Source organism: Streptomyces sp. NPDC040589, assembly GCF_055594445.1.
This window is the reverse complement of sequence record NZ_JBVIWP010000004.1, coordinates 827,451-1,048,915: the sequence shown is the minus strand read 5'-3', so window position 1 is coordinate 1,048,915 and position 221,465 is coordinate 827,451. Positions and strand designations below refer to the sequence as shown.

190 protein-coding genes and 17 pseudogenes (1 of these 207 only partly in view) are annotated in these 221,465 nt (G+C 71.1%); 98 read left to right on the top strand and 109 right to left on the bottom strand.

Annotation, left to right across the window (positions count from 1 at the left end):
* Positions 1 to 88 precede the first annotated feature (88 nt).
* The 7 genes and pseudogenes from ACZ58V_RS22640 to ACZ58V_RS22610 all read right to left on the bottom strand — a co-directional run.
* Positions 89 to 415, bottom strand: a pseudogene (locus ACZ58V_RS22640) (LLM class flavin-dependent oxidoreductase); the annotation flags it as partial.
* A gap of 54 nt (positions 416 to 469) precedes the next feature.
* Complete coding sequence (locus ACZ58V_RS22635) at positions 470 to 1,453, bottom strand: ABC transporter substrate-binding protein (RefSeq protein WP_471291698.1); 984 nt, start codon at positions 1,451 to 1,453, stop codon at positions 470 to 472.
* 34 nt (positions 1,454 to 1,487) lie between these two features.
* The gene (locus ACZ58V_RS22630) at positions 1,488 to 2,252 is read right to left on the bottom strand and encodes an amino acid ABC transporter ATP-binding protein (protein WP_471291695.1); all 765 of its coding nucleotides are present in this window, start codon (positions 2,250 to 2,252) and stop codon (positions 1,488 to 1,490) included.
* Positions 2,249 to 3,181: an amino acid ABC transporter permease gene (locus ACZ58V_RS22625; protein WP_468198367.1), complete on the bottom strand. Its 933-nt coding sequence runs from the start codon at positions 3,179 to 3,181 to the stop codon at positions 2,249 to 2,251. Before ACZ58V_RS22625 ends, ACZ58V_RS22630 begins: the two co-directional genes overlap by 4 nt.
* Before the next feature lie 3 nt (positions 3,182 to 3,184).
* Entirely contained in the window at positions 3,185 to 4,141 is a 957-nt protein-coding gene (locus ACZ58V_RS22620) for an ABC transporter substrate-binding protein (protein WP_471291692.1), read from the bottom strand.
* Positions 4,138 to 4,635: a GNAT family N-acetyltransferase gene (locus ACZ58V_RS22615; RefSeq protein WP_189725233.1), complete on the bottom strand. Its 498-nt coding sequence runs from the start codon at positions 4,633 to 4,635 to the stop codon at positions 4,138 to 4,140. The genes ACZ58V_RS22620 and ACZ58V_RS22615 overlap by 4 nt, the downstream gene beginning before the upstream one ends.
* A complete protein-coding gene (locus ACZ58V_RS22610; RefSeq protein WP_468198362.1) occupies positions 4,632 to 5,783 on the bottom strand; it encodes an LLM class flavin-dependent oxidoreductase in 1,152 nt (383 codons plus the stop codon). The genes ACZ58V_RS22615 and ACZ58V_RS22610 overlap by 4 nt, the downstream gene beginning before the upstream one ends.
* 542 nt (positions 5,784 to 6,325) lie before the next feature.
* Between ACZ58V_RS22610 and ACZ58V_RS22605 the strand changes: the two genes are divergently transcribed.
* Complete coding sequence (locus ACZ58V_RS22605; protein ID WP_471291688.1) at positions 6,326 to 7,330, top strand: amino acid ABC transporter permease; 1,005 nt, start codon at positions 6,326 to 6,328, stop codon at positions 7,328 to 7,330.
* 82 nt (positions 7,331 to 7,412) lie between these two features.
* A complete protein-coding gene (locus tag ACZ58V_RS22600; protein ID WP_471291686.1) occupies positions 7,413 to 8,642 on the top strand; it encodes an acyl-CoA dehydrogenase family protein in 1,230 nt (409 codons plus the stop codon).
* A gap of 93 nt (positions 8,643 to 8,735) precedes the next feature.
* Here ACZ58V_RS22600 and ACZ58V_RS22595 read toward each other — a convergent pair whose 3' ends face one another.
* Positions 8,736 to 9,044, bottom strand: coding sequence for a hypothetical protein (locus ACZ58V_RS22595; protein ID WP_471291683.1), 309 nt, complete (start codon positions 9,042 to 9,044; stop codon positions 8,736 to 8,738).
* Positions 9,011 to 9,856, bottom strand: coding sequence for an SDR family oxidoreductase (locus tag ACZ58V_RS22590; protein ID WP_471291680.1), 846 nt, complete (start codon positions 9,854 to 9,856; stop codon positions 9,011 to 9,013). Before ACZ58V_RS22590 ends, ACZ58V_RS22595 begins: the two co-directional genes overlap by 34 nt.
* Before the next feature lie 122 nt (positions 9,857 to 9,978).
* Between ACZ58V_RS22590 and ACZ58V_RS22585 the strand changes: the two genes are divergently transcribed.
* A complete protein-coding gene (locus tag ACZ58V_RS22585) occupies positions 9,979 to 10,374 on the top strand; it encodes a winged helix-turn-helix transcriptional regulator (protein WP_471291677.1) in 396 nt (131 codons plus the stop codon).
* Positions 10,375 to 10,383: 9 nt separating this feature from the next.
* Here ACZ58V_RS22585 and ACZ58V_RS22580 read toward each other — a convergent pair whose 3' ends face one another.
* Positions 10,384 to 11,043: a TetR/AcrR family transcriptional regulator gene (locus ACZ58V_RS22580; protein ID WP_471291675.1), complete on the bottom strand. Its 660-nt coding sequence runs from the start codon at positions 11,041 to 11,043 to the stop codon at positions 10,384 to 10,386.
* Positions 11,044 to 11,168: 125 nt separating this feature from the next.
* Between ACZ58V_RS22580 and ACZ58V_RS22575 the strand changes: the two genes are divergently transcribed.
* A complete protein-coding gene (locus tag ACZ58V_RS22575; protein ID WP_471291673.1) occupies positions 11,169 to 12,380 on the top strand; it encodes a cytochrome P450 in 1,212 nt (403 codons plus the stop codon).
* Between the two features lie 20 nt (positions 12,381 to 12,400).
* On the opposite strand, the gene ACZ58V_RS22570 is transcribed toward ACZ58V_RS22575, so the two are convergent.
* Positions 12,401 to 14,116, bottom strand: coding sequence for an IlvD/Edd family dehydratase (locus tag ACZ58V_RS22570; protein ID WP_471291671.1), 1,716 nt, complete (start codon positions 14,114 to 14,116; stop codon positions 12,401 to 12,403).
* A gap of 182 nt (positions 14,117 to 14,298) precedes the next feature.
* Here ACZ58V_RS22570 and ACZ58V_RS22565 point away from each other — a divergent pair, with 182 nt between their 5' ends.
* The 3 genes and pseudogenes from ACZ58V_RS22565 to ACZ58V_RS22555 form a co-directional block, all read left to right on the top strand.
* The gene (locus tag ACZ58V_RS22565) at positions 14,299 to 14,817 is read left to right on the top strand and encodes a hypothetical protein (protein ID WP_471291669.1); all 519 of its coding nucleotides are present in this window, start codon (positions 14,299 to 14,301) and stop codon (positions 14,815 to 14,817) included.
* 188 nt (positions 14,818 to 15,005) lie between these two features.
* Entirely contained in the window at positions 15,006 to 15,326 is a 321-nt protein-coding gene (locus ACZ58V_RS22560; protein WP_471291790.1) for a hypothetical protein, read from the top strand.
* Positions 15,218 to 15,700 (top strand): annotated as a pseudogene (locus ACZ58V_RS22555) (lasso peptide biosynthesis B2 protein); the annotation flags it as partial. The gene ACZ58V_RS22560 and the pseudogene ACZ58V_RS22555, both read left to right, overlap by 109 nt.
* A gap of 13 nt (positions 15,701 to 15,713) precedes the next feature.
* Here ACZ58V_RS22555 and ACZ58V_RS22550 read toward each other — a convergent pair.
* Positions 15,714 to 16,703: a helix-turn-helix domain-containing protein gene (locus ACZ58V_RS22550; RefSeq protein WP_468198341.1), complete on the bottom strand. Its 990-nt coding sequence runs from the start codon at positions 16,701 to 16,703 to the stop codon at positions 15,714 to 15,716.
* Between the two features lie 300 nt (positions 16,704 to 17,003).
* Here ACZ58V_RS22550 and ACZ58V_RS22545 point away from each other — a divergent pair, with 300 nt between their 5' ends.
* From ACZ58V_RS22545 to ACZ58V_RS22530, 4 genes are all read left to right on the top strand, one after another.
* Positions 17,004 to 17,828: an alpha/beta fold hydrolase gene (locus tag ACZ58V_RS22545; protein WP_468198339.1), complete on the top strand. Its 825-nt coding sequence runs from the start codon at positions 17,004 to 17,006 to the stop codon at positions 17,826 to 17,828.
* 19 nt (positions 17,829 to 17,847) lie between these two features.
* Complete coding sequence (locus ACZ58V_RS22540; RefSeq protein ID WP_471291666.1) at positions 17,848 to 18,681, top strand: alpha/beta fold hydrolase; 834 nt, start codon at positions 17,848 to 17,850, stop codon at positions 18,679 to 18,681.
* Positions 18,682 to 18,705: 24 nt separating this feature from the next.
* Positions 18,706 to 19,503 carry an alpha/beta hydrolase gene (locus tag ACZ58V_RS22535; RefSeq protein WP_468198335.1) on the top strand — a complete coding sequence of 266 codons (798 nt, stop codon included), beginning with the start codon at positions 18,706 to 18,708 and terminating at the stop codon, positions 19,501 to 19,503.
* A gap of 124 nt (positions 19,504 to 19,627) precedes the next feature.
* Entirely contained in the window at positions 19,628 to 20,419 is a 792-nt protein-coding gene (locus ACZ58V_RS22530) for an MBL fold metallo-hydrolase (RefSeq protein WP_471291664.1), read from the top strand.
* 140 nt (positions 20,420 to 20,559) lie between these two features.
* Here the strand turns inward: ACZ58V_RS22530 and ACZ58V_RS22525 are convergent, their stop codons facing one another.
* Entirely contained in the window at positions 20,560 to 21,123 is a 564-nt protein-coding gene (locus ACZ58V_RS22525; RefSeq protein ID WP_471291662.1) for a snapalysin family zinc-dependent metalloprotease, read from the bottom strand.
* A gap of 589 nt (positions 21,124 to 21,712) precedes the next feature.
* Between ACZ58V_RS22525 and rph the strand changes: the two genes are divergently transcribed.
* Positions 21,713 to 24,331: a rifamycin-inactivating phosphotransferase gene (gene rph / locus ACZ58V_RS22520; RefSeq protein WP_471291660.1), complete on the top strand. Its 2,619-nt coding sequence runs from the start codon at positions 21,713 to 21,715 to the stop codon at positions 24,329 to 24,331.
* A 185-nt stretch (positions 24,332 to 24,516) separates the two neighbouring features.
* Positions 24,517 to 27,339 (top strand): alpha/beta hydrolase, encoded by a 2,823-nt coding sequence (locus ACZ58V_RS22515; protein ID WP_471291658.1) that lies wholly within the window; start codon positions 24,517 to 24,519, stop codon positions 27,337 to 27,339.
* A 94-nt stretch (positions 27,340 to 27,433) separates the two neighbouring features.
* Here the strand turns inward: ACZ58V_RS22515 and ACZ58V_RS22510 are convergent, their stop codons facing one another.
* Positions 27,434 to 30,646, bottom strand: a complete 3,213-nt coding sequence (locus ACZ58V_RS22510; protein WP_471291656.1) for a glycosyl hydrolase family 95 catalytic domain-containing protein — start codon at positions 30,644 to 30,646, stop codon at positions 27,434 to 27,436.
* Between the two features lie 441 nt (positions 30,647 to 31,087).
* Here ACZ58V_RS22510 and ACZ58V_RS22505 point away from each other — a divergent pair, with 441 nt between their 5' ends.
* The 4 genes from ACZ58V_RS22505 (at position 31,088) to ACZ58V_RS22490 (ending at position 36,510) form a co-directional block, all read left to right on the top strand.
* Complete coding sequence (locus tag ACZ58V_RS22505) at positions 31,088 to 31,744, top strand: dynamin family protein (protein WP_471291654.1); 657 nt, start codon at positions 31,088 to 31,090, stop codon at positions 31,742 to 31,744.
* Positions 31,745 to 32,001: 257 nt separating this feature from the next.
* A complete protein-coding gene (locus tag ACZ58V_RS22500; RefSeq protein ID WP_468198318.1) occupies positions 32,002 to 32,940 on the top strand; it encodes a TauD/TfdA dioxygenase family protein in 939 nt (312 codons plus the stop codon).
* Between the two features lie 340 nt (positions 32,941 to 33,280).
* Positions 33,281 to 34,798 (top strand): catalase, encoded by a 1,518-nt coding sequence (locus ACZ58V_RS22495; RefSeq protein ID WP_468198316.1) that lies wholly within the window; start codon positions 33,281 to 33,283, stop codon positions 34,796 to 34,798.
* A 689-nt stretch (positions 34,799 to 35,487) separates the two neighbouring features.
* On the top strand, positions 35,488 to 36,510 hold the full coding sequence (locus ACZ58V_RS22490) for a DNA-directed RNA polymerase subunit alpha (RefSeq protein WP_468198312.1): 1,023 nt from the start codon (positions 35,488 to 35,490) through the stop codon (positions 36,508 to 36,510).
* 207 nt (positions 36,511 to 36,717) lie between these two features.
* Here the strand turns inward: ACZ58V_RS22490 and ACZ58V_RS22485 are convergent, their stop codons facing one another.
* The 4 genes and pseudogenes from ACZ58V_RS22485 to ACZ58V_RS22470 all read right to left on the bottom strand — a co-directional run.
* On the bottom strand, positions 36,718 to 37,893 hold the full coding sequence (locus ACZ58V_RS22485; protein WP_471291782.1) for a phospholipase D-like domain-containing protein: 1,176 nt from the start codon (positions 37,891 to 37,893) through the stop codon (positions 36,718 to 36,720).
* A 74-nt stretch (positions 37,894 to 37,967) separates the two neighbouring features.
* Positions 37,968 to 38,156, bottom strand: a complete 189-nt coding sequence (locus tag ACZ58V_RS22480) for a hypothetical protein (RefSeq protein WP_471291652.1) — start codon at positions 38,154 to 38,156, stop codon at positions 37,968 to 37,970.
* A 61-nt stretch (positions 38,157 to 38,217) separates the two neighbouring features.
* A complete protein-coding gene (locus ACZ58V_RS22475; RefSeq protein ID WP_471291650.1) occupies positions 38,218 to 39,060 on the bottom strand; it encodes an RNA polymerase sigma factor SigF in 843 nt (280 codons plus the stop codon).
* Positions 39,061 to 39,507: 447 nt separating this feature from the next.
* Positions 39,508 to 39,792 (bottom strand): annotated as a pseudogene (locus tag ACZ58V_RS22470) (transposase); the annotation flags it as partial.
* A gap of 233 nt (positions 39,793 to 40,025) precedes the next feature.
* On the opposite strand from ACZ58V_RS22470, the gene ACZ58V_RS22465 reads away from it, so the two are divergent.
* Positions 40,026 to 41,255 (top strand): metallophosphoesterase, encoded by a 1,230-nt coding sequence (locus ACZ58V_RS22465; RefSeq protein WP_471291648.1) that lies wholly within the window; start codon positions 40,026 to 40,028, stop codon positions 41,253 to 41,255.
* A gap of 728 nt (positions 41,256 to 41,983) precedes the next feature.
* On the opposite strand, the gene lysA is transcribed toward ACZ58V_RS22465, so the two are convergent.
* Complete coding sequence (lysA, locus tag ACZ58V_RS22460; RefSeq protein WP_471291646.1) at positions 41,984 to 43,309, bottom strand: diaminopimelate decarboxylase; 1,326 nt, start codon at positions 43,307 to 43,309, stop codon at positions 41,984 to 41,986.
* A gap of 14 nt (positions 43,310 to 43,323) precedes the next feature.
* The gene (locus ACZ58V_RS22455) at positions 43,324 to 43,662 is read right to left on the bottom strand and encodes an SAV_915 family protein (RefSeq protein ID WP_468198299.1); all 339 of its coding nucleotides are present in this window, start codon (positions 43,660 to 43,662) and stop codon (positions 43,324 to 43,326) included.
* Between the two features lie 267 nt (positions 43,663 to 43,929).
* Between ACZ58V_RS22455 and ACZ58V_RS22450 the strand changes: the two genes are divergently transcribed.
* The gene (locus tag ACZ58V_RS22450; RefSeq protein ID WP_471291779.1) at positions 43,930 to 44,499 is read left to right on the top strand and encodes a universal stress protein; all 570 of its coding nucleotides are present in this window, start codon (positions 43,930 to 43,932) and stop codon (positions 44,497 to 44,499) included.
* A gap of 297 nt (positions 44,500 to 44,796) precedes the next feature.
* On the opposite strand, the gene ACZ58V_RS22445 is transcribed toward ACZ58V_RS22450, so the two are convergent.
* The 7 genes from ACZ58V_RS22445 to ACZ58V_RS22415 form a co-directional block, all read right to left on the bottom strand.
* Positions 44,797 to 47,340 carry a DUF4118 domain-containing protein gene (locus ACZ58V_RS22445; protein ID WP_471291644.1) on the bottom strand — a complete coding sequence of 848 codons (2,544 nt, stop codon included), beginning with the start codon at positions 47,338 to 47,340 and terminating at the stop codon, positions 44,797 to 44,799.
* Positions 47,341 to 47,342: 2 nt separating this feature from the next.
* A complete protein-coding gene (locus ACZ58V_RS22440; RefSeq protein WP_471291642.1) occupies positions 47,343 to 48,026 on the bottom strand; it encodes a response regulator in 684 nt (227 codons plus the stop codon).
* 112 nt (positions 48,027 to 48,138) lie between these two features.
* Positions 48,139 to 48,807 (bottom strand): potassium-transporting ATPase subunit C, encoded by a 669-nt coding sequence (locus ACZ58V_RS22435; RefSeq protein ID WP_471291640.1) that lies wholly within the window; start codon positions 48,805 to 48,807, stop codon positions 48,139 to 48,141.
* Positions 48,808 to 48,812: 5 nt separating this feature from the next.
* Positions 48,813 to 50,945 (bottom strand): potassium-transporting ATPase subunit KdpB, encoded by a 2,133-nt coding sequence (kdpB, locus tag ACZ58V_RS22430; protein ID WP_471291638.1) that lies wholly within the window; start codon positions 50,943 to 50,945, stop codon positions 48,813 to 48,815.
* The gene (gene kdpA / locus ACZ58V_RS22425; protein WP_468198288.1) at positions 50,942 to 52,606 is read right to left on the bottom strand and encodes a potassium-transporting ATPase subunit KdpA; all 1,665 of its coding nucleotides are present in this window, start codon (positions 52,604 to 52,606) and stop codon (positions 50,942 to 50,944) included. Before kdpA ends, kdpB begins: the two co-directional genes overlap by 4 nt.
* Positions 52,607 to 52,613: 7 nt before the next feature.
* Positions 52,614 to 52,703, bottom strand: a complete 90-nt coding sequence (gene kdpF, locus ACZ58V_RS22420; RefSeq protein ID WP_016434100.1) for a K(+)-transporting ATPase subunit F — start codon at positions 52,701 to 52,703, stop codon at positions 52,614 to 52,616.
* A 225-nt stretch (positions 52,704 to 52,928) separates the two neighbouring features.
* Positions 52,929 to 54,794 carry an APC family permease gene (locus ACZ58V_RS22415; protein WP_471291635.1) on the bottom strand — a complete coding sequence of 622 codons (1,866 nt, stop codon included), beginning with the start codon at positions 54,792 to 54,794 and terminating at the stop codon, positions 52,929 to 52,931.
* 233 nt (positions 54,795 to 55,027) lie between these two features.
* Between ACZ58V_RS22415 and ACZ58V_RS22410 the strand changes: the two genes are divergently transcribed.
* Positions 55,028 to 55,558 (top strand): hypothetical protein, encoded by a 531-nt coding sequence (locus ACZ58V_RS22410; protein WP_468198283.1) that lies wholly within the window; start codon positions 55,028 to 55,030, stop codon positions 55,556 to 55,558.
* A gap of 92 nt (positions 55,559 to 55,650) precedes the next feature.
* Here the strand turns inward: ACZ58V_RS22410 and ACZ58V_RS22405 are convergent, their stop codons facing one another.
* Positions 55,651 to 58,152 (bottom strand): sensor histidine kinase, encoded by a 2,502-nt coding sequence (locus tag ACZ58V_RS22405; RefSeq protein WP_471291632.1) that lies wholly within the window; start codon positions 58,150 to 58,152, stop codon positions 55,651 to 55,653.
* Positions 58,153 to 58,392: 240 nt separating this feature from the next.
* Here ACZ58V_RS22405 and ACZ58V_RS22400 point away from each other — a divergent pair, with 240 nt between their 5' ends.
* Positions 58,393 to 59,958 (top strand): Na+/H+ antiporter, encoded by a 1,566-nt coding sequence (locus ACZ58V_RS22400; protein WP_471291777.1) that lies wholly within the window; start codon positions 58,393 to 58,395, stop codon positions 59,956 to 59,958.
* A 7-nt stretch (positions 59,959 to 59,965) separates the two neighbouring features.
* Here ACZ58V_RS22400 and ACZ58V_RS22395 read toward each other — a convergent pair whose 3' ends face one another.
* Complete coding sequence (locus ACZ58V_RS22395) at positions 59,966 to 60,301, bottom strand: hypothetical protein (RefSeq protein WP_468198279.1); 336 nt, start codon at positions 60,299 to 60,301, stop codon at positions 59,966 to 59,968.
* An 83-nt stretch (positions 60,302 to 60,384) separates the two neighbouring features.
* Here ACZ58V_RS22395 and ACZ58V_RS22390 point away from each other — a divergent pair, with 83 nt between their 5' ends.
* On the top strand, positions 60,385 to 60,729 hold the full coding sequence (locus tag ACZ58V_RS22390) for a hypothetical protein (protein ID WP_468198277.1): 345 nt from the start codon (positions 60,385 to 60,387) through the stop codon (positions 60,727 to 60,729).
* A gap of 30 nt (positions 60,730 to 60,759) precedes the next feature.
* On the opposite strand, the pseudogene ACZ58V_RS22385 reads toward ACZ58V_RS22390, so the two are convergent.
* A pseudogene (locus ACZ58V_RS22385) lies at positions 60,760 to 61,426 on the bottom strand (tyrosine-type recombinase/integrase); the annotation flags it as partial.
* Between ACZ58V_RS22385 and ACZ58V_RS22380 the strand changes: the two are divergent.
* Positions 61,423 to 61,869, top strand: a pseudogene (locus tag ACZ58V_RS22380) (transposase); the annotation flags it as partial. The pseudogenes ACZ58V_RS22385 and ACZ58V_RS22380 sit on opposite strands and share 4 nt — an antisense overlap.
* A gap of 34 nt (positions 61,870 to 61,903) precedes the next feature.
* Positions 61,904 to 62,138: pseudogene (locus ACZ58V_RS22375) on the top strand (hypothetical protein); the annotation flags it as partial.
* A gap of 163 nt (positions 62,139 to 62,301) precedes the next feature.
* On the opposite strand, the gene ACZ58V_RS22370 reads toward ACZ58V_RS22375, so the two are convergent.
* A complete protein-coding gene (locus tag ACZ58V_RS22370) occupies positions 62,302 to 62,568 on the bottom strand; it encodes a hypothetical protein (protein ID WP_468198275.1) in 267 nt (88 codons plus the stop codon).
* A gap of 287 nt (positions 62,569 to 62,855) precedes the next feature.
* Here ACZ58V_RS22370 and ACZ58V_RS22365 point away from each other — a divergent pair, with 287 nt between their 5' ends.
* Positions 62,856 to 63,062 (top strand): DUF5133 domain-containing protein, encoded by a 207-nt coding sequence (locus ACZ58V_RS22365; protein WP_468198272.1) that lies wholly within the window; start codon positions 62,856 to 62,858, stop codon positions 63,060 to 63,062.
* Positions 63,063 to 63,379: 317 nt separating this feature from the next.
* Here the strand turns inward: ACZ58V_RS22365 and ACZ58V_RS22360 are convergent.
* From ACZ58V_RS22360 to ACZ58V_RS22350, 3 genes and pseudogenes are all read right to left on the bottom strand, one after another.
* Positions 63,380 to 63,640 (bottom strand): annotated as a pseudogene (locus ACZ58V_RS22360) (DUF2252 family protein); the annotation flags it as partial.
* Positions 63,641 to 63,788: 148 nt separating this feature from the next.
* The gene (locus ACZ58V_RS22355) at positions 63,789 to 64,199 is read right to left on the bottom strand and encodes an SHOCT domain-containing protein (protein ID WP_468199317.1); all 411 of its coding nucleotides are present in this window, start codon (positions 64,197 to 64,199) and stop codon (positions 63,789 to 63,791) included.
* A 105-nt stretch (positions 64,200 to 64,304) separates the two neighbouring features.
* Positions 64,305 to 64,649, bottom strand: coding sequence for a carboxymuconolactone decarboxylase family protein (locus tag ACZ58V_RS22350; protein ID WP_468199319.1), 345 nt, complete (start codon positions 64,647 to 64,649; stop codon positions 64,305 to 64,307).
* Between the two features lie 404 nt (positions 64,650 to 65,053).
* On the opposite strand from ACZ58V_RS22350, the gene ACZ58V_RS22345 reads away from it, so the two are divergent.
* From ACZ58V_RS22345 to ACZ58V_RS22335, 3 genes and pseudogenes are all read left to right on the top strand, one after another.
* A complete protein-coding gene (locus ACZ58V_RS22345) occupies positions 65,054 to 66,379 on the top strand; it encodes a diacylglycerol/lipid kinase family protein (RefSeq protein WP_471291629.1) in 1,326 nt (441 codons plus the stop codon).
* Positions 66,376 to 66,906, top strand: coding sequence for a potassium channel family protein (locus tag ACZ58V_RS22340; RefSeq protein WP_471291627.1), 531 nt, complete (start codon positions 66,376 to 66,378; stop codon positions 66,904 to 66,906). Before ACZ58V_RS22345 ends, ACZ58V_RS22340 begins: the two co-directional genes overlap by 4 nt.
* 4 nt (positions 66,907 to 66,910) lie before the next feature.
* Positions 66,911 to 67,479: pseudogene (locus ACZ58V_RS22335) on the top strand (class II glutamine amidotransferase); the annotation flags it as partial.
* Positions 67,480 to 67,742: 263 nt separating this feature from the next.
* Here the strand turns inward: ACZ58V_RS22335 and ACZ58V_RS22330 are convergent.
* Positions 67,743 to 69,359 carry an MFS transporter gene (locus ACZ58V_RS22330; RefSeq protein ID WP_468199324.1) on the bottom strand — a complete coding sequence of 539 codons (1,617 nt, stop codon included), beginning with the start codon at positions 69,357 to 69,359 and terminating at the stop codon, positions 67,743 to 67,745.
* A 170-nt stretch (positions 69,360 to 69,529) separates the two neighbouring features.
* Here ACZ58V_RS22330 and ACZ58V_RS22325 point away from each other — a divergent pair.
* The 4 genes and pseudogenes from ACZ58V_RS22325 to ACZ58V_RS22310 form a co-directional block, all read left to right on the top strand.
* A pseudogene (locus tag ACZ58V_RS22325) lies at positions 69,530 to 69,643 on the top strand (DUF7144 family membrane protein); the annotation flags it as partial.
* On the top strand, positions 69,643 to 69,771 hold the full coding sequence (locus tag ACZ58V_RS22320) for a hypothetical protein (protein WP_471291788.1): 129 nt from the start codon (positions 69,643 to 69,645) through the stop codon (positions 69,769 to 69,771). The pseudogene ACZ58V_RS22325 and the gene ACZ58V_RS22320, both read left to right, overlap by 1 nt.
* A gap of 83 nt (positions 69,772 to 69,854) precedes the next feature.
* A pseudogene (locus tag ACZ58V_RS22315) lies at positions 69,855 to 70,115 on the top strand (NAD(P)-binding domain-containing protein); the annotation flags it as partial.
* 235 nt (positions 70,116 to 70,350) lie between these two features.
* Positions 70,351 to 70,464, top strand: a pseudogene (locus ACZ58V_RS22310) (oxidoreductase); the annotation flags it as partial.
* A gap of 512 nt (positions 70,465 to 70,976) precedes the next feature.
* Here the strand turns inward: ACZ58V_RS22310 and ACZ58V_RS22305 are convergent.
* A complete protein-coding gene (locus ACZ58V_RS22305) occupies positions 70,977 to 71,567 on the bottom strand; it encodes a TetR/AcrR family transcriptional regulator (RefSeq protein WP_471291625.1) in 591 nt (196 codons plus the stop codon).
* 73 nt (positions 71,568 to 71,640) lie between these two features.
* Between ACZ58V_RS22305 and ACZ58V_RS22300 the strand changes: the two genes are divergently transcribed.
* The 5 genes and pseudogenes from ACZ58V_RS22300 (at position 71,641) to ACZ58V_RS22280 (ending at position 75,281) form a co-directional block, all read left to right on the top strand.
* Complete coding sequence (locus ACZ58V_RS22300) at positions 71,641 to 72,480, top strand: SDR family NAD(P)-dependent oxidoreductase (RefSeq protein ID WP_471291623.1); 840 nt, start codon at positions 71,641 to 71,643, stop codon at positions 72,478 to 72,480.
* Positions 72,477 to 72,719, top strand: a complete 243-nt coding sequence (locus ACZ58V_RS22295; RefSeq protein ID WP_471291621.1) for a hypothetical protein — start codon at positions 72,477 to 72,479, stop codon at positions 72,717 to 72,719. Before ACZ58V_RS22300 ends, ACZ58V_RS22295 begins: the two co-directional genes overlap by 4 nt.
* A 165-nt stretch (positions 72,720 to 72,884) precedes the next feature.
* Entirely contained in the window at positions 72,885 to 73,790 is a 906-nt protein-coding gene (locus ACZ58V_RS22290) for an NmrA family NAD(P)-binding protein (protein WP_471291619.1), read from the top strand.
* 179 nt (positions 73,791 to 73,969) lie between these two features.
* Positions 73,970 to 74,188 (top strand): annotated as a pseudogene (locus tag ACZ58V_RS22285) (SPDY domain-containing protein); the annotation flags it as partial.
* A gap of 640 nt (positions 74,189 to 74,828) precedes the next feature.
* Positions 74,829 to 75,281: a universal stress protein gene (locus tag ACZ58V_RS22280; protein ID WP_468199336.1), complete on the top strand. Its 453-nt coding sequence runs from the start codon at positions 74,829 to 74,831 to the stop codon at positions 75,279 to 75,281.
* Between the two features lie 57 nt (positions 75,282 to 75,338).
* Here ACZ58V_RS22280 and ACZ58V_RS22275 read toward each other — a convergent pair whose 3' ends face one another.
* Positions 75,339 to 75,665 (bottom strand): SDR family oxidoreductase, encoded by a 327-nt coding sequence (locus tag ACZ58V_RS22275; protein WP_471291774.1) that lies wholly within the window; start codon positions 75,663 to 75,665, stop codon positions 75,339 to 75,341.
* Here ACZ58V_RS22275 and ACZ58V_RS22270 point away from each other — a divergent pair.
* Positions 75,555 to 75,794 carry a hypothetical protein gene (locus ACZ58V_RS22270; RefSeq protein ID WP_471291785.1) on the top strand — a complete coding sequence of 80 codons (240 nt, stop codon included), beginning with the start codon at positions 75,555 to 75,557 and terminating at the stop codon, positions 75,792 to 75,794. The two genes, ACZ58V_RS22275 and ACZ58V_RS22270, sit on opposite strands and share 111 nt — an antisense overlap.
* Before the next feature lie 9 nt (positions 75,795 to 75,803).
* On the opposite strand, the gene ACZ58V_RS22265 is transcribed toward ACZ58V_RS22270, so the two are convergent.
* The 5 genes from ACZ58V_RS22265 to ACZ58V_RS22245 form a co-directional block, all read right to left on the bottom strand.
* Entirely contained in the window at positions 75,804 to 76,223 is a 420-nt protein-coding gene (locus ACZ58V_RS22265; RefSeq protein ID WP_468199339.1) for a CBS domain-containing protein, read from the bottom strand.
* A gap of 144 nt (positions 76,224 to 76,367) precedes the next feature.
* The gene (locus tag ACZ58V_RS22260; protein ID WP_471291617.1) at positions 76,368 to 78,947 is read right to left on the bottom strand and encodes a cation-translocating P-type ATPase; all 2,580 of its coding nucleotides are present in this window, start codon (positions 78,945 to 78,947) and stop codon (positions 76,368 to 76,370) included.
* Between the two features lie 182 nt (positions 78,948 to 79,129).
* A complete protein-coding gene (locus tag ACZ58V_RS22255; protein WP_468199343.1) occupies positions 79,130 to 80,008 on the bottom strand; it encodes a potassium channel family protein in 879 nt (292 codons plus the stop codon).
* 49 nt (positions 80,009 to 80,057) lie between these two features.
* Positions 80,058 to 82,517, bottom strand: a complete 2,460-nt coding sequence (locus ACZ58V_RS22250) for a glycoside hydrolase family 65 protein (RefSeq protein ID WP_471291615.1) — start codon at positions 82,515 to 82,517, stop codon at positions 80,058 to 80,060.
* Positions 82,518 to 82,597: 80 nt separating this feature from the next.
* Positions 82,598 to 83,473, bottom strand: coding sequence for a universal stress protein (locus tag ACZ58V_RS22245; RefSeq protein WP_471291613.1), 876 nt, complete (start codon positions 83,471 to 83,473; stop codon positions 82,598 to 82,600).
* 270 nt (positions 83,474 to 83,743) lie between these two features.
* On the opposite strand from ACZ58V_RS22245, the gene ACZ58V_RS22240 reads away from it, so the two are divergent.
* Both ACZ58V_RS22240 and ACZ58V_RS22235 read left to right on the top strand, forming a co-directional pair.
* Positions 83,744 to 84,196 carry a Crp/Fnr family transcriptional regulator gene (locus ACZ58V_RS22240; protein ID WP_468199419.1) on the top strand — a complete coding sequence of 151 codons (453 nt, stop codon included), beginning with the start codon at positions 83,744 to 83,746 and terminating at the stop codon, positions 84,194 to 84,196.
* Between the two features lie 21 nt (positions 84,197 to 84,217).
* Positions 84,218 to 84,896: pseudogene (locus tag ACZ58V_RS22235) on the top strand (CBS domain-containing protein).
* Between the two features lie 49 nt (positions 84,897 to 84,945).
* Here the strand turns inward: ACZ58V_RS22235 and ACZ58V_RS22230 are convergent.
* Positions 84,946 to 85,938: an Acg family FMN-binding oxidoreductase gene (locus ACZ58V_RS22230; protein ID WP_468199351.1), complete on the bottom strand. Its 993-nt coding sequence runs from the start codon at positions 85,936 to 85,938 to the stop codon at positions 84,946 to 84,948.
* A gap of 94 nt (positions 85,939 to 86,032) precedes the next feature.
* On the bottom strand, positions 86,033 to 86,956 hold the full coding sequence (locus ACZ58V_RS22225) for a pyridoxamine 5'-phosphate oxidase family protein (protein WP_471291611.1): 924 nt from the start codon (positions 86,954 to 86,956) through the stop codon (positions 86,033 to 86,035).
* Positions 86,957 to 87,090: 134 nt separating this feature from the next.
* On the opposite strand from ACZ58V_RS22225, the gene ACZ58V_RS22220 reads away from it, so the two are divergent.
* The gene (locus ACZ58V_RS22220) at positions 87,091 to 87,765 is read left to right on the top strand and encodes a CBS domain-containing protein (protein ID WP_468199357.1); all 675 of its coding nucleotides are present in this window, start codon (positions 87,091 to 87,093) and stop codon (positions 87,763 to 87,765) included.
* Positions 87,766 to 87,789: 24 nt separating this feature from the next.
* Here the strand turns inward: ACZ58V_RS22220 and ACZ58V_RS22215 are convergent, their stop codons facing one another.
* The 5 genes from ACZ58V_RS22215 to ACZ58V_RS22195 all read right to left on the bottom strand — a co-directional run bounded on the left by ACZ58V_RS22215 (position 87,790) and on the right by ACZ58V_RS22195 (position 91,583).
* On the bottom strand, positions 87,790 to 88,248 hold the full coding sequence (locus ACZ58V_RS22215; protein WP_471291609.1) for an Hsp20/alpha crystallin family protein: 459 nt from the start codon (positions 88,246 to 88,248) through the stop codon (positions 87,790 to 87,792).
* A 34-nt stretch (positions 88,249 to 88,282) separates the two neighbouring features.
* The gene (locus ACZ58V_RS22210) at positions 88,283 to 88,570 is read right to left on the bottom strand and encodes a DUF1876 domain-containing protein (RefSeq protein ID WP_468199361.1); all 288 of its coding nucleotides are present in this window, start codon (positions 88,568 to 88,570) and stop codon (positions 88,283 to 88,285) included.
* 35 nt (positions 88,571 to 88,605) lie between these two features.
* Complete coding sequence (locus ACZ58V_RS22205) at positions 88,606 to 89,958, bottom strand: nicotinate phosphoribosyltransferase (RefSeq protein WP_468199363.1); 1,353 nt, start codon at positions 89,956 to 89,958, stop codon at positions 88,606 to 88,608.
* Between the two features lie 39 nt (positions 89,959 to 89,997).
* On the bottom strand, positions 89,998 to 90,603 hold the full coding sequence (locus tag ACZ58V_RS22200; RefSeq protein ID WP_471291607.1) for an Rv1733c family protein: 606 nt from the start codon (positions 90,601 to 90,603) through the stop codon (positions 89,998 to 90,000).
* A 158-nt stretch (positions 90,604 to 90,761) separates the two neighbouring features.
* Positions 90,762 to 91,583: a universal stress protein gene (locus ACZ58V_RS22195; RefSeq protein ID WP_471291605.1), complete on the bottom strand. Its 822-nt coding sequence runs from the start codon at positions 91,581 to 91,583 to the stop codon at positions 90,762 to 90,764.
* A 196-nt stretch (positions 91,584 to 91,779) separates the two neighbouring features.
* Between ACZ58V_RS22195 and ACZ58V_RS22190 the strand changes: the two genes are divergently transcribed.
* From ACZ58V_RS22190 to ACZ58V_RS22105, 18 genes are all read left to right on the top strand, one after another.
* Positions 91,780 to 92,649 (top strand): universal stress protein, encoded by an 870-nt coding sequence (locus ACZ58V_RS22190; protein WP_471291603.1) that lies wholly within the window; start codon positions 91,780 to 91,782, stop codon positions 92,647 to 92,649.
* A gap of 103 nt (positions 92,650 to 92,752) precedes the next feature.
* On the top strand, positions 92,753 to 94,228 hold the full coding sequence (locus ACZ58V_RS22185) for a bifunctional aminoglycoside phosphotransferase/ATP-binding protein (protein WP_471291772.1): 1,476 nt from the start codon (positions 92,753 to 92,755) through the stop codon (positions 94,226 to 94,228).
* A gap of 171 nt (positions 94,229 to 94,399) precedes the next feature.
* Positions 94,400 to 94,522, top strand: a complete 123-nt coding sequence (locus tag ACZ58V_RS22180) for a hypothetical protein (RefSeq protein WP_471291601.1) — start codon at positions 94,400 to 94,402, stop codon at positions 94,520 to 94,522.
* A gap of 102 nt (positions 94,523 to 94,624) precedes the next feature.
* The gene (locus tag ACZ58V_RS22175) at positions 94,625 to 95,083 is read left to right on the top strand and encodes a hypothetical protein (RefSeq protein ID WP_471291599.1); all 459 of its coding nucleotides are present in this window, start codon (positions 94,625 to 94,627) and stop codon (positions 95,081 to 95,083) included.
* Between the two features lie 166 nt (positions 95,084 to 95,249).
* On the top strand, positions 95,250 to 95,909 hold the full coding sequence (locus ACZ58V_RS22170; protein WP_471291597.1) for a class I SAM-dependent methyltransferase: 660 nt from the start codon (positions 95,250 to 95,252) through the stop codon (positions 95,907 to 95,909).
* A 133-nt stretch (positions 95,910 to 96,042) separates the two neighbouring features.
* The gene (locus ACZ58V_RS22165; RefSeq protein WP_471291769.1) at positions 96,043 to 97,071 is read left to right on the top strand and encodes an alcohol dehydrogenase catalytic domain-containing protein; all 1,029 of its coding nucleotides are present in this window, start codon (positions 96,043 to 96,045) and stop codon (positions 97,069 to 97,071) included.
* Between the two features lie 309 nt (positions 97,072 to 97,380).
* Positions 97,381 to 98,220: an AMP-binding protein gene (locus ACZ58V_RS22160; RefSeq protein ID WP_471291595.1), complete on the top strand. Its 840-nt coding sequence runs from the start codon at positions 97,381 to 97,383 to the stop codon at positions 98,218 to 98,220.
* Positions 98,221 to 98,322: 102 nt separating this feature from the next.
* On the top strand, positions 98,323 to 98,622 hold the full coding sequence (locus ACZ58V_RS22155) for a hypothetical protein (protein ID WP_471291593.1): 300 nt from the start codon (positions 98,323 to 98,325) through the stop codon (positions 98,620 to 98,622).
* A gap of 90 nt (positions 98,623 to 98,712) precedes the next feature.
* Positions 98,713 to 99,216 (top strand): hypothetical protein, encoded by a 504-nt coding sequence (locus ACZ58V_RS22150; protein ID WP_468199375.1) that lies wholly within the window; start codon positions 98,713 to 98,715, stop codon positions 99,214 to 99,216.
* On the top strand, positions 99,216 to 100,178 hold the full coding sequence (locus ACZ58V_RS22145) for a V-type ATPase subunit (RefSeq protein WP_471291591.1): 963 nt from the start codon (positions 99,216 to 99,218) through the stop codon (positions 100,176 to 100,178). The genes ACZ58V_RS22150 and ACZ58V_RS22145 overlap by 1 nt, the downstream gene beginning before the upstream one ends.
* Positions 100,165 to 101,664 carry a V-type ATPase 116kDa subunit family protein gene (locus ACZ58V_RS22140; RefSeq protein WP_471291589.1) on the top strand — a complete coding sequence of 500 codons (1,500 nt, stop codon included), beginning with the start codon at positions 100,165 to 100,167 and terminating at the stop codon, positions 101,662 to 101,664. Before ACZ58V_RS22145 ends, ACZ58V_RS22140 begins: the two co-directional genes overlap by 14 nt.
* Positions 101,661 to 102,077 (top strand): ATP synthase subunit C, encoded by a 417-nt coding sequence (locus tag ACZ58V_RS22135; RefSeq protein WP_468199381.1) that lies wholly within the window; start codon positions 101,661 to 101,663, stop codon positions 102,075 to 102,077. The genes ACZ58V_RS22140 and ACZ58V_RS22135 overlap by 4 nt, the downstream gene beginning before the upstream one ends.
* Entirely contained in the window at positions 102,074 to 102,307 is a 234-nt protein-coding gene (locus ACZ58V_RS22130; protein ID WP_471291587.1) for a hypothetical protein, read from the top strand. Before ACZ58V_RS22135 ends, ACZ58V_RS22130 begins: the two co-directional genes overlap by 4 nt.
* Positions 102,304 to 102,834 (top strand): hypothetical protein, encoded by a 531-nt coding sequence (locus tag ACZ58V_RS22125; protein WP_471291585.1) that lies wholly within the window; start codon positions 102,304 to 102,306, stop codon positions 102,832 to 102,834. The genes ACZ58V_RS22130 and ACZ58V_RS22125 overlap by 4 nt, the downstream gene beginning before the upstream one ends.
* The gene (locus ACZ58V_RS22120) at positions 102,831 to 104,594 is read left to right on the top strand and encodes a V-type ATP synthase subunit A (RefSeq protein WP_471291583.1); all 1,764 of its coding nucleotides are present in this window, start codon (positions 102,831 to 102,833) and stop codon (positions 104,592 to 104,594) included. Before ACZ58V_RS22125 ends, ACZ58V_RS22120 begins: the two co-directional genes overlap by 4 nt.
* Entirely contained in the window at positions 104,591 to 105,994 is a 1,404-nt protein-coding gene (locus ACZ58V_RS22115; protein ID WP_468199391.1) for a V-type ATP synthase subunit B, read from the top strand. Before ACZ58V_RS22120 ends, ACZ58V_RS22115 begins: the two co-directional genes overlap by 4 nt.
* Entirely contained in the window at positions 105,991 to 106,602 is a 612-nt protein-coding gene (locus ACZ58V_RS22110) for a V-type ATP synthase subunit D (RefSeq protein WP_471291581.1), read from the top strand. Before ACZ58V_RS22115 ends, ACZ58V_RS22110 begins: the two co-directional genes overlap by 4 nt.
* 100 nt (positions 106,603 to 106,702) lie before the next feature.
* Positions 106,703 to 107,578: a universal stress protein gene (locus ACZ58V_RS22105; protein WP_471291767.1), complete on the top strand. Its 876-nt coding sequence runs from the start codon at positions 106,703 to 106,705 to the stop codon at positions 107,576 to 107,578.
* Between the two features lie 157 nt (positions 107,579 to 107,735).
* Here the strand turns inward: ACZ58V_RS22105 and ACZ58V_RS22100 are convergent, their stop codons facing one another.
* From ACZ58V_RS22100 to ACZ58V_RS22085, 4 genes are all read right to left on the bottom strand, one after another.
* Positions 107,736 to 108,395, bottom strand: a complete 660-nt coding sequence (locus ACZ58V_RS22100; protein ID WP_468199397.1) for a potassium channel family protein — start codon at positions 108,393 to 108,395, stop codon at positions 107,736 to 107,738.
* Positions 108,392 to 109,051 (bottom strand): potassium channel family protein, encoded by a 660-nt coding sequence (locus tag ACZ58V_RS22095; protein WP_471291579.1) that lies wholly within the window; start codon positions 109,049 to 109,051, stop codon positions 108,392 to 108,394. The genes ACZ58V_RS22100 and ACZ58V_RS22095 overlap by 4 nt, the downstream gene beginning before the upstream one ends.
* Positions 109,048 to 111,882 carry a cation-translocating P-type ATPase gene (locus tag ACZ58V_RS22090; protein WP_471291577.1) on the bottom strand — a complete coding sequence of 945 codons (2,835 nt, stop codon included), beginning with the start codon at positions 111,880 to 111,882 and terminating at the stop codon, positions 109,048 to 109,050. The genes ACZ58V_RS22095 and ACZ58V_RS22090 overlap by 4 nt, the downstream gene beginning before the upstream one ends.
* A gap of 82 nt (positions 111,883 to 111,964) precedes the next feature.
* Positions 111,965 to 112,837, bottom strand: coding sequence for a universal stress protein (locus tag ACZ58V_RS22085; RefSeq protein WP_471291575.1), 873 nt, complete (start codon positions 112,835 to 112,837; stop codon positions 111,965 to 111,967).
* A 262-nt stretch (positions 112,838 to 113,099) separates the two neighbouring features.
* Between ACZ58V_RS22085 and ACZ58V_RS22080 the strand changes: the two genes are divergently transcribed.
* Together ACZ58V_RS22080 and ACZ58V_RS22075 are read left to right on the top strand one after the other, a co-directional pair.
* Positions 113,100 to 113,225, top strand: a complete 126-nt coding sequence (locus ACZ58V_RS22080; protein ID WP_471291573.1) for a hypothetical protein — start codon at positions 113,100 to 113,102, stop codon at positions 113,223 to 113,225.
* Positions 113,226 to 113,310: 85 nt separating this feature from the next.
* Entirely contained in the window at positions 113,311 to 114,198 is an 888-nt protein-coding gene (locus ACZ58V_RS22075) for a universal stress protein (RefSeq protein ID WP_471291571.1), read from the top strand.
* A 75-nt stretch (positions 114,199 to 114,273) separates the two neighbouring features.
* Here the strand turns inward: ACZ58V_RS22075 and ACZ58V_RS22070 are convergent, their stop codons facing one another.
* The gene (locus ACZ58V_RS22070) at positions 114,274 to 115,299 is read right to left on the bottom strand and encodes a 6-phosphofructokinase (RefSeq protein WP_471291569.1); all 1,026 of its coding nucleotides are present in this window, start codon (positions 115,297 to 115,299) and stop codon (positions 114,274 to 114,276) included.
* Positions 115,300 to 115,630: 331 nt separating this feature from the next.
* On the opposite strand from ACZ58V_RS22070, the pseudogene ACZ58V_RS22065 reads away from it, so the two are divergent.
* Positions 115,631 to 116,530, top strand: a pseudogene (locus ACZ58V_RS22065) (PEP-utilizing enzyme); the annotation flags it as partial.
* A gap of 107 nt (positions 116,531 to 116,637) precedes the next feature.
* Here the strand turns inward: ACZ58V_RS22065 and ACZ58V_RS22060 are convergent.
* The 4 genes from ACZ58V_RS22060 to ACZ58V_RS22045 all read right to left on the bottom strand — a co-directional run bounded on the left by ACZ58V_RS22060 (position 116,638) and on the right by ACZ58V_RS22045 (position 121,804).
* Positions 116,638 to 117,132: a flavodoxin domain-containing protein gene (locus ACZ58V_RS22060; RefSeq protein WP_468199411.1), complete on the bottom strand. Its 495-nt coding sequence runs from the start codon at positions 117,130 to 117,132 to the stop codon at positions 116,638 to 116,640.
* A 14-nt stretch (positions 117,133 to 117,146) separates the two neighbouring features.
* A complete protein-coding gene (locus ACZ58V_RS22055; RefSeq protein WP_471291764.1) occupies positions 117,147 to 117,884 on the bottom strand; it encodes a CBS domain-containing protein in 738 nt (245 codons plus the stop codon).
* Between the two features lie 39 nt (positions 117,885 to 117,923).
* Positions 117,924 to 120,617 (bottom strand): bifunctional acetate--CoA ligase family protein/GNAT family N-acetyltransferase, encoded by a 2,694-nt coding sequence (locus ACZ58V_RS22050; RefSeq protein WP_471291567.1) that lies wholly within the window; start codon positions 120,615 to 120,617, stop codon positions 117,924 to 117,926.
* A 95-nt stretch (positions 120,618 to 120,712) separates the two neighbouring features.
* Positions 120,713 to 121,804: a universal stress protein gene (locus tag ACZ58V_RS22045; protein WP_471291565.1), complete on the bottom strand. Its 1,092-nt coding sequence runs from the start codon at positions 121,802 to 121,804 to the stop codon at positions 120,713 to 120,715.
* 354 nt (positions 121,805 to 122,158) lie between these two features.
* On the opposite strand from ACZ58V_RS22045, the gene ACZ58V_RS22040 reads away from it, so the two are divergent.
* From ACZ58V_RS22040 to ACZ58V_RS22030, 3 genes are all read left to right on the top strand, one after another.
* Positions 122,159 to 123,349 (top strand): lipase family protein, encoded by a 1,191-nt coding sequence (locus ACZ58V_RS22040; RefSeq protein WP_471291563.1) that lies wholly within the window; start codon positions 122,159 to 122,161, stop codon positions 123,347 to 123,349.
* A 136-nt stretch (positions 123,350 to 123,485) separates the two neighbouring features.
* Positions 123,486 to 124,523 carry a caspase family protein gene (locus tag ACZ58V_RS22035; protein WP_471291561.1) on the top strand — a complete coding sequence of 346 codons (1,038 nt, stop codon included), beginning with the start codon at positions 123,486 to 123,488 and terminating at the stop codon, positions 124,521 to 124,523.
* 1,976 nt (positions 124,524 to 126,499) lie between these two features.
* Positions 126,500 to 128,449 (top strand): glycosyltransferase family 2 protein, encoded by a 1,950-nt coding sequence (locus ACZ58V_RS22030; protein WP_468196628.1) that lies wholly within the window; start codon positions 126,500 to 126,502, stop codon positions 128,447 to 128,449.
* Positions 128,450 to 128,473: 24 nt separating this feature from the next.
* On the opposite strand, the gene ACZ58V_RS22025 is transcribed toward ACZ58V_RS22030, so the two are convergent.
* Positions 128,474 to 128,746 (bottom strand): hypothetical protein, encoded by a 273-nt coding sequence (locus tag ACZ58V_RS22025; protein WP_471291559.1) that lies wholly within the window; start codon positions 128,744 to 128,746, stop codon positions 128,474 to 128,476.
* A gap of 873 nt (positions 128,747 to 129,619) precedes the next feature.
* Between ACZ58V_RS22025 and dhaK the strand changes: the two genes are divergently transcribed.
* The 3 genes from dhaK to ACZ58V_RS22010 are packed head-to-tail and all read left to right on the top strand — an operon-like array spanning position 129,620 to position 131,662.
* Positions 129,620 to 130,612 (top strand): dihydroxyacetone kinase subunit DhaK, encoded by a 993-nt coding sequence (dhaK, locus tag ACZ58V_RS22020; protein ID WP_468196580.1) that lies wholly within the window; start codon positions 129,620 to 129,622, stop codon positions 130,610 to 130,612.
* Positions 130,613 to 130,659: 47 nt separating this feature from the next.
* The gene (gene dhaL, locus ACZ58V_RS22015; RefSeq protein WP_468196577.1) at positions 130,660 to 131,259 is read left to right on the top strand and encodes a dihydroxyacetone kinase subunit DhaL; all 600 of its coding nucleotides are present in this window, start codon (positions 130,660 to 130,662) and stop codon (positions 131,257 to 131,259) included.
* Positions 131,252 to 131,662: a PTS-dependent dihydroxyacetone kinase phosphotransferase subunit DhaM gene (locus ACZ58V_RS22010; protein ID WP_468196575.1), complete on the top strand. Its 411-nt coding sequence runs from the start codon at positions 131,252 to 131,254 to the stop codon at positions 131,660 to 131,662. Before dhaL ends, ACZ58V_RS22010 begins: the two co-directional genes overlap by 8 nt.
* Positions 131,663 to 131,734: 72 nt before the next feature.
* On the opposite strand, the gene ACZ58V_RS22005 is transcribed toward ACZ58V_RS22010, so the two are convergent.
* On the bottom strand, positions 131,735 to 132,460 hold the full coding sequence (locus ACZ58V_RS22005; RefSeq protein WP_471291556.1) for a glycoside hydrolase family 75 protein: 726 nt from the start codon (positions 132,458 to 132,460) through the stop codon (positions 131,735 to 131,737).
* A gap of 412 nt (positions 132,461 to 132,872) precedes the next feature.
* Here ACZ58V_RS22005 and ACZ58V_RS22000 point away from each other — a divergent pair, with 412 nt between their 5' ends.
* Together ACZ58V_RS22000 and ACZ58V_RS21995 are read left to right on the top strand one after the other, a co-directional pair.
* Positions 132,873 to 133,871 (top strand): fibronectin type III domain-containing protein, encoded by a 999-nt coding sequence (locus ACZ58V_RS22000; RefSeq protein WP_471291554.1) that lies wholly within the window; start codon positions 132,873 to 132,875, stop codon positions 133,869 to 133,871.
* A gap of 227 nt (positions 133,872 to 134,098) precedes the next feature.
* Positions 134,099 to 134,644: a hypothetical protein gene (locus tag ACZ58V_RS21995; RefSeq protein WP_468196568.1), complete on the top strand. Its 546-nt coding sequence runs from the start codon at positions 134,099 to 134,101 to the stop codon at positions 134,642 to 134,644.
* Positions 134,645 to 134,710: 66 nt separating this feature from the next.
* On the opposite strand, the gene ACZ58V_RS21990 is transcribed toward ACZ58V_RS21995, so the two are convergent.
* The 3 genes from ACZ58V_RS21990 to ACZ58V_RS21980 form a co-directional block, all read right to left on the bottom strand.
* Positions 134,711 to 135,271 carry a PadR family transcriptional regulator gene (locus ACZ58V_RS21990; RefSeq protein ID WP_471291552.1) on the bottom strand — a complete coding sequence of 187 codons (561 nt, stop codon included), beginning with the start codon at positions 135,269 to 135,271 and terminating at the stop codon, positions 134,711 to 134,713.
* Positions 135,272 to 135,303: 32 nt separating this feature from the next.
* Positions 135,304 to 137,319 (bottom strand): FAD-dependent oxidoreductase, encoded by a 2,016-nt coding sequence (locus ACZ58V_RS21985; protein ID WP_468196563.1) that lies wholly within the window; start codon positions 137,317 to 137,319, stop codon positions 135,304 to 135,306.
* 111 nt (positions 137,320 to 137,430) lie between these two features.
* Entirely contained in the window at positions 137,431 to 137,799 is a 369-nt protein-coding gene (locus tag ACZ58V_RS21980) for a hypothetical protein (protein WP_446581290.1), read from the bottom strand.
* A gap of 243 nt (positions 137,800 to 138,042) precedes the next feature.
* Between ACZ58V_RS21980 and ACZ58V_RS21975 the strand changes: the two genes are divergently transcribed.
* Positions 138,043 to 140,121: a SpoIIE family protein phosphatase gene (locus ACZ58V_RS21975; protein ID WP_471291550.1), complete on the top strand. Its 2,079-nt coding sequence runs from the start codon at positions 138,043 to 138,045 to the stop codon at positions 140,119 to 140,121.
* Here the strand turns inward: ACZ58V_RS21975 and ACZ58V_RS21970 are convergent.
* Positions 140,093 to 140,932 carry a putative protein N(5)-glutamine methyltransferase gene (locus ACZ58V_RS21970; RefSeq protein ID WP_471291548.1) on the bottom strand — a complete coding sequence of 280 codons (840 nt, stop codon included), beginning with the start codon at positions 140,930 to 140,932 and terminating at the stop codon, positions 140,093 to 140,095. The genes ACZ58V_RS21975 and ACZ58V_RS21970 overlap by 29 nt on opposite strands.
* 276 nt (positions 140,933 to 141,208) lie before the next feature.
* Here ACZ58V_RS21970 and ACZ58V_RS21965 point away from each other — a divergent pair, with 276 nt between their 5' ends.
* From ACZ58V_RS21965 to ACZ58V_RS21935, 7 genes are all read left to right on the top strand, one after another.
* Positions 141,209 to 141,646 carry a MarR family winged helix-turn-helix transcriptional regulator gene (locus ACZ58V_RS21965; RefSeq protein ID WP_471291546.1) on the top strand — a complete coding sequence of 146 codons (438 nt, stop codon included), beginning with the start codon at positions 141,209 to 141,211 and terminating at the stop codon, positions 141,644 to 141,646.
* A gap of 88 nt (positions 141,647 to 141,734) precedes the next feature.
* Complete coding sequence (locus ACZ58V_RS21960; RefSeq protein WP_468196555.1) at positions 141,735 to 142,340, top strand: sulfite oxidase-like oxidoreductase; 606 nt, start codon at positions 141,735 to 141,737, stop codon at positions 142,338 to 142,340.
* On the top strand, positions 142,333 to 143,088 hold the full coding sequence (locus ACZ58V_RS21955) for a ferredoxin reductase (RefSeq protein ID WP_468196554.1): 756 nt from the start codon (positions 142,333 to 142,335) through the stop codon (positions 143,086 to 143,088). Before ACZ58V_RS21960 ends, ACZ58V_RS21955 begins: the two co-directional genes overlap by 8 nt.
* Before the next feature lie 286 nt (positions 143,089 to 143,374).
* Positions 143,375 to 143,959 carry an Rv1733c family protein gene (locus tag ACZ58V_RS21950; protein WP_471291544.1) on the top strand — a complete coding sequence of 195 codons (585 nt, stop codon included), beginning with the start codon at positions 143,375 to 143,377 and terminating at the stop codon, positions 143,957 to 143,959.
* A 93-nt stretch (positions 143,960 to 144,052) separates the two neighbouring features.
* Positions 144,053 to 145,021 carry an acetylxylan esterase gene (locus ACZ58V_RS21945; RefSeq protein ID WP_471291542.1) on the top strand — a complete coding sequence of 323 codons (969 nt, stop codon included), beginning with the start codon at positions 144,053 to 144,055 and terminating at the stop codon, positions 145,019 to 145,021.
* 112 nt (positions 145,022 to 145,133) lie between these two features.
* Positions 145,134 to 146,300, top strand: a complete 1,167-nt coding sequence (locus tag ACZ58V_RS21940) for a serine hydrolase domain-containing protein (protein ID WP_471291540.1) — start codon at positions 145,134 to 145,136, stop codon at positions 146,298 to 146,300.
* Positions 146,301 to 146,430: 130 nt separating this feature from the next.
* Complete coding sequence (locus ACZ58V_RS21935) at positions 146,431 to 147,177, top strand: GntR family transcriptional regulator (RefSeq protein ID WP_471291538.1); 747 nt, start codon at positions 146,431 to 146,433, stop codon at positions 147,175 to 147,177.
* Here ACZ58V_RS21935 and ACZ58V_RS21930 read toward each other — a convergent pair.
* A complete protein-coding gene (locus ACZ58V_RS21930) occupies positions 147,174 to 147,899 on the bottom strand; it encodes a class I SAM-dependent methyltransferase (protein WP_471291537.1) in 726 nt (241 codons plus the stop codon). The two genes, ACZ58V_RS21935 and ACZ58V_RS21930, sit on opposite strands and share 4 nt — an antisense overlap.
* Before the next feature lie 4 nt (positions 147,900 to 147,903).
* The gene (locus ACZ58V_RS21925; protein WP_471291535.1) at positions 147,904 to 148,467 is read right to left on the bottom strand and encodes a PadR family transcriptional regulator; all 564 of its coding nucleotides are present in this window, start codon (positions 148,465 to 148,467) and stop codon (positions 147,904 to 147,906) included.
* 69 nt (positions 148,468 to 148,536) lie between these two features.
* Between ACZ58V_RS21925 and ACZ58V_RS21920 the strand changes: the two genes are divergently transcribed.
* The 4 genes and pseudogenes from ACZ58V_RS21920 to ACZ58V_RS21905 form a co-directional block, all read left to right on the top strand.
* Complete coding sequence (locus ACZ58V_RS21920) at positions 148,537 to 148,935, top strand: nuclear transport factor 2 family protein (RefSeq protein WP_468196538.1); 399 nt, start codon at positions 148,537 to 148,539, stop codon at positions 148,933 to 148,935.
* Between the two features lie 25 nt (positions 148,936 to 148,960).
* The gene (locus ACZ58V_RS21915; protein ID WP_471291533.1) at positions 148,961 to 149,788 is read left to right on the top strand and encodes a class I SAM-dependent methyltransferase; all 828 of its coding nucleotides are present in this window, start codon (positions 148,961 to 148,963) and stop codon (positions 149,786 to 149,788) included.
* A 268-nt stretch (positions 149,789 to 150,056) separates the two neighbouring features.
* Positions 150,057 to 151,226: a transcription termination factor Rho gene (gene rho, locus ACZ58V_RS21910; RefSeq protein WP_471291531.1), complete on the top strand. Its 1,170-nt coding sequence runs from the start codon at positions 150,057 to 150,059 to the stop codon at positions 151,224 to 151,226.
* Positions 151,227 to 151,343: 117 nt separating this feature from the next.
* Positions 151,344 to 152,228 (top strand): annotated as a pseudogene (locus tag ACZ58V_RS21905) (D-alanyl-D-alanine carboxypeptidase family protein); the annotation flags it as partial.
* Between the two features lie 35 nt (positions 152,229 to 152,263).
* Here the strand turns inward: ACZ58V_RS21905 and ACZ58V_RS21900 are convergent.
* From ACZ58V_RS21900 to ACZ58V_RS21830, 15 genes are all read right to left on the bottom strand, one after another.
* Entirely contained in the window at positions 152,264 to 153,628 is a 1,365-nt protein-coding gene (locus tag ACZ58V_RS21900) for a glycosyltransferase 87 family protein (protein ID WP_471291529.1), read from the bottom strand.
* Positions 153,625 to 155,019, bottom strand: coding sequence for a polyprenol phosphomannose-dependent alpha 1,6 mannosyltransferase MptB (gene mptB / locus ACZ58V_RS21895; RefSeq protein WP_468196530.1), 1,395 nt, complete (start codon positions 155,017 to 155,019; stop codon positions 153,625 to 153,627). The genes ACZ58V_RS21900 and mptB overlap by 4 nt, the downstream gene beginning before the upstream one ends.
* 159 nt (positions 155,020 to 155,178) lie before the next feature.
* Positions 155,179 to 156,111, bottom strand: a complete 933-nt coding sequence (locus ACZ58V_RS21890; protein WP_468196528.1) for a glutaminase — start codon at positions 156,109 to 156,111, stop codon at positions 155,179 to 155,181.
* A gap of 42 nt (positions 156,112 to 156,153) precedes the next feature.
* Positions 156,154 to 157,566, bottom strand: coding sequence for an aspartate ammonia-lyase (aspA, locus tag ACZ58V_RS21885; RefSeq protein WP_468196526.1), 1,413 nt, complete (start codon positions 157,564 to 157,566; stop codon positions 156,154 to 156,156).
* A 124-nt stretch (positions 157,567 to 157,690) separates the two neighbouring features.
* Positions 157,691 to 158,707 (bottom strand): asparaginase, encoded by a 1,017-nt coding sequence (locus tag ACZ58V_RS21880; protein ID WP_468196625.1) that lies wholly within the window; start codon positions 158,705 to 158,707, stop codon positions 157,691 to 157,693.
* Positions 158,708 to 158,739: 32 nt separating this feature from the next.
* Positions 158,740 to 160,182, bottom strand: a complete 1,443-nt coding sequence (locus ACZ58V_RS21875; protein ID WP_471291527.1) for an amino acid permease — start codon at positions 160,180 to 160,182, stop codon at positions 158,740 to 158,742.
* Positions 160,179 to 160,856, bottom strand: a complete 678-nt coding sequence (locus ACZ58V_RS21870; protein ID WP_189725459.1) for a FadR/GntR family transcriptional regulator — start codon at positions 160,854 to 160,856, stop codon at positions 160,179 to 160,181. Before ACZ58V_RS21870 ends, ACZ58V_RS21875 begins: the two co-directional genes overlap by 4 nt.
* A gap of 185 nt (positions 160,857 to 161,041) precedes the next feature.
* The gene (locus ACZ58V_RS21865) at positions 161,042 to 161,878 is read right to left on the bottom strand and encodes an undecaprenyl-diphosphate phosphatase (RefSeq protein WP_189725181.1); all 837 of its coding nucleotides are present in this window, start codon (positions 161,876 to 161,878) and stop codon (positions 161,042 to 161,044) included.
* A 102-nt stretch (positions 161,879 to 161,980) separates the two neighbouring features.
* Entirely contained in the window at positions 161,981 to 162,346 is a 366-nt protein-coding gene (gene crcB / locus ACZ58V_RS21860) for a fluoride efflux transporter CrcB (RefSeq protein WP_468196522.1), read from the bottom strand.
* Positions 162,343 to 162,759 carry a DUF190 domain-containing protein gene (locus ACZ58V_RS21855; protein ID WP_468196519.1) on the bottom strand — a complete coding sequence of 139 codons (417 nt, stop codon included), beginning with the start codon at positions 162,757 to 162,759 and terminating at the stop codon, positions 162,343 to 162,345. The genes crcB (ACZ58V_RS21860) and ACZ58V_RS21855 overlap by 4 nt, the downstream gene beginning before the upstream one ends.
* Positions 162,756 to 163,217: a fluoride efflux transporter CrcB gene (gene crcB / locus ACZ58V_RS21850; RefSeq protein WP_471291524.1), complete on the bottom strand. Its 462-nt coding sequence runs from the start codon at positions 163,215 to 163,217 to the stop codon at positions 162,756 to 162,758. Before crcB (ACZ58V_RS21850) ends, ACZ58V_RS21855 begins: the two co-directional genes overlap by 4 nt.
* Positions 163,218 to 163,386: 169 nt before the next feature.
* The gene (locus ACZ58V_RS21845; RefSeq protein WP_468196515.1) at positions 163,387 to 164,316 is read right to left on the bottom strand and encodes an SMP-30/gluconolactonase/LRE family protein; all 930 of its coding nucleotides are present in this window, start codon (positions 164,314 to 164,316) and stop codon (positions 163,387 to 163,389) included.
* Positions 164,300 to 164,557 carry an ArsR/SmtB family transcription factor gene (locus ACZ58V_RS21840; RefSeq protein ID WP_468196513.1) on the bottom strand — a complete coding sequence of 86 codons (258 nt, stop codon included), beginning with the start codon at positions 164,555 to 164,557 and terminating at the stop codon, positions 164,300 to 164,302. The genes ACZ58V_RS21845 and ACZ58V_RS21840 overlap by 17 nt, the downstream gene beginning before the upstream one ends.
* A gap of 161 nt (positions 164,558 to 164,718) precedes the next feature.
* On the bottom strand, positions 164,719 to 166,278 hold the full coding sequence (locus tag ACZ58V_RS21835) for a glycoside hydrolase family 53 protein (RefSeq protein WP_471291522.1): 1,560 nt from the start codon (positions 166,276 to 166,278) through the stop codon (positions 164,719 to 164,721).
* Between the two features lie 107 nt (positions 166,279 to 166,385).
* Positions 166,386 to 168,407, bottom strand: a complete 2,022-nt coding sequence (locus ACZ58V_RS21830; protein ID WP_471291520.1) for a beta-galactosidase — start codon at positions 168,405 to 168,407, stop codon at positions 166,386 to 166,388.
* Positions 168,408 to 168,591: 184 nt separating this feature from the next.
* Here ACZ58V_RS21830 and ACZ58V_RS21825 point away from each other — a divergent pair, with 184 nt between their 5' ends.
* The 5 genes from ACZ58V_RS21825 to ACZ58V_RS21805 all read left to right on the top strand — a co-directional run bounded on the left by ACZ58V_RS21825 (position 168,592) and on the right by ACZ58V_RS21805 (position 173,248).
* Positions 168,592 to 169,911, top strand: a complete 1,320-nt coding sequence (locus ACZ58V_RS21825; RefSeq protein WP_468196505.1) for an ABC transporter substrate-binding protein — start codon at positions 168,592 to 168,594, stop codon at positions 169,909 to 169,911.
* Complete coding sequence (locus tag ACZ58V_RS21820) at positions 169,908 to 170,834, top strand: carbohydrate ABC transporter permease (protein ID WP_468196503.1); 927 nt, start codon at positions 169,908 to 169,910, stop codon at positions 170,832 to 170,834. Before ACZ58V_RS21825 ends, ACZ58V_RS21820 begins: the two co-directional genes overlap by 4 nt.
* Positions 170,831 to 171,739, top strand: a complete 909-nt coding sequence (locus ACZ58V_RS21815) for a carbohydrate ABC transporter permease (protein ID WP_471291518.1) — start codon at positions 170,831 to 170,833, stop codon at positions 171,737 to 171,739. The genes ACZ58V_RS21820 and ACZ58V_RS21815 overlap by 4 nt, the downstream gene beginning before the upstream one ends.
* Positions 171,736 to 172,767, top strand: coding sequence for a LacI family DNA-binding transcriptional regulator (locus ACZ58V_RS21810; protein ID WP_468196498.1), 1,032 nt, complete (start codon positions 171,736 to 171,738; stop codon positions 172,765 to 172,767). The genes ACZ58V_RS21815 and ACZ58V_RS21810 overlap by 4 nt, the downstream gene beginning before the upstream one ends.
* Before the next feature lie 91 nt (positions 172,768 to 172,858).
* Entirely contained in the window at positions 172,859 to 173,248 is a 390-nt protein-coding gene (locus ACZ58V_RS21805; RefSeq protein WP_468196496.1) for a MarR family winged helix-turn-helix transcriptional regulator, read from the top strand.
* Between the two features lie 30 nt (positions 173,249 to 173,278).
* On the opposite strand, the gene ACZ58V_RS21800 is transcribed toward ACZ58V_RS21805, so the two are convergent.
* From ACZ58V_RS21800 to ACZ58V_RS21790, 3 genes and pseudogenes are all read right to left on the bottom strand, one after another.
* Positions 173,279 to 173,680, bottom strand: coding sequence for an SseB family protein (locus tag ACZ58V_RS21800; RefSeq protein WP_468196494.1), 402 nt, complete (start codon positions 173,678 to 173,680; stop codon positions 173,279 to 173,281).
* A gap of 116 nt (positions 173,681 to 173,796) precedes the next feature.
* Positions 173,797 to 174,534 (bottom strand): Type 1 glutamine amidotransferase-like domain-containing protein, encoded by a 738-nt coding sequence (locus tag ACZ58V_RS21795; RefSeq protein ID WP_471291516.1) that lies wholly within the window; start codon positions 174,532 to 174,534, stop codon positions 173,797 to 173,799.
* A gap of 46 nt (positions 174,535 to 174,580) precedes the next feature.
* Positions 174,581 to 175,042 (bottom strand): annotated as a pseudogene (locus ACZ58V_RS21790) (maltokinase N-terminal cap-like domain-containing protein); the annotation flags it as partial.
* A 489-nt stretch (positions 175,043 to 175,531) separates the two neighbouring features.
* Here ACZ58V_RS21790 and ACZ58V_RS21785 point away from each other — a divergent pair.
* From ACZ58V_RS21785 to ACZ58V_RS21770, 4 genes are all read left to right on the top strand, one after another.
* Positions 175,532 to 176,728: an MFS transporter gene (locus ACZ58V_RS21785; RefSeq protein ID WP_471291514.1), complete on the top strand. Its 1,197-nt coding sequence runs from the start codon at positions 175,532 to 175,534 to the stop codon at positions 176,726 to 176,728.
* A gap of 38 nt (positions 176,729 to 176,766) precedes the next feature.
* Positions 176,767 to 178,533, top strand: a complete 1,767-nt coding sequence (locus ACZ58V_RS21780; protein ID WP_471291512.1) for a glycoside hydrolase family 35 protein — start codon at positions 176,767 to 176,769, stop codon at positions 178,531 to 178,533.
* The gene (locus ACZ58V_RS21775) at positions 178,527 to 180,917 is read left to right on the top strand and encodes a beta-galactosidase (protein ID WP_471291759.1); all 2,391 of its coding nucleotides are present in this window, start codon (positions 178,527 to 178,529) and stop codon (positions 180,915 to 180,917) included. Before ACZ58V_RS21780 ends, ACZ58V_RS21775 begins: the two co-directional genes overlap by 7 nt.
* Positions 180,918 to 181,004: 87 nt before the next feature.
* On the top strand, positions 181,005 to 182,072 hold the full coding sequence (locus ACZ58V_RS21770; RefSeq protein ID WP_471291510.1) for a LacI family DNA-binding transcriptional regulator: 1,068 nt from the start codon (positions 181,005 to 181,007) through the stop codon (positions 182,070 to 182,072).
* Between the two features lie 5 nt (positions 182,073 to 182,077).
* Here the strand turns inward: ACZ58V_RS21770 and ACZ58V_RS21765 are convergent, their stop codons facing one another.
* From ACZ58V_RS21765 to solA, 13 genes are all read right to left on the bottom strand, one after another.
* Complete coding sequence (locus ACZ58V_RS21765; protein WP_471291508.1) at positions 182,078 to 184,045, bottom strand: heavy metal translocating P-type ATPase; 1,968 nt, start codon at positions 184,043 to 184,045, stop codon at positions 182,078 to 182,080.
* Between the two features lie 101 nt (positions 184,046 to 184,146).
* On the bottom strand, positions 184,147 to 185,430 hold the full coding sequence (locus ACZ58V_RS21760; RefSeq protein ID WP_471291506.1) for an NAD(P)/FAD-dependent oxidoreductase: 1,284 nt from the start codon (positions 185,428 to 185,430) through the stop codon (positions 184,147 to 184,149).
* A gap of 29 nt (positions 185,431 to 185,459) precedes the next feature.
* Positions 185,460 to 186,125 carry a haloacid dehalogenase type II gene (locus tag ACZ58V_RS21755; RefSeq protein ID WP_471291504.1) on the bottom strand — a complete coding sequence of 222 codons (666 nt, stop codon included), beginning with the start codon at positions 186,123 to 186,125 and terminating at the stop codon, positions 185,460 to 185,462.
* A gap of 44 nt (positions 186,126 to 186,169) precedes the next feature.
* Positions 186,170 to 187,108 (bottom strand): aldo/keto reductase, encoded by a 939-nt coding sequence (locus tag ACZ58V_RS21750; protein ID WP_471291502.1) that lies wholly within the window; start codon positions 187,106 to 187,108, stop codon positions 186,170 to 186,172.
* A complete protein-coding gene (locus ACZ58V_RS21745; RefSeq protein WP_471291500.1) occupies positions 187,105 to 188,559 on the bottom strand; it encodes an aldehyde dehydrogenase family protein in 1,455 nt (484 codons plus the stop codon). Before ACZ58V_RS21745 ends, ACZ58V_RS21750 begins: the two co-directional genes overlap by 4 nt.
* Positions 188,556 to 189,509, bottom strand: a complete 954-nt coding sequence (locus ACZ58V_RS21740) for a succinylglutamate desuccinylase/aspartoacylase family protein (protein ID WP_468196472.1) — start codon at positions 189,507 to 189,509, stop codon at positions 188,556 to 188,558. Before ACZ58V_RS21740 ends, ACZ58V_RS21745 begins: the two co-directional genes overlap by 4 nt.
* Before the next feature lie 41 nt (positions 189,510 to 189,550).
* On the bottom strand, positions 189,551 to 190,951 hold the full coding sequence (locus ACZ58V_RS21735) for an aminotransferase class III-fold pyridoxal phosphate-dependent enzyme (RefSeq protein ID WP_468196470.1): 1,401 nt from the start codon (positions 190,949 to 190,951) through the stop codon (positions 189,551 to 189,553).
* Entirely contained in the window at positions 190,948 to 191,814 is an 867-nt protein-coding gene (locus ACZ58V_RS21730; RefSeq protein ID WP_468196469.1) for an ABC transporter permease, read from the bottom strand. Before ACZ58V_RS21730 ends, ACZ58V_RS21735 begins: the two co-directional genes overlap by 4 nt.
* Entirely contained in the window at positions 191,811 to 192,731 is a 921-nt protein-coding gene (locus ACZ58V_RS21725) for an ABC transporter permease (RefSeq protein WP_468196466.1), read from the bottom strand. Before ACZ58V_RS21725 ends, ACZ58V_RS21730 begins: the two co-directional genes overlap by 4 nt.
* Positions 192,732 to 192,736: 5 nt before the next feature.
* Complete coding sequence (locus ACZ58V_RS21720; RefSeq protein WP_468196463.1) at positions 192,737 to 193,876, bottom strand: ABC transporter ATP-binding protein; 1,140 nt, start codon at positions 193,874 to 193,876, stop codon at positions 192,737 to 192,739.
* Positions 193,869 to 194,972: an ABC transporter substrate-binding protein gene (locus ACZ58V_RS21715; protein WP_468196461.1), complete on the bottom strand. Its 1,104-nt coding sequence runs from the start codon at positions 194,970 to 194,972 to the stop codon at positions 193,869 to 193,871. The genes ACZ58V_RS21720 and ACZ58V_RS21715 overlap by 8 nt, the downstream gene beginning before the upstream one ends.
* A 110-nt stretch (positions 194,973 to 195,082) precedes the next feature.
* Positions 195,083 to 196,081 (bottom strand): succinylglutamate desuccinylase/aspartoacylase family protein, encoded by a 999-nt coding sequence (locus ACZ58V_RS21710; RefSeq protein WP_471291496.1) that lies wholly within the window; start codon positions 196,079 to 196,081, stop codon positions 195,083 to 195,085.
* A 5-nt stretch (positions 196,082 to 196,086) separates the two neighbouring features.
* Entirely contained in the window at positions 196,087 to 197,220 is a 1,134-nt protein-coding gene (gene solA, locus ACZ58V_RS21705) for an N-methyl-L-tryptophan oxidase (protein WP_471291494.1), read from the bottom strand.
* A 273-nt stretch (positions 197,221 to 197,493) separates the two neighbouring features.
* Between solA and ACZ58V_RS21700 the strand changes: the two genes are divergently transcribed.
* The gene (locus tag ACZ58V_RS21700) at positions 197,494 to 198,240 is read left to right on the top strand and encodes an IclR family transcriptional regulator (RefSeq protein WP_189725453.1); all 747 of its coding nucleotides are present in this window, start codon (positions 197,494 to 197,496) and stop codon (positions 198,238 to 198,240) included.
* Positions 198,241 to 198,339: 99 nt separating this feature from the next.
* Here the strand turns inward: ACZ58V_RS21700 and ACZ58V_RS21695 are convergent, their stop codons facing one another.
* The 3 genes from ACZ58V_RS21695 to ACZ58V_RS21685 are packed head-to-tail and all read right to left on the bottom strand — an operon-like array spanning position 198,340 to position 203,908.
* On the bottom strand, positions 198,340 to 199,779 hold the full coding sequence (locus tag ACZ58V_RS21695; protein WP_468196455.1) for an NAD-dependent succinate-semialdehyde dehydrogenase: 1,440 nt from the start codon (positions 199,777 to 199,779) through the stop codon (positions 198,340 to 198,342).
* Complete coding sequence (locus ACZ58V_RS21690; protein ID WP_471291492.1) at positions 199,776 to 202,643, bottom strand: FAD-binding and (Fe-S)-binding domain-containing protein; 2,868 nt, start codon at positions 202,641 to 202,643, stop codon at positions 199,776 to 199,778. Before ACZ58V_RS21690 ends, ACZ58V_RS21695 begins: the two co-directional genes overlap by 4 nt.
* Positions 202,640 to 203,908 (bottom strand): aspartate aminotransferase family protein, encoded by a 1,269-nt coding sequence (locus ACZ58V_RS21685; protein WP_471291490.1) that lies wholly within the window; start codon positions 203,906 to 203,908, stop codon positions 202,640 to 202,642. Before ACZ58V_RS21685 ends, ACZ58V_RS21690 begins: the two co-directional genes overlap by 4 nt.
* 223 nt (positions 203,909 to 204,131) lie before the next feature.
* On the opposite strand from ACZ58V_RS21685, the gene ACZ58V_RS21680 reads away from it, so the two are divergent.
* Positions 204,132 to 205,745, top strand: coding sequence for a PucR family transcriptional regulator (locus ACZ58V_RS21680; RefSeq protein ID WP_468196450.1), 1,614 nt, complete (start codon positions 204,132 to 204,134; stop codon positions 205,743 to 205,745).
* A 259-nt stretch (positions 205,746 to 206,004) separates the two neighbouring features.
* On the opposite strand, the pseudogene ACZ58V_RS21675 reads toward ACZ58V_RS21680, so the two are convergent.
* A pseudogene (locus tag ACZ58V_RS21675) lies at positions 206,005 to 206,192 on the bottom strand (IS481 family transposase); the annotation flags it as partial.
* 473 nt (positions 206,193 to 206,665) lie between these two features.
* Here ACZ58V_RS21675 and ACZ58V_RS21670 point away from each other — a divergent pair.
* Positions 206,666 to 207,163, top strand: coding sequence for a peptidylprolyl isomerase (locus tag ACZ58V_RS21670; protein ID WP_189725146.1), 498 nt, complete (start codon positions 206,666 to 206,668; stop codon positions 207,161 to 207,163).
* 160 nt (positions 207,164 to 207,323) lie between these two features.
* Here the strand turns inward: ACZ58V_RS21670 and paaE are convergent, their stop codons facing one another.
* Genes paaE through paaA form a run of 5 tightly spaced genes read right to left on the bottom strand, consistent with a single transcriptional unit; the run spans position 207,324 to position 211,065 of the window.
* The gene (gene paaE / locus ACZ58V_RS21665) at positions 207,324 to 208,439 is read right to left on the bottom strand and encodes a 1,2-phenylacetyl-CoA epoxidase subunit PaaE (RefSeq protein ID WP_468196447.1); all 1,116 of its coding nucleotides are present in this window, start codon (positions 208,437 to 208,439) and stop codon (positions 207,324 to 207,326) included.
* Positions 208,439 to 208,954 (bottom strand): 1,2-phenylacetyl-CoA epoxidase subunit PaaD, encoded by a 516-nt coding sequence (paaD, locus tag ACZ58V_RS21660; protein ID WP_468196444.1) that lies wholly within the window; start codon positions 208,952 to 208,954, stop codon positions 208,439 to 208,441. Before paaD ends, paaE begins: the two co-directional genes overlap by 1 nt.
* Complete coding sequence (paaC, locus tag ACZ58V_RS21655; RefSeq protein ID WP_471291488.1) at positions 208,948 to 209,775, bottom strand: 1,2-phenylacetyl-CoA epoxidase subunit PaaC; 828 nt, start codon at positions 209,773 to 209,775, stop codon at positions 208,948 to 208,950. Before paaC ends, paaD begins: the two co-directional genes overlap by 7 nt.
* A gap of 10 nt (positions 209,776 to 209,785) precedes the next feature.
* Entirely contained in the window at positions 209,786 to 210,082 is a 297-nt protein-coding gene (paaB, locus tag ACZ58V_RS21650; protein ID WP_471291486.1) for a 1,2-phenylacetyl-CoA epoxidase subunit PaaB, read from the bottom strand.
* Complete coding sequence (paaA, locus tag ACZ58V_RS21645) at positions 210,079 to 211,065, bottom strand: 1,2-phenylacetyl-CoA epoxidase subunit PaaA (RefSeq protein ID WP_468196437.1); 987 nt, start codon at positions 211,063 to 211,065, stop codon at positions 210,079 to 210,081. Before paaA ends, paaB begins: the two co-directional genes overlap by 4 nt.
* Positions 211,066 to 211,263: 198 nt before the next feature.
* Here paaA and paaI point away from each other — a divergent pair, with 198 nt between their 5' ends.
* Both paaI and paaK read left to right on the top strand, forming a co-directional pair.
* Positions 211,264 to 211,659 (top strand): hydroxyphenylacetyl-CoA thioesterase PaaI, encoded by a 396-nt coding sequence (gene paaI, locus ACZ58V_RS21640; RefSeq protein WP_471291757.1) that lies wholly within the window; start codon positions 211,264 to 211,266, stop codon positions 211,657 to 211,659.
* Positions 211,656 to 212,969 (top strand): phenylacetate--CoA ligase PaaK, encoded by a 1,314-nt coding sequence (gene paaK, locus ACZ58V_RS21635; RefSeq protein WP_471291484.1) that lies wholly within the window; start codon positions 211,656 to 211,658, stop codon positions 212,967 to 212,969. The genes paaI and paaK overlap by 4 nt, the downstream gene beginning before the upstream one ends.
* 4 nt (positions 212,970 to 212,973) lie before the next feature.
* Here paaK and ACZ58V_RS21630 read toward each other — a convergent pair whose 3' ends face one another.
* Positions 212,974 to 216,714 (bottom strand): nSTAND1 domain-containing NTPase, encoded by a 3,741-nt coding sequence (locus ACZ58V_RS21630; RefSeq protein WP_471291482.1) that lies wholly within the window; start codon positions 216,712 to 216,714, stop codon positions 212,974 to 212,976.
* Positions 216,715 to 216,771: 57 nt separating this feature from the next.
* Here ACZ58V_RS21630 and ACZ58V_RS21625 point away from each other — a divergent pair, with 57 nt between their 5' ends.
* Positions 216,772 to 218,034 (top strand): acyltransferase family protein, encoded by a 1,263-nt coding sequence (locus tag ACZ58V_RS21625; protein ID WP_471291480.1) that lies wholly within the window; start codon positions 216,772 to 216,774, stop codon positions 218,032 to 218,034.
* Here ACZ58V_RS21625 and ACZ58V_RS21620 read toward each other — a convergent pair.
* On the bottom strand, positions 218,001 to 219,218 hold the full coding sequence (locus ACZ58V_RS21620) for a PP2C family protein-serine/threonine phosphatase (protein WP_471291478.1): 1,218 nt from the start codon (positions 219,216 to 219,218) through the stop codon (positions 218,001 to 218,003). The genes ACZ58V_RS21625 and ACZ58V_RS21620 overlap by 34 nt on opposite strands.
* A 116-nt stretch (positions 219,219 to 219,334) precedes the next feature.
* Positions 219,335 to 220,093 carry an IclR family transcriptional regulator gene (locus tag ACZ58V_RS21615; protein WP_468196425.1) on the bottom strand — a complete coding sequence of 253 codons (759 nt, stop codon included), beginning with the start codon at positions 220,091 to 220,093 and terminating at the stop codon, positions 219,335 to 219,337.
* Between the two features lie 200 nt (positions 220,094 to 220,293).
* On the opposite strand from ACZ58V_RS21615, the gene ACZ58V_RS21610 reads away from it, so the two are divergent.
* Positions 220,294 to 221,465, top strand: the 5' portion of a protein-coding gene (locus ACZ58V_RS21610; protein WP_471291476.1) for an ABC transporter substrate-binding protein. Its footprint extends 412 nt past the window's final position; 1,172 of the gene's 1,584 nt are visible here — the first part of the coding sequence; the start codon lies at positions 220,294 to 220,296; its stop codon lies off the right edge, out of view.

The window sequence follows — 221,465 nt, the reverse complement described above, 5'->3', positions numbered from 1 at the left end:
CGAACCGACAAGCTCGCCCTTGCTTACCAAGCCGCGCTACACCTCGCCTGCATCCTCATCTGGACCCGACACTGACCAAAGAGACAGAACCTAGGCCCAGGTCGAGCCGCCCCGGGTGCAGGGCGTCGATCAGGCCGAACTCCTCGACGGTGGACAGGGCGGTGCGGTGACCGAGTTGCACGGCACCGGAGCCGATCCTGATGGTGGAGGTCGCGGAGGCGGTCAGGGCCAGTACGACGGCGGGTGAGGTCCCGGCCACGCCCGGGTTGAGGTGATGCTCGGCGAACCAGTAGCGGCTGTAGCCGAACCGCTCGGTCTGCCGGGCGAGGTCGATGGTGTGGTGCAGCGCCTCGGCGGCGGTGGAGCCGGACGGGATCGGGACGAGGTCGAGGACCCCGAGAGGGATGCCGGACATGGTCGGATGCTCCTCAGCGGTCTGGTGGTCGCGGACGGTCTCGGGACGTAACGGCTAGCCGCCGTTCTTCGGCAGGCCGGGCGGGTTGATCTCCGACCTGGTCACGGCCTCGTCGGACAGTCCCCAGCGCTTCAGCGCCTTCGCGTAGGTGCCGTTGTCGATGATGTGGTTGATCGCGTCGGCGAGCGGCTCGGCCAGTCCGCTGTTCTTCTTGGTGGTGGCCGCGATGAGACCCTGGAGGCCCGCGCCGGCCCCGGAGTAGGTGCCGACGACCTCCGTCTTCCCGCTGGTGGCCGCGTGGTAGGCGGCGGTCGGGTTGGGGCCGAGGTAGAGGTCGATCCGGCCGGACTGGAGAGCGAGGTAGGTGTCGCTCTCGTTCTGGTAGTACTTGATGTCCACCGGCTTGCGGCCGGCCTTCTTGTTCTGTGCCGACCACTCGACGAGCAGCTTCTCCTGGTTGGTGCCGCTGCTCACGGCGACGGTCTTCCCGGCCACGTCCTTCGGCCCGGTGATCTTCAGGCCGCTGCCCTTCTTCGCCGCGAACCCCAGGTTGTCCTCGCGGTAGGGGGCGAAGTCGTACTTCTCCTTGCGTTCCTCGGTGACGGTGATGTTGCTGAGGCCCGCGTCGTACTTGGCGCTGTCGAGGCCGACGAAGATGTTCTCCCAGGACACGGTGTTGATGTGGGGCTTGAGGCCGAGCACGTCGGCGACGAGGTGGGCGAGGTCGGGCTCGACGCCGATGACGGTCTTGTTGTCGGTGGCGTAGAAGGTCAGCGGTGCGGCGGAGCCGGACGAGGAGACGAGTTCCAGGGTGCCTCTCCTGCGGATCTTCTCCGGGACTTCCTCGGCTATGGAGTCGACCTTTCCGGTCGTGACGCGCTTCTGGTCGGGACTGATGTTGATCTTCGTCTTGCTGCCGGATGTGGCCGCGACCTCGGTCGTGCCGCCGTCGGTGGGGTTGGCGCAGCCGGCGAGGACGAGGGCGGTGGCGAGTCCGAGCGTTGCCGCGGTGGTGCGGCGGGCGGCGAGGGTGGCCACGGTGGTGCTCCTTGTGTGCGTAACAGGCGGGTGGTCAGAGGACCTTGGAGAGGAAGGCGCGGGTGCGCTCGTGCTGCGGGGCGTCGAGGACGGCCGAGGGCGGGCCCTGCTCCACGACGACTCCGCCGTCCATGAAGACCACCGTGTCGGCGACCTCGCGGGCGAAGCCGATCTCGTGGGTCACAACGATCATGGTGGTGCCGGTGCGGCCGAGGTCCTTGATGACGTCGAGGACCTCGCCGACCAGTTCGGGGTCGAGCGCCGAGGTGGGTTCGTCGAAGAGCAGCACCTTGGGTTCGAGGGCGAGTGCGCGGGCGATGGCGACGCGCTGCTGCTGTCCGCCGGACAACTGCCGTGGATACGCATCGGTCTTGTCGGCGAGGCCGACCCGCTCCAGCAGCCGGCGGGCGGTCTCCTCCGCCTCCTTGCGCGGGCGGCGGAGCGCGGAGACGGGGGCCTCGACGAGGTTCTCCAGCACGGTCAGGTGCGGGAAGAGGTTGAAGTTCTGGAAGACGAACCCGATGTTGGTCCGCTGCTTCAGAACGTCCTTCTCCTTCAGCTCGTGCAGTTTGTTGCCCGAGCGGCGGTAGCCGATGAGCTCGCCGTCGATGCCGATCCAGCCGCGGTCGACCTTCTCCAGGTGGTTGATGGTGCGCAGCAGCGTGGACTTGCCGGAGCCGGACGGGCCGAGGATGACGGTGACCTGGCCGGCGCGGACCTCCAGGTCGACGCCGCGCAGCACCTCCAGGGGGCCGAAGCTCTTGTGGACGCCGTGGACGTCGACCATGACGGCATTCATGAGCTCTCCTTCGTCACGAAGCGCCGGGCGCGCTGGAACGGGGTGGGCGGCGGGGTGCGGTCGGCGCCCCGAGCGTAGCGGCGCTCGACGTAGTACTGGGCGACCGACAGCAGGGAGGTCAGGACGACGTACCAGGCGGTGGCTACCAGCAGCAGCGGGATCACCCGGCCGTTGCGGCCGTAGATCACCTGCACCTGGTAGAAGAGCTCGCCGATGGACATCACGTAGACCACCGAGGTGCCTTTGAGCAGGCCGATGATCTCGTTGCCGGCGGTGGGCAGGATGGCGCGCATGGCCTGCGGCAGGACGATCCGGCGGATCTGCCGCTGCCGGGGGATGCCCAGCGCGGCGGCTGCTTCGAGCTGTCCCTGGTCGACGGCGAGGACACCGCCGCGGACGATCTCGGCCGCGTAGGCCGCCTGATGCAGGGTCAGCCCGATGACGGCGGCGCCGATGGTGCCGATGAGGGTGTTGCTGTCGACGGACCAGAACACCGGGCCGAAGGGGATACCGAGGCCCAGCTCCTTGTACAGGGCGCTGAGGTTGAACCAGAACACCAGCTGGACGATCATCGGGATCGACCGGAAGATCCAGATGTAGGTCCAGGCGACGGTCGAGAGCAGCGGGCTGCGCGACAGCCGCATGAAGGCGATCACGGTGCCGAGGAGGAAGCCGAGGACGGTGGCGTAGGCGGTGAGCTGGAGGGTCACCCACACCGCCTGGACGATCGTCTCCGAGAAGACGTAGTCGCGGAAGACGTTCCACTCCCAGACGGGGTTCGTGGCCAGGCCGTGGACGAACTGGGCGATCAGCACGATCACGGCGGCGCCGGCGGCCCAGCGGGCGTAGTGGCGGGTGGGGACGACCTTCAGTTCGGCCGGGTCTTCGACCAGCCTGGGGGCCGGTTCTGTGATGGTGTCGCTGCTCATGGGTCACCTGTGCTCGGGCGGGTTGATCTGCGACGCGTCGATCGCGGAGGCGGAGGTGCCCCACTTCTCGAGGATCCGGGCGTAGGTTCCGTCCTTGATCAGCACGTCGACGGCGGCCTGGAAGGCCTTGGTGAGCGGGGAGTTCTTCCGGAAGGCGAAGCCGACGTCGAGGCGGTGGTACTCGCCGAGGAAAGTGGTCTGGGAGGCGGGCTGGGAGGCCTGGTAGCGCAGGCCGTTGATCGTCGACATGATCACGTCGATGCGGCCCTGCTGGAGCGCGGTGAGCGTCGCGGCGTTCTCCGAGTAGACCTTCACCTCGTACGGCTTCTTGCCGGCCTTCGCGCAGATGTCCTTCTGCGCGGTGAGGGTCGTCTCGAAGGTGGTGCCGGCGCCGGTGCCGATGGTCAGCCCGCACAGCTGCTTCAGGTCGGTGACCTTCTTCTTGAGTGTGGTGTTGCCCTTCTTCACGGCGAAGCCCTGGCCGTCGTTGATGTAGGTGACGAAGTCGACGGTCTTCAGGCGCTGCGTGGTGACACCGAAGTTGCCGGTGCCGACGTCGAACTTGCCGCTGCCGAGGGCGGGCAGGATCGTCTCGAAGGAGGCGTCCTGCCGCGCCGGTTTCACGCCGAGGACCTTGGCCACCGCGTCGGCGATGTCGATGTCCTGGCCCGCGGGCGCCTTGCCGGGCCCGTTCGGGTAGTAGGCCCCGGGCGGGAATCCGACGGAGCTGCCGATGCGCAGGGTGCCCGCCTTGCGGACGTCGGCGGGCAGCAGGGCGGCGGCGGAGTCCACCTTGCGTACGGCGGCGACCGGGTCGTCGGTGGGCGCGGGGGACGCCTGGGCGCCCGCGGGAGTGGTGCCGGGGGTGCCGCCGGAGCCGCAGGCGGTCAGCGCCAGGACGGGCAGCAGGGCGAGGGCGGCGGCGCCGCGCAGCTGGGTTCTGATCGTGGGGGTGTTCACGGCTTCAGGGCCTCTCCGAGGTGCTTCTCGAACGGCAGCGGGCCGATGGTCTCCGGGTCGGCCTCGGTGTCGAACAGCGGTGTGTAGCCGGTGGCCAGGTACAGGCCGCGGGCTTCGGGCTGGCGCGGGCCCGTGGTGAGGTAGATCCGGCGGTAGCCGCGGACGGCCGCCTCGTGCTCAAGCTCGGCGACGACGCGCCGGGCCAGACCGCGCCGCCGGTGGGCGGAGTGGCTCCAGATCCGCTTCAGCTCGGCCGTGGTGGCGTCGTACCGGCGGAAGGCGCCGCCCGCGACGGGTTCGCCGCGCTCCAGGAGCAGCAGGAGCAGGCCGCCGTGCGGTTCGGTGAACTCCTCGTCGGGGTAGCGGGCTATCTCGGTGTGCGCGTCCCTGCCGTAGCGTCTGGAGTACTCGTGGCCGAGTTCGCGCAGGAGTGGCTCGACGCGGGGATCGGAGACGGGGACGTGAATGAACGTCAGTTCCGGTGCGGAGGTCATCCGTTCACCGCCGCGAGGGTCTGCGTACCGCGGGCAGCGCGCTCGGCGTCGCGCTTGGCGACCTCCTCGCGGACGATGGGGATCACGTGCCGTCCGAAGTCGATGGCGTCGCCCAGCAGGTCGTAGCCGCGGGCGGAGAGGATGTCGACGCCGAGGTCGTAGTAGTCCAGGAGGGCCTGGGCGACCGTCTCCGGGGTGCCGACCAGGGCGTTGGAGTTGCCCGCGCCGCCGGTCGCGGCGGCCGTCGGGGTCCACAGGGCGCGGTCGTAGCGCTCCCCCGCCTCGGCGATGGCGATCAGGCGCTGCGAGCCGACGTTTTGAGGTGTTGCAGCCTGGTGCTGGGCGAGTCCGTTGTGGCGCTTGGTGATCGCCTCGCCCCGCTCCTTGCGGGCCTTGATCGCGCCGACCGTGCGGTGTGCCTTCTCCCAGGCCAGTTCCTCGGTCGGGGCGATGATCGGGCGGAAGGCCACCTGGATGCGCGGCACGTCGGTGCGGCCCGCCGCCTTCGCCGCCGCCTTCACCGTCTCGATCTGCTCTGCGGTCTTGGCCAGGGGCTCGCCCCAGAGGCAGTAGACGTCGGCCTCGGCACCGCCGGCGGCGTACGCCGCGGGTGACGAGCCGCCGAAGGACACGTTCGGGCGCGGCTGCTGGACCGGGAAGACGTCGCTGACGAAGTCGTGGAAGCGGTAGTGCTCGCCCTCGTGGTCGAAGGGCTCGCGCGTGGTCCAGATCTTCTTGACGATCCGGATGTACTCGCGGGTGCGGGCGTAGCGCTCGTCCTTGGTGAGGGTGTCGCCCTCGCGGCCCTGTTCGTGGTCGTTGCCGCCCGTGATGAAGTGCACGGTCAGGCGGCCCTCGCTGATCTGGTCGAGGGTGGCGAAGGTCTTCGCGGCGAAGGTCGGGTACGAGACGTTGGGCCGGTGCGCGAGGAGGATCTGGAGCCGGTCCAGCCTGCTCGCGATGTAGGCGGCTGCCGGCGCCGGGTCGGGCGATCCGGAGCCGTAGGCGAACAGCACCCGGTCCCAGTCGTGGTCCTCGTGCGCGCGGGCGAGCCGGAGGGTGTACTCCTTGTCGAAGGCGGCGCCGGAGCGCGGCGTGGTTTCGGAACCGTCGTGGGTGGCGGCGATGCCGAGGAACTCCACGGGCATGGGTATGGCCTTTCCTCAAGTCCTCTGATGACACGCCGAGTTCGGACGGAGACACGGCGGGGCACGCCCTCGGGGCGGCCGGGTGTGACGGCGCCTCAGGGCGTGGGGAACCAGGTGGTGAACAGGGGTGATGACGCCGGGGTACAGGGCCCGGGCGGGGTGGTGCGACGGCAGCGCGTGTCAGAAGAGAGACTCGGCCCGCGACGGGGACACCGAGGGAGGGAAGGGCCGGTCAGACGGCCCGCTGCCGTGTCAGGCGCAACACGCCGCGGACCACACTCGACCGAAGTCGATGTGGACCCGGCTGACCAGGCGCTGTCCGGCATTCATGCGACTACTTGAGCAGGACATCTCGCTTTTCGTCAACCACGGCCCGGATGCCGGACGGGAGTTGCGCGGTTCCGGTGCGTGGTTGACACCTGTGTGTGTCGGACCCTTACGATCGGGCGCACCGCGTTGAGGGACGCGGCGAGCGTGATGACGCCCGAGCCGGACTCCGGTCCCGTACCCATGCCGCGCCTCCCTCCCTGGAGATCCTTCCGATGGTCTCGCCGCCTGATCTCACCGACTCCGCACCTGCCCCCTCCGCAGGGCCTCCGACAGCGCCCTCCGGCCGGGTTCCGGGCCGAGGGCCCGACGACGATCTCCCACGGATCGTGCCGCGCCGGCGCGTCGGCCGCCTGCTGTCCGCGGCCGTCGCGCTGCTGGCCTTCGCGATGGTGGTCAACTCCGTCGTCCGCAACCGCGCCTTCCAGTGGGAGGTGGTCGGCCAGTACTTCACGAGTACCGCCGTGCTCGACGGGCTGCTCCTCACCCTGTGGCTGACCGGCGTGGTGATGGTGCTCGGCTTCCTGCTCGGCATTCCGCTGGCCGTGATGCGGTTGTCCGACAACCCCGTGCTGGCCACGCTGAGTTGGGGCTTCGTGTGGATCTTCCGGTCCACTCCGCTGCTGGTGCAGCTGCTGTTCTGGTTCAACATCGGCGCCCTCTATCCGACGCTCGGACTCGGCATCCCGTTCGGCCCGCAGTTCGTCACCGTCAAGACGGTGAACCTGCTCGGACCGGCCCTCACCGCCGTCATCGGCCTGACGCTGCACGAGGCCGCCTATGCCGCGGAGGTGGTGCGCGGCGGCATCCTCTCGGTGGACTCCGGGCAGAAGGAGGCGGCCCAGGCCCTCGGCATCGGCAGCGCGCGCACCCTGCGCCGGATCGTGGTGCCGCAGGCGATGCGCTCCATCGTGCCGACCGCCGGCAACATGCTGATCGGCACCTTGAAGGGCACGAGCATCGTCAGCGTGCTGGCCGTGCACGACCTGCTGTACTCGGCGCAGTTGGTCTACAACCAGACCTACCAGGTCATCCCGCTGCTGATGGTCGCCACGCTCTGGTACATCGCCATCACCACCGCGCTCAGCGTGGGGCAGTTCTATGTCGAGCGCCACTACGCGCGGGGCGCGGCGCGGGCTCTGCCGCCCACGCCCGTGCAGAGGCTGAGGACTCGGCTGGCCGCATACCGCCGTTCCCCGCGTTCCCTACATTCCCTATAGAATTACTAGGAAAGTATTGACGGCGCCTCGGGCCGCTGCGCAGGATGATGCATGCCCCACACAAGTTGAGGAGACCTCTGCCATGGGCCCAGCCCCTGCGCCGACCGGCCCCGGCACGGAGTCCGAGCCGACCGGGCCCGGACGTACACACTGGCTGCACGTGGCCCGTGAGACGGCGGACGATCTGGCCACGGACGCGGTGGCCAGGGAGCAGGCGGGCAAGCCCCCGTTCGACGAGGTGTCCCGGCTGCGCGAGTCGGGCCTGCTGACGCTCCTGATACCGGCCGCGCTCGGGGGCGGCGGCGAGGACTGGCCCACGGCGTACACCGTGGTCCGGGAGATCGCGGCGGCCGACGGCGCGATCGGCCAACTGCTCGGCTGTCACTACTTCATGTCGTGGAGCGCCCGGTTCTTCACCGAGCCCGCTCTCGCCGCCCGGCTGGAGCGGCGCTCCGCAGCGGAGCAGTGGTGTTGGGGCGGTGGCCTGGCGCGTCAGGAACCGGTTCTGTCACTCGTCAGGAACGCGCGGGGGTATGCGCTGAACGGCCGGCAGGGCTACGCCGCCGGTGTCCTGGTCGCCGACCGGCTCGCCGTGCGGGCCGTACAGGCCGACACCGGCGAGCCGCTCGCCGTCGTGGTCGATCCCGCCCTCCCGGGCGTGGTGATCGACGGCGACGCCGACCCCTTCGGGCAGCGGCTCGCGGCGGGCGGGAGCGTCGAGTTCGACGCCGTACCGGTCTCCGCCGACGATGTGCTGGGCTCCCTGGCCGCGGACGAGGACGTCCTGTCGCCCCTGACCGCCCTGGTGTCACCGGTCGGGCGTCTCCTTTCGGTGCAGCTCCGTCTCGGCATGGCCGAGGGAGTGCTCGCCGAAGCCCGTGAGTACAGCAGGACCGGCCACTCCCACTGGCACCCGGACTGGCCGGTCGGCTCGCCGCAGGACCCGCAGGTGCTGACCGCGTACGGGGAGCTCACCGTGCTCACCCGCTCCGCGTCCGCGCTCGCCGACCAGGCGCGGGATGCCGTGCACGACGGGCTGGCACGCGGCGAGGACCTCGGCTACGAGGAGTACGCGGAGATCTCCGTCCTCGTGGCCATGTCCGAAGCCGCCGCGTCCAAGGCCGTGCAGGAGTCCACCGCCCGCGCCCTCGACATCATCGGTGTCCGCTCCGCGTCCGCACGGCTGGGCTTCGACCGCTTCTGGCGCAATGCCCGCACGCACACGCTGTACGAGCCCGTCGCGCACCGGCTCCGGGATGTCGGAGACTACTTCCTCAACGGGGCGCACCCTCCTTTCGTCCTCCCTGTCTGACCATGGCTGGGCCGGTTCGACGGCGATGGTGAACAGCGCGCTTCGCTCTTATGTACACACCACGGTGGCCTGAGTCCCGGGCCGCGGCTGCGGCTATGCCCGTTCGGCCACCAGGCGCTCGGCGATGTCCTGGCGGGTCCGCTCGTCGGCGTCGGCGGGCGATGCCTCGAACTCCTTGCTCACGGGGCCGCCGGTTTGGTTCCCCCTCATGTCCGCCCAGGCCTGGCGAGCGGTGGCCGGGTCGAGGACCCGCGTCATCACCATGAACAGAGACCGGTCGGACTCGGACATCCCTGCCCGGGCGGACGGGGCGAACTCGGGCGGCAGGTCGGGGAGGCGGAACGGCGAGGGGTCGTGCTTGCCGTGCTTTACCGAAAGGCGGCGACGTGCTGTCGAGCCCACGCCGCGAAGGTGCGAGGTGTGCGGCCGAGGACCCGTTCGACGTCAGGGCTGATCCGCTGCTCGGCGGGCGTGGGCTCGCCGAGGATGGCCAGCGTCGTCTCGATCACGGCCTCGGGCATGAACCGGAGCATCTGAGCCCGGGCCTCGTCAGGGGTCTGCTCGATGAAGCGGACCGGTTCGCCGAGCGCGTCCGCGATCGATTCGGCTCGTTGCCTCGGCGTGCTGAGCGCGGGCCCGGTCAGCTCGTGGATCTGGCCGGCGTGTCCGCTCTCGCGCAGCGTCACGGCGGCCGACTCGGCGATGTCGCCCGGGTCGACCGTGGGCAGGCCGACATCGGCGAACGGCGCGGCGACGGTCCTTCGGGTGCGTACCGACTCGGCCCAGGCGAACATGTTGGAGTGGAAACCGCCGGGACGCAGGACGGTCCAGTCCAGGCCGGACTGCCGCACGGCGTCCTCGATGGCGCGTGCCGTGCCACCGTGCGAGGCCGACTCCGGCCGCGTGGCGACTCCTTGCGAGGACAGCAGCACGACGCGCTCGACTCCGCCGGCCTTGGCGACGTCCATGATGTGCCGGGGGTTCAGCAGGTGGGCGCTGGGCCCGCCGTTCTGCAGGAACAGCGCGTCGGCGCCGTCGAGAAGCGGGCGAAGGCTCTCGGCGTCGGTCAGGTCCGCCCTGTGATGCCGGACGCCCTCGGGAACGTCAGCGTCGGTGATGCTCCGGGACGTCGCGGTCACCCGCTCACCGGCCGCCGCGAGCGTCCGTACGAGCGCACTGCCGACGTTACCGGTCGCCCCCGTCACTACGATCATGAGTAACTCCCCCTGATTTCCAAGTGGTTGGCGTCGCCCGATGGCCGGGCGGGACAGGGGGACGCTAACACCGGAAGTAAAGTAGGTACCTACAGGAAAGCGACTGTCCGAGAGGGAAGCGCATGGCCGCCGACGCCGCACCCATCGCAGCCGACAGCACGACCGAACCGGTGCTCGCCTGCCCGATCTCGCCGGTCGTCGACATCGTCTTCAGCCGGTGGACCACACCTGTCCTGTGGACCCTGCACGCCCACGGCCGGCAGCGCTTCGTGGAACTGCAACGGCGCATCGCCCGCATCACTCCGAAGGTGCTGACCCAGCGACTGCGCCAACTGGAACGCGACGGGCTGGTCGTGCGCACGTACCACCCGGAGGTCCCCCCTCGCGTCGAGTACGAGATCAGCGAACTCGGCCGCAGCCTCGCCCCGCTCTTCGCCCATCTCTCCGAGTGGGCGGCCGGCAACCTGGACAAGGTCGACCGTGCCCGCCGTGAGTACGACGGCGACCCGGCTCGCTAGTACGTGTCGCTACCGCCCCGAGAGCCCCCGGGTGGCCAACCCGAGTGCGTCGGCGAGGCGGTCGCGATGTCCCTCCAGCGCTTCGAGGGTGATGCCTCGGCCGGCTGTCTCACGGGCGAGATCGTCGGCCGCGGCCTTGAGCACGGCGCTCATCACGGCGGCCTGTACCCGGACGTCGAACGTGTCGGGCCGCATGCCCATGCGTTCGGCGAGCACCTCGGTGAACGTCTCTTCCGCACGCTCCCGGAGCACCAGATAGGCGGCGCGCAGCGCGGGTTCGTCGTGGGTCATCCTGACCACCGCGAGCACCGCCTCGACATCCGCGCCGGACGACGAGTCGATGACGGGCTGGTAGGCCGCGCGCAGGTGGTCGATCAGGCCGAGTTCGGGCGGCCAGGCGTGCAGCACCGTCCGGAAGGCGTCGATCATCTGGGTGAGCAGCGGCTCGACGCAGCTCTCCTTGGTGGGGAAGCAGCGCCACAACGTGCGTTCGGAGACCCCGGCGGCTTTCGCGATCTGCTCGCCGGATGTGGCGGCCACGCCCTGCTCGGCGAACAGCCGGACGGCGTGGCGGGAGATGTCCAGGCGCTGCCGCCCGCGTTGCTCGTCGCTCACCGGCGGCCGTCCCCGGCGGGGCACCCGCTCACTGTCCGCCACGAAGTCCTCCATCAGGCGATCTAAACATGCCCGCGACGTGGGATGACTGTCCGAAACTTTAATGACAGTTACTGCCAACAAACTGCTACGGTCGGGGCGGCTCGAAGATCGAATTCTGAGATCACAGAAGGAGCGCCATGAGCGTTGCCGCCGAGCGTCAGCAACTGCCCTTCCCGAGGCCGAACGTGCTCGACCTCGCGCCCCTGTACGACGTGCTGCGCCGGGAGGCGCCCGTCACGCCGGTCACCACACCGGCCGGGGACCCCGCCTGGCTGGTCACCCGTTTCGAGGAGGTCCGCGACCTGCTCAGCGACAAACGACTGGGCCGCTCCCATCCCGAACCGGAACGTGCCTCACGACTGACGTCCGCCGCCGTACTGGACGGACCCACCGGCAACTACGACACCGAGGAGGCCGACCACACGCGGATGCGCCGGCTGCTGACCCCGGCGTTCTCGGCCAAGCGGATGCGCATGCTCACCGACCATGTCCAGCACCTGGTCGACGACTGCGTCGACCAGCTGATCACCGAGCATGCCGCCACCCCCGACGGGGTCGTCGACCTGCAGGCCGGGCTGGCCTTCCCGCTGCCGGTCGCGGTCATCTGCCGGCTGCTCGGCGTGCCCGAGAGCGACCGCGAGCGCTTCGCCTCACTGTCGGAGCGCATGTCCAACTACGCCATCGGCGACGCGGCCCACCAGGCGCGTGACGAGTTCAACGAGTACATGACGGGACTCGCCGAGACGAAACGCGCACAGCCGGGCGAGGACGTGATCTCCGACCTCGTACACGCGCAGAGCACCGACGCGGACTACGACTACGCCGACATGATCCAGCTCTGCGTCGGGCTGCTGTTCGCCGGGCACGAGACCACGGTCAACCGCATCGGCCTGGGCACGCTCTTCCTGCTCACCCGTCCCGACCAGTGGCAGACGCTGACCGCCGACCCCGACGGCCGGGTCAACGCCACCGTCGAGGAGATCATGCGCCTGGGCGCTCCCGGCGACCTCGGCCTGCTGCGCTACGCCCACACCGATGTCGACGTCGCCGGCGTCACCATCCGGCGCGGCGACGCCGTGGTCCTGTCGATCAACGCCGCCAACCGTGACTCCTCGGTCTACTCGGACGCCGAGACCTTCGATCCTGACCGCTCCGAACGCAACCACCTCGGTTTCGGACACGGCGTGCACTTCTGCATCGGCGCGAGCCTGGCCCGTGTCGAACTGCGCATCGTGTTCGCCACCCTGGCACGCCGGCTGCCCGGTCTGCGGCTCGCCAAGGAGCTGGACGAGCTGGAGGTCCGTACCACCCTCACCGGCGGTGTCACCGAGTTGCCCGTGACCTGGTGATTCCCTGAGGTGACCCGGTGTCAGTGCGACTCGCGGGTCACCTCGGAGCCGCTGGAGCCCACGAGGAAGTCGAGGTCGGCGCCGGTGTCGGCCTGGAGGACGTGGTCGACGTAGAGGCGTTCCCAGCCGCGCCGGGGGTTGGCGAAGCCGGTGACGGTGGCCTTGCCGGGGCTTCTGCGGGCGAGTTCGCCGGCGGGGACGTCGACGTCGATCCGGCGGGCCTCGACGTCGAGGGTGATGAAGTCCCCGGTCCGCACGAGGGCGAGCGGGCCGCCGGCCGCGGCCTCGGGAGCCACGTGCAGGACGACCGTGCCGTACGCCGTGCCGCTCATCCGGCCGTCGCAGACGCGGACCATGTCACGCACTCCCTGTTCCAGCAGCTTCTTCGGCAGGGGCATGTTCGACACCTCGGGCATGCCCGGGTAGCCCTTGGGACCGCAGCCGCGCAGAACGAGGACGGAGTCGGCGTCGACGTCGAGCTCGGGGTCGTCGACACGGGCGTGGAAGTCCTCGATGGAGTCGAAGACGACGGCCCGGCCGCGGTGCCGGAGCAGGTGCGAGGAGGCCGCGGCCGGTTTGACGAGCGCCCCGTCGGGGGCGAGGTTGCCGCGCAGGACGGCGATGCCGCCCTCGGCGACCAGCGGTTCGGCACGGGTACGGATGACCTCTCCGTCCCAGATCTCGGCGTCGTCGAGGAAGTCGGCCAACGGTCTGCCGGTGACGGTCAGCGCGTCGGGATCCAGCAGGTCGCGCACCTCGCGCAGGACGGCGAGCAGCCCGCCGGCACGGTGGAAGTCCTCCATGAGGAAACGCCCGGCCGGCTGGAGGTCCACCAGCACCGGTACACGGGAGCCGATGCGGTCGAAGTCGTCGAGCGACAGGTCGATGCCCAACCGGCCCGCGATGGCCAGGAGATGGACGACGGCGTTGGTCGAGCCGCCGATCGCGGCCAGTGCCACGATCGCGTTCCGGAAGGACGCCTCGGTCAGGAACATCCCCGGTCGCCGGTCGGCGCCCACCATGTCCACCGCCAGTCGACCGGTGTGATGCGCGGCCTCCAGCAGACGGCTGTCGGGGGCCGGGATGCCCGCGGTACCCGGCACGACCGTGCCCAGTGCCTCCGCCACCAGCGCCATCGTCGAGGCCGTGCCCATGGTGTTGCAGTGGCCGCGGCTACGGATCATCGCCGACTCGGAGCGGGAGAACTGTTCCTGGGAGAGCGTGCCCGCCCGGACCTCCTCCGACAGCTTCCACACACCGGTGCCACAGCCCAGCAGGCCGCCGCGGAAGGTGCCGTTGAGCATGGGCCCGCCGGGAACCACCACCGCGGGCAGGTCCACCGAGGCCGCGGCCATGAGCAGCGACGGGATCGTCTTGTCACAGCCGCCGAGCAGGACCACGCCGTCGATGGGGTTGGCCCTGAGCATCTCCTCCGTGGCCATCGCTGCCATGTTCCGCCACAGCATGGCGGTGGGCCGCACCTGCGTCTCCCCCAGCGACACCACGGGCAGGTCGAGCGGGATGCCACCCGCCTCGTACACGCCGTTGCGGACCGAGGCCGCGACCTCGTTCAGGTGCGCGTTGCAGGGAGTCAGGTCAGAGGCGGTGTTGGCGATCGCGATCTGGGGCCGGCCGGTGAAGGCGTCACCCGGCACTCCGCGGCGCATCCAGGCCCGGTGTATGTAGGCGTTTCGGTCCTGTCCCTCGTACCACTGCGCGCTGCGGAGCCTCTCCATGGAGCCCTTCCGATAGACGTACGGAGGTCTGAGTTCCGGAACGTCATGAAGCATAAGCATCCAGTCGACGGATCGACAGACCCCGCCGAGCGCGTCGGAAACCCGTCAATATTCGCCCGCGCGGCGCCAGAACCCCGTCAGCAGTGGTCACAGCGCCCGTACGGCCGCCTACTTTCGGAGACATGGAACGGAGCTCACCGACGGCCCCGGTCGGCGACCGCCACTGGCGTGACGGTGCGCGGCTCGCGGTGGGCTGGGCTCTGGTGTTCTACGCCATGTTCCTTCTGGTCGACTGGGACGGCGGAAGTCTGACGCCTCTGCGCGCCCTGCTCTGGGGCCTCTTGTCGGCCACGGTGTTCAGCGTCCTGCTGCCGCCACAGGTCAGCGCGGGCCCCGGCTGGCTGGCGGTACGCACCCCCTGGCGCCGCCTCATCATCCGCACGGACGCACTGACGTCCGTACGCCAGTACGACGGCATCTCGTCCCACCTGGTCCTGCGGGACGTCCACAGCCACCGCCTGGAACTCGACCCCCGCATCCTCACGGCCAACCCCCTGCTCTGGCACGAACTCGACACGGGCGTCCGCCGCTCCCTGGAGCGCGGCACGCTGCGCCACGGCGCGGATGTCCTGGAACGACTCGGCCACCGCATCGACGACGAGACCGTGCACGCGGTGTTCCGGGCATCGGGACTCTCCTGACGCCTTCGGCGGCGCGTTCGGGAGTTCGGCGAGCGCGCCGGTGCACCTCCCTGGCGCGCGGCAGGTGTCGGCCTCTCACCCCTCACACGATGGGTTTGTCCAGATTCCAGTGGCCTCGTCCGGTTCTGGGGTGCGTAACTGCTTGACCGGGGGCGGGAATTCCGCCTCCGCGACCGGAGGTGACCGCTGTGAACGAAGCGCTCATGACCATGGAGACCCTGGACTTCTACGAGCCGCCTCTGAGAGAAGGACGTTGCACCGACTTCGCCCTGATGTCACCGCCTGCGCCACAGGCGACGGCATGGTGCTGCTCGACGAGCGCACCGGCCGGTACTGGCAGCTCAACAGCACCGGCGCTCTCGTCGTCACAGCGCTCCTCGACGGGGCCGCACCGGACCGGGTGGCCGACCCGCCTCGCCGCACGCCCGGTGACCCGCGAGCGCGCGGCCGCGGACGTCACCGCCCTCCTCGACCACCTTCTCAAGGAAGCGCTGGTGTCCGCCTCGTGAGCCAGGTCCTGGACACCGGGGGCGTCCGGCCGCCGGTGAGCCGCCGCATCGCCGCCCACACCGCCGTCGCCGCCGCCCGGCTCATCGCCCTTCTGCCGCCCCGCCGCATCCGCACGGCCCTGCACCTGGCCCGCAGCGGTGCCCGACCCGCCCGCCACGACGAAGCCCTCCGGGCCCGGCAGGACGTGACCGCCGTCAGCACCCTGTGCGCGGGCCGCTACTGTCTCCAACGCTCCCTGGCCACCGCCCTGTTGTGCCGTATGCACGGCCACTGGCCCACCTGGTGCTCCGGGGTACGCACCTCACCCTTCGCCGCCCACGCCTGGGTGGAGGCGGACGATCGCCCCGTCGGTGAACCCCCGGACACCACCGCCTACCGGACGCTGATCAAGGTGGAGGCGCCGCACGGCGGGAGCGGCCGTCCCGGGAGTGACGTCGCCATTCGCTGGGGCTGGTGCCGTAGGTCTCGCGGAAGCGGCGGGAGAAGTGGGCGGGATGGGCGAAGCCCCAGGAGCGGGCGATGGCTTCCACGGTGCGATGAGCCTGTTCCGCTGCGGCCAAGTCCTCGCGAGCGCCTTCGAGCCGGCGGCGGATGACCCATTTCTCGAGACTCAGTCCGCCTTCCTCGCACAGCCGGTAGAGGGTGCGCACCGAGATGCCGTGCGCCCGGGCGACGCGCTGCGGCGTGAGATCCGGCTCGGTGAGATGTGCGCGGAGGTAGGCCAGGACCCGTGTGAACAGGGTCTCCTGCGCCACCTTCCGGCGTGTGGGGTCGTCTCCGGCGGCCGAGACGATCAGAGCACGGGTGAGTTGCACGGTCGCGGCGGCGAGGGCTTCCGCCTCGGGGCCGCCGCTGAACCGGTCCGCGTGCCGGCGCAGTCCGCGGATGTGCTGCACCAGCAGCGATTCGACGGGGCTGTGCTGCAGCAGAGGGATGGCGGCCCGCACCGTGTCGACGGGCAGGGCGAGATGGGCGATGTCGACCGAGAAGGCCACCGAGCGGCCGGAGCCCGACCATCCGTACTCGTGCGACGCGACCATGTGGGGGGTCAGGCCGACGCCGTCCGGTCCCAGTCGCCGCTGGTATCCGTCGCAGCCGAAGGCGCCCGTGCCGAACCCTTCGGCCTGCGTCATGATCGAGACGGTGTCCACCAGTTCACGGCGGGTCTTGCGGTAGGAGCGCACGAAGCGCGCGCCCGTGCCCCGGGTGTCGAACAGGGTGAGAGGCCCGATGTGCCAGATCTCGAGCCTCTTCCACATCGTCGCCGCCGGCTCGTCCTCCTCGACCACGTCGACTCCGCCCTCCCGCGCGACCACGTTGCGGAGAGCCTCGTAGCGGTCGGCGACGGGTAAGCCGTCGGTGTCGAGAACCAGCACGGCGCCTCCCAGGCTGCGGTAGCGGCCTGTCGCCGCTGCTTCCCCGAGGAGCAGTCTGCGGCGTAAGGGCCACTCGCGACAAAGCCGCGTTCATCGGGCACCTGACTCGACGGCTCCGGTACGCGATCCACCGTCGGGTGCGATGGACGAGAGCGTCGTGGCACAGAGGGGCAAGGCTCCGGCGCGCAGAGCACAGCCGGTGGGCGACGCCCGTGCCATGCTCCCCTTCACCAATGCTTCACGTTCCGCAGAGCCACTGATCAATGAGCCGGAAGATCCCCTGTCACCGGGAGTGTTCCCATGCCATTCGTCACCGCAGCCGACGGAGCGCGGATCCACTACAAGGACTGGGGCGAGGGCCGCCCGGTCGTGCTCAGCCACGGCTGGCCGCTCAACGCCGACAGCTGGGAAGCCACGCAACTGCTCCTGGCCACCCACGGATTCCGCGCGATCGCGCACGACCGACGCGGACACGGACGTTCCGAGCAGACCTGGAACGGCAACGAGATGAACACCTACGCCGAGGATCTGGCCGCCCTCATCGACACGCTCGACCTGCGCGATGTCACCCTGGTCGGATTCTCGACGGGCGGCGGCGAGGTCGCCCGCTACGTCGGCCGGCACGGCACCGCGCGCGTCGCCCAGGTCGTCCTGGTCTCCGCCGTACCGCCGCTGATGCTCAGGACCGACGACAACCCGGGCGGCGTGCCGGTCGAGGTGTTCGACGCGATCCGGGCCGGCTCGCTGGCCGACCGGTCACAGCTGTACCGCGATCTGGCCGACGGGCCGTTCTTCGGCAACAACCGCCCCGGCGCCGACGTCTCCCAGGGCATCCGCGACGCGTTCTGGCGCCAGGGCCTGCAGTCCGGGCACCGGAACGCATTCGAGTGTGTCGCCGCCTTCTCCGCCACCGACTTCCGCCGGGATCTGGACGCCATCGACGTCCCCACCCTCGTCATCCACGGCGACGACGACCAGGTGGTGCCGTTCGAGGTGGGCGGCGAGGCGTCGGCGGCGCGCATCAAGAACGCGACGCTCAAGGTCTACCCGGGCGCTCCGCACGGCATCACGGACACGCACAAGGAGCAACTCGGCGCCGACCTGCTCGACTTCCTCAACCACTGACTCCGGAAGGAACCACTCGATGATTCCCGAAGGCCGATCCCGCCGCAGCATGCTCGGCGGACTGATCGCGGCGGGCGGCGCCCTGACGCTCGGGGCCTCAGCAACCCCCGCCGCAGCAGGTACCCATGCCCATGCCGACCGGCCTGGCTCCAAGGCGACCTTCGTCCTCGTCCACGGCGTCTTCGCCGACGCCTCCGGCTGGAACGCCGTCACCACCCGGCTGCTCAAGGCCGGTCACCAGGTCCTCGCCCCGGCCAACCCTCTGCGCGACCCGGCCGGTGACGCCGCATATCTCTCCGGCATCATCGCCGCGCTCTCCGGTCCGGTGATCCTCGTCGGCCACTCCTACGGCGGCGAGGTCATCACCAACGCCGCCCGGGGCCACGCCCACGTCAAGGCGCTCGTCTACGTCGCCGCCTTCGCGCCCGACGAGGGCGAGAGCGCGTTGCAGCTGGCCGGCATGTTCCCCGGCAGCATGCTGGAGGACGCGCTGGTGCTCCGTCCGCTGCCGGACGGCACCGACGCCGAAGGCTCCATCGATCCGGCGAAGTTCCACGACGTCTTCGCCCAGGACCTGCCACGCGCCACCACCAGGGTGATGGCGGTCTCCCAGCGCCCCGGCAGCGTGGGCGGGCTGTCCGGTGCCAGCGGCGCACCGGCGTGGAAGAGCCTGCCGTCCTGGTACGTCGTAGCCGGAGCCGATCGTGTCATTCCGCCCGCCCTTCAGCGGTTCATGGCCGGTCGGGCCGACAGCGGGACCGTAGAAGTGAAGGGTGCCTCGCACGTCGTGATGATGTCCCGGCCGGACGCCGTCGTGCGGCAGATCGAGGCCGCGTACCACGCCACCCGCTGAGCCCCTCCGGAAGGAACGGCAGCCATGAGCACCCCGGACACCATCGTCCTCATCCACGGCTTCTGGGTGACCCCGCGCAGCTGGGAGCACTGGATCGACCATTACAAGAAGCGCGGCTACCGCGTCCTCGCGCCCGCCTACCCCGGTTTCGAGGCGGAGGTCGAGTCCCTCAACACCGACACCACGCCCATCGAGAAGGTCACTGTCGAGGAGATCATCGGGAGCCTGGAGCAGGAGGTCCGGGCCTTGGACAAGCCGCCCGTCCTGATCGGCCACTCCGCCGGCGGCGTGTTCGTCCAGCTTCTGCTCGACCGCGGCTTTGGTGCGGCCGGGGTGGCCATGTGCTCCGCGCCCACGGAGGGCGTGGCCGTCGTGCCGCTGACGCAGATCAAGGCGGCCTTCCCGGTGCTGAAGAACCCGGCCAACCGGCATCGCGCTGTCGGTCTGACCGCCGAGCAGTGGCACTACGCCTTCACCAACACCTTCTCCGAGGAGGAGTCGAAGGCGCTGTACGAGCGGTACGCGATCCCCGCCTCCGGCGCCATCTTCTGGGACAGCGCCCTGGCCACCCTGCGCCCCGGTCACCAGAGCACGTACGTCGACTACCACAACGACGCCCGTGCGCCGCTGCTGTTCATCTCGGGCGAGAAGGACCACCTGATGCCGCCCAAGGTGCAGCAGTCCAACGCCCGGCACTACAAGTCGGACACGGTCACCGAGGTGAAGGAGTACCCGGGGATGCCGCACCTGCTGCCCGCGGCGCCCGGCTGGGAGGAGGTCGCCGACCAGGCCCTCGACTGGGCGCTTGCGCACGCCGGGTAGGCCGAAGGTCCGGTAGACCGCAGCTCCGGTGGACCGTAGGTCCGGTAGACGACACGTCCGGGGCGGCGACCGGCCGCCCCGGACTCCTGGCCCCGGCCTCCGGAAGTAGGGATGGACTCCGCCCATGAGTGAGGCCCGCATCACCCACATCGGCGGCCCGACCACGCTGATCGGGGCGGCGGGATGGCGCCTGCTGACGGACCCGACCTTCGACCCTCCCGGCCACCGCTACTCCTTCGGCTGGAGCACCTCCTCGCGCAAGATGTCGGGCCCGGCGGTCGAGCCGTCCGAACTCCCGCCACTGGACGCGGTACTGCTGACCCACGACCACCACGCCGACAACCTGGACGCCGCCGGGCGCGCCCTGCTGCCGGGGGCTCGCGTCGTACTGACCACGCCGTCCGGCGCACGCCGCCTGGGCGGCAACGCCCACGGCCTCGCCCCCTGGCAGACATGGCGCCTGGAACGCCCCGGCCTCCCCACCATCGAGGTCACCGCCACCCCCGCCCGCCACGGCCCGCCCCTGTCCCGTCCGCTCGTCGGAGACGTGACCGGATTCGCCCTGCGCTGGGAGGGCCAGCGACATGGTGCACTGTGGATCTCCGGGGACACCGTCCTCCACGCCGGCGTACGCGAGCTGGCGCACCGCCTGTCCGTCGGTACCGCGCTGCTCCACTCGGGCGGCGTGCGCTTCCCTTTGACCGGCCCCGTCCGCTACACGATGACGGCGTCGCAGGCGATGGAAGTGTGCCGCCTGCTGCGCCCGCACACCGCACTGCCCGTCCACTACGAGGGATGGACACACTTCCACGAAGGCCGACGCGCCATCGAGGCGGAACTCGCACGGGCCCCCGCCGACATCCGCGCACGGTTCCGCTGGCTGCCCATCGGCAGCGCGCTGGAACTGACGGTGTGACGGGGCACGGCTGCGTACGGCAGGACGTCGGGGTCGCGGAGCAGCCCAGCTGAAGGCTGAGGATGCTGGACGCGCGAACGCCCGCCCCAGGTACGCAGGCGGGCGTTCGGCTGTGAGTCCGACGGGTGGTGCGGCAGGCTTCAGTCCACGATCACCTCGGCACGTGCCGCCGGGGCCGGCCCGGCGAGCGCGCCGCCGAAGTTCCCCTCGACCTCTGCCTTCTCCGCCGCGTTCGGATACGGGTTCGTGCACGCGGTGCCCGCGGTGGAGCCGGACATCAGACTCGAGCACGGTCCGGGCTTGCGATCGGGCAGGCCCAGGATGTGCCCGAGTTCGTGGGCGGAGATGCGAATCGTGTTGTAGCCCTGGTCCACGGCCTGCCGCCCGATGTAGACGGTTCCGTTGCCCAGGGTGGTGGGCAGGGCACGCGGCCAGCCGTTGTCCGCGAGGACCCGTATGTTCGCGCGTTGCCCGGCGGTGGCCGGCCGCAGCTCGACGGCGTCGAGACTCTCGTTCCAGATCGCCGCGCCCCGGTCGACCGCGCTCCTGAACTCCGCGGAGCCACTGGCGTCGTAGATGAGAACACGGGCGGCGAGTGAAGCACTCTCCGCATCGGGGGAAGCGGCCACAGCCTGGCCACCGGCCAGAGAGAAGGACACCACCAAGGCAGCGGCCAGGCCACCGGTCAGCGTACGGACGTGCATGATCGACCTCCTTGTGGGGAAAGGCAGTCGTGCTCATGACATTCTCTGGCCCACTGCCCAGTGGGAATGGAGATGAATCCGTCAATCAGCGTCGGCGCTCTGCGCGGACAACGTCGCAACGCAGTAGCGCGGGACCGCCATGATGCTCCTTCACCCAGGCGCGATCCGCCTCCGTGATCTCGTCGTAGACCCGGGCGAACGCCCGGCCTCGCGCCCACGCGACGACCCGGCTTGTTGGGCAGCCCCACTCAGTCAGTCGGCGCCGCTCGGCTGCCTCCCAACGAGGCGTCAGCAGCCGGTGCGTCGAGCCGTCCACATCCGACAACCCGGCGTACACACGCCCCAGAGCGTCGGTTCCAGCGGGCGGAAAAAGGCAAAGGCAAGGAGAACTCTCTCCTTGCCACTCTCAACGTATAGCGCACCGGGGGGCTTGCGGCAAGACCCGGGGGGTGGCACAGAATCGTCCGCCGAGGCCACAACCTGCGGATATGGGGAGCACGGTGTGCGCGTGTTGTCGATGTATGGGGGACGCGGTGATTCGATCGGCGAGTGCAGTGGAACGGGACACGACCGCCTCGGAGGTATCGCGATGATCGAGCAGTACGTGCGGGACCTTCAGGAGGTCGACGAGGCACAGGTCGCGGTCGTAGGCGGCAAGGGCGCGCACTTGGGCAGGCTGTCGCGGATCGAAGGCATCCGCGTGCCGGGCGGCTTCTGCGTGACGACGGACGCCTTCCGGCGGATCATGGCGGAAGCGCCGTCGATCGACGATCGGCTCGATCAGTTGTCGCGCGTGAACCCCGACGACCGGGAGGCGATCCGCGCACTCAGCGCGGAGATCCGTCGGACCATCGAAGGGATCGCCATCCCGGTCGAGCTCACGGCGGCGATCACCGGCACACTCGCCCGGCTCGGCGAGCAGTCCGCCTGCGCCGTCCGATCCAGCGCGACGGCGGAGGACCTGCCGACGGCCTCCTTCGCCGGCCAGCAGGACACGTACCTGAACGTCGTGGGGCCGACGGCGATCCTCCAGCACATCAGCCGGTGCTGGGCCTCGCTGTTCACCGAGCGAGCCGTGACCTACCGCCAGCGGAACGGCATCGACCACCGTACGGTCCACATGGCCGTGGTCGTGCAGCGCATGGCCTTCCCGCATGCGTCCGGCATCCTGTTCACGGCCGACCCCGTCACGGGCAACCGGAAGGTCGCCACCGTGGACGCCGGCTTCGGCCTCGGTGAGGCCCTGGTCTCCGGCCTGGTGAACCCGGACGTCTTCAAGGTGCGGGACGGCGAAGTCGTCGCCAGGACGATCGCCGCCAAGGAGCGTGCCATTCAGGCCCTGTCGGCCGGCGGCACGCGGGAAGTGGCGATCGACGCGCAGCGGCAGGAGCAGCCGGCGCTGACGGATGCGCAGGTCGTGCGGCTCGTGCAGCTCGGGCGGTCGATCGAAGCACACTTCGGGCGCCCGCAGGACATCGAATGGTGCCTGGTCGACGATGACTTCCAGATCGTGCAGAGCCGGCCGATCACGACGCTGTTCCCCGTCCCCGTCCCCGTCCCCGAGACCGGCGACCAGGAGAACCACGTCTACGTCTCCGTCGGTCATCAGCAGATGATGACCGACCCCATGAAGCCCCTGGGGCTCTCCATGTGGCAGCTGATGGCGATGGTGCCGATGCAGGAGGCCGCCGGGAGGCTGTTCGTCGACGTCACCCGGCGCCTGGCCTCGCCCGCGAGCCGCGCCGGCCTCCTGGACGTCATCGGGAAAGGCGATCCGCTGACCAGGGACGCTCTGGAGACCGTCCTCGACCGCGACGGCTTCGTCCCGTCGCTCCCGGACGCGGGTCCCGGCGGGCCGCCGGCCGGCGGCGCGTCCGCCCCGATCGAGACCGATCCCGCCGTCGTCACCGAGCTGATCGAGCGCAGCCAGGCGTCCGTCGCCGCCCTGGAGCGGGACATCCGGACGAAGAGCGGACCGGCGCTGTTCGACTTCCTGCTGGAGGCGTTCGAGGAGCACAAGCGAGTCCTCAGTGATCCGCTGAGCATGCAGGCGATCATGGCGGGGATGGAGGCCACGTGGTGGCTCAACGACAAGCTGCAGGAGTGGCTGGGCGAGAAGAACGCGGCTGACACGCTCACGCTGTCCGCCCCCGACAACGTCACGTCGGAGATGGGACTGGCGCTGCTCGACGTCGCGGACGTGATCCGCCCGTATCCGGATCTGGTGGCGTTTCTGCAGGGCGTCGAGCACGTCGAGGACGCGGCCTTCCTGGACGAGTTGCCGAAGCTCGCGGGCGGGACCGAAGCGCGCGACGCCATCGAGGCCTACCTCGACCGGTACGGCATGCGCTGCGTCGGCGAGATCGACATCACGAGGCCGCGTTGGCGCGAGCGTCCCGCCACGATCGTGCCCGTGATCCTCGACAACGTCAGGAACTTCGAGCCCGGTGCCGCCGAGCGGCGTTTCGAGGAAGGCCGGCAGAAGGCGCGGAAGAAGGAACAGGACGTGCTGTCGCGCTTGCGGGCCCTGCCGGACGGGGAGCGGAAAGCCGGCGAGGCCAAGCGGATGATCGACCGGGTCAGAACCTTCATCGGGTACCGGGAGTACCCGAAGTACGGCATCGTCAGCCGCTCCTTCGTCTACAAGCGGGCCCTGCTGGCGGAGGCCGAGCGCCTCGTGCGGGCCAACGTGCTTCCCGCGCAGGAGGACGTCTTCTACCTCACGTTCCAGGAGTTCCACGACGCCGTGCGCTCGAACCAGGTGGACGGCCGGCTCATCGAGCAGCGCAAGGAAGCGTTCCGGTCGTACCACGCGCTCACACCGCCCCGGGTGCTCACATCGGACGGTGAGGCCCTCAGCGGGGCGTACCGGCGTGACGACGTGCCGGACGGCGCCCTGATCGGCCTGCCGGTCTCCGCCGGGACCATCGAAGGAAGGGCCCGGGTCATCCTTGACATGGCGGATGCCGATCTCGAGGCGGGCGACATCCTGGTCACGGCCTTCACGGACCCCAGCTGGTCGCCGCTGTTCGTCGGAATCGCGGGGCTGGTGACGGAGGTGGGCGGCTTGATGACCCATGGCGCGGTGATCGCCCGGGAGTACGGTTTGCCGGCCGTCGTGGGCGTGGAGCAGGCCACCCGGCTGATCCGGGACGGACAGCGGATCCGTGTGCACGGAACCGACGGGTACATCGAGATCCTGTCCTGACCCGCCCGGCCCGCACGCCGGGCAACTCCCCTGCGAATGGATCGATTTGATGCCGCAGGGGGTCAATTTCGAGCAACCCTACGACCCTTCTTTCTCATCTTCTCCTAAGGAACGAAAGAGGCGCCCGGGACACCTGGGACACCTGTGGTGTCCGGGCGCAGGAGCCGATCCGGAGGAGAAGCACGTTGATCCATGCTCGGCGCACATTGGTCGCCACTGCGGCCTTGTTCGCGGTGGTGGTGGGGTCGCCAGGACTGGCGCACGCCCAGCCGGCCGCCGACCCCACCCCGTCCGCCCCATCCGCCGGCCCGGGCCCCGGCCCCGACCGTGGCCTGCCGGCCGGCTGGCGGATCACCGGCAAGAGATCCGGCCAGCAGCTGACCTGGCGCTCGAACAGACCCGTACCCATGGGCGACGCCGCTGTCGAGTTCTACTCCGGAGACCGGCTCCTGGGCCGGCCCACGGCCGGCAAGGACGGGCACACCTTCCGCCTCGGCCTCGAAGGCGTGACGCTCGGGGCGGCGACGGACCTGCAGGTGCGGGCCGCGGGGCGCCGCCTCGACGAGGCCGGCGTCAAGGCCGACTCGAAGCGCCGGTCCGCCGAGAAGCGGGTGCGGCCCGCAGATCCGTCGGAGCCGTCGGCCCTGCCGCCGGCCAACCCCGTGGACCCCGGTGTCCCCGGCCCGTACCGCACGGTCAGCGGCGAGTACACGCTGAAGTCGGTGCAACTGCCCGACTTCCCGGCCCCGGTGGAGATGCGCGCGACCGTCACCGCACCCGCCGGCGCCCAGGGCAAACGGCCGCTGGCCCTCTTCCTGCACGGCCGCCACTCCACCTGCTTCACCGGAGGGGCGGACGGTGAGGCACTCGGCGAGTGGCCCTGTCCCACCGGCTCGAAGCCGATACCCAGCTACCGCGGCTATCTGCACGACCAGAAACTCCTGGCGTCTCAGGGGTATGTGACGGTGTCCATATCCGCCAACGGCATCAACGGGCAGGACCACGCGGCACAGGACGCCGGAACCCAGGCCCGCTCCTCCCTGGTACGTCAGCACCTCGCCCGCTGGGCCGACTGGTCGGGCGCCGAACGGGCCAAGGCACCCGCGGTCGTACGGAAGGCCGCGCGGGCCGACCTGTCGCGCGTGCTCCTGGTCGGTCACTCGCGCGGCGGCGAGGGCGTGAACCGGGCCGCGATGGACAGCCTCACCAAGCCGCCCGCGGACAAGGACGGCTACCGCGGTCCGGTGCGCTGGAAGATCCGTGGGAACGTCCTCATCGGCCCCACCGTCTTCGGGCAGAACCCGGCTCCCGATGTGCCGTCCATGACGATCCTGCCGGGCTGCGACGGTGACGTGTCCGACCTGCAGGGTGAGATCTACGTGGACGGGACACGCGGCGTGAGCCGTGGTGCCGCCCTGCACAGCGCGGTCTACATGGTCGGGGCCAACCACAACTACTTCAACACCGAGTGGACGCCGGGGCAGGCCGAGGCGCCGGCCGAGGACGACTTCTGGAACGACGAGGAGGAGGCGCCGGACCCGGTGTGCACGCCGGGGACCGCGACGCGGCTGACGGCTGAGCGGCAGCAGGCCGCCGGTTCGACGTACATCGCCGCCGCGGCCCGGCTGTTCGTCGCGGGCGACGACCGGGTCCGGCCGCTGCTGGACGGCTCGGGCGTCCGCGCGGCGTCCGCGGGTCCCGCGCGCGTCCTCGCCCACGCCGTCGGTGCCCGTCGCACCGCCGCGTTCCTGCCGGACGCCCCGGTCACCGTGGACGGCGGCCGGTTGTGCGCGCAGGTGGACCCCGACCCCGCGACCGCCTGTCTGAACCCCGGGACCCCCGGCAGGTCACCGCACTTCGCCGAGTGGGAGACGGAGCGGGAACCGGGCCGCGACGCCGTGGCGCTCGACTGGTCGGCGCCGGGTTCCGCGGTCCGGGTGCGGCCCGGACGGCCGGTCTCCCTGAGCGGAGCCAAGTCGCTGGCCCTGCGGGTCATCGTGCCGCCGAACACCACCGGCACCCGCATGGACGTGTCCCTCACGGACACCGCGGGCCGGCACGCGACGCTCGGCGCCGTCCGCCTCGACGGACTGCCCGGCTCCGACCGGACGGCCTCGTACTGGGGTCAGGAGGTACGCGTACCGCTGACCTCGGCGACGGCGGCCGGGCTGGATCTGAAGCGGGTGAAGTCCCTGGCACTGACCCCGCGCAGCGGATCGGGACAGGCGTGGCTGATGGACGCCTGGGGCTGGCGCCCTGGCATGGCGACGGTACGCCCGGTCGCGCTGCCCCGCGTCGACATCGGCCAGATGACGGCTGACGAGGGCGACTCCGGAGTCCGGACCTACAAGGTGCCGGTGCGGCTCTCCGGGCAGGGCAGTGGCCAGATCAGGCTCTTCGTCGCGGACCCCGAGACCCGTGAGGTCACGTCCCGGTCGGTGGCGGTGCGGCCCGGCGGCAGCGTCGACGTGCCTGTCGAGGTGCGCGGCAACACCCGCTTCAGTTACGGCACGGCCCACCAGGTGTTCGCGAAGACCGTCCGGGGCGCCGTGGTCGGCAACCATTTCGGCGGCCTGACCGTGAAGGACGACGATCCGATGCCCACCTTCAAGGCGACGCCGGTCGCGGGCCGGGTCGTCGAGGGCCGGAGCCTGAAGTGGCGGATCGAGCAGTCCGCGGTCGCCGACACGGATCTCTGGCTCGAGGCCGCGTTCGCGCCGGTCGAGGGCGGCGCGGAACTGTCGAGCACCGACGTCGACCCGCAATGGTTCGAGGAGAACACCGGCGAGTCACCGCGCCCAGCCCGGCCGCTGTCCGAGGTGGAGGTGTTCTACCCGGACATCACCGTACCCGCGGGGCAGCTGAGCACGGAGGTGACCGTACCCGCCGTCGTGGACGGGGTGAACGAGCCAGAGGAGTCACTGCGGATGCGGATCTCCAGCTGGGAGGACGACCGCGGCGAAGTGGAGGGCCCGGTGCTCGACGGCACGGTGGTGGACGCACCGTAGGCGAAACGGCTCGGACTCCCTGACCGACTGCCGAGCAGAAGTGGACGCGGGTGCCGGAGTTCACGGCACCCGCGTCCCTCGTCTCCTGGTGTCGTCAGGGCCTGCTCGGCTTCACCTTCTCCTCGATGCCGTTCACGCGCACGGTGACCTTCCGCTGGTTCCGCGCCCGGTCGGCGGTGATCGCGTACGACGTGACCTTCCCGTCGCGCCACTCGCAGCCGACCTCGTAGCCGCCGCGGGCACGGAGTCCGCTGAAGGAGCCCTTGGCCTTCCAGTCGTCCGGCAGGGCGGGCAGCAGGTGGATGACGCCGTCGTGGCTCTGCAGAAGCATCTCGGCGACGGCGCCCGAGATACCGAGGTTGCCGTCCATCTGGAAGGGCGGGTGGTTGCAGAACAGGTTGGGCAGCGTGTTGTAGGTCAGCAGTCCGCGCAGCATGATCCGGGCGCGATGCCCATCTCCCAGTCGGGCGAAGAGGGCCGCCCGCCAAGGCCAGGTCCACGAGCGGCGGCTGTCGCCCGACACCGTCGCGGCCGTGAACGGGACGCCTTCCTTCTCGCCGCATCGCGCCTTGAGGGAGACGAGGGCGGCGGCCGCGAACTCGGGTGTTTTCGGGGTGATTTGGCGGCCCGGGTAGACCGCGAAGAGGTGTGATGTGTGGCGGTGGATGTCGGTGGGGCTGTCGATGTCCTCCTGCCACTCCTGCAACTGGCCCCACTTGCCTATCTTGTTCGGCGCCAGGCGCGCCTGCAGGTCCGCGACCTTGGCACGGTAGGCGGGGTCCGCCTTGAGCACCTCCTCGCAGTCGAGGTAGTTCTGGAACAGGTCCCAGATGATCTGCTGGTCGTACATGACTCCGTCCTCGCGCGGCCCGTGCTCGGGGGACCAGCCGTTCGGTGCGACGAGGAGTCCGTCCTCGCGCTCCTTGAGATGGTCCTCCCAGAACTCGCAGATCTCCTTGATCATCGGGTACGCGAGGGTGCGGAGGTAACCCAGGTCCTGGGTGAACGCCCAGTGCTCGTACAGGTGTTGCGCGTACCAGGCGCTCGCGACGGTGTTCCACTCCCACGCGTTGCCGCCGAAGACGCTCTGGCTGGTGCGGGCGGTCCAGCCGCGCGTGTCCTTGCCGAAGGCGTTGCGGGTCGCCACACGGCTGGGTACCGCCACCTGCTCGATGAACCGGACGAGTGCCTCGTGGCACTCCGGCAGGTTCGTCGTCTCGGCTCCCCAGTAGTTCATCTGGACGTTGATGTTGGTGTGGTAGTCGGAGGCCCACGCCGGCTGGTTGCTGTCGTTCCACAGGCCCTGGAGGTTGGCGGGCAGGCCGTTCGGGCGTGAGGAACTGACCAGCAGGTAGCGGCCGTAGTCGAACATCGTCTGCTCGAGTGTCGGGTCCGCCCCGCCCGCCGCGTAGCGCGCCAGCCGGGCGTCGGTCGGCAGAGCGACGACGGCCGTGTCGGAGGTGCCCCAGTCGACCGAGACGCGGTTCATGAGGGCGCGCGTCTCGGCGATGTGCTGCTCGCGCAGCTTGCCGTAGGACCGGGAGGCCGCCTTGCCGAGCGCCCTGGCGATGCCCGGTTCCGGATCGGGTCCGCGCCACCCGGCGGCGGCGTCGAGCCTGTAGTCGGTGCGGGCGTCCAGGAGCAGGGTCAGGGTGGTGCAGCCGCTGAAGCGGAGCATCGATCCGTCGGCGCGGAGGTCGCCGTCGGTGTGTACGGCCTGGACGGTGCACGCGTGCTTGAGGCCGTTGCCCATGACACCGCTGAAGGCGATCCGGCGGGCGCCGGCGTCGACGGTCGTCGGCGTGTCGTCCTGTCCGGACGTCAGCGATATCGCTCCGGAGAGTCCACGGGCGCGGTCCGACGTGTAGCGGAAGACCATGACGTCCGCGGAACGGCTCGCGAAGGCCTCCCGCAGGACGCGCCGTCCCGGCGCCCCGAAGCGGGTGACGTGCAGTCCCTTGACGAAGTCGAGGGTGCGCCGGTAATCGACGACCGTCCGCTGTGCGCGCGTGTCGAAGCCCCTGCCTTCCAGCGCGATCCCCGCGATCTGGAAGCCGGTGGACGACGCGCCGGGGGTCAGGGTGAGCCGGTAGACGCGGTGGGCCGTGCTGTTGGTGATCCGGAACGTCCGGGTCTCGCCGCGGCCGGCGAAGGGCGCTCCGGGGTTCTGCGTGTCGAGGGTCGTCCAGGCGGTCCCGTCCTGCGACGCCTCGAGCCGCCATCGCCGGGGGTCGTCCTTCGGACGGTCCGGGGCCGCCGTCAGCGTGTACGAGGTGATGACGACCGCGCGGGGCAGCTCGGCCTGCCATACGACCGCTGGTGCGGGGGCGTCGACCCGCCAGACCGTGGCCGGATCGCCGTCCACTGAGCATGAGAGGTCCGTAGCCCGGGACCGGGTCCCGGCGCCGGAGCCCTTGGAGTGTCCGCTCGGCGACGACAGGTACAGCACACCGCCCGCGCCGAGGTCGACGCCGGACAGACCGATCTCGCTCACCTGAAAGTGGCTGACGCCTGCCTCGGGGACGAAGTCGAACCGGTAGAAGCGGTAGGCCGCGGGGTCGGCAGCACAGGTGAACTCCTTCGTCTGGAAGCGACTCTCGAAGGGCGCTTCCAGCGTGCGTCTGTCGAGCGTGGTCCAGGTGGCGCCGTCGGCGGAACCGGAGAACGTCCACTCCTGCGGGTCGCGCTGCGGCACGTCGTTGGCACTCGTCAGACGGTAGGACGCGACCGCGACGGGTTCGGGAAGCTCGACCTGCCACCGCACCTTCGAACCGGGGCCCTCGATGCACCACTTGGTGCCCGAGTCACCGTCGTACGTCTTGTCGACACCCTCCGAGGAAGAGCTGCTGTACGGTCCCCCCGGAGCCGTGACCTTCGGACTCGCACGGGGAGCGAAGGTGACGACGACGTCGCCGAAGTTCCGGTACGAGCCGAACCCCGTCATGCCGGTGTCGAAATCACTGTCCGGTTTGCCCGCGAGGGCGTTGTCGTAGTCGTTGACGCCGCCCCACAGGCTCTGTTCGTTGAACTGGATGCGCTCCTCGTAGGGATCGGCGAAGAGCATGGCGCCGAGCCGGCCGTTGCCGATCGGCAGGGCCTGCGACTGCCAGTCCGTGGCGGGTACGGAGTAGGTCAATGCCTCGCGAGACAGGGTCGGCCACTGGACGGCCGCCGGCGCGTCGGCCCCTGCGGCAACGGCCTGCCCCAGGGGAGTTCCGCCGGTCAACTGGGCGAGCAGAGGCGCGAAGGCGAGGCCACCGCCGGCCTTGAGAATGCTGCGTCGCTGCGGTTGGGATTCATTGATCACGGTGAGATCTCCCGGCCCATTCATCGGCTCTTTCGCGGAGGAAGTGACAGCCACATCGACACCTGTCGAGGGCGCGAACATCGTCGCCGGGGAATAGATCGGATGTCTAGGGGCGTGCACCACTGACCCACCTGGCGCGCTGTGCGCCTGGCCGGTCCGCGCCAGGGAACAAAGCCGCCGTATGCCGAATCCAAGAGATGTCAGTGGTCGTCGCGAACGACCGCGGGTGTCGCGAGGCGGAGGACGGCATGGAACGACTCGATACGGGCGCACTGGCGGCCCGGACTGCGCGCATGTTGGAGCACCTCGCCGCGGCGGCGGGCAAGCGGGCGCTGGCGGAGACCGAGTCTCGTCTGCGCGAGGCGGCACCCAGGCTCGCCGATGGCCGGATCGTCGTCGTGGTCCGCGGCGAGTTCAACCGCGGCAAGTCCGGTCTCGTGAATGCCCCTGGTGGAGCGGAAGGGCCTCCTCCCCGTCGATGTGCTGCAGACCACCAGCGTGGTCACCACGGTCGGCTGGGATCCGCAGGCGCAGGCCACGGCCCGGTTGCGCGACGCGGGCGGCGAGACCGAGGCACGGGCGATCCCTCTCGACGAGATAGCGCACTACGTGACGGAGAGCTCGAACCCGGGCAACCGGCACCGGGCCGAGCTCATCGAAGTGCTGCTGCCCCACCCGAAGCTGGCCGACGGCGTCACTCTGGTCGACACACCGGGCGTGGGGGGCGTGTTCCCCGAGCACACCGCGATGACCACGGGGTTCCTCGCCTCGGCCGACACGGTGGTGTTCGTCGCCGACATGACCTCACCGCTGACGGCGAGCGAACTGCGGTTCCTGGGGCATGCGCCGGTTCTGTCATGTCGTCACGCCTCTCATGGCTGGTGGGATCGCCGGCGGTTCACCGATGTCAGTGCGGCAATTCCTTGGACTCCGGGAGGCAGGCCGATGGTCCCGGGAACCACAAGCCGGGGCCCGGCAGCATTGACAGCGGGGAGGAGAAGATCACAGACTCCTCCCATGACCACCTCCTGGTTCGACTCGACACCGGCGCACCTCTGTTGCCCGGATCGAACCGGGTGTGAGCGCTCCGGTCGATGACCGGCTGCCGCTGAGCCCTCTGCTCGCCGCACACCCCGAGCGCGTCGGCGCCCTTCGCCGCAGACGGCACGGAGCGTCTTTCGACCCCGAGTTGCAGGACACGAACCGCCGTCTGCCGACAGCCGTCCCGGGCCATCCCGGGCCGAGGAGCCTGCGCTCACAGGCAGTCGCCCCGCCTTGTTCATATCCACGCATCCCCTGATCAGGTCCGTGTCCACGCCTTTCCTGATCGGGACAGGCCCCAAGGAGACATCTCCATGACCGCCACGGCCGCCGGACCGGCAGCCATTCTTCGCGAAGCACGCATCCCGGGCGACGGGATCTACGAGGGCACGCGCATCCTGCGCCGGCTGCCCGACGGGTGGGAGGAGCGGCCCTACGAACTGTTCGACGTGGTCCCGCAGGCCAGCACGATCGGCGCCGAGATCAGGGGCGTCGACCTCTCGCGCCCGCTCACACCCCACTTGCGCGATGAGCTGAACCGCGCCCTGCTGGAGTGGAAGGTCCTCTTCTTCCGCTCCCAGCACCTCACCAGCGACCAGCAGCGGTCCTTCGCCCGCAACTGGGGCGAGCTGGAGACCAATCCGCTGCTGGCCGCCGGTGCGAGCGAGGACGTGGTCCGGTTCGACAGGAGCGGCGCCACCACCCCGACCTTCGAGAACGTCTGGCACACCGACGTCACCTTCCGTGAGCGCCCCGCACTCGGTGCCGTGCTGCAACTGCGCGAGGTGCCGCCGTTCGGCGGCGACACGATGTGGGCGGACATGGCCGCCGCCTACGACAACCTCCCCCAGGAGGTGAAGGACCGCGTCGACGACGCCCGTGCCGTGCACGACTTCATCCCCGGCTTCGCCCGCTTCTACGCCCCCGACCGGCTCGCCCCCTTCCAGGACCTGTTCCCGCCCGTGGAGCACCCCGTCGTGCGCACGCATCCCGAGTCCGGCCGGCGCATGCTGTTCGTCAACACCTCGTTCACCACCCGCATCACGGGTCTGGACCGCGACGAGAGCGACCGGCTGCTGCGGCTGCTGTTCCAGCAGGCGCACGTCCCGGAGTACCAGGTGCGTTTCCGCTGGCAGCCCGGCGACATCGCGTTCTGGGACAACCGCGCCACCCAGCACTACGCAGTCAACGACTACGGCTCCCGGCGCCGCGTCGCGGAACGCGTCGCCATCGCCGGCGACCGTCCCCGCTGATCCGACCGCCGGGCGGGGCCCCAACCTGAAGTCGCCGGGCACGGAGGCCGGCGCCATGGCCCGTCGTACCACTCGAATTCCGCGCCGGACGGCCGGGATCCGCCTCCATCAGGCGAAGAGGTGCCCGCGAGAGAGGGCGTCTTCGGCCTCGTCAGGCAAGCCGATCGGTACCCGCACCGCATGATGGCGCCGACGTGGCTCTGGAAGATCCGCGCGTTGGTCGCGAAAGCGATGTTTGTGGCGGCCCATGAAGGTCACCTGGCCTGAACGGGACCGGCGGGCTCCGGGCGCGGGCAGCGTGCCCGGTACGCCGCTGCTCCGTACGACGAAAGGCAGACTGATGACGGAGACCCCACCTGTCACCACGACCGATTCCGGTGCCCCGGTCGAGAGCGACGAGCACTCGCTCACCGTGGGACCTGCCGGTCCGATCCTGCTGCAGGACGCCTATCTGATCGAGCAGATGGCGCAGTTCAACCGGGAGCGGATCCCCGAGCGCCAGCCGCACGCCAAGGGAAGCGGCGCTTTCGGCCACTTCGAGGTGACCCACGACGTGAGCGCCTACACGAAGGCAGCCGTGTTCCAGCCGGGGACACGCACCGACCTCGTCACCCGCTTCTCGACCGTCGCGGGTGAGCGCGGCAGCCCGGACACCTGGCGCGACCCGCGCGGCTTCGCGGTGAAGTTCTACACCAGCGAAGGCAACTACGACATGGTCGGCAACAACACGCCGGTGTTCTTCGTGAAGGACCCGATGAAGTTCCAGCACTTCATCCGCTCCCAGAAACGCCGCGCCGACAACAACCTGCGCGACCACGACATGCAGTGGGACTTCTGGACGCTCTCCCCCGAGTCCGCCCACCAGGTCACCTGGCTGATGGGCGACCGCGGCATCCCGCGGACCTGGCGCCACATGAACGGCTACACCTCCCACACCTACATGTGGATCAACGCCGCCGGCGAGCGCTTCTGGGTGAAGTACCACTTCAAGACCGACCAGGGCATCGAGTTCTTCACCCAGCACGAGGCCGACCAGATGGCGGCGGCCGACACGGACTACCACACACGCGACCTCTTCGAGCACATCCGCGACGGCGACTTCCCCAGCTGGACCCTGCACGTGCAGGTGATGCCGTACGAGGAGGCCGCGAGCTACCGCTTCAACCCCTTCGACCTCACCAAGGTGTGGCCGCACGGCGACTACCCGCTGATCCCGGTCGGCCGTATGACGCTCGACCGCAACCCGACCGACAACCACGCGGAGATCGAGCAGGCGGCCTTCCAGCCCAACAATCTTGTCCCCGGCATCGGCCCCAGCCCGGACCGCATGCTGCTGGCCCGGCTGTTCTCCTACGCGGACGCGCACCGCCACCGGATCGGCGGCAACTACCAGCAGCTCCCGGTGAACGCCCCCGTCGCGGACGTCCACACCTACTCCAAAGACGGCGCGATGGCGTACCGGAAGACCACCGACCCGGTGTACGCCCCCAACTCCAAGGGCGGTCCCGCGGCCGACACCGCACGCCACTCCCCGCCCAGTTGGGAAGCCGACGGCGCCATCACCCGTGCGGCCTACGTCAACCACCCCGAGGACGACGACTGGGGCCAGCCCCGCACCATGGTGCGCGAGGTCCTGGACGACGCCGCGCGCGACCGTCTGGTCGACAACGTCGTCGGCCATCTCCTCAACGGCGTCTCGGAACCCGTCCTCAAACGGGCCTTCGAGTACTGGTCGAACATCGACAAGACGATCGGCGACCGCATCGCCCAGGGCGTGCGCGCCAAGGCGGACGAGAAGGACCCGAAGGCCACCGAGCAGGGCAATCCCGCACGGCGTGACATGCAGGACAAGGCCTGACACATCGGGTGCCCATGGTGGGCTTCCGGCGCCGCCGACGCGGAAGCCCGCCAGCCGTGCTCGGTTCCTGCGGCGGGGCGGTGGGTGTGGCCTGGGCTTCGTCGTGCAGCACCAGGGTGGGCTTGGTGATCGCGCTGATCACGGGGCCATGCCACTGGGCGCCGATTTGGCGGCTTTGCGCCTGCGCGTCCTGGATGCCGGTGTCGGCGATCCGCTCGGCGGTCGCCCGTGCGGCCCGCTCCGAGCAGTCGAAGATGGAGGCCATCGGCCTGCTGAACGCACTCGTGACCCAGTTCGCCCGAGCCGAACTGCAAGTGCGAACCTCGCCCACGGACCGGCAAGAGGCCCAGGCCGCCCACCGGATCAAGGCCACCGCAACGGGACACCACCCGCTCGCAGCGCAGGCATTGGCCGGCCAACAGGCCTCCGACTCCGCCTCCCGGCCCCAGTCCCAGTTCACGCAGCTGCTCCACCGAGTGCTCGTCGTTCACGCAGCTGCTCCACCGAGTGCTCGTCGGCCCGACCAGCTGAACCAACGCACAGCCCGGACGCCCCCAGCACCGGCCCCCTGCGCGTCCCACCAGAGGGCGACGGGCGGTTCGGCGTTCGCGGAGACCGCTTCGCCCCGTACTCTTCGTGGTGACTACGGCGCCACATAGCGGGCGCGAAACCACTGGAGGCAACACCCCGTGCTGATTGCTCAGCGTCCATCCCTGGCCGAAGAGGTCGTCGACGAGTTCCGCTCCCGGTTCGTGATCGAGCCGCTGGAGCCGGGCTTCGGTTACACCCTCGGCAACTCTCTGCGCCGGACCCTGCTGTCCTCGATCCCGGGTGCGGCGGTCACGTCCATCCGGATCGACGGTGTCCTGCACGAGTTCACCACCGTGCCGGGCGTCAAGGAGGACGTCACCGACCTGATCCTCAACATCAAGCAGCTGGTCGTCTCCTCGGAGCACGACGAGCCGGTCGTGATGTACCTGCGCAAGCAGGGCCCTGGTCTGGTCACCGCCGCCGACATCGCGCCCCCGGCCGGTGTCGAGGTGCACAACCCCGACCTGGTCCTCGCCACGCTCAACGGCAAGGGCAAGCTGGAGATGGAGCTGACGGTCGAGCGTGGCCGTGGCTATGTCTCCGCCGTGCAGAACAAGCAGGTCGGCCAGGAGATCGGCCGGATCCCGGTCGACTCGATCTACTCGCCGGTGCTCAAGGTCACGTACAAGGTCGAGGCCACGCGTGTCGAGCAGCGCACCGACTTCGACAAGCTGATCGTCGACGTCGAGACCAAGCAGGCCATGCGTCCGCGTGACGCGATGGCGTCGGCCGGCAAGACCTTGGTCGAGCTGTTCGGTCTGGCCCGTGAGCTCAACATCGACGCCGAGGGCATCGACATGGGTCCGTCCCCGACGGACGCCGCGCTCGCCGCCGATCTGGCGCTGCCGATCGAGGAGCTGGAGCTCACCGTTCGGTCGTACAACTGCCTCAAGCGTGAGGGTGTCCACTCCGTGGGTGAGCTCATGGCTCGCTCCGAGGCGGACCTGCTCGACATCCGCAACTTCGGTGCGAAGTCGATCGACGAGGTCAAGGCGAAGCTGGCCGGCATGGGCCTGGGCCTCAAGGACAGCCCGCCCGGATTCGACCCGACCGCCGCCGCCGACGCCTTCGGCTCGAGCAACGACGCGGACGCGGGTTTCGTGGAGACCGAGCAGTACTGAACGCTGCGCTGCGGCCAGCACACTGGGCGTGGCGCGCTCGATGTCATGGCCGCACGGGCCGTGGCCCAGCACCACGACCAGCGAGCGGTCCAGCAGGCTGACCCCGTACGCCTGATTCGGGTGCAGTGAAGGCTCGGACGCTGTCAGAGTCGGGGCGTTGTCATGGCAGCAGGCCCCGACTCTGATACGACCGGCCGCCGGCCAGCGTCAAAGGTAGCGCCGAATGGGCCGCACGGCGGCTTCGCGGGCCCGTTGGAGCGCGGAGCGCTTCTTCCACTGCCCGGCCCGCATCCGTTCACTGGCAGCGAGGTCCGCCTCGAAATGAGCATCGATCGTGGCGGTGAAATCATCGTCCAGGACGGCGAGCATCACCTCCTCGTCGTGGTCGAGGGAGCGCCGGTTGAAGTTGGTCGACCCGACGAGGGATGCCGTGCGGTCCACTGTGATGACCTTGGCGTGCATCATGGTCGGCTGGTACTGGTAGATCTTGACCCCGCAGGCGAGCAGATCCTCGTAGAAGTGCTGTCCGGCCAGTTGGCAGACCCGCTTGTCGGTGTGTGGTCCGGGCAGCAGGATCTCCACCTCCACCCCGCGGCGGGCGGCGGCGCACAGCAGCTCGATGAAGTAGTCGTCCGGTGAGAAGTAGGCGGTGGCCAGCCGGAGTCGCTCCTCGGCCGACTCGACGACTACTCGGATCAGAGTCTGCATGTCCTGCCAGCCGAAGCTGGCCGAACCGCGCACCACCTGCACCACCGCGTTGCCCTGCGGGCGGTGGATGGTGAACCGGTCGTGGTCGTCGAAGAGTTCGTCGTGACATTCGGCCCAGTTCTGCGCGAACGCCGCCGCGATGCCGTCCACGGCCGGCCCGCGTACCTCGACGTGGGTGTCCCGCCACTCCTGTGGATTGCGGGCGTCGCCGCACCACTCCTCAGCGATGCCCACACCGCCGGTGAACGCCACCTGCTCGTCCACGACCAGCACCTTGCGGTGGCAGCGGTGATTCTGCTTGAGCGGCGACAGGTACAGCGGTTTGCGGAACCAGGCCACCTGCACGCCCGCCCGGCCCATCTCCGCCAGCAGATCCTTGTCGATCAGCCGGCTTCCGAAGCCGTCCAGCAGCAGCCGCACCCGGATCCCGGCTCGGGCCCGAGCCGCCAGTGCGTGCGCGAACTCGCGAGCGATGGCGCCCTTCCAGTACACGAACGTCATCATGTCCACCGTGTGCTCGGCGGAGTGGATGGCGTCGAGCATCGCCGGGAAGATCTCGTCGCCGTTGCGAAGGGCCACCAGTGCGTTGCCGTCGGTGGCCGCGATGCCGATGAGGCGCTCCAGCCGGCGCCGTATCCGCACCGCCCGCTCATCAGCGGCCCTGCCGCGGCCCATGCGATCCGCGGGCTCCACTATGTCCTGAGTGCTGGTCATCCTTGCCCCTCAGCCGTCGCCGGCCAGTTGTCCGCTCACTCGGCGTGGGTGTTGGTCACCAGTTCCGACATGGCCGGCAGGACGTCGCCCACCGTGTGTGAGGAGCTGTCGGACCAGCCGAGGGTTTCCAGATGCTCGCGCGCCCAGTCACGTGCCGCCTTGGGACCGGTACTGATCGGGATCGAGCGTGCCCAGCCCACCGCCCGTACCACCTCTTGCTCCACTGCCTGTCCTCCTCGGCCAGGATCCCGCCCCTGCCGCGCATGCGACTGATCACGCTGACGCTCAAGCGCTGGTGAGCATGCCTTCGCGCAGGCGGGCCAGAAGGCGTGAGACGAGGCGCGAGACATGCATCTGCGAGCAGCCGAGGCGTTCGCCGATCTCCTTCTGTGTGAGTTCCTCGACGAAACGCCAGTGAAGGATCCGCCGGTCGCGTTCGTCGAGCTCGGCGATCATCGGTGCCAGGGCGTGGAAGTCCTCGACCAGTTCGAGGGCGGTGTCGTCGGCGCCGATGAAGTCGGCCAGGACCGCTTCGCCGTCCTGGCCGGTGTTGATGGCCGCGTCCAGGGAGGAGGAGTTGTAGCCGTTGGAGGCCAGACGGGCCTCGCGGATCTCCTCTTCCGGCAGGCACATCAGTTCGGACAGTTCCTTGGTCGTCGGCGTGCGGCCCAGCCTGCCGCGCAGCTCCTCGGTGGCGCGGGTCAGCTGGGCACGCGCCTCCTGCAGACGCCGGGGCACGTGCACGGCCCAGGAGGTATCGCGGAAGAACCGCTTCATCTCACCGACGATGTACGGCACCGCGAAAGAGGTGAACTCGACCTCACGGGTCAGCTCGAACCGGTCGATGGCCTTGATCAGACCGATCATGCCGACCTGGACGATGTCCTCCATCTCCCCCGGACCACGGCTGCGGAACCGGCCGGCCGCGTAGCGCACGAGGGACATGTTCATCTCGATCAGCGTGTTGCGCGCGTACTGGTACTCGGGCGTCCCTTCCTCCAGCACCGCTAGCTGGTCGAAGAACAGCTTCGACAACTCCCGCGCATCCTGGGGCGCTACCTTCGACGGGTCCGCTATCTCCGGCAACCCCATGATGTGCCCAGCGACAGCGTGCACGGTCGTCGTCATGATCTGCTCTCCCAGCCGGCCGACCTCTACGAATCGTCGGCCCGGGCCGACGAAGCGCCGTCTACCCCGTTCTCCGCCGCGCACGCTCCGGGACCTTGAGAGTTCGCTTCGCGGGGTGCATTGGGCTCCTAACGCTCACGATGAGGCCGGCGTTGATCTCGTCTTGGTCGTGTCGGTGGGCATCGGTCCGATCCGTGCCGGATCGTGACCGTAGGCGCCGCATGCCCGATTCCTGGCTCTGATCGAGGTTCCTAGCCAGCCATGGAGATGGCGCATGCCGAGGCTCGGGTCTGCCCCACGCCCAGGCGCTCACGTTGTGAGCCGGCGGTAGCCGGTGAGGTCCGCGGCTATGCCGACAAAGGCGAGGAAGTGCTCGGCCCTGCGTTCGTGGCGGCGGTGGCGTCGGCGTCCAGCGAGCCGGGACACTGTCACTCAACAACCGTGGCCCCCTTGTGCTGACCGCACGCTGACCGAGTCGATGGCGCACCGCGACCAGTCCAGCTCACCGCGGCTCCGAGTTCGTCGAGGACGACCCGGTGCAGCCTGGCCCAGACCCTGGCCCGGCTCCACCGGGCGAAGCGCCGGTCGACCGTGGGCCAGGCCGGGCCGAACACCGGCGGCAGCTGTCGCCAAGCGCAGCCCGAGGTGGCCACGAAGATGATCGCTGCCAGGGTCTCGCGAGCCGGCCCGTCGTCGGCCCCCGCCCTGCGGGCGTTTCACCTCCGTTGGCGGCGTCTCAGGCCATCGTCCCGCCGGCGCACGCTCCCCTGGCGCCAGCACCAAGCCGGGCAGTAGCGCCCTGATCGCGGCTCATGCCAAGAGACCGTGTCTGCGGCGGAGACTCGCCGTCCCGCAGAGAACCCCTCGCTCCCAGGGGCCGCGCCAGCGCCCATGACGCGGTCCGGCCGTCCCGGGGGCGACCGGATACAGTGCGCGAGACGGCAGCCTGGTCAGAGAGGGGTAGCGTGCCCGACACCAGCGACACCAGCGACACCCGACCCGCGGACAGCGCAGCGCAAGCTCCGAGGCAGAGCCGACTGCAGCGCCTGATGCGCTACCTCCCCCTGATCGCCCCCGTACTTCTGTGGGCCGTGCCCTGCTGGGTGCTCCTGTACACCGGCCAGCACTGGCCGCTGCCCGTCACGCTGGTCGGCACCGCCCTGTTCGTCCTCGGCCTCGTCGGGATGCCGCTCGCGATGGTGCACGGCCACGGCCGGCGCCAGCAGGACCGGGCGGCGATCGTCGGTGACACCCTGCTGGGAACGAGCTGGGTCCTGTTCACCTGGTCCGTTCTGCTCGGCGCCTTCTTGCGGCTCGCCCTGACCATGGCCGGCGTCGGCGGGAGTCAGGACCGGGCACGAATCGTCACTTGGGCCGTCCTCGGCGTGACCGCCGTGCTGCTCGCCTGGGGGTACGCCGAGGCCCGCCGCGTGCCACGCGTGCGCCGACTCGACGTGCAACTCCCGCGACTGGGCGCCGGGTTGGACGGCACCCGCGTCGTCCTCATCACCGACACCCACTACGGCCCACTCGATCGCGCCCGCTGGTCGGCACGGGTGTGCGAGACGGTGAACACCCTGGAGGCCGACCTGGTCTGCCACACCGGCGACATCGCGGACGGCACAGCCGAACGCCGCCGCGCCCAGGCCGTCCCACTCGGAACCGTGCGGGCCACCCGGGCCCGTGTCTACGTCACCGGCAACCACGAGTACTACAGCGAGGCCCAGGGCTGGGTCGACCTGATGGACGAGCTGGGCTGGGAGCCGCTACGCAACCGCCATCTGCTGCTCGAACGCGGAGGCGACACCCTCGTGGTCGCCGGCGTCGATGACGTCACCGCCGAGTCCTCCGGCCTGGCAGGCCACCGCGCCCACCTCGCCGGAGCCCTGCACGGCGCCGACCCCGACCACCCCGTCCTGCTCCTGGCACACCAGCCCAAGTTCATCGACCGGGCAGCAGCCGCCGGCATCGACCTCCAACTCTCCGGCCACACCCACGGCGGCCAGATCTGGCCCTTCCACCACCTCGCCCGTATCGACCAGCCCGCTCTCGCCGGCCTCAGCCACCACGGCCCCCGCACCCTCCTCTACACCAGCCGCGGCACCGGCTTCTGGGGTCCGCCGTTCCGCGTCTTCGCCCCCAGCGAGATCACCCTGCTCGTGCTCCGCTCCCCGCACGTACCCACCTCGCCGTAACACTGGGCCCCAACGAGCGGTACATGGCCACGTTCCACGCAGGTCAGCGACGCGTGACGCCTGTACCACCAGTCGACGGCGACCCTTTGATCCGGCAGGCAGCAGCGTGACCTGCGCGTCCGCAAGGTCGATACCGCCGACCGGAGTCAGCATCAGTACCGCCACAGCCCGCTACGGACGGCTACGCACCGCCAAGATCGACAACTGGTCAAACGCGATCTGGCCTGCGAAGCCGGCGTTGGCAACCCAGCTCGCCCGCGGCCACGTGTCGCCGTCCGCCTGGAGGATGCCGAACAGCGCGTCGCCGAGCTGAGGTCGTTCCTCTCCTCTCTGCGCGGGGCGCGGGAACACCTCGACGCGCTCCCGGACCGTGCCGGCCGCTGCGATCCCGAGTGCGGCTTCCTGAACCCGGCGGCGCCCGGACCGGTGGACGTCGCACTCGGCCCCGGCCGTCCGGCACCCGAACAGGAGGACACGCGACGCCGATCCGCACCCGTGGCCTGCTCGCTCACCGGAGACGGCCAGGGCGAACGGTTCCGCGGAATGGCGTACGGCGCTCGAGGGAGCCGAACGCACCATGATCCCCGACGGCGCTCTACGGCTGACACTGCCCGCGGACCGGGCCGGACCCGTGGCAGCCCTCGCCGCGGCCGAGCAGACGTGCTGCCCTTCTTCGGGAAGCCGCCGGTCGTCGCGAAGGTCTCTGACGCCTGCCGTCCGTCGGACCGCTACAGGCCCACGTCCCGGCTGCGGATGTCCTCCAGGGACTCGCGGCGGACCAGGAGGCGGGCGAGTCCGTCGCGTACGGCGGTCACCGGCGGGCGGCCGACGAGGTTGTAGCCGGAGGCCATGGACAGGTGGTAGGCGCCGGCCACGGGTACGGCGAGCAGGTCGCCGGGGCGCACGTCGGCGGGGAGTTCGGCGTCGGCGGCCAGGATGTCGCCGGCCTCGCAGTGGCGGCCCACGACGGTCACCGGGGCCGGGGCCGCGGCGCTGTGGCGGCCGATCAGGCGCGGGGCGTAGCGGACGCCGTACAGGGCGGGGCGGGGGTTGTCGCTCATGCCGCCGTCCACCGCGACGAACGTCTTTTCACCCGTGTGCTTGACGGCGAGTACGCGGTACAGGGCGATGCCCGCCGGACCCACGATCGCCCGTCCCGGTTCGATGATCAGGCGGGGGACGGGGAGACCGGCCGTGGTGCAGGCTTCGGCGAGTTCCGTGCGGACTCTGCGGGCCAGGGCGGTGAGGTCGAGGGCCGGTTCGCCGGGTCGGTAGGCGATGCCGTGGCCGCCGCCGACGTCGAGTTCGGGCAGGACCAGGCCGTGCCGATCGTGCAGCCGTGCCATCAGGCCCACGATCCGCCGCACGGCCGCCAGATACGGCTTGACGCTGGTGATCTGCGATCCCAGGTGGCAGTGCAGGCCGGTGAGTTCGAGCTGCGGCTGGTCGAGTATGCGGGCGATGGCGTGCTGGGCGTAGCCGTCGGCGATGGACAGACCGAACTTCTGGTCGTCCGTGCCCGTACGGATCTTCTCGTGGCCCCCGGCGCTGATGCCGGGGACGACCCGGACCATCACCTTCTGGTGACCGCCCGGGCCCACGGCCGCGGCCAGGCGCGCGATCTCCGAGGGGCTGTCGATGACGATCCGGCCGACGCCCAGCCGCAGGGCGGTGTCCAGGTCGCGGGGTGTCTTGGCGTTGCCGTGCAACGTGATCCGCTCCGGCGGGAAGCCGGTGGTGACGGCGAGTTCCAGTTCGCCGGCCGAGCAGACGTCCAGGCCGAGGCCCTCCTCCTCGACCCAGTGCGCCATGGCCCGGCACAGGAACGCCTTGGCCGCGTACAGGACTTCGGTGTCGGGGAAGGCGTCCCGGTAGGTACGGCAGCGGTCGCGGACCTCGGCCTCGTCGAGGACGTAGACGGGGGTGCCGAAGCGGTCGGCGATCTCGGCGAGCGGTACGCCGCCGACGGTCAGGCCGCCGGGTACGGGTTCGGTGGTCGAGGCCGGCCACACCGTCAACTCGGCGGTCGTGGTGGGTTCGTGAACCGTGGTCATCGTCTTCTCCCCCTTCAGACGGTTCGCAGTACGGGCGGCTCGGACGGCACCTGGACGACCGGCACCGGGGCCGGGGCGGTGAACCGCGGGTCCACCGTGAGAGTCGTGACGCCGAGCGGGGCGGTCAGTGCGCGCAGGGCGGGCTCGGCGAGGCGGATCCACGGCTGGTCGGGGCCGAGGGCGCCGGTCAGTCGACGCTCGGAGGTGAAGCCGACGGCCGTACGGTCGCCGAGCGGGGTGCGGAAGAGCCGGGCCGCACAGCCGGAGGGGCCCGGCCGGACCGGGACGTACAGGGGTCCGGCCGGGGACGGATCGGAGGGCTCGGGGTCGTCGTCGTAGAGGAGTTCCGCCATGAAGTGCCTCCTGGAAGGCGCTGGTCGGGTGGTCTGGAGCACCCCGGACGCGGGGAGGCGGACCGGGGCTTGCGATCGACGTTATGCCCGGGGTACCCGGGGGTCGGATGGGTCCTGACGGGACGCTGACGATCAGCCGGACGACTTTGACGGGACGCTGACGCACCGGGGTGAGGGCCCGGAACGGGTCGTCAGAGGTGTGTCAGGGAATGGCGCGGGGGCTGTGCGAAAGCCTCGGCGCGGAGGTGTGATGGGGCCGTGGAAGCGATGTCCGAGTCCGGTCCGTCCTCAGCCGCCGCCCGTGTGGTCGTGGGGGTGAGTGGCTCTCCCGGGAGCCTCGTCGCGCTGCGCCTCGCGGCCGTCGAAGCCCGGCGCCGCAGTGCCGTGCTCTGGCCGGTGCCGGCCTGGGAACCGCCCGGTGGGGAGCTCTCCGCCCGTCGGTCCGCGGCAGCGGCCGTCCTGGTCGAGGACTGGGAGCGGATGGCGCGGGAGCGGCTGCTCGACGCCCTGCGGTACGTGTTCGGCGAGGACGGCGCCGGGCTCCCCCTGCCCGCCGTGATCGCACGCGGTACGCCGAGCCGGGCGCTGGTCGCCACAGCCGACCAGGAGGACGACCTCCTCGTGCTCGGTGCCGGACGGCGCGGCCTGGCGCACCGCGCGCTGTGGCCGTCGGTCGGCCGCTACTGCCTCAGCCACGCCGGCTGTCCTGTCCTCGTGCTGCCGCCGTCTCCGCTACAGCCCGCGCTGGCCGCCGCACACCGGCGCAACGCGTGGCGGCTGCGGCTGGACACGGGGCGGATGGAAAGGGAGTTCGCACGGGTGCCACCCGACGCCTGACGGCATACGACGCCGCGCCGCCGTTCAGCACGAGGGCCCGCACCGGACACACCGGCCACCCCAAGCCTGCCGACGTGACCACACTCGGGCCGCCACGACGGCACACCCAGGACCCGCCGCCCAGCCGAAGGCGGCTTCAGCCAGGACTCAGCCACTGCCAGGACGCCACCAGACGCACAGCACGGCCGTGACCGGCGGTCTCCGGTGCCGCGAGCGTGCCGCCCGGCGCCTGGGCCAAGGCAGGGTGTGCCCGCGGGCGGGACATGGGCACACCCGAGAACTCGGTCTCCCCCACCCTCAGGACGTGGCCGCCGCCGACACATCCGGCTGCTCGGGTCGGCGCTGTGGTGCCGTGCGTACGGACAGGACCATGGTGAGGCCGCCGCCCGGGGTGTCCTCGGCGTGGATCGTGCCGGCCATCGCCTCGGTGAAGCCCCGGGCGACCGCGAGGCCGAGGCCGACGCCGGCGCCGCGCGGGGAGTCGCCGTAGCGCTGGAAGGGTTCGAAGATGCGGTCCTTGGCCTCGTCGGGGACGCCCGGACCGCGGTCGACCACGCGCACCTCGACGCGGTCGGCGAGGGCGCTCGCGGACACCAGGACCGTCTCGCCCGGCGGGCTGTACTTGACGGCGTTCTCGACGACGTTGGCGACGGCCCGTTCCAGCAGCCCCCGGTCGACGGCGACCATGGGCAGGGTCTCGGGGATGTCGAGGTCGACGCTGTCCTCGGGGACGCCGCCGAGCGCCATCGGGATGACCTCGTCGAGGTCGGTCTCGCGGATGATCGGGGTGACGGTGCCGGTCTGGAGGCGGGACATGTCGAGGAGGTTGCCGACGAGGTTGTCGAGGCGGTCGGCGCCCTCCTCGATGGACTCCAGCAGTTCCGCCTGGTCCTCCTGCGACCACTCGACGTCGTCCGAACGCAGGGACGTGACCGCGGCCTTGATGCCGGCCAGCGGGGTGCGCAGGTCATGCGACACGGCGGCCAGGAGCGCCGTCCGGATGCGGTTGCCCTCGGCGAGTGCGCGGGCCTGGTCGGCCTCCTCCTGGAGGCGCCGCCGGTCCAGGACCACGACGGCCTGTGCGGCGAAGGCCGCGAGGACCCGGCGGTCCTCGGCCGGCAGCACCCGTCCCGTCAGCGCGAGCGCCATGTGGTCGCCGACCGGTACGTCGACGTCCGCGTCGTCGGGAACCGCGCAGGGACGCGAGCCCACGCTCCCGGCACAGGTCCAGGGCAGCACCTCGCTCTCGCGTTCCAGCAGCGCCACGGATTCCATGCCGAAGGTCTCGCGGACCCGTTCGAGCAGTTCCTCCAGGCTGGTCTCGCCGCGCAGCACGTTCCCGGCCAGGAAGGAGAGGATCTCCGACTCGGCGCGCAGCCGCGCCGCCTGGTGGGTGCGGCGGGCCGCGAGGTCCACCACCGAGGCCACCGACACGGCGACCCCGACGAAGATCGCGATGGCGACGATGTTCTTCGGATCGGCGATGGTGAAGGTGTGGATCGGCGGGGTGAAGTACCAGTTCAGCAGCAGGGAACCGGCCACCGCCGAGGCCAGGGCGGGGAAGAGCCCGCCGAGGAGGGCGGCCGCGACCGTCAGCGTCAGGTACAGCAGCATGTCGTTGGCGAGCCCGACGTCAAGGGCCACGCTGCTCAGCAGCCAGGTCAGCAGCACGGGGCCGCCGAGGCCGACCAGCCAGCCCCAGATCACGCGGGAACGGCCCAAACGCGCGCCCCGGTTGGCCGGGAGTCCGCGCCCCTTGCCGGCCTCGTCGTGGGTGATGAGGTGCACGTCGAGGTCGGGCCCGGACTCCCGGGCGACCGTCGCGCCGACGCCGGGGCCGAAGACGTACTGCCAGCCCTTGCGGCGGGAGACGCCGAGCACGATCTGGGTGGCGTTGACCCCGCGCGAGAAGTCGAGCAGCGCGACCGGGATGTCCTCGCCGACGACGTGGTGGAAGGTGCCGCCGAGGTCCTCGACCAGCGTGCGCTGGACGGCCAGTTCCTTCGGGGAGGCGGCGGTGAGGCCGTCGCTGCGGGAGATGTAGACGGCCAGCACCTCGCCGCCGGCGCCCTTCTCCGCGAGTCGGGCGGCCCGACGTATCAGCGTCCGTCCTTCCGGACCGCCGGTCAGGCCGACGACGATCCGCTCGCGCGAGCCCCAGATGGTGGAGACCTGGTGTTCGCTGCGGTACTCGGTCAGATAGGCGTCCACCCGGTCGGCCACCCACAGCAGGGCCAGTTCGCGCAGGGCGGTGAGGTTTCCGGGCCGGAAGTAGTTGGAGAGGGCCGCGTCGACCTTGTCCGGCTTGTAGATGTTGCCGTGCGCCATCCGCCGCCGCAGCGCCGGCGGGGACATGTCGACGAGCTCGATCTGGTCGGCGCGGCGTACGACCTCGTCGGGGACCGTCTCGCGCTGCCGTACCCCGGTGATCGACTCGACCACGTCACCCAGGGACTCCAGGTGCTGGATGTTGACCGTGGAGATGACGTCGATGCCGGCGGCCAGCAGTTCCTCCACGTCCTGCCAGCGCTTGGTGTTGCGGGAGCCGGGGACGTTGGTGTGGGCGAGTTCGTCGACGAGCGCCACGCCGGGGCGGCGTGCGAGGACCGCGTCCACGTCCATCTCCGTGAACACCGAACCGCGGTACTCGATCTCCTGGCGCGCGATCTCCTCCAGGCCGTGGAGCATCACCTCGGTCCGCGGCCGGCGGTGGTGCTCCACGAAGGCGACCACGCAGTCGGTGCCGCGTTCCACCCGGCGGTGTGCCTCGGACAGCATCGCGTAGGTCTTGCCGACGCCGGGTGCCGCGCCGAGGTAGATCCGGAGCTTGCCGCGTGCCATGGTCATCCTTCGTAGCGGTAGCCCATGCCGGGCTCGGTGATGAGGTACCGGGGGTGGGCGGGGTCCGCTTCCAGTTTGCGCCGCAGCTGGGCCATGTAGACCCGCAGGTAGTTGGTCTTGTTGCCCTGGGTGACGCCCCAGACCTCCTGGAGCAGGTGCTTCTGCGTGATCAGCCGTCCCGGGTTGGTGATCAGGATCTCCAGCAGGTGCCACTCGGTGGGCGTGAGGCGTACGTCTCGGCTGTCCTTGCGTACCTTCCTGGCCAGCAGGTCGATGCTGAAGTCCGCCGTCTCGACCAGCGTCGTCCCGGTGGCGAGCGGCACGTCCTCGGTGCGTCGTACGGCGGCCCGCAGCCGGGCGAGGAGCTCGTCCATGCTGAACGGCTTGGTCACGTAGTCGTCGGCGCCCGCGTCGAGCGCGGCGACCTTCTCCTCGGACGCCTGCCGGGCGGACAGCACCAGGATCGGCACCCGGGTCCAGCCGCGCAGGCCCTTGATGACCTCGACGCCGTCCATGTCGGGCAGGCCCAGGTCGAGCATCACGACATCGGGTTGCCGGGCGGCCGCGAGCCGCAGCGCGGTGGCACCGTCGGGGGCCGCGTCGACCCCGTACCGGCGTGCCTGGAGATTGATGATGAGGGCCCGTACGAGCTGCGGGTCGTCCTCCACCACCAGCACCCGTGTCATCGGCGTGCGCCTTCCTGTCGTACGTCGTGGGGACGTACCCGTTTCATGACTGCGGGAGTCGGCGCACCCGGTCGTCCGGGCCGCCGACTCCCCTGTGGGTCGTGTAACGCCATCAGCTCTTGGCCACGAGTGCCTTGAGCGCGATGTTGAGCTCCAGGACGTTCACCCGAGGCTCCCCGATGAAGCCGAGGGTGCGGCCCGTGGTGTGCTCGTCGACCAGCTTCCGCACCTGGGCCGCGGTAAGGCCGTTCTTCTCGGCGATCCGGTGGACTTGGAGGTCGGCGTAGGCCGGGGAGATGTCCGGGTCCAGGCCGGAGCCGGAGGACGTCACCGCGTCGGCGGGGACCTCGGACGCCTTGACCTTGTAGTCGGCGGTCGAGTTGTCCTTGACGACGGCGGCCTTGGCGGCTTTCACCCACGCGATCAGGTCGGCGTTGTCACCGGAACGGTTGGTGGCACCGGACAGGATCAGCGAGTACTGCGTGTTGACGCTGTTGGTGCCGAGGCCGTTCTGCGGGCGGCCCTGGAACCACTTCAGGTCGGGCGACGCGGTCTCCTCGCCCTTCCTCAGCGGCAGGTTGTACGACTGCCCGATGAGCGAGGAGCCGACAACCTTGCCGTCCGACTTGATCTCGGAGCCGTTCGCCTTGTCGTTGAACAGGGCCTGCGCGATGCCGGTGACGACCAGTGGGTAGATAACGCCGGTCACCAGGGTCAGCACGAGCAGCGCCCGCAGACCCGCGCCCATCAACCGGGCAGTGTTCGCAACGGAGTTGTTCATGGCCTTCAGCCGATCCCGGGGATGAGGGAGATGAGCATGTCGATGAGCTTGATGCCGATGAAGGGCGCGATCAGGCCGCCGATGCCGTAGATCGTGAGGTTGCGCCGGAGCATCTTGTCCGCGCTCACCGGCCGGTACTGCACGCCCTTCAGCGACAGCGGCACCAGCGCGATGATGATCAGCGCGTTGAAGATGACCGCGGACAGGATCGCGGAGTCCGGCGAGGACAGACCCATGATGTTGAGCTTGTCCAGGCCCGGGTAGACCGCCGCGAACAGCGCCGGGATGATCGCGAAGTACTTCGCGACGTCGTTGGCGATGGAGAACGTCGTCAGCGCACCCCGGGTGATCAGCAGCTGCTTGCCGATCTCGACGATCTCGATGAGCTTGGTGGGGTTGGAGTCCAGGTCCACCATGTTCCCGGCCTCCTTGGCGGCCGAGGTACCGGTGTTCATGGCCACACCCACGTCCGCCTGGGCCAGCGCGGGCGCGTCGTTGGTGCCGTCACCGGTCATCGCGACAAGCTTGCCGCCGGCCTGCTCCCGCTTGATGAGGGCCATCTTGTCCTCGGGGGTGGCCTCCGCGAGGAAGTCGTCGACGCCCGCCTCTTCGGCGATCGCCTTGGCGGTCAGCGGGTTGTCACCCGTGATCATGACGGTCTTGATGCCCATGCGGCGCAGCTCGTCGAACCGCTCCCGCATGCCCTCCTTGACGACGTCCTTGAGGTGGATGACGCCCAGCACCCGGGCGCCTTCCGTGTCTTCAACGGCCACCAGCAGCGGGGTACCGCCCGCCTCGGAGATGCGGTTGGAGAGAGTGTCGGCGTCGTCGGAGACCGTGCCGCCCTGCTCCTTGACCCAGGTGATGACCGAACCGGCCGCGCCCTTGCGGATCTTGCGTCCGTCCACGTCCACGCCCGACATCCGGGTCTGGGCGGTGAAGGCGATCCACTCGGCACCGGCCAACTCGCCCTGCTGCCGCTCGCGCAGGCCGTACTTCTCCTTCGCCAGTACGACGATGGAGCGGCCCTCGGGCGTCTCGTCGGCCAGGGAGGAGAGCTGGGCGGCGTCGGCGACCTTCGCCTCCGTCACCCCGCTCACCGGCACGAACTCGGCGGCCTGGCGGTTGCCGAGGGTGATGGTGCCGGTCTTGTCGAGCAGCAGCGTGGAGACGTCGCCGGCGGCCTCGACTGCCCTTCCGGACATGGCCAGTACGTTGCGCTGAACCAGGCGGTCCATACCCGCGATGCCGATCGCGGAGAGCAGGGCGCCGATGGTGGTCGGGATGAGGCAGACGAGCAGCGCCACCAGGACGACCATCGTCAGGTGGGTGCCCGCGTAGTCCGCGAACGGGGGCAGGGTCGCCACCGCGAGCAGGAAGACGATCGTCAGCGAGGCGAGCAGGATGTTCAGCGCGATCTCGTTCGGCGTCTTCTGCCGGGCCGCGCCCTCGACAAGGTTGATCATCCGGTCGATGAAGGTCTCGCCGGGCTTCGTCGTGATCTTGATGACGATGCGGTCGGACAGCACCTTCGTACCGCCGGTGACGGCTGAGCGGTCACCGCCGGACTCCCGGATGACCGGGGCCGACTCACCCGTGATCGCCGACTCGTCGACCGACGCGACGCCCTCGACGACGTCACCGTCGCCCGGGATGATGTCGCCGGCCTCGCACACGACCAGGTCACCGATGGTCAGCGCGGTGCCGGGCACCTGCTCCTCCCGCTCCCCGACGAGCCGCCGCGCCACCGTGTCCGTCTTGGCCTTGCGCAGGGTGTCCGCCTGCGCCTTGCCGCGGCCCTCGGCGACCGCCTCCGCCAGGTTCGCGAAGACCACGGTCAGCCACAGCCAGGCGCTGATCGTCCAGCCGAACCAGTCGCCCGGCTCCTTGAAGGAGAAGACGGTGGTCAGCAGCGAGCCGATCCACACCACGAACATCACGGGCGACTTGACCATCACCCGCGGATCGAGCTTGCGGAAGGCGTCCGGCAGCGACTTCAGCAGCTGCTTGGGGTCGAAGAGGCCCGCGCCGACACGGCCCTCGGGGGACTTGTGCCCGGTGGGTGCGTCGCTGTGCGGCGCCCGGGTCGGGGTGGCTGTGGACATGGAGTCCTCTGACTTCTCTATACGGGTGGTCATGACGCCAGCCCCTCGGCCAGCGGACCCAGCGCCAGGGCCGGGAAGTACGTCAGACCGGTGATGATCAGGACCGCGCCCACCAACAGGCCGGTGAACAGCGGTTTCTCGGTGCGCAGGGTGCCCGCGGTCGCCGGCACCGGCTTCTGCTCGGCGAGCGAACCGGCCAGCGCCAGGACGAACACCATCGGCAGGAACCGGCCCAGCGCCATGGCCAGACCCAACGTGGTGTTGAACCACTGCGTGTCGGCGTTCAGACCGGCGAAGGCCGAACCGTTGTTGTTCGCGGCCGAGGAGTAGGCGTAGAGGATCTCGGAGAAGCCGTGGGCCCCCGAGTTCGTCATCGAGTTGCCCGGGGTGGGCAGCGCCATCGCCGCCGCGGTGAAGATGAGCACCAGCGCCGGGGTGATGAGGATGTAGCAGGCCGCGAACTTGATCTCGCGGGTGCCGATCTTCTTGCCCAGGTACTCGGGCGTACGGCCGACCATGAGCCCGGCGATGAACACCGCGATGATCGCCATGATCAGCATGCCGTAGAGGCCGGATCCGGTACCGCCGGGCGCGATCTCGCCGAGCTGCATGCCCAGCATGGTGATGCCGCCGCCGAGACCGGTGAAGGACGAGTGGAAGGAGTCCACCGCGCCGGTCGAGGTCAGGGTGGTCGACACCGCGAAGATCGACGAGGCGCCGACCCCGATACGGGTCTCCTTGCCCTCCATCGCCCCGCCCGCGATCTGGAACGCCGGGCCGTGGTGGGCGAACTCGGTCCACATCATGAGCGCGATGAAGCCGACCCAGATGGTGCCCATGGCCGCGAGGATCGCGTAACCCTGCTTGATCGAGCCGACCATGATGCCGAAGGTGCGGGTCAGCGCGAACGGGATCACCAGGAGCAGGAAGATCTCGAAGAGGTTCGTGAACGGCGTCGGGTTCTCGAACGGGTGGGCGCTGTTGGCGTTGAAGTAGCCGCCGCCGTTGGTGCCGATCTCCTTGATGGCCTCCTGCGAGGCGACCGCGCCGCCGTTCCACTGCTGCTGCCCGCCCATGAACTGGCCGACCTCGTGGATGCCGGAGAAGTTCTGGATGGCACCGCACGCCACCAGGACGATCGCGGCGACCACGGACAGCGGCACCAGGATGCGGACCACGCCACGTACCAAGTCGGACCAGAAGTTGCCGAGCTCACCGGTCCGCGAGCGGGCGAAGCCGCGCACCAGCGCCACCGCGACGGCGATGCCGACGGCCGCGGAGACGAAGTTCTGGACGGCCAGACCGGCGGTCTGCACGACGTGTCCCATGGCCTGCTCGCCGTAGTACGACTGCCAGTTGGTGTTCGTCACGAACGACACGGCCGTGTTGAACGCCTGGTCCGGGTCGATCGCGGAGAAGCCCAGCGAGCCGGGCAGCACCCCCTGCAGGCGCTGGAGCAGATAGAGGAACAGGACGCCCACGGCCGAGAAGGCGAGCACTCCGCGCAGGTACGCGGGCCAGCGCATCTCGGTGTCCGGGTTGGCACCGATGCCCTTGTAGATCCACTTCTCGACACGCCAGTGCTTGTCGGAGGAGTAGACCTTGGCCATGTAGTTGCCGAGGGGGATGTAGGCGAGCGCCAGTGCGCCTATGAGGGCGAGCAGCTGGAGGACGCCGGCGAGTACGGGACCCATCTGTGTCTCAGAACCTCTCCGGGAAGATCAGGGCGAGGACGAGATAGCCCAGCAGGGCGACGGCCACGACGAGGCCGACGATGTTCTCGGCGGTCACAGCTTCGTCACCCCCTTGGCGACGAGAGCCACCAGCGCGAAGAGCGCGATCGTGGTGACGACGAAGGCCAGATCGGCCATCGCGAACTCCTAGAAGAGGTTCGGAAGAGATACGGACAGATAGAGGAAACCCCGCCCCTGGCCGGAATCGACCGGCCGTTGACGAGTCCCTTACGGCGGCCCTCACACCTTTGACGGGACTCTTACGGCCCCGCCCCCAGGGCCCTCACAGCAGGCGGAAGCGCAGCCGGCAGATGACGGCGTCCGTCTCCCGCCGCACGGCGTGCGCGACGACCGCGCCCCGCTGGTTCTGGAGCAGCCGCTGCCACAGCCGCTCCGGCTCGGCCTCCGGGATCAGCACCGTCACCCGGGTGGCCGGTTCCGAGGCCATGACCTCATGAACGTAGGCGGCGATGGGGCGGCCCAGGGAGCGCCGCTCGCAGGACAGCCGGACCAGCGGCACATCCGGGTCCCACTCGGCCCAGGAGCGCTCCAGGGCGTACAGGGCGGCCCGGTCCTCGGCATCGGGGTAGCACACGGTGACCGCGCGCACCTCGTCGCCGAGGGAGGCGGCGGCGGTCAGGGCCTCCGACGTCAGCCGGGACAGGGACGAGACGGGCACGATCACCAGCGAGCGCTCACGGTGCGGGGTCTCGGGGATACGGCCCAGACCGAGCCCCTCGCCGATCCGGCCGTACGCGCGGTGGACGGCGCCGAAGGCCGCCACCAGCAGCGGCAGCGCGATCACGATCAGCCAGGCGCCCTCCTGGAACTTCTCCAGCGTGACGACGACCGTAGCCACACCGGTGAGCGCGGCCCCGAAGCCGTTCAGCAGCGCCTTGCCCCGCCATCCCGGGCTCCCCTTCTCCCGCCCGCCCTCCCGGCGTTCGAGCCGCCAGTGCCGGACCATGCCGACCTGGGCGATGGTGAACCCGACGAAGACGCCGATGGCGAACAGCGGGACGAGGGTGTTGGTGTCGCCGCCGGAGAAGACCAGCAACGCGGCCGAGACGAGGGCGAGGGCGAGGACGCCGTGGCGGTGGACCTGGCGGTCGGCCTTCAGGGCGAACACGTGCGGCAGGTAGTTGTCCCGAGCGAGCAGCTTCAGCAGCACCGGCAGCCCGCCGAAGGAGGTGTTGGCCGAGAGCGCGAGCAGGATCATCGTCGCGAACTGGATGACGTAGAACGCCCAATTGTGGCCGAGCGAGGCGTCCGCGAGCTGGGCGAGGACGGTGACGCCCTCGACCGGCTGGAGGTGGAAGCGGCCGATCAGGACCGACAGGCCGATCAGCATCACACCGAGGACGGCGCCGAGGGCGACCTCCGCCCGCTGGGCGCGCTTGACGCGTGGGACGCGGAAGGAGGGGACGGCGTTGGCGATGGCCTCGACGCCGGTGAGGGCGGCACACCCGGAGGCGAAAGCTTTCAGCAGGAGCAGGGCACCCACGGTGGTGGCGTTGTCGGCGAGCACGGAGGCGTGGCCGTCCGCGGTGACCGTGCTGACCGGCCCGGACCGGAACAGGCCGACCGCGATGAGCACGAGGACCGAGCCGACGAACACCACGGTCGGCACGATGAAAACCCTGGCGGATTCGACGATGCCCCGCAGGTTCACCGCGGTGATCAGCACGAGCACGCCGAGGCAGAGCCACAGCCGGTCGTCGTAGAGGGCCGGGAAGGCGGAGGTCAGGGCGGCCACTCCGGCCGTGACGGCGACGGCTACGTTCAGGACGTAGTCCAGGACCAGGGAGGCCGCGGCCACCAGGCTGGTGCGCGCGCCGAGGTGCGTCTTGGCGACGGCGTACGACCCGCCGCCGTCCGGGAAGGCCGCGATCACCTGCCGGTACGAGGCGACCAGCACGACGAGCAGGCCCGCGATGGCCAGCGTCACCGGCAGGGTGAAACCAAGTCCGTGTGCCCCGGCGGCGGCGAGGACGAGGACGATCGCCTCGGGCCCGTACGCCACCGACGCCATCGCGTCCAGGGACAGGGCGGCGAGGCCCGTGACGGCGGTGAGCCGGTGGCGTTCGCCGGTATCGGGCGGCTCTTCGTCGGCGGGGGTCGCGCCCGGCTCGATGGTCAGGACGGACATCGGTGCGTACTCCTTCTGCATTCGGGGCCGCGCACGAGGGCTGAGGCGTGCGCGGTGCACTCAGGGTCTGTCCGTTTCCAGCCGCGGCCGACCGCTCTTGGCGGCTTCTTCGCGCCGGAGCGGGCGACTTTGACGGGACCTTGACGGGGGTGCGGGCGACCTGGGTGACAGCGGCATCAGAGTCCCGTCAAAAGGGATGCGTGCCGGACCCACGCATCCCTAGCGTCAGCGGCATGGGACCCCGCGACGCAGCGTGTGAGACCGCCGGTACGGCACATGACCTCCGCTGGGCTCGGGACGTACGGGACTCGGTGCGCTGGGCGGGTGTGCTCCTCGCTCTGCTCCTCCTGCTCGACTGGGGCACAGGCAGGCTCACGCTCGGGCGCGGCGCCCTGTGGGTCGCCCTGGCGCTGCTGCTCTTCCTCGCGCTGTATCCGGCCCGTGTCCGCGCCGGTACGGACTGGCTGTCGTCCCGGTGGCTGCTGCGCGAACGCCGGGTCCGCACCGACCTGTTGGTGTCCGTGCGCTGTCTGGACGGCCTCTCCCAGCGGCTCGTGCTGCGGGACGCGTTCGGCGGCCGGGTGGAGATCGACCCCGAAGTGCTGGTGAGGAACCCGCAGTTGTGGTTCCGGGTGCAGGCGGCGGCCCGGAAGGCGGTGGCCGAGGGCACGCTGTTGTGCGGGGCGACCGCGTTGCGCCGCCTCTCCCGGCGCGTCGAGCACGAGACCTCCCAGGCGGTGTTCAGGGCCTCGGGGCTGGAGTGACGCCTTCGCGGTCATGCCGTCCCGCGCCGCCCGGGCGGTCCTGTCATGAGGCATCCCGCCGGGTACTGGTTCCGGTGCTCGCCGGACACTTCCTACGCCCGGCGCACCACAGGGTGCGGGGTCCCCTCGGGCCGAGTGGTCCCGGTCTGTTCCGCGCAGGGCAGTGACACGACCATCGTCAGGCCGCCGCCCGGGGTGTCCTCGGGGGTGAGGGTGCCGTTCATCGCCTCGGTCAGACCGCGTGCCAGGGCGAGACCGAGGCCGGTGGTGTTGTCCGTGTCGCCGAGCCGCTGGAAGGGTTCGAAGAGGCGCTCCCGGCCGTCGGCGGGAAGGCCGGGTCCCCGGTCGACGACCCGCAGTTCCACCCGGCCCGCGAGGGCGCTGGCGGTGACCAGCACCTTCTGTCCGGGCGGGGTGTGCCGGGCGGCGTTGCCGACCAGGTTGGCGACGACCCGTTCCAGCAGGGGCGGATCCGCCAGTACGGCGGGGATCTCCTCCATGTCCCGGGCCTCGGCTTCCGGCGCTTCCGCGAGCGCCATCGGGAGGACCTCCTCCAGGGCCGTGGCCCGCAGGTTCAGGGTGAGGACGCCGGCCTCCAGGCGGCTGAGGTCGAGGAGGTTCTCCACCAGGCGGCTGAGCTTGGCCATGGACTCGTCAGCGGTGGCGAGGAGTTCGTCCCGGTCCTCCGGGCTGAACTCCACGTCCCGGCTGCGCAGCGACGTCACGGCGGCCCAGCCGGCGGCGAGCGGGGTGCGCAGGTCGTGGCCGACCGCCCGCAGCAGCGCCGTACGCATCCGGTCGGCGGCCTTCACGGGCTCCACCTCGGCCGCCGCCTCGGCGAGCCGGGCCCGCTCGACGGCGGAGCCCACGTGTGCGGCGAACGCGGCGAGCACCCGTCGCTCGGAGGAGGAGAGCGTGCGTCCGCGCAGCACCAGGTACGCGCCCGGGCCGGCGGGCACGGCGGTGGCTCCCTCACCGTCGGGCGGTTCGTCGACGAGTTCCGCCGAGTCCATGCCGAAGGTCTCGCGGGTGCGTTCGAGCAGGGCGGGGATGGTCGCGCCGCCGCGCACGATGCTGCCCGCCAGCGACGACATGGTCTCGGCCTCGGCGGTGGCGCGGGCCGAGCGGCGGGACAGCCGCAGGGAGCGGTCGACGACGGCGGCCACCGTCGCGGCCACCACCGCGAACACCCCGAGCGCGATCAGGGCGTTGGGGTCGTCGAGGGTGAAGGCGCCGATGGGTGGGATGAACCAGTAGTTGAGCAGCAGGGACGCCGTCACCGACGCGATCAGCGCGGAGGCGACCCCGCCGATGCAGGCCACGCCCACCACCATGAGCAGGAACAGCAGCGCCTCGCTGGTGAGATCGAGAGAGCCACGCAGCCGGTCCAGGACGAGGGTGAGCAGCACCGGCAGCACCAGCCCGGCCACGGGGCCCGCGACCAGCCGCCCGGTCGACAGGGTCCGGCGGCGGGACGGCAGCAGGGTGCCGCGTCCGGCGCGCTCGTGGGTGACCCGGTGGACGTCGATGTCGCCGGACAGCTCGGTGACGGTCTCCCCGGTGCCCGGCCCGGTCAGGAACCGTTCCAGACGGCCCCGGCGGCTGGTGCCCAGCACCAGCTGGGTGGCGTTCTCGGCGCGGGCGAAGTCCACCAGGGCGGTGGCGATGTCGTCGCCGACGACGGAGTGGTAGCTGCCGCCGAGATCCTCCACCAGCCGCCGCTGCCGGGCCAGCGAGGCGTGCGAGACCCCGGCGGCGAGCCCGTCGCTGCGGGCCACGTGCACGGCGAGGAGGTCGCCCCCGGCCGACCGGGCGGCGATCCGGGCGGCCCGCCGTATCAGCGTGTCCCCCTCGGGACCGCCGGTCAACGCGACCACGACCCGCTCCCGGGTCTCCCACACCCCGCCGATGGAGTGCTCGGCGCGGTAGCTGGTGAGCGCCTCGTCGACCCGGTCGGCCGTCCACAGCAGGGCCAGCTGCCGCAGGGCGGTCAGGTTGCCTGGCCGGAAGTAGTTGGCGAGGGCCGCGTCGACCTTCTCGGGTGCGTAGATGTTGCCGTGCGCCATCCGCCGCCGCAGCCCCTCGGGCGGCATGTCGACGAGTTCGATCTGCGTGGCCCGCCGTACGACGTCGTCGGGCACCGTCTCGTGCTGCGGCACCCGTGTGATCTTCTCGACCACGTCGTTGAGGGAGGCCAGGTGCTGGATGTTCAGCGCGGTGATCACGTCGATGCCCGCGGCGAGCAGCGCCTCGATGTCCTGCCAGCGCTTGGCGTTGCGGCCGCCGCCGGGGACGTTGCTGTGGGCGAACTCGTCGACGATCGCCACCTGTGGGCGGCGGGCCAGCACCGCTTCGAGGTCCATCTCCTCGAACCGCCCGCCGCGGTAGTCGCAGCGGGCCCGGGGGACGGTCTCCAGACCGTCCAGCATGGCCTCGGTGCGCGGCCGGCCGTGGCACTCGGCGAAGCCGACCACGACATCGGCGCCACGGGCGGCCCGGCGCCGCCCCTCGTCGAGCATCCGGTAGGTCTTGCCCACTCCCGGGGCAGCCCCGAGGTAGACCTTCAGTCGTCCGGGCCGTACGTCACCACTCATCGCCGCCGACGCGCTCCGCTCACTGGCTCAACTCCTTGAGGAGGCGGGTTGCTTCTCCTACCGAAGCGCGTCCGGCGGGCGGCCGGGGCGCTTGTTAGCGCTTTCTTGGCGCCTGTTCCGGGGACCTTGACACTGACTTGACGTCCCCTGGCCGGATAGGGTGAAGGCGGTGTGCCGGGAAGTCTGGTCGGCCGGGGAGCCACGGTGGCTCTCTTCGAGGCCCCCTGGGGGACGGTCGGCATGCGCGGCGTAGGCACGGTTCTGGCACTGGTGGTTCTGGCCACCCTGGTGGCGACCTTCGCCCGCCGCCGGCGCATCCCCGCACCCTCCCTCCTCGTTGTCGCCGGTCTCGCCGTCGCGCTGCTGCCGGGCACCCCGCAGATCGAGATCAGCCCGGAGATCATCGGCCTGGTCGTGCTGCCGCCCCTCCTCTACGCCAGTGCCGAGGACATGTCGTGGCGTGAGCTGAAGGCCGTGTGGAAGCCGGTCGGTGTCCTGTCCATCGGCCTGGTGCTGGCCTCGGCGGCGGCCGTCGGCTGGGTCGCGTCCCGGATCACGCCGCTGTCGTGGCAGATGGCGTTCGTGCTGGGCGCGGTGCTGGCCAGCACCGACCCGGTGGCCGTGACCGCGCTCGGCAGACGCCTGTCCCTGCCACCGAAGGTGCAGGTCCTCGTCCAGGCGGAGAGCCTGTTCAACGACGCGACCTCGCTGGTGCTGTTCCGGGTCGCGGTGAGCGTGGCGGTGGCGTCGGCGGCGGCCGGCTGGGGTGCGGCGGGCGCCGAGTTCGCCGTGCTGGCGGGCGGCGGCACGGTCATCGGTGCCGCGGTCGCCGGGGTGGTCGCGCTGATCCGGCGGCGCACCGAGGACCCGGTCCTGGAGACGGTGATCTCCCTGGTCACCCCGTACGCGGCCTACGTCCTCGCGGAGGCCGCCCACACCTCCGGCGTCACCTCGGTCGTGGTCGCGGGTGTCGTCCTCGGCGGCCGGGGCGACCGGCTCACCAACGCCCGTATCCGCCTCCAACTGCACGCCGTGTACGGCACGGTGGTGTTCCTGCTGGAGAGCGTCGTGTTCTCCCTCATCGGGCTGGCCCTGCCCGCGCAGGTCCGGGCCCTGGACGACGGCGACCGGGCCTGGCCGCTCTACGCCCTCGCGGTCGCCGCCACGCTAATCGCCGTTCGGCTGCTGTGGCTGGCGCCGCTGTCGGCGGTCGTGCAGCGCAAGGGCGGCATCCAGCGGATGAACTGGCGGGTGCCGCTGGTGCTGACCTGGGCCGGCACCCGGGGTGTCGTACCGCTGGCGGCGGCCCTCTCGATCCCGGAGACCACGAAGGCGGGCGCCGCCCTGGCCGACCGTCCACTGGTCCTCGTCCTCACCACCTCCGTCGTGGTCGTCACCCTCGTCGTCCAGGGCTTCACCCTCGCCCCCGTCGTACGCCGCTCCGGCATCGCCCTGGAGCCCGATCACACGGAGCGTGAGGAAGCCGCCGCCCGCTGCCGCCTGGCCGACGCGGGCATCCGGCGCCTGGACGAACTCGCCGAACTGGAGGCCGTACCGGACGTCGTCCTCGACCGCCTCCGCCGCGGCCTCACCGCCCGCCTCGACAACGCCCGCGACCGCCTGAACGAGGACACCGGCCCGTCCGGCTCCGCCGACCTCGTCTACCGCCAGCTGCGCCGCGACCTGATCGTCGTGGAGGCAACGGAACTGCAACGCCTCTACGACGACCACACCATCAGCGACACGACCCGCAGAAGGCTCCAGCGGTCCCTGGACCTGGAGGAGGCACGGCTGGCCGACGCCTGAACGGCGCTCAGCGGAACTCGGCCAGCCGCGGTCGCAGCCCGAGCGCGGTGAGGACCGCCGCCGCGAGCAGCAGTCCCGTCGCCCACGGCAGCAGCCCGCTCACCGCCGACCGGCCCGCCCGCACGGACGCGGTGAAGTGGGCCCGGTTGATGTCCGTGACCTTGTCCAGGGCGGTCATCCAGGCCCCGAAGTGCGCGTTGGAGGTGCCGGGTTCCCAGTCCATGCAGAACTCGGTGGCCTCCCGTTCCTTCCCGGCAGCGACCAGTGCACGGATCCTGCGGTCGTCGCGCTGGTAGACGGCGTACGCCTCGACCGTCCGCTCCGCCGCGTCCCGCTCCCCCACGAAGGTGATGTTGTACTTGCCCAGCCCCGGCGAACAGCCGGGTCGGCCGGCCCATGACCACCGCCGTGGAAAGGTTGCCCACCATGTCCGAACCCGACTTGTCCGAACTGCGGGAACACGCCGAGAACGGTGACACCGACGCCACCGACGAACTCGTCCAGCTCGCCGCGGAACACGGTGACGTGGACGAACTGCGCCGCCTGGCGGAGACGGGCAACTCCGATGCCGCCGACGAACTCGTCCAGCTCGCCTCGGAGCAGGGCGACCTCGAAGAACTCCGGCGGCTCTCCGACGGCGGCAACGCCACGGCCACCGACGAGCTGATCCAACTGGCCACCGAGCAGGACAACTTGGAGGAGCTACGGCGGCTGGCCGCCCGGGGCAACACCACGGCCGCCGAACAGCTCGCGGAACTCGTCGGCGACTGACCTCGCCGGAACCACCCACGGACCGCACGGTCACGCCCCACGAACCGACGTCCCGCCGTTCACTTCCTTCAGCTGCCGGCATACCTCGGTGTCTGTGCCGTGGGCCAGCCTGCGCTGGTGCTTCGCGGTCGAGTGCTGGTAGATCAGCTGGGCGCGCTCCGATGACTGGCCGGCGCGGACCATGAGGTCCTTCAGCTTGGCGCCGGTGTCGGCGGCGAGGGTGTTGCCGGTGTGGCGGAGGTCGTAGAAGCGGAAGTTGACCGGCATGCCGACCTTGGTCCTCGCCTTGCGCCACTTGCGGCCGAACGTCGAGCGGCGGAAGGGCGCGCCCCTTCTCGCCGACGAAGAGGAGGCCGCCCGACTCCTTCTCCGCGAACCATTGCAGGTGGCGGCGTAGCTCGGGCTTCAGCAAGTCCGGCAGGTAGACCGTGCGTTTGCCCGCCCGGGTCTTGGGGTCGCCGGTGACACGCTTACCGCTGGTGAGCTCCGGGGACGCGTGGGTGATGCGCAGGGAGCATTCGTCAACGTCGACACTGTGACGGCGCGGTTCGGCCAGCTCCTCAGGGCGGAGGGAGGCGAAGGCGCCGAGCAGGACCATCAGGCGCCAGCGCGGGCCCATGGCGTCGGCCAGGTCGAAGACCTGCTCGATGGTCGCTGTGGGGTGTTCGTCAGCCTCCTCCTTGCCGGCTCCCTCAACGCCGGGCCCTGGAAGCCCAGATCAAGGCCCTGCTGGAGGACCACCCCCTTTCCAAGGTCCTGACCTCGATGCCGGGGGTCGCGGTCAGCACCGCCGCAGTGCTGCTGGTCACCGTCGGCGACGGCACCAGCTTCCCCACCGCTGCCCACCTCGCCTCCTACGCCGGGCTGGCCCCGACCACCAGGTCGTCGGGGACCTCGATCCACGGCAAACACGCTCCCAGAGGCGGCAACCGGCAGCTCAAACGGGCGATGTTCCTCTCCGCGTTCGCCGCCCTGCACGACCCCGCCTCCCGCACCTACTATGACCGCTGCCGGGCTCGGGGGAAGACCCACACGCAGGCCCTTCTCCGCCTTGCCCGACAGCGGATCAGCGTGCTGTTCGCAATGCTCCGCGACGGCACCTTCTACGAACCCAGCCTTCCCGAAGCAGCCGTCGCATGACCAGCTCAGGCTTGACGAAGGACATAGAGGCACCCCCCAGGTCGTCACCGACACCGCGCCAAGCTCTCCAAGTCCCTGATCCGCGAAGGCCAGGCCACCTTGCCGACGGGCGCGGCGGACTGGATGCTCGCCACCCGGCAATGGCCCGGCACCATCACCGAGTACGCCGGCCAACTGCCGGCCCTTACCTCGACTCTGCTGTCCGACCCCCGCCACTCTTCCGCTCGTACTCGGCCACCGAGATCGGCCGCATGATGGTGACGGCGTCAACGACGGTCCGGCGTTGCGTAAGGCCGACATCGGTGTCGCCATGGGGCGGCGCGGCACCGAGGTGCGCACACGGAGATGGGAGGCGGTGGCGGCGAACGCACCCGACGCACGGGCGGTACCGCGGGTGCTGGGGCGGCTGCGTCGGAGCTGGCGGGCGGGTGATCAGTTCTGGGCGTCGGACGTGGAGTGCCACGCGTCCATGCCCGCTCGGGATGCCTCCTTGGCCTGCCGCCACTTCATGGCCGCCTGCTGGGCCGGGGGCACGTCCATCTCGCGGATCAGGCGCCGGCCTGCCGCGACCACGGCGGAGGCCGCGATGGCAATGCCGGCCCACGCCACCACGGCACCGGCTGCGGTGAGCACGACACCGGTGGTCACAAGCCGGGTGTTGATCTCGATCGTCCGTGTGGAGTGGTGGTGATGGTTCATGACTCCACTCTCCAACGGGGGGAACCACATCGCATCCGGGCCGACGGTTCAAAATCCGGAGCGGGACCCCGCACGCGCCGGGTGGTGGCGTGTACGGCCGGGCAGCTCCCGCCAGGAGATGATCGTCTGCTCCGGATGCGAACGGCCTGCTCTCGCGTCGACTGTCGGGCGCTGACCAGCTGCTGAGAGCCCCCGAGCCCGTGGTCCCAAAGTGCAGCGGGCGCCGACGGCTGCGACCGTTGGAGTGACGCGCTGGACGATCCCACGGTTCGGCACTGGAGGTGGCCATGACGGTGACGGCACACCCTTCGCTTCTGCGGGAGCTGATCGAGCGGTGCGAGACGCTCAGGCGGCACGCGGTGTCCGACGGCGGCCCGGAGGTCGCGCGCCGGTTGGAGGATGCAACGTACACGCTGTGCGTGGTCACCGGCACCCGCCAGTTGGATGCGGCACTGTCCGTGGCGCGTCGGCAGTTGGCCGACGTCACGCCATGACACGACAGCAGCCCCTTCGACACTGAATCCGGACGGATACGTGCGGGCGGGGCCTCGGGCCCGCGTGTCAGGTCCGCGGGCCCGAGAGAGTGCCGCCTGCCTTGTACTCCTGCATGACGGGTCCCGAGGCATCACTCCCCAGAGGTTGCTTCACCGCCTGGGACGCTCCTGGTCGAACAGCCCGCCAACCGATGACACTGCGCATCAGGAAGCATCGGCAGAAGCATCTGCCGGGACCCGCCCCGCTCGGATGGCGTCGACCAGGGCCTGGTGGTCCTTCTCGTTCTGGTCGGCGTAGAGCTCGGCGAAGGTCACGGCGCGGCCATGATGGCGGCGGCCCCGCGGTAGAAACGGAACGGCGCTTCGCTCATCCTGCCGTAGCGGATCGGTACGAGTTCCGGCACCCGTGTCGCGGACTGCTTCTCGATGATCTCCACCGGGTCCGTGCGCTTTTGCGGGGGCATGAACTCGGCGTGGCTGGACCGGGGTGCGTCGGCGCGTGCGGCCTTGCCGCGGGCGCCCCGCTCCTTCGAGGCCCCGGGTCGCGACGCCGGAAAGGCGGTTGTCGATCCTTGCAGATCCTTTACTGCGGGACGGTCGGCGTTGTGCGGGGCTCCACGAGGCCGCCGAGCGCCGCACCGCAGGTACCGCGCGGTACCCGGTCGTCTGCCGACCGATCCGAGGCGGCGCCCACGGTGTTCCGCGCCCGTGACGGGCACGCACGGGTCAGTGGAGGACCTTCTCCTTGGCCCGGCGGTACTCGTCGTCGGTGATGTCGCCTCTGGCGCGGATCTCGGAGAGCTTGGCGAGTTCGTCCGCCTCGCTGGTGTCCGCGCTGCCCGCGGTCTCGCGGATGTACCGCTCCGTCTGCTCCTGCTGGGCTCTGACGTGGCGCTGCTCGCGCCGGCCCATGTTCTTGCCCCGGGCGATGACGTAGACGAAGACGCCCAGGAAGGGGAGGACGATCGTGAAGACGAGCCAACCGGTCTTGGCCCATCCGCTCAGGTCGTCGTCACGGAAGATGTCCACGACGACGCGGAAGAGCAGGACGAGCCACATGATCCACAGGAAGAACCACATGATCGCCCAGAAAGCCCCGAGAACTGGAAAGTCGTAGGCCAGGTTCACGCTGCTCATCGCTTCTCCTCCGGGTGTCGTCCGCAGGGGCTCCGGTGGCCCCCCGTGCGCCCCGTCCCACGGGCATGCGGACGGGGCGCACGGGCGGTCCCGGGCGTCCCGCTGTTATTGGTCCTCGGTGCTGATGTCGAGCCCGAAGGCTTCACCGATGCTGCGGGCCGCGGACACGACCCGGGCGCTTCCCACCACCGGGGCGATCGCCACGAGCGTTCCCTGGATCTTCTCCAGTGGCACGCCGGCTTCAGCGGCGGTGCCGATGTTGAGGAGATAGGAGGGTGCGGAGGCATCCATGGCCACCAGGGCGGCGATGCGTGCCAGCAGGTACGTCTCCTCGTCCAACCCGGAACGTTCGAACGTGTCGAGGGTCATCTGGACGAGCGTCTCGAACACCGGGGCGTCCGCCTCGGCGAGGGCGGCGACACCTTCGGCGCCGGTCTCTTTCTGGGCCATGGTCCACGTTTCCTTCCTGGGCGTTGTGCGATGCACCTTCCATAAGAGCGCGGGCCGACCGTGCACCGCCTCACCCGGAGAGGGTGATCGCCGGTCGCCCGGTCGGCGGCGGCCGGGCGCTGCTCGGCTGCCTTGCCGACAGTGGAGATCCGTAGAACTCGCGCCGGGGGCCCGTAGCGCGACCCGCCGCCTGCCCGCCGCCCGGCGTCCGTTCGCGAACCGCCTGTTCGCCGCGGGAGAGCCGCCACCGGGCCGATGCGCCTGCCCACCGGCCGACGCGAGGGCCGCTCCGCCGGCGAGGGGCGAAGGGCGGTCCGTCCGGATAGCCCCTTAAGCGAGTAATTTCGGTCCGGGCTGAGGCACGGTGTCATGAACAGAGCGCATCCCGCCCGTGGGAGGTCGACATGTCCGGTAGCCGTTTCGCGCTTGCCCCACGTTGGGCCGCACGAGGGTCCGTGGCTGCGGGCATCGGCGCGATCATCGTGCTGCTGCTGTTCGCCGGGCTCGACAGTCTGCTGCTCGTCCTCGTGGGGGCCTACGGGTCGGCGGTGACGGCGGCAGGCGTGTGGTGGGCACTTGTCCACACCGGCCTGGTCAGGGTGCTGGCCGTGCTACTGGCCTTGGCCGCCTCAGCCGCTGTCGTCGTCCTTTACGTGGCGTCCGGACTGCTGTGGGTGGTACTCGTCTCGTTCGCGCTGTGGGTACTTGCCGTCTTCTGCGGCCGGGTCGCGCTGGCAGGCGCTGGGAGTGCCCCGGCGCGGACCCCGCACGGCACACCGGTGCCGCCGCGGCGCCCCTACCTGATCATGAATCCGCGCTCAGGTGGCGGCAAAGTCGGCCGGTTCCGGCTGCGGGAGAAGGCCGAGGCACTCGGCGCCGAGGTCTGCGTCCTGGACGTGACGCGCCGGCAGGACGTGGCCGCGCTCGCCCGCCAGGCGGCCGACGCGGGCGCCGACCTGCTCGGCGTCGCGGGAGGCGACGGCACCCAGGCCCTCGTCGCCGCCGTGACCGCGGAGCGCGACCTGCCGTTTTTGGTGATCTCCGCCGGCACCCGCAACCACTTCGCCCTGGACCTCGGACTGGACGGGGACGACCCGTCGACATGTCTCGACGCGCTCACCGAGGGCGTCGAACTCCGTATCGACCTGGGTGTCGTCAACGAGCGGGTGTTCGTCAACAACGCCTCGTTCGGGGCCTATGCGGCCGTCGTGCAGAGCCCCGCCTACCGCGACGACAAGACCCGCACCACCCTGCAGATGCTGCCCGATCTGCTCACACACCACCGCGGACCACGCCTCGCCGTGCACGCCGAAAGCCGGATCATCGAGCAGCCGCAGGCCGTGCTGGTCGGCAACAACCCGTACCGGACGGACGACCCGGCGGGGCTGGCCCACCGGGAACGGCTGGACTCCGGGGTCCTCGGGATACTCGGCGTCAAGGTCGACAGCGCGGCGCAGGCGGTGGGGATGCTCCGCGGCCGCAGGGCGTCCGGGCTCGCGCGAGTGGCAGCCCGCGAGGTCGTCATCGATGCCGACGCCGACACGATCCCGGTCGGCGTGGACGGTGAGGCCCTCACCCTGCAGACCCCCGTCCGGTGCCGGATCCGTCCAGGCGCCCTGCGCGTGCGGGTTCCGCGCGACCGCCCCGGTGTGCCGCACAGCAGACCCCCGATGGACTGGCGCCGGGTGCGGCGACTGGCCCTGACGAGGATCCGGTGGGCGGCGACATGACGGATGACCTCGCACGGCCCGGCCGCCGCGCCACCCTGTCGGCGGTGGCGCGCTCGCTCGTCCTGTCGTCAGGGCTGGTCCTCGCGTACTACCTGCTGCCCATGGACGCACCCCTCAACGGCGGCACGGTGACCGGTCTCGTCCTCGGTCTGCTCGCGGTGACGGCGCTGTTCCTCTGGCAGGTGCGTACGATCGCCCGATCCCCGAACCCCGAACTGCGGGCGGTGGAGTCGCTCGCCGCCGTCCTCCCCTTGTTCGTGCTGCTCTTCGCCACCTCGTATTTCCTGCTGGAGCGGAGCACCCCTGGCAGCTTCACGGAGCCCCTCACCCGTACCGACGCCCTGTACTTCACGCTCACCGTGGTCAGCACCGTCGGCTTCGGCGACATCACCCCGCGCACCGAGACGGCACGCGTCATGACGATCATCCAGATCGTCGGCGGGCTTGTGCTCGTCGGGATCGCGGCCCGGGTGGTGGTCAGGGCCGTCGAGACCGGCCGGCGCCGACGGGACTCGGAGAGCAGGTGAGAGTGCTTCGACCGGTACCCCGGCGCAGCAGTCCCCCTGCCACCCGTTCCGCCACGGCCGCTGGATGTGGATGCACAACGGCGGGATCACCGACTTCCACCAGGTACGGCGTGATCTCGCCCTGGCGGTCGACCGGAGCTCTTCCTCGACATCGAGGGATCGACGGACTCCGAGATGATGTTCTACCTGGCCCTCACCTTCGGCCTGGAGCAGGATCCGCCGGGTGCCGTGGCCCGCATGGTCGGCATGGTGGAACGGACCGGTCATGAGCACGGGGTGGAGTTCCCCCTGCAGATGACGGTCGCGGTGACCGACGGGCGCCAGGTGTGGGCCTTCCGCTACTCCAGTCTGGGAGCCTCCCGCTCGCTGTACTACAGCACCCAGGTGGCGGCGCTACGAGCACTCCACCCCGACGTGGAATTCCTGCGGGAGGTGTCCGACGAGACCCGCCTCATCGTGTCCGAGCCACTGGGTGATCTGCCCGGTGTCTGGAACGAGGTCCCCGAAGGCAGCTACGGCGTCGTGCGGCCCGGAGGCGACAACCTGCTCTCCTTCGCCCCGCAACCCATGTAGGGGTTCGGCACCCTTCCCGTCGAACGGCCTCGTGACGCCGCAACCTGCCGCCGGTTCAGCAGGGCCGGCCGCGCACGACGTCCCCGACGCACTGCCGTCGGCCCACCTGGGGCTCCGCCACCGGCCTGGAAGGCTCGGACCGCCAGGTCCCTGGCAGCGCGGGGACTGCCCGGCCCGCGGCGTCCGCCCTTCTGGGCGCTCCGCGCCGCCCCCGTTCCGCCGGAGCGGTGAAACGACGACGCCTTGGGTCCAGGCGCCTGCGGCTACGGCTTCGTCGAACCGGGCTGGGTCTTCGGGATCCGCGAGGTGAAGAACATCGCGAGGAGGGCGGCGAAGGCGAGGATGGCGACTGCGGCGCGCAGACCGTCGATCCTGGCGTCTTCGTTGGCGTCGAGTGCCGCCTGAGCCACCTCTTCGCTCGTGCCCGCTTCGTCAAGAGCGGATTCGAGCTCGGCGTCCGACAAGAACGGCACGCCGCTTTCGAGTTCGACGGTCGCCTGGCTCTTGACCTCGGCCGGGATCGCCGGATTCTGTTCGACGTTGGAGAGGAAGGACGTCGTCATCGCGGCGATCAGGATCGACCCGGCGAGTGCCGTACCGATCGAGGCGCCCAGGTTGGTGACGGAGTTCTGGACGCCGCCGACTTCCGCACTCTCTGCTTCCGGCACCGCGGACACGGTGACCGACCCGAGCTGGGACGCCAGCGCGCCCATGCCCAGCCCGATCAACAGCATGGGGATGGTGACGATCTCCGCACCGGCGTCCACGTCGAGCGCGGCCATCAGGACCACCGCGCCCGCGAACAACGCCAAGACCCCGAGCCGCACCACCCGCCGGGGCGAGACGTCCGGGAGGTAGCGGGGGATCAGAACGGCGGCCGCCAGCAGCGTCAAGGAGAGCGGCAGGAGACGGGCCCCGGTCTTGAGCGCGGACAGGCCCAGAGCGACCGAAAGATAGAGCGGTACGACGAAGAAGACACCCATCTGGACGAGGTACTGGAAGAAGAACATCGTCAGTCCGCCGGTGAGCTGCTTGTTCTGCAGCAGGGCCGGGTCGACGAGCGGCTCCTTGTGCCGCCCCACCATGCGGGCCTCCCAGCGGAAGAAGAGCCAGACCAGCACAAGACCGGCCAGCATCAGCCACACGACCAGCGAGACCCCGAGCCATGAGGGCGCGTCGGGCTTCGGCTTGAACCAGCCCCATTCGTCGGAGCGGAGCACGCCGTAGACGAAGAGTCCGAGCCCGAGCGCGGACAGCACGGCACCGACGTAATCGATGCGAGCGCCTTCGCCGAGCGGCGCGTCGGCGATGCGGCGACCGAGCACCAGGATGCCGAGCACCACCAGGACCTCTCCGGCGAAGACCCACCGCCAGGAGAAGTACGTCGTCGCGACACCCCCGATGAGCGGCCCGACCGCGATCGCCACGGCCCCCGCGGCCGCGACCAGACCGTAGGCGGCGGGACGGCGTTCCGTGACGAAGTTGCCGGCCACGAGCGCCACGATCGCGGGCAGGATGAGTGCCGCTCCGATCCCCTCCAGGAACGACCAGCCGATCAGCAGCACCGTCAGGTTCGGTGAGAGCGCCGTGGTCAGGGAGCCGCAGCCGTAGATGACACAGCCGATCATGAACGCGCGTTTGCGGCCGATCAGCTCCCCCACCTTGCCGCCGGGAATCATGAACATCGCCATCACGAGGGTGTAGGCCGTGATGGCACCCTGGACACCCGTCACCGTCGTGCCCACGTCTTCGGCCACCGTCGCGATCGAGACGTTCATGACCGAGCTGTCCAGCGCCATCAGGAACTGACCGGCCGCGAGTGTCAGCAGGACGATGCGCGCCTTTGGTGGACTCTCGGCAGTTTTTGTCCTAGGAGCCATGCGGGCATCGTCCCAGCGGTTCCGGGGAGCGGGACCCGACCCGCCCCGGAGATCGACCGGTTGGCGGAGCCACTATGGGCGTGGGATCCGCACGGCCTCAGTGGGATGAGAGGGGCTGTCTCGTACGCCCGGGGACGTGCTTGCCGTCGTTCGTCCGCCCGCGGGCCCACGCCATCGCCGAGGACGACATATTCGTCACCACCCGCAACTACGCGTACTCGTTCGATCTCACCTCGTGGGGCTGGATCCACCTGATCGTGGGCGTGGTCATCACACTCGCCGGTTGGCCAGGCCGGCCACTCCCACGCCGACGCCCCTGGCCCTGGTGGCGCCCTGGAACAGGGCGGCACCCGTCACCGCGGACATGCTGCGCCCCCTGGTCGCCGCGGCCCAGTGGTACCGCGACATGTGACACGGCCCAGGCCGCGTGGCCGATGCCCTGCAGCCCCCTGGCGCCCATTCCCCTCTCAGCACGTCCAGAACGGAACCGCCACCATGCGCCAGACCATCGCCTTCATCGGAAGCGGCAACCTCGGTACAGCCATCGCCCGCCTCGCCGTCGACGCCGGCTACGACGTCGTCCTGAGTAACTCGCGCGGCCCCGAGTCCCTGACCGACGCCGTCACCGGGCTCGGCGACCGCGCCCGCGCCGCCGCCCCGGCCGAGGCCGCGCAGGCCGCCGCTCTCGTGGTGGTCTCCATGCCCTTCCACGCCTTCGACAAGCTCCCGGCCGAGGCCCTGGCCGGCAAGACCGTCGTCGACGCGATGCACTACTTCCCCGACCGGGATGGCCGCATCGAGGAGCTGGAGGAGCGGCGGACCACCAGCAGCGAGCTGCTCCAGCGCCACCTGCCGGGCTCACGCGTCGTCAAGACGCTCGTCAACATGGACTTCCTGCGGATGCACACCTCGGCCCGCCCCTCCGGCCATCCCGAGCGCAGCGCCCTGCCCCTCACCGGCGACGCCGCCGCGGCCAAGGCCGAGGTCACGCGGTTCCTACGCCGAAGCCGCCGCCGCGGCCGAGCGCATCGGCTTCGACGGCGTGGAGATCCACGGCGCCGGCGGTTTCCTCATCGACCAGTTCCTGTGGGAGCGCACCAACCGCCTCGTCCGCGCTGTCAACCAACTCACTGCGCACAACCGACAGTTGCTCCACGCCCTGTCCCAGCCCACCTCCCCGGTCCGAGCGCTGCCGATGCAACCGCACCCGGACTCGAGCCACTGAGTTCCTGCGCGCGTGGTGAGCCTCCTGCCGCTCGGCTTCGACACCCTGCGAGCGCGCTGACCCGGTTCTCTCCTACTCGCGGCGGGCCCCGCCACCCCTAGTCGAGCGCGGCCCGCTCGGCGGGCTACAGGTCGGCGACGCGGAAACTCCACCGGCACGAGCCGGCCCCCGGAGGCCCAGCTCGTTTTACGGCACCCACACGGTGGACTTTGACGACGAGCCGGCCACGCTCGATGCCGACGGCTACCGGCCGCTGCGGCTACCCGCCCAAGGCTGACCTCTGGCCGCGCGGCCTACGGTGGCCGGATCGTTCGGTCCTGCTGGCGCGGGTTAAACGGTTCGGGCCCTGGTTCCCACGCCGACGAGCGTGGTGGAGCTGGTTGCGACCGGTTTCAGGTGGGGCGGCGGATGGCCTGTACGGCGGTGTCGTAGAGGTCGAACATGTCGACCTGCCCGCCCAGGCGAACCCATTCCTCGTTGGCTGCCTGCAGGCAGACGATCGCTGCGGCTGCGATCGCGCGGGCTTGCAGGGTGCGGCTGTCGGAGTCGGGCAGTCGCGGCTCGATCAGCGGTGCGAACAGGCCTTGCCAGCGGGCTTGCTTCTCGGCGTGTCCGGCGCGCAGGGAATCGTTGCCGAACAGCAGCGTGATGAACTCCAGGCGCCCTTCGGCGCTCATGTCGATCTCCTCGAGCACCTGGAACGCCGCGCGCAGCGCCGCCCAGGCATCCTCGTCGGCCGGGCGCTCGGCGAGCCGTGCGGCGATCAGTTCGCCCTGTTCGTCCAGGCCGCTGAGTGCGAGGTCTTCCTTGGCGCGGAAGTAGTTGAACAGGGTCCGCCGGGAGACGCCCGCGGCGGCGGCGACCTCATCGAGGGTCGTGTTGTCGTAGCCCTTGGCGGCGAACAGCTCGATAGCGGTCCGGGCCAGCAGTGATCGGACCACGGAGCGGGTCTGTTCCCGAATGGGTGTCGGTTTCTGAGCCATGCACCGATGGTACGACGTCTCACTCGATGCAGTCACTTGCACTCAGTGCAAAAGCGTGCGTAGAGTGAATGCCATGAGCAAACTCGACTACCACCGCCAGACCGTCATCGTCACCGGCGCCAGCTCCGGCCTCGGCGCCGAATTCGCCAGCCAGCTGGCCCGCCGCGGCGCGAACCTCGTGCTGGTGGCCCGCCGGGCGGACCGGCTCGAGAGCCTGGCCGCCGAACTCACCCGCGCCCACGGCGTCACGGTGACCACCGTCGCCCGCGACCTCGGCCTGCCCGACGCCGGCCGCACGCTGCGCGCCGAACTCGAGTCCCGCGGCATCAACGCCACCGGACTGGTCAACAACGCCGGCTTCGGCACCCACGACGCGTTCACCGACGAGGATCCCGACCGCCTGCAGAGCATGATCGCGCTGAACGTCAGCGCGCTGGTCGACCTCAGCCGCGCCTACATCGACCCGCTGTCCTCCGCCGACACCGGCGTCCTGATCAACGTCGCGAGCCTGCTGGGCTTCCAGCCGACTCCCTACCTGAGCGTCTACGGCGCCACCAAGGCATTCGTCCTCAGCTTCACCGAATCGCTGTGGGAGGAGACCCGCGGCACCGGCCTGCGCGTCCTGGCCGTGTGCCCCGGCGCCACCCGGACCGAGTTCTACGACGTCGCCGGCAGCCAGTCCGCCGACTACGGCACGAAGCGGGCCACCCCCGAGCAGGTCGTGAAGATCGCTCTCGACACGCTCGACCGCCGATCCGCACCCCCGTCGGTGATCACCAACGGCCGGCCACTCGCCCTCGCCAGCAAACTCCTGCCGCGCCGCTCGATGGTCCGGCTCATGGGCTGGATGGCCCGCCGCCAGCACCCGCAGCACCCCGTCGCCCGCACCAACAACTATGGAACGCCATCATGACCAGCACCGACGTCACCAGACAGCACACCGACGCGGAGCGCTTCAACCACATACTCCAGGCTCAGCGCGCCGCCTACCTCCGCGACGGAGCGCCGTCCCTGGCGGCGCGGCGCAGCGATCTGACCAGGTTCGCTGGAACGCCACCCGCCTGCTGTACGCCCCCTTCGGCAAGCGCACCGAAGCTCTCCTCAACTTCTTCCTCCGATGAAGAAGGCATCACCGGCGCCCGCAGGCCCTGAGCACCACACCCACACACAAGTGCGGCCTGCCGTTCGTCGAGACCGATCGGCGGACGGCGGAAATGGCGTTCACCCCGAGCGACGACCTCGAGCACCAAAACGCACTACCACCCGTGCAGCGGCCAGGGCCTGGCCGAGGCGAACACCTCCGGAAGGAAGCCACCGATGGCTGATCACAACCTCGTTCTCGTCACCGGCGCCGGCGGCATGGGCCGCCTCGTCACCGAGCGGCTGCGCGCGCAGAACGTGCCGGTCCGCGTCCTGATCCGCCGCGAGGACGACCGCGCGGCCGAGGTGCGGGCATTGGGCGCCGAGGTCGTCACCGGGGACCTGACCCGGCCCGAAACGGTGGCGGCCGCGCTCGACGGCGTCCGCCGGACGTACTTCGGGCTCAGTGTGTCCCCGGACCACCTGCTGGCGGCGACCGTCATGGCCACGGTCGCGAAGGCGCACGGCGAACTCGACCTGCTGGTGGACATGTCGCAGATGACGGTGTCGCAGATGACCGCCACCAGCACCGCGGAATCCCACCAGCAGCGGCTGCACTGGCTGGCGGAGCAGGTGCTGGACTGGTCGGACCTGCCCGTGGTGCACGTGCGCCCGACGACGTTCCTCGACAATCCGTTGTTCACCGCCCTCGCGGCGCGGTCGATCCGCGAGAACGGCACGCTGGCGCTGCCGTTCGGGACCGGACGCACCTCGCCAGTCGCTGCCGACGACGTCGCCCAGGTGGTCGCGACCATCCTGCGCGAGCCCGAGGAGCACGCCGGGAAGGTGTACGAGCTGACCGGACCGCGGGCGCTCGACATGACCGAAGTAGCCCAGGAGTTCTCCAAGGCGCTCGGTCGCACGGTGACCTATCTGGACGTCCCCCTGCAATGGTGGCGCACAGAGGTACTCGCGAACGCGGGCCTGCCACAGCACACCGAGCAGCACATCGCGACCATGGCGCAGCTGCACCGCGCGAACCGTTACGACAGGGCGACCATCGACGTCGAGCGCATCACCGGGAGGCGGCCCCTGACCGTCGAGGAGTTCGTCGCCGTCCGCAAGGACTTCTACCTCGGCTGACTGCCGCAGGAATCCCAGGTGAAGGGGGCATCACCGGAATCGCGGTCGGGCACGTCGACGGTGGGCCCGAAAGGCAAACGGCATACCGATATCCAGGAGCGCCGTGCTGGGCGACGGCCAGCACCAGATCGATGGACAGTGACGCCCCACGAACTCAACATGCTGGACTTGACAGGGAACGCACCTTCTCCGACGACACCACCCACGCGATCCACGAATCACAGACCCTGCGCATCGAGCGCGTCCACGAAGCCCACCCCAGCGAGATCTCCTGGACCGTGGCCGCGTACGAGACGCCCGTCTCCGACCGGCTGTGGCACCTCACGGCGACCGGCACCACTCCCGCCCCGGTGCTCCCGACCCTGCTCCATCACCTCGCCGAAGGCGACGGGTGGGACCACCGCCAACTGGCGACGCCTCTCAGATGCGACCGCGCTGCTCGGCCACCTCCCCGTCTGGAAGTCCACCTCCGTCTCCTCCGGCGCGCCGGTCTCCGGGGTGATCGGCGCGGTGAACAGTGGCGGCCGCATACGGGATGTCCGGCGCGTGCTGGAGCATGAGCGGCATCACGTCGGGCAACACACCGAACCGCCCGGGACGGTGGACGGACGGAGAACAAGGCCACGAGGAGGCCGCAGACATAGACCGCCAGCACCACCACAGGCAGGTACCCGCCCGGGGCGAATCGACCGCTGGCGAGCCTGGCGAGCGCCACCCCGGCAGCACCGAGGCCGCACAGCGAGAGCGCCGGTGACCACCATCCGGCCGCTCCCGCCCCGAAGGCGCTGCCCAGCGGCCCTGGGCGTGGCGCAGGGCGAGATGGGCCGGAGGCTGGTGTGGCCTGTGACGGGGCCAGGACGGCGAGTGCCGGCAGAACGCGGCCGGTCGGCGGCTGCATGGCAGGTCAAGCCGTTGTTCCGGCGACAGGCGGTGGGAGAGGGCCTGCGATGGTGCGCCACGCCCCGTCGGCCGGGGTGGCGGACTGCTGCTGGTCAAGGGAGGGTGGGAAGCAGAACCACGGATTAGGCAGGTGGGCGAATGAGTGACAACGCAACGTCCGCTCCGCGGATCGTGGTGGGCGTCGACGGCTCCGAGCCGTCGAAGGCAGCATTGCGGTTGGCGGCCGAGCAGGCTGAGCTGACAGGTGGTGTGGTCGACGCGGTATACGCCTGGGAGCTCCCGCCAAGCTGGCCGCCCAGGGAAGCGAAGTCGGGCGGCTATCAGGAAGAGCAGGCCCGCGAGCACCTCGGCCAGGTGATCGAGGAGGTCCTCGGGCCGGAACGCTCGGTCGAGGTCCGCCCCCGCTCGACCCAAGGGCACCCAGCCGCCGTCTTGCTGGAGGCCGCCGCCGGGGCACGGCTGCTGGTCGTGGGCAACCGGGGCCACGGCGGATTCGCCGGGGCACTGCTCGGCTCGGTCGGCCAGCACTGCGTCCAACACGCCCCGTGTCCCGTAGTCGTCGTGCGCGGCACCGGCCACCACGAGACATGAACCCGTCCCAGGGACCGACGTCGGCGCCATGTCCCGTCCTCCACCAGACGTTTCGCTTCACCGACAGCGCGAGGCCGTGCGTCCGGCCGGGTGTTTGGTGACCCGGCGCGGAGCGCGGACCGATACGCGGCCATCGGAGCCTTCCGCACACCGGTGACCTGTGCGTCGAGGCATGGACGCCGACGGAGTTGCTGGAAAGCACACCGCTGGCGGGCCATCCCGCTCCGTCTGAGCCACCACTGTCTGCCAACCCTCCTCGGTGCTGACGTCCAGGTGCGCGTAGCGGGCCGGGCCACCGAGCTCCGCCGCCAGTTTCTCCCCCTCGGCGTCCAGGACGTCAGCGACCACCACGGCTGCGCCCTCGGCCGCGAACGCGCGTGCCACAGCGGCACCGATCCCCCTGGCTCCGCCGGTGACGACGGCCACTCTCTCGTCGAGACGTCCCATGATGACCTGAACCAAGCTGCTCCGACGAAGATCCCCGAAAACGGCACCGGCCGCTTCCGCGAGTGAGCCCGCTGGTCACCGGGCAGCGCAGATGACCTCTACGAAGTGGCCCACCTGGTCCTCGGGCAGGTGACGTGCGAGGTCGGCCTCGCTGATCATGCCGACGAGGCGATGGTCGTCGATGACGGGCAGCCGACGGATCTTGTGCGCCTCCATGACCTGGAGGACCTGGCCGGCATCGGCCTCGGCGTCGGTCGTGATCGGCTTGCCTTGTTCGAGCTGGCCCGCTTTCACGGTCCTGGGGTCCTTGCCCATGGCGAGGCACTTCACCACGATGTCACGGTCCGTGATGATTCCGTGGAGCCGGTCGTCGGGCCCGCAGATCGGGAGGGCTCCGACGTCGAGTTCCTTCATCCTGCGCGCCGCGTCTTCCAGCGTCTCGTTCTCCTGAATGCACGTGGCACCGGTATGCATGATCTCCCGGGCAGTGGTCACGGTCGTCTCCTTCGAGCGTCGCTGTCCGCGCGGGGAGAGCCCATGGAGCCCGGCCGCCCCGGCCTGTACTCCTCAAGACCAGTGTGGGTTCCACACCTCCCGTGCGCATGCCGATCAACAGGCGCCCACGTCACGGGCGATGGCTCAACGTCCCCGCACCGCGGTTGGCCCCGCGCGCGGCGGGCGTTCCGGTCTCAGCCCCGCCTGGAGCCGCATGACGACATGGCCGAGGCCGGACAGGGCACAAGCGATCGCCAGGTCGGTGAGCGTGAGCGGCTCCGTACCCAACAGGTCCCGCAGAGGCGGCAGATAGACGCCGGCGGCCTGGAGGCTGAGTGCCACTCCCACGGCGATCAGCAGGAAGGGATTGGCCAGGGTGCCCGGGCGAGCCCGGGAGCCGAGCGCGACGCCGAGTTGGGTCGCGCCGAGCACCAGGAAGACCATGGACTGCCAGGGGCGGCCGGTCTCCCGGGCCCAGACGCCGACCGCGAGGGTCACCGTGGCGACGAATCCTCCCATGAACAGGATCCGCGGCCACAGGCCAGCCCCCAGCACGCTCTCCGCGGGAGGCCGGGGCGGGTGGCGCATGGTGTCCGGGTCGACGGGTTCCGCGCCGAGCGCGACACCGGGCAGGCCGTGCGTGAGCAGGTTGATCCACAGGATCTGTGCGGGCAGCAATGGCAGCGGCATCCCCAGGAAAGGGCCGAGGAGCATCACGAGGATCTCCGCGGTTCCTCCGGCGAGCCCGTAGAGCAGGAACCGGCGTACGTTCGCGTAGACCCGGCGCCCCTCCTCGACGGCGGACACGATGGTGGCCGGGTTGTCGTCGGCGAGCACCAGATCGGCCGCCTGACGCGCGACCTCGGTGCCGCGCTTCCCCATGGCGACGCCGATGTCGGCACGGCGCAGGGCCGGGCCGTCGTTGACGCCGTCCCCCGTCATCGCGACCACGTGTCCGGCCCCGCGCCACGCCTGGACGATGTCCAGCTTCTGCTCGGGGGTGGTCCGGGCGTAGACCCGTACGCCGGTCAGGTCGCCGGCTGTGTCTGCCCGGATCCGGTCCCCTGTGGTGACCTCGTCGTCCCGGGTGGCGATGCCGAGACGGTCGGCCACGGCCCGAGCGGTCAGCGGGTGATCGCCGGTGATGAGTACGGGAATGACCCCGGCGCGCCGACAGGCGGCGATCGTCGGCTCGGACGTACCGCGAGGCGGGTCCAGGATGCCGACGAGGCCGAGGAGCGACAGGCCCGACTCCCAGGTCGGGGGCCGCTGCGTCGTGTCCTGGCGCTCGGCCCTCGCGACGGCGAGCACACGGTAGCCACGGCGTGCCAGCGCCTCCGCCTGCGCGGCCGCTCGGGCGAGTACGTCAGGGCCGTCGGCCAGGACGCGTGGCCGGAGCACTGATTCCGGGGCCCCCTTGCACGCAACCAGCACGCCGCCCGCCGGCCTGCGGTGCACGGTCGTCATGCGCTTGCGGTCGCTGTCGAACGGGATCTCCTCCAGGCGCGGCAGTTCGCGGTCCAGCGCCGCCCGGTCCAGCCCGAGGCGGGACCCGGCCACCAGCAGCGCGGCTTCCGTGGGGTCGCCCAGGGCGCCCCATTCCCTGGTGCGGTCCGGCGGGGGCTCCAGGGCGGCGTCGTTGCACAGCATCGCGACGCGGAGCAATCCCGCCAGGTCGGGCGCGTCTTCCGGGGTCACCGTCTCGCCGTCGCGGACGACCCGGCCCTCGGGTTCGTAGCCCGTACCCACGACCGTGGCTTCTCCGCGTGGCGTCCACAGCTGTTCGGCCGCCATCCGGCCTTCGGTCAGGGTGCCGGTCTTGTCGGTGGCGATCACGGTCACCGAGCCCAGGGTCTCCACCGCGGGCAGTCGGCGGACGATGGCGTGCCGGTCCGCCATACGCCGTGCACCCAGAGCGAGTGAGAGCGTCACCACGGCCGGCAGGGACTCAGGAACGGCGGCGACGGCCAGACTGATCGCGGCAACGATCATCAGCTCCACCGGCTGTCCGCGCACCAGCCCCAGAGCGAGAACCACCGCGCACAGCGCCACGATGGCCGCCGCCAGAGTCCGGCCGAACCTCGCCAGCCGGTGCTGCAGCGGAGTCAGACCGGGCGCGGCACCCATCAGGGAAGCGATCCGGCCGAGCGCGCTGTCGGCCCCGGTGGCGGTGACCACGACACGGCCGTGGCCGCGGACGATGACGGTGCCGGCCGACACCGCACCGCGTGAGGTGTCCGTGCCGGGCGTCTTCTCCACGGAAACGGACTCGCCGGTCAGCGAGGACTCGTCCGCCAGCAGCAACGCCGCCTCCAGCACATCGGCGTCCGCTGGGACGATGTCCCCCTCGGTCACCAGGACCAGGTCGCCCGGCACCACGTCGGCTGACGGGACGGAACGTTCCTCGCCGTCACGCATGACCCTGGCGGCCGGGGCACTCATGGCGGACAGGGCCATGACCGCCTGCTCCGCCCGTACTTCCTGGACGACGCCGACCACGGTGTTCACAGTGATCACGAACAGGATCACGGCGGCGTCGGAGAGATCGCCGGTGGCGATCGTCAGAGCGGCGGCCACGAGCAGGACCAGGATCAGCGGGTCGCGCAGTTGCTGCAGCACCCGCCGCCACACCGGGGTCCGCGGCTCCGAGGGGATCTGGTTGGGTCCGTACAGCGCCAGCCGCCGCGCGGCCTCGTCCGACGACAGCCCCGTGCCGCAAGTCACCCCCGCGAAGGGGATCGGGTCGGCCCTCACAGCGGACCTTCGACTGTCTTGGCGCCGGATCATGTCCGTGGCGGAGCCGGCGCCGGACGGTGCTGTGCGTGGGATGCCATCAGATGCTCCCGTCGTGTGCCCGGCCACCGCCCGAGGGACGGACTCCCGCTCCCCCCAGAGTGCACCCCTGCTCAGGGCTGCGCGCGGTCTCGGCCGTGGTCGGCGGCGTATGCGGCGAAGACCTCCTTCGGCGTTCCGCCCGTACGGAGGAAACGCTGGTCAAGGGTGGCGGCCAGGTCTTTCAGCGCACCGGCGAGCAGATCACCGGCCAGCCGCACATCTGGCCGCTGCGCCCCCTGTCCGCGCCGGGCGAGGGCATCGGCGTAACCGACCATGGCCGCCAGCGACGAGTGGTCCTCCCCGTCGTGGAAGTAGTACGCCTCGGCGTACTGGGTGAAGTCGATCCGGACGCGTACGACGTCGGTGGCCAGGCTGTCCAGCAGCAGCGCCCCCGCCGTGCAGTCGATCTGCTGCGGCGTCGGCTCCGAGTCGCGCAGCAGCGCCAGCCGGACGGCCAGGACCCTCCTGCGGGTCAGCGCCGGGTAGATCTCCAGTACCCAGGAGACGGTTGCCGTCAGAAGGGCGAAGCCGACGAGGGCTTCCAGCGGTGAGACCAGGCGAAGCCAGCCCTCGCCGGGTGCGATGTCCCCCAGGCCCAGGGTGGCGACCGTGACGAGCGACAGGTACACGGAGTCGAGCCAAGCCGGCTCCTGCGCCGCCTCGGATCCGGGCGAGAAGGTGAACGCCCCCGGCATGTGGGGCCAGTAGACGATCGCCCAGCCGAGGATGACGGTGAAGGCCCACATACTTACCACGGTCACCATGGCGAGCGGCCCGACGAGCCCGACCACCCGCCCGCGCGCGCGAAAGCGCCGGGCGAGTCGCCACATCGCCGTCATGACGAGGCGGCTCAGGCCGCCGTGGCGGGTGGGGTGCCAAAGGGTGTGGAAGAGGTCTCGCAGGGTGACCATGACGAGCCCGGCACCGACCAGCGTTACGAGCCACTTCATCCACGTCTCCCACGGCTGTCGCCTGAAGCGGAACCCGCTGTCTCGGAGCCTATGGCCTGTCCGGTGGATCGTGCGGCAGCCGCGTCCCGGCACGCCCATCTGCGCTGACCAACTCGGTCGGCAGCTCGAGCGTGCACATCTCCCCGGGCGCGACGGTCACAGCCCGGTCGGCCAGCACCACGCGGATCGGTGATTCCTCCGAGTCGGGCACACCGATCTCCAGCTGCCCTCTCCGGCGCCGTACGCCGACGCCCCAGTGACCGCGGTAGCGCAGCGAGAATCCGTACTCGGACAGTGCCGGGAGGGGAACCGGGTCCAGCCACAGGGCGTCCTCGCGCGTCTCCAGTCCGGTCAGACCACGCTGGACCAGGTCAAGGGTCCCGGCCATGGCTCCGAGATGGATGCCCTCGCCGGTCGTGCCGCCCTGGATGTCGGCGATGTCCGCCTCCAGTGCCTCCCGGACGTACTGCCATGCCTCGGCTCGTCTTGCTCGGGCGAGGACCAGGCCATGGACGAGCCCGCTGAGCGTGGAGCCGTGGCTGGTGCGCTGAAGGTAGTAGTCGGCGGTCCGCCGCCAGACCTCGTCGTCCAGGTCGTACCCGAGTCGCCGGAACAGGTCCCGCAGCTCGGCGGGCGAGAACAGGTAGCCGAGCATGAGGACATCGGCCTGCTTGGACGCCTTGTAGCGGTTGACCGTGTCGCCCTCGGCCTCCAGGATCCGGTCCAGCCGCCGGATGCTGTCGTAGCGGGCTCGGTAGGCGTCCCAGTCCAGCTCGGCGAGGTTGTCGTAGCCCTCGAACTGGCTGATGACGCCCCGGTGGAACGGCACCAGCAACCGCCGGGACACCTCCTCCCACTTCGACAGTCCATCGCCGTCCAGCCGGATCCGTTCGAACAGTTCCTCGCGGCGCCATGCGGGAAGGCGCCGCAGGAGGCCCAGAGCCCGGGTGAGGACCCAGGCGGCGGTGACGTTGGTGTACGCGTTGTCGTCCAGGCCCGGCGAGGTGCTGTCCGGGTAGCGGTCGTGGTACTCGTCGGGGCCGACGACCCCCCTAACGCGATAGCGGTCCGTGTCGGGGTCGAAGACGGCCAGGTCCGCCCAGAAGCGTGCGATCTGCAGCAGCATCTCGGCGCCCTTTGTGTGCAGGTACTCCGTGTCGCCGGCGGCCTCGCAGTACTGCCACACGTTGTAGGCGATCGCCGAGCCCACGTGGTGCTGGAGCCGGGAGTGGTCAGGCAGCCAGCGCTCCGAGCGGGGGTTGAGGTGCCACTCCTGGGTCTCTTCCCGGCCGTCGCTGCCGCTCTGCCACGGGTACATCGCCCCGGCCCGGCCGATGGCGGCGGCCGCCCGGCAGGCTCGCGGAAGGCGCCGGTAGCGGTAGTTCAGCAGTGCCCGGGAGACCTCCGGGAAGTGCAGGTTGAGGTACGGCAGGACGAACAGCTCGTCCCAGAACACATGGCCCCGGTATGCCTCACCGTGCAGGCCCCGGGCCGGCACTCCCACATCCAGGTCCGCGGTGTGCGGCGACAACGTCTGCAGGACGTGGAAGAGATGGAGGCGCAGGACTCGACCGGCCCGGCCGGGCACTTGGATGTCCGCGCGCCGCCACAACCGCTCCCACGCTGCGACGTGGGAGTCCAGCAGCACCGAGAAGCCCGGCGCCGTGGACACCCGGTCGAGTGCCGCCTCGAGCGGATCACTGATCGCCGTGTCGCGTGAGGTGTGCAGCGCCACGGTCTTCTCCACCTCGACGGGTCGGCCGGGAGCGATGGGGACCACCAGGCGATGGACGGCACGGCGGCGGGCCGGACGAAGCTCCGACGAGACCGCGGACCGGTCGGCGACGACCGTCCGGGCGGCCATGGAGACACCGATGTCCGAGGTGCTGGTGCGACAGCTCAGACAGACGGTGTCGGGCTCCTGTGCCCCCGTCCGCACTCGGGTCAGATGGCTCCCGCCGAGGGCGCGGTAACGATGCACATTGCCGTTGATCACGTCACCGTCGAGACAGGACTCGATCTCGATCTCCCCCGACCAGTCCTCGGCCGTGAAGACCGTCCGCAGGGCCGCCAGGTGAGGATCATCCATGTGCACCAGGCGGGTCTGCCCGACGCCCAGCACGCCCACGTCGTCGTCCCGGAAACGAAGCGTGCGGGCGAGCGTGGCCCGGCGCAGGTCCAAAATGTGCCGGTAGTCCAGCAGTCCGCTCGTGTCCGGGGAGAACCACGGGCACCACGCTCCCCCGGCGCGGCGCAGACGGAACCGCAGGAACAGCCAGTTCGGCAGGTTCACCAGGTCCTCGTTCACCACGCGCCGTCCCGCTACAGCCGACTCCAGGCGGTTGTAGCAACCGGCCGCGTAGGTTCCCGGGTAGTGCACGAGACCCGCCCGGCACTCGGGCGCCGAGCCACGCGTGGCGAAGTAGCCGTTGCCGAGTGTGCAGAGTGATTCACGCAACCGCTCGGCCGAGGGGTCGCAGCCCTCGTACTCCCAGGTCCAGTCCGACATCCGCGCTCTCCCAGGTCCAGTCCGACATCCGCGCTCCTCTCCTCTCACGAGATGTGCAGGAGCGTGAGACGCGCGCCGGATCAGGCCCGCTGCGGGATGACGGCCACCGGACACTCGGCATGGTGCAGTAGGGCGTGGGCGACCCTGCCTAGCTGCAGACCGAAGCGACCGTGCCGCCTCAACGCGCCCACGACCATCAGGTCGGCCTCGGCCGAGGCGTCCAGGAGGACCTTGTGTGCCGGGCCTTCGACCGCTTGGCGGTGCACATCGACCTGCGGGTGCTCCCGTACGGCGTCACGCAGTGCGTCGGTGAGGAGAGCGGAGGCCCGTTCCTCGTGGGCACCGGCGGCATCGTCCGCGACCAGGGGATGGTCCACGTGCTCATGGGCGGGGCGGCGCCAGGCCCGTACCGCGTGCAGGGTGCTGCCGCGCGCCTCGGCCTCGCGGAACGCGAACCGCACAGCGGCTGAACCCTCCGTTGAATCACCGACGCCGACCACGACCCGGCCGAAGGAGCTCTGCCGGTTGCGCTGCCCGCCCCGGACCACGATGACAGGGCACACGGCACGGGCGGCCACCGTGAGGCTGACCGATCCCAGCAGGACCCCGCTGATCTCGCCGCGGCCGCGGGAGCCCGTGACCAGGGCGAAGGACTCATGGGCCGCATGCAGAAGCACGGACACGGCGTCGTCGGGCAGCACGTCGCTGGACACCTTCACCTGTGGGTCGCGCAGTTGGGCGCGTTCCGCGCAGGACGCGGCGATGTGCTCGGCCAGAACCTCTTCGGCCGGGCGGTCGGTATCGAAGGAGGGCCGACTCCCCTCGTACCGCTCCCACAAGGAGGCGTGGACGAGCCTCAGAGACAGCCCGAGACGCGCCGCCTCGTCCACCGCCCAGTCCACGGCCTCCAGGCTGGAATCCGATCCGTCGACACCTACGACCAGCGGGAGTTCCATGGTCACCATCACCTTCCTGCCCCGGGCAGTGCTGGAAGCCCCTGTCAATACCGTCGCACCGCATGGGGCCCGTCGCGACACGTGGGACCGGCTCTCGGCAGGGGGCTCGGCCCAGGTTGCACTGCGGCGATTTGCGACGATTGTGGAGTCAGGTGGCCATGAGAACGTACCGGGGTTGCCGCTCCCCGCGTCTCCGCCACGGCCGTCTCGTCGGCCGGGTACGAGCCCGCTCCGCTTCGAGGTCATGGTGAGGGGAAGGCGATCGTGGTTGTGAGGACCGGCGCTTTCGGCGCCCTGGCCAAGAAGCATCAGGAGCAGCTCATCTCGCTCGCTCGTGATGTGTCGTTCGCAATCGACGAGCGCATCTTCAACGAGGGCGGCAAAGCCGACCGCTTCTGGATCATCCACACGGGCACCGTCGCTCTCGACGTCCACGTGCCCGGCCGCCGCGCGGCGGTCATCGAGACCCTCGGTGCCGGGGAACTGCTGGGCTGGTCCTGGCTGGTCCCTCCCCATCACTGGCACCTGGGGGCCCAGGCCACCAGCCCGGTGCGTGCCTACGAGTTCGACGCGGCCGCGGTCAGTGAGCTGTGCGGGAGGGACCCGGAACTGAAGCAGGAACTGCTGGCCTATGTCGCCGCAGTGATCGCGGGGCGGCTCAGGTCCACACGGGTACGCCTGCTCGACCTGTACGCGCCCCACGGCGCGGGCGAGGTGCCCTGAGGCGAGACGAGGAGGTTCGCGGTGTCCGAGACCCCGCACATCGTGAGCGATGTGATGACCCAGACAGTCGTGGCCGTGGGACGCGGACGCGCTCTTCAAGCAGATCGTCCGGACCATGGAGCAGTGGAAGGTCAGTGCCATGCCGGTCCTGGAGGGTGAAGGTCGCGTTATCGGCGTCGTCTCCGAGGCCGACCTGCTGCCCAAGGAGGAGTTCCGCGACAGCGACCCGAATCTCTTCGAGCCGCGCCGGCGCCTGTCCGACCTCGCCAAGGCCGGGGCAGCGACAGCGGAGGAACTCATGAGCACCCCCGCCGTCACGGTCCACCCCGACGCCACCTTGGCCCAGGCGGCCAGGATCATGGCCGTCCGGCATGTCAAGCGTCTGCCCGTGGTCGACGACATCGGCATGCTCCAGGGCATCGTCAGCCGTGCCGATCTGCTGAAGGTCTTCCTGCGGTCGGACGAGGACATCGAGGAGGAGGTCCGCCGCACCGTGGTGTCCTACCTCTTTCCGGCCTTCAGCCACGCCATCCACGTGAACGTGCGGGAGGGAGTCGTCACCCTCCGCGGACACATCCGCGACACCTCGCTCATCTCGGTCGCGGTGCGTCTCGTGCGCGCCGTGGAAGGCGTCGTGGACGTAGAGCCCCTCCTCACCGGCCAGTCAGACGGTCCGGACCGGTCCGAGGACAGTGGGTGACCCGGGTGCCAGCCGCGCGATGCCGACGGTCCGGGGTCCCTCCCGCAGGTCAGGGCTGGATGTCGAGTACCTCCGGCACAGGGCGGCGCGGTGTGCGGGGGCCTTTGGGGCCGTAGCCCAAGCGCAGCAACATCTGCGTGTACCCCGCCCCGGTCACCGGGTCGCGCAGCGGCCAGCGCAGGTCGGTCCATTCGAGAGGCTGGGTGGCGAAGGAGCTGGACAGTCCCTCGATGGTGGCCAGCAGCAGAACTCTTTCCGTGGCCTGCCCGGCGCGCAGCCAGTCCTCCGGGCGGTCGTGGATCGTGCTGACGAGGGCCAACTGAGGGGTCCGTTCGAAGTTCGCGGCGTCCCGTCCCGCCACCTGCCGCGGCCCGGCGAAGTCGCGCATGGGGGCCTTGCCACCGTGCTTGCGCGGCCCGAAGGCGTAGTCCGGGACTCCGTCGTCGGCCATGTTCACCGACGGAGCGTCGATACGGGTCCAGTCGGCCAGGTCCTGGTCGCTGCCGCGGTCGGTGAGGTTGCGTGCCTCGGCTTCCTGCACGGCCTCCAGCACCTCCTGCAGATGCCACGGGGTGGGAAACGTCAGCGCTGCCCCCTCAAGGCTCGCAGCCTCGGCGAGCACCCTCCGCACGGCATCGGGGATCTCCGTCTCCTCGAACGGGAAGCGGCTGCTGTGCCGCTCCTGGACCGCGGGATACAGTGCGTCGAGGTCACTGTCCCCGCTTCCGGGTGCGGTCAGCCGCAGGCTCGCGAGAAGCGCCGGGTCGGCCGGGTCGTGCAGCAGCCGGGTCTCCGGACGCCAGCCCTCGTGGGCCACGGCGACCCTGAGGTTCAGCAGTGCGGCGCCGCAGCCGATGTGAAGGCCGCGGGTTCGGGGGTCGGAGCGCGGCATGGCGCGCTCGAAGTCGGCGCGCATCTCGAACGTGCGGCTGCGCCGGACGTAGCGGAAGCGCCAGGGCTGCGCGTTGTGCATCGACGGGGCGGCGGCAGCGTCGTGGACCAGGTCCCTCACGCACTCGTCGGACGGTGCTTGTCGGCTCACCGGAGCCTCCTCTCGCGAGCCGGCGGTGCGCCGGCGCGGGACCACTCCTCGGTCGGCGACGAGACCCGCGCAGGGGGGCGGGTCCCGTCGCCCTTCACTGATCGGCGGGAGTGATGCGCCGGCCCGTGATGCTCGCGGGCCGGATCGAGACCCACATCTCGCGTGCACCGCCCGCCCAGGGCTCGGTGTGGGCACGTCGGGTGAGCCCGCGTACGGCGTCGTGCTCCGTGACGACGCGCGCCGGGCCGACCGCCAGCACGCTCCAGCCCTGACTCAGGGCCTCGTCCATGTGATCCACCTCGAAGGCGACCTCGTTCCCCACGGCCGACGCGGGCGCCGAGCCCGGTGCGGTCCGGAAGACGATCGCGTCATCGACGACCTCGTAGTTGACCGGGACGACAGCCGGGCGACCGTCGGGCCCCGACACCGCGATGCGTCCCACGCCGTGCGTGGAGAGCAGGGTGCGGCACTCCCTCGGGCTGAGATGCCGCAGTCGAGGGTGCAGCAGCGCGTGGCCCTGGCCGGGAGGCAGATCGATGCCGCCCCCGCGCAGAGCCGCGACAGTGGTGCCCAGGGCGTCGGCCAGCCTGATGAGGGTCGCCGTGGTCGGATCGGCCGGCCGGTCTTCCAGGTACGCCAGGTACTCGGGCGACATGCTGGCGCGGCGGGCTGTTTCCTCGCGGCTGAGCCTGCGTCTGTCGCGTTCGGCGGCCACGCGTCGGCCGATGTCTCCAGGGTTGGGGGACCCCTTCGGAGGGGCTGCCGCCGGTACCGCCCCAGTATCTCCTGTGTCCGGCCGGGCGGATCCGGGAGTGGTCCCGGGTTGTCCGTGCTCGATGTGATGGAGGTGTGCGTCGGGCCCGGGGAACACGAGCGTCACCTCGTCCGTGTCCGACCAGCGCACGTCGTAGGGAGGTGTTCCGTCATCGTGATGGAGTCCGACGATCTCCCCGTCGCGCCTGGTGGCGCCGGTCGCCCGGCTTTCGATGACGAGTTGGTCGCCGAGGTGAGCTCGCATGATCGCCGCCCTCTCCGCAGAATGGTGCTGTAACCAACGTGCCACGCGCGACAGGCCACCGCATGGGCCAACGGGCCCATATCCGCGGGGTGGGCCGAAGACGACCGACTGTCACGTACCGGATGGGAGCCGACATGCGCCATCGAACGGTCGCGGAGCTCATGACCCGAGACGTCGTCCGGGCGCGGCGTGACACGCCGTTCAAGGAGATCGCCAGGCTGCTGGCGGAGAACGACGTCACCGCCGTACCCGTCGTGGACGAGATGGACCGCCCCGCGGGTGTGGTGTCGGAAGCCGATCTGCTGCGCAAGAGCGCCGACCAGGCCGACCCGTCCGGTCGAGCCCCGGTTCCGCACCTGGAGGCATGGGAGCGGGCCAAGGTCGAAGGGTCCCGCGCCGAGGACCTGATGTCGGCTCCCGCGGTGTGCGCACGCCCGGAGTGGAGCGTGGTCGAGGCGGCCCGCCTGATGGAGGCCCAGCACGTCAAGCGGCTGCCGGTGGTGGACGAGACGGACCGCCTCCTGGGCATCGTCAGCCGTGGCGACCTGCTGCGGATCTTCCTGCGCCGGGACGACGCCATCCGCGACGAGATCACCGATGACGTGCTGTGGCGCACGATGGGGCTCGCTCCCGCTGAGGTGACGGTAGAGGTGCGCGAAGGGCGGGTCGACCTCGGTGGCTCCGTCGAGTTCAGGAGTCTGATCCCGGTCGTGGAGCGGCTGTGCCGGAGCGTCGACGGCGTGGTCTCGGTCGCCGGGCACATCGCCTACCGGACCGACGACGTCCCACGCTCCCCCACCGATGACTGAACCCGCGGGACCGTTGCCTCCGGCTCAGCCGGTGATCTCGACGCGACGCGCTTTTCCCTGCCCGGTCTTCGGGACCCGTACCGTGAGGATCCCGTTGGTCAGATCCGCGCTGATGTGCTCGGTGTCGGAGTTCGGCGGCAGCGTCGTACGGTAGTCGAACTGCCCGATGCGGCGGGTGTGCCGGCGGACCACCCCGGTGTGTTCCTTCTCCTTGATATCCCCGTGGATGTCGAGTTCGCCCTCGTCGACCTCCACTGTGATCTGCTCCTTCTCCACTCCGGGGAGCTCCAGTTCCACCAGGTAGGCGTCCTCGGTGTCCTCGATGTCGGCCAGCGGCGCCCAGGGCTCGGCCGCGCCGAACTCGGAGGTGCCGCCACCAGGAAAGGCGGCGTGCATGAGCTGATCGACGCGGGTACGGAGGTCCTCCAGCTCGCGCAAGGCTGCCGGAAGCCCACCCCTGCCGTGTCGTGCGGGGTGTGTCATGAGTGATCCCCTTGACTTGCCGTGCCTCCGTCGGTCACACGGGCCAGCCGGCGGCCTGACGGGTGCTCGGCCGGGACGCCCCCACGCCCTCGATGTCGCGCTCGGCGGTGTTCAGCAGTTGCTGGGCGAGTTCTTGCAGGGCTCGGCCCGCCGCCAGTTCGTCGCCGATCTCCGGCACGTTCCTGTCCGCCGGATGGCAGTGCGCGGTTCCGCGGCCGGTGAGCGCCGTGGTGCCGGTGTCCAGCACCACGTGTGCCTTCGTCGCTCCCTCGTCGTCCTCGAAGAGGTGGAGACGTACCTTCCATTCCACCGTATGCGGCATCACTTTCCTCCTCACTGCGATCCGGATGCGGCCCGTCATGGCCTCGCGGGCCGTGCGTAGGGAGCCGACGTCTGCTCGTCGATGCGGCCCCGGACGCGGCGGGCGAGTGCGCTCAGGTGCTCGGAGGCCGTCGCGCGGGGCGCGACCGGGTCCCGTATCCGGCGGGCGGCCGGTGGCAGGCCGGCCAGGTCCGCGGCGAATCTCTCCCGGCACGCGTCGAGCGTGGGCCTGCCGCCGGTGCGCCGCCCGTCGCGCATCACCGTCTCCAGCAGTGGCCTGCCGTCGCCGTGCGGCTGCTCGTCGGCGAGACGGATCACGTCGGCGTATGCCATGCGGCGGAACACCTGCTTGGGGCCGGGCGCCGTCACTTTCGCCGACGACAGCTTCATCACCGGCCGCCCGTCGTACTCCACCATCTTGTACGCGGAGTCCAGGTACGGGGCGTCGGCCGAGACCCCGACGCGGGTACCGATGGCGTAGGTGTCGATCGGCGCTCCGGAGCGGACCAGGTCGTCCACGGCGTACTCGTCGAGACCGCCGCTGGCGATGATCCGTACGTCGGGCAGGCCGACGGTGTCGAGGATGGAGCGTGCCCGGGCCGCCAGGGCGCCGAGGTCGCCGCTGTCCAGCCGCACGGCCGAGCCGGGGCCGCGGTCCAGATCCCGCAGGACGCGCGCCGCGACGCGGACGCCCTCCTCGGTGTCGTAGGTGTCTACCAGCAACGTCACGGGGCCGGGGTGGCAGTGTGCGAACGCGCGGAACGCTTCTTCCTCCGTGGTGAAGGCCTCCACGTAGGAATGGGCCATCGTGCCGACGGCGGGGATACCGAGAGCCGTGGCAGCGGCCACGTTGCTGGTGCCGGCGAAGCCGACCATCGCACCGAGACGGGCGGCCTGGAACCCGGCCTGCGGGCCGTGGGTGCGCCGCAGGGAGAAGTCCACGACCGGATGCCCGGCCGCCGCGAGCACACAACGCGCGGCCTTCGAGGCGATCGCCGTCTGGTGGCTGAGCTGGTTGAGCACGTACGTCTCGGCCAACTGTGCCTGTGGGAGAGGCGCGGTCACCTCCAGCAACGGCTCCCCCGCGAGCACGATCCGGCCCTCCGGCACGGCCCGCACGTCCCCCGTGAACTCCAGGCCGAGCAGGGGCTGAAGATCCCGTGCGGGCCGGTTCAGCGCGGAGGCGAAGGCCTCGACATCCTCGCGGCCGACTCGGAAGCCGGACAGGTAGTCCAGGGCCGACTCCGACCCCGCGGCGACGAGGAAGCCCCGCTCAGGAGGCAGGTATCGGACAAAGAGGCTGAACGTAGCCGGTCCGGTCATCCCCTCCCGCAGGTAGGACATGGCCATCGTCACTTCGTACAGATCGGTGGTCGTCGCATCGGACATCGGTGTCGCCTCCTCGGAGCACGTCCGGCCTCCTGCCCTTCAGGGGCGGAAGCGTGTGGACCACAGGGGCTCCACCAGGTCCCACTCGGCGGCCCACTGCGCGTACCTTCTCCGGTCAAGCACCCGGCGCATGCCTGCCCGTGCCGCGAAGAACCCGCAGGTCACGCCTATCGTCGCCATGCCGCCTACGAACCAGCCGTTGGTCCTCGCGGTGAGCGTGTTCATCGGCGGGCCGGTGATGGTTCCGTCCCGGTCCACCCACACGCGCACAGTGGCTCCCTCGGGCGTTCCCGCCGTCCTCAGAGTCGTCGCCGTCCGCACCGTGCCGTTGTCGTCGGTCCAGCGGACCTGCGCGCGTTGCTTCCCGTCCGCGGTGACGCCCTTGGCGTTCGACACCAACCGGGCGCTGACCTCCTGCCGTTCCGCCGACTGGGTTTGCACGGTGCGCATCGACGAGTCGTACGCCGTCAGCCCCGCGCTGAGCGCGGCCACCGGCAGTCCGAGAACCAGGACGAGCATCAGGAAGCGGCGAATCCAGGTCTCGAACCTGTCGGACGGCCGGATCAGGGGGTTCGTCCCCTTGGGCGAGGGCTCCCTGCGCGAGGGGGGCGGACCGGACGCGTAAGGCGAACCTTGTGCACTCATGAGTCGGCCTCCAGCCAGTCGCTGGTCCGTTCCCCCCACCGCTTGGTCCCACCATCGGACAGCAACGGAGGACTTCGGTCACAGGGCCGAAAGTCCCTGCCGGGCCGACTTCCGGCCCCGTTGGGGCCAACCCGCCGACGTGTCCGTCCCGGCCGTGGTCATATCCGGGGAACGACCGCGACCGGACACGGCGCGTGATGCAGCACCGCGTGATTGATCAGGCCCAGTTGCAGGCCCAGGTGCCCCTGTCGTCTACGGGCGCCGACCACCAGCAGGTCCGCCTCCGAGGCGGCTTCCAACAGGGCCTGGCGTGCCGGTCCCTCGATCACCCGTCGGCTCACCTGGGCGTCGGGGTACGGCTCCGCCGGGGCGCGCAGAGCGTCGTCGAGCACCTGCGCCGGCGAGCGGCGGTGGGCCTCCAGGGCGTACCATGAGGGGGACTGAGGTGTGGTGAGGGCGCCGAACTGTGCGCTCCAGGCATGTATCGCGACCAGTCGGCAGCCCCGCACCTGAGCCTCGCGGAAGGCAAACGGCACGGCCGTGCCGCTGCCCTCGCCCTCCTCGACACCGACGACCACGTTTCCGAACCGGGCTTCCCGGTGCTCCGCCGCGCCGCGGACCACGACGACCGGACAGTCCGCGCGTGCCGCCACGGCGAGGCTGACCGACCCCAGGAGCATCCCGGCGAGGTCTCCGAGCCCCCTGGAGCCGAGCACCAGCGCGAAGGCGTTACGTCCCTTGTCGAGCAGGGCGGAGGCCGCGTCGTCGCGCAACACCTCGCTCGACAGCCGCACCGTGGGCGCCCCCTTGACGGCACGTTCCGAGGCGTGGCCGATCACGTCGGACCCCTCATGGTCCCGCGGCGCCGCGTGCAGAAGGTGGAGTGGCACCCCGTGCCGGAGGGCCTCGCCGGCGGCCCAGTCCACCGCCTCCAGGCTCGCCACGGACCCGTCGACGCCGACCACCAGGGGAATCGTCATCGCCCCTGTCTCCCATCCTGCCGGACCCACGCCTCCGGCATCCTCCCTCACGGTGGACATGCGCCGCGGAGGGTATTGGGGTACTCCTCGAATGTGGGAACGCGCCAGGCTCGGCATGTCGGCAACATCCGAACAGTCCGGCAATCAGACTCATCAGCCGTCATTCCCAGCTTCCTCTGAGATGGAGGCCGCCGCCATGCAACCAGTAGTCACCGTGGGCCTCGACGGCTCACCAGAAAGCCTTGCCGCCGCCCGCTGGGCGGCCGAGGAGGCCGAAAAGCGCAGGCTCACCCTGCGCCTGCTGCACGCGTGGCCGATGCTGGCGCCCGAACCGGCGCGCGTCCCCTCCGAAGTCGATCAGAACTACTGGGCGAAGCGTCTCGTCCACACCGCTCAGACGGAGCTGCAGGCACGCCACCCGGGTCTGTCCGTCATCGGGAGCCTGGTCGCCGAAGACGCCCAGAACGCCCTGCTCCAAGCGGCCTCGGAGTCCGAGGTGCTCGTGCTCGGTTCACGAGGGCTGGAGCCCGTCGAGAGCTACTTCCTGGGCGACGTCAGCATGCCGGTCGTGGCACGGGCCGATCGGCCGGTGGTGCTGGTCCGCGCCGAAACAGGGAAGGAGGCGCCGGTCCCGTCACCCGCGAGCCGCGTGGTCGTGGCACTGAAACTGCGCGATTCCTCCGAGAGCCTGCTCGACTTCGCCTTTCACACGGCCGCGGCCAGGGATGTCCCCGTCCTGGCCGTCCACGGCCGCAGCGTGCCATTCCACGCCCGCTTGCCCTGGGGCGTGGACCACGACGTCACCGAAGAGATGAGGCGGGAGGCGCAGAAGCAGCTGAGCAACGCGCTGCGCCCCTGGCGTGAGAAGTACCCGCAGGTGGAGGTGGCCGACAGCATCCGTCTCGCAAGCCCCGCCAAGGCCGTCGTACAGGCCGCCGAGGGTGCTGCGCTGCTGGTCGTGGGCCGACGAGAACACCGCCCCGGCGTGAGGCCCCACCTGGGTCCCGTCGCCCAGGCCGCCATCCACCACGGGCGCTGCCCCGTCGCCGTCGTCCCTCATGACTGAGCCCGGCCTCAGCGGGACGTCGGTGCGGTCGGTGCCGTGGGACTGCGCGTCCGTGCCTCGGTCCGATGCCCGGCACGAGGGCGAGCCGCTGCCGCGCGCGGAGGTGTGCGAGACGCACACCTCGGTCGTGTTCTTCGCCGGCGACCGTGCCTACAAGCTGAAGAAGCCGGTGGATCTGGGATTTCTGGACTACACCACGTTGGCGGCTCGCCGGATCGCGTGCGAGCGCGAGGTCGCTCTCAATCGCCGCTTCGCCCCCGACGTCTACCTGGGTCTGGGCGAGATCCGCAGCCCCGGCGCGGAAGCGTCAGAACCTCTCGTGGTGATGCGCCGCATGCCCGCGGATCGCCGTCTCTCCCGGCTGGTGCGGCAAGGGGCCGCCGTCGACGACGTCCTGCGCGCCCTCGCCCGGCAGGTCGCCGTGTGGCACGCGGAGGCGCCCCGCGGCCGGGACGTGGACGAGCAGGGCACGCGGGACGCGCTGTCGTCACGCTGGGAGGCCAGTTTCAGGCAGGTCCGCGCGCTGGCCGCGGACAGCTTCGTGCCCGACGGGGTACCGGAGGTGGAACGGCTGGTGCGCCGCTATCTCGCCGGCCGCGAGCGCTTGTTCGACTCGCGTATCGCGCAGGGGCGGGTCGTCGACGGTCACGGCGACCTGCTCGCCGAGGACGTCTTCAGCCTCGACGACGGTCCTCGCGTCCTGGACTGCCTGGAGTTCGACGACCACCTGCGCTACGTCGACGGCCTCGACGACGCCGCCTTCCTCGCCATGGACCTCGAACAGCTCGGCGCCCCGGAGGCCGCCGCGTACTTCCTCGCCCAGTACAGCGAGTACTCCGGCGACCCCGCGCCCCCTTCCCTGTGGCACCACTACGTGGCCTACCGCGCGTTCGTCCGCGCCAAGGTCTCCCTGATCCAGGCACGCCAGGGGACGCCGGACGCGGAGTCGGCGTCACGACGGCTGGTCTCGACGACGCTGCGCCATCTGCGCACCTCCGCCGTGGGTCTGACGCTGGTCGGCGGGCTGCCGGGCAGCGGGAAGTCCACCCTCGCCGGAGCTCTGGCCGACCGGCTGGGGGTCACGCTGCTCAGTAGCGACCGCCTCCGCAAGGAGCTGGCGGGCATCCCCGCCGAGCAGCCCGCGGCGGCCGACTACGGCGAGAGCCTGTACACCCCCGAGTGGACGGCCAGGACCTACGCCACCCTGCTCGACCGCGCATCCGCTCTGCTGTCCTGCGGCGAGTCCGTCGTGCTGGACGCCACCTGGTCCCACGAGGAACAGCGCGAATCGGCACTGCAGCTGGCCGAACGCACCAGCGCCGACCTGGTGGCCCTGCACTGCCACGTGCCGGGCGATGTGTCGGCGGCCCGCCTGACCGCGCGGGCCTCCGGAATCTCCGACGCCGGCCTCGACATCGCCGTCGCGATGGCCGCCGACGAACCGCCGTGGCCCGAGGCGGTTGCGGTCGACACCAGCGGCGTGCTGGAGTCCTCGGTCGCCCGGGCGCTGGCAGCCGTACGCCCCTGGGGTTCCGGCCAGGCGCCGGTCTTCCGCCGCCCCTACATGGAGCCGGACTGAATCAAGGTGTGGCGCGCACATCCGGGACCGCCGCTGGTCGCCGGACCGCGCCACCAGGTTTCGCGGGATGTCGCGCCTTCCCTCAGGGTGGGTGGCAGGGGGACGTCCGGCAGGCGAGGCAGAGCCGGGCAGCGCACGCCCGTCACGGCTCTTCGGCAGAAGGAGGCCACCATGGGTGAACAGAGGCCGCTCGCCCCTGGCGAGGCATGGCGGGCGGTGACCGCATGCACGGCGAGCCGCGCCAGGGCAGAGCACTCGCACAGGCTCGGTGCCGAGGTGCTGCTCGACTCGTAGGACGACGAGCGCAGACCGGCTGCCCACCGACGGATGGTCCTCACACACACGGCGTTCTGGGCGGAGGCATCGACCGGTCGGATCCCTTCATGGCTGCGTGCGATGGCCGCTCCACGCGCCGCCCCGGCCGTACCCGCCCTCCTGGACCGGCGACGGCTGGTCGCCGAGGTCATCCGTGTCGTCTCCCAACCGCGGGTGAACTACCGGCGCAGCCCCCTGTCGGTGGAGGGAACACCGCGCATGCGGGGGGGGGGCTCCCCGCCCGGGGACCGCCTGCCGGACGCCACCGTCAGCGTCGCGGGGTCTCCCCAACGGCTGCACTCGCCGCTGGCCCGTCCCGGCGTGCACCTGTTGCTGCAGCACGACGCCGACCCGCTGCCGGACGCGGTGCCCGGCCCCCAGGTCACCGCCCTCCGGCTGCCGAACAGCCCCGGCCGCGGTTTGCCGGCCGTCCGCCCGGACGGGCAGGTCGGCTTCCGGAGCGGGACCGTCGACCCCGCCGGACTGACGGGCTGGCTCTCACTGATCGGCGCGGCGGCAGCCCCGTCCATGCGGTCCTGAACACCGGCCAGGACGGCGGATCCCGTCGGCCTGGCCGCAGAGAGGGCACACACCGGCCTGCGCAGGCGAGCGGCACGGCAGGAGGTCGCAGTGGGGGCATGCTGTCCGTCTAGGGTGGCCTCACGGGGGCCGGTCGTTCGAGCCGACCTGGTGAGAGGGTGTGAGCGTGTCGGAGTCCGAGCTGGCCAAGGTCCAGCGTGCGCACTGGCAACAGACCTACGGCGAGCATCCCCGCATGTACGGCGAGAAGCCGTCCGCGCCGGCGGTCCATGCCGCTGCACTCTTCCGGACCGCCGGTGCCCGCGACGTGCTCGAGCTGGGCGCCGGACATGGCCGTGATGCGCTCTACTTCGCCCGCGAGGGCTACGCCGTGCGAGCCACCGACTTCAGCCCGGTGGGTCTGGAACAGCTGCGTGACGCGGCTGGAACTCCAGACGTGGCCGGACGGGTCACCACGATGGTCCACGACGTCCGCGAGCCGCTGCCGCTTGCGGACGCCTCGGTGGACGCCGTGTTCGCACACATGCTGCTCTGCATGGCGCTGTCCACCGAGGAGATCCACGCCCTGGTCGCCGATGTAGGACGGGTACTGCGGCCGGGCGGCTCCTTCGTCTACACCGTCCGCCACACCGGGGACGCCCACTACCAGGCCGGTACCGGGCATGGAGACGACATCTGGGAGCAGGGCGGCTTCGCCGTCCACTTCTTCCCCCGCGGCCTGGTCGACGCGCTCGCCGAGGGGTGGACTCTGGAGGAGATCCACGCGTTCGAGGAAGGTGACCTCCCGCGGCGCCTGTGGCGCGTCACGCAGACCGTCCCCCGGTGAGGACAGCCGGAAGACTTGCAGCTGTCGCGTCCGGCGCCCATTCCAGGTCCACCACGACCCAGGCTCAGAGCCCCGGTTGCCCGGGAGCCCCGCGGGAGTGACCGTGGAGTGGGGGAGCAAGGAAGTGAGTATCGTGCGAGCGCTCGTCTACCACGGCCCGGGGCGGAGTTCCTGGGACACCGTCCCGGACCCCGCGATCGAGGAGGCGACCGACGCGGTCGTACGCGTCGACGCCACCACCGTCTGCGGCAGTGACCTGCGCATCCTGCGAGGCGACCTCCCGGAGGTGAAGCCGGGGACGGTCCTCGGGCACGAGGCCGTCGGCGAGATCCTGGAGGTCGGACGCGACGTCCACCACGTGCGTCCCGGTGACCAGGTGATCGTGTCCGCCGTCTCGGCCTGCGGCCGCTGCCGGGAGTGCCGCAACACCACACTCGGGCAGTGCCGCGGGGGCGGTGGGCTGGTCCTGGGCCATCTGCTCAACGGGACCCAGGCCGAAGTGGTGCGAGTGCCCTTCGCCGACCACTCCACCCACCGGCGGCCGTGGAACGTGCCGCTCGACGACGCGGTCCTGCTCGCGGAGCTCCTCCCCACGGCCTACGAGGTCGGGGTACGGAACGGCCACGTGAGCCCGGGAGACACCGTCGTCGTGGTCGGCGCGGGGCCTGTCGGCCTCGCCTCGGTGATCATCGCGCGGCTGTACTCGCCCAGCCGGCTCATGGTGACGGACCTGTCGGCCGCACGGCTCGAAGCCGCCACCCGTGTGGGAGCCGACGCAGCCGAACTGCCCGGCAAGATGATCGCCGACCTGTCCGAGGGACCGGGTGCCGACGTGGTCATCGAGGCATCGGGCGAACCGGACGGCTTCGTTCTGGGCACCCGCGCCGTCCGTATCGGAGGGCACATCGCCAACGTCGGGGTGCACGGCAAACCGGTCACGCTGCACCTCGAGTCCCTATGGCACAAGAACGTGACCATCAGCACCGGCCAGGTGGACACGTCCTCCACACGGTGGCTGCTGGAGCTGTTGAGATACGGAGACCTGCCCGTCTCCGGGCTGATCACCCACACCTTCCCCCTGGACCGGATGGAGGACGCATACGAGGCGTTCGCCGGCGGCACCACCACGGGCGCCCTCAAGGTCGTACTGCACCGCGAGTGACAGGCCGGCAGGGGTCTGAACGGGGCCGACCGGTCCATCGGTCAGGGCCGTCCGGCCCTACAGCACGCCGGTGATGGGTGGTGTCATGGAATTGAGCCGAGGGCCACAAGGAGACACGGAGAAGCGGAGTGGAGCCGCGCACCGTGTGATTCGGGCCCGCAAGAAGCGGGCGGCCCCCGGCTTCACGATGTCGGCCCCGTGTCGGCGCCCGTGCCGTGGGACAGGGTCCTCAGGGTCCTCCGGCCCAAATGCAGCGCGGGCCGGCCTTGGCGACTCTTGAGATCGGGGGCAGTGCCGGGAGGAGCGCCGATGCACTGGGAAACCATCCACAAGGACGCCCCACCGGTCGTCCCGCCCCGTCTCACCGACTACGACCGGGCCAGCTCGGTCTTCAGCTGGTCGCGGGCGCGTAGCGATCTGGCCGGGCTCCCCGGGGGCGGGCTCAACATGGCCCACGAGGCGGTCGACCGGCACGCGGCGTCCGCTCACGGGGACAAGGTCGCGCTCCGCTGCGTCGCCCGGGACGACTCCGTCTCCACCGTCACGTACGCGGAACTGGCCCGTTGTACGGCCCGCTTCGCGAACGTCCTGCGGTCACTCGGCGTCGGCCACGGGGACCGGGTGTTCACGCTGCTGGGCCGCTGTCCCGAGCTGTACACCTCGGTGCTGGGCACGTTGAAGAACACCAGCGTCCTCTGTCCGCTCTTCTCCGCCTTCGGCCCGGACCCGGTGGAGCAGCGGCTGCGTCTCGGCGATGCGCAGGTTCTGGTCACCACCGCGGCCCTGTACCGGCGCAAGGTCGCCGAGCGCCGGACTTCGGTTCCCGGACTGAAGCACGTCCTGATCGTAGGCCCCGGCGCGGAGGCACTGCCCGGCACGGCCTCCTTCGACGACCTGATGTCCGCCGCCCGGGACACCTTCACCATCCCGCCGACCGCGCCCGAAGACATGGCTCTGCTGCACTTCACCAGCGGCACCACCGGCACCCCCAAGGGCGCGGTCCATGTCCACGAGGCCGTCGTCGCGCACCACGCCACGGCCGCGTACGCGCTCGACCTGCACCCCGAGGACGTGTACTGGTGTACCGCCGACCCCGGCTGGGTCACGGCATGTCGTACGGGATCATCGCCCCGCTCGTCCACGGCGTGACGGTCGTCGTCGACGAGGGCGACTACGACGCCCGGCGGTGGTACCGGATCCTCGGCGAACAGCGGGTCACCGTCTGGGTACACCGCCCCCACGGCCCTGCGCATGCTCATGCGCGCCACCCCGCGACAGGGCCCGTACGGCCTGCCGCGCTCCTACGACCTGTCGGCCCTGCGCTTCATCGCCTCCGTCGGCGAGCCCCTCAACCCGGAGGCCGTCGTGTGGGGTCGGGACGTGCTGGGACTGCAGGTGCTGAGCTGCTCGGCGATCACCTCCAGCTCGGCACCCAGACGCAGACGACGGGGGAGGTCCAGCGGCTCGGGCTGGTGGGGGTTTCCTTGGCATCACAACGCGGTCAGTCTCGCACCGATCCGCAGGTGCGGCCTCTGGGCCGGACGGCTCTAGCTGTGGGACAGGGGTCCCGCGCGGCGCGACATGCCATCCCCCACCAACGAGACTGGAATGAGCTGGTTTGCTCCCATTGGAGGAGAGTTCGTGACGGGTTTCCGGGACTTCTTGGCACGGTTCCGGCCGACGGTGTCGCCGGGCCGGGCCGCACCAGGTGGTGTCCCCGCGGACCGTTCCGCCGAACTCCGCGCGGAACTCACGCCGCCTCTGGCCCTGCTCGAACAGGCGGAGGCCGAAGCCCGGACGGTACGCGAGCGGGCCGCTGCGGCCGCCGCGTCGGACCTGCGGGAAGCCGAACGGCAGGCCGAGGTGATCGTGGCCGAGGCGCGTGAGGAGGCCGGCGGAGTACGGGCGCGCACCGCCGAGCAGGTGCTGCGTGCCGCCCAGAGCGAGGCGGCGGCGCTGCTCGCCGAGGCAGCACGCGAGGCCGTCGCCGTACGCGACCGCGCCAGAAGCCGGACGCCCGCGCTCGCCGACCGAGTGGTCGCGCTGGTGCTGGAGGACATCGCGGCGGAGCAGGCATCTCCCCCACCGGCGCAGGGCCACATGCCTCTCGGCCAGGGGCGGCGGCCGCAGGAGGGGGGTCCGTGATGAGCGCCGGATGGGTAGCGGGCGTGACCCGGGCACGCGCCCTGAGGACCAGGTGCCTGGGAGCCGAGGGCGTCAGGGACGTGGCCGCCTCCCCCACCCTCGATGACGCACTGCGCTACCTGGCGGCCACCCCCTACCGGCATGACGTCACCCCCGGCGCCACACCGGCCGAGGCCCAGCGGGCGGTCTCGGCCACGCTGCTGTGGCATCTGCGGGTCCTCGCCGGCTGGCAACCGGCCACCGGAGCGGACGCCATACGGGCACTCGCCTCGGGGTTCGAGATCTCCAACACCGAACACCACCTGAGGGCTTTCGCGTCCGGCCCTCGACCGCCGAACACCCACCTCCCCCACCCTCCCCCGCCCTATCGGCCGGGCGCCCTGGCGATCGCCTGGACACGACTGGCCCGCAGCCGTACGCCGTTGGAGCTGCGCACCGCGCTGGCGGCCTCCGCCTGGGGCGACCCCGGGGACGACTCCCCGGCCGCGGTCGCCACCGGTATGCGGATCTCCGCCGCCCTACGGCTCGCCGACGCCGTTCCCGACGCGGCGCGCTGGGCGGCGGCCCGACTCGCCCTGCTGTTCGGCCGTGAGGTGTTCCTCGTCGGTCGTCGGCTGCCGGACGTCTCAGCCCGCAGGGCGGCCCGCCTGCTCGGGGCTCGGGCCGTGAGCGCCGGCTCGTACGTCGACTTCCGGCAGGCGCTTCCGGCCATCGCGAGGTGGCTGCTGGACGACGTCGACGAGGCGTCGGACCTGTGGCGAGCGGAGGCACGGTGGTGGGAAGCGGTCGACCGGGACGGCCACGACCTGCTGCACCGGTCCCACTTCGGGCCGCAGCCGGTCGTGGGGGCCGTGGCACTGCTGTCCGCCGACGCGTGGCGGACCCGCGGCGCGCTGGAACTGGCCGCCCGGGGCGGCGGCCCCGGGGACTGGCCCGTGGAGGTGCTCGATGATCCGGGCTGAGGCAGCGGTACCGGTCCGGATGCGCAGGGTGGCCGTCGTGGCCTCCGAACAGGCGCTGCGGGAGAGCCTGGTACGGATCGCCGAGGCGGGCTGCGTCGAGATCGACCTGGCAGGCGACGGCGGGCCGGACGTCCGTGGGCCGGCGGCGACGCGCCTCCAGCGGCTGCGGGCAGAGCCGGCACACCCCGCGCTCAGTGCGGCTCTCCCCGACCTGGACGCCCTGGAGCACGAGGGCCGCACGGACCTGCTGGCGGGCGAGGCACAGTTGGAGGAACGGCTCGGCAGCGCGGTCCGGCACGGCGCGGTCGCGGCACTGGCTGGCTGGTGCCCCGAAACGAAGGTGGGCGCCACGGCGGCGCGCGTCGCCGGTGCCGGAGGCGCGTTGGTACCGCTGCGGACCCCGCGCGGTGTCGACCCGCCGACCTTGCTGACCGGAGCGGGCCCAGGGCCCCCGGGATCTGCGGCGACGCCCGTGCGCCGATCCTTCACGCCCCTGGTCACCACGTACGGGACCGTGCCCTACGCCGACCTCGACCCCACCATGGCCGCCGGCACCGTCTACGTGGTGATGTTCGGCCTGATGTTCGGCGATGCCGGGCACGGGCTGCTGCTGGTCGCCATCGCGTTCCTGCTGCGAGCGGGACGGCCCCGCCGTCTGGCGGCGCTGCGTCCGCTGTGGCCCTTCGTCGCCGGGGCCGGGCTGGCCGCCACGCTGGCCGGGGTGGCGTACGGCGAGTTCTTCGGCCCGACCGGGGTGCTGCCCGTGCTGTGGCTGGAGCCGTTGGAGGAACCCATGCGGCTGCTGGCCGCCGCCGTCGGGCTCGGCGCTGTGCTGCTGGCCTTGGCCTACGCGGCGGGGATCGCGAACCGGTGGCGGGAGGGCGGACCGGCTGCGGCTCTGTACACGACGACCGGGATCGCCGGGGCGGCGCTCTACCTGGGTCTCGCCGTCGTCGCCGTGTATGTCTGGCTCGGCCCGTTGGTCTACGGAGTCGTGGGGGCCGTGATCGCCGTCGCCGGCCTGGCTCTGGCCGGGGTGGGACTGTACGCGAGCACGGCGGGCGGTCCGGGCGGCGCCGTGCAGACCGGCATCCAACTGTTCGACGCGGTGGTCCGGATCGGCTCGAACGTCGTGTCCTTCGCGCGGCTCGCCGCCTTCGGCCTGACGCATGCGGCGCTCGGCGCGATCGTCTGGGACGGTACGACGGCGCTGGCGGGCCGGGGCCCGGCAGGCATCGTCGCGGCGGTGCTCGTCTTCCTGCTCGGCAACGCCCTGGCCTTCTCCCTGGAGGCGCTGGTGGCGGGCGTTCAGGCACTCCGGCTGGAGTTCTACGAGCTGTTCTCCCGGCTCTTCGAGGGCGAGGGCCGCCCCTTCAGGCCCTGGCACCTGCCCGTGGAGCACACCCCGGGTTCAGCCACTGCCGCGGGGCCGCCCACAGCGGCGGGGGCCGTCCGGCACATCCCGGCGAGGGAGGAGTACTCGTGATCACCTGGTTCTTGGCCCTGCCCGTCATCGTGGCGGGATTCGTCGCCGTACGCCTCGTGCTACGGCGCTCGGGCCGGAAGGCCCTGTGGTGGATGGTCGGCGCCGACGCCGTGCTGCTGGTGGCCGCCACCGTGGTGCTGACCCTGGCCCTCGGCGGCGGATCGGCGCAGGCCGCGACCACGGCGGCACAGGACTCCGGCTCCGGATCCGCCGCCCTGATCGGCGCCGCGATCGCGGTGGCCGGGGCGACGATCGGGGCGGGCATCGCCGTCGCCTACACGGGTGCGGCGGCCCTCGCCGCGCTCAGCGAACGGCCGGAACTCTTCGGCCGGGCGATGGTCATCGTCGGCCTGGCCGAGGGCATCGCCATCTACGGGCTGGTCGTCGCGGTCATCCTCATCGGGAAGGCATGACCATGGGACGTGTCGCCGCTCTCGGAGAGCGGGCCCGGGTGGCCGGTCTGGCCCTGGCCGGAGCAATCGTCCTCGTGGCCGACGACGCCGAGGCCGTACACCGGGTCTGGCGCGGCCTGCCGGACGGCATCGACCTGGTGATCCTCACCCCTGCCGCGGCCGAGGCACTGAGACCGGACCCCGCGACGCCCGGGAGTCGCCGCCCGCTGACCGCCGTGATGCCGCCATGACGACCCCGGCCCCCGGCCAGACGACGGACGACGCGCTCCACCCGGTCCGGGCGGGGCTATTGCGGGCCGCTCACGCCGACGCGGAAGCGCTCCTGACCCGCACCGAGCGTGAGACCGCCACGTTGCTCGATCAGGCGCGTGCCCAGGCCCAAACCATCCTCGACGAGGCCCGCCGCCAGGGCGAGGCCGACGGCGCGGACGCCTGTCGTGACCTCCTCGTCAGGTCCCGGCGCGAGGCCAGGTCCCGCACGCTCGCCGCTCGCCGGGAGGCATATGAGGAACTGCGCCGGGAGGCCACCCAACGGGCCGGGGAACTGCGCGGGACCGACGGCTACGTGTCCCTGCGGAAGCGGCTGGAACTCCGGGCTCGCGTCCTCCTCGGCCCCGCCGCCGAGGTGAGCGAACACACCGAGGGAGGCATCGTGGCCCGGGCACCGGGGAGGCGGGTCGACCTATCGCTGACCGCGCTGGCCCACCGCGCGCTGGACCTCATGGGAGCGGAGGTGCGGAGCCTGTGGGAGCCGTGACGGAAGCCGCTGAGACGCGTCGACGGCCGACCGGCCGGCAGTCGGCCTCACGGATCCTGCGTGTCACAGGCCCGCTGGTCGAGATGGAATACACGGGCGGTATCGCGATGTACGACCAGGTCTCGATCGGGCCCGCCGGGCTCCCCGGCGAGGTCGTTGCCATCAGCGGTGACGTGGTCACCGTTCAGGCGTACGAGTACACCGGCGGCATCGCTCCGGGGCAGACGGCACTGCCCCAGGGTCGTCCGCTGTCGGTGCGGCTCGGTCCAGAACTGCTCGGCGGGATCTTCGACGGTCTGCTGCGACCTCTGGCCGATGCCGGTGACTGGCTGCTGCCCGGCGCGCGAGGAGCAGCGGCCGAGGAACGTACCTGGTCATTCTCGCCCTTGGTGGCGCAAGGCGACCGGGTGGCCGAGGGGCAGGCGCTCGGGGAGATCCGCGGCGCGGAGCCGGTGCCGGTGAAGGTCCTCGCGCCGCCCGGCTGCCGGGGCACGGCCGAGGAGATCGCCGTCGCGGGGCAGTATGCGCGCGACGCGGCGGTGGCCGTGGTGGGCGGCACCGAGGTGACGGTCGGCGCTGTGTGGCCGGTGCGCCGACCGCGCCCGGTGCGGGAGCGTGTCGACAGCCACGATGCTCTGAACACCGGCCAGCGGGTGATCGACCTGCTCTTCCCCGTGGCCCGGGGCAGCACGGTGGCGGTGCCCGGTGGCTTCGGCACCGGCAAGACGGTGCTGCTGCAGCAGATCGCCAAATGGTGCGACGCGGACGTCATCGTCTACGTCGGCTGTGGGGAGCGCGGCAACGAGATGGCCGACGTCATCACGGAACTGTCGGAGCTCCAGGACCCGCGCACGGGCGGACGCCTCGCGGACCGCACCGTGACGATCGCCAACACCTCCAACATGCCGATGATGGCCCGGGAGGCGAGCGTCCACACGGGGGTGACGGTCGCCGAGTACTTCCGGGACATGGGCCTCGACGTGGTGGTCATCGCCGACTCGACCTCCCGGTGGGCCGAGGCGCTGCGCGAGTTCGCCTCACGTACCGGCGCGCTGCCCGCCGAGGAGGGCTACCCGGCCGGACTCGCGTCCGCCATCGCGGCCTTCTACGAGCGGGCCGCCGCCGTGACCACCCTCGGTGGGGACCGCGGCTCGGTGACCGTGATCGGCGCGGTGTCCCCGCCGGGCGGCGACATGACGGAACCGGTGACCGCGCACACCGAACGCTCCGTCCGCTGCCTGTGGACCCTCGACCGCGACCTCGCCTACGCCCGCCATTACCCGGCGGTGTCCTGGGCGGGATCCTTCTCTCGCGACGTGCCAGTGCTGGCCGCCGGACACCGGTTGGCCGGCGATCCGGCGTGGGCCCGGCGCCGCGAACGGGTGGGGGTGGTGCTGGCGGAGGCCGACCGGCTGGCCGATCTGGTGGACCTGATCGGCATTGCCGCCCTGCCCGCACGGGAACGCATCAGCGTGCTGGCAGGGAGGCTGGTCCGCGAGGGTGTGCTGCAGCAGAGCGCCCTGTCGGAGCGGGACGCGTACTGCGGGCCGGGGAAGACGGCCGCGCTGGCCGACGCCGTCCTAGCGGTCGCCGGCCGCTGCCACGAGCTGGTGGACTCCGGCGTCCCGGCGGCCTCGGTCGAGGAGCTCGACTTCGGTCCGCTGCTGCGCGCCAGGGAGGACACCGGCCCGCACGACAGCGCCGGTGCGATGGCGTGCCGGGACGCCATGCTCGCCAGGCTGGATGAGGTGCCGCCATGAGTCTGTCCGGCGGGATCGAGTACACGACGGTGCGCGAGCTCAGGGGGCCGATCGTGATCGTCGAGGGCGTCTCGGGGGTCGGCTGGGACGAGTACGTACGCGTCACCCTCGCCTCCGGCGAACGGCGCCACGGCGTCGTCCTGGACGCCGACCGCGACCTGGCGGTCCTCCAGGTGCTGGAGGGCACCGCGGGCATGGATCCGGAGGGTGTCCGGGCAGCCTTCTCGGGCAGTCCCCTGCGCGTCCCGGTCGGCACGGACTGGCTGGGCCGCGTCTGCAACGGCCGGGGCGCGCCCCTGGACGGCGGCCCGCCCGTTCTCGGCTCCCACGACGCCGACGTGGGCGGCGCCCCCATCAACCCGGTGCGGCGCGAGCCGCCGTCCGAGGCGGTGCTCACCGGAGTCGGGGCCGTCGACGCGCTGACCACGCTGGTACGCGGGCAGAAGCTGCCGGTGTTCTCCGTGGCCGGGCTGCCGCATCTGGAACTGGCCGCCCAGATCGCCGCACAGGCCACCGTCGGCGGTGAAGCGTTCAGCGTCGTCTTCGCGGGAATGGGTCTCACCCACGCCGACACCTCCTTCGTACGCGCCGCCCTGGAGGAACGGTCCGCCGCCGGAGAACTGGTCCTGCTGCTGAACACCGCCGACGACCCGGTGATCGAGCGGATCCTGACTCCGCGGATCGCGCTCACCGTCGCCGAGCACCTCGCTTTCACCGAGGGACGGCACGTCCTCGTCGTGATGACCGACATGACGACGTACGCCGAGGCCCTGCGTGAGGTCTCCGCCGCCCGCGGGGAGATCCCCGCCCGCCGCGCCTACCCCGGCTACCTCTACAGCGACCTGGCCTCTCTGTACGAACGCTGCGGACGGGTCAGGGGCCGCCCCGGCTCGGTCACCGTGCTGCCAGTGCTCACCATGCCCGCGGGCGACATCACCCACCCCGTGCCGGACCTGACCGGCTACATCACCGAGGGCCAGATCGTGCTCTCGCCCGGGACGCAGGCGCGCGGCGTGTACCCGCCGCTGGACGCCCTGTCCTCCCTCTCCCGGCTGATGCGCAAGGGCGCGGGCCCGGGCCGCACCCGAGACGACCACCTCGACGTCGCGGCCCAGTTGCTGGCCGCCCTGGCCCGGGCCCGGCAGGTTCGCGACCTCGCGGACCTGGTCGGTCAGGCGGCCCTGAGCTCCACCGACCGCAGTTACCTGGCCTTCGAGGAAGCTTTCCTGCGGGACTTCACCGACCAGCGCAGCGACGAACCGCGTGACCTCGCCACTTCGCTGGAACGCGGCTGGCGGGCGCTGCTCACCCTGCCCCGCAGCCAGCTCTCCATGCTCCCCGCCCGCCTCCTCGATGCCCATGGCGCGAAGGACGCCTCGGACACGGAGGCGTCTCCATGACCGGCACCCGCCGTACGCCGCCCGGTCGTGCGGGACGACTGCGGCTGCGGCACAGCCTCGACGTCGCCGAGCGCGGAGCCGATCTGCTGGAGCAGAAGCTCCGCATCCTCCGCTCCGAGCACCAGCGGCTGCTACGCGCGGAGGAGGCAGCCACTCACGCCTGGCAGGACCTGCTGGCCGAGGCCGAGAGCTGGCTGCTGCGCGGACTGCTCCTGGGCGGGGAACAGTCCCTGGACTCGGCCGCCGCGGGCATCGGCCCCGCCGAGATCACGGTCCAGTGGACCGTCTCCATGGGGGTACGCCATCCGGCGTCGGTCACCGTGTCCGTACCTGCCCGTTCGCCAACCGCCGCCGCTCCCACCAACACGGCCCTGGTGCACTCCGAGGCGGCCTACGGCCGTGCCGCGCGTGCCGCCGCCGAGTACGCGGCCGCACACGCCGCCGCCGAGCTCGTGGGCGCGGAGGTCGTCAGCACCCGGCACCGGGCCCGTGCCCTGCGACGCCACTGGATCCCCCGCCTGCGGGAGGCGCTAGACCGGGCCGATCTGGCCCTGGAACAGACCGAACACGAGGACAGCGTCCGGCGGCGATGGGCTGCCGGACAGTGACAGCGCCACGCCTCACTGCTCCGCTCGGTCCCGAGGCGGTGGGGCGCGGCCCGGGTGAACCTGAAGGTGAGAGGTAACGGTTTTGTCTGAGGGAGGCATGGTGAGTGGTCTCGTGGTCGTGGGCGTGGATGGTTCGGCGTCGAGTCTCGCCGCGGTGGAGGTGGCGGCGCGGGAGGCACGGTTGCGGGGGGCCGGGCTGCGGGTGGTGCACGCGTTCGTCTGGCCCGCGACGCACGTGCCCTTGGAGCCGCCGCCTCTGGGGCCGCCGGAGGGCGGGCTGCGGAACATGGTCGATCGCGTGGTGACGGAGGCGGTCGAGCGGGCGCGGACGGTGGCGCCGGACGTAGATACCAGTCACGTCGTGGTCACCGCCGAGCCGTTGACGGTTCTGGAGGCACAGTCGCGTGCCGCCGAGCTGGTGGTGGTCGGGTCCCGGGGCATGGGCGGGTTCGTCGGACTGCTGGTGGGCTCGACGGCGGTACATCTGGCGGCGCACGGCCCGTGTCCGGTCCTGGTGGTACGCGAGCAGCCGCACGCCCACGGTCCGATTGTGCTGGGTGTCGACGGCTCGGCCGCGGGACAGAAGGCCGTTGATTTCGCCTTCGCCGAGGCCGCCCTGCGCAGTGCGCCGCTGGTGGCGCAGCACGCCTGGACCACGTGGAACGCGCCGATGCCCGCGCCGCAGGACCCGGCGATGCCGTACGCGAACCCGCCGGGAGCGCTGGCCGAAGAGGAGGAACGGCTGCTGTCCGAGGCGCTCGCCGGCCGTCAGGAGCGCTATCCGGGTGTGCCGGTGGAACACAAAGTGGTGCACGGCGGGACGCGGGAGTCGTTGATCGAGGCGAGTCGGTCCGCTCAGCTGGTGGTGGTCGGTGCCCGGGGGCGCGGTGGTTTCGCCGGGCTGCTCCTGGGGTCGGTCAGCCAGGCCCTGCTTCACCACGCGCACTGCCCGGTGGCTGTGGTGCGGGGTCACTGAGGGCGCCGGTCACGGGGCTGAGGCGCAGCGGTGAGTGCCGACGCGGTCGGCCGCGGTGCCGGCCGACGCAAGCCCGTCGGCAGTCGGTGCCTGGGCAGCCGGCGCTGGGTGGATCGAAACACCGAGGTGTGACCGTGCCGGATACTCCGGGCCCGGCTCACTGGAAGGCCGCGTGGATCTCCTGCTCGGTCGCGGAGTGCGAGACGAGGAGGAGTTCGTCCCCCGCCTGGAGCGAGATCGCGGGATCCGGCACGGTGGGCTGTCCGTCGCGGACGATCGTGGCGACAACGGTTCCCTCGGGCAGCCGGACCTCGCCCAGAGTGCGGCCCACCGCCCTGGACTGCGGGGTGATGGCCGTTTCGATGACGTCGACGCCGGCCTTGCTGAGCCGCAGCAGGGCGACCGTGTCGGTGGCCCCGGTGGCCTCCTCGATGAGAGAGATCAGCGGGGTGGCGGCGGGGACGGCGACGTCGACACCCCATCGCGCGTCGAACAGCCAGGCGTTGTCGGCGTCGTTGATCCGGGCAGCCACGCGGGCCACCGAGAAGTTGCGTTTGGCGAGCAGGCTGATGACGAGGTTGTCCTCGTCGTCACCGGTGGTGGCGACGACCAAGTCGGCGGTGAGCGCACCGGCGTATTCCATGAGGGCCGGTTCGCACGCGTCCCCGGCGACCAGCCGCACGCCAGGGAGGCGGCCCTGAAGTTCGGCCACGCGGTCGTCGTCGCTGTCGATCAGCGTGACCTCGTTGCGGGCCGCAGCCAGCACCTGGGCGATCTGGGTGCCGAGGCGTCCCGCACCGGCGATGAGCACGTTCACGTCCCCAGCTCCTTGTCGAGAAAGCCGCTCAGCCTGCCGAGCGCGGTGGCGGCGACGGCGAAGGTGACCAGGTCGCCGGCCTGCGCGAGCGTGCTGTGCGCGGGGATGAGGGAGCGGCCCGCGCGGGTGACCTCGACCACGCGGATCTCGCCGTCGACGTCGAACTCCGTCAGCCGCCGGCCGACGAGGTAGTCGGGCAGATCGGAGCGGATGAGCAGGGTCTCTCCGTTGCCGAAGCTGAGTTCGGGGCTCAGGTGGCGGTGCAGCAGCATCTGGTGGATCTGATGCACGGTCCAGCGGACGCTGGCGATGGCGGGGATGCCGAGTTCGCGGTAGATGTCGGCACGCCGGGGGTCGTAGACGCGGGCGAGGACTATCGGCACCCGGTAGGTCCCCTTCGCCGTCCGTGCGCAGACGATGTTGCTGTTGTCCCCGGAGGTGACGGCCACGAAGGCGTCCGCGTGCTCGATCCCGGCGGTCCGGAGCACCGCGCGGCTGTAGCCGTTGCCCTCGTGGAAGCGGATACGCGGGCTGTCGGGCAGCCGCCGGGCCGCTTTGGGACGCCGGTCGACAACCTGCACATCGTGCCCTTCCGCGGCGAGCAGACCGGCGAGAGCAGCGCCCACCCGTCCGCAGCCGACGACGATCACCTTCACCGTGGGGCTCCTTTCCGGCGGTCGGCGCGGCGTCGCAGCCACGCCTTGCGGGCTTCGTCCGCGAGCAGGGGCAGGGTGCCGAGCCCGGCCAGGACCGCCCAGTCGGCCGGGTCGAGCGGGGCGGTGTTGAAGACGGCCTGCAGCGGCGGCAGGTAGCTGATCGCGGCCATGAGAGCGACACCGAAGCCGCCCGCCGCCAGCAGGGCCGGATTGGACAGCAGCCCCACCTTGAGAATGCTCTGGCGGTCGGTCCGCACGGCGAGCGCGTTGAAGAACTGGCTGAGCACGATCCCCGCCTGGACCATGGTGATCGCCTCCTGGTAGACGAGGGTGTCCTCGGTGAAGTCGTCGAACGGGATGCCCGAGGATCCGACGTGCCAGAAGAACACGCCGGTCACGCAGACCGCCTGGATGCCGCCCAGCAACAGGATCCGTCCCACCACGGCGGCCGAGAACAGCCGTTCCCGGCGGGAGCGCGGCAGGCGGTCCATCACGTCGGGCTCCGGGGGTTCCGCCCCCAGGGCCAGGGCGGGCAGCACATCGGATCCCAGATCGATCGCCAGGATCTGCACCGCGCTGATGGGCACCAGCGGGAACCCGGCGAACGTTGCCGCCAGGATCGGGACCAGCTCCCCGATGTTGTGACTGAAGAGGTAGACGAGGAACTTACGAATGTTCTGGTAGACCGCCCGGCCCAGCCGCACCGCCGCTGCGATGGACGCGAACGAGTCGTCCAGCAGCACCATCGAAGCCGCCTCCCGGGCCACGTCGGTGCCCGACGCCCCCATCGCCACGCCGATGTCCGCGTGCTTGAGCGCCGGGGCGTCGTTCGCGCCGTCCCCGGTGACCGCCACCACCTCCCCCCGCCGCTGGAGGGCGGTGACCACGCGCATCTTGTGCTCGGGGCTGACCCGGCACAGCAGCAGCTCGGACGGCTCGGCGAGCAGCGCGTCGAGCGCCTCGTCGTCCATGGCGTCAAGCCGCGCGCCCGTCACCACGACCGGGTCCGGCCGCCGCACGATACCGACCCGGCGGGCCACCGCCTCCCCGGTCAGCGGGTGGTCGCCGGTGACCATGACGATCCGGATGCCGGCCCTGCGGCAGGCGGCGACCGCGTCGGTGACCTCCGGGCGCGGCGGGTCCAGCATGCCGACCAGTCCCAGCAGCGTGAACGCGGACTCCGCCTCGTCCTGCGCAGGGCGAGGCCCGTCCAGCTCCCGCCGCGCGACGGCCAGCACCCGCAGGCCCTGGGACGCCAGCGCGTCACTCGCCGCGACGACCGCCGCCCGGTCCTGCACGGTCAGCGGCCCGCGCCGTCCCTCCTTCTGCACGTGGGTGCACCGCGTCAGCAGTTCCCCCGGCGCTCCCTTGACGCACGCCTGGTAGCCCTCGCCCGTCTTGTGCACCGTGGTCATCAGCTTGCGGGCGGAGTCGAAAGGGAACTCCGTCACCCGTGGCGCCGCCCCCTCCTCCGCGCCCAGGTCCAGCCCGGCTTTGGCCGCGACGACGCGCAGCGCGCCCTCGGTGGTGTCGCCGAGCACCCGCCAGTGCTCCCTTGGGCCCGTGGGCGGAACCAGCCGGGCGTTGCAGCACAGGCCCGCGACGAGCAGCACTTCACGCACCGACGCCGGGTCGGCGACCTCACCGCTCGGGGCGTACCCCACGCCGCTCACCGGGTGCGCCGCACCCCCCGCCCACACCTGGGTGACGGTCATCTCCGCCTGGGTGAGGGTCCCGGTCTTGTCCGTGCACACGACCGTGGTCGACCCGAGCGCCTCCACCGCCAGCAGCTGTTTGATCAGGGCGTGGCGGCGCGCCATCCGCCGTACGCCGATCGCCAGCGACACCGACAGCGTCGCGGGCAGCCCCTCCGGTACCAGCGCCACCATCACACCGAGCGCGAACACGAACAGGGTCACCACGGACTCGCCGGTGGGAAGCCGTACGGCGAACATCAGCGCGCCGATCGCCAGGGCCGTCCCCGCCACCCGTCGCGCCATGGAGGCGACCTGCAGCTGCAGCGGGGTCTTCTGCCGCGGGGCTGCCGCGGCCAGCCGGTAGATCCGCCCGAACTCGGTCGCCGCGCCGGTGGCGAAGGCCACGGCCCGCCCGGACCCGGCGACGACGTCGGTCCCCATGAACACGCAGTTGCGGGCCTCCAACGGCGGTCCGGCCGCCACCGGGTCCGCCGCACGGCCCACGGCGTTGCTCTCCCCGGTCAGCGGCGCGTTGTTCACGGCCACCTCGTGCGCCTCGACCATCCGGCAGTCCGCCGGCACCGCGTCGCCGGCCTCCAGCACCACGACGTCGCCCGGCACCACGTCCCGGGCCGGCAGCTCCATCCGCTCACCGCCGCGCAGCACCCGGCAGGTGTGGGGCACCATCGCCTCCAGCGCCTGAGCCGTCCGCTCGGCCGAGTACTCCTGGGCGAAGCCGATCGCGGCGTTCAGCGCCACGACGCCCAGGATCGCCACCGCGAGCTGCAGGGTAGCCACGTCGCGCGGCTCCTCCAGGGTGTACGCCAGGAAGGTGATCCCCGAGGCGACGATCAGCACCACTGCGAAGAGGTCCGTGAACTGCGCTCCCAGTTGCCGCCACACGGCGCGGCGCCCCGCACGCGGCAGTTCGTTGGCCCCGTACTCGTCCAGGCGAGCCCAGGCCTGAGCCGTCGGCAGGCCGCGCCGTGAGGTGCCGAGCGCGGCGAAGACCTCACCGGCGGGGAGTTCGGGGAGCGGAGGACGCGGACCGGCACCGGACGCGGCGCCGGACGCGGCGCCGACCGCGTCGTCCTTCCCTCCGCCCGGTACCAGCGGGTCCGCACCGGTGCACATCACCCGGTCCCGTCCGGGGACGGCGTCTTCGTCGCCGGTGTCACTGACCGGGTCGCGTGGAGGCCCCAGGCGGTCCGCCGCCTCACGCCGGGACCGTGATGACGGGGCAGCGGGCGTGGTGCAGTACTCCCTGACTCACCGAGCCGAGGACCATGCCCGTGAAGCCTCCGTGCCCCCGGGTTCCCACGATCAGGCCCAGGGCGTGTTCCGAGGCGTCCGTCAGAACCTGCACGGGGTGTCCGCGGACGACCTCGTGGTGCAGTTCCACCTCCGGGTGCGTCGCGGTGCGGCCCGCCACCGTCTCGGACAGCACACGGCGGCACTCCCGCACCGCGGCGTCCTCGTCCAGGACACCGAGGAGCGGCGGATGCCACACGTACAGGGCCCGCAGGTGTGCTCCGCGCAGAGCCGCCTCCTGGAACGCCAGGTCCACCGCCGCGGCCGCGTGCGGACTGCCGTCGACGCCGACAACGAAGTACGCGGGCTGCTGGGTCACGTGCTCCGGCTCCGGTACGACAGCGACCGGGCACGGAGCATGGGCGGTGAGCGGGAGCACCACGGAGGCGGAGGAGAACATCGCCTGGCGCCTGCTCAGGTGCCGGGAGCCCACCACGACCAGGGCGGCGCCGCGCGCCTCGTCGCGCAGCACCCACGCCGGCTCTCCTTCCGCCAGCAGCGTCGACACCTCCACCACCGGCCGCCGGGACTCGACGAAGGCGACCGCCTCCTTGAGTACCTGATCACCCAGGCCGTGCAGTGCCTGGTTCCACTCCTCCCAGGACGGCCGCGCCTCCCCCGACCGGTATCCCCCGGTAGGCACGCCCTGGGCGTGGACGAGCCGCAGCGGCAAAGCCCGTCGGTCCGCCTCGTCGGCGGCCCAGGCCAGGGCCAGCCGCTTCGAAGGGTCGGGGTCCACGCCCACCACGATCGGCCGACGCCCGCCCGCACCGGTCATGGCACCTCCAGGAGATCTCCGCGCTGTCCGTCCGTTCCTGCCCTTCCAGCCTCACCCTTGCCGTCGACTGACGCCACGCCACGGCTTCGCGGGCGTGTGGCCGGTGGCTCGGCTCTCCACGGCGCCAGGCCCAGTGGCCGCACAGGGGGCCCCGAGTCGGCCGCACGATGCGGGGCTGCACTGGCGGGTGAAGGCTGGAAGGAGGGAGGCGGCGCGCCTGACGCCGGCCGACCCGAGCGACATGCCGGATGGCCGACGGTGGGTGAGAGAGGGTGTCGTGGCGAACCCGGTGGTGGTGGGAGTGGACGGCTCACCATCGAGCCTGGACGCGGTGGAGGTCGCGACGCGCGAGGCCGGCCTGCGCGGCGCATCCGGTCCGGGCGCCTGAGCGGTCCTGCCGTGGAACAGTGGAAGACAGGAGGCACGGGCCGTGTGACGCGGGCGGAGGTGCAGGCCGGGCGAAGGAGGACGCTATGAGTCAGCCTGTGCTGGCGGGTATCGACGGGTCGGAGAACAGTTCGGCGGCGGCGGCCTGGGCGGCACGGGAGGCCGCGCTGCGGGACGTTCCGCTGCGTCTGTTCCACGCCTCACCACCGCTTCCGGGGACGACCGTGCCCGGCCCCGCCCTGGACAGGCTGCGTCACATGGGTACGCGGATGCTCCAGCAGGTGGTCGCCGACCTCGGGGACCGCTACCCGGACCTCGATGTGCGGGGCGAGCAGTCCGATGGTGCCCCGGCCGAGGCACTGCTCGCCGCAGCCGGCGAGGCCGGGCTCCTTGTCGTCGGTACACGGGGGACGGGCGGGTTCGAGGGCCTCGCGGTCGGCTCGGTGGCCCTGCGGATGGCCGCGGCAGCGCCGTGCCCTGTCGTGTTGGTCCCCCAACGGCCCGGCGCCTTCGGAGAAGTGACGCAAGCGGCACGCGAAGCTGCACATGTAGTGGTGGGGTACGACGCGCATCGCCCGGTCGGTGAGGCGGCGGACTACGCGTTCTCGGCCGCTGAGGCACGCGCATCACTCCTTCGGGTGGTGCAGGCTTGGGCGTTTCCCGCCGAGGCCGTCTCCCCGCGGACTCTGGTGGTGACCGAGGAGGACCGCGCTACCTGGGAGGATCAGGAGGTCCTGCAGCTCTCCGACGCGCTGCGCGCATGGCGGGACAAGTACCCCCGTGTGACGGTCCGCGCCGATGTCCTGCTGCTCCATCCCGCGGAAGCGCTCTTGAACACGTCCCGGGGCGCCACTCTGCTCGTCGTGGGCCGACGCGCCGATCCCCAGGCGGCCGAAGGCCGACTCGGCCCCGTCACGCACGCCGTGCTGCACCACTCCCGCTGCCCGGTGGCCGTCGTACCGTACGCCGGATGACGGCCGGCCCGAGGTCTGGTGTCCGAACGCCAGATCCTGTGGCTGTTAGGTGACCCGGGGGGCCGCCGGGGCCGGTCAGCCGAAGAACGCCTCGAACTCGTCGTACAGCGATGGATCGACCAGCTTGGTCTTCTCTGTGGCATCGGCGAGGGGGAGGCGGACGATCCGGGTGCCCTGCAGGGCGACCATGACGCCGAAGTCACCGTCCTTGACCGCATCGATGGCGTGCAGCCCGAAGCGCGTGGCCAGCCAACGGTCGAACGCGCTCGGGGTGCCGCCGCGCTGGATGTGGCCCAGTACCGTGGTACGGGCATCCTTGCCCGTACGCTCCGAGATCTCCTGGGCCAGCCACTCTCCGATGCCGGACAATCGCACATGGCCGAACTCGTCCAGCGTCCGGTCCTTGAGGATCATCTGTCCCGCTTTGGGGACCGCACCCTCGGCGACCACGACGATCGGCGCATAGTTGATCTTGAATCGGCTCTTCACCTGCTCACAGACCTGATCGATGTCGAACGGCCGCTCCGGGATGAGGATCACGTTGGCGCCACCCGCGACGCCGGCGTGCAGCGCGATCCACCCGGAGTGCCGCCCCATCACCTCCACCACCAGGGTGCGCATGTGTGACTCGGCGGTGGTGTGGAGGCGGTCGATGGCCTCGGTGGCGATGCCGACGGCGGTGTTGAAGCCGAAGGTGTAGTCGGTGCCGGAGACGTCGTTGTCGATGGTCTTCGGTACGCCGACCAGGTGGATCCCCTGCCGGCTCAGCTCGGTGGCCACGCCGAGCGTGTCCTCGCCGCCGATCACGACGAGCGCGTCCACGTCGTGCGTGGCAAGGGTGTCCTGCACGCGTCGCAGCCCGTCCTCGTGCTTGAACGGGTTGGTGCGGGAGGAGCCGAGGATGGTCCCGCCGCGGGGAAGGATCCCCCGCACGTTGGAGATGCCCAGCGGGATGACATCACCCTGGAGCAAACCGAGCCATCCGTCCCGCACCCCGACGAAGTCCAAGGAGTACTCCTGGACGCCTTTACGGACGACGCTGCGGATCACGGCGTTGAGGCCGGGACAGTCACCGCCGCCGGTCAGGACTCCGACCCTCATGGGCTTTCTCCCATCCGCTGATCCCCCACCTGGTCGCGGCCTTCTCGGTGATCGATAACCGCTGTCGGGGGCACATGGACCGCCTCCTTCCAGCCTCCCCCCGTTCGATCCGCAGTGGCCACTCGACGGGCGCCGGGTCCTGACGGCTCGCTCGTGGGCTGTTGTCAGGTCGGCACCCGTCGTCACCCCGGCCGCGTCCGCGAAAGCAGGTGGTAGGCCGCTCGTGACGATGCCGAGGCTTGCGGCCACCCGGCCACGTCGATGGGCCGACCGGCCCCACCGGCAGGGTCGGGCGGCACCTGCCTGCACCAGGACGACCGTCCGACGCTGTGGACGCCCCGGCCTGTACGGCGACTACCTGCCCAACGCGCAGGGCGAGGACGTTGTCTCCGGCATCCGCAACACCGTGTACCTCGCCGAGCTGGAGCGCCTCGACCCCCACTCGTACCGGCAACTGCGCGCGCACAAGCGCACGCTGGAGCGGCACTACCGGGACCTGTGCGACATCGAGTTCACCATCGAACGCGGCACGTTGTGGATGCTGCAGACCCGGGTGGGCAAGCGCACCGCCGAGGCCGCGTTCACGATCGCCGCCGAGCTGGCCGGTGAAGGGCTCATCACCCCGCAGGAGGGGCTGGCGCGAGTGAGCGGTGACGGCCTCGCACGGCTGATGTTCCCGCGCTTCGACACCTCCGCGACCGGCGACCCGCTCGCCCACGGCGTCCCGGCCTCGCCCGGCGCGACAGTCATCGACTCCGCCGAGGCCGTACGGCGGGCCGCGGCCGGCGAGAAGGTGGTGCTCGTACGCCAGGAAACCACCCCCGGCGACCTGCCCGGCATGGTCGCCGCCCAGGCCGTGCTGACCAGCCGCGGCGGCAAGACGTCGCACGCGGCCGTCGTCGCACGCGGCATGGGCAAGGTCTGCGTCTGCGGCGCCGGGGAACTCGCCGTGGACACCGCGGCCCGGCGCTTCACCACGCACGACGGGACCCTCGTCGAGCAGGGCACGGTGATCTCGGTCGACGGCTCCGCGGGCGCCGTGTACACGGGAGCGGTCCCGCTGGTCGACTCCGCGGTCATGCGATACCTGGAGACCGGTGAGCGCACCGCCGGTGTGGTCGACGCGGTGGCCGGCGCTCTGCACCTCGCCGATGACCTACGCCGTCTGGGGGTACGAGCCAACGCCGACACACCCGAGGACGCGACCCGCGCCCGCAGGTTCGGAGCGCAGGTTCGGAGCGCAGGGCATCGGCCTGTGGAGGCAGCAGCCGAGGCCCGGCTTCGCCCTCCCGCGAGGCGACCGCGGCAGCCGGACCGCCGGATCGCCTCTCCCTTCCTTCAACTCGTCAGCTCCTGACCGATCCGGGCCGCCCACACCTCGATCTGGCCGAAGTCGCGGAAGTCCCCGCCCTTTCCGTTACGGACGATCATCCGGGCGACCCAGCCCTTCGCCCCCTCCTGCAGGCAGCCGCCGAAGGTGATGTGCTCCCTGGCGTCGAGCCGGACCATGGCCTTCTTCACCCCGGGCACCGGCGGGATGTCTCGCTCCGAGGCCGAGGGGTCGAGCGGGCCGCTGCTGAAGAACCACACCGGGCGTTCGGCCAGAACCTTGCCGTGGCGCCGGACGAAGCGGCGGGCGTCCTTGTGCCACCGTCCGGCGTACAGCCCTCCGCCGACCACGACAGCGTCGTACGACGCCGCACTCGGCACGGACCCTGCGGGACGTGCCTCTGCCGCCAGCCCGCTCTTGCGCAGGACGTCGGCGATGGTCTCGGCTACCTCCGCGGTCGATCCGTTCGTAGTTCCGTAGGCGACCAGCACGTTCGGGGGCATGATGGGGCCTCCTCTCACAGTCCGCGCGGCCAGTCGTCGGCCGCACCGTGCGATACCTGTTCGTCCGGCCGCGGCCGCGGCCGCGTGTCGTCCAGGCGCCAGGTGAGTTCGTCGACGACCGCGACCACGCCGTCGATCTGCCTGGCCATGACGACGGCGATCTCCGCCTCGCTCCTGCGTTCCATCCGGCCGGCGAGCGTGACCACTCCCTCCGTCACGGTGACGTCGATGCTGCGCGGGGCCAGCCAGAGCGCGCGTGCGAGGACCTGGTCGATCACCTCAGTGCGGATCTCCGCGTCGGGGCGCAGGAAGACCTGGAGCAGGTCGCGCCGGGTGACGATGCCGACCAGCCGGTCCTCCTCGTCGAGCACCGGCAGCCGCTCCACGCGCCGCTGGGCCATGGTCCGCGCGGCCGTGACGATGGCGTCGTCGGCGTGCACGGTCACCGCAGGCGCGCTCATCAGCCGACCGGCGGTTTGCGCCGTCTCCCTCGCGGCCCGTCGCCGGGCGGCGGGCGTCAGCACGGTGAACCGGAGGCGGCGGTGCGGCTCGTGCGGGGCAGGGCCGGCTGCCTGGTGGGCCATCAGGTCGGTTTCGGTGATGACGCCGATGACCCGGTCGTCCTCGTCCACCACGGGCAGTCCACTGATCGGATGGTCCGTGAGCAGCCGGGCCACCTCCTTGAACGGTGTTCCGTACTCCGCCCGAACCACGTCCATGGTCATCACGGAGCCGACCTTGTTGTGTTTCATCATGGTTCCTCCTCGGCTGGCTCGGCCGACGCGGCTGACTCAGCGGAGTCGGCGCAGATAGGGGTCCTGGGCCCGGCGCGGCAGCAGGCGAACCCGAGCGTCGAGGACGGTGACCGCGCCGGGTGTCCCCAGGACCGGGTTGAAGTCGGCCTCCACGAGCTGCGGCAGGTCGCTCGCCATCCGCGAAAGGCGCAGCAGCAGTTGCTCCAGCCCCGGGAGGTCGACCGGCCGGCTGCCGCGCGTGCCGAACAGCAGTGGTGCGCAGCGCGGGGAGGTGATCAGGTCATGCACGTCGTGGTCGGTGAGGGGCGCGAGCCGGGCGGCGTGGTCGGCCAGTATCTCCGTGGCGGTGCCGCCGAGCCCGAACAGGATGAGAGGTCCGAAGACTTCGTCCTGCACGACACCGGCGAACAACTCGGTGCCGCGCGCGGCCAACGGCTGGACGACCACGCCGGTCAGCAGGTCACCGAAGCGCGTGTCGAAGTCCCTGAAGGCGCCACGCACTTGGGCGTCACCCTCAAGGTCGAGGTGGACGGCACGCTCCTCGGTCTTGTGCACGAGGCCCGGCCAGTACGCCTTCATCACCACCCGGCCACCCTCATCGCGCAGTCGCCGGGCCGCGCGGACGGCGTCGTCCTCGGACTCGGCCCAGGCCCATGGGATCTGCGGAACGCCGTAGCAGTCGAGGAGCTCGGCGCAGGTACTCGGGTGGAGCCAGCCGCCCTCCGGCTGTGCCACGAGGCAGGCCTCGGCGATCTCGTGCGCGCGCCGGGTGTCGACGCTTTCCAGCTCCGGGACGGTGCCGACCGGCCGCGCGAGCCAGGCCGCACGGCGCGCCGCGTGGGCCAACGCCCGTGCAACGGCCTGCGGCTCGGCGTACGAGGGGATCGTGCCGCCGTCTGCCGCGGGCAGCAGGGTCACGGGGACATCCTGCTCAAGGCGTACGACGGCGATCGGCCGGCCCCAGCGTCCCGGCGCGCCGGTCACAGCACGCACCAGGTCGTCCCCCGTCGCCGCGGCCACCGCGGTGGGCACCAGGGCTACGAGCACCGCATCGATGCCTCCGTACCGCATGAGCCGGTCGACGCACTCACTCAGCCGCTCCTCCGTCACCGCGGCCGTCGCGTCCACCGGGTTGCCGACAACCGCACCGTCGGGCAGCACGACGTGCAGGTCATGCGTCAGCTCGCCGCCGAGCGACGGCAGCACAAGCCCGGCCTCCGAGCAGGCGTCGGCGGCCAGAACGCCGACGCCGCCCGCGTTGGTGACGACGGCGACGCGGGTACCCGCCGGAAGCGGCTGGGCATGCAGCAGGGCGGCCGTTTCGAGGAGTTCACCGACCGAGCGGGAGGCCGTGATGCCGGCCTGGGTGAACAGCGCCTGCCGGGTCATGGTCCGGGTCGCGGCCGCCGCCGTGTGCGAGGCGGCAGCCTGCTGGCCCGCCTCCGTACGGCCGGCGTCCACGGTCAGCACCGGCATACGACGGGTCACGCGCCGGGCCGTACGGGAGAACGCCCGCGGATTGCCGAACGACTCCAGGTGCAGCAGGGCAAGGTCGGTGCGGCCGTCGCTCTCCCACCACTGGAGCATGTCGTTGCCGCTGACGTCGTACTTGTCGCCGAGGGAGGCGAAGGACGACACACCGATACCGAGGCGGGACAGCCCGTCGAGCAGCGCGATGCCGACACCGCCGGACTGCACTGCGACGCCCGCGGTGCCGCGGCGCGGGTGGCCGGCGGCGAACGTCGCGTCGAGACTGACGTGTGGGTCCGTGTTGGAGATGCCCAGGCAGTTCGGGCCGACGAGCCGCATGCCGTACACACGGCAGGCGGCCATCAGCGCCCGTGCCTGGTCGGCGTCGAGTCCGGCGGTGACGACGAGGAGAGCCCGTACTCCCGCCTTCCCGCACTCCTCGGCGGTGGCCGGTACTGCGGCGGCGGGCACGGCGAGGACCACGAGGTCAGGAGTCCTGGGCAAGGCGCCGACCGATGCGTAGGAGGGGGCTCCGAGGATCGCGGTCGCGGCGGGGTTCACGGCAGACAGGCGCCGGGGGAAGCCGCCCGTCTTCAGGTGGTGCAGAATCGCCCGGCCCACCGACCCGGGCCTGCGCCCGGCCCCGACGACGGCGACCCCGTCCGGCCGGAAGAGCGGTCGGAGGCTGGCCACGTCGGCGGCCCGGCCCCGCTCCTCCACGGCCGACAGGTAGGCGTCGTCCTGGTCCAGCCGGATGGTGCAGCGCACCTCGGGCCCGTCGAAGTGCCGGGCCGTGCGCAGACCGAGATCCGCGAAGAGCCGGAGCACCTTGTGGTTCTCGTTCAGCGCGTCGGCCGTGAAGGTGGTGACGCCGTCCGCGCGGGCCGCGGAGACCAGGTGCTCGACGAGCAGGGTGCCCACGCCGCGATGGTGCAGGCCGTCCGCGACCGCGACGGAGATCTCGGCCGTCTCCGTTTCCCCGCCGGTGTCGTACTCGGCGAGACCGATCACCCGGCCTTGTGCCTCGGCGAGCAGGGCCCGGTAGCCCGGCCGTACCGGGGGGCAGGCCCGGTCGGCAGCCATCGCGGCGGAACGGCGGCTCGCCGCGAAGAACCGCAGACGCAGGTTCTCCGGCGACATGCCCTCGTAGAAGTCCCGCAACCGCTGGTGATCCTCCCGCCGCACGGGACGCATGCACACGGTGGTGCCGTCCGCGAGCAGGGCGTGGGCTGGGGGCCGGTCGAGCACGTCGTGCGTCATGGTGGTCTCCTCCCGGCCTCTCGACACTTCGAGCATCCAGCGGATCGAGGAGGCGTCGCATGGGCTGTCCGGGGTCGCCCGGGGACCGTTCGGCCCTACAGCGCCCGCTGTTCGTCCCTGGTACGCCGCGCGGCTGCCGCCCACCTGAGCAGCTCCTTCGCTGGTGTGTCAGTCGTGGGCGACGACGGCGACGGGGCCGTGGCGTGGTGCGGGACGGAATGTGTGACGGAGCCGATGTGCACCCCGAACGGGTGGCGGCGGATCCGCCGTCCGACGACGACCAGCGAGGCCCGGTGGGAGGCGTCGATCAGGTGGCCCGCCGCGCTGCCCGAACGGGACTCCTCGACCACCTCGACGGACGGGTACTCCTGCCTCCACAAGGTCAGTACCTCGGCAAGGGCGGAGGCGTGCCGGCGGGCGACCTGGTCGTACCGTGCCAGGTCGGTGGTCGGGCCGTCGACGTAGTAGGCAGGCAGGTTCCACCCGTACACGGCCCGCAGGCCGGTGTCGCGCCGGGCCGCCGCGTCGAAGGCGAACTCGATCACCGAGGCATCGTGGTGGTCGATGTCGAGTCCAAGTACGACCGGCCGATACCGGGTGGCGGCCGACGGGATTCCCGTCGGGTCCTTCTCGTGCTCGTCCGCCGCCTGCTCACCGGCACGGACCAGGACCACGGGGCACTCGGCGTGCGCCACGACGGCCAGGCCGACAGAACCGACCGGGAACCCGCCGATCCCGCTCAGGCCCCGCGAGCCGAGCACGAGCAGCTCGGCGCCTTTCGCGGCCTCGCACAGCACCTCAGCCGGGCGACCGGACGCGTGCTCGCTCGCCCAGGATGCCGTGCCCGCTGGGCAGGTCCCGATCCGGGCCCGCCGCTCGTCGCTGATACCGACGGTGTGGAACTCGGAGAGCATGCGGTCGTCGCCGATGACTCCCAGGGCCCCGTACTCGGCGTCCACGAGCACCACGGCCGCCTCGACGATATGCCGGAGCACCTGGGGCAGATCCAGCTCCCGGCCGACGGAAAGCACCGCCTCCAGCAGGCTGTGCACACGATCCTGGGCACCCCGCGCCGCGTCGATCCGCGCCTGCAGCTCGTCCAGCAGTTCGTCCAGCCGCAGCTTGGGCAGGTGCTGCTCGGATCGACCGGGCCGTTCCCCGCTCGTCGCCGCCTCCGACCGGCTCACGCGGACGCACCCGGATCAGGCGCCTTCCTTCCCTCACGATAGTGCGTCGTGCCCTGGTCGGACGGGCCGCCAGGTCCCTCGTGGGCGACTGCTCGCAGGGGCCCGGCCCGCATCCAGGGGAAGGGGCGCTGATCGGACAGGCCACCACTGAGAGCCCCCCCGGCCCGAGGACGGCCGTACGTCGGCCATCGTGAGCAAACGGCTGCTTGGCGCAGGTTGCTGCCGGAGCGGCCATCATGCGGGCGTTTCAGCGACTACCATCTCGTTTGAGCGTGACCGGCCGTGGGGGGCACCGCGGGGCAGCGTGTCCGCTCGGGGGCTGGGGGGACTGTGCCGATTGTTTTCGTACACGGAGTGGGCACGCGCGAGTCGATCTCACATCACCGAGCAGTGGCGCAACGCGATGCGCTGATGCGCGCAATCCTGGGACCTGTCCTCTGCTCGGCAGCCAGTGAGTTGAGCGTGCTGAATCCCTACTGGGGTGATCTCGGGGCCCGGTTCGCCTGGAACAACGCCTCATACCCTCCTGGCGGAGTTGAGGTCTTCGGCGGCGACGCCTCACCAGATCTGCCCGCCCTTCTGAGCGAGTTACTCGATGACGCCGTCCCTGAACCCAACCAACTGGTCACGGCAATGGCTCGGAAATGGCCCTGCGAAGCAGTCGACCTGTTGTGGATGCTCGCGACGGAACACGCGAGCATCCACGATGCAGACGTCCTGGCCGGGATGGGCGCCGAGGCTGCTGCCCTGGCTGAACGTGCTGCGGTGGGACGGGCATCGACGTGGCCCACTGACGCTGCCAATGACGACGAGTTCTTGCTGCGGCTGATCGGTGAACTGAGCGGTGGGCTCGCTGCATCCGTACCCGCGCAGGAGGCTTTCGGTGGTCGGGCCGACGGCAGAAGGGTCGCTGTCCTCCGCCTTCGCGAGGCTCTCGGTCGAATGGCGAGGGCCGCTCCCCGCGGCGGCGCGTCCGCGCTCCGGTTGGTTGCACGTCGACCGGCACATCTCACAGGTACCCAGTTCATCGGCGACGTACTGGCCTACTTTCGACAGCGAGAGGACCTCGTTGGCCAGGCGCCGATAGCCATGCGAGTCGCCGATGCGATCGACGAGGGTGCACGGCTGCGTACGTCTACCGATCCGTGGCTTGTCGTCGTCGCGCACAGTATGGGCGGCAACATCGTTTACGACCTGCTCTCCCATCTGCGCCCGGACCTGGAGTGCGATGTCTTGGTCACCGTGGGCTCGCAGGTTGGTCTGTTCGCCGAGCTGGGGCAGTTCCCGGCCGTTGCACCGCCAGAGGATCCCGCAAGTGACCGAGCCCCCGTGCCAGAGGGTGCCAGGCACTGGATCAACGTGTTTGATCCAGTCGACTCCCTGTCCTTCGTCATCAGTCCGGTCTTCGCCAGGGGCGAGGACTACCGGTATTCAACCGGTAGCGGTCTGCTGGCTGCCCATTCTTCCTATTTCCGGCTACTGAGCTTCTATCGCCGCCTCGCTGAACGCATGGCGGCAGCCCTGCCTGCGGAGCGCCATGCCTGAGCCCGTCAGAGACCTCTTCCATGGGCCCAGTGCCGCAAGCCCCGCCTTGCATGCCCTCATCATCGGCGCGGGAGAATACCCCTTCCTGCCCGGGGGCATTCGGCACCGGGTCGGGGACGGACCGCTGTGGGAGGGGATGACGCAACTCACGTCGCCTCCCAGGTCCGCGCTCGCCTTTGCCCAATGGCTGGTGAACGGCGAACGCGGCCAGTGGACCGTGCCCGTGGGCAGTGTGGATCTGCTGCTCTCCTGCCCGGCTGGCGACAGTTTCACCGAGTCAATACCCGCCACCGCACTCGAACCAACGATCGAAAATATTCGTGACGCTTTTCAGGCATGGGCCTCTCGCTGTGCCGCCCACCCGGACAACATCGCTCTTCTCTACTTCTGCGGCCACGGGCTGCAGGGCGACGGTCAGTACCTTCTTGCAAGCGACTTCAATCGCTATAGCGCCGCCCCATTCACTCAAGCGTTCGACTTCGATGAAACGCGCCTCGCCCTCCAGCAAACTGGGCCCCGCACCCAGTTGTATGTCGTTGACGCTTGCCGCGACAGCTGTCTGGAGCGGCCTTACGGAGGCGTGCCCGGACTCGCTGTGCGGGACTTCTTCAAAGTGAATGTGTGCGAGAACGAATTGACCATCAGGCTCCCGGCTTTCGACCAGGCACAAACCGAGCGCCATGAAGTGTCCCGTCTCACTCACGCTCTGATCCGATCCCTGGAAGGACAAGCTGCGACGCCTGACGAATCGCAGGACGGTTGGGAAGTCCGCACCGACGGCATCAGGAGAAGCATCAGCCAACTGTTGGCAGTGGAGCTGGGTGAGGGGTGGTCCTACCGCGCGGTCGAGGCGACTGGGTTTGGTGATGTTCCGCTGTACCGTCTCGACGGCCCGCCTCCCGCCCAGCTGACTGTTCGTTGTCTGCCACCCGAGGTCGCAGGTCGTACCAAGCTGGCTTGCGTGCCGCAGCATCCACCGGATCTGCCCACCGTGGACTGTGGAACGGCACGGGATCTCGGTACGGATGAGCGAGGCCAGTCGATTCAGGAATGGCACGTGGAACTCACCTCCGGCTTCTACACCGTCAGTGCGCACTGTGACAGCACGACCGTCAGCCGCCCACATGGTGTCTGGCCGCCGCATTCCAGGCTCCACATGCGGGTGGCCACGTGAGCGAACGAATCGAGATCACTCTCGTCTCCCGCGACGATGTGCTTGACGGCACGCCGATCCATCTCCAGATCGTCGACAGCGGGCACCAACGCATCCGCAACGAGATCGTGCGGGTGGGCGCTCCCCATGTCCTGGACCTGCCAGGTGGGACATACGCGGTACGTGCCCCGCTGCCGTCCGGAGATGTCACGGAAAGTGGATTCGACGTTTCCACAGGGGGCGGATCGCATCCCGTCACGATCGAACTGGTACCTCACCTTCCGCACGCCTGGCTTGAGCCTGCGGCCGTCCTCACCCCACCCGCTCACATCCATTCGGACGCTCTGACGCACACGGCGTTCTCCACGGCATGGATCCGGCTGTGGGCCTGCCACGGCAGCGCCTGGCAGGTCGTTCCATGGCCTCATCCATCAGTGCTCCGCTCCGCCCACGGCGTGCGATTCGCCTTCCGAGGTCTGGATGTTGTGCCGCATGCCATTCAGGTAGGTACGTCCTTATCTCCGTGGCACATCACACGGCTGCCCCTCACTGCCGCTCCCCTCGTCACCGTACGCCCGGCCGTTCGGCCCACACACCTGCGCGTGTCCGTCCTCTCCGGCGAGACTGCCGCAGACGCGCTTCTCGGGTATCTCGCCAGCGGCGACACCCGGGCAACCGAGCTGATCGGACGCTCGTTCACCAGGGACCCGAAGGCCAGTCACACACAGTTCCAAAGCGCGGGTCTGAACTATCACCTGCTGCACTCCGGAGCAGGCGCCGACCTACGACCGGAGCTGCTGCTCGCCACCGCCGGCACGGCTGACGGGGCTCTGCTGTCCGCATGGGCCTTACTCGAGCGCATGCGCGCCGGCTTGACCGAACAGTCCGCCGAACAGGTCTGCCTGGCCTTTCTACGCGCCGCCTCCGCCGGGCTCCCCAGCTGCTCACAGGGTCTGGTGAAGCTGATCGACGGCCTGCGACTCGCGGCATCGAGCCACACCGCCTCCCACGAGGACGCTCGAGCCGTACTCGATGAGTATTCGCGCTACCTCGCGCACACCGATATGGCATCACCGCTACTGGCCTTCCATGGCAGCCGCCCCGACACGCCTGGCCTGTGGAAACCCGGTACGGCGGAAATCCCCTACGGGGCGGTGTTACTCACCAGCCCACCCCTGGACTACGACTCGTCGGCAGCAGAACCTCAGTGCGCCGCACTGCCCGGCGACCTGGTGATGCAAGCCATCCGTACTCTCGATATGGGCTTGGAATGGCGCATGCCAGTGACGCGGTGGACCGAGGCCGCCGACTGCGTCAGCTTGCTGCAACGCGCCCTGACCGACGCGGATTGGGAAGCATTCGGGCAAGCAACGCATGGTCTGCGCGAGCTGTTCGCCCACCGTGGCGAGTCCGTGGGAGCAGTGCACGCTCCGGACTGGATCCGGTCCTCCATGCAGGAGCTGCTCGCACGCTGTTCTGCGGTGTGCGGGCGATCGGTCGAACCGCCTCGACCCGCCGCCGCCTTCGAAGCGGCCCTGCTCCAACCGCATCACGCATCATCCGACAGGCCGCACAACGCCAGGCCGGACAACGACAGCACCGTCAGCCTTTACGCGACGGCGTTCGACACCGACGACGCCGCCCTGATGGAAACCAGCATCGGCCAGTTCCGGCAGCTGCTCGACACCATGGAGGGCCCCGACCCTCTCCGCCCCACCGTGCTGGTCAACTACGCAATCGCCTTGTGGACTCTGAACGAATGGACCGATGAGATCTCGCCCCAGGGCGACCCCGTGCGCTGCTTGTCCGAGGCAATCTCCCTGACCGGCCCCGGAAGTGAAAAATTCCACCAACGGGTGTCCTGCCTGCACGTGGTACGCACCATGCGCATGGAGGGACGCGAGAGTGCCCCCAACGACACCACACGACCGGGCCGGGCCAAAGTGCTCGTGCCAAAGGCCCAGGACCAACTGAGCCAGCCCCTGGAGCTACGGCTGATGCCGGCTGCTCAGACGGAAGCCGCACGGCCCGTGCAGATACCAGAACAAACGCGGGTACGTCGGCCCGCAGAACCCCCGCGCCGCCCACGCAAACGAGCCCGGGTCCTGCCCCGCTACGACTACGACCACTACAGCCGTCTGGCCGGTCCACTGACACAGCCTCCGGCTCATGCCACGTACCGGGTCCAGTTCCGCTCGCTGCTGGCCCAAGAGCCGCACCGCTTCCGGGTCGCACTCATGCTCGCTGCCGCACCCTTGCTTGGCTTCGTCCTCCTCGCATGGCTCTTGCAGCCCAAGCACTGGAGCTCGGCGCTGCCCGACGACGGCTGGCCGAGAATCCTGCACATCACCATGATCGCTCTCATCGGACTGATCGAGCTAAGTCGACAGGTGCCCCTGATCTCCAGCACCGTGTCCACTCTCATGGCCAGAGACCCTGTACCCGTGGTTCCCGAGACCGGGACCAGGGTCGCCTTCATCACCACATTCGTGCCAGGCAAGGAGCCGCTCGACTTGCTCCGAGCCACCTTGGAGGCCGCCGTACGCCTGCGCCACCGCGGCCTCCTCCACGTCTGGTTGCTCGACGAGGGCAATGATCCCGAAGCCCGACTCCTGTGCGAACGGCTCGGAGTGCACCACTTCTCCCGCAAGGGCATTGCGCGGTGGAACCAATCACGCGGCCCCCACCGGGCTCGGACCAAGCACGGCAACTACAACGCCTGGCTCGACGCCCATGGTGACGACTACGACTACTTCGCCTCGGTTGACACCGACCACATCCCGCTCCCCAACTACCTTGAGCGGATCCTCGGCTACTTCCGCGATCCGGACGTGGCCTTTGTCGTGAGCCCGCAGGTGTACGGCAACAACGACAGCTCAGTGGCCAGAGCGGCGGAAAGCCAGCAGTTCTTCTTCCACGCGCTGACGCAGCGCGCCGGCAACCGTTACGGCTCTCCGATGCTGGTCGGTACCAACAACGCCATCCGGGTCAAAGCTCTGAAGAGCGTCGGCGGACTGCAGGACTCCATCACCGAGGACCTGGCGACCGGACTCGACATCCACCGGACCCGCAACCCTTCGACAGGGAAACGCTGGCGGTCCGTCTACACCCCAGACGTCCTGGCAGTCGGGGAAGGTCCCAGCAACTGGACGGACTACTTCTCCCAGCAGCGACGGTGGAGCCGCGGGACCTACGAGGCAATCCTCAAGCAGTTCCCGCGGGCCATACCGCGGCTGTCGCCGGGACGTCTCCTCCACTACGGGCTGATGATCGCTCATTTCCCGGTCATGGCGCTCAACTGGTGCCTCAGTGCGTTGAGTTGCTGCCTTCTCGTGATCGTCGGCGTCGGAAGCGTCGACATCGACCCTGCTACGTGGATCACGCTGTACGGCAATGCCCTCGCAGTGCAGTTGGGCGTCTACGTCTGGAACCGACGTCACAACGTCAGCCCTCACGAACCAGAGGGTTCCTCCGGAGTCAGCGGCATGATCATGTCCGCGATGGCCGCCCCCATCTATGCCCAGGCACTCGCAGGCGCAGTGCTGCGCCGTCGCAGCAGGTTCGTTGTTACACCCAAAGGAGAAGCTGCTAGCCCTGACCGCCTCAGGACGTTCGTCCCACATCTGTTGTGGAGTCTGGTGTTCTTCACCATCATCGTGTACGGCGTCGTCCACCTGCGAACGGTCAGCCCTGTCGGCATGGTGTGGTCCGGCGTCGGGCTGGCACTCGCCCTCGCGCCCGCGGCCTGGTGGCAGGTGAGCCGCCTGCGAGCCGCTCGCGAAGTCCTTGCCCATGCCTTGGGCCAGGCCTTCCTCGGGGGGCTGTCGCAGACAGACTCCTCCACCGAAAGCGGCGACGCTGCCCGCCCACCATGGGCCCAAACGCCCCCGCAAGACGACGAACGGAACGCGTCTCGACAGCAGAGCCGTAGCAGAGACCGCTCCTGATCAGATGGCCGGCTGCCCCCAACTTCACTCGTCGATCACCCGCTGAGGCAATCGAAGAGCTGCCGTCCTACCGGGGACTCTCGTCCACAGGGATTCGGGCCTGGCGCCCTCGCACATCTGGTGGGCGAACCCGGTGTGCGCGCCGTTCCGCCTCAGCACGCCGCGCCGGTGTGCGTCGTCGAGGACGCGCATCAGGCGCATCGGCAGGCGGTCGCCGCGCAGCGCCAGCGAGCTGCGGGCGACGGTGCGCTGCCCATACGCCGCACGCGAGAACCCGAAGGCAAGACCCACCGCCACGGCGTTCGCGATTCCGGCCCTCAGCCTGAGCAGGACGTCACTTCCGCGCCTTGGCGGGAATCGTGGCCCGAGTCCGGCGCTCACCCCGACCGCCAGGCCACCAGCCGGCGCGGCGGCCCGGAAGGTCCCGTCGATCCTCGCCGGGGAGAGTGGCGGTCCGGTGAGCGTCGCAGTGTCCGCCCGCGCTGCCTTCAGGCCTCCCGCGACACTGTCCAGGACGGCGGTGACGACGCCGAAAAGGCAGGCTCCGGCCAGACTGCAGGCGGCTCCCGGCCGGGGCTGTTGATGAGCGGGGCGATCGCGATGACCTCCGGCCGCCCGGTGTGGACGGCGGCGAATCCGCCCACGAATCCTCCGAGCAGGCCGGCCCCCACCGAGTGCGCGGGCCATGCCCGAGCCGGAGCCGAACAGCAGCCGACGAGCAGCCCGGGAATCAGTCGTAGCTCGGCCTCGCCGAGGCCCACCAATGCCCTGAACCGACTCGCCGGGAGGCCAGTGGATCACCACCGCCAGGGGCCTGCACATTCGTGACTCCTCGCAGCGCGCCCCGGCCGCGGACCCCTGGCAAGCAAGGTCACGTTGGTGATCTTTCACCAAGATCGACCTATACCCAGCACGCCCGAGTACGGCCCCACGTGACCTTCGCAAGCGCAAGGTCGATACTGCAGACATGAGGCTCTCGCTGATACGCATCCGACCCGCAGCCAGCCACCTGACGCACCGTCATCAAAGTCGGCATTAAGTCAGTGTCAGTACCGCCAGAACCCGCTTCCGACCGCCATGGACCGCCAAGATCGACAACTGAAGAAAAGCCTTCTGACCAGCAAAAACGCAGGTCAAGAGTTCACCTGCTAAGCTCGCTAGGAGATACCCATGAGGATGCTGATCAACGTCCCGGAGACCGTGGTCGCGGACGCGCTGCGCGGTCTGGCGGCTGCCCACCCGGAGCTGACCGTGGACGTGGAGAACCGGGTGATCGTGCGGCGGGACGCTCCCGTGGCCGGAAAGGTGGGGCTGGTCTCGGGCGGAGGCTCGGGGCACGAGCCGCTGCACGGGGGTTTCGTGGGTCCCGGCATGCTGTCGGCGGCCTGTCCGGGCGAGGTGTTCACCTCCCCGGTGCCCGACCAGATGCTGCGCGCGGCCGCCGCCGTGAACAGCGGGGCCGGGGTCCTGTTCATCGTGAAGAACTACACCGGCGACGTGCTCAACTTCGACATGGCCGCCGAGCTGGCCGAGGACGAGGGCATCCAGGTCGCGAAAGTGCTGGTCAACGATGACGTGGCGGTGACCGACAGCCTCTACACGGCCGGCCGGCGTGGCACCGGCGCGACCCTGTTCGTGGAGAAGATCGCCGGTGCCGCCGCTGACGAGGGCATGCCGCTGGAGCGGGTGGAGGCCATCGCCCGGCAGGTCAACGAGAACTCCCGCAGTTTCGGTATCGCGCTGAGCGCCTGCAGCACGCCCGCCAAGGGCAGCCCCACCTTCGATCTGCCGCCCGGTGAGCTGGAGTTGGGCATCGGCATCCACGGCGAGCCCGGCCGGGAGCGGCGGGCGATGATGACCTCCGGCGAGATCGCCGAGGCCGCCGTCGAGGCGGTGGTGGACGACCTTCAGCCGCGCAATCCCGTGCTGGTCCTCGTCAACGGCATGGGCGCGACACCCCTGCTCGAGCTGTACGGCTTCAATGCCGAGGTACACCGGGTGCTCGCCCAGCGCGGCGTGCCCGTGGCCCGGGTCCTCGTGGGCAACTACGTCACCTCCCTCGACATGGCGGGGGCCTCGCTCACCCTGTGCCAGGTCGACGAGGAGATGCTGCGGCTGTGGGACGCGCCGGTGAAGACGGCGGGTCTGCGCTGGGGCATGTGACGCGCGGGGGAAAGGATCACCCCGTACCTACCAGGCAAGGAGATCCAGTGCTCGACGCCGATTTCTTCCGCCGTTGGATGACGGCTACCGCCGCGTCCGTCGACCGTGAGGCGGAACGGCTCACCGCCCTCGACTCCCCCATCGGGGACGCCGACCACGGCAGCAACCTCCAGCGCGGCTTCACCGCCGTGGCGGCCGCCCTGGAGAAGGAGGCCCCTGGCACGCCCGGCGGGGTGCTGACGCTGGCCGGACGCCAGCTCATCTCGACGGTCGGCGGCGCCTCGGGGCCGCTGTACGGCACGCTGCTGCGCCGTACCGGCAAGGCGCTCGGGGATGCCGCCGAGGTCAGTGCGGAGCAGCTGGCCGAGGCGCTGCGGACCGGGGTGGACGCGGTCATGACGCTCGGCGGTGCCGCCCCGGGCGACAAGACCATGATCGACGCGCTGGTGCCCGCGGTGGACGCTCTCGGTGACTCGTTCGCGGCGGCGCGGGCCGCCGCGGACGAGGGCGCCGTGGCGACGACGCCCCTGCAGGCGCGCAAGGGCCGGGCCAGCTATCTGGGTGAGCGCAGCATCGGGCACCAGGACCCGGGCGCCACGTCGTCGGCGCTCCTCGTCGCCGCGCTCGCGGAGGCCGCCGATGAGTGACGAGCGGCTTGTGGGAATCGTGCTGGTGTCGCACAGCGCGGAGGTGGCCGCGTCGGTCGCCGCGCTGGCGAAGGGGCTCGCGGGCGGCGGTCCGGCGGTGCCCGTCGCTCCGGCGGGCGGCACCGAGGGAGGCGGGCTCGGCACCAGCGCCGAACTGATCGCCGCGGCGGCCGCGTCCGTCGATCGCGGCGCGGGCGTCGCCGTCCTCACCGACCTGGGCAGCGCGGTGCTCACCGTGAAGGCGCTGCTGGCGGAGGGCGACGAACTCCCGGAGCAGACGCGGCTGGTGGACGCCCCGTTCGTGGAGGGTGCCGTGGCCGCTGTCGTCACGGCCGGCACCGGGGCGGATCTGGCGGCGGTGGAGTCGGCCGCCGCGGAGGCGTACACGTACCGGAAGGTGTGAGACCGGACCCGGGCACGCCGGACGGCGGCGTGCCCGGCCACGGCGAGCTGGAGCTGACGTGCCGTCACTCGCTCAGCTCCCGTCGACGAACCGCCTCGCCGCCCGCTCCCCCGTCGTCACGGCCGCCTCGTGGTCCTCGATGGGTGATACCCGGGTGTTCTTGAAGACGATGTAGGTGACGCCCGAGGCGGTGCCGCCCTGGAGCGGGTGGGGGCGGATGCCGAGGGCCTCGGCCGTCGCGTAGGAGGCCTCTCCGATGACGCCCCGCGGGCCCGTGTCGCCGACGACCGCGTACTGCACCTGGTCGCGGTACACGACGGCCACGACCGAACCGCCGCCCACGCCGTGGTCCCGGTGGTCCCAGATGCGGCTCGGGGCGGGCACGACGATGAAGGGGAGGCGTTCGGCGTTCAAGGGGCGGCCATCGGACTGGGAGTAGGCCGTGCTGGCGGCGAAATACGGGTCGGTGCGGCGGTTGCAGCGGGGTCCGGGGCGGCCGTCGCAGTCGATGTCCATGTCGGCCTTCCAGAAGACGGCGCCGCGGGTGCCGCAGACCGGGATCTTCGCGGAGGCGCCGTTGTCGCTGCGGTAGCGGCCGCGGGAGACGGGAGCGCAGTCCCGTGCTCTGGCCAGCAGGTCGGCGGCGCTGACGGAGGCCTCGCGCCACACCACCGGACGCCACACCACCGGGCGCCACACCACCGGCTGTGTGCGCGGCTGGGCCGGCGTGGCGAGCGGTGTCGTCGGGACGAGCAGGGCGGCGCTGGCCGCGGCCAGTGTGAGCGACTGGACACGCACGATGGTGAGCCTCTCCTGAGGGAACCTGACGGGCACTCAGACCCACTTGTTCCCCCGGGCTGTTCATCAGGTCACCCTCGGAGGGCCGGACGGCGCACTCCCTCAACCGCCGACAGGGGCCGGGGACCTGAGTCCGTGTCAGACCCGGGCCGCCCGGCCACCCACGCCGGCACGGGATCTGCGACGACAGCGGACCGCGCGACATGCCCGAACTCCCCGATGTCCGCCAGGAGTTCGGCCGTGAGGGACGTCAGCATACGTAACCCTCCCGAGTGGTCACGAACGGCGGGGGTGACGCGCGACCGCCTTGGCGCCCCGTGTCACCCTTCACCACCGCCCTCTTGATGTGATCGCGTCAGTCACGTCATATTGGTCCGGACCATTCCCGAGTGCCGTCCCGGGAGGCAGTGTCGTGCGACGCGTTCTCGTCTCGTTCTCCGCTCCCGCCCTTCTCCTCCGGCGCGTCGCGCTCTGCGGGGCTCTCGCGCTGGTCGCCGCCTGCGGCTGGGCCGGAGCGGAGGAACAGGACGTCGGCGGTGCGCCCGGGGCACCGACGGGCGTCACCGCGGCGGCGGGCAGTGCGACGAGCGTGCACGTCATGTGGAACGTGACCGTGCGGGCCGACGTCTACGAGGTGTATCGGGGCACCACGAAGGTCAGGGAAGTACCAGGTTCCAAGCACATGGTGGACGTCACCAGGCTCCGGCCGTCCACGCTGTACGTCTTCACCGTACGGGCGCGGGACGCCGACGGGCGGCTCGGGCCGCCCAGCCGTCAGGTCCGGGCGCGGACACCCGCTGCCGTGGCGGACGACCGCTCGGCGCCGGCCCGCCCCTCGTCGCCCATCGGACGGGCGGTCGGAAGCCGGGCGGTCCAGCTGTCGTGGTCCGCCTCGACGGACGACCGGGACGTGGTGTCGTACGACATCCACCAGGGAGCCACGAAGATCCACAGCGTGAGCGGAGACCAGACGGCCGCCGTGGTCACGGGGCTGCGGCCCGGCACGTCCTACACGTTCACCGTCCGGGCCAGGGACGCGGCCGGCAACGTCTCCCCCGCCACTCACACCGTCTGTCTCACCACCCCGGGCACGGACGACGGCCGCGCCACGGCCCCCACCGGCTTCCGGGCGACGAGCCACCGCGAGGACGGGGCGTACCACGTCGACCTGAGCTGGGTGCCGCCCCGCGTGGACGGCGAGATCACCGAGTACCAGATCCAGCTGGACGGCCGCCCGGCCACGTCCCTCGTGTACGGCGGGAGCGCCCCGCGCGACCGGGCGACGCACCGTTTCTACGTGGGGCAGGTCGCCGGTGTCACCCACCGCGTCCGGATCCGGGCGATGCTGCCGGACGGCACCTGGGGCGGCTTCTCGGCGGAGCGGACGGTGACCACGGGCACGCGGCGGTGACACCGAGACCGCGGCGGTGACGTGGACATCACGGCGGCGACGCCGGGCCCACGGAGATGTCGTGCCCGCGTCGGCCGGCCAGTGGACGACGTCACCTGCACGGCGGAACCCGGCGTGCGGCCCCGGCCCGGGGAGCTTTGGCTGACCCCTGAGGCAGCACGGGCGATTCCCGACCCTCGGCGGCGCTAGGGATGTACCGCCAACCGTGCCGCCGGAGGGCAGTCCACATGCGCAATTCATCGCCAGTTCTCCGCTCCGGCCTGACCGTGGCAGCCGCCGCTCTGCCCCTCGCCCTGGCCGCGGGGCCCGCTGCCGCGGGCCCGGGCATCTCCGTGAGCACCACGGGTTCCACGGTGTCGGTCACGACCAGCGCGTGCACCCAGATCAGCGGCAGCTGGGGCACCGCCTCACTGCTCACCAGCAGTCAGGGCAGCTTCGCCCAGGGGCGCCAGGTGACCCTGTCGGGGACATCCACGAGCCAGTCCGCCGCCTGGTCGAGCGTCAGCGCGGGGACGTACACCGTCATCGTCATCTGCTCGGACGGCACGACCGCGGGCACCCAGTCCGTCGTCGTCTCCCCGACACCCTCCCCCACGAGGTCCGCGTCCCCGTCCCCGTCCGCCTCGCCGTCCCGCGGCGTCATGGGCGGTACCGGCGGAAGCGCCACGGACTACGGGACCGTCACGCTGGTCGCGGGCGGCACGCTGGTCGGGGCCGGCCTGCTCGGGACGGCCTGGTACCTGCGCCGCCGCAACAAGCCGTACCGGTTCTGACCCGGTACGGACGGCGGCCCGCCCTCCCGAAGCGCTCCGGTCGGGCGGGCCACCGTCACACCCCGGTCAGGCCGGGGTGGTCGGCTCGCCGTCCGGAAGCTCGGCGAACTCCGCCAGGGCGCGGCTGAGCCACTGGGTCCAGAAGGTCTCCAGGTCGATGCCGGCCCGCAGCACCAGATGCCGTAGCCGGTCCTCGGTGCCGTCCCGGCCGGGCGGGAAGTCGCGCTGCTCGATCTCCTGGTACTCCGCCAACTGCCGCTCGTGCAGCCGCAGATGGCGTCGCAGATCGGCCTCCAGGCCCGCCGTTCCGACCACGGCCGCCGCCCTCAGCCGCAGCAGCAGCGTGTCGCGGTGGGGCTTGGGGTCCTGGGAGGCGGCGGTCCAGCGGGCCAGTTCGGCGCGGCCCGCGAGCAGGACCTCGTAGCTCTTCTTCTGCCCGCGCGCCGGCTGCTCGGACGGCAGGGCCCGGATCAGGCCGTCGGCCTCCAGTTTTCCCAGCTCGCGATAGATCTGCTGGTGCGTCGCGGACCAGAAGTAGCCGATCGACCGGTCGAACCGGCGGGTCAGCTCCAGGCCCGACGACGGCTTCTCGAGCAGGGCGGTGAGGATCGCGTGCGGGAGTGACATACCAGTCATCCTAGGGACGGGCGGCAGGTCCCCTACAGCGCAGCCGCCAGCTCGGTGCCCTGCTTGATGGCACGCTTGGCGTCCAGTTCCGCGGCCACGTCGGCGCCGCCGATCAGGTGCGTGCTGCGCCCGGCGGCGACCAGCTCCTCGTACAGACCGCGGCGCGGCTCCTGGCCCGTGCACAGCACGATCGTGTCGACCTCCAGCACCGTGCTCGCGCCGTCGACCGTGACATGCAGTCCGGCGTCGTCGATCCGGTCGTAGCGCACGCCCGGGACCATGGTGACGCCGCGGTGCTTGAGTTCGGCGCGGTGGATCCAGCCGGTGGTCTTGCCGAGTCCGGCGCCGACCTTGGACGTCTTGCGCTGGAGCAGATGGACGGTGCGCGGCGGGGCGGGCCGCTCGGGCGCGGCGAGGCCGCCGGGGGCGCGGTAGTCGAGGTCGACGCCCCACTGGCGGAAGTACGTCGCCGGGTTCTCGTGGGCCTTGTCGCCGCCGTCCGTGAGGTACTCGGCGACGTCGAAGCCGATGCCGCCCGCGCCGAGGATCGCGACGCGGTCGCCGACGGGGGCGCCGTCGCGCAGGACGTCGAGGTAGCCGAGGACGCTCGGGTGGTCGACGCCGGGGATGTCGGGGGTGCGCGGGCTGACGCCGGTGGCGACGACGACCTCGTCGTAGCCGTCGACGTCCGCGACCGTGACGGGCGTGTTCAGCCGTACGTCGACGCCGTGCCAGTCGAGCTGGGTGCGGAAGTAGCGGAGGGTCTCGTCGAACTCCTGCTTGCCGGGGACCTTGCGGGCGACGTTGAGCTGCCCGCCGATCTCGCTCGCGGCGTCGAAGAGGGTGACGTCGTGGCCGCGCTCGGCCGCCGAGACGGCGCAGGCGAGACCGGCCGGTCCGGCGCCGACGACCGCGACGCGTTTGCGCAGCCGGGTCGGGGAGAGCACGAGTTCCGTCTCGTGGCAGGCGCGCGGGTTGACCAGGCAGGAGGTGATGAGGCCGCTGAAGGTGTGGTCGAGGCAGGCCTGGTTGCAGCCGATGCAGGTGTTGATCGCCTCGGGCCTGCCCGCCGCGGCCTTGGTGACGAAGTCCGGGTCGGCGAGCATCGGGCGGGCCATCGACACCATGTCGGCCGCGCCCTCGGCGAGCAGTTCCTCGGCGAGTTCGGGGGTGTTGATGCGGTTGGTGGTGACGAGCGGGACGGACACCTCGCCCATGAGCCGCTTGGTCACCCAGGTGTACGCACCGCGCGGCACGGAGGTGGCGATGGTGGGGATGCGGGCCTCGTGCCAGCCGATGCCGGTGTTGATGATCGTCGCCCCGGCGGCCTCGACGGCCTTGGCGAGGGTGATCACCTCGTCGAGCGTCGAGCCGCCCGGGACGAGGTCGAGCATGGACAGCCGGTAGACGACGATGAAGTCCTCGCCGACCGCCTCGCGCACCCGCCGCACGATCTCGAGCGGGAAGCGTGTGCGGTTCTCGTACGAGCCGCCCCAGCGGTCGGTGCGCTGGTTGGTGTGCCGGGCGATGAACTCGTTGATGAGGTAGCCCTCCGAGCCCATGATCTCCACGCCGTCGTAGCCGGCGTGCCGGGCCAGGCGGGCGGCGCGGACGTAGTCGTCGATGGTCCGCTCGATGTCGGCGTCGCTCAGCTCGCGGGGCGGGAAGGGGCTGATCGGCGCCTGGACCGGGCTGGGCGCGACGAGGTCCTGGTGGTAGGCGTACCGGCCGAAGTGCAGGATCTGCATCGCGATCCGCCCGCCCGCGTGGTGCACGGCGTCGGTGATGACCCGGTGCTGCTCGGCCTCCGCCTCGGTGGTGAGCTTCGCTCCGCCCTCGTAGGGACGCCCCTCGTCGTTGGGTGCGATGCCGCCGGTGACGATCAGGCCCACTCCCCCGCGGGCGCGGGCGGCGTAGAAGGCGGCCATGCGCTCGAAACCGCCTTCGGCCTCCTCCAGGCCGACATGCATGGAGCCCATGAGGACCCGGTTGGGCAGGGTCGTGAAGCCCAGGTCGAGGGGGGTCAGCAGGTGCGGGTAACGGCTCATCGTCGGGCCCTCCGTGCGCGGTGTCGTCCCCGTAGTTCTAGAGGACTACCGGCGCTTTATGCAACTAGTTGCATAAGGTGATGGAGGGCACACTGGGCTACGGCCAGGGGATCACCGGCTCTCGAGGCGCACGTGCAGTTCCTCCTCCTGGTCGCCGGGGACCGTGGTCAGGTCCTGCACGGCGAACAGGGAGTCCAGCCTCATGCGGAACTGTTCGATCGCCCAGTACCCGCCGTGCAGGTCGGCGTCGACGGAGGACGACAGCCGGGCCGGCCGCGCGCCCTCGTGCGTGTCGGCGACGTCGAAGGTGCCGAGCCACACGGTCGGGCGGGTCTCGTGCAGTTCCTCGGGCACGTCGTCGGCGCACCGGTCCGACTCGAAGCAGGCGCACAGCGTGTCGAACACGATCCGGGCGTCGTGCTTGCTGCATCCGCTGATCTCCACCGAGACCGAGTGGGGGTGCGGTCGCTCAAGGTCCATCGTGACGCTCCTCTTCTGGCCACGCTGCCGTATCCGCCCCTTTCCCAGCAAAGCACCACCTTCCGACGAGCACTACCGGCAGCGCCCCTGTTGTGGTGACCGGTTTGCGGGGCGGTACGCGCCGTGTTGGGAGATGGTGGAAGGTGACGGAAGGGGCCTCGAGAAAACGGCTCCGCGCGGTAGAGCATGGGGTGTCGGCACCATGACGGCGTGCCGCGAGGATCGGCGAAGGCGGGGCATGGGATGAGTGCAGCCGGGTCTCCCGTGGCCGAGGGCGACGAGCCCCCGCGCGGGTCGGCACGACCGAGCGGGCTGCTCGACGTCCTGCGCGTGGCCTCGGTGGTCCTCGACGCCGAGGGCCGCATCGTGCTGTGGAGCCCGCAGGCCGAGGAGTTGTTCGGGTACGAGGCGCGGGAGGCGCTCGGGCAGTACGCCGCCCGGATCATGGTCCACGAGCAGCACGTCGACCTCGTGGTCAAGCTGTTCGCGGACGTGATGGGCACCGGGCAGAGCTGGGCGGGCGCCTTCCCGATCCGGCACAAGGACGGCAGTACGCGGCTGGTGGAGTTCCGCAACATGCGGCTGCTGGACGACCAGGGGGACGTGTACGCGCTCGGTCTGTGCGCCGACCAGTCGACCGTGCACCGGCTGGAGCGGGAGGTGGCGCTGTCGACGCGGATGATCGCTCAGTCCCCGATCGGGCTGGCCGTGCTGGACACCGAGCTGCGGTACGTCTCGGTCAACGCGGCACTGGAGGAACTCAACGGCGTACCGGCCGAGGAGCACCTGGGGCGCACGGTCCACGAGGTGGTGCCGCAGATGGACGTCGAGGCCCTGGAGGCCGCGGCGCGCCGGGTCCTGGACACCGGCAGGCCGGTCGTCGACCAGTCCACGATCGGCCGCACCCCGGCCGACCCGGACCAGGACCACGCCTGGTCGATCTCGCTGTACCGGCTGGAGAACGCCTTCGGGACCGTGCTGGGCGTAGCCGTCTCGATCGTCGACGTCACCGATCAGTACCGGGCGGGCATCGAGGCCGAGGCCGCGCGGCGGCGTCTGGCCCTGATCGCGGACGCGTCCGGCCGGATCGGTACCTCGCTGGACCTGGACCGCACGGCCCGCGAGCTCGCCGACGTGGCCGTGCCGGAACTCGCCGACATCGCAGCCGTCGATCTGCTGGACGCGGTTGTGCAGGGGCGGCGCACCAGCCTCGGCCCCGCCGAGTCGGCCGTGATCCGCGCGCTGGCGGTCCAGGGGTACGACTCGGCCGAGGCCCTGGAGGCCGCGGATCCTCCGGGGCAGGTTGCCCGGTACGCTCCCGACCGGCTCGTCACCCAGTGCGTGCGCACGGCCCGTCCCGTGATGCTGCCGCAGGTCACGGACGAGGATCTGCCGCGTATCGCCCGTTCCCCGGAGGCGGCGAAGCTGCTGGGCCGGGCCGGAGTGCACTCCTATCTGGCGGTGCCGCTGATCGCGCGCGGCGAGGTGCTGGGTGCGCTCGATCTCAAGCGCACCCGCAATCCGCTGCCGTTCTCCGAGGACGACCTGCTGCTGGCGCGCGAGCTGGCCGCCCGGGCGGCCGTGCAGATCGACAACGCCCGCTGGTACCAGAGTGCCCGGGACACCGCGCTCACCCTCCAGCGCAGTCTGCTGCCCAGCCATCCCCGGGTGACGGGCGGCCTCGAGGTCGCCTCCCGCTACCAGCCGGCCGGGGCCACGAGCGAGGTCGGGGGCGACTGGTTCGACGTCATCCCGCTGGACGGCGGCACGACCGCGCTCGTCGTGGGCGACGTGATGGGCAGCGGCATCCCCGCGGCGGCGACCATGGGCCGGCTGCGTACGGCGACCAACACGCTGGCCTCCCTCGACCTCGACCCGGCCCGGCTCCTGGAGCACCTCGACAAGATCACCGAGGGACTGGAGCAGGCCATCGCCACCTGCGTCTACGCCGTCCACGACCCGCATCGGCGACAGTGCCGGATCGCCAACGCCGGGCATCTGCCGCCGGTACGCGTCCGGGCGGGCCGGCCTCCTGAGCTGCTCGACCTGCCGACCGGGGTGCCGCTCGGCGTGGGCGGCGTCCCGTTCTCCACGACCACGGTCGATCTCGAGCCGGGCGACCGCCTGGTCTTCTACACCGATGGCCTCGTCGAGACCCGCCGCGACCCGCTGGACGACCGCCTCGACACCCTCCTGTCCCTGCTCGACGGCCCCGACCGCCCCCTGGAGGAGGTCTGCGACCTGCTCCTGCGCACACTCCACGAGCCGGACAACTTCGACGACGTGGCCCTGCTCATCGCCCGGGCGACGGCCCCGGACTGAGCGGCTCCTGCTGCCTCACCCCGATCACCACATGCGCGTGCAGTTCTTCCGAGACGGCCAGGCGGGTCGTCAAGCCGTTGCGTTCGAACGCGGCGACGGCGGTCGGGGCCTGGTGTCGGCTGGTCTCCACCAGGACGCAGCCGCCGGGGGCGAGCCAGCGGGGGGCCTCGGCCGCGACCCGGCGCAGTACGTCGAGGCCGTCCGTGCCGCCGTCGAGGGCGACCAAGGGCTCGTGGTCGCGGGCCTCCATGGGCAGCAGACCTATCTCGTCGCTGGGTACGTACGGCACGTTGGCCGCGAGGATGTCGACGCGGCCGAGCAGCTCACCGGGCAGCGCCTCGAACAGGTCGCCCTGGTGGACGTGACCACCGGCGGCGGCGACGTTGCCGCGGGCGCAGTCCACGGCGACGGGATCGATGTCGGCGGCGTGCAGTTCGACGCGGCCCAGCCCGGCGGCCAGCGCCATACCGACGGCACCCGAGCCGCAGCACAGGTCCACGACGACGGTGGAGCCGGGCGCCTGGGCGAGGGCCTGTTCCACCAGGAACTCGGTGCGGCGGCGCGGCACGAAGACGCCGGGGGCGACGGTGATGCGCAGGCCCCGGAACTGGGCCCAGCCGACGACGAGTTCGAGGGGCAGACCCTCGGCGCGGCGCTCGACCATGGCGGCCGCTTCGGCCGGGGTGCCGGCGGTGGAGAGGATCAACTCGGCCTCGTCCTCGGCGAAGACGCACCCCGCGGTGCGCAGGGCGTCGGCCACGGAGGCACGGGACAACGGCGTGGAGGGCGGGACAGAAGACACAGACGGCATGGAAGCCAAGAGCCTTTCGAGAGCCGAAGGGCGCTCCGGCGGTCACCTACGGGCGGCGATCCGCGCGACATCGAGGAGTGAGCACCCGAGCTGACACAGCGGTAATGGGTCTCACCTCCTCGGCTTCCGATGGCTGGGGTGGTCCGCAGCCGGACGGCAACACTACCCGACGGACCGGCCGCCCGGTACGGGCCCGACCACCTGCCGCCCGGCCGACAAGTGGTTGGGCCATGCAACCATGGAAAGGCCAGGCAGCAGCGCCATGAGGGAGGCCAGGTGAACGCAGCCGACGCCGTGGAGACCATCCAGCGGGAGATGACGGTCTTCGCCCGCCGTGCCCGTGCCGCGGCGGGGCGGATGCACCCCGAGCTGTCGCTGGTGTCGTACACGCTGCTCGGGCATCTGGAGGAGAGCGGCGGCTGCCGTGCCACCGATCTGGCCGCCCACTACGCCCTGGACAAGTCCACTGTCAGCCGCCAGGTGTCCGCCCTGGAACGGGCCGGTCTGATCGAACGCCGCCCCGACGCGGAGGACCAGCGCGTTCTGGTGCTGCATCTGACGGAGTCGGGCCGGCGCATCCTGGCCCAGGTCACCGAGAGCCGCCGGGCTGCCTTCCGGGAGCGGCTGGCGGACTGGCCGACCGAGGATCTGTCGCTGTTCGCCGAGTGTCTCGTGCGCTACAACGCGGGCTCCGAGCCCGGTGGGCACGACTGAGGCGCACCGCACGTACCTTTGAATGCGCAATCACTGATCACCCGGCGCCCGGCGTGGCACCGTCGGCCCGGTCCGGAGGCAGTTCCCCATGCACATCACCAGAGGCTTCACCGGGCGCCCCCGCGTCGACGACCCCGGGCTGCCGCCGGGCCAGTACGACGCCGGCGACGACTGGCCCGTCCTGTCCGCCGAGGTCACTCCCGATCTGGCACCCGCCGACTGGACGTTCCGCGTCGACGGCCTGGTGGACGAGCCCCGCACCTGGGACTGGGAGGAGGCGCACCGGCTGCCGCCGTCGGCGTACGAGGGCGCCATCCACTGCGTGACGAGCTGGTCGAAGTTCGGGGTGCGGTTCTCGGGCGTGTCCCTGGACACCTTCCTCGATGTGGTCCGGCCCCATGGGTCGGCGACCCATGCCGTCGCCTACTCGCACACCGGCTACACCACGAACCTCCCGCTCGCCGACCTGACCGGCGGGCGTGCCTGGATCGCCTGGGAGTACGACGGCGGGCCGCTCGCCCCCGAGCACGGCGGTCCGGCGCGACTGCTGGTGCCGCACCTGTACTTCTGGAAGAGCGCCAAGTGGATCGCGGGCCTGCGGATCCTCGACCACGAGGAGCCCGGTTTCTGGGAGCAGAACGGCTACCACGAGCGGGGCAACCCCTGGCAGGAGCAGAGGTACTCCGGTGACTGAGACCTTCGTGCCTCCCACGCGGTTCGCCGTGCCCGGGCGCATCGCCGTGAGCGAGCAGGCCGCCTCCGTGTGGCAGACCGCCACGCTGACCGAGATCCGCCGTGAGACCGCGCGTGCCGCCACCTTCCGGTTCGCCGTGCCCGGCTGGCCGGGTCACCTGCCCGGTCAGCACCTGATGGTGCGGCTGACCGCAGAGGACGGTTATGCGGCCCAGCGCCACTACTCGATCGCGTCCGCCCCGGACGACTCCGGGCACATCGAGCTGACCTTGGACCACGTCGACGGCGGCGAGGTCTCGGGCTGGTTCCACACCGTCGCCCGGCCCGGCGACCGGGTCGAGGTGCGGGGCCCGGTGAGCGGCTTCTTCGCCTGGCCCGGCGACCGGCCCGCGCTGCTGATCGGCGCCGGCTCCGGTGTCGTACCGCTGATGTCGATGGTCCGGCACCACCGGGCGCGGAACCTGACCGTGCCGCTGCGGCTGGTGGTGTCCGCGCGCAGCCCCGAGGAGCTCATCTACGCCCGGGAGTTCGGCGCGGAGACGACGCCCGTCTTCACCCGCGCCGCGCCGGAGGGTGTGCCGGTGGGACGTATGGCCGCGGCACATGTGGCGCCACTGCTGGCCGAGCAGCCCTCCGGTGGGTGGGAGGCCTATGTGTGCGGCTCCAATTCCTTCGCCGAGCATGCCTCGCGGCTGCTCGTGACGGCCGGTCAGCCCGTGGACCGCGTCCGGATCGAGCGTTTCGGCTGATCTCGCCGGCGCTCTGACCTGGACGGCGCCCTCTCCCTCGGTGTTTCGCCCGGGTCGGTCCGGGCACCCAGCCGCGACGGCCCGTCTCTCCGTACGGTGCGGCCCTCCCGTGCGGCTTGCCGTGCCCGGCGCACCGTACCGGAGCCACGACGAGCGATCGATGCGCGTCGGAGGGGGTACCCGGTGCGTGTGGGCACTCGCAGGCGTGGCATGACGCGGAGGGAGCGGCACCGCCACCGTACGGCCGACCCGGCCTTCCGGCCGCGGTGACGGCGAGGAGGTCGACATGCGAACCCGGGTGCGCGGCTGGCGTTGGCGGCGCAGTCCGCTGCGGCGCCGGTCCGATGTCGTCGAGGCGTGGACGGTGCTGGTGGTCGCCGTCCTGCTGCTCGTGGGCGCGCCTCTGGCGGGAGTGGCGGCGGCCTCGTGGGCCCATGACGAGGCGACGTCGGTCTCGGTGGAGCAGCGTGCCGAGCGGCATCGCGTCCGTGCCGAGGTGGTCGCCAGGAAGGGCGCCTCGCTGCCGTCGGCGGAGGCCGGCGGGCAGCACGCGTTCCGCGCGACCGTGCGCTGGACGGAGCCGGGCGAGGGGACGCGCACCGCGACGGCACAGGTCGCCGCGGGCACCCGGCAGGGCGAGGTCGTGGACGTCTGGTTCGACTCCCGGGGGCGGAACGTGTCACCGCCGGTGGACGGCACCGCGGTCTGGCAGCACACCCTCACCATCGGCACGTGTGCCGCGGGCGGTGCGGTGCTCGTGGTGATTCTCGGCCACGTCGTCGTGCGCCGGGTGGCGCTGCGCCGCAGACTGGCCGAGTGGGACCGGGCGTGGGCCCGTACGGAACCGGAGTGGACGCACCGCCGCGCGTGACGCACAAAAATTCCTGGCGAGTCCTCCGACCGCCCACATAGTGTGATCATCCGCTCTGTCTCCGCAGCTGTTCCTCACCCAAGGCGGTCCTGCATGGCCCTGTTCGACCTTCCTCTCGATGAACTCCGCGAGTACCGCAGCGCGTCCCCCGAGCCCGAGGACTTCGACGCGTTCTGGTCCAAGACGCTCCAGGAGGCGCGTCAGCACGATCTGGACGCCCGCTTCGAACCGGTCGACACCGGCCTGTCCACCGTGCAGGTGTTCGACGTGACGTTCGCCGGCTTCGGTGGTCATCCGGTCAAGGGCTGGCTGACGCTGCCGGCCGGGGCGGACGGACCGCTGCCGCTGGTCGTGGAGTTCATCGGCTACGGCGGAGGCCGCGGACTGCCGCACGAGCACCTGCTGTGGGCGTCCTCGGGCCGGGCGCACTTCGTGATGGACACCCGCGGGCAGGGCAGTGCCTGGGGCGCGGGCGGCGGCACGGCGGACCCGGTGGGCGGCGCGCCGGCCTTCCCGGGCTTCATGACACGCGGTATCGACGCGCCGGAGAACTACTACTACCGCCGGGTGTTCACGGACGCCGTGCGGGCCGTGGAGGCGGCCCGTTCGCACCCCCTGACCGACGCCACGCGCACGGTGGCCGTCGGCGCGAGCCAGGGCGGCGGCATCACGATCGCGGTGGGCGGCCTGGTCCCTGACCTGGCCGCCATCGGGCCGGACGTGCCGTTCCTGTGCGACTACCCGCGCGCGGCGACGCTCACGGACCGGCACCCGTACCGGGAGATCGGCCTGTACCTCAAGACGCACCGCGGTCGCGCCGAGGACGCCCTGCGCACGCTCTCCTACTTCGACTCCGTGCACTTCGCCGCCCGCGGCCGGGCCCCGGCGCTCTTCTCGGCCGCCCTGGAGGACCAGACCTGCCCGCCCTCCACCGTTTTCGCGGCCTTCAACGCCTGGAGCCACGAGGACAAGGAGATCGAGGTGTACGACTTCAACGACCACGAGGGCGGCGGCCCCTTCCAGGAGGCGGCCAAGCTGCGCTGGATGCGCTCGTACATCTGATCCGGCCGTTCACCGCCGACGGGCTTCCGCACGGTCCCGACCGGTCGGTACGTTCTTCGCGGCCGGGCCGCTCCATGGCGGCCCGGCCCCGAGACGGTCGGCGGAGGGGCTCATGTCCGAGAACGAGACACAGGTGCGCGGGCACTGCGACGCGCGGTTCGCGGCGGTACGCAGGGCGTTCGAGGAGAACTTCCGGGAGCGGGGCGAGCTGGGCGCCGCGGTGGCCGTCACCGTCGGCGGCACGACAGTGGTGGATCTGTGGGGCGGCTGGGCCGACGCGGAGCGCTCCCGGCCGTGGGAGCGGGACACGCTGGTCAACGTGTGGTCCACGACCAAGGGCCCGGTGGCGCTGTGCGCGCACATCCTCGCCGACAGGGGGCTGCTGGACCTCGACGCGCCGGTCGCCGACTACTGGCCCGAGTTCGCGGCGGCGGGCAAGGAGAAGGTCCTCGTACGGCACCTGCTGTCCCACCGCGCCGGTCTGGCCGGGCTGCGCGAACCGCACTCGCTGGAGCAGCTCGGCGACTGGGAGCTGACCACACAGCGGCTCGCGGCGACGCAGCCCTGGTGGGAACCGGGAACCCGGTCCGGCTATCACGCGCTGACCTACGGCCATCTGGTCGGCGAGGTGGTACGGCGCGTCTCGGGGCTGCGCCCCGGGGCCTTCCTGGAGCGGGAGGTGACCGCGCCACTCGGGATCGACTTCCGCATCGGACTGCCGGCGAAGGACTTCGGCCGGGTGGCCGAGCTGGTCCAGCCGCCGGTGACGGCGAGCAGTGAACAGGCCGCCGTTTTCGCCCAGTTGGCACCGGCGGCGATCGCGGCGCTGACGAACCCGCCGGTGTCCGCCGCAGGGGCCAACACGGCCGGGTGGCGGTCCGCCGAGATTCCGGCGGCGAACGGGCACGGCACCGCGCTCGCGGTCGCCGCGCTCTACGGCGTCTTCGCGGGGCGCGGGTCGTACGGCGACCACCGCGTTCTGTCCCTCGAGGCGGCCGAGCGGGTGCGCGAGGGGCAGGGCAGCTGCCGGGACCTGGTGCTCGGCGCGGGGTTCGAGAACGAGACGGAGGTGGGGCTCGGGCTGTGGCTCAGCGGATCCAACGGCTCCTACGGACCCAACCCGCGCGCTTTCGGTCACGACGGCTTCGGCGGCTCCTGCGGGCTCGCCGACCCGGAGGCGGAGGTGTCCCTGGGGTATGTGATGAACCGTATGGGGCCTCATATCGCGGACGACCCGCGGAAGATGGCACTGGTCGACGCTCTGTACAGCGCGCTGTGACGGCGGGCTCGGGCGGGCCGGTTTCGGCCGAACCGCCCGGCCACCCTTCCCATCTGGTTTAGACCAATGCTAGATCTGGTGGCGCACCGAGCCCGTACCACTACCGCACGTCACCACCAGGAGGCGCGGCATGGCCCGCACCACCCCGCACGACCACCCGCCGGCCGAGGAAGAGCCTCTGTACCGGCGGATCGCGACGCGGTTGCTCGGCGAACTGCGCGACGGCCGCGTCCCGCCCGGTGAACGGCTGCCGGGCGAGCGGCGGCTGGCCGAGCACCTCGGGGTCAGCCGGGAGACCGTACGGCAGGCGCTGGAACTGCTGCGCCGTGACGGTCTGGTCGCCACCGACCGGCGCGGCAGCCACGCCACCCTGCCCGGCCTGCCGGTGGAAACCCCGGCTTCGCTCGCCTTCCCGGTCGGCGCGGCGGCCGCCACTCCGGGCACGGTCGCCCGCGCCACCGTCACCTGGGAGCCGCCCCCGCCGGACCACGCAGAGGCCCTGGGGCTGGCCCCGGGACGGCCCACTCTCGTCCACAACTACCGGTACGCGACCGCCTACGGCCGCGGGCTGCGGACCGCCGTGACGTCCTTCTCGGCCGTGGCACTGGCGGAGGTGGAGGAACTCGCGCGCTACCGTGACCGGGCCGACGGCACCGCCGCCGCGCACCTGCGGCGGGCCTACGACTGGATGCGCCGGGCCGGTCTGACCCTGCACCACCGCGACGCCATCACCCGCCTCCCGAGCACGCCGTCGGTGCGGGTCACCCGGCAGGTGCACGACCAGTACGCGCGCCCACTGGAGATCACCGACCTCGTGGTGGACGCGCAACAGGACGCGCTGGTCTACGAGTTCACCATCCCGGGCCGGGCCGACTAGACCGGCAACCGGGCCACGACGAGCCGCACCCGCGGGCTGCCGTCCCGTCGCTGTCCGAACTCCGGCAGCGCGTGGAGGTCCACCCGGAAGCCTGCGCGTGCCAGCTCGCGCTGTACGTCCCCGAAGCGGAACGCGCGGTAGTACATGACGAACGGAGGCCGCCACAGCGCGTTGCGCACCCGCATCACCGTGTCGAAGCCGAGCAGCATCCAGTAGCCGAGCGAGCCCGGGCGGGGCGGGGCGACCAGCGGAAACGCGAAGCAGCCGCCCGGCCGCAGGACGGAGCGGACCTGCGCGAACAAGGCGGGCAGTTCACGGGGCAGGAAGTGCCCGAAGGCCCCGAAGCTGACCACCAGGTCGAAGGCGGGCGCGAAGGGCAGGGCACGGGCGTCCGCCCTGACCCATGAGACCGGCGGCTCCACGGGGCTGACCCGCTCCCGCGCGATGTCGAGCATGCCCGCGCTGAAGTCGACGCCGGTGACCCGCTCCCGGCACACCCCCGCCAGCACACCGACGCCCGCGCCGGTGCCGCAGCACAGGTCGAGGCCGGTGCCGAAAGGTCCCATGCGCCGCAGTGCCGACCCGACGGCGTCGAGGACCGCTTCGGGGGTCCGGAAGGGGGTGTGGTCGAACTTCGGCGCGAGGAGGTCGTAACCGCGCTCGACGGACGACAGCGCCTGGACGGCGAGCTCACGCAGACTGGGACCTTCGGGGCTGAACATCGGCTCAGCCTAGGGGAGCTCGCTGCTCGATGACCGTGCGTACGCGCTCGCACCAGCGGAGGTTCTCCTCCTCGAAGCCGATCCCTCCCATCAGGGTGAGGTACGGACCGACGCGGTCGGCCTCCCGCAGGTACTCCTCCTCGCTGCGGCCGGCCAGCAGGCGTTCCCGGACGCGCCGGTAGCGGGCGAGCTTGCCGCGGGCCCACGCCTCACGCTCCTCGACCAGCGCGCGGGTCGCCTCGGGGCCCGCACCGTCCATGGCCTGGATCTTGATGAGGAGTTCGTCCCGGATGGCGGTGGGCCGCCGGGGCGGTGTGGCGGCGAACGCGCGCAGATCCTCACGGCCCGCCTCGGTGAGCGTGAACATCCGCTTGTCGGGCCGCCGTTCCTGGCGTACGACCCTGGCCTCGATCAGCCCGTCCTGCGCAAGACGCTCCAGTTCCCGGTAGAGCTGCTGCGGCGTCGAGGCCCAGAAGTTCGCGAGCGAGACGTCGAACACCTTGGAGAGCTCGTAGCCCGAGGCCTCTCCTTCCAGGAGGGCGGCCAGAACGGCGTACTTCAGAGACATGTGGACACGGTAACAGTAGTTGACTAATCTCATTCGCATCTAATCAACTAATTGACTAAGGCAGGTCCGATGCGTGCATTCCGCGAGGCCATCGAGGCAGACGACCTCGACGCCGCCGAAGCGCTCCTGGCGCCGGACGTCGTGTTCACCAGCCCGGTCGTGTTCAAGCCGTACGCCGGGAAGGCGATCACGGCGGCGATCCTGCGCGCCGTCTCCGGCGTCTTCGAGGACTTCCGCTACGTGCGCGAGATCAATGACGCGGAAGGCCGCGACCACGCCCTCGTCTTCACCGCTCGGGTGGGTGACCGGGAGATCAACGGCTGCGACTTCATCCATGTCGACGAGAACGGGCTGATCGACGAATTCACCGTGATGGTGCGCCCGTTGTCGGGTGCGCAGGCGCTCGCGGCGGCCATGGGCGCACAGTTCGAGCGGATCGCCGAGGAGGCGCGAGCACGCTCGGTGTGAGCAACGCGTCTGGTTGGATGGCCCCATGACGTCCGCCGAGCACGACGCGCTGATGCGGGCCAACCAGGCCAACTGGGACGCCCGCACACCCGTCCATCTCGCCAGCCGGTTCTACGGCCTCGACCAGGACCTCGACCCCGAGCGCTGGTTCGCCTCCTTCGAGTGGGAGGACCTCGGCGAGCTGGCCGGGCGTGACGTGCTGCATCTGCAGTGTCACCTCGGCACGGAGACGATCGCCCTGGCCCGGCGGGGAGCCCGTGCCGTCGGCCTCGACTTCTCCGAGGCGTCGGTGGCGGCCGCGACCGGCATCGCCGCGAAGGCCGGCGCGGACGTGACGTACGTACACGCGAACGTGTACGACGCCGTCGAGGCCCTGGACGGGCGGCAGTTCGACGTCGTCTACACCGGCAAGGGCGCCCTGTGCTACCTGCCCGACCTGGACCGATGGGCGGAGGTCGTCGGCCGGCTCCTGCGGCCGGGCGGCCGGCTGTACGTCGTCGAGTTCCATCCCCTCCTCAACTCCCTCGGGCCGAAGCCCGCTCCGGGCGAAGGCCCCGAGCTGCTGCTGCGCCATGACTACCTGAGCGGCGGCGGTCCGGTGCGCCGGGACGCGACCCGCACCTACACGGACGGCCCGGCCGTCGAGGGCGCCACGGACAGTTACGAGTGGATGCACGGAATGGGCGAGGTCGTCAACGCGTTGACCGGAGCGGGACTCGCCGTGCGGCGGCTGCGGGAAGGCGACGAACTTCCCTGGCCGCGCTGGCCGCAGATGGTCCGTACGGAGTCCGGCTGGTGGCGGCTGCCCGAGCCGCGGATCCCGCTGCTGTACGGACTGTTGGCCGGCCGCTGAGGGACATTCCACTCCCCCGGCATCTCGTCCCGTGGTACAGTGCCAACAGCACTCGTGCACGCCCAGGTTTTGGGCGCCGGTGCCAGTTCATTTCTTCTCTTTCTCTCTGATTCCAGCACCACCTCGCTGAGCAGGACGTTCTTCGTCGTAGCCAGGGTGCTGTGCTGTTCTCGCCGCCCGGAGGCGTGCCCAAGGCCCTCCCATCGCGGCTCTCTCCCCCCTTCCTTCGCATGTCCCATGCCTTCCGTCCTTGAAAGGACACACCACCATGACCACCACACTCGAAAACCCACCCGTCCAGCGGCAGTCCCAGGACCAGACCGCCCAGACCGCCCAGACCGCCCAGACCGCGACTGGCGTCCTCGACATCGACTCGGCCGGGAAGGGGCATCTGCGCGGCGAGGACTGCCTGCCCACCCCCGCCGACCCTCCGGTCTCCCCCGCGCTGATCCGCCGGTACGGCCTGCGCAAGGGCGACCTGGTCGAGGGCGTGCGCGGCGACCGGGGCGGCCTGACCGACGTCGTACGGGTCGACGGCCGCGAGCCCGGGGCACCGCGCGGCCGGCGTCACTTCCGGGACCTGACACCGCTGCATCCGCACGAGCGGCTGCGTCTGGAGCACCCGGCCGCGGGACTGGCCGGACGGGTCGTCGACCTGATCGCGCCGGTCGGCAAGGGCCAGCGCGGGCTCCTCGTGGCCCCGCCCAAGACCGGCAAGACCGTCATCCTCCAGCAACTGGCGGCCGCCGTCGCCGGCAACCATCCCGAGAGCCGGCTGATGGTGCTGCTGCTCGACGAGCGGCCCGAGGAGGTCACCGACATGCGGCGCAGCGTGCGGGGGGAGGTGTACGCCTCGACCTTCGACCGCAGCGCCAAGCAGCACATCGCGCTCGCCGAGCTCGTGATCGAACGGGCCAAGCGGCTCGTCGAGGCCGGCGAGGACGTCGTCATCCTCCTCGACTCGCTGACCCGGCTGTGCCGGGCGCACAACAACGCGGCCGCGTCCGGCGGCCGCACCCTCACCGGGGGCGTCGACGCGTCCGCGCTGACCGGCCCCAAGCGGTTCTTCGGCGCCGCCCGAGCCGCCGAGGAGGGCGGCTCCCTCACGATCCTCGCCACCGCCCTGGTGGAGACCGGCTCCCGGGCCGACGACTTCTACTTCGAGGAGCTGAAGAGCACCGGCAACATGGAGCTGCGCCTGAGCCGCGACCCGGCGTCCCGCCGCGTGTTCCCGGCCGTCGACATCACCCCCTCCGGCACCCGCCGTGAGGAACTCCTGCTGCCCCCGGCCGAGTTGGCGGCCATGCACGGCCTGCGGCGCGTGCTGCAGAGCCGGGACGGCCAGGGCGGTCTGGAGACCCTCCTGGAACGGTTGCGCGAGACGCCGGACAACGCGACGTTCCTGCGGCGCATCCAGCCGACCCTGCCCTCGGGCTGACGGACGTACCCCGACCACCCCGTTCCGGGACGTCGCCGGTGTGGCATCCGGGTGCTCGCGGGCACTGTTCGGCCCGGTCGTCGCCGTGCGGAGCACATCCGTTTCTACGTTAATCATATGATCCTCGGACTCTCTTTCCGGATGGCCGTATCGGCCGGTGTGCTCTGTGCGGTGGGGCTCCTGGCGGTGGTGCCCGCCGCGGCGGACGTCTCCGGCAGGGCGGACCCCAGTGCGCCCGCCGGGCCGAGGGCGGCGGCCCCGCACCCCTCGCTGCTGCACCGCCCCGGTACCCATGTCCGCCCGCGTGCCGGGGTGCCCCGTCTCCCGGAGGTCTCCGCCCTGTCGTGGCTGGTGGCCGACGCCCGCAGCGGCGATGTGCTCGCCGCCCACAACGCGCATCGCAGGCTGCCCCCGGCCAGCACCTTGAAGACCCTGTTCGCCCTCACGGTGCTGCCCGCTCTGCCGTCGAGCAGCCGGCACACGGTCCGTGCGGAGGAACTCCGGGGCGTCGGTGCCGGCAGCAGCCTGGTCGGAGTCGCGGAGGGCCGTACCTACAGGATCGCCGACCTCTGGCGCGGTGTCTTCCTCAACTCCGGCAACGACGCCGTGCACGTCCTGGCCGAACTGAACGGCGGCTGGCGGGCCACGGCCCGGCGGATGCAGGCCGAGGCCCGCTCCCTGGGCGCTCACGACACGCGCGTGCTGTCGCCGGACGGCTACGACACGCCGGGCCAGGTGTCGTCGGCGTTCGACCTGGCGATCTTCGGCCGGCTGGGGCTGCGCAACCCGGACTTCGCCCGGTACTGCGCCACGGTCGAGGCCAGATTCCCCGGCGGGGGCGGCTGGTCGTACGCGATCCGCAATACCAACCGGCTGCTGAGCGGCACCCGCGGCGTGAAGCCGTACCGGGGGCTGATCGGCATCAAGAACGGCTACACCAGCAAGGCGGGCAGCACGCTCGTCGCGGCGGCGCGCCGGGACGGGCGCACCCTCGTCGTGACGGTGATGAACCCTCAGCAGGGCGGCGGGGCCACCGTCTACGAGGAGGCGCGCTCACTGCTCGACTGGGGGTTCCGGTCGGCCGCGAGGGTCGAACCGGTGGGCTCGCTCGAGGCCCCGCGGGCCCCCGCGCGGCCGGGGGCGACGACGCTGCCCGCTGCCGCCGCCGCGGCGGTGCCGGAGGAACCCGGCTCCGCCTGGACCGAGGCGGGGCTGATCGTGGGTGCTGTCGGGCTGGGCGCGGCGGTCGTCGTGCTGGTGCTGCGGCTGCCGGTCCGCCGGTCCGAAGGGAGTTGACCGACCGGCAGCCACAGCAGCAGACCCAGCGTGATCCAGGCGTAGGTGTTGCTGCCCAGGAACCCGTCGACGCCGGACGCGTCGTCGAACCACAGCCACACCACGCTGGTGCACAGCACGGCGTACAGGGCGCCCGCGATCCGCGGGTGCCCGGTACGGATCAGCACGGCGAAGGACGGCAGCAGCCAGACCAGATGGTGCACCCAGGTGATCGGGCTGACGAGACAGGCCGCCAGGCCGGTCAGGGCGAACGCGGCCGTCCAGTCCCCCGCGGCGACCGCCCGCCGCACCCGCAGCGCCCACACGCCGAGGATGAGCAGGACCGCCGCCGCCCACACCGCCCGGTCCGGTTCGCCGAGCCGGGCCAGGATGCCCTGCACCGACTGGTTCGAGACGTAGCCGAGGCGCCCGACCCGGCTGGTGTCCCACAGGGCGTCCGTCCAGTAGAAGCGCGAGGCGTCCGCGTCGACCCAGGCCGCGAGCGCCGTGGCCCCGAGGGCGACGGCCGTGGCGAGAGCCGCCGCGCGCCACCGCCGGGCCACCAGCAGCAGCCCGATGAACAGCGCCGGCGTGAGCTTGATCGCGGCCGCGAGCCCGATGCCGATGCCCGCCCTGCGTCCGCGTCCGGTGGCGAGCAGCGCCGCGTCGGTGAGCACGAGAGCCAGCAGCAGCAGGTTGACCTGACCGAAGCTGAAGGTGTCGCGGAGCGGTTCGAACAGTGTGAGCAGGCAGGCGATCAGGGCCCAGCCGTACCAGCCGTGGCGCCGCCACTCGGGGCCGGTGAGCAGGCGCAGGATCACGGCCAGGGCCGCCAGGTTGAGCAGCAGGGCGGCGGCGATCGCGGTGCGCAGGTCCAGCAGGGCCATCGGCAGCATGGCGACCGCCGCGAACGGCGGGTAGGTGAAGCCGTATGTCGTGCCGGGCACCCGGTAGTCGTAGATCCGGCCGCCGTGATGGACCCAGGTGTCGATGCTGCCGTAGTAGACGCGCAGGTCGAACCAGTCGCGCAGCAGGGGCACGGTGGCGGTGAAGACGGTCACCACCGTGGCGAGGACGAGCAGGAGCAGCAGTCGTCCGCGGTCGGTGCGCGGCGGGGCCGGGGTCATGCCGCGCCTCCCAGCGCCGGGGCGAGCTCGGCCTGGCGGGCCTGCCACAGCACGACGACCGCGAGCGCGCCGCCGGAGACGGCGAGGACGAGTTGCCCCGTGTCCGCCGCGCCACCGCTGGGCAGGACGCAGAGCGCGAGCACACCGGTCACGGCCGCCGTGCGGTGGCGTACGGAGGTGCTGGGCGTGGCGGCGGCGATGAGGAACAGGCCCCACAGGGCGTACCAGGGGCGGATCGCGGGGCCGAGCGCGGCCACCGCAGCGAGGCTCAGGCCCAGGGCGTAGACGGGTCGTGGGCGCAGCCGGTGCCATATCAGCACGATCGCGACGACGGCCGCCGCGATGCCGAGCGCGTGCCAGGCGGGGATCGCCAGGGGCGCGAGATCGCTGCCCAGGTGTTCCAGCAGGGCGCGGGTGGCGCGGCCGAGCAGGGTGGTCAGGGCCCAGTTCTGGGGTGAGACAGGGGTGTTCAGGGCTCCGATCCAGCCGTATCCGGTGCCGGCCACGGCCGTGGCGGCGACGGTCGTCCCAGCGGCGGCGACGGTGGTGGTCAGGACTGCCTTCGCCGGACTGCGGCCCGCGCGGACCTGGAGGACGACGACGGCGGCGAGGCCCAGCACGGCGGGCGCCTTGACCAGGGCGGCGAGTGTGACGAGGACGGCGCCGAGGACCGGCCACCGGCCGAGCGCCGCCACCAGGCCGACGCCGAGCAGGCCGAGCATGACGGCGTCGTTGTGGGCGCCCGCGACCAGGTGCAGCAGGACGAGGGGGTTGAGGGCGCCCAGCCACAGCGCGGCGGACGGGTCGGCGCCGCTGTGGCGGGCGAGCCGGGGCAGTGCGGCCGCCATCAGGGCCACGCCGGCGAGCGCGACGAGCCGCATCCCGAACAGCCCGGCGGGCAGTTCACCCCGGGTCAGAGCGGACAGGGCCGCCGCGACGGCGAGGAACACCGGGCCGTACGGGGCTCCGGTGTGCCGCCAGAGCGGGGCGACCTCGTCGGCGAGCGGGCCGCCGAGCTGGGACGGCCCGTGCGCGTACACGTCCATGTGCGCGTCGACCATCGCCCCCTGGGCGAGGTAGCTGTAGACGTCCCGGCTGAACAGCGGCGGGGCGAGCAGCAACGGTGCCGCCCAGACGGCGAGGACGAGCAGCAGGGCTCGGGGAGTGGGCGGCCGAGGCCCGCGCACCAGCCGGCCCAGCAGCGCCCAGGCCGCGATCAGCAGGACGACGCCGAAGTACACACCGACCAGACCGAGGGCCGCGCCGGCGGAGGCCGGGTGCAGGAGGTCCCGTACGGGCAGGGCGCCGGCCGTCTCACCGCCCGCCGCGAGGAAGGCGGTACCGGCCAGACCGAGTATCTGGCAGCGGCGGAGATCGACGGGGAAAGCCATGGCCAACACTCAGTCAGGGTGTCGACGTCGGATGGCCGGAAGCTGACGGGGTCTGTTCCAGGAGGAAGCGGCAGTGTGACCGGCCGGTGATCAGGCGCGGGCCGGTGGGGCGTGTCGCGCGGTGGTCCCGCGCCCCTGAGGGGCGCGGGACCACCGCCTTCAGAAGACGGAGAGGCCTGTCAGCGTCGTGAATCGGTCGAGGGCCGCCATGCCCGCCACCGAATTGCCGCGCTCGTCCAGGCCCGGGCTCCACACGCACAGCGTGCAGCGGCCCGGGACGACGGCGATGATGCCGCCGCCCACACCGCTCTTGCCGGGCAGCCCGACGCGGTAGGCGAAGTCGCCCGCCGCGTCGTACGTGCCGCAGGTCAGCATGATCGCGTTGATCTGCTTGGCCTGGCTGCGGGTGAGCAGCCGGGTGCCGTCGGCGCGGACGCCGTGGCGGGCCAGGAAGCTCGTGGCGAGGGCGAGGTCGGCGCAGGACGCGGTGATCGAGCACTGCCGGAAGTACTCGTCGAGCAGGACCGGCACCGGGTTGTCGATGTTGCCGTAGGAGGCCATGAAGTGGCCGAGAGCCGCGTTCCGGTCGCCGTGCGCCGTCTCGGAGGCGGCTACCTCCTCGTCGAAGGACAGGCCGGGGTTGCCGCTCTCCGCCCGCAGGAACGCCAGCAGTTCGCCCGAGGCGTCGCCGGTACGGGTGTGCAGCCGGTCGGTGACGACCAGGGCGCCCGCGTTGATGAACGGGTTGCGCGGGATGCCGTTCTCGTACTCCAGCTGGACGAGGGAGTTGAAGGGGTTGCCGGACGGCTCACGGCCCACGTGCTCCCACAGGGCGTCGCCCTCGCGGGCCAGGTCGAGGGCGAGGGTGAAGACCTTGGTGAGGGACTGCGCGGAGAACGGCTCCCGCCAGTCCCCCACGCCGTACACCGTGCCGTCGGGTTCGGCGACGGCCATGCCGAACCGGCGCGGGTCGCGGGCCGCGAGCGCCGGGATGTAGTCGGCGGGCCGGCCTCGGCCGGGGGTCCGCTCGATCTCCTCGGCGATGCGCTCCAGGACCGGCTGGAAGGTCGTCGACGATGTCATGATCACCATTGTCCCTCGGTGCCGGTCCCGGTGCGCTCGGCAGGCCCTGGGTCAGGCCGTCGGAGCCGGGCCGCTGCCGGCCAGGACCTCCGGGCGCAGCAGGCCGGCGAGTGTCTCGGCGGGCAGCAGGCCCTTCTCCAGGACGAGTTCGGCCACGCCCCGGCCGGAGGCGAGGGCCTCCTTGGCGATGTCGGTGGCGGCGGTGTAGCCGATGTGCGGGTTGAGGGCGGTGACCAGGCCGATGGAGTTCTCGACGGTGGCGCGCAGCGCCTCGGTGTTGGCGGTGATGCCGGCCACGCAGCGTTCGGCGAGGGTGAGGCAGGCCGCGCGCAGATGGGTGATGGACTCCGACAGGGAGTGCAGGATGATCGGCTCGAAGGCGTTGAGCTGGAGCTGTCCGGCTTCGGCGGCCATGGTGATGGTGACGTCGTTGCCGATGACCTCGAAGGCGACCTGGTTGACGACCTCGGGGATCACCGGGTTGACCTTGCCGGGCATGATGGACGAACCGGCCTGTACCGGCGGCAGGTTGATCTCGTTGAGGCCGGCGCGCGGGCCGGAGGACAACAGACGCAGGTCGTTGCAGCTCTTGGAGAGCTTGACCGCGATGCGCTTGAGCACGCCCGACATCTGGACGAAGGCGCCGCAGTCCTGGGTCGCCTCGACCAGGTTGGCCGCGGTCACCAGGGGCAGGCCGGTGAGGGCCGCGAGGTGGCGGCGGGCCGCCTCCGCGTATCCGGCGGGGGCGTTGAGGCCGGTGCCGATCGCCGTGGCACCGAGGTTGATCTCATGGATCAGCTCGACGGCCTCGGCAAGACGGGACCGGTCCTCGTCAATCATGACGGCGTACGCGGAGAACTCCTGCCCGAGCGTCATCGGGACCGCGTCCTGCAACTGTGTACGGCCCATCTTGAGCACGTCGTGGAACTCGACGGCCTTGCCGGCGAAGGTGTCCTGCAGGACGGACATCGCCGAGAGCAGCCCGCGCACCGCGAAGACCGTCGCGATCTTGACGGCGGTCGGGTAGACGTCGTTGGTGGACTGGCCGAGGTTGACGTCCTCGTTCGGGTGCAGGTACCGGTACTCGCCCTTGGCGTGCCCCAGCAGTTCCAGCGCCCGGTTCGCCACGACCTCGTTGGCGTTCATGTTGGTGGACGTCCCGGCGCCGCCCTGGACGACGTCGACCACGAACTGGTCGTGCAGCTCGCCGTCGCGTATCTCGCGGCAGGCGGCGACGATGGCGGCGGCCTTCTTCGGCTCCAGCAGGCCGAGTTCCTCGTTGGCGAGGGCGGCGGCCTCCTTCACGGCGGCCAGGGCCTCGATCAGGTGGGGGTAGGAGGAGATGGGCATGCCCGTGATGGGGAAGTTCTCCGTGGCGCGCAGGGTGTGGACACCCCAGTAGGCATCGGCGGGGACGTCTCGATCGCCGAGCAGATCGTGTTCGGAGCGGGTGACGGCGGTCATGAGAGTTCTTTCTGAGGTGAGGGTTGGATGCGCGCCCCTTCAGGGGCGCGGGGAACTGCGCGATCAACCACAAGCAGCCCGCAGACCGACGACGCCCGCAGTCCCCGTGGGATCCGGCGCAGGGTCACATGTCGGCCGTCGCCAGGAGAGGATCCAGCGCACGAACCGGCCGCACACACCCCACCGGCTCCCCTCCCCCGAGCAGCGGCTCGCCCGCGAACTCCGCGAGCAGGCCCGGGTCGACGCCCGCCCGGGCCAACGCGGCGGCAGCCACCGGCACACGCGCCCGGTTCGCCCCGTCGGAGATCTTCACGGCAACGGCCCGCCCGTCAGGCAGGGCGGCGACCTGCACGCCCTCGAAGCCGTCCTTGGTGAGCAGCCCGGGCACGGCCCGCATCAGCGCGGCGACGTCCCGGCCTGAGCCGGAGGCCATCTCGGCGTGCTCGCGCATGGCGTCGGCCACCCGGGCCTCGGGCGTTCCCGGCACCGCGGTGGTGATGCGGGCGGTGGCGCGGGCGAGGCCGTGCAGGGAGACGGAGAACAGGGGCGCGCCGCAGCCGTCGACGGTCACGCGGGCGATGCGCTGCCCGGTGAGGTCCTCGACGATCTCGGCGATGGCCTGCTGGAGCGGGTGGCCCGGGTCGAGGTAGTCCTCCAGGGACCAGCCGTTGAGCAGGCAGGTGTAGAGCATGGCCGCGTGCTTGCCGGAGCAGTTCTGCGCGAGCCGTGAGGGCATCCGGCCCTCACGCACCCAGGCGTCCCGGACGACCGGGTCGTACGGCAGGTCCGGGACGTTGCGCAGATGGCCCTCGGTGAGCCCGGCGATTTCGAGGATGCGCCGGGAGCCGGCGAGGTGGCGTTCCTCGCCGGAGTGGCTGGCCGCGGTCAGCGACAGGAGCTCGCCGTCGAGCGGGAGCCCGGCCCGCGCCATGGCCACGGCCTGGAGGGGCTTGAGCGCGGAGCGCGGGTAGAAGGCGGCCTCGATGTCGCCGAGCTGGAGCTGTACCTCTCCGTCGCCGCCGAGGACGACGACGGAGCCGTAGTGGATGCCTTCGACGATTCCACCGCGGATGAGGTGGGCGACGGGGGCGTGGACGGGTTCGCGGACAAGGGGTGCGTCCGCAAGGGAACTGCTGTACATCACTGCCTGCTTCTCGGGGAGCGACGCGTCGGTCACGCATCGGCTCCGGTGGTGGACTTGCGTGCGACACGGGCGCGGATGCCGAACCATCCGACGACCAGTGCCCCGACGATCAGCGGCAGGCACAGCACGGTGGTGCGTCCCGCGCCGCCGTCGGCGTACATGAGGACCAGGACGGAGGCGAGGAACGCCAGCGTCACGATCTCGGTCCAGGGAGAGCCCGGGAGCCGGTAGTCCGGGCGGGTCAGCTCGCCCTTCTGGGTCTTCTGCCAGAAGAGGAGGTGACAGATCATGATCAGGCCCCAGGTGGCGAGGATGCCGATCGCGGCGAAGTTCAGCACGATCTCGAACGCCTCGGCGGGCACGACGAAGTTGAGGCCGACGCCCAGGACACAGACGCCGCTGGTGAGCAGGATGCCGCCGTAGGGGACCTGGCTGCGGCTCATCACGGAGGTGAACTTGGGCGCGGATCCGGCCATGGCCATGGAGCGCAGGATGCGGCCGGTGGAGTAGAGGCCTGAGTTGAGGGAGGACATCGCCGCGGTGAGGACGACGAGGTTCATCACGTCACCGGCCGCCGGGATGCCGATGTTGCCCAGCACGGTCACGAAGGGGCTCTCGCCGGCGGTGTACTTGTTCCACGGCAGCAGCATCGACAGCAGGACGACCGAGCCGACGTAGAACAGGCCGACGCGCCACATGATCGAGTTGATCGCCTTCGGCATGATCTTCTCGGGGTTCTCGGTCTCACCGGCGGCGACGCCGACCAGCTCGACGGAGGCGTAGGCGAAGACGACGCCCTGGATGATCAGCAGCATGGGCAGCAGGCCGTTCGGGAAGACGCCGCCGCTGTCGCTGATGAGGGACGGGCCGGGGCTGTGGCCGTCGACGGGGTGCTGGGTGACCAGCAGGAAGATGCCGATGCACATGAAGAGGACGAGCGCGCCGACCTTGATGATCGCGAACCAGAACTCCAGCTCGCCGAAGATCTTCACCGAGATCAGGTTCACGGTGAGCACCACGGCCAGCGCTATGAGCGCTATCACCCACTGCGGGATGTCGGAGAACATGCCCCAGTAGTGGGTGTAGGTGGCGACGGCGGTGATGTCGGCGATGCCGGTGGTCGCCCAGTTCAGGAAGTACATCCAGCCCGCGGTGTAGGCGCCCTTCTCCCCCATGAACTCACGGGCGTACGACACGAAGGCGCCGGAGGAGGGCCGGTACAGCACGAGTTCGCCGAGGGCGCGCACGACGAGGAAGGCGAAGAGGCCGCAGACCGCGTAGGCGATGAAAAGAGAGGGGCCGGCGTCGGCCAGACGGCCGCCGGCACCGAGGAAGAGGCCGGTGCCGATCGCGCCGCCGATGGCGATCATGTTGACATGCCGGGACTTGAGGGACTTGCTGTAGCCCTCGTCGCCGGCGTCGACATGGCTGGAACGTTTCTGCACATCGTCGTGCAGGGACTGCTCGCTCACGCCTCGGGTCCGCCTTCCATGGGGGTGTCCGTGCGCGGGGAACGCACGATGTCGGTGAGGGTCGTCTCGACACGGTCGAGGTGGTGGGCCATGGCCTCCACCGCGTCGTTCTCGGAACCGTCGATCAGCGCCTCGACGATCGCGCGGTGCTCGCGGTTGGACTGCTCGCGGCGGCCGCCCAGCTCGTTGAGGAAGGCGGACTGGCGGGCCAGCGCGTCCCGGATCTCCTCGATGACCCGGCGGAAGACCGGGTTCTGGGCGGCCTCGGCCACGGCGAGATGGAACAGCGTGTCCATGGCGACCCACGCGGTGGTGTCCGTCTCCTGTTCCATCCGGTCCAGGATGTGGGCCAGATGGTCGAGGTTCTCCGGGGTACGGCGCCGGGCCGCGTACCCCGCGACCGGGATCTCGACGTGGCGGCGCACCTCCAGCAGGTCGCTCGCCGCGTAGTCGCCGAAGGTGGGGTCCTCGACGGTGCTGGCGACGACGAAGGTGCCCTTGCCGGTCCTGGACACGGTCAGGCCCATGGTCTGCAGGGCCCGCAGTGCCTCGCGCAGCACGGGCCGGGAGACCTCCAGGGTGCGGCACAGCTCCGCCTCGGAGGGGAGCTTGTCGCCGATGGCGTACTCGCCTCGTTCGATGGCGTCGCGAAGGTGCGCCAGCACCGCTTCCATGGCACTGACGCGACGCAGGGGCTGTCCGGCTGTCCGGCTGTCTGACAGGTTCACGGTGGCGATCCTGCGGGGCGCGGGAGGTACCTGTCAAGAGGCCGAAAGGAAACGTTCAAGGGGCCGGAAGCCTGCGTTCAGGCGCCCGGCCCCTCACCTGTGCGGACGGTCAGCTGTGCTCGTGCGGAGGGTCAGCTGTGGATCACACCCGCTCCGAGCAGGCCGAAGAGCAGCACCCCGACGACGATCCGGTAGATCACGAAGGCGTTGAAGGAGTGCTTGGCGACGAACTTCAGCAGCCAGGCGATGGAGGCGTACGCCACGACGAACGACACGAGCGTGCCGACCGCGAGCGGAGCCGCGCCCACCCCCGTGCCCAGGGCGTCCTTGAGCTCGTAGAGGCCGGCGCCGGTCAGGGCGGGGATGCCCAGGAAGAACGAGAGCCGGGTGGCGGCGACGCGGTCCAGGTCGAGGATCAGCGCGGTGGACATGGTGGCGCCGGAGCGGGAGAAGCCGGGGAAGAGCAGGGCGAGGATCTGGGAGCTGCCGACCAGCATGGCGTCCTTGAAGGAGGTGTCGTCCTCGCCGCGCTTGTGCCGGCCCATCTGGTCCGCCGCCCACATCACCCCACTGCCGGCGATCAGCGAGCCGGCCACCACCCACAGCGAGGCGAGCGGGCCCTGGATGAGCGGCTTGGCGGCGAGTCCGACGGCGACGATCGGGATGGTGGCGTAGATGACCCACCAGGCGAACTTGTAGTCGTGGTGGTACCGCTCCTCGCGGTCGCGCAGACCCCGCCCCCAGGCGGAGACGATCCGCACGATGTCCTTGAAGAAGTACACGAGCACCGCGGCGATCGCGCCGACCTGGATGACGGCCGAGAACCCGACCACGGCGTGGTCGTCGACGGGGATGCCCATGAGCCCCTCGACGATCTTCAGATGGCCGGTGGAGGAGACGGGCAGGAACTCGGTCACCCCCTCGACGGCTCCGAGGACGACGGCCTGACCGACGCTGATGACGCTCATGGGATCCAGTTCTGCTCGGGGGGAAGCGGGAGCGGAGAGGACCGTCTTACTACACGCGGGCGAGAACGGATCTCATCCACGCGGCTGACACCCGCGCACGGCTCACATACGTGTGAGCGCGGCCCCCACGAACGCCGCCCCGAGGCCGGCCGCCACACTCGCCGCCACATTGACGGCCGCCTGGAGACGGGCCCCCGTCTCCGCCAGCCTCAGCGTCTCGTAGGAGAACGTCGAGTACGTCGTGAGGGCCCCGCACAGACCGGTGCCGAGCAGCAGCTGGAGATCGGAGCTCCGGGCGCCGGCGGATGCCGCACCGGTGAGCAGGCCGAGGATCAGGCAGCCGGTGACGTTCACCGTGAAGGTGCCCCAGGGGAAGACGGAGTCGTGCCGGGACTGCACCGCGCGGTCGGTGAGATAGCGCAGCGGAGCACCGACCATCGCGCCCCCGACGACCAGCAGCCAGTTCACAACGACTTCTTACCCTTCGAGTCGGTTTTGCCCGGAACATCCTCGCGGCCGGTGGTGGGGGTGCCCCCGGTCGAGCGAAGCCGAGACTGGGGGAGGATGACCTCGCAGTCGTCGAGGGTCACCAGGCCCTCGGTGACCAGTTCGTCGAGCTGGGGCAGGAAGGCCCGCACGCGCGGCTCGGTGTCGACGATCACGACGGCCACCGGCAGGTCGTCGCTCAGGGACAACAGTCGCAGGGTGTGGATCAGGGAGGAGGCGCCGAAGCCCTCGACGCCACGGAACACGCTGGCGCCCGCGAGGCCCGCCGCGTGGGCCCGGTGGACGATCTCCGAGTACAGGGGCCGGTGGTGCCAGGTGTCGTTCTCGCCTACGAAGACGGTGAGGCGCAGGGCCCTGCCGGTCAGCCTCGTCATGACTGCCTCCTGTTCAGGATGCGGCGGGTCGCCCAGGCCGCGAGCCACACCGCTGTGAGCGCCGCGAGCGGTGTCGCGGCAAGGTAGGCCAGGCCGGTGCCGGCGCGGCCGCCGTCGACCAGCTTCCGGATGTCGACGGCGTACGTCGAGAAGGTGGTGAAACCGCCGAGGACGCCGGTTCCGAAGAAGGGGCGCACGAGGCGGTGAGCGGATCGGATCTCGGTGACGACCACCATGAACACGCCGATCACGGCGCAGCCGGCGACGTTGACCCAGAAGGTCGTCCAGGGGAAGCCGCCCGTGTCCGTGGGCCACCACAGGGACGCCGCGTACCGGGCGGCCGCCCCCGTTCCCCCGCCGAGCGCCACCACCACGACGACGGGGGCCTGGGCACGCCAGGCGGGCGGGCGCGGGGTGGCGCGCAGACTGCCGAGGCGTTCCGCGTCGGGGGTGGTCATGGGCGTACGTCTCCTACTCGCCGGGGCCCGAGGTCGTGCGGGCGCGTGCCGTCGCAAGTAGGGACCGTTGGCGGCATCTTCGCCGCGGTTCGGGTACGGCGGGCCCCACCGCCGTGCCGCGAGCGGTGTCGCGGCCGGGAATCAGGTTAACCCCGGGGTCGGGCCGGGGTCATCTCGGGGCAGGCGGCTCGCAGATCGCCACGCCCGGTTCCCAGAGGCTGCCCAGCACCAGGTGCCCGTCCGCTTCGCACACGCTGGTGACCATGCGGTAGCCGGAATGGCGACGGGCCAGGTGGTGGACGACGCGGCCCTCGTCGTCGAAGGCCAGCACGGCGATCGTGCCGGTGGGGCGGAACGGGGCGCGTACGGCCACGCGGGCGGCGGCGCGGCGGACCGCGGGTGCGCCGCGGTGGAGGAGGTCGAGGGGCGGGACGCGGGGTCCGGCCAGTGCGACCCAGACCGGTCCGTCCGGGGCGCCGCGCCATAGGTTGTCGGGCATGCCCGGGAGGTTCTCGGCGAAGGGCTCGCTGCGTCCGGCCTCGGGCCCGGTGAGCCAGTAGCGGAGGAGCCGACAGGCGCCGGTCTCGGCGACGACGAGGAAGGACTCGTCGGCGCCTACGGCGAGCCCGTTGGCGAACTGCAGTCCGTCCAGCACCACCTCGGGGGTGTCGTCGCCCGGCGCCAGGCGCAGCAGCCGTCCCGTTCCGACGTGCTCGACGATGTCGCCGATCCAGTGCTCCAGGGGGTGACGGCGGCTGGAGACGGTGAAGTAGACGGTGCCGTCGGAGAGGGCCGCGACGTTGCTGCAGAACCGCAGCGGCTCCCCCGCCACCGAGTCGGCGAGGATGCGGACCACGCCGTCGCCGGTGTCGACGCGCAGCAGGCCGCGTTCGGCGTCGCACACCAACAGGTCGCCGTCCGGGAGGAGTTCCAGCCCCAGCGGCCTGCCACCGGTCTCGGCGATCACCTCTGTACGGGCCGTGACCGGGTCCGCCAGACCGTCCAGGCGCAGGATGCGGCCGTCCGCCACGCCGGTCAGGACACGGCCGCGCGGGTCGGCGACCACGTCTCTGCCGGGTCGCCTACCAGCCCTTTTCAAACATGCGGGCGACCTCGGCGATCCGCACCTCGTCGCGGTGGTAGTGCACGCGGCCCGCTGACCGGCTGGTGCGCAGCATGCCGGTGGCTTCGAGCAGCCGGAGGTGGGTGACGGCGACCGGGCGGGCCAGCGAGAACTTCTCGGCGACGGCGTCCGCGGTGACCCCACCCTCGGCGGGACCGGGTTCCTTCAGCCAGGCCAGGATGCGCAGCCGCGTCTCGTCCGTGGGAGTCCTCAGCATGTCGCGTGCCCCTGCCTCGCGGCTCTCGCCCTCTCACCGCGTTCTTCCCACTGTCTCGCAGCCCATGCCGACGCGTACGGCAGTCGGCATCGTTGACTGATATCGAACTGCCGTACGCTCTGGCGAAGTTCGGGGCAGGGCGTCGCTCTGCCCCGGTGAGATCAGCGGTGGCGGAACCAGGACATCGACGAGAGTGCCCGGTCGTCGTAGCCGAAGAGCGCCTGGTTCTCCCAGCCGTTGCCGGAGGAGGCGTCGGTCGGGTCCCAGCCGTTGCCTCCCACCGCGGTCCAGGTGGCCTCCCAGTAGAAGATGCCGAGGCCCCGGCCGTTCGGGACGGCCTCCACGATGCTCGCCACGTCGTTCATCCACCGGGTCTGGCCGGCCACGCTCGCCGGATAGCCGGGTACCAGCTCGCCGGTGAGGTCGATGATGTTCTCGTGCGCGTCCTCGCTGTCCAGGCGGAACGGGTAGGCGGTCTCGGCGACGTACACCGGCTTGCCGTAGCGGGAGGCGGCGTCGTCGAGGGTCGTCTGGAAGTCGGCCAGTGTGCCGTGCCAGTAGCCGTAGTACGACAGGCCGATCACGTCGAACTTCACGCCGTTGGACCGCGCGCTGTCGAACCACCAGCGGGTGCCTTCCAGATCACCGCCCTCGGCGAGGTGCAGGGCGACGGTGGTGGACGAGTTGACCGCCTTGACGGCGTCGTAGCCGGAGTTGAGCAGACCGGCCAGCTGCGTCCAGTTGGAAGTGGATCCCTCGGTCCACAGCATGCCGCCGTTGATCTCATTGCCCACCTGGACCATGTCGGCGGTGGTGCCCTGCGCCTTCAAGGCGTTCAACACGTCGTACGTGTGGTTGTACACGTCCGTCCTGAGTTGACCGTACGAGTGTCCGGCCCAGGCGGCGGGCTTGTCCTGGCGGCCGGGGTCGGCCCAGAAGTCCGAGTAGTGGAAGTCGACCAGCAGCTTCATGCCCTGCGTCTTGACGCGCTTGGCCATGGCCAGGACGCGTGCCTTGTTGTTGTAGCCGTCGGCCGGGTTCACCCACACCTTGAGGCGCGCGTAGTTCATGCCGGACGACTTGAGGACGGCCAGGGCGTCGCCGGCCGTTCCGGAGCTGTTGCGGTAGACGCCGCCCTTGGCCTCGCTCTTGGCAAGGGACGAGATGTCGGCACCCTTGATCGACGTACCGGACGTGCCCGACGTGAAGGTCAGGTCGTCAACATTGATCCAGTTGCCGGCATTCGCGTCACTGTTGATGCTGATGGTGCATTGGTTGCCGGTCACATTGACCGGCACGACGATCCGGATCCACCCACTGGCCGAGACCGGCAGATCGGTGCGCTGCTCGGCGCCGCCGCAGTTCTTCAGCGCGATGTACGCGGACTTCTGTCCGCCGCCGGAGCGCACCCAGGCGGTGAGCTTGTACTGGCCGTTGGTGAGTCCGGACAGGTACTGCCAGGTCTCCGCCTTGTAGGCGGTGGAGGCCCAGTGGCTCAGGCGGTAGCTCCCGCCGTGGCCGCCGGACTCGACGAACGAGGCGCCGGTGTCGCCGGACTCGGACCAGCCGCTCGGCGTGGCCGCGCCCGAACCGCCGGTCTCGAAGCCTCCGTTGGTGAGGGTGCTCGCGGCCTGGGCGGTCGGGGCGGGCAGGGCGGTGAGGGCGAGCCCTGCGGCGAGCGGGAGCAGCAGGGCTCTGAGCGTGCGTCTGGGATGGAACATCGTCGTCCGTCGTCCCTTCGACGTCGGGGATGGGGGTGCCCCTCACAGCCGGTGAGGGGCCCCTCCGCCCGCGGCTCGTGCGGCTCGCACGGGCGGAGGGAGTCGGTTCAGCCGTCGAGCCGGACGACCCGGACGGCTCCGGCCGGGACGGCCAGGCGGCCCGCGGCGCGTTCTCCGGTCAGCAGCTCGGTGCCCGGGGCCTCCAGCGGCACCTTGGTGTCCGAGCCGGTGTGGTTGACGGCGAACAGGTAGGTGCCCGACTCGCCGGTGCGGCGCACCACTTCGACGTCCCGGGGCAGGTCGGCGCGCGGGGCGAGGCGCGCGTCCTCGATCACCAGGCCGAGCAGCGTGTCGAGGCCGTCGGTGCCGAGCCTGGTGGAGACGTACCAGGCGGTGCCCTCGCCGAGGCTGTGCCGGGTGACGGCCGGGTGGCCCGCGGTGAGGCCGTCGGCGTAGGTGCAGACGGTCTCGGCGCCGCGCGGCACCACGAACTCGGTCCATACGTCGGCGCCCAGTTCGGATCCGTCGGGGCCGGTGACGCGGACCCGTTCGCCGGGCAGCAGCGGCGAGAACTCCTCGACCGTGAGGCCGAGGACGTCCCGGAGCGGGCCCGGGTAGGCGCCCTCGTGGACGGCGTCGTGCTCGTCGACGATGCCGGAGAAGTACGAGACGACCAGCGTGCCGCCGTTCTCGACGTAGGCCTTGAGGTTGTTCCCGGCCGTCTCCGTCATCAGGTACAGGGCCGGTACGACGACTAGGGGATACCTCGACAAATCGGCTTCCGGGTGGGCGAAGTCGACGGTGAGGTGGCGGTCGTAGAGGGTCTCGTAGAAGGCGTCGGCGCGCTCGCGGGCGTCGTGGTCCTCGCTGGGGCGCCAGTCGAGGTTCTGCGCCCACCAGGAGTGCCAGTCCCACAGCACGGCCACGTCGGCGACGGTGCGGGTGCCGCGCACAGCGGCCAACGCGTCGACCGCCGCGCCGAGTTCGGTGACCTCGCGCCAGACGCGGGTGTCGGTGCCGCCGTGCGGGAGCATCGCCGAGTGGAACTTCTCGGCGCCGCGCCGGGACTGGCGCCACTGGAAGAACATGGCTCCCTCGGAGCCGCGCGCCACATGGGCGAGGGAGTTGCGGGCCATCTGGCCGGGGGCCTTGGCCGGGTTGCGGGACTGCCAGTTGACGCCCGAGGTGGAGTGCTCCAGGAGCAGCCAGGGGGCGCCGCCCGCGACGGAGCGGGTGAGGTCGGCGGCCATCGCGAGGTTGACGTGGGTGCGGCGGCCGTCGGTGATCAGGTAGTGGTCGTTGGTGACGATGTCCACCTCGCGGCCCCAGGCCCAGTAGTCGACGGAGTCGCACTGGCTCAGGGCCGTCATGAAGTTGGTGGTGACCGGGACGCCCGGTGAGAGGCGGTGCAGGATGTCACGCTCCGTCACGAAGTTCTCGCGCATGGTGGCGTCGGCGAACCGCTTGTAGTCCAGCGCCTGGCCGGGGTTGACGGACGTCGGGGTGAGCCGGGGCGGGTTGATCTGCTCGAGGTCCGTGTAGCGCTGGCCCCAGAAGGCCGTGCCCCAGGCCTCGTTGACGGCGTCGACCGTGCCGTACGTCGTCGCGAGCCAGCGGCGGAAGTGGGCGGCGCAGGCGTCGCAGTAGCAGGCCGAGACGGGGACGCCGTACTCGTTGTGCACGTGCCACATGGCCAGGGCCGGGTGGTCGCCGTAGTGCTCGGCGAGCTCGGCAGTGATGGCCGCCGCGGCCGTGCGGTAGTCGGCGTTGCTGTGGCAGATCGCGGCGCGGGAGCCGAACTCGTGGCGCACGCCCTCCGGCGTCACGGGCAGGGCCTCGGGGTGGGCGCGGTAGAACCAGACCGGCGGGCAGACGGTGGGCGTACCGAGGTCGACGCGGATGCCGTTCTCGTGCAGCAGGTCGACCACGCGGTCGAGCCAGCCGAAGTCGTACACGCCGGGCGACGGCTCCAGCAGCGCCCAGGAGAAGATCCCGACGCTCACCATCGTGACGCCGGCCTCCCGCATCAGCCGGACGTCCTCCTGCCAGACGCTCTCCGGCCACTGCTCGGGGTTGTAGTCCCCGCCGAAGGCGAGCCTGGTGAGGCCCCTGGGGGTGGTCTCCGGCATGGATGGTCTCCCGGTCGATCGATTAATTGGGAACGTGCACACACAACGATGCAGCGCGGAGGCCAACATAACCGCACAGCAACAACCATTGACAAGTGTCCGGGATGTTTCTCTACTGTGAACGCTCACAGAAGCATGGCAGGTCTTCGCAGCAGGCGAGGACCCCAGGTCAGGGGAGAGATCCATGCCGTACACGAAGCGCCGCCGCCTCGTGAGAACCGCCGTCGCCGTCGCGCTCGGCGCCACCACACTCGCCGCCTGCGGGACGGAGTCGGCGGACAGCGAGACCGAGTCGGGCCCGGCGTCGCTGACGTACTGGACCTGGACGCCCGGCATGGACAAGGTCGTGGACCTGTGGAACAAGGGCCCGGGCAAGAAGGACCGGATCACCGTCACGGTGAAGAAGCAGGCATCCGGCGACACACTGGTCACCAAGATCCTCACCGCGCACAAGGCGGGCAAGGCGCCCGACCTGGTGCAGGCGGAGTACCAGGCGCTTCCCACCCTGGTCAGCAATGACGCGCTCGCGGACATAGCGAAGAACGTGGGCGACGCGAAGGGCAGCTTCGCCGACGGCGTCTGGCAGCAGACGACGCTGGGGACGGACGCGGTCTACGCGGTCCCGCAGGACATCGGGCCGATGATGTTCTACTACCGCGAGGACCTGTTCAAGGAGTACGGCCTGACGGTGCCGACGACCTGGGACGAGTTCGCCGAGACCGCCCGCAAGCTCAAGAAGGCGGCTCCCGACAAGGACCTGACCACCTTCTCCGCCAACGACTCCGGTCTCTTCGCGGGCCTCGCCCAGCAGGCGGGCGCCAAGTGGTGGACGACCTCCGGCGACCGGTGGAAGGTCTCCATCGACGACGCGGCGACGCAGAAGGTCGCGAAGTTCTGGGGCGGCCTGGTCGAGGAGGGCGCCGTCGACAACCAGCCGATGTACACGCCGTCCTGGAACAAGGCACTCAACACCGGCAAGCAGATCGCCTGGGTCAGCGCCGTGTGGGCTCCCGGCACTCTCACCACCGCGGCTCCCGACACCAAGGGCAAGTGGGCCATGGCCCCGCTCCCCCAGTGGTCCGCGAGCGAGACCCGCACCGGCAGCTGGGGCGGCTCCTCCACCGCCGTGACCACGGACTCCAAGCACCAGGCGGCCGCCGCGAAGTTCGCCGCCTGGCTGAACACCGACAGCGACGCCCTCAACGCGCTGGCGAAGGAGAGCGGCATCTACCCGGCCGCCAAGAACGCCCAGACCAGCGGCGCCTTCCTCAAGCCGCCGGCCTACTTCTCGAACCAGGCCGACTTCTACACCAAGGCCGCCGACATCGCGGAGACCACGGCACCGTCCGCCTGGGGCCCGAACGTGAACGTCGCCTACACCACGTTCAAGGACGCCTTCGGCGCCGCCGCGAAGAACAAGTCCGACTTCGGCGCGGCCCTCAAGAAGATGCAGGACGACACCGTCGCCGACATGAAGAAGCAGGGCTTCGGGGTCGCTCGGTGAAAAGCACGGCACGTCGGCAGTCGTACGGGGTCAAGGCCGCCCCGTACGCCTTCCTCTTCCCTGCGACACTCCTCTTCACCCTGTTCTTCGCCCTGCCCATCGGCTACGCGATCTGGCTCAGCCTCCACAAGGTGAAGGTCTCCGGCCTGGGCCTCGGCTCAGGGGCCCGCAAGGAGGTCTGGGCCGGTCTGGAGAACTACACCGACGCCCTCACCGACAGCGAGCTGCTGCACGGGACGCTGCGCGTGCTGGGCTACGGCTGCGTCGTCGTACCCGTCATGCTCGGCCTCGCCCTGCTGTTCGCGCTGATGCTCGACTCCGAGAAGGTGCGGCTGGCGCCCTTCACCCGGCTCGCGATCTTCCTGCCGTACGCCATCCCCGGCGTGGTGGCGGCGCTGCTGTGGGGCTTCCTGTACCTGCCGGACGTCAGCCCCTTCTACTTCGTGCTCGACAAGCTGGGCATGCCGCAGCCGGACCTGCTGGACGGCGGTCCGCTGTATCTCGCCCTCTCCAACATCGCGGTGTGGGGCGGTACCGGCTTCAACATGATCGTCATCTACACCTCGCTCCAGTCGATCCCGGCGGAGGTGTACGAGGCGGCGAAGCTGGACGGCGCGACCCCGTCGCAGATCGCGCTGCGGATCAAGATCCCGATGGTGGCGCCCTCGCTGGTGCTGACCTTCTTCTTCTCGATCATCGCCACGCTCCAGGTGTTCAACGAGCCGACCACCCTCAAGCCGCTCACCAACTCCGTGTCCACGACGTGGAGTCCGCTGATGAAGGTGTACCGGGACGCGTTCGGCGAGGGCGACATCTACAGCGCCGCCGCGCAGGCCGTGATCATCGCCTTCGCCACGCTCCTGCTGTCCTTCGGCTTCCTGCGAGCCGCGAACCGTCGTCAGAAGCAGGAGGCCACTCGATGAGTTCCCTTGCCGTCCCGAAGGCCGAGCCCGTGGCCGGCAGCACGCCCGGCACCGTCCAGGGCCGCCCGCCGCAGCGCCGCCGGATCGCCCTGATCCCGACGGTCACCCTGCTCCTGGGCGCGGTCTACTGCCTGCTGCCGGTGGCCTGGGTGGTCATCGCGGCCACCAAGTCCGGCCGTGAGCTGTTCTCCACGTTCACGTTCCTGCCGGGCTCGGGGTTCGCCGACAACCTCCGGGACCTGAGCGCCTACCGCGACGGCGTGTACTGGGCGTGGATGGGCAACTCCGCCCTGTACGCCGGGCTGGGTGCCCTGCTGTCGACATGCGTCTCGGCGTTCAGCGGCTACGCGCTGGCGACCTACCGCTTCCGGGGTCGCGAGGCGATCTTCAACGTGCTGCTCGCGGGTGTACTGATGCCGCCGGTGATCCTGGCCATCCCGCAGTACCTGCTGCTGGCGAAGGCCGATCTCACGGACTCGTTCCTGGGCGTCATGCTGCCGCAGATCCTCTCGCCGTACGGCGTCTATCTCGCGCGGATCTACGCCGCCGCCGCGGTGCCCGCCGACCTGGTCGAGGCCGGGCGGATGGACGGGGCGAGCGAGTGGAGGATCTTCACGCGGATCGCGCTGCCGATGATGATCCCCGGCATGGTGACGGTGTTCCTGTTCCAGTTCGTGGCGATCTGGAACAACTTCCTGCTGCCGTACATCATGCTCAGCGACGACGAGAAGTTCCCGATCACGCTCGGTCTGTTCACGTTGCTGGAGCAGGGGGCCAACACCCCGGCGCTGTACACGCTGGTGATCACGGGCGCGTTTCTCGCGGTGCTCCCGCTGGTCGCCCTCTTCCTGGTCATCCAGCGCTTCTGGAGTCTGGATCTGCTGTCCGGAGCCGTAAAGTCATGACCATGAACGCTGCGGGAGGCAGGCGCAGGCCGCCCACGATCCACGACGTGGCGCGCGAGGCGGGGGTCTCGCGCGGCACCGTCTCGCGGGTGCTCAACGGCGGCCACTACGTCAGCCCGGCCGCCCAGGAGGCGGTCAACGCGGCCATCCGCAGGACGGGTTACGTCGTCAACCGGCACGCCCGCTCCCTGATCACCGGGCGGTCCGACTCGATCGGCTTCCTGCTCACGGAGCCGCAGGAGCGGTTCTTCGAGGATCCCAACTTCAATGTCCTGCTGCGCGGCTGCACCCAGGCGCTCGCAGCGCACGACATCCCGCTGCTGCTGATGCTGGCGGGCACCGAGGACGAACGGCGGCGCATCACGAGGTACATCACCGCCGGGCATGTCGACGGGGTGCTGCTGGTCTCCAGTCACTCCGGGGATCCCGTCGCCGAGCAGCTGCGCGGGGCCGGGGTGCCGCTGGTGGCGTGCGGGAAGCCGATCGGGCTGGCCTCCAAGGTGAGCTACGTGGCCGCCGACGACCGCGACGGTGCGCGCGACATGGTGCGTCACCTGCTGTCGCTCGGGCGGCAGCGGGTAGGCATGGTGACCGGTCCGCTGGACACGCCGGGCGGTGTCGAGCGCCTCGCCGGCTACAAGGAGGTGCTCGCGGAGGCGGGCCTGGAGTTCGACGAACGGCTCGTCGTCTCCGGCGACTACAGCCGGGCCAGCGGCGAGGCGGGTGCCGAGCGGCTGCTGGCGCAGGCCCCGGAGACGGACGCGGTGTTCGTCGCCTCGGATCTGATGGCCCAGGGGGTGCTGGCGGCGCTGCAGCGGGCGGGGCGGCGGGTGCCGCAGGACGTCGCGGTCGGCGGCTTCGACGACTCGCCGGCGGCGCTGGGCGCCGTCCCTGAGCTGACGACCATCCGGCAGCCGTGGGACCGCATCAGCACCGAGATGGTGCGGGTGCTGCTCGCGCAGATCGGGGGCGAGGATCCGGCGGCGGTGATCCTGCCGACGGAGTTGGTGAAGCGGGAGTCGACATAGGCGCCGGCCCAGGTACCGACCCCTGAGAGGCGCGCCGAAGACGCCACTCCATGCACAGTCATTGAACCTCGGACCGGTGTACCGTTCGCTTATGGCAGCGAAAACGGCTGGTGCGCGGCTCGAGGAACGGTGGCGGGACATCCTGTCGGCGCACGCCCGCACGATGTGCGAGATCGACCGGGCACTGCATCCGCACGGCCTCGGCGCCTCCGATTTCGAGGTCCTGGACATGCTCGCGACCGCCGCGCCCGAGGAGGGCGAGCAGTGCCGGGTGCAGAATCTGGTCGGGCGGGTCCATCTGAGCCAGAGCGCGCTGTCGCGGCTGATCGCCCGGCTGGAGAAGGACGGTCTCGTGACGCGCACCGTGTGCGTGGAGGACCGGCGCGGCGTGTGGGTCTCTCTGACCTCCAGGGGCCGTGACCTGCACGCCGAGGTGCTGCCGCTGCAGCGGGCGGCGCTGGCCCGGACGCTGGGCGCGTGAGAGGCCCAGGCCCGGACCGGGCCGATCGCCCTACGGACGTGCCAGCAGGGTGCGGACTCCCTCCGAGGTGAGCGTCAGGCGGTGCTCCGAGCTGCCGTCGATGGTGAGCGACAGGTCGTCGGCCGGCCACTGCGCTGCGAGGGCGCCGAGCGGCACCATGCGGTAGCGGGAGACGAACGGCAGCAGTCCGGCCATCTCCACCTCGGAGGTGAACACGGGCACCACCGGTTCGCCGCCCGGCTGCTCCAGCACCGGCAGCGCCACCGCGGAGGGGTTGGCGGCGTCGGCATCGTTCGCGTCGTCGGGCACGGGGATGAGCACGTCGCTGTCGGCGAGCGCGTTCAGAGCCGCCGCGTCCTCGGTGTTCTCGGTGAGGACGTCCAGAGCCCGCTGGGCGGGCGTGGGCGTGGGGTTGTTTGCGGGTGTCTCCATGGCAGATTCCCTGGTAGCGGCGGTCTTGCGGCCCACCCGGGACATGATCCGCCCCGGGCGCGGTCCTGCTCGCGTACCCGATCGTGGACGGGGCAATCCTGGTGGATCACTGAGGTTCAGGGGATCAGTGAGCGGGCAGGCCCGAGGACCCGGCAGGGCAGACCGTGCTCACGCGCCCCACCACTCCGGTCCGCCTCCACCCGGTACACCCCTGCTCCCGGATCCCGGGTGACGGCCTCCGTCGGCACACCCTCTGTGAAGAGCACTCCGGCCCCGTCCTCCACCGCCCAGCCCGCCGGCAGCTGCCCCGCCGCCACGGCCGCACGGTACGAGGGGCGCCGGCCCGGTTCACTGTCGTAGTGCGGGCAGACGGAGCCGGGCAGCAGTCCCAGGCCGTCGGGGAGGTACGTCAGCGGCCCGAAGGAGTCGGTGTGCGAGCCCTCGGCCCAGCAGTTGGCGCCGGCGCTGATGCCGCACAGCAGCGTGCCGAGGTCGTAGGCCTCCCGCAGCAGCCGGTCCACACCGTGGGTGCGCCAGACCGCGAGGAGGTTGGCCGTGTTGCCGCCGCCCACGTACACGACGTCCTGGGCGAGCAGGAAGGAGCGCAGAGCGTCGTCGTCCAGCTCCCGGCGGAACAGGTGCAGGACGGAGGGTTCGCAGTCCGGGCGTGACCGGAACGCCGTGCTGAACTGTTCGACGTATGCCGGTGCGTCTCCGCTGGCGGTGGGCACGAAGCACACCTTGGGGCGGGACACGCGCGCCTGGGCGAGCACCCAGTCGTCCAGCAGACCGTCGTCGTCGGTGGAGAAGCCGCCGCCGAGGAGGGCGAGACGTTGTGGGGGTTCGACGGCCACGGCGGTGCCTTCCTGGACGGGTGTGTATGGGAAGACTGTCCGTGCGTCATCGGTTGAGAGGTCCGTCGGACAGACGCGGAGGCCAGGCCGTGGGACCACTGTGCAGAACGGCCAACACGCCCTGGGCGCGGGTGCCGTCCGGTAGTTGCCAGGAGCCGGTGATGACGTGGCCGGTCGCTCCCTGCGCGGGAGTCAACGGGCCGTCCGGGGCGGGCTGGAGGACCCGGTGCAGGTGGAGGATCGTGCCCTGGGGCGTGGTCAGTCGGGTGCTGTCCCGCGCGTCGGTGGCGGTGAAGTCCGTGGGGAGGGGCCCTTCGCCGGTGTAGGTGGCGGTGACCTCGCGGTCGGGGGCGTCGCTGAGGTTCTGGTCCTGGGCCTGCACTCGTCCCTCGATCAAGGCCGACAACTGGGCGAGCGTCACGGGGTCGTGGCAGCCGTCGTAGGCCCAGCGCTGCCCCAGCACGCCGTGCTCCATGGTGCCGACGAGAGCATGCTCCGCACCGTCGAGCGATTACGAGTGGATCTGACCTGCCGCTCGACACAGCCTGATGCACGCGTTCGCGCTCCGCGCCTGCACAGAGTTCAAGGAGCGAGAGGGCGCTCGCATTCTCGTCATCCGAAAACGTGGCGTCGCACAGCTGACGTGTTGCGCGTGACACCGCCATGCCCGTCTTCCTACCCGGCATCGGCAGGGTCGACAACGGTCAGGTTCGAGCCCGGCGTCAGCGCCCCGGAGGAAGCCGGCCAGTCCGGCCGCGTCCGTGAGGAGCGGCCGTAGCAGCATCTCCGTGGTGTCGGAAGATTTCAGACGGCGTGTCAGGACACCTGGGCCGTCCGCGTTCTCGGTCAGCGTGAGCATTATCGGGGCTGCGCTCACCCGCGCTGCCCGAGGGATGTTGACGCCTGTGATGTTACCGGTAACATCACCTCTGCTTCAGCCGTACGCGACTGTGTCCTCCGCCCACCCCACCCTGGTGGGCCGTCCTCCGGAGTCCGCGTGACCGACCAGCCGACCGCGCAGCTCGCCCGTCATCCCTCCGTCACCTCGTCCGCCCCGGTCTTCAGCGGGGCCGCCGTCGTGGCGTCCTGCGTCGGCTTCGTTCTCATCGGGGCGTTGCAGGCGCTGTACGGGCCCGCGATCCCGGCCTTCCGTGAGGATTTCGGGCTGTCGCCGTCCGCCGCGGGGCTGGGGCTGAGTGCTCACTTCGTCGGTGGTGTGGCCGGGGTGCTGCTGTTCGACCGGCTCTACGGCCGGGTCGGGAACCGCCACATCCTCGGCAGCTCCTATCTGCTGATGGCCGTCGGCGCGGCGGGCTTCGCGCTGGCGCCCGACTGGCCCACCGCCCTCGCGGCGGCCCTGCTCGCGGGGCTCGGTTTCGGTGGCATCGACTACGGCCTCAACCAGCTGTTCGCCGTGGGCTTCGGCCACCGTTCGACCGCGATGCTGAACATCCTCCACGCCCACTTCGGCATCGGCGCTATCCTCGGCCCCGCCCTGATCGGCGTGGTCGGCTCGGAGCACTACCCGGCCGTCTTTCTCTGCTTCGCCCTCGCCAATCTGCCCTTGCTGCTGTGCCTGAGGGGAGTCCGGAACGAGTCGCCCCTGCCGGGCGGGGCGGAGGACGGCGTCCGCGGACAGGTTCTGGGCCGCAGTCTCGGCTCCGTGCTCGCCGTCTTCGTCGCGCTCTACGTCCTGCACGTCGCCGTCGAGGCCGGTGTCGGCGGCTGGGAGCCCACGCATCTGGAGACCGTCGGCTACGGCGCGGGCGTCGCGGCCACCGCCACCTCGGTGTACTGGCTGATGATGACCATCGGGCGCTTTCTGGTCGCCCCGCTCGCGCTGCGGTTCTCCGCCCAGGCCATCATCACCGTCTCCTGCGCGGGCATGACGGTGTGTCTGCTGGCCGCGTCCGTGCCGGCGCTGGCTCCGTACGCGTACGCCGGTGTCGGTCTGTTCATCGCGCCGATCTTCCCCACCGGACTGCCCTGGCTGAACCGGGCCGCGCCGCGCGCCCGGCGGGCAGGTGCCGTGGTCATCGCGGCCTCCATGGTCGGCGGTGTCGCCGCGGGGCCGGCGCTGGGCAAGGCCATCGAGTGGTCCGGGATCCGCGCGGTGCCGCTTCTGCTGTGCGGTGTCTCGGCGCTGTGCCTGGCCGCCACCCTCTGGCTCATCCGCGCCACCCGCTCCCGCTGACTGCTCCTACCTCGAATACCTCGAAGGGAAGCCTCCGCATGCCCGCTCTGACGACGACGTCCGACGGATTCCTGCTGCACGGCGAGCCGTTCCGGATCCTCTCCGGCGCGCTGCACTACTTCCGTGTCCACCCCGACCTGTGGCCCGACCGGTTGCGCAAGGCCCGTCTGATGGGCCTCAACACGGTGGAGACGTACCTTCCGTGGAACCACCACCAGCCGGATCCCGACGGGCCCCTCGTGCTCGACGGCTTCCTCGACCTGCCCCGGTTTCTCCGGCTGGCCCAGGACGAGGGGCTGCGTGTGCTGCTGCGTCCCGGTCCGTTCATCTGCGCCGAGTGGGACGGAGGCGGCCTGCCCGACTGGCTGACCTCGGACCCGGACATCCGGCTGCGGAGCAGCGATCCGCGCTTCACCGGGGCGGTCGACCGCTACCTCGACCTTCTGCTGCCCGCGCTTCGCCCGCACATGGCCGCGGCGGGCGGTCCCGTCATCGCGGTGCAGGTGGAGAACGAGTACGGGGCCTACGGCGACGACAGCGCGTATCTGAAGCACCTGGCCGACGCGTTCCGTTCCCGGGGCGTCGAGGAACTGCTGTTCACCTGCGACCAGGCCGACCCCGAGCACCTGGCCGCGGGAACCCTGCCGGGCGTCCTGGCGGCCAGCACCTTCGGCAGCCGCGTCGAGCAGTGCCTCGCGCGCCTGCGCGAGCACCGGAGCGAAGGGCCCCTGTTCTGCGCGGAGTTCTGGATCGGCTGGTTCGACCACTGGGGCGGTCCGCACCATGTGCGGGACGCGGCCGACGCCGCCGCGGACCTGGACCGGCTGCTGTCCGCCGGGGCGTCCGTCAACATCTACATGTTCCACGGCGGCACCAACTTCGGCTTCACCAACGGCGCCAACCACAAGCACGCCTACACCCCGACCATCACGTCCTACGACTACGACGCCGCGCTCACCGAATGCGGCGACCCGGGGCCGAAGTACCACGCCTTCCGCGAGGTCATCGCCCGCCACGTCGGCGTTCCCGACGAGCCCGTCCCGGCGGCTGGACACAAACTTCCGCCCACCGATGTCGAGTTGGACGGCCGGGCACCTCTGCTTCCGCTGGCCGGCACGCTCGCCGCACCCGTGCACGCCGACGCCCCGGTGACCATGGACGAGCTCGGGCAGCGCACCGGCTACGCGCTCTACCGCACCACCTTTCCCGCTGCCGGTGACGGCCTGCTGCACTTCTCCGGCGGTGTCGGCGACCGCGCCCAGGTCTTCGTCGACGGCGCCCCGGTCGGTGTACTGGAGCGCGAACGCCACGACGAGACACTGCCCGTGCGCGTCCCACGCCCCGGCGCGACGCTGGACGTCCTCGTCGAGAACATGGGCGGCGTCAATTACGGGCCCCGTATCGGCGCGCCCAAGGGCCTGCTCGGGCCCGTCTCCTTCAACGACACGGCCCTTCGGGGCTGGGACTGCCGCCCGCTGCCGTTGGACGACGTGGACGGGCTGCCGTTCGTACCGGCCGACGGGTCCGCGGTCACCGTGCCGGCCTTCCATCGCGGCGCCTTCGAGGTGGACTCGCCCGCAGACGCCTTCCTCTCCCTGCCCGGCTGGACGAAGGGCCAGGCGTGGGTCAACGGCTTCCACCTGGGCCGTTACTGGAACCGGGGCCCGCAGCACACCCTGTACCTCCCCGCCCCGGTACTGCGGCCGGGCGCCAACGAGCTGGTCCTGCTGGAGCTGCACGGCACCACCGTCACCCGCGCCCAGCTCACCGACACCCCCGACCTCGGCCCGGAGAACACCTGGTGACCCCGCACCGACTGCGCGTTCCCACGCCCTCCGCTCCCCCGCTCACCGGCCATCTGCCCTTCGCGGACGCGCCGGGCGTGCCCGACCCGATCGGCGTGACCAGCCGCTGGCTCACCCGGAGCGGCCGTCCCTGGTTCCCGGTCTCCGGCGAGTTCCACTACTCCCGCTACCCGAACGGCGATTGGGAGGAGGAGCTGCTGAAGATGAAGGCGGGCGGGGTGACCGCCGTCGCCTCCTACGTGATCTGGATCCACCACGAGGAGATCGAGGGCCGGGTCCGCTTCGACGGCGACCGCGACCTCCGGCGCTTCGCCGGGCTGTGCGCCCGCCATGGCCTGGACTTCGTCCCGCGCATCGGCCCCTGGTCACACGCGGAGGTGCGTAACGGCGGCCTGCCCGACTGGCTGCTGGCCCGCGCCCGCACGCCGCGTACCGACGACCCGGCCTATCTGGAGCCCGTACGCACCTGGTTCAAGGCCGTCGCGGAACAACTGCGCGGCCTGGACCGGACGCACGGCGGCCCGATCGTCGCCATCCAGATCGAGAACGAGCTCTACGACCAGCCCGGCCACCTGCGCACGCTCAGGCGCCTCGCCCAGGAGGCCGGGCTGAGCGCACCGCTGTGGACGTCGACCGCCTGGGGCGGGGTGCGGCTCCCGGGCGAGGAGCTGCTTCCGCTGTACGGCGGCTATCCCGAGGCGTTCTGGACGGAGGCGGACGGCGGCTGGCCCGACACCTGCCGCAAGCACTTCTTCTTCACCCACGAGCGCGACGACGAGGGCATCGGCGCCGACCTGCGGCCCACGACCGTGCGCGGCGCCGGCCCGGTTCCGACAGACCGGTTTCCCTGGGCCACCTGCGAGTTGGGAGGGGGGATGGCGGTGGCCTATCACCGGCGGCCTCGGGTGGAGGCGGCCGACGTGGGCGCGCTCGGGCTGACCAAGATCGGCTGCGGTTCGGTGTGGCAGGGCTACTACATGTTCCACGGCGGTACGAACCCGCCGGGAGAGCTGCCCACCCTTCAGGAGTCGCACGCCACCGGTTACCCCAACGACCTGCCGGTCCTGAGCTACGACTTCCAGGCCCCGCTCGGCGAGTACGGCCAGGTGCGGCCCTCGTACCACGAGCTGCGGCTCCAGCACCTGCTGCTGGCCGCGTTCGGGCACCGGATCGCGCCCATGGAGTCCGTGCTGCCCGAGCGGCTGCCTACCGGGCAGCACGACCGTGACACCCTGCGCTGGGCCGTCCGCACCGACGGCACCTCGGGCTTCCTGTTCGTGACCAACCACCAGCCGCACGAGCCGCTGCCGGACCACCCGGACACGACGTTCACGGTCGATTTCCCGGACGCGCCTTCGCTGACGCTGCCGAGCGCTCCCGCCACCGTGCCCTCCGGCTCCTATTTCTGCTGGCCGCTGCGGCTGGACGTGGCCGGTGCTCGGCTGGAGTGGGCCTCCGCGCAGCCGGTGTGCACGGTCGAGGCGGACGGCCGTACGGTCCTGGTGCTGGCCGCGACCGACGGCATCACACCCGAACTCGCCCTGGACGCGGACACGGTGACATCCGTCGCCGTGCCGTCGGGGAACGGGGAGGCCACACCCGTCGACGGCCGGGTCCTGGTCACCGGTCTGCGGCCGGGCACCGACGCCCTGGTCGAGGTGGACGCGGCCGACGGCTCCCGCGTCGGTCTGCTGGTCCTGGACGCGGCGACGGCCCGTACCGCCTACCGGGGTGTCGCGTGGGGAGCCGAGCGGCTGATGCTCTGCGGGGACGGGGTGGTGTTCGACGGGGACGAGGTTCGGCTGCACAGCCCGGCCGCCGAGCCGTCGTTCGTGGTGCTGCCCGCGCCCGGTTCCGCCCTGGTGGTGGAGGGGGAACGGGTGCGTGAGGAGGCGGACGGCGTGTGCACGCGCTACACCGTCAAGGCCGGGGCCCTCGGCGACACCGCCGCGCACGTCACGCTGGTCAGGCCCGCCGGTCCGGCCCCGGAGACCGTGACCGGTGTGCGGGGCCGGGCGAGCGTGCCCGCCGCCACGTACATGGACACCGTGGCCGCCGAGTACCGGGTCGACGTACCGGAGGAACTGCTGCGGGCGCCCGCCGGTGTGCTGCTGCGGCTGCCCTGGACCGGTGATCTGGCACGGGCCTACGCGGGGGACGTCCTGGTCGCCGACCAGTTCTACTCGGGGCGGGTCTGGGACATCGGCCTGGACCGGCTGCCCGCCGGGGAGTTGCGTGCCCGGGGGCTGCGGCTGAAGGTGCTGCCGCTGGCGGCGGAGGCGCCGGTGCATGTGCCGGGGCAGGTGGGTGATGCCTGGCGGGCGGCCGGGGTGGGGCATGCCGAGTGGGTGGTCACGCGCGTGTGGGCGGTCCGGACCGGCTGAGGCCGTCACGGGCACCGCGCGGCCTATGCTGTGCTCCTGCCGGGCGGGTTCAGGACCGCCGTATCCGACGTCGAGGAATCACCCGCCATGACACCGAGCGCCACCGACGGCCCGGTTCCCAAAGGCCGCAGCAGGCGCAACTTCGCCGGGACGCGGCCGGTGATGGCCGACGTGGCCCGGCTGTCCGGCGTCTCCAAGCAGACCGTCTCCCGCGTGCTCAACGACCACCCGGCCGTCCGCCCCGAGACGCGTGAGGCGGTCCTGGCGGCCATGCGCACGCTCGGCTACCGGCCCAGCCGCAGCGCGCGGTCCCTGGCCAGCGGCAGGACCCGGATGCTCGGGGTGATCTCCTTCGACGCCGCACGGTACGGGCCCGCCTCCATCCTGACCGCGATCAACACGGCGGCCCAGGAGGCCGGTTACCTCGTCAGCTCCATCGCCCTGGACACGGCCGACCAGGGCACCGTCGTCGAGGCCGTGAACCGGCTGTCGGCCGAGGGCGCGGACGGCGTCATCGCGATCGCCCCGCAGCAGTGGGTGGGCCGGGCGCTGGCGGAGACCGACCTCGGCACTCCGCTGGTGGTGCTGGAGAGTGCCCTCGACGCCAGCACTCCCCTGGTCACGGGTGATTCCCGTACCGGCGCCCGCAAGGCCACGGAGCATCTCCTGGGCCTCGGGCACGCCACCGTCTGGCACATCGCGGGCCCGACCGGCTGGACCTCGGCCGATCACCGGCTGGCGAGCTGGCAGGAGACGCTCCAGGCGGCCGGTGCCGACGTCCCGGCACCCCTCGTCGGGGACTGGGGTGCCGACTCCGGTTACGAACTGGGCCGTCGGCTGGCCCGGCGCCCGGAGGTGACGGCCGTGTTCGCCTCCAACGACCAGATGGCGCTGGGCCTGCTGCACGCCCTGCACGAGTCCGGGCGGTCCGTCCCCGGGGAGGTCAGTGTCGTCGGCTACGACGACATCCCCGAGGCGGCGCATCTGCTGCCCCCGCTGACCACCGTCCGCACCGACTTCGCCGAGATCGGCACGCGTTCCCTGCGTCTTCTCCTGGACCGCATCGACGGCCCGGGCGAGCGGCCCCGCGTGGACACCCTCGTCCCCGTGGACCTCGTCGTGCGCGCGAGCAGCGGTCCGCCGCCGGTGGGCTGACGGGCTCAGGCACTCCCCTCGGCGGCGGCCTTCTGCCAGGCCGACTCCCTCAGCAGCCGCAGGCCGTTCAGTCCGACGAGGACCGTGGAGCCCTCGTGGCCCGCGACCCCCAGGGGCAGCGGCAGATCGCCTGCCAGGTCCCAGACGACGAGGCCGGCGATGAACACCCCGGCGATGACGAGGTTCTGGACGACCAGCGCGCGGGCGCGGCGGGAGAGGGCGACGGTGGCGGGGACGGCGGCGAGTTCGTCGCGCACGATCACGGCGTCGGCGGTCTCCAGGGCGAGGTCGGAGCCAGCCCGGCCCATGGCGACCCCGGTGTGGGCGGCGGCCAGGGCGGGTGCGTCGTTGACGCCGTCCCCGACGACCAGCACCTTGCGGCCCGCGCTCTCCATCTCCTGGACGGCGGCCAGCTTGTCCTGCGGCAGCAGCCCGGCACGCACGTCGTCGATACCGGCCTCGGCGGCGAGGTGCGCTGCGGCCCGGGGGTTGTCGCCGGTGAGGAGCGCCGGGGCCGTGCCGGTGAGCGTGGCGAGGGCGGCGACCGTGGCGGCGGCGTCCGGGCGCGGCCGGTCGGCGATGCCGAGCAGTCCGGCGGGGGCGCCGTCGACGACGACCAGGACGGCGGTGCGGCCGGACTCCTCCAGTTCCGCGACCCTTTCGAGGGCGTCGTCCGTCAGCCGGGCCGGGGCACCCACCGCGACCGCGTGGCCGTCGACGACGGCGGTCACTCCCACGCCCGGTGCGGAGGTGAAGTCCTCCGCGTCGGGCAGGTCTAGGCCGCGCTCGCGGGCCGCTTCGACGACCGCCCGGGCCAGCGGATGCTCGCTGGGCCGCTCGGCGGCTGCCGCCAGGGTCAGCAACTCGCCCTCGTCCAAGCCGGATTCCGGCAGCGGCCGGACCTCGGTGACGCGCGGGCTGCCTTCGGTCAGTGTGCCGGTCTTGTCCAGCGCGACCGCGTCCACCTGGCCGATCCGCTCCATCACCACGGCCGACTTCACCAGCACACCGTGCCGCCCGGCGTTGGCGATGGCCGACAGCAGGGGCGGCATGGTGGCCAGCACGACCGCGCACGGCGAGGCCACGATCATGAACGTCATGGCCCGCAGCAGCGCGTCGGTGAGCGGCTCGCCGAAGGCGAGCGGCACCAGGAAGACGGCCAGGGTCGCGGCCACCATGCCCAGCGAATAGCGCTGTTCGACCTTCTCGATGAACAGCTGCGTGGGCGCCTTGGTCTCGGACGCCTCCTGCACCATCCGGACGATCCGGGCGATCACCGAGTCGGACGCGTCGCGCTCGACCCTGATCCGCAGTGCGCCGGTGCCGTTGAGGGTGCCCGCGAAGACCTCGTCGCCCGGCTCCTTCGGCACGGGGAGCGGCTCGCCGGTGATGGTCGCCTGGTCCACCTCGCTCGCCCCGTCCAGCACCCGGCCGTCGGCGCCGACGCGCTCTCCGGGGCGGACCAGGACGGTGTCCCCGACCGTCAGCTCCTCGACGGGGACGACCTGCTCAGCGCCGTCGGGAGAGAGCCGGGTGGCCGTGGCGGGGGCCAGGTCGAGCAGGCCGCGGACGGAGTCGGCGGTGCGGGCGGTGGCCAGCGCCTCCAGCGCGCCGGAGGTGGCGAAGATGACGATGAGCAGGGCGCCGTCCATGACCTGCCCGATCGCGGCCGCGCCCAGTGCGGCGACCACCATCAGCAGGTCGACGTCGAGGGTGCGGTCCTTGAGTGCCTTCAGCCCCTCCCAGCCCGGCTCCCAGCCGCCCGTGGCGTACGACGCCGCGTACAGCGGGCCCCAGGTCCAGGCGGGGGCGCCGGTCAGCTGGAGCGGCAGCGCGAGCAGGAAGAAGGCGGTGGCCGCCGCGGCCCAGCGCGCCTCGGGGAGCGCGAGGACACGGGTGCGCCGCCGCGGCACGGTCCCGGCGTGTGCGGGCTCCGCTTCCTGGACCGGCCGCGGCGTGAGGGTGGAAGTCAACAGGGGTCCTTCTGGCAGGGGCGCGTAGGCCCCTCACCATACAGGAACACATGAAGACTCCTTCATGCCTTCATGTACCCGGCCGCAGCCCGGAACGGGCGTCAGCGCAGCTTGTCCTTGGCCTTGTAGTAGGCGCCGCCGAACGGCAGGAACCAGGCGGTGCCGTTGTAGAAGGGCACCGGGACCTTCGGGAAGCCGAGGCCGCGCAGCGGGTTGGCCTCCGGGCGTCCGTCCATCATCTCGGCGATCGCGCGGCCCATGGAGGTGGCCATCTGGACCCCGTGGCCGCAGTACCCCATCGAGTAGTACAGGCCGTCGGTCTCGCCCGCGTGCGGGAGACGGTCCCAGGAGAAGCCGACCATGCCGCCCCACACGTAGTCGATCCGCACCCCGGCGAGCTGCGGGAAGATCTCGGTCATCTCCCGCTTCAGGATGTCGCCGCTCTTGACGTCGGAGGCCGGGTTGGAGGGGGCGAAGCGGGCCCGGCCGCCGAAGGCGAGGCGGTTGTCCGGGGTGAGGCGGATGTAGTGGCCGATGTTCTTGGAGTCGACCACCAGACGGCCGTTCGGGATCAGTGACTTGGCGCCCTCCTCGCCGAGCGGCTCGGTGACGATGATGAAGCTGCCGACATTGATGAGCCGCTTGCGGAACCACGGCATCGCCTTGTCGGTGTACGCGTCGGTCGCGGCCATCACCTGCTTGGCCCGGATGGTGCCGTGGAGCGTCTCGACCACGAAGCCGCCGCCGGGCAGGCGGGTGAGGCCGGTGGCGGCGTTGCGTTCGTGGATCTCCGCGCCGGCCCGTTCGGCTGCCTCGGCGAGTCCGTGGACGTACTTGCCGACGTGCAGGGCGGCGCTGAGCGGGTCGAGCAGGGCGCCGTGGTAGTAGTCCGAGTTCAGTTCCGACTTCAGCTCGGCGCGGCTCAGGAGCCGGGTCTCGTGGCCGAAGTTGTCGGCCAGGTCGCGCTGGGTGGCCCGCATCGACTCGAAGTGCTGCGGCTTGGCCGCGACTCCGAGACGGCCGGCCCGGTGGAAGTCGCAGTCGATCTTCTCGGTCCGTGTGATCTCCTCGACCACGTCGACCGCCTCGCGGAAGGAGTCGTAGAGCTCGCGGGCGCGCTCCTGGCCGTAGCGCTTGCGTGCCTCGCCGACGCCGATGGTGAGGCCCTGGGTGCACATGCTGCCGTTGCGGCCGGAGGCGCCCGAGCCGACCTTGTCCTTCTCGACGAGGACGACCCGGGCCCCCTTGCGGGCGGCGTGGTAGGCGGTGGACAGGCCGGTGAGGCCGCCGCCGACGACCACCACGTCCGCCTCGTCGGGCAGGTCCTTTCCGGAACGGTCGGGCAGGGCGGGGGCGGTGTCGAGCCAGTAGGGAATCTGCTTCATGGCGTGCGTCCTCACATCCGTCCGTCGGGTCAGCAGCCGAGCAGCTTCGGCAGGCCCGTCATGTCGGGCAGCTCGTCGTAAGGCTGGTAGTCGGCGCTGCCGGGGCGGCCGAAGCGGTTGATCCATACCCGGCGCTTCAGGCCGAGGTCGCGGGTCGGGATGTGGTCGTACTCCCAGCCCTGGGCGGTGTGGATGACCTGGGAGGGCTCGACGCCCATGGTCTTGAAGGCGTGCTCGAAGGTCTGCCGGTCCGGCTTGTAGGCGCCGGCCTGCTGGGCGGTGATGACGTGGTCGAACTCGACGCCGATGTTCTCGACGTTACGCGCGATCAGGTTGTCGTCGGTGTTGGAGATGATGGCGATCTCGTACCCGGTCTTCAGGGCGCGCAGGGCGTCCGGGACCTCCGGGAACGGGCCGAAGGTGGGGACGGCCTCCACGAGGGCGTCGCCGTCGGAGGTGCGGTACTCCAGGCCGTGCAGCCGCATGGCGTTGCGCAGGCTGGAGTGCAGGACCTCGTGGTAGGGGCGGTAGGCCTCCAGGACGGCCTGGAAGCGCATGACGCGGAAGTCGTCGAGGAACTCGTCGACGTCCAGGTTGTCCAGGTCCAGCCGGTCCTGAAGGACCTTCAGGGTGGTGGGGCCGAGCTGGAAGTCGACCAGGGTGCCGTAGGCGTCGAAGGTGACGATCTCTCGCATGGTGTTCAGCCTCGTTTCGCGGGTTCGGTAAGTGGGGGCGGGCGTCAGACGACGCGTTCGCCGGGCGTGACGATCGCGTCGAGTGCGGCCAGGTCGGCGGGGTCCGGGATCCAGTCGGCCGCCGCCGCGTTGGCGGTGACCTGCGCGGGGGTCATGGCACCGCAGATGACCGAGCCGACCCCGGGCAGTGCGGCCAGTGCGCCCACGGCGACCTGAAGCAGGGTCAGGCCGCGCTCGGTGCCGTACGCGGTGAGCGCCTCGACGCGGTCGAGGGCCGCGTCGGTGAGCCAGCCCTGCCGCCAGGACAGCCGGCTGCCGGGCGGGGGCTCCTCGCCGCGCCGGTACTTGCCGCTGAGCAGGCCGTTGGCCAGCGGGTAGTACGGCAGCAGCCCCAGGCCGTGGCGCAGACAGGCGGGGATGAGGTCGGCCTCCGCGCTCCGGTCGAGCAGGTGGTAGCGGGCCTGCGTCGACACGAACGCGTCGGTGAGCTCCTCGGCCGGGAGGCTGGAGCAGCCGAGGTACCGGATCTTGCCCTCGTCCACGAGTTCGCGCAGGGCGGCGACGGTCTCCTCCAGCGGGGTGAGGCCGTCGGGCTCGTGGTACTGGTACAGGTCGATCCGGTCGGTTCCGAGCCGGCGCAGGGAGGACTCGACGGCGTACCGGATGTAGGGGCGGGCGCCGCGTCTGCCGTACAGGTCGGCGTCGGGGCCCATCTCCATGCCGAACTTGGTGGCGAGGACGACGTCGTCGCGGCGGCCCTTGAGGGCGGCGCCGAGGAGGCGTTCGCCGTCGCCGCGTTCCCCGCCCCGCTCGCCGAACCCGCCGTACATGTCGGCGGTGTCGAACAGGGTGATCCCGGCGTCGAGGGCGGCGTGGACGACCGCGTTCGTGCCCTCCTCGTCGAGGCGGGAGCCGAAGTTGTTGCCGCCGACGCCCACCGCCGAGACGACCGGGCCCTGCTCACCGAGCGTGCGATACCTCATGACCGGTCCCCGAATCCGATGCAGACGTTCTTCGTCTGGGTGTAGCTCGCCAGCGCCTCCAGGCCCTTCTCCCGGCCCCAGCCGCTGTGCTTGTAGCCGCCGAAGGGCAGCTCGACGCCGCTGCCGGCGCTGGTGACGTTGACGTAGACCTGGCCGGCCCGGATTCCCTCGGCCAGGCGCATCGCCTGGTCGAGGTCGCGGCTCCAGACGTAGGAGGACAGTCCGTACGGGCTGTCGTTGGCGATCCGGAGGGCCTCGTCGGCGTCGTCGAAGTCGATGACGGTGACGACGGGGCCGAAGATCTCCTCGCGGGCGCACCGGGCCTGGTTGGTCAGGCCGGTGAGGACCGTCGGCGCGATGTAGTAGCCGTCGGCGAGCTCCGGGGCGGAGGGGGCGCCGCCGCCGATCCGGGCCACGGCGCCTTCCTGCCGGGCCAGGTCCAGGTAGCCCAGGACGCGGTCGCGCTGCCGGGCGGCGACCAGCGGGCCGATGTCCGGGTCCGTGAGGCCGGGGCCGACGCGCAGGGCGGCGATCCTCTCGACCAGCCGGTCCAGGAACTCCTCGGCGCCGCGCTGGAGCAGCAGCCGGGTGCCGGCCGAGCACATCTGGCCGGCGTTGCTGAACGACCAGCCGAGGATCGCGCTCAGCGCCAGGTCGAAGTCGGCGTCGGCGAAGACGATGAACGGCGACTTGCCGCCCAGTTCGGTGACGGAGGGCACCACGTTGGCGGCGGCGGCCTGGGCGACCTTGATGCCGGTCGGGACCGAGCCGGTGAAGGTGACCTGGTCGATGCCGGGGTGCCCGGCGAGGGCCGCGCCGGTCTCGGCATCGCCGGGTACGACGTTCAGCACGCCCGGCGGCAGCCCGCACTCCAGCGCGATGCGGCCGACCTCCAGCGGGGTGAGCGGCGCCTCCGGGGAGGGCTTGAGCACCACCGTGCAGCCTGCCGCGAGGGCCGGGGCGGAACCGCGGGCGGTGTTCTGGAGGGGGTAGTTGAACGGGATGATCTGGCCGGAGACGCCGATGGGTTCACGGACGGTGTAGTCGATCAGGCCGGGCCCGAGGGGGATCGTGGAGCCGCCGAGCTTGTCGGCGATGCCAGCGTAGAACTCGAAGTAGCGGGCGGCGGACTCGACGTCTGCCCTGGCCTGGCGAAGGGGCTTGCCGACGTCCTGGCACTCCAGGCGCGCCAGCCGCTCGCCCTCGCCCCGGATCGCGTTCGCGATGCGGTTCAGCAGCCTGCCCCGGTCGGCGGCCCGCATCCGGGCCCACTCCGGTGCGGTGAAGGCCGCGCGGGCCGCCGCCACGGCCTGGTCCACGTCCGCCGGTCCGGCCAGCGCCACCTGGGTGAGGGCCGTGCCGTCCGCCGGGTCGAGGACGGTGAAGGCGCGCCCGTCGGCGGCGGGGATCCGCTTGCCGTCGACCAGCAGCAACTGGGGATCGCCGCTCATGGCTTGATCTCTCCCTGCACCTCGCCGAAGATGACGACCTCGTCGCCGGGCCGGACGGTGCGGATCCGGCGCACCCAGAGCACGATGCCGTCCTGCGGGGCGCGGACCTCCTCCAGCGTGTTGCCGTAGTGGTCGACGATGTGGGCGATCAGGTCGCCTTCCTTGCACGTCTCGCCCGGTGCGGCGTGGCCGAGGAAGAAGCCGCCGGCGGCGGAGCGGGCGAAGGTGCCGGAGACGGCGATGTAGTCGTCCCGCAGGTCGGCCCCGCCCTCGGTCATGTTCAGCTGCCGCATGATGTTGAGGACCGAGTCGATGTGCAGTTGGACGTTCTCCTCGCGGTAGGTGCCGCCGCCCGCCTCGATGGTGATGGCCGGCTTGCCCGCCGCGAGGGTGGGGTGGCGGACCGTGCCGCCCCATTTGCCGCCCTTCCAGATCAGCCGGTGCCCGGCGGCCAGGCCGATGCCGGTGGCCAGGTCCTCGTAGCCGCCCTGGACGATGGTCAGCGGGGCGATCTCGCCGAAGGTGCCGCCGGTGTGCAGGTCGACCAGGGCGTCGATGGCCGGGACGACCTGCTCGACGAAGGTGGCGGCCAGGCGCAGCGAGTAGGAGCCGTCCGCGTCGCCCGGGAAGATGCGGTTGAGGTTGAGGTGGTCGAGGCCGCTGGTGCGGGCCGCCGCCTCGAAGGCGGGGGTGTTCATGCAGGGGATGCCGACGAGGGTGCCGCGCAGGCCCACCGGGTCGATCTCGGCGAGGACGCGGCGGATGGCCTCCTGGCCGTCGTACTCGTCGCCGTGCACACCGGCGTCCACGCACAGGACCGGGCCGTCCTCGGTTCCGTTGACGACGATCAGCGGGATGCCGAGTTCCACGCCGTAGGTGCTGGTGCCGACGGGGATCAGACCCTGGGCGCGCTCGCCGGGGGCGACGGTCAGGGGGCCGATGGAGTACATGTGGTTCCTTTCCAGAACATGTGTCAGATCCAGAACATGGGTCAGAGGCGGGCGGAGGCCTCGTCGAGGGTGGCCGCGATGATGTCGGCGATACGGTCCAGGAGTTCGCGGTCGCTGATCAGCGGGGGCGCGATCTGGACCAGCGGGGCGGCGCGGTTGTAGACGCGGGCGAGCAGCCCGGCCTCGCGCAGCCGGCGCGGGATCAGGTCGGCGACCAGTGCGGTGCGGGCGGTGTCGCTGAAGCCGCCGTCGTCGAGGTCGCCGGTGAGTTCGACGGCGTAGAAGTAGCCGGCGCCGCGGACGTCTCCGACGATCGGCAGGTCCGCGAGTCGCGCCATGCGCCGGGCCAGGTGGTCCTGGTGGCCGCGGACGTTGTCCAGGATCCGGTCCCGCTCCATGATCTCCAGGCTGCGCAGGGCGATGGCCGCGCTGAGCGGGTGGCCGGCGAAGGTGTAGCCGTGGTTGAGGACCGCGCCGGGCCGGTTGATGACCTCGACGACGCGGTTGCTGACGAGCGTCGCTCCCATGGGGGCGTAGCCGGCGGTGATGCCCTTGGCGACGGTGACGATGTCGGGGCGGGCCCCGTACAGGTCGCCGCCGAACCACTCCCCCAGCCGTCCGAAGGCCGTGATGACCTCGTCGGCGACGAGCAGGAAGCCGTACCGGTCGGCCAGGGCGCGCAGGCCCGGCCAGTAGCCCTCGGGCGGGGTGATGCAGCCGCCGCGGTTCTGCACCGGCTCGGCGATCAGCATGGCGATGGTGTCCGGGCCCTCGGCCAGGATCGCGGCCTCCAGCTCGGCGAGGAGACGGGAGGTGAACGTCTCGTCGTCCGTGCACTCGGGGGCCTCGGGGGCGAGGCCGAAGCGGTTGGTGTTGGACACGAACCGGGTCTCGATCGCGCCCGGCCCGTACGGTTCCCGCAGCCCGGGGTCGTCGGTGAGCGACAGGGCGCCGAGGGTCAGGCCGTGGTAGGCGCCCCGGCGGGCGATGGCCTTGGTGCGGCCGGCTTCGCCGCGCAGGGCGTGGTAGCGGCGGGCGATCTTCCAGGCGGTCTCGACGGCTTCGGCGCCGCCGCCGGAGAAGAAGGTGTGCTCGACGTCGACGGGGGCGATGCGCGCGAGGCGCTCGGACAGGTCGATGGCCGTGGGGTGCGCGGAGGAGGACCACAGGGGGCTGAAGCACAGCTCGCGCAGCTGGCGGTCGGCGGCCTCGGCGAACTCGGGGGCGTAGGAGTAGCCGAGCTGGCAGCAGTACAGGCCGGAGAGGCCGTCGATGTAGCGCTTGCCGTCGGCGTCGTCGACGTACGGGCCCTCGCCGCGCCGGACGACGAAGAGGTTCTCGCCGGAGCGGCCGAGCGAGCCGTTGGGGGTCATGTTGAGGAGCAGGTGTCTGGCCGCGGTGGCGGAGAGGTCGCCGGCCGGGGCCTGGGTGCTGACGGTCATCGGGTCTCACTTCCGGCGGGGAGGCTCACGGCGGATTCCGTGGGCAGCAGGCCCGCCTGCTTGCCCGGGCCGCCCAGTCGGCGCACGGCGGCGACGAGGGCGAGGGCGACGACGGCGACCGCGATGAGGATCGCGCTGATGGCGGTCACCGACGGATCGACGTTGTACTGGAGGACGTTGAACACCTGGACGGGCAGCGTCACGGTGTCCACGGAGGACAGGAACTGCGAGATGAAGAACTCGTCGAAGCTGGTGATGAAGGAGAAGATCGCGGCGGCGATCATGCCCGGCGCGGCGAGCGGGAAGGTGATGCGCCGCCAGACGGTCAGCCGGCTCGCGCCCATGCTGGCCGCCGCGTCCTCCAGGCGTTCGTCGATGCCCTTCAGCGTGGCCATGAGGATCATCACCGCGATGGGCGAGGCCAGCACGGTGTGGCCGAAGGCGATGGCGATCGGACTGCCGAGCATCGCGGCCGGTTCGAAGAGCAGGAACAGGCCGAGGGCGATGACGACCTGGGGGATCACCAGCGGGGCGAGGACCAGGCCGTAGACCGCGGAGCGCAGGGGCAGGTCGCTGCGGACCAGTGCCGTGGCCGCCGTGATGCCGAGGACGAGGGAGAAGACGGTGGTCAGGGAGGCGACCAGGACGCTCAGCGAGAGCGCGGCCGGCCACTTGCTGCCGTCGGCGAACAACTGCTCGTACCAGCTGAGCGTCCAGGCCTCCGGCGGGAAGGAGCCGAAGGCGTCCTTGCCGAAGGAGGTGACGACGATGACGATGATCGGCATGGCCAGGAACAGCAGGATCAGTGTGGACAGGACGGCCAGGGTGATGCGTCCGGCCAGGGTGGCACGCAGCTCGATCATGACGCCGTCCCCCGGTTCCGGTAGGCCTCGCCCGCGGACTTCAGCAGCCGCAGCAGGATCAGCCCGGCGAAGGTGAGGAGCAGCAGGATGATGCCGAGCGCCGAGGCGCCGTTCCACTGGTTCTGCTTCATGACCTGCTCGTCGATGAGCGAGGCGACCATGGTCTGCTTCTCGCCGCCCATCAGGGCGGGCGTGAGGTAGTAGCCGAGGCAGAGGATGAAGCACAGGACGCCGGCGTTGACCAGTCCGGGTGCCACCAGGGGCACGTAGACGCGGCGGAAGATGGTGATCTTTCCGGCGCCCATGCTGGCCGCGGCGGCCAGGAGGCGGCGGTCGATGCCCTTCATGACCGCGTACAGCAGCAGCACGGTGTACGGCAGCATCACGGCGGTGGTGCCGATGACGACGCCGATCTCGTTGTAGAGAAGCTGGAACGGGGCGCCGGGGAAGTGCGTGTCGGTCAGGGCGTTGTTCACCACGCCGTTGTCACCGAGCAGGATGATCCAGCCGTAGGTGCGCACCAGGGCACTGATGAAGTGCGGGACGACCACCACGAGCATCGCGAGGCCCGCCCACAGGGGCTTGAGTCGGCAGATCGCGGAAGCCAGCACGAAACCGACGACCAGGCTGATCAGTGAGGTCTCGGCGGAGATCCGCAGGGTGGTGAGCAGGATCTCCAGGTTGGCACCGCGGAAGGCGTCGGCGTACCAGTGGAGGGTGAAGCCGCCGGCCTGGTCCTTGAGGCTCAGCATCAGGGTGCTGAAGATCGGATAGACGAAGAGGATCAGCAGGTAGAGGACGACGGGCGCGGCGTTGAGCAGTCCGAAGCGGGTACGGCGGTCGGACAGCACGCGGGCCGGTCGTTTCTTGCGGGGCACCGGGGCCGCGGGGCGGGATGCGGGAGCGAGTACGGCCACGGTCCTCACCCCCCGCTTTCCGTGTCGGGGAAGACGCTGACGTTCGCGGGGTCCGCGGTGAGGCCGACGCGCTCGCCGAATGAGGGGGCGCGTCCGGCGGGCAGTTCGAGCCGTACGAGTTCGGTGTCGGCGCCGCCCATGGGACGGACGGTGACGCGTACGAGCGTCCCGACATAGGTGACCGTCTCGACGGTCCCGGTACAGAACCCCTGGTCGGGCGGGCACAGGACGAGCCGGCCGGGCTGGACCGCCGCGCACACCCGCGCTCCGTCCGGGACGGCCTGCGGACGGGCCGTGATCAGGCCGCCCGAGTCGAGCCGGACGGTGGTGAACTCCCCCGTCTGCGCCTCCAGGTGGCCCGGGAGGAAGTTGGCGGCGCCGAGGAAGTCGGCGACGAACGGGGTGCGCGGACGTTCGAAGAGCTCCTGCGGGGTGTCGAACTGGTCGATCCGCCCGTCCCGCATGACCGCGATGCGGTCGGAGAGGACCAGGGCCTCTTCCTGATCGTGCGTCACATAGATGACGGTCAGGCCGAGTTCCTGCTGGATGCGCTTGATCTCGGTCTGGAGCTGGTCGCGCAGCTTCTTGTCGAGGGCGCCCAGCGGTTCGTCCATCAGGATGACCGGGGGCCGGTAGACCAGGGCCCGGCACAGCGCGACGCGCTGTTGCTGGCCGCCGGAGAGTTCACGTGGCCGGCGGCGGGCCATGGCCGACAGGCCGGCCATCTCCAGGGTCTCGCCGACCCGGCGGCGCTGGTCCGCCTTGGACACACCGCGCAGGGTCAGCGGGAAGGCGACGTTGTCCCACACCGTCATGTGCGGGAAGAGCAGGTACTGCTGGAAGACGAAGCCCAGTCCGCGTTTCTGCGGGGCGAGGCGGGTGACGTCACGGCCGCCGACGACGATGCTGCCGGAGTCGGGCTCGCAGAACCCGGCGATCATCATCAGGGTGGTGGTCTTGCCGGAGCCGGACGCTCCGAGGAAGGTGACGAACTCCCCCGCCGCGATCTCCATGGAGACCTCGTCGACGGCGGTGACGCCACCGTAGGTCTTGCGAAGTCGCGTGACAGACAGGGGTTTTCCGGTGCCGGCCGGCATCGAGGGGGCGGCGATCGAGGGTTCGGGCATCACGTTCAGGTCAGGCATGCGTCCACTCCTGCCAGCGCTTGGACACGGCGTCCTGGTTCTTGATCCACCACTCGACGTCCAGGTCGAAACCGCTCTTCAGGTGCTCGGGCGAGCTGCCCAGGTTGGCGGCCGTGGCGGGCTTGAGCTTCTTGTAGGCGGCGGGCACCGAGGGGGCCATGGGGTAGATCTCGGCGTAGGCGGCCTGCACCTCGGGGCGCAGCGAGTAGTCGATGAGCCGGTAGGCGGCGTCGAGGTTGGCGGCTCCCTTGGGGATGCCGAGCCCGTTGCTCTGGCGGCGGGCGCCGTTCCACTGGTAGGCGAGCGGTGCGCCGCCCTTGATCAGGGCGTCCAGGCGGCCGTGCCAGACGCTGGAGGCGTCGACCTCCTTGCGGCCCAGCAGCACGCCGGGCAGGGCACCGGTGTCCCAGAACTTCCGGACGTGGGGCTTGATCTCGCCGAGGACCTTGAAGGCACGGTCGACGTCGAGGGGGTAGAGCTTGTCGAGGGGCACGCCGTCGGCGAGGAGGGCGAACTCCAGCTCGGGCAGGTCGGCGTCCAGGGCCTGGAGGGCGCGGTTGCCGGGGAACGCCTTGGTGTCCCAGAAGTCGGCCCAGGAGGAGGGCTTGCTCTTGCCGAAGGCGTCCGTGCGGTACGCCATCACACTGGCCCAGTAGTTCTTGCCGACGGCGTTGGACGTGACGAGGTTCTTCGCGACACCGGCCTTCTTGAAGTTCTTCAGCCGGTCGTAGTCAAGGGCCTCGGTGGCGCCCTCCTGCTGGAAGAGCACGAAGTCGGCCATCGAGTCGTCGATGACGTCGAACTCGGGGCGGCCCTGCTTGATCTGGGCGAGCATCTGGGCGTACTCGATGTTCACCACCTTGACCTGGATGCCGGTCTCCTTGGTGAACGGCTCGTAGATCGCCTGCTGGTTGGCGTCGCCGTAGGAACCGCCGCTGTTGCGGACGACGAGCGTCTTGGAGCTCTTGCCGCCGCTGCCGACGGAACGGCTGGTGCCGGTGCCGCAGGCGCTGAGCGTGCCGGCGGCGGCGATGCCTGCGGCAACCGAGCCGACGCCGCGCAGGAACACTCTGCGGTCGATCCGGGTGTCCTTCACGGGGGCCTCCTGGAGGTGCTGTTCGGAAAGGGGGAGCGTGGGGGTGAGGCGTGCTGCGGGGTCTCGTTCTGTGGGCTGTGGGGTGTGGGCGTACGTCAGGGGGGGTGGGGTCAGGGGGCCGCGTCCCGGGGAGCGGGTGCGGCGATGGCGGCGAGTTCGGTGCCGGGGGCGACGGTCAGTCCGTGCATCCCGTAGAAGACGCGTCCGGAGGCTGGGGTGTGGATCTTGTGCTCCCTGCCGTCGGCCGGGTCGATGACGTGGCCGATGACCTGGCCCTCGGTCACGTCATCGCCGAGGGAGAACTCGGGGTACCAGAGGCCGGTGGCGTCGGACGTGACGCCCGCGACCCAGACCCACTCGCGGATGGCGGTGCTGTTCCGGGTCTCTGACTCCATGACACCGAGCCGGGCCAGCACTCCGTACAAGCCGTCGACCAGGCGCCGGGCGACGGCCGGGTCCCGTTCGCCGAGCTTGCCCGTCTCGACGAGGATCGCCGGGATGCCCCGGCGGGCGGCGGCCGCGTGGCTGTTGCCGCCCTCGGCGTTCAGACCGAGGATGACGTCCTCGATGCCGGCCGAGCGGGCCATGTCGGCGGTCCTGCCGTCGAGTTCGGGGGTCCCGGTGAGGCGGTAGCCGACGAAGTCGCGCAGGACCTCGTCGATGCCGCCGGAGTGCAGATCGACGTAGGCCTCGGCAGCGTCCAGCAGATGCGTGAAGAGCCAGGCGGCGAGGCGCTCCGTGGGTCCGCCCTCGGGATCGCCGGGGAAGACGCGGTTGATGTTGACGCCGTCGACCGGGGAGACGCCGAGCCGGCCCCGGTACACGGCCGGGGGGTTGGCGACCGGGCAGAGGACGATCTGGCCGCGTACCTCGCCGGGCTCCAGCAGGGCCGCGAGCCGGGTGGCGGCGTCGATGCCGGTGAACTCGCCGCCGTGCACGCCCGCCGTGATGACGACGCGGGGGCCGGACCGGGCGCCGTTGACCAGGGTCAGCGGGATGTCGACGGTGAGGGTGCCGAGGTCGGCGGGGACGGTGCCGCGGGTCTTGGTGCCGGGCTCGGCGGTCAGGGTGCCGACGGTCAGAGTGCCCACGGTCGGTTGTTCGGTCATGGTCGTCAGGCCTCCGTGCGGTCCTGGGTGGAGATGAAGTCGATGGGCTGCGGCGATGCGCCGCCCAACGCCAGGTCCGCCGCGATGTCACCGAAGGCGGGCGAGAGCTTGAAGCCGTGGCCGGAGAAGCCGGCGAGCAGGACGACATCGCTGTTGCCCGGCAGGGGGCCGACGAGCGGGCGGCTGCTCTCGGTGTAGCCCTCCATGTAGACGGAGAGGCGGACCGGGTCGGGGTTCAGGTCCGGCATGTAGCGGCCCATCAGCTCCGTGAAGATCTCCAGCTCTTCGGGCGCCACCGTGCGGTCGAGGCGGTTCGGGTCGCCGGCCGGGCGGTGCAGGGCGCGGGACAGGCCCAGCTTCACGGAGACGCCGTCCGGGGAGGGCAGCCCGTAGCAGTGGGTGGGGGCGGTGCGGATGAACGCCGGGCGCTCCTCGCCGAACCAGGCGTCGGTGGTGGGCACGTACCAGGCGCTGAGCAGGCGGCGGATGTCCACCTCCCACGGCAGGTCGGGCAGCAGGTCGTTCACCCACGGGCCGGGGCTGACCACGGCCGCGTCGAACCGCTCACTGCCGGTGTCGGTACGGACCTCCACCCCGCTGCCGGTGGGCACGATCTCGCGGACGGTGGTGTAGCGGCGGATGCGGGCGCCCAGCTCCTCGGCGCGGCGGGCGGCGGTCTGGATGGTCAGCTCGGGCCGGATGAAGCCCGCGTGCCGGTCGAGCACGGCGGCGTCGCCGTCCTCGATCCGGAACTGCCCGAAGCGCTTGGCGAGCGCCTCGGCGTCGAGCACCTCGTGGTCGAGGCCGTGCTCGGCGATCGACTGCAGGACGGTCGCCATCTGATGGTGGGCGGTGGGCCCCATCAGCAGGCATCCGGTCAGTCGGCGCAGCTCGCGGCCGGTCTCCTGCTGGAGCGTCTCCCACAGGGTGTCGGCGTGCTGGAGCAGCGGCACATAGCGGGAGTCCTCGAAGTGGGCGCTGCGGAAGATGCGGGTCTCGCCGCCGGCGGCACTGCGGTCGTGGCCCGGGGCGAAACGGTCGTAGCCGACGACCTCGGCTCCGCGGGCGGCCAGGCGCCAGGCGGCCTGAGCGCCCATCGTTCCGACGCCGACGACCGCGACGCGCTTCTTGGCAGACACGAGGGGGTTCCTTTCGTCTCCCGGAGCGCGGATGCTGTACGCCCGGTATGCGGACTCTGGAATTCCGGAAGGGACGGCGTTAGGCGATGGACCGAAGGGCCATGGCTCGCACTGTCCGGGGGGAGGAGGCTTCAGGTTGCTTCTTCGCCAACCTGCCGTGCCACATTGTGGAACGGTGTGCTAGAATCTGGCACGAGAATGGCAGTGGCGAGGAGGGGAGTCAAGGGGTGTACGCAAGGGATTCCGCGAGTTAACGGGGGAAATCAGATGGAAATGAAGAGCGTGACCAGGTCTTTGCGAATCCTGGAAGCGGTCGCGCAGCACCAGCCGGTGACAGTGGGGGAACTGACCAAGCTCTTCGGGCTGCCCAAGTCGACCGTGCAGCGCACGCTGGTCACTCTGAACGAGGCCGGGTGGCTGCGGGCGAACCGCAAGGACACCACGCGCTGGGAGATCGGCGCCCGCGTGCTCGCGGTGCGGCCGGCTGCGCTTCAGGGATCGAGTCTCTTCGCGGCCGCGCGGGAGCCCATGATCCGGCTGCGGGACGCGCTGAACGAGACGATCCACCTGTCGGTGCCGGACGCGCTGCAGTGCATGGTGGTCGTGGACCGGGTCGACTGCCACCACGCGGTGCGGACGTTCCACGCGATCGGCGACACCTCGCCGCTGCACGCCACCGCCACGGGTCGCACGGTCCTGGCCCACCTGCCGCCCGCCGACGTCGAGGAGCTGGTGGAGCGCGGGCTGGAGAGCTACAGCGACGCGACGCTCGTCGATCCGGCCGAGCTGCGCGCCGAGCTGAAGCGGGTGCGTACCGACGGCTACGCGCTCAACCGCAACCAGTACCGCCCGGACGTCTGCGCGATCGCCGCGCCCGTCCTCGACGAGGACGGCACACCGCTCGCCTCCGTGGCCGTCTCCCTGCCCGACTCGCGCTACGACGAGGCACGGCTGCCCGAGTGGGGCCGTCTGGTCGCCGACACGGCGACGGAGATCACCAACCGCCGCCTGGGCGCGTAACGGCCCGGGACGCGTGCCACGCCCCCAGGTGACCATTGGCACCAGGGGGCGTGGCATATCACGGAGTCAGGCGCCCGAACGCGTCGGTCGGATACGCCCTCACCGCACGGGCACCGCGACGTACTGGTACTCCAGGAACTCGTCGATGCCGACCCGGCCGCCCTCACGGCCGAGCCCGGACTGCTTGACCCCGCCGAAGGGCGCGGCCGGGTTGGAGACCAGGCCGGTGTTCAGGCCCACCATGCCCACCTCCAGGCCCTCACTGACGCGCAGGCCGCGGTCGAGCCCCTCGGTGAAGACATAGCCGACGAGACCCCAGGGCGTGTCGTTGGCCCGGCGCAGGACCTCGTCCTCCTCGTCGAAGGTGAGGATCGCGGCGACCGGGCCGAAGATCTCCGTGTCCATCAGACGGCTCTCGGGCGAGACGTCCGCGAGCACGGTCGGCGGGTAGAAACAGCCGGGCCCTTCGGGCGTACGGCCGCCGACCAGCACCTGGGCGCCGCGCTCCACCGCGTCGGCGACCAGCTCCTCGACCTTGGCACGCCCGACGGTGTCGATCAGCGGGCCGACGTCCACGCCGTCCCGGGTGCCGGGGCCCACCACGAGCGCGCCCATCCGCTCGGCGAGCCGCCGCCCGAACTCCTCGGCGACCGACCGGTGGACGAAGAAGCGGTTCGCGGCGGTGCAGGCCTCGCCCATGTTGCGCATCTTGGCGACCATCGCGCCGTCGACGGCCACGTCCAGGTCGGCGTCGTCGAAGACGATGAACGGCGCGTTGCCGCCCAGCTCCATCGACGTCCGTACGACGGTGTCGGCGCACTGCGCGAGCAGCAGCCGGCCGACGGCCGTGGAGCCGGTGAAGGACAGCTTGCGGATCCGGCCGCCGCGCAGCAGCGGTTCGCAGACCTCTCCGGCGCGGGAGGTGGTGACGACGTTCAGCACACCGTCCGGCAGCCCGGCCTCCTTCAGGATCCCGGCGAGGGCGAGGCTGGACAGCGGGGTCTGCGGGGCCGGCTTGAGGATCATCGTGCAGCCCGCGGCGATCGCCGGGCCGATCTTGCGGGTGCCCATGGCCAGCGGGAAGTTCCACGGCGTGATCAGCAGACAGGGGCCGACCGGGCGGCGGGAGAGGAACATGCGGTTGCGGCCGTCGGGCAGCGTGCCGCACCCCCCGTCGATCCGCACGGCCTCCTCGGAGAACCAGCGGAAGAACTCGGCGGCGTACGCCACCTCTCCCTTGGCCTCGGCGAGCGGCTTGCCCATCTCTGACGTCATCAGGCGGGCGAGTTCGTCGGTGCGCTCCAGGATGATCTCGTGCGCGCGGCGCAGGATCTCGCTGCGCGCCCGGGGTGCCGTACGGGCCCATTCGGCCTGGGCCTGGACGGCCGCCTCCTCCGCGAGCCTGGCGTCCTTGGCACCGGCGTCGGCGACATGGCTGAGGATCTCGCCGGTGGCGGGGTCGTCGACGGGCATGGTGGCGCCGTCCGCGGCGTCCACCCAGGCACCGCCGATGAACAACTGGTTCAGTACCTCGGTCATGATGTCTCTCCTGGTCGGTCGGCGCAGGGGTCGAGGAGTTCCGCGAGGTGCAGGGCGCGGATGCCCCGGTCACCGGCGAGGTGGTCGATCTGGGTGGCGCAGCTGAAGCCGTCGGCCACGACGGGGCGTCCGTCGAGGGCGTCGAGACGGGGTGTGAGAGCCAGGTCCGCGACCGCCATCGAGGTGTCGTAGTGCTCCGCCTCGAAGCCGAAGTTCCCGGCGAGTCCGCAGCAGCCCTCGGCCTCGTCGACCGTGCGGACGCCGAGGCGGCGCAGCAGGTCGGCGGGGCGGCGGCCCTTGAAGGTGGCGTACTCGTGGCAGTGGGTCTGCAGGACGACGTCCCGGGGCAGCGGCGGCGGGGTCCAGCCCTGGTCGGCGAGGTCGGTGAGGGCTCCGGTGAAGGTGTGGACGCGGTCGGCGACGCGCCGTGCGGCCTCGGTGCCTAGCAGTTCGGGCACGTCGCGTTTGAGGGCGGCGGCGCAGCTGGGCTCGGCCACGATGATCGGCCGGTCGTCGCTGTCGTCGAGGTGGGCGACCGTACGGGCCATGACCCTGCGGGCCACGGACAGCTGGCCGGTGCTGACCCAGGTCAGTCCGCAGCACAGGCCGTCCCGCGGTGTGCAGGGGAGGCCGGCGTCGGCGAGCACGCGGCTCGCCGCCCCCGCGACCTGGGGCCGGAAGGCCCGGGTGAAGCTGTCGACGAAGAGCAGGGCCTTCGCCGGTTCTCCGGTTTTCGCCGCACGCAGGGTCCGCCGCAGGGCGCGCCGGGAGGCGAAGGCGGGGATCCCGCGCTTCGTGGTCACGCCGCCGAGGCGGGCCAGGAGCCTGCCCAGCGGTCCGCGCAGCAGCAGATTGACCGGCCGGGCCGCGTACCCGGCGAGGGCGGAGGTCCTGGGCAGCCAGCCGAGCGAGTAGTGGGAGCGGGGCCTGAGCCTGCCCTTGTAGTGCTGGTGCAGGAACTCCGCCTTGTACGTCGCCATGTCGACGCCCACCGGACAGTCGCTGGAGCAGGCCTTGCAGGACAGGCACAGATCGAGGGCGTCCTTGACCTCGGTCGAGCGCCAGCCGTCCTGGACGGCCTCGCCCCGCACCATCTCCTGGAGCATGCGGGCCCGGCCGCGGGTGGAGTCGTTCTCCTCTCCCGTGGCCCGGTAGCTCGGGCACATCACCCCGCCGGAGTCGCTGCGGCAGCGGCCGATTCCGACACAGCGGCGCACCGCGCCCGTGAAACCGTCCGTGTCGTGCGGGAAGGTGAACGACGTGTCCACGAGCGGGAGTTCACGCAGCGCGAGGTCGGTGTCCAGGGGGGCCGGCTCGACGATCACGCCGGGGTTGAGCAGTCCGTCGGGGTCGAAGATCCGCTTGAACGCGGCGAACGCGCGGATCATGCGGTGGCTGTACATGACCTCCAGCAGCTCGCTGCGGGCCCGCCCGTCACCGTGCTCGCCCGACAGAGTGCCGCCGTGCGAGACGACCAGCGTGGCCGCCTCGGAGAGGAACCGCCGCATGACGGCCCGGCCGGTGTCCGTGGCCGGGTCGAAGTCGACCCGTACGTGGACGCAGCCCGCGCCGAAGTGCCCGTACAGCACACCGGTCAGGTCGTGCGCGGCCAGCAACTTGCGGAAGTCGCGCAGATAGGCGGCGAGGTTCTCGGGGGCGACGGCCGCGTCCTCCCAGCCGGGCCAGGACTCCCCGCCGTCGACCAACCGGGCGGCCAGCCCGGCCCCGTCCTCCCGGACCCGCCACAGCGAGCGCCGCTCGGCCGGGCTCTCGACGACCCGTCCGCCGGTCAGCCTGCCCTGTGCCTTCAGCACGTCGAGCAGTTCGGCGGCGCGGGCGTCGACCGCGGCCTGGTCCTCGCCCTCGAGTTCGACGTAGAGCCAGGCGCGGCCCTCGGGCAGGCCGGTGACGGAGTCCGGGCCGCGGCGGACGCGCATGGTGGCGACGATCGCCTCGTCCATGCCCTCCACTGCGCTCGGCGAGAAGCGCAGGATCTCCGGCACGTCCTCGGCCGCGTCGACGACGTCGTCGTAGCCGAGGGTCAGCAGCGCCGATGCCTGTGCGGTCGCCACCAGGCGGACCGTCGCGGCGGTGACGACCGCACAGGTGCCTTCGGTGCCCACGAGCGCGCGGGCCATGTCGAAGCCGTTCTCGGGCAGCAGGCGGTGCAGCTGGTAGCCGGAGACCTGGCGCGGGATCCGGCCCAGTTCGGTACGGATCGGCTCCAGGTTGTCGGCGATCAGCCGGCGGACGTCCTCCTCCAGGCGGGCGACGGCTCCGGCGTCCCGAGGATCGACCGGATGCAGCCCGGAGCGGTCGGCGAGGGCCCGCACGCCGTCGGCCGTCACGATCTCCAGTGCCTCGACATGGCCGCTGGTCCGCCCGTCGCGCACCGACCGGTTGCCGCACGCGTCGTTGCCGATCATGCCGCCGAGGGTGCAGCGGCTGTGCGAGGACGGGTCGGGGCCGAAGTCGAGCCCGTGCGGGGCGGTCGCGCCGCGCAGCGCGTCGAGGACGACACCGGCCTCGACGCGTGCGGTGTGGACCTCGGGGTCGATGTCCAGGATCCGGTTCATGTACCGGGAGAAGTCCAGGACGACCCCGAGTCCGACGGCGTTGCCCGCCATGCTCGTGCCGCCGCCCCGGGCCGTGACCGGGACGCCGGTCTCCCGGCAGGCCCGCAGCACCGCGACCACGTCGTCGGCGGTGCGCGGGAAGGCCACGGCCCACGGCAGCACCCGGTAGTTGGAGGCGTCGTAGGCGTAGGGGCCCGTCGCCCCCGGGCCGGTCTCCACCCGCAGGCCGGGCGCGATCTCGGCGATACGGGCCGTCAGACCCGCCAGGTCGCGGGTGGCGGTGGTCATCGGTCCCCGGCTCCCGACGTGCCGGCCTCGACCGCCTTCGCCCAGGCCCGCAGGCCCTCGTCCACGCCCTCCTCGTCGATGACGAGCGCCGGGATCATCCGGACCACCTGGTTCCAGGCGCCGCACAGCAGCAGGAGCAGTCCCTCGTCGACGGCGGCGCGCTGGACGCGGGCGGCGGTCTCGGGGTCGGGGCTGCCGTCCTCGTTGACGAACTCGCTGGCGAGCATGAGGCCGAGGCCGCGGACGTCGCCGATGCCGGGCGTGCGGTCGGCCACCGCCTCCAGGCCCTGGCGCAGCCGTGTGCCCATCGCGTCGGCGTTCTCGACGAGCTTCTCGTCGCGTACGACGTCGAGGGTGGCGCAGGCCGCGGCGCAGGCGACGGCGTTGGCGCCGTAGGTGCCGCCCTGCGAGCCGGGCCAGGCCTTGGCCATCAGCTCCTCGGAGGCGGCGATGCCGGAGATCGGGAAGCCGCTGGCCAGGCCCTTGGCGGTGACGAGGATGTCCGGGGTGACACCGAAGTGGTCGTGGCCCCAGAAGCGCCCGGTGCGGCCGACGCCGGTCTGCACCTCGTCGAGGATCAGCAGGAAGCCGTGCCGGTCCGCCCGCTCCCGCAGCCCCTCCAGGAAGGCGCGGTTCGCGGGCACGTACCCGCCCTCGCCGAGCACCGGCTCGACGATGATCGCGGCCGTGTCGGCCGGCGAGGAGATCGTCTGGAGGGTGTAGTCGAGTTCCTGGAGGGCGAAGCGGGTGGCGGCCTCCTCGTCCCAGCCGTACCGGTAGGCCGTCGGGAACGGCGTGACGACCACACCGCTCATCAGCGGGGAGAAGCCGGACCGGAAGCGGATCCCGGAGGTCGTCATGGAGGCGGCGGCGACCGTACGGCCGTGGAAGCCGCCGTGGCAGACCAGGACGTTGGGACGGCCGGTGGCCTGGCGGGCCAGCCGCAGCGCCGACTCGACGGCCTCGCTGCCGGAGTTGGTGAAGAAGAGGCTGTCCAGGCCGGCCGGCAGCACCTCGCCGAGCTTGTCGACGAGGCGGCGCAGCGGCTGGTGCATGACGGTCGTGTACTGGCCGTGGATGAGCGTGCCCACCTGCTCCTGCGCCGCCGCCACGACCTTGGGGTGGCAGTGCCCGGTGCTGGTGACACCGATGCCGGCGGTGAAGTCGAGGTAGCGGCGGCCGTCCTCACCGTAGAGATGGACGCCCTCGCCCCGGGCGGCCACCACGGGCGTGGCCTGGCGAAGGTGCGGCGACAGTGCGGTCATGTTGGTCTCCCGGCCGTACGTCGAGGTCTGCTTGCGGTGATCCGCGGTACTGGTCCGACACCCCCGAGCATCCGGGCCGCCGCGCGGCGCGACAACGCGTGATCTGTCCAGCCGGAACGCGTTGTTCGGACGTTGTGTCAACCACCGGACCCCCCTGATCCCGCCCGTCCCTCCCGTGGACAGCTCTTGCGCAGGTCAGTGGCGCTTGTCAGAGTGACCAGGCATGCAGGGAGCCACCGTGAACCCACACCCGCCGAGCGTCGCCGACGTCCTGGCCCTGCCCGTCCTGGCCGCCGGGCAGCCGCAGGTCGTCACCGGGCCGGCCGGGCTGGACCGGCCGGTGCGCTGGGTGCACATCACCGAGCTGACGGACCCGGCGTCCTTCCTCAAGGGCGGTGAGCTGGTCCTGACCACGGGCATGCCTCTGCCCGACGACGCGGCGGGTGTCCGCCGGTACGTCGACGAACTCACCGAGGTGGGCGCGGCCGCCCTGGTCATCGAGCTGGTACGGCGCTATCACCGGCCGCCCGACGCCCTCGTCCAGGCCTGCCGCGCCCGGGGGCTGCCCCTGGTCACCCTCGCGCGGGACGTCAACTTCCTGGAGGTCACGCAGGTCGTCCACGCGCTCATCCTCGGGAGCCAGGCCGACGCGATGCGCCGGACTCAGCGGATCCACGAGGCGTTCACCGCGCTGACGCTGCGCGGCGCGGGACCTGAGGACGTGGTGCGCGCGGCGGCGGAGATGAGCGGCCGCACGGTCGTCCTGGAGAACCTGGTGCACCAGGCGCTGATCTGCGAACCGTCCGGAAGCACGGTGGAGGAGGCGCTCGGCGACTGGGAACAGCGCTCCCGGGCCACCGAGCCCGGCGCCCACACCGGGGCGAGCGGCCCGGAGGGCTGGCTCACGGCACCCGTCTCCTACCAGGGCGAACGCTGGGGCCGCCTGGCCATGCTCCAGGGGGCGGCCGACAGCCCGGCCTTCGGGCCGGAGCACATCACCGTCCTGGAGCGGACGGCGATGGCCCTGACCGTCGCCCGGCTCATCCACTCCACGCCCTGGGAGCACACGGCCCACCGCACCGCCCTTCGTGAGCTGGCGGAACAGCGCCACCACTCCCCCGAGGACGCCCGCGCCCGCTGTGCCGCGCTGGGCCTGCCCACGGAGGACAGCCGCTACCTGGCGATCCTCGTCGACCTGGGCCCGGGTGCCGAAGGAGGCGAGCTGGAGACCCGACTGCACAGCGAGCTGCGATCTGCGGGGGTCCCGGCCCTCGTCGGCGAGCTCACCCCCGGTCGCCTCGGCATCCTGCCGGCCCTGCGTCCTGACCGGCCCTGGCGCCCCGTGGCGGAACGGCTGTGCCGCACCGCGCTGGGGCTGGTCCCGAGGGCGATCGTGGGCGTCGGATCGGAGGTGGCGGACCTCGCCGACGCGGCACGCTCCTTCCGGGAGGCGGCCCGCGTCATAGAGGCCACCCCGCCCGGCCAGCTTCCTCCCCCGGACCGTTCCTTCCACGAGCTGCCGGACATCGATCTGCGCCGCCTGCTGTACGCCCTGCGCGAGGACACGCGCGTCCAGGACTACACCGAGCGCCGCCTCGGCCGGCTCATCGACCACGACACCCGGCACGGCACCGAGCTGCTCGCCACGCTGGGCCACTACCTCGACGCCGCCGGCAACAAGACCACCGCGGCCCGTCGCGGCGGCTTGTCCCGGGAGACCATGTACCAGCGTCTGCGCACCATCGAGCGCCTCCTGGACTCCGACCTCGAGTCCGGCGAACGGCGCACCGAACTCCACGTGGCGCTCACGGCGTTGCGCGTGCTGCGCGAGGGGTGAAGGGGGCCTCGGCCGCGGACCGGCCGCCGCTCCTGTGAGCCGTCCGCGACCTCGTTCTGCAGTGAAGTCTGCCAGGGCATCGGTGCGTTCGGTGTTGCTTTCGGTGTTGCTGGTGTAGGGAGCCGCTGGTAGGCCCACTCGTCGAGCAGAGTGCGGTTGAAGCGTTCGACCTGCCGTTGGTCTGCGGCCGGTACGCGCGGGTGAGTTTGCCGGTGGCGCCGAGGTCGGCCAAGGCTTGCTGCCAGGCGAAGCTCTTGCGAGGGCCAGGCGTTGTCGGTCAGGACCGTTCGATGCGGTCGATGCCGCAGCCGGCGAAGAGGCCGCGGCCCGTCGCAGGAAGGCCGCGCAGGTGACGGCCTTCTCGTCTGGATGGACTTCGCTGTAGGCCAGGCGGCTGTGGTCGTCGACGGCGGAGTGGATGTAGTCGAAACCCAGGCCGCTGCGGGCGGCCCGGCCGGCCTGGCGGCACGGAGGCCTTTGCCGTGATCAAGTCCGGCCAGCGTCAACAACGCTCTTGATCAATACAGCTAGCCCCTCTTCCGACGACCTGTGACCGTCGCTGCAGCGTTTGGGTTTCTCAGTGGAAACCGTCGTACTCATGCAGTCAGTGGCAGACACCGGCCGCGCGTGCACGATGACGGACAATACGGCCAATGTCACCGGAGCTCTCCTGGGGGCACTCGCAGGTGCCGCCTGGCTGTACCTACGGCGGCAGGCACCGCGAAATCCCGTCCGCGATCTGTTCTGGGGCATGGGACGGACTTGCCGCAGTGAGCGCTGCGGCCCTGGCAGGGCTCATCCACTTCCGGGTTCTGACTCCCGGGACGTCCCGCGTCTCGGCGCCGCGGGGTTTGTGAGGGTGCGGAGGGGCCCTCGGGGTGCGTGGGCCGCTCCGGGGTGCAAGATGTCAGGATGGGGGCATGACTATCAAGGTTTTCTTTGACATCACCATCGACGACGTTCCCGCCGGCCGGATCAACATGAACCTGTTCGACGACGTCGCCCCCAAGACCGTGGAGAACTTCCGCGCGCTGGCGACCGGCGAGAAGGGCTTCGGCTACAAGGGCTCGTCCTTCCATCGCGTCATCCCGGAGTTCATGCTCCAGGGCGGTGACTTCACCCGCGGCGACGGCACGGGCGGCAAGAGCATCTACGGCGAGAAGTTCCCCGACGAGAACTTCACGCTCAAGCACACCAAGCCAGGCCAGCTCTCCATGGCCAACGCCGGCCCGAACACCAACGGCTCGCAGTTCTTCATCACCACGATCGTGACGTCGTGGCTTGACGGCAAGCACGTCGTGTTTGGCGAGGTCGCCGACGAGAGCAGCATGGAGCTCGTACGGAAGATCGAGGGCTACGGCTCGCGGTCCGGCCGTACCTCGGCCACCGTCACCATCGCCGACTCCGGCACTCTCTGACGGTAAAGCGCCTGTTTAACGGCTCTGCGAGGTGACGTCGGCCTTCTGGTCAGGGTGCCGTCGGGTCGTGGTGTAGCTGGTCGGGGTCGTCTCATCGGTGACGACGGCCTTCTTGCCAAGCCGTTCCGCCTCGGAATCTACGGCACAGCCGCCGCGGAGCTCAGGTGTCGAAATCCACCGTCAGCGCGTCGGAGACCGGGAACGACTGGCAGGTGAGGACGTAGCCCGCGTCGACCTCGGCCGGTTCGAGGGCGAAGTTGCGCCGCATGTCGGCCTTGCCGTCGGTGACCAGGGCACGGCAGGTGCCGCAGACGCCGCCCTTGCAGGCGAACGGCAGGTCCGGGCGGGTCTGCTGGGCGCCTTCGAGGATGCTCCGCTCCCGGGGGAGGGCGGAGGTGGTGGAGCGGCCGTCGAGGGTGACGGTGACCTGGCTGACCGGACCGGTCGGGCCGGTCTCGGCGTGGTGGACCTCGCGCACGGGCTCGTCGTCGGCGTAGAACAGCTCCTGGTGGACGCGGTCGGCGGGCACGCCGAGGCCGGCCAGGACCTGCTGGGCGGCGCGGACCATGCCGTGCGGGCCGCACAGCCACCAGTGGTCGGCGGAGTCCACGTCCACCAGCGCGTCGACGAGGGCCGACAGCCGGTCGGCGTCGAGGCGGCCGGAGAGCACCTCGGCCTCGCGGGGTTCGCGGGAGAGGACATGGGCGAGCTGGAACCGCGTCGGATACAGGTCCTTCAGGTCGGCGAGCTCGTCGGCGAACATCACGGTGCCGGTGCGGCGGTTGCCGTAGAGGAGGGTGACCGTCGAGCGGGAGTCGGCGGCCAGGACGGACTCGGCGATGGAGACCATGGGCGTGATGCCGGAGCCTGCCGCGATCAGGACGTGGTGACCGGGGGCGGTGAGGTCGGGCGTGAAGGCGCCGGTGGGTGCCATGACCTCGACGGTGTCGCCGGGGCGTACGTCGCGCACCAGCCAGGAGGAGAACAGGCCGCCCGGTACGACGCGTACGCCGATGCGCGGGGCGGTGCCGGCGGGTGAGCAGATCGAGTACGAGCGGCGCTCGTCCCGGCCGTCGATCCCGCGCCGCAGGGTGAGCGACTGGCCGGGCTCGAAGGCGAACTCCTCGGCCAGCTCGGCCGGGATGTCGAAGCTGACGGCTGCCGCGTCCTCGCACAGCGGCTGCACGGCGGCGACCCGCAGGGGGTGGAAGACCGGACGTCGGCGGGCACGAGCGCGTGCCGCCGGGGCGGGGGCCGGCTCCATCAGGTCGTCCATCAGATCTCCTTGACGTACTCGAACGGCTCGCGGCAGGCGAGGCAGCGCCACAGGGACTTGCAGGACGTGGCGGCGAAGCGGGAGGTCTCCTCGGTGTCGTGGAAACCGCAGCGGGGGCAGGGCACCGAGCGGCGGGACGGCGACAGCACGAGCGGGACCGGGCCGGTGGTGCGGGCGGGCGCGGCCCCGGGCGGGGCGATGCCGTGCTCGGCGAGCTTGCGCCGGCCGTCCGGGGTGATCCAGTCGCTGGTCCACGGCGGGTCGAGGACGGTGCGGATCTCCACGCGCGCGTAGCCCGCGTCCCTCAGCCGGGCGGCCACTCCGGCGCGCATCTCCGCCATCGCCGGGCAGCCCGAGTAGGTCGGGGTCAGGCTCGCGACCACCGTCCCGTCCGGGGTCAAGGACACGTCGCGCAGCACGCCGAGGTCGGCCAGGGTGAGCATGGGCAGCTCGGGGTCGGGCACCTGCTCGGCGATGCGCCGGGCCCGCCGCTCGTCCAGGAGTGTCGTCACCATGTCGTCTCCGGGTGGGCGCGGGCGATGCCCTGCAACTCGGCCAGCAGCGGGGCGAGATGCTCGGTGTGCTCCCCGGTGCGGCCCGAACCGGGCAGCGGCCGGTAGACGGGCATGGGCAGCCCGGCCGCCTCGGTGACCTGGCGCAGGACGGCGACGACCTCGTCCCGTACGTCGTGCGCCGTGAACAGCTCGCCGAGATACGGCGCGACCTGCTCCAGCGCCCTGCGCGTCCGGCGGTGCGATTCCTCGGTGCCGTCACCGAGGCGCACCACCCACTCGGCCGCGTACTGCCGGTGGTAGGCCAGCTCCTTCACACCCTTGGCCGCGATCGCCGCGAGCACCGGGTCCCGGTGAGCGGTGAGCCGCTCGAAGTACGCGAGGCGCCAGCTCGCGAACACCAGCAGCCGTACGGTCGAGAACGCGAAGTCGTCGTTGGGCAGTTCGGCCAGGCGTACGTTGCGGAAGTCGCCGGCGTCCCGGAAGTAGGCGTAGGCGTCCTCGCCGCGGCCGGTGCCGTCGACCTGGCCCGCGCGGGAGTAGAGCAGGCGGGCCTGGCCCAGCAGATCGAGTCCGATGTTGGCCAACGCCACCTCCTCCTCCAGCTCGGGGGCCCGGGTGGTCCACTCGGCGAGCCGCTGGGCCGCGACCAGGGCGTCGTCGGCCAGGGTGACGCAGAGGGCGGCCAGTTCACCGGCGTCGACGCCGTCGGGCACGGCCGTGTCCACGCCGTGCAGGGGGTCCTCGAAGCCGGTGCCGTAGGCCCAGCGGGTGTCGTCCTCGTGTCCCTCGGCGAGGGTCATGTAGACGTGGTCGTCACTCATGCCCTCTCCTTCAGATGTGCGGGACGTCGTCAGGGATGTCGTAGAACGTCGGGTGCCGGTAGACCTTGTCGGCGCTGGGCGCGAAGAAAGGGTCCTTCTCGTCGCGGGTGGAGGCGGCGATGTGCTCCGAGCGCACGACCCAGATGCTCACGCCCTCGTTGCGCCGTGTGTACAGGTCGCGGGCGTGGGTGAGCGCCATGCGGTCGTCGGCGGCGTGCAGCGAGCCCACGTGGACGTGGTTCAGGCCGCGCTTGCCGCGCACGAACACCTCGTACAGCGGCCAGTCCTGCTTGTCGGCGGCGCTCATGCCACCGCTCCCTTCTGTGCGCGGGCCGCCTGTTTGGCGGCGTGGGCGGTGGCCGCCTCGCGCACCCAGGTGCCCTCCTCGTGGGCCGTGCGGCGTCGCTCCGTCCGCTGGGCGTTGCACGGGCCGTCGCCCTTGATGACCCGCATCAGCTCGTCCCAGTCGGGGGTGCCGAAGTCGTGGTGTCCCCGCTCGTCGTTCCAGCGCAGCTCCGGGTCCGGGAGCGTCACGCCGAGCTTCTCGGCCTGCGGGACGGTCATGTCGACGAAACGCTGACGCAGTTCGTCGTTGCTGTGCCGCTTGATCTTCCAGGCCATCGACTGCGCGGAGTTGGGCGAGGCGTCGTCGGGCGGGCCGAACATCATCAGGGACGGCCACCACCAGCGGTCCACCGCGTCCTGCACCATCTCCCGCTGTGCCGCGGTGCCGCGCATCATCGTCATCAGCAGTTCGTAGCCCTGCCGCTGGTGGAACGACTCCTCCTTGCAGATCCGCACCATCGCGCGCGCGTACGGCCCGTACGACGACCTGCACAGCGGCACCTGGTTGCAGATCGCGGCACCGTCCACGAACCAGCCGATCACCCCGACGTCCGCGAAGCTCAGCGTGGGGTAGTTGAAGATCGACGAGTACTTCTGGCGACCCTCGATCAGCCGGTCCGTGAGATCCGCACGGTCCGCGCCCAGCGTCTCCGCCGCCGAGTACAGATACAGCCCGTGCCCGGCCTCGTCCTGGACCTTGGCGAACAGAATGGCCTTGCGGCGCAGCGACGGCGCGCGCGTGATCCACTCGCCCTCCGGCTGCATGCCGATGATCTCCGAGTGCGCGTGCTGCGCGATCTGACGGATCAGTGTCTTCCGGTAGCCCTCCGGCATCCAGTCGCGCGGCTCGATCCGCTGGTCCCGCGCGATCGTCACGTCGAAGTGCTGCTGGAGAACCGGCTCGGCGCCGTCCGCCCCCTCGGGGCTGGAGTGTGTCGTATCCATCCGTCCCACTTCCCAACCGACCATTCGTTCGGTCCATGATAGGACAGGCCCGGCCGCCTTGGTAAGCCCTCGATCCTTGACATGCGCACAGGCGATGGGATTATTTGGCAACGCCGAAGCTAACCGAATGTTCGGTCGGTAGACAAGGTGGTGCGAGAGGTGACCCATACCGCTGACGCGACGCCGGCCGCGGAGGCGATGTTCGCCGCGGACCAAGCCTCACGGGGGCTCGGTGTCGAGCTGCTCGAGCAGGGCGAAGGAACCGCCGTGCTCCGGATGACCGTGACCCCGGGGATGGTGAACGGGCACGGGATCGCCCACGGGGGCTACGTCTTCCTGCTCGCCGACAGCGCCTTCGCCTGCGCCTGCAACAGCCACGGCCCGGTGACCGTCGCGGCAGGGGCCGACGTCACCTTCGTGGCCCCGGCGTACGAGGGCGACGTGCTCGTGGCGCGGGCCGAGGAACGCACCCGGTTCGGCCGCAGCGGCCTCTACGACGTGAGCGTGCTGCGGGGCGACGAGGTGATAGCGGAGTTCCGGGGCCGCAGCCGCACCATCGGGAGCGCGAGTACGACGTCGGAGGAGTCGCGATGACCGGGCAGCGGCGGGGTGAGCCCCTCCCCCACGATCTGCTGGACGACGCCGAGCGCCTCACCCGCGTGCAGCTGCGCGAGCTCCAGCTCGACCGGCTGCGCCGGAGTCTGCGGCACGCCTACGACAACGTGGAGGCGTACCGGAAGAAGTTCGACGCCGCCGGGGTCACACCCGAGGACTGCCGCTCGCTGGAGGACCTGTCCCGGTTCCCCTTCACGACCAAGGCCGATCTGCGCGACAGCTACCCGTTCGGCATGTTCGCCGTCCCCATGGACCAGGTCCGCCGCGTGCACGCCTCCAGCGGCACCACGGGCCGCCCCACGGTCGTCGGCTACACGGAGAACGACCTGTCGATGTGGGCGGACCTCGTCGCCCGCTCGATCCGTGCCGCCGGCGGACGCCCGGGCCACAAGGTGCACATCTCCTACGGCTACGGGCTGTTCACCGGAGGCCTCGGCGCGCACTACGGCGCCGAGCGCGCCGGGTGTCTGGTGATCCCGGCCTCCGGGGGCATGACCGCACGCCAGGTGCAGATCATCCAGGACTTCGAGCCCGAGATCATCATGGTCACGCCGTCCTACATGCTGACCCTCCTCGACGAGTTCGAGCGACAGGGCGTCGACCCGCGCTCCACCTCCCTGCGGGTGGGCATCTTCGGTGCCGAGCCGTGGACGGAGGAGATGCGCCGCGAGATCGAGGAGCGCATGGACATCCACGCCGTCGACATATACGGCCTGTCCGAGGTGATCGGCCCGGGGGTCGCGCAGGAGTGCGTGGAGACCAAGGACGGCCTGCACGTATGGGAGGACCATTTCCTTCCCGAGGTCGTCGACCCGATCACGGGTGAGGTGCTGCCCGAGGGCGAGGAGGGCGAGCTGGTCTTCACGTCCCTGACCAAGGAGGCGCTGCCGGTCGTCCGCTACCGCACCCGCGACCTGACCCGGCTGCTGCCCGGCACGGCCCGGCCCGCCTTCCGCCGCATCCAGAAGATCACCGGCCGCTGCGACGACATGATCATCCTGCGCGGGGTGAACGTCTTCCCCAGCCAGATCGAGGAGATCGTCCTGCGCACGCCCGGCGTCGCCCCGCACTTCCAGATCCAGCTGACCCGGCGAGGCCGCATGGACCACATGACCGTCCACGTCGAGAGCCGCCCGGGCACGCCCGCCGACCGGCGCGAGGCCGCCGCCCGCGCGATCGCGCAGGACGTCAAGGACGGCGTCGGCGTCACGGTCGACGTGGCGATCGTCGAACCGGAGACGCTGGAGCGGTCGGTCGGCAAGCTGCGGCGGGTGAAGGATCTGCGGTGAGGTCCTACCGCTCGGTCGCCGGGCAGCCGGTTTCAGTGGACTGCTCGGGCAGATAGCGGGACCGTTCCAGCGGGGTGAGCGTGGTGTCGATGGCCCGGCAGATGTCGCGGATCGCGCGGGCCGGGTCGGGGAGGTCTACGTTCCACAGCTCGACGGAGGGGCCCACGCTGATGGCCAGGGTGTGGCCGTCCGGGCTGAACGTCACGGCTACCGCGCGCGAGCGGGTGGGTAGGGTGCGTCTGATCTGGCTGGTGGTGAGGTCCCACAGGTGGACTCCTCGTTCGTTGCTCGCGGCCAGGGTGCGCCCGTCTGAGCTGAAGGCCAGCGCCCCGACCTCACCGCTGACACTGAAGCTGTCCTGGAGCTGACCGGTGCGTGCGTTCCATGTCTTCACGGTTCCCCTGGCGCTGCTTGCGGTGGCCAGGGTGTGGCCGTCCGGGCTGAAGGCGAGAGACAGCAGCATTCCGGCGTTCGGCTTGATGGTGCGCTGGATTCGGCCGGTGGCGGCGTCGAGCAGTCTGACCTGCTCGTGGCCATCCCTGACGTGCGCGACGGCGAGTGTGAGGCCGTCCGGGGCGAACGCCAATGCCCTGACGGATTCGCCATGGGCCGTGTGCAGTGCGCCGGTCGAGAGGTGCCAGGTCCGAATCGATCCGTCATGGCCGACGAGGGCGAGCCGTGTCCCGTCGGGGCTGAAGGCCGCCTTGGCGATGTCTCCCAGGGCCCGGCTTTGACGAAGGCGGCCCGTGGCGACCTCCCGGACCTCGATCACTCCGTTCTCGGTGGCCCTGGCAGCCAGGGCACGCCCGGTCGGGCTGAACCCCACAGCTCCGAAGCGGAGAACCGTGAAGCGCAGTTCCTCCTCCCGGAGTGCCGGGTCGGTGTCCAGCGCCAGTGTGCCGTTGCGATCGCCGGTCCTGACCTCCCAGAGCTGTACCGCCCCACGGCCGGGCCACCCTTGGCGAACCGCGGCCAGAGAGCGTCCGTCCGGACCGAATGCCATGTCCGTTACATACGCGCCTTGGTGGCCTTGCAATCTGGTGTGTGGTTGATCGGCGGTCAAGCGGTGGACGCGAACGGTGGGGTCCGCGTTGCTGCTGGTCACCAACGTGCGACCGTCCGCGCCCAGCGCCACCGTCATCAACTCCCGCCCGTGGTGACCGACCGTCACGGTGCCCCGCGCTGCGCCGGAGGCGGTGTCAAACAGCCGTACCGTGTCCCCTCGGCCCTCTATGGCGAGGGTCCTCCCGTCGGGGGCGAAGGCCAGAGCGTCCAACCCCATGGGGCCGTCACCGACGGTGTGCCGGACGGCACCGGTGGCCACGTCACGCAGTTGCACCGAACCGTCGGTGCGGGCAACCACGAATGTCCGGGCGTCGGGGCTGAGAGCCACGGCATCGCCCTCGATGTGGCTGTCGCGGGCGATCCGGGTGCGGCCGCTCGCCACGTCCCACACTCGTGCCATTCCCGGGCTGCCGACCGCCACGACGGTACGTCCGTCAGGGCCGAAGGCGACCGCCTGCGGATCGGTGAGGCTGGTGAAGCTGTGCCTCGTGCGGCCGGTGGCCACGTCCCATACCCGCACAGCCGTAGGGGAGGAAGCCGCCACAGTACGCCCGTCAGGGCTGAACGCCGTTGCCCTTACCGCACCGTCGGGGACGGTGACGGTACTGATTCTCCTGCCGGTGGCCGGGTCCCACAGTCCGATCGCCGCGCCGGCGTCACCGGAGGTCGCGACTGCCAGGGTGCGTCCGTCGGGGCTGAGCGCCGCGACTTCACCGGTGTCAGGGCCAGTGAACGTGTGCCGGAGCCGTCCCCCGGGAAGTTCCCAGATCCGCACCTTGCCGTCTTGGCTGTGGGTGGCAACGGTACGTCCGTCCGTGCTGACGGTGAGGGAACGCACCGGTTCCTTCCCACTGACCAGACGCTCGCTCAGCGGCAACGCCGCAGCGTCATACAGCGCGGCGGCCGCTTCACGCGTCGGACTGATGCGGTACGCATGCACAGCGAGCAGCGACGCCAGATCCGGTTCAGACTCCAGCAGCGCACCGGACTGCGCTGCCAACTGCCGCGATTGCGCCACATGCTGGGCACTCACCGCGCTCTGCCACTGCCCCACGGCAAGACCCGCGGCGACGAGCGCGAGGCACAGCGCGGCGGTGACCGCGGTGAGCACCAGCCGGTACCGGCGGCGGCCCTTCTGCTCATGGTCGCGACTGGCGTCGAGGAAGGCCTGCTCCACCTCGGTCAGGTCCTCGCGCGATGCGCCGCCGAAGTGTTCCTGCGCGGCGGCGAGCCGACTCCCCCGGCACAACGCGCCCTCTTCCCGCCCCAGTTCCTGCCAGGCGTGGGCCGCTTCGGTCAGGTCCCGGTGCACACGCAGGCGTTCGCGGTCGTCCTCGATCCACCCGCGCAGCCGGGGCCAGGCCGTGATCAGTGCCTCGTGGGCCATCTCGACCGTGTCGCCGTCCAGGGTGAGTAGCCGAGCCCCGGCGAGCGCGTCGACCACCCGGGCGGTGTCGTCCCGGCCGGTGCCGGGCAGTTCCGCGCGGTCGACGGGACGGCGAGTGTCGGGGGTACCGTCGCCAGGGGCGACCAGGCGCAGCAGCACCCGGCGGGCGGCAGCCGCCTGGTCGTCGGTGAACCTGCCGTAGACCTCCTCGGCGGTCCTGGCGATCGCACCGTCCAGGCATCCGGCGGCCTCGTAGCCCGCCAGGGTCAGTGTCTTGCCGCGGCGGCGGCGCCAGGTCTCCAGCAACGCGTGGGACAGCAGCGGCAGTCCGCCCGGCGCGTCCGCGACCTCCTCGACCAGCCGGGCGGTGAGGGCGCGTTCCACGGTCAGTCCGGCGGCCTTGGCCGGTTTGACGACGGCGGCCCGCAGTTCGGCCTGGCTCATCGCTCCGGCCAGGAGGTTGGCATCGCGCAGTGCGTCGGCCAGGTCGCGGTGCTCGGCGCAGCGGCCGTAGAAGTCGCCGCGTACCGCCAGCAGCACCCGCAGGCGGCTCTCCGGCTCCCGGGCTGTCAGCAACAGGTCGATGAAGCGGGCGCGTTCGGACGCGTCGTGGCAGAGCGTGAAGACCTCTTCGAACTGGTCGACGATCACGAAGGTGTCCGCTCCGGCGCTGCCGTCGTGGGGCGTCGCGGGGGTGAGGAGGGGTGCGTGGCTGCGGGCGGGGCGTTCGCCCGGTGTCAGGATCCGGATCGCGGCCGGGCGCAGGTCCGGCTCCTGGGCGTGCCGGAGCACGGGTATCAGGCCGGCCCGTAACAGGGAGGACTTGCCGCTGCCGGAGGGGCCGAAGACCGCGGCGAACCGCCGTCGGCGCAACAGCTCGACCAGGTCGGCGGTGAGCTGCTCCCGGCCGAAGAACAGGCCGCTGTCCCCGGTCTCGAACCGTGCCAGTCCCCGGTACGGCGGGAGGGATCCGTCGTCGTCCCGGGAGCCGTCACCGGCGGACTCCTCCACCGCCTCCTTCCACCGGGCCTCCCATTCGGCCGGGTCTCCGCCGCACGCCTCCGCATAGGCGAGGGCCACCGGCAGCGTCGGCAACCGCTCGCCTCCTGCCGCCTGCGCCAGCGTGGTCACCGAGTAGCCCGCCCGTTGGGCCAGCGACCGGTAGGTGATCCCGTCCGCCTCCGCCCTCAGCTTGCGTAACTCGAACGCGAACCGCTGCACCGGTCCCGCCGCCGGATCCACCGGCACCTCATGACGCCCCGCCACCCCCGCACCCCCTCCGGCCCGCCTCATTGTCAGGCCGCCAGAACCGTACTGCCGAACAATGATCAAGCCGCTGAACTCGGCCGCATGGAATCCCCACCCCTCGTCCCCGCCTCCCCGACGCATCTGTCGCGCTTGGGCTGGCTGGACGCGTTGCGCGGCATCGCCGCACTCGTCGTGGTGTTCGACCACTCGTCGTACACCTTCATGCCGGAGTTCCGGCGGGAGCTGATGCCGGAGTTCAACACCAGCCGCTACGGCATCATGGTGTTCTTCCTGGTGAGCGGCTACATCATCCCCGCCTCGCTGGAGCGCCGGGGCTGCGTCCGGACGTTCTGGGTCGGACGGATCTCCCGTGTGTATCCGCTGTGGGCGGCTGTCGTGAGCGTGCTTCTCGCCCTCGGCTTCACAGGCACCGTGGAGCTGCGTGACTTCGGTGGGCAGGGCGCCGTCACCGTGGCGGCCGCCCACGCCACGATGCTCCAGGAGTTACTGGGGACGCCCAATCTCCTGCTCGTCCTGTGGACGCTCTCCTACGAGATGTCCTTCTACCTGCTGGTCGTCGCGCTCTTCACCGTCCGTCTGCACCGGCGGTCCGCGGCGGTCTCGGTCGGCCTGGCCGGGCTCGCCGCCATGAGCGTGACGGCAGGGGTGGTGCTGCCGGTCTCCGCTTTGTCCGGGCTGGTCGGCACCGGCCCGCTGATCGCGTTCGCCTCGATCGCCATGGTGGTCGCCATCGTCTGCGCGAGCGCCGGGTCACCGGTGCTTCGGGTGTTCGGGAGTGTGCTGGGCGGGGTGCCGGCCCTCGTCCTGGTCCTGTTCAACGGCACGGTCCCGCTGTGGGAGGGCCTGGTGATTCTCGCCGTGATGTTCCTCGGCACCGCCGTCTACCGTGCCGAGAACGGTCAGATCGCCTGGCGCGACGCGGCCGGCACTGCCGTGTTGGTGGTCGCCTGTGCCGTGGGGAGTGCGTACGCGCACGGCGACGGTGACCATTTCACGCGGCGCGGCTGGATCGTCGCGTTCCTGCTGTCCTTGCTCACCTTCGGCGCGGCACTGTGGTCGCGCCACCGACGCATACCCCGGGTGCTGACCGTCTTGGGAACGATCAGCTACTCGGTCTATCTGGTGCATCCGGTGCTGCTGGCGGTGATCGACAGCACGATCGGCCGACGGCGGCAGGACAGTCTCGCGCTGGAGGTGGCGTTCTTCGCCGTGCTGCTGCCCCTGTGCCTCCTGACCCACCGTTGCGTCGAAGTGCCCGGCCAGACCTGGGGCCGTGACTGGGCACGCCGCGTGCGGCCACGCGACGAGCGTCAGCGGCACCCCGCCTCGCACGCCGGAGCGTGAACCGTGCTTCCGGGATCGATCTCCGCGGCGACGCCCGCCTCGGATGCCGCCGGCTTGCGGATCAGGAGCAGGGCCGCGTCGTCGTGCAGCCGGCCGCCGACGTGGGCCAGCAGTTCGTCGTGGAGTGCGCCGAGGGTGCGTGCCGGCTCGTGGGAGACGTAGCGTTCCAGTCCTTCGGCGAGCGGGTAGAAGGTCCGGCCGTGGTCGCGGGCCTCGGTGACACCGTCGGTGTAGAGCAGCAGCTGGTCGCCGTCGGCGAACGGGAGCGCCTGGAGGCCGGGCGAGCGGCCGGCCAGGGCGCGCAGTCCGAGGGGCGGGGACGGCAGATCGGGCTCGACCGGTGTGACGCGCCCCGAGGCGCTCACCAGCAGCGGAGGCGTGTGCCCGCAGTTCACCACCTCCAGATGCCCGCCCGGCGGATATCCCGCGACCACGGCGGTGACGAAGTCGTCGTGGCCGAGGTTGCGTGTCAGGCTGCGCTCGATCCTCTCGACCACGGCGAGCAGGTCGGGCTCGTCATGGGCGGCCTCGCGGAAGACACCCAGCACCAGCGCGGCCGTCCCCACGGCGGGCAGGCCCTTGCCGCGCACATCGCCGACGATCAGCCGCACCCCGTGCCGGGTGGGTATCAGCGCGTAGAGATCCCCGCCGATGCGGGCCTCGGCCGCCGCGGCGCTGTAGCGGACGGCCACCTGGAAGGGGCCGACGTTCGCCGGTACGGGCCTGAGCAGCGCGTGCTGGGCGGTCTCCGCGACCGAGCGGACGGCCGCGAGCACCCGTTCGCGGCGCCCGCGCAGGACACTGGCCAGGCCACTCGCGAGCGTGACGGCCATCAGGGCCGACAGCACCGCGGCCAGTTCACGGCTCGGAACGCCGTCCCGGACCCCGAGCAGCGCGCCGAGCACCGCGGCGAGGAGCCCCACGCAGACGACGCCTCGCGGCCCGTTGGTCGTGGCCGCGAGTGCGGGGCCGACGGCGAGCAGGGGCAGCCAGATCATCCCGGCGCCGCCGTCGGCGAGGTCGGCGAGCAGGACGGCTGTGACTACCAGTACGGGCAGGACGGGCATACCGGCGGCCAGCTGCGCGAGGGCGCGTCTGCGGGCCGAATCCCCGGCACCGGCCACTCGGCTTCTGGACGGCCCGGCAGGCCGGTGGTCGGCACCAAGGTCACGCGCATGGCTCATGTCGGTATCCGGGTCCCTCACCTGTGCGCGGGGCGCGAATCTGGGAAGCGCACCCCTGAAATGTCTGTTTCATCCAGATAAAGGGGTGGCCTGGGGCACCGGCAAGGAGCGGATTTTCAGATAGTGAGCGAGAGGCTCCGGGTGACCCGGCTCGCGGTCGGGAGCAGCCGCTCGCGGGCCTCCGACAGCCGGGAGAGACGGTTCACCGGGAGGGAGACGCCGAGGGAACCGATGGTGTCCCCGCTGTAGACCGGGACGGCGACGCAGACCGTGCCGAGGGAGTACTCCTCCAGGTCCGTGACGGCCGGGGCCATGGGGGCGGTTTCCAGCCGCCGGAGCAGTTCCGGCAGGCTGGTGATCGTCCTCGGGGTGAGGTCGGCGAGCTGGTGGCGGGAGAGGTAGTCCTTGCGGGCCTCGACGTCCAGTTCCCGCAGCACGGACTTGCCGAGCGCGGTCGCGTGTCCCGCGTCCTCGAAGCCCACCCAGAGATCGACGCGGGGCGTCCCGGGGCCGTCGACGATCTCGGCGACCCGGATCTCGCCGTCCTCGTAGAAGGTGAGGTAGGCGGCGGACGTGAGCTCGTCCCGCAGCGCGGCGAGCGTGGGCCGGACCCGGTTCAGCAGCGCCTGGCCACGGCCGGTGGACTTCAGCGTCTGCAGCTTGTCACCGAGGACGAACCCGCCGTCGTCCAGCTTCCGGACGTACCCGTCGTGGACCAGCGTCCGCAGCAGGTGATAAGCGGTGGCCAGGGGCAGGCCCGTCTCCCGCGCCAGCTGCTTCGCCGGCGCGCCGTTCTCGTGCGCGCTGACCGCCTCCAGCAGGCGCATGGCCCGCTGGACGGACGTGATCAGCGTAGGGCCGGCTTGCTCAGCCATAGGACCAGCGTGCGTCAGCCGTACGGAGGGGGCAAGGCGGCCGGCCGTCCGCCCCGGCTCACCCTCGGACCCAAAGCCGCCGTTGCGTTTGTGACGACTTCTTCACAGCCGGAAGGGTTGGCTTGAAACCGCCTGCTCGCTATCGTTCACGGACTTCACTCAATCGTTCAGCGTACGAATAGCGACAGGAAGGGCGGTTCATGTCCGGCACGCACTCCCCAGGGCGCCGATCGGTGCTCGCCGCGGGCACCGCCTGTGCGGCTTCGCTCGGCGCGTCCTGGCTGCTGTCCGGCTGCTCGGGTGCCACCGCCGCACCCGTCCTGCCGGCCACCGCCCAGCGCGGCGCGCCCGACCGTGGCGGGACCCTGCGGATCGCCCGTCCGCCCGCCTCCGATGCCGAGACCCTCGACCCGGCGAGCTCCCTGTCCGCCTACGAGTACCTGGGCGCCCTCTACAACCGGCTGGTCCGCATCGGCGCGGACGGCGAGCCGGCTCCCGACCTCGCCGAGTCCTGGGAGCCGGACAGCACGGCGCGCACCTGGACCTTCCGGCTCCGCAAGGGCGTCACGTTCCACAACGGCCGGGCCTTCACCTCCGCCGACGCCGCCTACACACTGCGGCACATACTCGACAAGGCGACGGCGTCCCCGCAGGCCGGTGTCCTCGCCCCGCTCGTCGACCCCGGGCGGCTGCGCACACCCGACGCCCACACCCTCGTGGTGCCGCTGAAGGCCCCGAACGCCGAGTTCCCGAGCCTGCTCACGCACTACAACTGCTACGTCGTCCCCGAGGGCAGCGGGAAGTCCATCGGCCGCACCGGCATAGGAACCGGCCCGTTCCGGCTGGAGTCCTTCGCACCGGCGGGGCCCGGCCGTGTCACCGCGTACAAGGACCACTGGGCGGGCCGCCCCGTGCTCGACGCGATCGCCTTCTACTCGGTCGCGGACATGTCCGCCCGCTCGAACGCCCTGCTCGCCGGGCAGGTCGATCTGCTGTCCCAGACCAACCTGGACTTCGCCACCGCCCGCGTCGTGGCCGCCTCCGACCGCGCCACCATCGCCCGGGTGAAGAACGGCCAGTGGTACGTGCTGCCCATGCTCACCACCGACAAGCCCTTCACCGACGTCCGGGTCCGGCGGGCCATGAAGCTCGCCTACGATCCCGAGCACGTCGTGAAGGCCGCACTGCAGGGCGCGGGCAAGGCCGGCTGGGACAACCCAGTCCCTCCGGACGACCCGGCGCACATCTCCGCGCACCCCGAGCACGATCCGGAGCAGGCGCGGTTCCTGCTGAAGAAGGCGGGCCACGAGAACCTGGCCGTCGACCTGTACACCTCCGCGTACGACCCCCTCTTCACGCCCATGGCGCTCGC

Coding starts and splice junctions, on each gene's coding strand:
- ACZ58V_RS21810 (WP_468196498.1), top strand. CDS start 171,736: ATGACCATGAACGCTGCGGGAGGCAGGCGCAGGCCGCCCACGATCCAC.
- ACZ58V_RS22010 (WP_468196575.1), top strand. CDS start 131,252: ATGAGTGACGAGCGGCTTGTGGGAATCGTGCTGGTGTCGCACAGCGCG.
- ACZ58V_RS22075 (WP_471291571.1), top strand. CDS start 113,311: ATGAGTCAGCCTGTGCTGGCGGGTATCGACGGGTCGGAGAACAGTTCG.
- ACZ58V_RS21960 (WP_468196555.1), top strand. CDS start 141,735: ATGCACATCACCAGAGGCTTCACCGGGCGCCCCCGCGTCGACGACCCC.
- ACZ58V_RS21685 (WP_471291490.1), bottom strand. CDS start 203,908: ATGACCGCACTGTCGCCGCACCTTCGCCAGGCCACGCCCGTGGTGGCC.
- aspA (WP_468196526.1), bottom strand. CDS start 157,566: ATGACCGCCGTCACCCGCTCCGAACACGATCTGCTCGGCGATCGAGAC.
- ACZ58V_RS21730 (WP_468196469.1), bottom strand. CDS start 191,814: ATGATCGAGCTGCGTGCCACCCTGGCCGGACGCATCACCCTGGCCGTC.
- paaC (WP_471291488.1), bottom strand. CDS start 209,775: ATGAGTGACGACCACGTCTACATGACCCTCGCCGAGGGACACGAGGAC.
- ACZ58V_RS22200 (WP_471291607.1), bottom strand. CDS start 90,603: ATGAGTGCACAAGGTTCGCCTTACGCGTCCGGTCCGCCCCCCTCGCGC.
- ACZ58V_RS22610 (WP_468198362.1), bottom strand. CDS start 5,783: ATGCCCGTGGAGTTCCTCGGCATCGCCGCCACCCACGACGGTTCCGAA.
- ACZ58V_RS21700 (WP_189725453.1), top strand. CDS start 197,494: ATGAAGAGCGTGACCAGGTCTTTGCGAATCCTGGAAGCGGTCGCGCAG.
- paaK (WP_471291484.1), top strand. CDS start 211,656: ATGACCGGGCAGCGGCGGGGTGAGCCCCTCCCCCACGATCTGCTGGAC.
- ACZ58V_RS22305 (WP_471291625.1), bottom strand. CDS start 71,567: ATGGCTCAGAAACCGACACCCATTCGGGAACAGACCCGCTCCGTGGTC.
- ACZ58V_RS21995 (WP_468196568.1), top strand. CDS start 134,099: ATGCGCAATTCATCGCCAGTTCTCCGCTCCGGCCTGACCGTGGCAGCC.
- ACZ58V_RS21870 (WP_189725459.1), bottom strand. CDS start 160,856: ATGGAAGCGGTGCTGGCGCACCTTCGCGACGCCATCGAACGAGGCGAG.
- ACZ58V_RS22030 (WP_468196628.1), top strand. CDS start 126,500: ATGCCGGCTGCTCAGACGGAAGCCGCACGGCCCGTGCAGATACCAGAA.
- ACZ58V_RS21750 (WP_471291502.1), bottom strand. CDS start 187,108: ATGAGGTATCGCACGCTCGGTGAGCAGGGCCCGGTCGTCTCGGCGGTG.
- ACZ58V_RS22505 (WP_471291654.1), top strand. CDS start 31,088: ATGCCCCTGGTGGAGCGGAAGGGCCTCCTCCCCGTCGATGTGCTGCAG.
- ACZ58V_RS22070 (WP_471291569.1), bottom strand. CDS start 115,299: ATGAGGGTCGGAGTCCTGACCGGCGGCGGTGACTGTCCCGGCCTCAAC.
- ACZ58V_RS22410 (WP_468198283.1), top strand. CDS start 55,028: ATGGGACCCCGCGACGCAGCGTGTGAGACCGCCGGTACGGCACATGAC.
- ACZ58V_RS22115 (WP_468199391.1), top strand. CDS start 104,591: ATGAGTCTGTCCGGCGGGATCGAGTACACGACGGTGCGCGAGCTCAGG.
- ACZ58V_RS22615 (WP_189725233.1), bottom strand. CDS start 4,635: ATGACCTCCGCACCGGAACTGACGTTCATTCACGTCCCCGTCTCCGAT.
- lysA (WP_471291646.1), bottom strand. CDS start 43,309: ATGACCACGGTTCACGAACCCACCACGACCGCCGAGTTGACGGTGTGG.
- ACZ58V_RS21865 (WP_189725181.1), bottom strand. CDS start 161,878: ATGAGCGTCATCAGCGTCGGTCAGGCCGTCGTCCTCGGAGCCGTCGAG.
- ACZ58V_RS21840 (WP_468196513.1), bottom strand. CDS start 164,557: ATGCTGAGGACTCCCACGGACGAGACGCGGCTGCGCATCCTGGCCTGG.
- ACZ58V_RS21680 (WP_468196450.1), top strand. CDS start 204,132: ATGCAGGGAGCCACCGTGAACCCACACCCGCCGAGCGTCGCCGACGTC.
- ACZ58V_RS21630 (WP_471291482.1), bottom strand. CDS start 216,714: ATGAGGCGGGCCGGAGGGGGTGCGGGGGTGGCGGGGCGTCATGAGGTG.
- ACZ58V_RS22530 (WP_471291664.1), top strand. CDS start 19,628: ATGAGTGAGGCCCGCATCACCCACATCGGCGGCCCGACCACGCTGATC.
- ACZ58V_RS22525 (WP_471291662.1), bottom strand. CDS start 21,123: ATGCACGTCCGTACGCTGACCGGTGGCCTGGCCGCTGCCTTGGTGGTG.
- ACZ58V_RS22440 (WP_471291642.1), bottom strand. CDS start 48,026: ATGACACGGGTGCTGGTGGTGGAGGACGACCCGCAGCTCGTACGGGCC.
- ACZ58V_RS21825 (WP_468196505.1), top strand. CDS start 168,592: ATGCCGTACACGAAGCGCCGCCGCCTCGTGAGAACCGCCGTCGCCGTC.
- ACZ58V_RS22050 (WP_471291567.1), bottom strand. CDS start 120,617: ATGACGCACGACGTGCTCGACCGGCCCCCAGCCCACGCCCTGCTCGCG.
- paaE (WP_468196447.1), bottom strand. CDS start 208,439: ATGGACGACCTGATGGAGCCGGCCCCCGCCCCGGCGGCACGCGCTCGT.
- ACZ58V_RS22455 (WP_468198299.1), bottom strand. CDS start 43,662: ATGGCGGAACTCCTCTACGACGACGACCCCGAGCCCTCCGATCCGTCC.
- ACZ58V_RS21935 (WP_471291538.1), top strand. CDS start 146,431: ATGGCCCGCACCACCCCGCACGACCACCCGCCGGCCGAGGAAGAGCCT.
- ACZ58V_RS22090 (WP_471291577.1), bottom strand. CDS start 111,882: ATGTGCACCGGTGCGGACCCGCTGGTACCGGGCGGAGGGAAGGACGAC.
- ACZ58V_RS21695 (WP_468196455.1), bottom strand. CDS start 199,779: ATGACCGAGGTACTGAACCAGTTGTTCATCGGCGGTGCCTGGGTGGAC.
- ACZ58V_RS21720 (WP_468196463.1), bottom strand. CDS start 193,876: ATGCCTGACCTGAACGTGATGCCCGAACCCTCGATCGCCGCCCCCTCG.
- ACZ58V_RS22330 (WP_468199324.1), bottom strand. CDS start 69,359: ATGGCTCCTAGGACAAAAACTGCCGAGAGTCCACCAAAGGCGCGCATC.
- ACZ58V_RS22575 (WP_471291673.1), top strand. CDS start 11,169: ATGAGCGTTGCCGCCGAGCGTCAGCAACTGCCCTTCCCGAGGCCGAAC.
- ACZ58V_RS21945 (WP_471291542.1), top strand. CDS start 144,053: ATGGCCCTGTTCGACCTTCCTCTCGATGAACTCCGCGAGTACCGCAGC.
- ACZ58V_RS22405 (WP_471291632.1), bottom strand. CDS start 58,152: ATGAGTGGTGACGTACGGCCCGGACGACTGAAGGTCTACCTCGGGGCT.
- ACZ58V_RS22365 (WP_468198272.1), top strand. CDS start 62,856: ATGACGGTGACGGCACACCCTTCGCTTCTGCGGGAGCTGATCGAGCGG.
- ACZ58V_RS22415 (WP_471291635.1), bottom strand. CDS start 54,794: ATGTCCGTCCTGACCATCGAGCCGGGCGCGACCCCCGCCGACGAAGAG.
- ACZ58V_RS22220 (WP_468199357.1), top strand. CDS start 87,091: ATGCGCCATCGAACGGTCGCGGAGCTCATGACCCGAGACGTCGTCCGG.
- ACZ58V_RS22630 (WP_471291695.1), bottom strand. CDS start 2,252: ATGAATGCCGTCATGGTCGACGTCCACGGCGTCCACAAGAGCTTCGGC.
- ACZ58V_RS22340 (WP_471291627.1), top strand. CDS start 66,376: ATGACGGATGACCTCGCACGGCCCGGCCGCCGCGCCACCCTGTCGGCG.
- ACZ58V_RS21915 (WP_471291533.1), top strand. CDS start 148,961: ATGACGTCCGCCGAGCACGACGCGCTGATGCGGGCCAACCAGGCCAAC.
- rph (WP_471291660.1), top strand. CDS start 21,713: ATGATCGAGCAGTACGTGCGGGACCTTCAGGAGGTCGACGAGGCACAG.
- ACZ58V_RS21855 (WP_468196519.1), bottom strand. CDS start 162,759: ATGACGAGGCTGACCGGCAGGGCCCTGCGCCTCACCGTCTTCGTAGGC.
- ACZ58V_RS22175 (WP_471291599.1), top strand. CDS start 94,625: ATGGCCGCTCCACGCGCCGCCCCGGCCGTACCCGCCCTCCTGGACCGG.
- ACZ58V_RS21740 (WP_468196472.1), bottom strand. CDS start 189,509: ATGTACTCCATCGGCCCCCTGACCGTCGCCCCCGGCGAGCGCGCCCAG.
- ACZ58V_RS22570 (WP_471291671.1), bottom strand. CDS start 14,116: ATGGAGAGGCTCCGCAGCGCGCAGTGGTACGAGGGACAGGACCGAAAC.
- ACZ58V_RS22250 (WP_471291615.1), bottom strand. CDS start 82,517: ATGTCGGACTGGACCTGGGAGTACGAGGGCTGCGACCCCTCGGCCGAG.
- paaI (WP_471291757.1), top strand. CDS start 211,264: ATGTTCGCCGCGGACCAAGCCTCACGGGGGCTCGGTGTCGAGCTGCTC.
- ACZ58V_RS21615 (WP_468196425.1), bottom strand. CDS start 220,093: ATGGCTGAGCAAGCCGGCCCTACGCTGATCACGTCCGTCCAGCGGGCC.
- ACZ58V_RS21930 (WP_471291537.1), bottom strand. CDS start 147,899: ATGTTCAGCCCCGAAGGTCCCAGTCTGCGTGAGCTCGCCGTCCAGGCG.
- ACZ58V_RS21880 (WP_468196625.1), bottom strand. CDS start 158,707: ATGTACAGCAGTTCCCTTGCGGACGCACCCCTTGTCCGCGAACCCGTC.
- ACZ58V_RS22535 (WP_468198335.1), top strand. CDS start 18,706: ATGAGCACCCCGGACACCATCGTCCTCATCCACGGCTTCTGGGTGACC.
- ACZ58V_RS21800 (WP_468196494.1), bottom strand. CDS start 173,680: ATGGAGACACCCGCAAACAACCCCACGCCCACGCCCGCCCAGCGGGCT.
- kdpB (WP_471291638.1), bottom strand. CDS start 50,945: ATGACCACCCGTATAGAGAAGTCAGAGGACTCCATGTCCACAGCCACC.
- ACZ58V_RS22355 (WP_468199317.1), bottom strand. CDS start 64,199: ATGAGCAGCGTGAACCTGGCCTACGACTTTCCAGTTCTCGGGGCTTTC.
- ACZ58V_RS21835 (WP_471291522.1), bottom strand. CDS start 166,278: ATGTTCCATCCCAGACGCACGCTCAGAGCCCTGCTGCTCCCGCTCGCC.
- ACZ58V_RS21690 (WP_471291492.1), bottom strand. CDS start 202,643: ATGACCACCGCCACCCGCGACCTGGCGGGTCTGACGGCCCGTATCGCC.
- ACZ58V_RS21755 (WP_471291504.1), bottom strand. CDS start 186,125: ATGCGAGAGATCGTCACCTTCGACGCCTACGGCACCCTGGTCGACTTC.
- ACZ58V_RS22125 (WP_471291585.1), top strand. CDS start 102,304: ATGACGACCCCGGCCCCCGGCCAGACGACGGACGACGCGCTCCACCCG.
- ACZ58V_RS22255 (WP_468199343.1), bottom strand. CDS start 80,008: ATGAAGTGGCTCGTAACGCTGGTCGGTGCCGGGCTCGTCATGGTCACC.
- ACZ58V_RS22280 (WP_468199336.1), top strand. CDS start 74,829: ATGAGTGACAACGCAACGTCCGCTCCGCGGATCGTGGTGGGCGTCGAC.
- ACZ58V_RS21780 (WP_471291512.1), top strand. CDS start 176,767: ATGCCCGCTCTGACGACGACGTCCGACGGATTCCTGCTGCACGGCGAG.
- kdpA (WP_468198288.1), bottom strand. CDS start 52,606: ATGGGTCCCGTACTCGCCGGCGTCCTCCAGCTGCTCGCCCTCATAGGC.
- ACZ58V_RS22055 (WP_471291764.1), bottom strand. CDS start 117,884: ATGAAACACAACAAGGTCGGCTCCGTGATGACCATGGACGTGGTTCGG.
- ACZ58V_RS22580 (WP_471291675.1), bottom strand. CDS start 11,043: ATGGAGGACTTCGTGGCGGACAGTGAGCGGGTGCCCCGCCGGGGACGG.
- ACZ58V_RS21760 (WP_471291506.1), bottom strand. CDS start 185,430: ATGAAGCAGATTCCCTACTGGCTCGACACCGCCCCCGCCCTGCCCGAC.
- paaD (WP_468196444.1), bottom strand. CDS start 208,954: ATGGTGACGACACTCCTGGACGAGCGGCGGGCCCGGCGCATCGCCGAG.
- ACZ58V_RS22180 (WP_471291601.1), top strand. CDS start 94,400: ATGGGTGAACAGAGGCCGCTCGCCCCTGGCGAGGCATGGCGGGCGGTG.
- ACZ58V_RS22140 (WP_471291589.1), top strand. CDS start 100,165: ATGATCCGGGCTGAGGCAGCGGTACCGGTCCGGATGCGCAGGGTGGCC.
- ACZ58V_RS22190 (WP_471291603.1), top strand. CDS start 91,780: ATGCAACCAGTAGTCACCGTGGGCCTCGACGGCTCACCAGAAAGCCTT.
- ACZ58V_RS21900 (WP_471291529.1), bottom strand. CDS start 153,628: ATGACCCCGGCCCCGCCGCGCACCGACCGCGGACGACTGCTGCTCCTG.
- crcB (WP_471291524.1), bottom strand. CDS start 163,217: ATGACCACCCCCGACGCGGAACGCCTCGGCAGTCTGCGCGCCACCCCG.
- ACZ58V_RS22500 (WP_468198318.1), top strand. CDS start 32,002: ATGACCGCCACGGCCGCCGGACCGGCAGCCATTCTTCGCGAAGCACGC.
- ACZ58V_RS21735 (WP_468196470.1), bottom strand. CDS start 190,951: ATGACCGTCAGCACCCAGGCCCCGGCCGGCGACCTCTCCGCCACCGCG.
- ACZ58V_RS22130 (WP_471291587.1), top strand. CDS start 102,074: ATGACCATGGGACGTGTCGCCGCTCTCGGAGAGCGGGCCCGGGTGGCC.
- ACZ58V_RS21925 (WP_471291535.1), bottom strand. CDS start 148,467: ATGTCTCTGAAGTACGCCGTTCTGGCCGCCCTCCTGGAAGGAGAGGCC.
- ACZ58V_RS22350 (WP_468199319.1), bottom strand. CDS start 64,649: ATGGCCCAGAAAGAGACCGGCGCCGAAGGTGTCGCCGCCCTCGCCGAG.
- ACZ58V_RS21950 (WP_471291544.1), top strand. CDS start 143,375: ATGCGAACCCGGGTGCGCGGCTGGCGTTGGCGGCGCAGTCCGCTGCGG.
- ACZ58V_RS22060 (WP_468199411.1), bottom strand. CDS start 117,132: ATGCCCCCGAACGTGCTGGTCGCCTACGGAACTACGAACGGATCGACC.
- paaA (WP_468196437.1), bottom strand. CDS start 211,065: ATGGATACGACACACTCCAGCCCCGAGGGGGCGGACGGCGCCGAGCCG.
- rho (WP_471291531.1), top strand. CDS start 150,057: ATGACCACCACACTCGAAAACCCACCCGTCCAGCGGCAGTCCCAGGAC.
- ACZ58V_RS22590 (WP_471291680.1), bottom strand. CDS start 9,856: ATGATCGTAGTGACGGGGGCGACCGGTAACGTCGGCAGTGCGCTCGTA.
- ACZ58V_RS22585 (WP_471291677.1), top strand. CDS start 9,979: ATGGCCGCCGACGCCGCACCCATCGCAGCCGACAGCACGACCGAACCG.
- ACZ58V_RS22600 (WP_471291686.1), top strand. CDS start 7,413: ATGGGCCCAGCCCCTGCGCCGACCGGCCCCGGCACGGAGTCCGAGCCG.
- ACZ58V_RS21990 (WP_471291552.1), bottom strand. CDS start 135,271: ATGTCACTCCCGCACGCGATCCTCACCGCCCTGCTCGAGAAGCCGTCG.
- ACZ58V_RS22485 (WP_471291782.1), bottom strand. CDS start 37,893: ATGGGCCGCGGCAGGGCCGCTGATGAGCGGGCGGTGCGGATACGGCGC.
- ACZ58V_RS21890 (WP_468196528.1), bottom strand. CDS start 156,111: ATGGTGATCATGACATCGTCGACGACCTTCCAGCCGGTCCTGGAGCGC.
- ACZ58V_RS21830 (WP_471291520.1), bottom strand. CDS start 168,407: ATGCCGGAGACCACCCCCAGGGGCCTCACCAGGCTCGCCTTCGGCGGG.
- ACZ58V_RS21670 (WP_189725146.1), top strand. CDS start 206,666: ATGACTATCAAGGTTTTCTTTGACATCACCATCGACGACGTTCCCGCC.
- ACZ58V_RS22475 (WP_471291650.1), bottom strand. CDS start 39,060: ATGACGACGACCGTGCACGCTGTCGCTGGGCACATCATGGGGTTGCCG.
- dhaK (WP_468196580.1), top strand. CDS start 129,620: ATGAGGATGCTGATCAACGTCCCGGAGACCGTGGTCGCGGACGCGCTG.
- ACZ58V_RS22450 (WP_471291779.1), top strand. CDS start 43,930: ATGTCCGAGTCCGGTCCGTCCTCAGCCGCCGCCCGTGTGGTCGTGGGG.
- ACZ58V_RS22245 (WP_471291613.1), bottom strand. CDS start 83,473: ATGGAACTCCCGCTGGTCGTAGGTGTCGACGGATCGGATTCCAGCCTG.
- ACZ58V_RS21815 (WP_471291518.1), top strand. CDS start 170,831: ATGAGTTCCCTTGCCGTCCCGAAGGCCGAGCCCGTGGCCGGCAGCACG.
- ACZ58V_RS22205 (WP_468199363.1), bottom strand. CDS start 89,958: ATGTCCGATGCGACGACCACCGATCTGTACGAAGTGACGATGGCCATG.
- ACZ58V_RS22545 (WP_468198339.1), top strand. CDS start 17,004: ATGCCATTCGTCACCGCAGCCGACGGAGCGCGGATCCACTACAAGGAC.
- ACZ58V_RS22390 (WP_468198277.1), top strand. CDS start 60,385: ATGTCCGAACCCGACTTGTCCGAACTGCGGGAACACGCCGAGAACGGT.
- ACZ58V_RS22540 (WP_471291666.1), top strand. CDS start 17,848: ATGATTCCCGAAGGCCGATCCCGCCGCAGCATGCTCGGCGGACTGATC.
- ACZ58V_RS21975 (WP_471291550.1), top strand. CDS start 138,043: ATGAGTGCAGCCGGGTCTCCCGTGGCCGAGGGCGACGAGCCCCCGCGC.
- ACZ58V_RS22300 (WP_471291623.1), top strand. CDS start 71,641: ATGAGCAAACTCGACTACCACCGCCAGACCGTCATCGTCACCGGCGCC.
- ACZ58V_RS22225 (WP_471291611.1), bottom strand. CDS start 86,956: ATGCGAGCTCACCTCGGCGACCAACTCGTCATCGAAAGCCGGGCGACC.
- ACZ58V_RS21770 (WP_471291510.1), top strand. CDS start 181,005: ATGACACCGAGCGCCACCGACGGCCCGGTTCCCAAAGGCCGCAGCAGG.
- ACZ58V_RS21625 (WP_471291480.1), top strand. CDS start 216,772: ATGGAATCCCCACCCCTCGTCCCCGCCTCCCCGACGCATCTGTCGCGC.
- ACZ58V_RS22210 (WP_468199361.1), bottom strand. CDS start 88,570: ATGCCGCATACGGTGGAATGGAAGGTACGTCTCCACCTCTTCGAGGAC.
- ACZ58V_RS21920 (WP_468196538.1), top strand. CDS start 148,537: ATGCGTGCATTCCGCGAGGCCATCGAGGCAGACGACCTCGACGCCGCC.
- ACZ58V_RS22495 (WP_468198316.1), top strand. CDS start 33,281: ATGACGGAGACCCCACCTGTCACCACGACCGATTCCGGTGCCCCGGTC.
- ACZ58V_RS22155 (WP_471291593.1), top strand. CDS start 98,323: ATGCTCATGCGCGCCACCCCGCGACAGGGCCCGTACGGCCTGCCGCGC.
- ACZ58V_RS22110 (WP_471291581.1), top strand. CDS start 105,991: ATGACCGGCACCCGCCGTACGCCGCCCGGTCGTGCGGGACGACTGCGG.
- ACZ58V_RS22035 (WP_471291561.1), top strand. CDS start 123,486: ATGACGCAACTCACGTCGCCTCCCAGGTCCGCGCTCGCCTTTGCCCAA.
- ACZ58V_RS22290 (WP_471291619.1), top strand. CDS start 72,885: ATGGCTGATCACAACCTCGTTCTCGTCACCGGCGCCGGCGGCATGGGC.
- ACZ58V_RS21710 (WP_471291496.1), bottom strand. CDS start 196,081: ATGACCGAACAACCGACCGTGGGCACTCTGACCGTCGGCACCCTGACC.
- ACZ58V_RS21940 (WP_471291540.1), top strand. CDS start 145,134: ATGTCCGAGAACGAGACACAGGTGCGCGGGCACTGCGACGCGCGGTTC.
- ACZ58V_RS22445 (WP_471291644.1), bottom strand. CDS start 47,340: ATGGCACGCGGCAAGCTCCGGATCTACCTCGGCGCGGCACCCGGCGTC.
- ACZ58V_RS21745 (WP_471291500.1), bottom strand. CDS start 188,559: ATGAGCGGCGATCCCCAGTTGCTGCTGGTCGACGGCAAGCGGATCCCC.
- ACZ58V_RS22400 (WP_471291777.1), top strand. CDS start 58,393: ATGCGCGGCGTAGGCACGGTTCTGGCACTGGTGGTTCTGGCCACCCTG.
- paaB (WP_471291486.1), bottom strand. CDS start 210,082: ATGAGCGCCGCCGACAAGCAGGACTGGCCGCTGTACGAGGTGTTCGTG.
- ACZ58V_RS22435 (WP_471291640.1), bottom strand. CDS start 48,807: ATGAACAACTCCGTTGCGAACACTGCCCGGTTGATGGGCGCGGGTCTG.
- ACZ58V_RS22215 (WP_471291609.1), bottom strand. CDS start 88,248: ATGACACACCCCGCACGACACGGCAGGGGTGGGCTTCCGGCAGCCTTG.
- ACZ58V_RS22295 (WP_471291621.1), top strand. CDS start 72,477: ATGACCAGCACCGACGTCACCAGACAGCACACCGACGCGGAGCGCTTC.
- ACZ58V_RS22160 (WP_471291595.1), top strand. CDS start 97,381: ATGCACTGGGAAACCATCCACAAGGACGCCCCACCGGTCGTCCCGCCC.
- ACZ58V_RS22145 (WP_471291591.1), top strand. CDS start 99,216: ATGAGCGCCGGATGGGTAGCGGGCGTGACCCGGGCACGCGCCCTGAGG.
- ACZ58V_RS22625 (WP_468198367.1), bottom strand. CDS start 3,181: ATGAGCAGCGACACCATCACAGAACCGGCCCCCAGGCTGGTCGAAGAC.
- ACZ58V_RS22370 (WP_468198275.1), bottom strand. CDS start 62,568: ATGAACCATCACCACCACTCCACACGGACGATCGAGATCAACACCCGG.
- ACZ58V_RS21985 (WP_468196563.1), bottom strand. CDS start 137,319: ATGAGCCGTTACCCGCACCTGCTGACCCCCCTCGACCTGGGCTTCACG.
- ACZ58V_RS22345 (WP_471291629.1), top strand. CDS start 65,054: ATGTCCGGTAGCCGTTTCGCGCTTGCCCCACGTTGGGCCGCACGAGGG.
- mptB (WP_468196530.1), bottom strand. CDS start 155,019: ATGGCTTTCCCCGTCGATCTCCGCCGCTGCCAGATACTCGGTCTGGCC.
- ACZ58V_RS21970 (WP_471291548.1), bottom strand. CDS start 140,932: ATGCCGTCTGTGTCTTCTGTCCCGCCCTCCACGCCGTTGTCCCGTGCC.
- ACZ58V_RS22605 (WP_471291688.1), top strand. CDS start 6,326: ATGGTCTCGCCGCCTGATCTCACCGACTCCGCACCTGCCCCCTCCGCA.
- ACZ58V_RS22195 (WP_471291605.1), bottom strand. CDS start 91,583: ATGACGATTCCCCTGGTGGTCGGCGTCGACGGGTCCGTGGCGAGCCTG.
- ACZ58V_RS22565 (WP_471291669.1), top strand. CDS start 14,299: ATGGAACGGAGCTCACCGACGGCCCCGGTCGGCGACCGCCACTGGCGT.
- ACZ58V_RS21980 (WP_446581290.1), bottom strand. CDS start 137,799: ATGGACCTTGAGCGACCGCACCCCCACTCGGTCTCGGTGGAGATCAGC.
- ACZ58V_RS21805 (WP_468196496.1), top strand. CDS start 172,859: ATGGCAGCGAAAACGGCTGGTGCGCGGCTCGAGGAACGGTGGCGGGAC.
- ACZ58V_RS21620 (WP_471291478.1), bottom strand. CDS start 219,218: ATGAGCCATGCGCGTGACCTTGGTGCCGACCACCGGCCTGCCGGGCCG.
- ACZ58V_RS22085 (WP_471291575.1), bottom strand. CDS start 112,837: ATGACCGGTGCGGGCGGGCGTCGGCCGATCGTGGTGGGCGTGGACCCC.